At 43.2% G+C, this 210,387-nt stretch carries 187 protein-coding genes and 2 tRNA genes (1 of these 189 only partly in view); 77 read left to right on the top strand and 112 right to left on the bottom strand.

Annotation, left to right across the window (positions count from 1 at the left end):
• Positions 1-33: 33 nt before the first annotated feature.
• A tRNA-Met gene (locus tag G457_RS0118775) sits at positions 34-106 on the bottom strand.
• Between the two features lie 212 nt (positions 107-318).
• Between G457_RS0118775 and era the strand changes: the two genes are divergently transcribed.
• From era to G457_RS0118755, 4 genes are all read left to right on the top strand, one after another.
• Positions 319-1,212: a GTPase Era gene (gene era, locus G457_RS0118770; RefSeq protein WP_026947831.1), complete on the top strand. Its 894-nt coding sequence runs from the start codon at positions 319-321 to the stop codon at positions 1,210-1,212.
• A gap of 2 nt (positions 1,213-1,214) precedes the next feature.
• Positions 1,215-2,528 carry a ribosome biogenesis GTPase Der gene (gene der / locus G457_RS0118765; protein WP_026947830.1) on the top strand — a complete coding sequence of 438 codons (1,314 nt, stop codon included), beginning with the start codon at positions 1,215-1,217 and terminating at the stop codon, positions 2,526-2,528.
• Between the two features lie 76 nt (positions 2,529-2,604).
• Positions 2,605-2,826: a hypothetical protein gene (locus G457_RS0118760; protein ID WP_024283516.1), complete on the top strand. Its 222-nt coding sequence runs from the start codon at positions 2,605-2,607 to the stop codon at positions 2,824-2,826.
• Positions 2,827-2,944: 118 nt separating this feature from the next.
• Positions 2,945-3,568 carry a SprT-like domain-containing protein gene (locus G457_RS0118755; protein ID WP_026947828.1) on the top strand — a complete coding sequence of 208 codons (624 nt, stop codon included), beginning with the start codon at positions 2,945-2,947 and terminating at the stop codon, positions 3,566-3,568.
• Between the two features lie 44 nt (positions 3,569-3,612).
• Here G457_RS0118755 and scpB read toward each other — a convergent pair whose 3' ends face one another.
• Together scpB and G457_RS0118745 are read right to left on the bottom strand one after the other, a co-directional pair.
• Complete coding sequence (scpB, locus tag G457_RS0118750; RefSeq protein ID WP_026947827.1) at positions 3,613-4,173, bottom strand: SMC-Scp complex subunit ScpB; 561 nt, start codon at positions 4,171-4,173, stop codon at positions 3,613-3,615.
• 2 nt (positions 4,174-4,175) lie between these two features.
• Positions 4,176-4,559: a TraR/DksA family transcriptional regulator gene (locus G457_RS0118745; protein WP_026947826.1), complete on the bottom strand. Its 384-nt coding sequence runs from the start codon at positions 4,557-4,559 to the stop codon at positions 4,176-4,178.
• 177 nt (positions 4,560-4,736) lie between these two features.
• Between G457_RS0118745 and G457_RS0118740 the strand changes: the two genes are divergently transcribed.
• Complete coding sequence (locus G457_RS0118740; protein ID WP_026947825.1) at positions 4,737-5,804, top strand: isoaspartyl peptidase/L-asparaginase family protein; 1,068 nt, start codon at positions 4,737-4,739, stop codon at positions 5,802-5,804.
• 71 nt (positions 5,805-5,875) lie between these two features.
• Here G457_RS0118740 and G457_RS22865 read toward each other — a convergent pair whose 3' ends face one another.
• Together G457_RS22865 and G457_RS0118730 are read right to left on the bottom strand one after the other, a co-directional pair.
• Positions 5,876-6,046 (bottom strand): hypothetical protein, encoded by a 171-nt coding sequence (locus G457_RS22865; RefSeq protein ID WP_155847198.1) that lies wholly within the window; start codon positions 6,044-6,046, stop codon positions 5,876-5,878.
• Positions 6,047-6,115: 69 nt separating this feature from the next.
• A complete protein-coding gene (locus G457_RS0118730) occupies positions 6,116-8,623 on the bottom strand; it encodes a lamin tail domain-containing protein (RefSeq protein ID WP_026947824.1) in 2,508 nt (835 codons plus the stop codon).
• Between the two features lie 174 nt (positions 8,624-8,797).
• Here G457_RS0118730 and G457_RS0118725 point away from each other — a divergent pair, with 174 nt between their 5' ends.
• From G457_RS0118725 to G457_RS0118705, 5 genes are all read left to right on the top strand, one after another.
• A complete protein-coding gene (locus G457_RS0118725) occupies positions 8,798-9,049 on the top strand; it encodes a hypothetical protein (protein ID WP_026947823.1) in 252 nt (83 codons plus the stop codon).
• Between the two features lie 263 nt (positions 9,050-9,312).
• Positions 9,313-10,302 carry an aspartate-semialdehyde dehydrogenase gene (locus G457_RS0118720; RefSeq protein ID WP_026947822.1) on the top strand — a complete coding sequence of 330 codons (990 nt, stop codon included), beginning with the start codon at positions 9,313-9,315 and terminating at the stop codon, positions 10,300-10,302.
• A complete protein-coding gene (locus G457_RS0118715; protein WP_026947821.1) occupies positions 10,302-11,531 on the top strand; it encodes a class I SAM-dependent methyltransferase in 1,230 nt (409 codons plus the stop codon). Before G457_RS0118720 ends, G457_RS0118715 begins: the two co-directional genes overlap by 1 nt.
• Positions 11,532-11,581: 50 nt before the next feature.
• Entirely contained in the window at positions 11,582-12,148 is a 567-nt protein-coding gene (locus tag G457_RS0118710) for a zeta toxin family protein (RefSeq protein ID WP_035484283.1), read from the top strand.
• Positions 12,148-12,336 (top strand): hypothetical protein, encoded by a 189-nt coding sequence (locus tag G457_RS0118705; protein ID WP_026947819.1) that lies wholly within the window; start codon positions 12,148-12,150, stop codon positions 12,334-12,336. The genes G457_RS0118710 and G457_RS0118705 overlap by 1 nt, the downstream gene beginning before the upstream one ends.
• 66 nt (positions 12,337-12,402) lie before the next feature.
• On the opposite strand, the gene G457_RS0118700 is transcribed toward G457_RS0118705, so the two are convergent.
• Together G457_RS0118700 and carB are read right to left on the bottom strand one after the other, a co-directional pair.
• On the bottom strand, positions 12,403-12,669 hold the full coding sequence (locus G457_RS0118700; protein ID WP_026947818.1) for a DUF4834 family protein: 267 nt from the start codon (positions 12,667-12,669) through the stop codon (positions 12,403-12,405).
• Positions 12,670-12,691: 22 nt separating this feature from the next.
• Positions 12,692-15,511 (bottom strand): carbamoyl-phosphate synthase large subunit, encoded by a 2,820-nt coding sequence (gene carB, locus G457_RS0118695; RefSeq protein ID WP_026947817.1) that lies wholly within the window; start codon positions 15,509-15,511, stop codon positions 12,692-12,694.
• A gap of 203 nt (positions 15,512-15,714) precedes the next feature.
• On the opposite strand from carB, the gene G457_RS0118690 reads away from it, so the two are divergent.
• From G457_RS0118690 to G457_RS0118680, 3 genes are all read left to right on the top strand, one after another.
• Positions 15,715-16,398, top strand: coding sequence for a response regulator transcription factor (locus G457_RS0118690; RefSeq protein WP_026947816.1), 684 nt, complete (start codon positions 15,715-15,717; stop codon positions 16,396-16,398).
• Entirely contained in the window at positions 16,395-17,648 is a 1,254-nt protein-coding gene (locus G457_RS0118685; protein ID WP_026947815.1) for a sensor histidine kinase, read from the top strand. Before G457_RS0118690 ends, G457_RS0118685 begins: the two co-directional genes overlap by 4 nt.
• Before the next feature lie 64 nt (positions 17,649-17,712).
• A complete protein-coding gene (locus G457_RS0118680) occupies positions 17,713-20,058 on the top strand; it encodes an outer membrane beta-barrel family protein (RefSeq protein ID WP_035484280.1) in 2,346 nt (781 codons plus the stop codon).
• A gap of 54 nt (positions 20,059-20,112) precedes the next feature.
• Here the strand turns inward: G457_RS0118680 and G457_RS0118675 are convergent, their stop codons facing one another.
• The 6 genes from G457_RS0118675 to G457_RS0118650 all read right to left on the bottom strand — a co-directional run bounded on the left by G457_RS0118675 (position 20,113) and on the right by G457_RS0118650 (position 23,577).
• Positions 20,113-20,613 carry a GNAT family N-acetyltransferase gene (locus G457_RS0118675; RefSeq protein ID WP_026947813.1) on the bottom strand — a complete coding sequence of 167 codons (501 nt, stop codon included), beginning with the start codon at positions 20,611-20,613 and terminating at the stop codon, positions 20,113-20,115.
• A gap of 146 nt (positions 20,614-20,759) precedes the next feature.
• A complete protein-coding gene (locus G457_RS0118670) occupies positions 20,760-21,032 on the bottom strand; it encodes a hypothetical protein (protein ID WP_026947812.1) in 273 nt (90 codons plus the stop codon).
• A 73-nt stretch (positions 21,033-21,105) separates the two neighbouring features.
• Positions 21,106-21,936 carry a glycerophosphodiester phosphodiesterase family protein gene (locus tag G457_RS0118665; RefSeq protein ID WP_026947811.1) on the bottom strand — a complete coding sequence of 277 codons (831 nt, stop codon included), beginning with the start codon at positions 21,934-21,936 and terminating at the stop codon, positions 21,106-21,108.
• Positions 21,923-22,360: a UPF0158 family protein gene (locus G457_RS0118660; RefSeq protein ID WP_026947810.1), complete on the bottom strand. Its 438-nt coding sequence runs from the start codon at positions 22,358-22,360 to the stop codon at positions 21,923-21,925. The genes G457_RS0118665 and G457_RS0118660 overlap by 14 nt, the downstream gene beginning before the upstream one ends.
• A 90-nt stretch (positions 22,361-22,450) precedes the next feature.
• Positions 22,451-23,098, bottom strand: a complete 648-nt coding sequence (locus G457_RS0118655; RefSeq protein WP_035484278.1) for an alpha/beta hydrolase — start codon at positions 23,096-23,098, stop codon at positions 22,451-22,453.
• The gene (locus G457_RS0118650; RefSeq protein WP_026947808.1) at positions 23,098-23,577 is read right to left on the bottom strand and encodes a cytidine deaminase; all 480 of its coding nucleotides are present in this window, start codon (positions 23,575-23,577) and stop codon (positions 23,098-23,100) included. Before G457_RS0118650 ends, G457_RS0118655 begins: the two co-directional genes overlap by 1 nt.
• 119 nt (positions 23,578-23,696) lie before the next feature.
• Between G457_RS0118650 and G457_RS0118645 the strand changes: the two genes are divergently transcribed.
• Positions 23,697-25,028: a saccharopine dehydrogenase family protein gene (locus tag G457_RS0118645; protein WP_026947807.1), complete on the top strand. Its 1,332-nt coding sequence runs from the start codon at positions 23,697-23,699 to the stop codon at positions 25,026-25,028.
• A gap of 12 nt (positions 25,029-25,040) precedes the next feature.
• Here G457_RS0118645 and G457_RS0118640 read toward each other — a convergent pair whose 3' ends face one another.
• The 7 genes from G457_RS0118640 to G457_RS0118610 form a co-directional block, all read right to left on the bottom strand.
• The gene (locus G457_RS0118640; RefSeq protein ID WP_248602881.1) at positions 25,041-26,111 is read right to left on the bottom strand and encodes a DUF4249 domain-containing protein; all 1,071 of its coding nucleotides are present in this window, start codon (positions 26,109-26,111) and stop codon (positions 25,041-25,043) included.
• Positions 26,111-28,516, bottom strand: a complete 2,406-nt coding sequence (locus G457_RS0118635) for a TonB-dependent receptor (protein ID WP_026947805.1) — start codon at positions 28,514-28,516, stop codon at positions 26,111-26,113. Before G457_RS0118635 ends, G457_RS0118640 begins: the two co-directional genes overlap by 1 nt.
• Positions 28,517-28,526: 10 nt before the next feature.
• Positions 28,527-29,975, bottom strand: a complete 1,449-nt coding sequence (locus G457_RS0118630) for an IPT/TIG domain-containing protein (protein WP_162142722.1) — start codon at positions 29,973-29,975, stop codon at positions 28,527-28,529.
• Between the two features lie 121 nt (positions 29,976-30,096).
• Complete coding sequence (locus G457_RS0118625) at positions 30,097-30,804, bottom strand: tRNA1(Val) (adenine(37)-N6)-methyltransferase (RefSeq protein WP_026947803.1); 708 nt, start codon at positions 30,802-30,804, stop codon at positions 30,097-30,099.
• Entirely contained in the window at positions 30,804-31,406 is a 603-nt protein-coding gene (locus G457_RS0118620; RefSeq protein ID WP_026947802.1) for a DUF2179 domain-containing protein, read from the bottom strand. Before G457_RS0118620 ends, G457_RS0118625 begins: the two co-directional genes overlap by 1 nt.
• A 61-nt stretch (positions 31,407-31,467) precedes the next feature.
• Positions 31,468-32,631 carry a CynX/NimT family MFS transporter gene (locus tag G457_RS0118615; protein WP_026947801.1) on the bottom strand — a complete coding sequence of 388 codons (1,164 nt, stop codon included), beginning with the start codon at positions 32,629-32,631 and terminating at the stop codon, positions 31,468-31,470.
• Positions 32,632-32,692: 61 nt separating this feature from the next.
• Positions 32,693-33,424 (bottom strand): pyridoxine 5'-phosphate synthase, encoded by a 732-nt coding sequence (locus tag G457_RS0118610; protein ID WP_026947800.1) that lies wholly within the window; start codon positions 33,422-33,424, stop codon positions 32,693-32,695.
• Positions 33,425-33,485: 61 nt separating this feature from the next.
• Between G457_RS0118610 and G457_RS0118605 the strand changes: the two genes are divergently transcribed.
• Genes G457_RS0118605 through G457_RS0118595 form a run of 3 tightly spaced genes read left to right on the top strand, consistent with a single transcriptional unit; the run spans position 33,486 to position 35,073 of the window.
• On the top strand, positions 33,486-33,938 hold the full coding sequence (locus G457_RS0118605) for a GatB/YqeY domain-containing protein (protein WP_026947799.1): 453 nt from the start codon (positions 33,486-33,488) through the stop codon (positions 33,936-33,938).
• A 3-nt stretch (positions 33,939-33,941) separates the two neighbouring features.
• Positions 33,942-34,496 carry a CvpA family protein gene (locus G457_RS0118600; protein ID WP_026947798.1) on the top strand — a complete coding sequence of 185 codons (555 nt, stop codon included), beginning with the start codon at positions 33,942-33,944 and terminating at the stop codon, positions 34,494-34,496.
• Complete coding sequence (locus tag G457_RS0118595) at positions 34,480-35,073, top strand: anthranilate synthase component II (RefSeq protein ID WP_026947797.1); 594 nt, start codon at positions 34,480-34,482, stop codon at positions 35,071-35,073. Before G457_RS0118600 ends, G457_RS0118595 begins: the two co-directional genes overlap by 17 nt.
• Before the next feature lie 111 nt (positions 35,074-35,184).
• On the opposite strand, the gene G457_RS0118590 is transcribed toward G457_RS0118595, so the two are convergent.
• From G457_RS0118590 to ubiE, 9 genes are all read right to left on the bottom strand, one after another.
• A complete protein-coding gene (locus G457_RS0118590) occupies positions 35,185-35,838 on the bottom strand; it encodes a LolA family protein (protein WP_026947796.1) in 654 nt (217 codons plus the stop codon).
• 34 nt (positions 35,839-35,872) lie between these two features.
• Positions 35,873-38,359, bottom strand: coding sequence for an FtsK/SpoIIIE family DNA translocase (locus G457_RS0118585; RefSeq protein WP_026947795.1), 2,487 nt, complete (start codon positions 38,357-38,359; stop codon positions 35,873-35,875).
• 15 nt (positions 38,360-38,374) lie between these two features.
• The gene (locus G457_RS0118580; RefSeq protein ID WP_026947794.1) at positions 38,375-39,454 is read right to left on the bottom strand and encodes a quinone-dependent dihydroorotate dehydrogenase; all 1,080 of its coding nucleotides are present in this window, start codon (positions 39,452-39,454) and stop codon (positions 38,375-38,377) included.
• Between the two features lie 71 nt (positions 39,455-39,525).
• Positions 39,526-40,170 (bottom strand): hypothetical protein, encoded by a 645-nt coding sequence (locus tag G457_RS0118575; RefSeq protein WP_155847197.1) that lies wholly within the window; start codon positions 40,168-40,170, stop codon positions 39,526-39,528.
• A 3-nt stretch (positions 40,171-40,173) separates the two neighbouring features.
• On the bottom strand, positions 40,174-40,341 hold the full coding sequence (locus G457_RS22860; protein ID WP_155847196.1) for a hypothetical protein: 168 nt from the start codon (positions 40,339-40,341) through the stop codon (positions 40,174-40,176).
• A gap of 41 nt (positions 40,342-40,382) precedes the next feature.
• Positions 40,383-41,126: a M15 family metallopeptidase gene (locus G457_RS0118565; protein ID WP_026947792.1), complete on the bottom strand. Its 744-nt coding sequence runs from the start codon at positions 41,124-41,126 to the stop codon at positions 40,383-40,385.
• Positions 41,127-41,130: 4 nt separating this feature from the next.
• On the bottom strand, positions 41,131-41,889 hold the full coding sequence (locus G457_RS0118560; RefSeq protein WP_026947791.1) for an SDR family NAD(P)-dependent oxidoreductase: 759 nt from the start codon (positions 41,887-41,889) through the stop codon (positions 41,131-41,133).
• 40 nt (positions 41,890-41,929) lie between these two features.
• A complete protein-coding gene (gene porT / locus G457_RS0118555; RefSeq protein WP_026947790.1) occupies positions 41,930-42,730 on the bottom strand; it encodes a type IX secretion/gliding motility protein PorT/SprT in 801 nt (266 codons plus the stop codon).
• Complete coding sequence (ubiE, locus tag G457_RS0118550; RefSeq protein ID WP_026947789.1) at positions 42,679-43,401, bottom strand: bifunctional demethylmenaquinone methyltransferase/2-methoxy-6-polyprenyl-1,4-benzoquinol methylase UbiE; 723 nt, start codon at positions 43,399-43,401, stop codon at positions 42,679-42,681. The genes porT and ubiE overlap by 52 nt, the downstream gene beginning before the upstream one ends.
• A 312-nt stretch (positions 43,402-43,713) precedes the next feature.
• Between ubiE and yihA the strand changes: the two genes are divergently transcribed.
• The 3 genes from yihA (at position 43,714) to G457_RS0118530 (ending at position 45,233) form a co-directional block, all read left to right on the top strand.
• On the top strand, positions 43,714-44,325 hold the full coding sequence (gene yihA, locus G457_RS0118545; RefSeq protein ID WP_026947788.1) for a ribosome biogenesis GTP-binding protein YihA/YsxC: 612 nt from the start codon (positions 43,714-43,716) through the stop codon (positions 44,323-44,325).
• Between the two features lie 38 nt (positions 44,326-44,363).
• Positions 44,364-44,795 (top strand): DUF5606 family protein, encoded by a 432-nt coding sequence (locus G457_RS0118540; protein WP_026947787.1) that lies wholly within the window; start codon positions 44,364-44,366, stop codon positions 44,793-44,795.
• Between the two features lie 135 nt (positions 44,796-44,930).
• Entirely contained in the window at positions 44,931-45,233 is a 303-nt protein-coding gene (locus G457_RS0118530) for a hypothetical protein (RefSeq protein ID WP_026947786.1), read from the top strand.
• Between the two features lie 305 nt (positions 45,234-45,538).
• On the opposite strand, the gene G457_RS0118525 is transcribed toward G457_RS0118530, so the two are convergent.
• From G457_RS0118525 to G457_RS0118505, 5 genes are all read right to left on the bottom strand, one after another.
• Positions 45,539-45,841, bottom strand: coding sequence for a DUF3784 domain-containing protein (locus G457_RS0118525; protein ID WP_026947785.1), 303 nt, complete (start codon positions 45,839-45,841; stop codon positions 45,539-45,541).
• 121 nt (positions 45,842-45,962) lie between these two features.
• A complete protein-coding gene (locus G457_RS0118520) occupies positions 45,963-47,891 on the bottom strand; it encodes an OmpA family protein (protein ID WP_026947784.1) in 1,929 nt (642 codons plus the stop codon).
• Between the two features lie 38 nt (positions 47,892-47,929).
• Positions 47,930-48,415: a hypothetical protein gene (locus G457_RS0118515; RefSeq protein ID WP_026947783.1), complete on the bottom strand. Its 486-nt coding sequence runs from the start codon at positions 48,413-48,415 to the stop codon at positions 47,930-47,932.
• A gap of 77 nt (positions 48,416-48,492) precedes the next feature.
• Positions 48,493-49,284, bottom strand: a complete 792-nt coding sequence (locus tag G457_RS0118510) for a (Fe-S)-binding protein (protein WP_026947782.1) — start codon at positions 49,282-49,284, stop codon at positions 48,493-48,495.
• 112 nt (positions 49,285-49,396) lie between these two features.
• The gene (locus G457_RS0118505; protein ID WP_026947781.1) at positions 49,397-50,734 is read right to left on the bottom strand and encodes a 4Fe-4S dicluster domain-containing protein; all 1,338 of its coding nucleotides are present in this window, start codon (positions 50,732-50,734) and stop codon (positions 49,397-49,399) included.
• Positions 50,735-50,837: 103 nt separating this feature from the next.
• Between G457_RS0118505 and G457_RS0118500 the strand changes: the two genes are divergently transcribed.
• The 6 genes from G457_RS0118500 (at position 50,838) to G457_RS0118475 (ending at position 54,039) form a co-directional block, all read left to right on the top strand.
• Positions 50,838-50,910: transfer RNA gene (locus G457_RS0118500), tRNA-Phe, on the top strand.
• A gap of 723 nt (positions 50,911-51,633) precedes the next feature.
• A complete protein-coding gene (locus G457_RS0118495; protein ID WP_026947780.1) occupies positions 51,634-52,122 on the top strand; it encodes an RNA polymerase sigma factor in 489 nt (162 codons plus the stop codon).
• Positions 52,119-52,541, top strand: coding sequence for a hypothetical protein (locus tag G457_RS0118490; RefSeq protein ID WP_026947779.1), 423 nt, complete (start codon positions 52,119-52,121; stop codon positions 52,539-52,541). The genes G457_RS0118495 and G457_RS0118490 overlap by 4 nt, the downstream gene beginning before the upstream one ends.
• Positions 52,542-52,544: 3 nt before the next feature.
• A complete protein-coding gene (locus G457_RS0118485; protein ID WP_026947778.1) occupies positions 52,545-53,075 on the top strand; it encodes a DUF4252 domain-containing protein in 531 nt (176 codons plus the stop codon).
• A 184-nt stretch (positions 53,076-53,259) separates the two neighbouring features.
• Positions 53,260-53,739, top strand: coding sequence for a DUF4252 domain-containing protein (locus G457_RS0118480; protein WP_026947777.1), 480 nt, complete (start codon positions 53,260-53,262; stop codon positions 53,737-53,739).
• A gap of 51 nt (positions 53,740-53,790) precedes the next feature.
• Positions 53,791-54,039 carry a hypothetical protein gene (locus tag G457_RS0118475; protein WP_026947776.1) on the top strand — a complete coding sequence of 83 codons (249 nt, stop codon included), beginning with the start codon at positions 53,791-53,793 and terminating at the stop codon, positions 54,037-54,039.
• Between the two features lie 45 nt (positions 54,040-54,084).
• Here G457_RS0118475 and G457_RS0118470 read toward each other — a convergent pair whose 3' ends face one another.
• Positions 54,085-55,218 carry an ATP-binding protein gene (locus G457_RS0118470; protein WP_026947775.1) on the bottom strand — a complete coding sequence of 378 codons (1,134 nt, stop codon included), beginning with the start codon at positions 55,216-55,218 and terminating at the stop codon, positions 54,085-54,087.
• A gap of 416 nt (positions 55,219-55,634) precedes the next feature.
• Between G457_RS0118470 and G457_RS22855 the strand changes: the two genes are divergently transcribed.
• Both G457_RS22855 and G457_RS0118465 read left to right on the top strand, forming a co-directional pair.
• The gene (locus G457_RS22855) at positions 55,635-55,856 is read left to right on the top strand and encodes a hypothetical protein (protein ID WP_155847195.1); all 222 of its coding nucleotides are present in this window, start codon (positions 55,635-55,637) and stop codon (positions 55,854-55,856) included.
• Between the two features lie 154 nt (positions 55,857-56,010).
• Positions 56,011-57,147: a hypothetical protein gene (locus G457_RS0118465; protein WP_026947774.1), complete on the top strand. Its 1,137-nt coding sequence runs from the start codon at positions 56,011-56,013 to the stop codon at positions 57,145-57,147.
• 18 nt (positions 57,148-57,165) lie between these two features.
• On the opposite strand, the gene G457_RS0118460 is transcribed toward G457_RS0118465, so the two are convergent.
• A complete protein-coding gene (locus tag G457_RS0118460) occupies positions 57,166-57,447 on the bottom strand; it encodes a DUF427 domain-containing protein (protein WP_026947773.1) in 282 nt (93 codons plus the stop codon).
• A gap of 437 nt (positions 57,448-57,884) precedes the next feature.
• Between G457_RS0118460 and G457_RS0118455 the strand changes: the two genes are divergently transcribed.
• Entirely contained in the window at positions 57,885-58,448 is a 564-nt protein-coding gene (locus G457_RS0118455; RefSeq protein WP_134199695.1) for a hypothetical protein, read from the top strand.
• A 71-nt stretch (positions 58,449-58,519) separates the two neighbouring features.
• Here G457_RS0118455 and G457_RS0118450 read toward each other — a convergent pair whose 3' ends face one another.
• The 4 genes from G457_RS0118450 to G457_RS0118435 all read right to left on the bottom strand — a co-directional run bounded on the left by G457_RS0118450 (position 58,520) and on the right by G457_RS0118435 (position 64,106).
• Positions 58,520-59,131 (bottom strand): flavodoxin family protein, encoded by a 612-nt coding sequence (locus tag G457_RS0118450; RefSeq protein WP_155847194.1) that lies wholly within the window; start codon positions 59,129-59,131, stop codon positions 58,520-58,522.
• A 19-nt stretch (positions 59,132-59,150) separates the two neighbouring features.
• The gene (locus G457_RS0118445) at positions 59,151-60,581 is read right to left on the bottom strand and encodes an AAA family ATPase (protein WP_026947770.1); all 1,431 of its coding nucleotides are present in this window, start codon (positions 60,579-60,581) and stop codon (positions 59,151-59,153) included.
• A gap of 185 nt (positions 60,582-60,766) precedes the next feature.
• Positions 60,767-62,500, bottom strand: a complete 1,734-nt coding sequence (locus G457_RS0118440) for a M14 family metallopeptidase (RefSeq protein ID WP_026947769.1) — start codon at positions 62,498-62,500, stop codon at positions 60,767-60,769.
• Between the two features lie 13 nt (positions 62,501-62,513).
• Complete coding sequence (locus G457_RS0118435; protein ID WP_026947768.1) at positions 62,514-64,106, bottom strand: M14 family metallopeptidase; 1,593 nt, start codon at positions 64,104-64,106, stop codon at positions 62,514-62,516.
• Between the two features lie 197 nt (positions 64,107-64,303).
• Between G457_RS0118435 and G457_RS0118430 the strand changes: the two genes are divergently transcribed.
• The 7 genes from G457_RS0118430 to G457_RS0118400 all read left to right on the top strand — a co-directional run bounded on the left by G457_RS0118430 (position 64,304) and on the right by G457_RS0118400 (position 71,588).
• Positions 64,304-65,134, top strand: a complete 831-nt coding sequence (locus G457_RS0118430; protein WP_026947767.1) for a universal stress protein — start codon at positions 64,304-64,306, stop codon at positions 65,132-65,134.
• A 6-nt stretch (positions 65,135-65,140) separates the two neighbouring features.
• Positions 65,141-66,379, top strand: a complete 1,239-nt coding sequence (locus G457_RS0118425) for a cation:proton antiporter (protein WP_026947766.1) — start codon at positions 65,141-65,143, stop codon at positions 66,377-66,379.
• A 98-nt stretch (positions 66,380-66,477) separates the two neighbouring features.
• A complete protein-coding gene (gene hemH, locus G457_RS0118420) occupies positions 66,478-67,506 on the top strand; it encodes a ferrochelatase (RefSeq protein WP_026947765.1) in 1,029 nt (342 codons plus the stop codon).
• Between the two features lie 87 nt (positions 67,507-67,593).
• Positions 67,594-68,352, top strand: coding sequence for an alpha/beta fold hydrolase (locus G457_RS0118415; protein ID WP_026947764.1), 759 nt, complete (start codon positions 67,594-67,596; stop codon positions 68,350-68,352).
• Positions 68,353-68,360: 8 nt separating this feature from the next.
• Positions 68,361-69,071 (top strand): SAM-dependent methyltransferase, encoded by a 711-nt coding sequence (locus G457_RS0118410; protein ID WP_026947763.1) that lies wholly within the window; start codon positions 68,361-68,363, stop codon positions 69,069-69,071.
• A gap of 3 nt (positions 69,072-69,074) precedes the next feature.
• Positions 69,075-70,145, top strand: coding sequence for a dipeptidase (locus G457_RS0118405; RefSeq protein WP_026947762.1), 1,071 nt, complete (start codon positions 69,075-69,077; stop codon positions 70,143-70,145).
• Between the two features lie 96 nt (positions 70,146-70,241).
• Positions 70,242-71,588, top strand: coding sequence for a PEGA domain-containing protein (locus G457_RS0118400; RefSeq protein ID WP_035484270.1), 1,347 nt, complete (start codon positions 70,242-70,244; stop codon positions 71,586-71,588).
• 285 nt (positions 71,589-71,873) lie between these two features.
• Here the strand turns inward: G457_RS0118400 and G457_RS0118390 are convergent, their stop codons facing one another.
• Both G457_RS0118390 and metK read right to left on the bottom strand, forming a co-directional pair.
• Positions 71,874-74,045: a bifunctional alpha,alpha-trehalose-phosphate synthase (UDP-forming)/trehalose-phosphatase gene (locus G457_RS0118390; protein WP_026947760.1), complete on the bottom strand. Its 2,172-nt coding sequence runs from the start codon at positions 74,043-74,045 to the stop codon at positions 71,874-71,876.
• Positions 74,046-74,305: 260 nt separating this feature from the next.
• Positions 74,306-75,559: a methionine adenosyltransferase gene (gene metK, locus G457_RS0118380; RefSeq protein ID WP_026947759.1), complete on the bottom strand. Its 1,254-nt coding sequence runs from the start codon at positions 75,557-75,559 to the stop codon at positions 74,306-74,308.
• 196 nt (positions 75,560-75,755) lie between these two features.
• Between metK and G457_RS0118375 the strand changes: the two genes are divergently transcribed.
• Positions 75,756-77,408 carry a hypothetical protein gene (locus G457_RS0118375; RefSeq protein WP_026947758.1) on the top strand — a complete coding sequence of 551 codons (1,653 nt, stop codon included), beginning with the start codon at positions 75,756-75,758 and terminating at the stop codon, positions 77,406-77,408.
• A 113-nt stretch (positions 77,409-77,521) separates the two neighbouring features.
• Here the strand turns inward: G457_RS0118375 and G457_RS0118370 are convergent, their stop codons facing one another.
• The 9 genes from G457_RS0118370 to htpG form a co-directional block, all read right to left on the bottom strand.
• Positions 77,522-78,136: a precorrin-2 dehydrogenase/sirohydrochlorin ferrochelatase family protein gene (locus tag G457_RS0118370; RefSeq protein WP_026947757.1), complete on the bottom strand. Its 615-nt coding sequence runs from the start codon at positions 78,134-78,136 to the stop codon at positions 77,522-77,524.
• Positions 78,137-78,383: 247 nt separating this feature from the next.
• Positions 78,384-79,166 (bottom strand): uroporphyrinogen-III C-methyltransferase, encoded by a 783-nt coding sequence (gene cobA / locus G457_RS0118365; protein WP_026947756.1) that lies wholly within the window; start codon positions 79,164-79,166, stop codon positions 78,384-78,386.
• A complete protein-coding gene (locus tag G457_RS0118360; RefSeq protein ID WP_026947755.1) occupies positions 79,163-81,262 on the bottom strand; it encodes a HEPN domain-containing protein in 2,100 nt (699 codons plus the stop codon). Before G457_RS0118360 ends, cobA begins: the two co-directional genes overlap by 4 nt.
• 184 nt (positions 81,263-81,446) lie before the next feature.
• Positions 81,447-82,706 (bottom strand): sulfate adenylyltransferase subunit 1, encoded by a 1,260-nt coding sequence (locus tag G457_RS0118355; RefSeq protein WP_035484267.1) that lies wholly within the window; start codon positions 82,704-82,706, stop codon positions 81,447-81,449.
• A 219-nt stretch (positions 82,707-82,925) separates the two neighbouring features.
• Positions 82,926-83,825, bottom strand: coding sequence for a sulfate adenylyltransferase subunit CysD (cysD, locus tag G457_RS0118350; protein WP_026947753.1), 900 nt, complete (start codon positions 83,823-83,825; stop codon positions 82,926-82,928).
• Positions 83,826-84,023: 198 nt separating this feature from the next.
• Positions 84,024-84,725: a phosphoadenylyl-sulfate reductase gene (locus G457_RS0118345; protein ID WP_026947752.1), complete on the bottom strand. Its 702-nt coding sequence runs from the start codon at positions 84,723-84,725 to the stop codon at positions 84,024-84,026.
• Positions 84,697-84,975, bottom strand: coding sequence for a DUF2061 domain-containing protein (locus tag G457_RS0118340; RefSeq protein ID WP_026947751.1), 279 nt, complete (start codon positions 84,973-84,975; stop codon positions 84,697-84,699). Before G457_RS0118340 ends, G457_RS0118345 begins: the two co-directional genes overlap by 29 nt.
• A 76-nt stretch (positions 84,976-85,051) precedes the next feature.
• On the bottom strand, positions 85,052-85,465 hold the full coding sequence (locus tag G457_RS0118335; protein ID WP_026947750.1) for an RrF2 family transcriptional regulator: 414 nt from the start codon (positions 85,463-85,465) through the stop codon (positions 85,052-85,054).
• A gap of 142 nt (positions 85,466-85,607) precedes the next feature.
• Complete coding sequence (gene htpG, locus G457_RS0118330) at positions 85,608-87,497, bottom strand: molecular chaperone HtpG (RefSeq protein ID WP_026947749.1); 1,890 nt, start codon at positions 87,495-87,497, stop codon at positions 85,608-85,610.
• 697 nt (positions 87,498-88,194) lie between these two features.
• Between htpG and G457_RS0118325 the strand changes: the two genes are divergently transcribed.
• Positions 88,195-89,856 (top strand): LVIVD repeat-containing protein, encoded by a 1,662-nt coding sequence (locus tag G457_RS0118325; RefSeq protein ID WP_248602880.1) that lies wholly within the window; start codon positions 88,195-88,197, stop codon positions 89,854-89,856.
• A gap of 105 nt (positions 89,857-89,961) precedes the next feature.
• Here the strand turns inward: G457_RS0118325 and G457_RS0118320 are convergent, their stop codons facing one another.
• Together G457_RS0118320 and G457_RS0118310 are read right to left on the bottom strand one after the other, a co-directional pair.
• On the bottom strand, positions 89,962-94,305 hold the full coding sequence (locus tag G457_RS0118320) for an AsmA family protein (protein ID WP_026947747.1): 4,344 nt from the start codon (positions 94,303-94,305) through the stop codon (positions 89,962-89,964).
• A 1,034-nt stretch (positions 94,306-95,339) separates the two neighbouring features.
• Positions 95,340-96,377 (bottom strand): RluA family pseudouridine synthase, encoded by a 1,038-nt coding sequence (locus G457_RS0118310; RefSeq protein ID WP_026947746.1) that lies wholly within the window; start codon positions 96,375-96,377, stop codon positions 95,340-95,342.
• A gap of 46 nt (positions 96,378-96,423) precedes the next feature.
• On the opposite strand from G457_RS0118310, the gene G457_RS0118305 reads away from it, so the two are divergent.
• A complete protein-coding gene (locus G457_RS0118305) occupies positions 96,424-97,347 on the top strand; it encodes a 1-aminocyclopropane-1-carboxylate deaminase/D-cysteine desulfhydrase (protein ID WP_026947745.1) in 924 nt (307 codons plus the stop codon).
• Here G457_RS0118305 and G457_RS0118300 read toward each other — a convergent pair.
• The 3 genes from G457_RS0118300 to G457_RS0118290 are packed head-to-tail and all read right to left on the bottom strand — an operon-like array spanning position 97,331 to position 101,259.
• A complete protein-coding gene (locus G457_RS0118300; RefSeq protein ID WP_026947744.1) occupies positions 97,331-97,966 on the bottom strand; it encodes an AlbA family DNA-binding domain-containing protein in 636 nt (211 codons plus the stop codon). The two genes, G457_RS0118305 and G457_RS0118300, sit on opposite strands and share 17 nt — an antisense overlap.
• 9 nt (positions 97,967-97,975) lie before the next feature.
• Positions 97,976-100,018, bottom strand: coding sequence for an excinuclease ABC subunit UvrB (gene uvrB / locus G457_RS0118295; protein WP_026947743.1), 2,043 nt, complete (start codon positions 100,016-100,018; stop codon positions 97,976-97,978).
• A 50-nt stretch (positions 100,019-100,068) separates the two neighbouring features.
• Entirely contained in the window at positions 100,069-101,259 is a 1,191-nt protein-coding gene (locus G457_RS0118290) for a lipoprotein N-acyltransferase Lnb domain-containing protein (RefSeq protein ID WP_026947742.1), read from the bottom strand.
• A 101-nt stretch (positions 101,260-101,360) separates the two neighbouring features.
• Between G457_RS0118290 and G457_RS0118285 the strand changes: the two genes are divergently transcribed.
• From G457_RS0118285 to G457_RS0118270, 3 genes are all read left to right on the top strand, one after another.
• On the top strand, positions 101,361-103,595 hold the full coding sequence (locus G457_RS0118285) for a T9SS type A sorting domain-containing protein (RefSeq protein WP_026947741.1): 2,235 nt from the start codon (positions 101,361-101,363) through the stop codon (positions 103,593-103,595).
• A gap of 92 nt (positions 103,596-103,687) precedes the next feature.
• Positions 103,688-105,001 (top strand): gluconate:H+ symporter, encoded by a 1,314-nt coding sequence (locus G457_RS0118275; RefSeq protein ID WP_026947740.1) that lies wholly within the window; start codon positions 103,688-103,690, stop codon positions 104,999-105,001.
• A gap of 91 nt (positions 105,002-105,092) precedes the next feature.
• Complete coding sequence (locus G457_RS0118270) at positions 105,093-105,560, top strand: RidA family protein (protein WP_026947739.1); 468 nt, start codon at positions 105,093-105,095, stop codon at positions 105,558-105,560.
• Between the two features lies 1 nt (position 105,561).
• Here G457_RS0118270 and G457_RS0118265 read toward each other — a convergent pair whose 3' ends face one another.
• From G457_RS0118265 to G457_RS0118235, 7 genes are all read right to left on the bottom strand, one after another.
• The gene (locus G457_RS0118265; protein ID WP_026947738.1) at positions 105,562-106,956 is read right to left on the bottom strand and encodes an MltF family protein; all 1,395 of its coding nucleotides are present in this window, start codon (positions 106,954-106,956) and stop codon (positions 105,562-105,564) included.
• A 104-nt stretch (positions 106,957-107,060) separates the two neighbouring features.
• Positions 107,061-108,398 carry a TolC family protein gene (locus G457_RS0118260; RefSeq protein ID WP_026947737.1) on the bottom strand — a complete coding sequence of 446 codons (1,338 nt, stop codon included), beginning with the start codon at positions 108,396-108,398 and terminating at the stop codon, positions 107,061-107,063.
• Positions 108,398-111,460 (bottom strand): efflux RND transporter permease subunit, encoded by a 3,063-nt coding sequence (locus tag G457_RS0118255; protein WP_026947736.1) that lies wholly within the window; start codon positions 111,458-111,460, stop codon positions 108,398-108,400. The genes G457_RS0118260 and G457_RS0118255 overlap by 1 nt, the downstream gene beginning before the upstream one ends.
• 1 nt (position 111,461) lies before the next feature.
• Positions 111,462-112,544: an efflux RND transporter periplasmic adaptor subunit gene (locus tag G457_RS0118250; protein WP_026947735.1), complete on the bottom strand. Its 1,083-nt coding sequence runs from the start codon at positions 112,542-112,544 to the stop codon at positions 111,462-111,464.
• Between the two features lie 24 nt (positions 112,545-112,568).
• Positions 112,569-113,351, bottom strand: coding sequence for an alpha/beta fold hydrolase (locus G457_RS0118245; RefSeq protein ID WP_026947734.1), 783 nt, complete (start codon positions 113,349-113,351; stop codon positions 112,569-112,571).
• A gap of 179 nt (positions 113,352-113,530) precedes the next feature.
• The gene (locus G457_RS0118240; protein WP_026947733.1) at positions 113,531-114,598 is read right to left on the bottom strand and encodes a DUF481 domain-containing protein; all 1,068 of its coding nucleotides are present in this window, start codon (positions 114,596-114,598) and stop codon (positions 113,531-113,533) included.
• An 84-nt stretch (positions 114,599-114,682) separates the two neighbouring features.
• Complete coding sequence (locus G457_RS0118235; protein ID WP_026947732.1) at positions 114,683-117,952, bottom strand: TonB-dependent receptor; 3,270 nt, start codon at positions 117,950-117,952, stop codon at positions 114,683-114,685.
• A gap of 330 nt (positions 117,953-118,282) precedes the next feature.
• On the opposite strand from G457_RS0118235, the gene G457_RS0118230 reads away from it, so the two are divergent.
• The gene (locus G457_RS0118230; RefSeq protein ID WP_026947731.1) at positions 118,283-118,972 is read left to right on the top strand and encodes a lysoplasmalogenase; all 690 of its coding nucleotides are present in this window, start codon (positions 118,283-118,285) and stop codon (positions 118,970-118,972) included.
• A gap of 4 nt (positions 118,973-118,976) precedes the next feature.
• Here the strand turns inward: G457_RS0118230 and aspS are convergent, their stop codons facing one another.
• On the bottom strand, positions 118,977-120,731 hold the full coding sequence (gene aspS, locus G457_RS0118225) for an aspartate--tRNA ligase (RefSeq protein WP_026947730.1): 1,755 nt from the start codon (positions 120,729-120,731) through the stop codon (positions 118,977-118,979).
• 236 nt (positions 120,732-120,967) lie between these two features.
• Between aspS and G457_RS0118220 the strand changes: the two genes are divergently transcribed.
• Both G457_RS0118220 and G457_RS21930 read left to right on the top strand, forming a co-directional pair.
• Complete coding sequence (locus tag G457_RS0118220) at positions 120,968-122,284, top strand: peptidoglycan DD-metalloendopeptidase family protein (protein ID WP_026947729.1); 1,317 nt, start codon at positions 120,968-120,970, stop codon at positions 122,282-122,284.
• Positions 122,285-122,380: 96 nt separating this feature from the next.
• Positions 122,381-122,800 carry a DUF2059 domain-containing protein gene (locus G457_RS21930; protein ID WP_051260912.1) on the top strand — a complete coding sequence of 140 codons (420 nt, stop codon included), beginning with the start codon at positions 122,381-122,383 and terminating at the stop codon, positions 122,798-122,800.
• Positions 122,801-122,991: 191 nt separating this feature from the next.
• Here G457_RS21930 and G457_RS0118205 read toward each other — a convergent pair whose 3' ends face one another.
• From G457_RS0118205 to G457_RS0118195, 3 genes are all read right to left on the bottom strand, one after another.
• Positions 122,992-123,585: a gluconate 2-dehydrogenase subunit 3 family protein gene (locus tag G457_RS0118205; protein ID WP_026947728.1), complete on the bottom strand. Its 594-nt coding sequence runs from the start codon at positions 123,583-123,585 to the stop codon at positions 122,992-122,994.
• Positions 123,586-123,588: 3 nt separating this feature from the next.
• Positions 123,589-125,295, bottom strand: a complete 1,707-nt coding sequence (locus G457_RS0118200) for a GMC oxidoreductase (protein ID WP_026947727.1) — start codon at positions 125,293-125,295, stop codon at positions 123,589-123,591.
• Between the two features lie 85 nt (positions 125,296-125,380).
• Entirely contained in the window at positions 125,381-125,812 is a 432-nt protein-coding gene (locus G457_RS0118195; RefSeq protein WP_026947726.1) for a DUF2147 domain-containing protein, read from the bottom strand.
• A 450-nt stretch (positions 125,813-126,262) separates the two neighbouring features.
• Between G457_RS0118195 and tnpA the strand changes: the two genes are divergently transcribed.
• The 5 genes from tnpA (at position 126,263) to G457_RS21920 (ending at position 131,474) form a co-directional block, all read left to right on the top strand.
• Positions 126,263-126,619, top strand: a complete 357-nt coding sequence (gene tnpA / locus G457_RS21925) for an IS200/IS605 family transposase (RefSeq protein WP_051260911.1) — start codon at positions 126,263-126,265, stop codon at positions 126,617-126,619.
• A gap of 384 nt (positions 126,620-127,003) precedes the next feature.
• Complete coding sequence (locus G457_RS0118180) at positions 127,004-127,501, top strand: DUF1648 domain-containing protein (RefSeq protein WP_026947724.1); 498 nt, start codon at positions 127,004-127,006, stop codon at positions 127,499-127,501.
• Between the two features lie 4 nt (positions 127,502-127,505).
• Complete coding sequence (locus tag G457_RS0118175) at positions 127,506-128,795, top strand: M20/M25/M40 family metallo-hydrolase (protein WP_026947723.1); 1,290 nt, start codon at positions 127,506-127,508, stop codon at positions 128,793-128,795.
• A 3-nt stretch (positions 128,796-128,798) separates the two neighbouring features.
• Positions 128,799-130,658 (top strand): alpha-amylase family protein, encoded by a 1,860-nt coding sequence (locus G457_RS0118170; RefSeq protein ID WP_026947722.1) that lies wholly within the window; start codon positions 128,799-128,801, stop codon positions 130,656-130,658.
• A gap of 12 nt (positions 130,659-130,670) precedes the next feature.
• Positions 130,671-131,474 (top strand): GH25 family lysozyme, encoded by an 804-nt coding sequence (locus G457_RS21920; RefSeq protein WP_051260910.1) that lies wholly within the window; start codon positions 130,671-130,673, stop codon positions 131,472-131,474.
• Between the two features lie 107 nt (positions 131,475-131,581).
• Here the strand turns inward: G457_RS21920 and G457_RS0118160 are convergent, their stop codons facing one another.
• Positions 131,582-132,592, bottom strand: a complete 1,011-nt coding sequence (locus G457_RS0118160) for a S41 family peptidase (protein WP_026947721.1) — start codon at positions 132,590-132,592, stop codon at positions 131,582-131,584.
• The gene (locus tag G457_RS0118155; RefSeq protein ID WP_026947720.1) at positions 132,589-133,395 is read right to left on the bottom strand and encodes a hypothetical protein; all 807 of its coding nucleotides are present in this window, start codon (positions 133,393-133,395) and stop codon (positions 132,589-132,591) included. Before G457_RS0118155 ends, G457_RS0118160 begins: the two co-directional genes overlap by 4 nt.
• A 161-nt stretch (positions 133,396-133,556) precedes the next feature.
• Here G457_RS0118155 and G457_RS0118150 point away from each other — a divergent pair, with 161 nt between their 5' ends.
• A complete protein-coding gene (locus tag G457_RS0118150; protein WP_026947719.1) occupies positions 133,557-135,065 on the top strand; it encodes a sulfatase family protein in 1,509 nt (502 codons plus the stop codon).
• On the opposite strand, the gene G457_RS0118145 is transcribed toward G457_RS0118150, so the two are convergent.
• The gene (locus tag G457_RS0118145) at positions 135,049-135,348 is read right to left on the bottom strand and encodes a hypothetical protein (protein ID WP_026947718.1); all 300 of its coding nucleotides are present in this window, start codon (positions 135,346-135,348) and stop codon (positions 135,049-135,051) included. The genes G457_RS0118150 and G457_RS0118145 overlap by 17 nt on opposite strands.
• 126 nt (positions 135,349-135,474) lie before the next feature.
• Here G457_RS0118145 and G457_RS0118140 point away from each other — a divergent pair, with 126 nt between their 5' ends.
• Both G457_RS0118140 and G457_RS0118135 read left to right on the top strand, forming a co-directional pair.
• Positions 135,475-136,764, top strand: a complete 1,290-nt coding sequence (locus tag G457_RS0118140; protein WP_155847193.1) for a T9SS type A sorting domain-containing protein — start codon at positions 135,475-135,477, stop codon at positions 136,762-136,764.
• A gap of 6 nt (positions 136,765-136,770) precedes the next feature.
• A complete protein-coding gene (locus G457_RS0118135) occupies positions 136,771-137,553 on the top strand; it encodes a hypothetical protein (RefSeq protein ID WP_026947716.1) in 783 nt (260 codons plus the stop codon).
• 61 nt (positions 137,554-137,614) lie between these two features.
• Here G457_RS0118135 and G457_RS21915 read toward each other — a convergent pair whose 3' ends face one another.
• Positions 137,615-139,267, bottom strand: a complete 1,653-nt coding sequence (locus tag G457_RS21915; RefSeq protein ID WP_035484262.1) for a sulfatase family protein — start codon at positions 139,265-139,267, stop codon at positions 137,615-137,617.
• A 103-nt stretch (positions 139,268-139,370) separates the two neighbouring features.
• Here G457_RS21915 and G457_RS0118125 point away from each other — a divergent pair, with 103 nt between their 5' ends.
• Complete coding sequence (locus tag G457_RS0118125) at positions 139,371-140,297, top strand: nucleoside hydrolase (RefSeq protein ID WP_026947715.1); 927 nt, start codon at positions 139,371-139,373, stop codon at positions 140,295-140,297.
• 61 nt (positions 140,298-140,358) lie between these two features.
• Here G457_RS0118125 and G457_RS0118120 read toward each other — a convergent pair whose 3' ends face one another.
• Both G457_RS0118120 and G457_RS23110 read right to left on the bottom strand, forming a co-directional pair.
• The gene (locus tag G457_RS0118120) at positions 140,359-140,778 is read right to left on the bottom strand and encodes a hypothetical protein (protein ID WP_155847192.1); all 420 of its coding nucleotides are present in this window, start codon (positions 140,776-140,778) and stop codon (positions 140,359-140,361) included.
• Positions 140,779-141,109: 331 nt separating this feature from the next.
• Positions 141,110-141,241: a hypothetical protein gene (locus tag G457_RS23110; RefSeq protein WP_282705555.1), complete on the bottom strand. Its 132-nt coding sequence runs from the start codon at positions 141,239-141,241 to the stop codon at positions 141,110-141,112.
• 583 nt (positions 141,242-141,824) lie between these two features.
• Here G457_RS23110 and G457_RS0118105 point away from each other — a divergent pair.
• From G457_RS0118105 to G457_RS0118095, 3 genes are all read left to right on the top strand, one after another.
• A complete protein-coding gene (locus G457_RS0118105; protein WP_035484260.1) occupies positions 141,825-143,339 on the top strand; it encodes a Gfo/Idh/MocA family protein in 1,515 nt (504 codons plus the stop codon).
• A 363-nt stretch (positions 143,340-143,702) separates the two neighbouring features.
• Positions 143,703-144,650: a sugar phosphate isomerase/epimerase family protein gene (locus tag G457_RS0118100; protein ID WP_026947712.1), complete on the top strand. Its 948-nt coding sequence runs from the start codon at positions 143,703-143,705 to the stop codon at positions 144,648-144,650.
• A gap of 96 nt (positions 144,651-144,746) precedes the next feature.
• Complete coding sequence (locus G457_RS0118095; RefSeq protein ID WP_026947711.1) at positions 144,747-146,555, top strand: serine hydrolase; 1,809 nt, start codon at positions 144,747-144,749, stop codon at positions 146,553-146,555.
• Between the two features lie 132 nt (positions 146,556-146,687).
• Here G457_RS0118095 and G457_RS0118090 read toward each other — a convergent pair whose 3' ends face one another.
• Entirely contained in the window at positions 146,688-147,275 is a 588-nt protein-coding gene (locus tag G457_RS0118090) for a DUF7010 family protein (RefSeq protein ID WP_051260909.1), read from the bottom strand.
• Between the two features lie 417 nt (positions 147,276-147,692).
• Between G457_RS0118090 and G457_RS0118085 the strand changes: the two genes are divergently transcribed.
• Both G457_RS0118085 and G457_RS0118080 read left to right on the top strand, forming a co-directional pair.
• Positions 147,693-148,193, top strand: a complete 501-nt coding sequence (locus G457_RS0118085) for an RNA polymerase sigma factor (RefSeq protein WP_051260908.1) — start codon at positions 147,693-147,695, stop codon at positions 148,191-148,193.
• Entirely contained in the window at positions 148,180-148,764 is a 585-nt protein-coding gene (locus G457_RS0118080) for a hypothetical protein (protein WP_026947708.1), read from the top strand. Before G457_RS0118085 ends, G457_RS0118080 begins: the two co-directional genes overlap by 14 nt.
• Positions 148,765-149,009: 245 nt before the next feature.
• Here the strand turns inward: G457_RS0118080 and G457_RS0118075 are convergent, their stop codons facing one another.
• Positions 149,010-149,207: a DUF2283 domain-containing protein gene (locus tag G457_RS0118075; protein WP_026947707.1), complete on the bottom strand. Its 198-nt coding sequence runs from the start codon at positions 149,205-149,207 to the stop codon at positions 149,010-149,012.
• Positions 149,191-149,466, bottom strand: a complete 276-nt coding sequence (locus G457_RS23185; protein ID WP_026947706.1) for a DUF4258 domain-containing protein — start codon at positions 149,464-149,466, stop codon at positions 149,191-149,193. Before G457_RS23185 ends, G457_RS0118075 begins: the two co-directional genes overlap by 17 nt.
• A 59-nt stretch (positions 149,467-149,525) precedes the next feature.
• Here G457_RS23185 and G457_RS0118065 point away from each other — a divergent pair, with 59 nt between their 5' ends.
• From G457_RS0118065 to G457_RS22630, 3 genes are all read left to right on the top strand, one after another.
• Complete coding sequence (locus G457_RS0118065; RefSeq protein ID WP_026947705.1) at positions 149,526-149,921, top strand: VOC family protein; 396 nt, start codon at positions 149,526-149,528, stop codon at positions 149,919-149,921.
• A 53-nt stretch (positions 149,922-149,974) separates the two neighbouring features.
• Positions 149,975-151,372, top strand: coding sequence for a trypsin-like peptidase domain-containing protein (locus G457_RS0118060; RefSeq protein ID WP_026947704.1), 1,398 nt, complete (start codon positions 149,975-149,977; stop codon positions 151,370-151,372).
• 98 nt (positions 151,373-151,470) lie between these two features.
• A complete protein-coding gene (locus G457_RS22630) occupies positions 151,471-151,704 on the top strand; it encodes a VF530 family protein (protein WP_081701482.1) in 234 nt (77 codons plus the stop codon).
• A 272-nt stretch (positions 151,705-151,976) separates the two neighbouring features.
• Here the strand turns inward: G457_RS22630 and dnaN are convergent, their stop codons facing one another.
• The 8 genes from dnaN to G457_RS0118015 form a co-directional block, all read right to left on the bottom strand.
• A complete protein-coding gene (gene dnaN, locus G457_RS0118050; RefSeq protein ID WP_024283652.1) occupies positions 151,977-153,101 on the bottom strand; it encodes a DNA polymerase III subunit beta in 1,125 nt (374 codons plus the stop codon).
• Between the two features lie 126 nt (positions 153,102-153,227).
• Positions 153,228-154,907 (bottom strand): gliding motility-associated ABC transporter substrate-binding protein GldG, encoded by a 1,680-nt coding sequence (gldG, locus tag G457_RS0118045; protein ID WP_026947703.1) that lies wholly within the window; start codon positions 154,905-154,907, stop codon positions 153,228-153,230.
• Complete coding sequence (gene gldF / locus G457_RS0118040; RefSeq protein WP_026947702.1) at positions 154,904-155,623, bottom strand: gliding motility-associated ABC transporter permease subunit GldF; 720 nt, start codon at positions 155,621-155,623, stop codon at positions 154,904-154,906. Before gldF ends, gldG begins: the two co-directional genes overlap by 4 nt.
• The gene (gldA, locus tag G457_RS0118035; protein ID WP_026947701.1) at positions 155,620-156,525 is read right to left on the bottom strand and encodes a gliding motility-associated ABC transporter ATP-binding subunit GldA; all 906 of its coding nucleotides are present in this window, start codon (positions 156,523-156,525) and stop codon (positions 155,620-155,622) included. The genes gldF and gldA overlap by 4 nt, the downstream gene beginning before the upstream one ends.
• A gap of 238 nt (positions 156,526-156,763) precedes the next feature.
• Positions 156,764-158,041 carry a Glu/Leu/Phe/Val family dehydrogenase gene (locus G457_RS0118030; protein WP_026947700.1) on the bottom strand — a complete coding sequence of 426 codons (1,278 nt, stop codon included), beginning with the start codon at positions 158,039-158,041 and terminating at the stop codon, positions 156,764-156,766.
• A 70-nt stretch (positions 158,042-158,111) separates the two neighbouring features.
• The gene (locus tag G457_RS0118025; protein ID WP_026947699.1) at positions 158,112-158,951 is read right to left on the bottom strand and encodes a phosphatidate cytidylyltransferase; all 840 of its coding nucleotides are present in this window, start codon (positions 158,949-158,951) and stop codon (positions 158,112-158,114) included.
• On the bottom strand, positions 158,935-159,141 hold the full coding sequence (locus G457_RS0118020) for a putative signal transducing protein (RefSeq protein WP_026947698.1): 207 nt from the start codon (positions 159,139-159,141) through the stop codon (positions 158,935-158,937). The genes G457_RS0118025 and G457_RS0118020 overlap by 17 nt, the downstream gene beginning before the upstream one ends.
• Entirely contained in the window at positions 159,116-160,069 is a 954-nt protein-coding gene (locus G457_RS0118015; protein ID WP_026947697.1) for a CPBP family intramembrane glutamic endopeptidase, read from the bottom strand. Before G457_RS0118015 ends, G457_RS0118020 begins: the two co-directional genes overlap by 26 nt.
• Before the next feature lie 36 nt (positions 160,070-160,105).
• Between G457_RS0118015 and dusB the strand changes: the two genes are divergently transcribed.
• Together dusB and G457_RS0118005 are read left to right on the top strand one after the other, a co-directional pair.
• Positions 160,106-161,095 (top strand): tRNA dihydrouridine synthase DusB, encoded by a 990-nt coding sequence (gene dusB / locus G457_RS0118010; RefSeq protein WP_026947696.1) that lies wholly within the window; start codon positions 160,106-160,108, stop codon positions 161,093-161,095.
• Positions 161,096-161,193: 98 nt separating this feature from the next.
• The gene (locus G457_RS0118005) at positions 161,194-162,108 is read left to right on the top strand and encodes a DMT family transporter (RefSeq protein ID WP_026947695.1); all 915 of its coding nucleotides are present in this window, start codon (positions 161,194-161,196) and stop codon (positions 162,106-162,108) included.
• 25 nt (positions 162,109-162,133) lie between these two features.
• On the opposite strand, the gene G457_RS0118000 is transcribed toward G457_RS0118005, so the two are convergent.
• The 5 genes from G457_RS0118000 to G457_RS0117980 all read right to left on the bottom strand — a co-directional run bounded on the left by G457_RS0118000 (position 162,134) and on the right by G457_RS0117980 (position 168,188).
• The gene (locus G457_RS0118000) at positions 162,134-163,210 is read right to left on the bottom strand and encodes a DUF3810 domain-containing protein (RefSeq protein WP_026947694.1); all 1,077 of its coding nucleotides are present in this window, start codon (positions 163,208-163,210) and stop codon (positions 162,134-162,136) included.
• A 10-nt stretch (positions 163,211-163,220) separates the two neighbouring features.
• Positions 163,221-163,802, bottom strand: a complete 582-nt coding sequence (locus G457_RS0117995) for a NifU family protein (protein WP_026947693.1) — start codon at positions 163,800-163,802, stop codon at positions 163,221-163,223.
• A gap of 66 nt (positions 163,803-163,868) precedes the next feature.
• The gene (locus G457_RS0117990) at positions 163,869-164,603 is read right to left on the bottom strand and encodes a ThuA domain-containing protein (RefSeq protein WP_026947692.1); all 735 of its coding nucleotides are present in this window, start codon (positions 164,601-164,603) and stop codon (positions 163,869-163,871) included.
• A gap of 80 nt (positions 164,604-164,683) precedes the next feature.
• Positions 164,684-165,778 (bottom strand): DUF4249 domain-containing protein, encoded by a 1,095-nt coding sequence (locus G457_RS0117985; RefSeq protein WP_026947691.1) that lies wholly within the window; start codon positions 165,776-165,778, stop codon positions 164,684-164,686.
• Complete coding sequence (locus G457_RS0117980; RefSeq protein ID WP_026947690.1) at positions 165,771-168,188, bottom strand: TonB-dependent receptor; 2,418 nt, start codon at positions 168,186-168,188, stop codon at positions 165,771-165,773. Before G457_RS0117980 ends, G457_RS0117985 begins: the two co-directional genes overlap by 8 nt.
• An 89-nt stretch (positions 168,189-168,277) precedes the next feature.
• Here G457_RS0117980 and G457_RS0117975 point away from each other — a divergent pair, with 89 nt between their 5' ends.
• Positions 168,278-168,748 carry a hypothetical protein gene (locus G457_RS0117975; protein WP_026947689.1) on the top strand — a complete coding sequence of 157 codons (471 nt, stop codon included), beginning with the start codon at positions 168,278-168,280 and terminating at the stop codon, positions 168,746-168,748.
• Here the strand turns inward: G457_RS0117975 and G457_RS0117970 are convergent.
• Positions 168,745-169,563 (bottom strand): purine-nucleoside phosphorylase, encoded by an 819-nt coding sequence (locus tag G457_RS0117970; RefSeq protein WP_026947688.1) that lies wholly within the window; start codon positions 169,561-169,563, stop codon positions 168,745-168,747. The genes G457_RS0117975 and G457_RS0117970 overlap by 4 nt on opposite strands.
• A gap of 93 nt (positions 169,564-169,656) precedes the next feature.
• Here G457_RS0117970 and G457_RS0117965 point away from each other — a divergent pair, with 93 nt between their 5' ends.
• Positions 169,657-170,181 carry an NADPH-dependent FMN reductase gene (locus G457_RS0117965; protein WP_026947687.1) on the top strand — a complete coding sequence of 175 codons (525 nt, stop codon included), beginning with the start codon at positions 169,657-169,659 and terminating at the stop codon, positions 170,179-170,181.
• Between the two features lie 3 nt (positions 170,182-170,184).
• Here G457_RS0117965 and ftsZ read toward each other — a convergent pair whose 3' ends face one another.
• From ftsZ to G457_RS0117875, 16 genes are all read right to left on the bottom strand, one after another.
• Entirely contained in the window at positions 170,185-171,831 is a 1,647-nt protein-coding gene (gene ftsZ / locus G457_RS0117960; protein WP_248602879.1) for a cell division protein FtsZ, read from the bottom strand.
• A gap of 96 nt (positions 171,832-171,927) precedes the next feature.
• A complete protein-coding gene (gene ftsA, locus G457_RS0117955) occupies positions 171,928-173,238 on the bottom strand; it encodes a cell division protein FtsA (protein WP_024283672.1) in 1,311 nt (436 codons plus the stop codon).
• 10 nt (positions 173,239-173,248) lie between these two features.
• Positions 173,249-174,001 carry a cell division protein FtsQ/DivIB gene (locus G457_RS0117950; protein ID WP_026947685.1) on the bottom strand — a complete coding sequence of 251 codons (753 nt, stop codon included), beginning with the start codon at positions 173,999-174,001 and terminating at the stop codon, positions 173,249-173,251.
• Complete coding sequence (gene murC / locus G457_RS0117945; RefSeq protein WP_026947684.1) at positions 173,998-175,413, bottom strand: UDP-N-acetylmuramate--L-alanine ligase; 1,416 nt, start codon at positions 175,411-175,413, stop codon at positions 173,998-174,000. The genes G457_RS0117950 and murC overlap by 4 nt, the downstream gene beginning before the upstream one ends.
• A complete protein-coding gene (murG, locus tag G457_RS0117940; protein WP_026947683.1) occupies positions 175,410-176,492 on the bottom strand; it encodes an undecaprenyldiphospho-muramoylpentapeptide beta-N-acetylglucosaminyltransferase in 1,083 nt (360 codons plus the stop codon). Before murG ends, murC begins: the two co-directional genes overlap by 4 nt.
• A gap of 26 nt (positions 176,493-176,518) precedes the next feature.
• A complete protein-coding gene (locus G457_RS0117935; RefSeq protein WP_026947682.1) occupies positions 176,519-177,697 on the bottom strand; it encodes an FtsW/RodA/SpoVE family cell cycle protein in 1,179 nt (392 codons plus the stop codon).
• Entirely contained in the window at positions 177,694-179,046 is a 1,353-nt protein-coding gene (gene murD / locus G457_RS0117930; protein ID WP_026947681.1) for a UDP-N-acetylmuramoyl-L-alanine--D-glutamate ligase, read from the bottom strand. Before murD ends, G457_RS0117935 begins: the two co-directional genes overlap by 4 nt.
• A gap of 1 nt (position 179,047) precedes the next feature.
• The gene (mraY, locus tag G457_RS0117925) at positions 179,048-180,259 is read right to left on the bottom strand and encodes a phospho-N-acetylmuramoyl-pentapeptide-transferase (protein WP_026947680.1); all 1,212 of its coding nucleotides are present in this window, start codon (positions 180,257-180,259) and stop codon (positions 179,048-179,050) included.
• 1 nt (position 180,260) lies between these two features.
• Positions 180,261-181,724: a UDP-N-acetylmuramoyl-L-alanyl-D-glutamate--2,6-diaminopimelate ligase gene (locus G457_RS0117920; RefSeq protein ID WP_026947679.1), complete on the bottom strand. Its 1,464-nt coding sequence runs from the start codon at positions 181,722-181,724 to the stop codon at positions 180,261-180,263.
• A gap of 1 nt (position 181,725) precedes the next feature.
• A complete protein-coding gene (locus G457_RS0117915; protein WP_026947678.1) occupies positions 181,726-183,831 on the bottom strand; it encodes a penicillin-binding protein in 2,106 nt (701 codons plus the stop codon).
• Positions 183,828-184,214 carry an FtsL-like putative cell division protein gene (locus G457_RS0117910; protein WP_024283681.1) on the bottom strand — a complete coding sequence of 129 codons (387 nt, stop codon included), beginning with the start codon at positions 184,212-184,214 and terminating at the stop codon, positions 183,828-183,830. Before G457_RS0117910 ends, G457_RS0117915 begins: the two co-directional genes overlap by 4 nt.
• Positions 184,211-185,122 (bottom strand): 16S rRNA (cytosine(1402)-N(4))-methyltransferase RsmH, encoded by a 912-nt coding sequence (gene rsmH / locus G457_RS0117905; protein WP_026947677.1) that lies wholly within the window; start codon positions 185,120-185,122, stop codon positions 184,211-184,213. Before rsmH ends, G457_RS0117910 begins: the two co-directional genes overlap by 4 nt.
• A gap of 3 nt (positions 185,123-185,125) precedes the next feature.
• Positions 185,126-185,560, bottom strand: coding sequence for a division/cell wall cluster transcriptional repressor MraZ (gene mraZ, locus G457_RS0117900; protein WP_026947676.1), 435 nt, complete (start codon positions 185,558-185,560; stop codon positions 185,126-185,128).
• 353 nt (positions 185,561-185,913) lie between these two features.
• Positions 185,914-187,857 carry a M56 family metallopeptidase gene (locus G457_RS0117885; RefSeq protein WP_026947675.1) on the bottom strand — a complete coding sequence of 648 codons (1,944 nt, stop codon included), beginning with the start codon at positions 187,855-187,857 and terminating at the stop codon, positions 185,914-185,916.
• The gene (locus G457_RS0117880) at positions 187,854-188,228 is read right to left on the bottom strand and encodes a BlaI/MecI/CopY family transcriptional regulator (RefSeq protein ID WP_026947674.1); all 375 of its coding nucleotides are present in this window, start codon (positions 188,226-188,228) and stop codon (positions 187,854-187,856) included. The genes G457_RS0117885 and G457_RS0117880 overlap by 4 nt, the downstream gene beginning before the upstream one ends.
• A gap of 269 nt (positions 188,229-188,497) precedes the next feature.
• On the bottom strand, positions 188,498-189,286 hold the full coding sequence (locus G457_RS0117875; RefSeq protein WP_026947673.1) for an SDR family NAD(P)-dependent oxidoreductase: 789 nt from the start codon (positions 189,284-189,286) through the stop codon (positions 188,498-188,500).
• Between the two features lie 177 nt (positions 189,287-189,463).
• On the opposite strand from G457_RS0117875, the gene G457_RS0117870 reads away from it, so the two are divergent.
• The 4 genes from G457_RS0117870 to G457_RS0117855 all read left to right on the top strand — a co-directional run bounded on the left by G457_RS0117870 (position 189,464) and on the right by G457_RS0117855 (position 194,059).
• Positions 189,464-191,032 carry a S8 family peptidase gene (locus G457_RS0117870; protein WP_035484256.1) on the top strand — a complete coding sequence of 523 codons (1,569 nt, stop codon included), beginning with the start codon at positions 189,464-189,466 and terminating at the stop codon, positions 191,030-191,032.
• Positions 191,033-191,165: 133 nt separating this feature from the next.
• Entirely contained in the window at positions 191,166-192,275 is a 1,110-nt protein-coding gene (locus G457_RS0117865; protein WP_026947671.1) for an alkene reductase, read from the top strand.
• Between the two features lie 48 nt (positions 192,276-192,323).
• Complete coding sequence (locus tag G457_RS0117860; protein ID WP_035484254.1) at positions 192,324-193,079, top strand: NRDE family protein; 756 nt, start codon at positions 192,324-192,326, stop codon at positions 193,077-193,079.
• Between the two features lie 5 nt (positions 193,080-193,084).
• Positions 193,085-194,059: a YpdA family putative bacillithiol disulfide reductase gene (locus G457_RS0117855; RefSeq protein ID WP_026947669.1), complete on the top strand. Its 975-nt coding sequence runs from the start codon at positions 193,085-193,087 to the stop codon at positions 194,057-194,059.
• A gap of 1 nt (position 194,060) precedes the next feature.
• Here G457_RS0117855 and G457_RS0117850 read toward each other — a convergent pair whose 3' ends face one another.
• Complete coding sequence (locus G457_RS0117850; RefSeq protein WP_026947668.1) at positions 194,061-195,251, bottom strand: NHL repeat-containing protein; 1,191 nt, start codon at positions 195,249-195,251, stop codon at positions 194,061-194,063.
• 106 nt (positions 195,252-195,357) lie between these two features.
• Here G457_RS0117850 and G457_RS0117845 point away from each other — a divergent pair, with 106 nt between their 5' ends.
• Entirely contained in the window at positions 195,358-196,092 is a 735-nt protein-coding gene (locus G457_RS0117845) for an RluA family pseudouridine synthase (protein ID WP_026947667.1), read from the top strand.
• Positions 196,093-196,545: 453 nt separating this feature from the next.
• On the top strand, positions 196,546-197,046 hold the full coding sequence (locus tag G457_RS0117840) for a SixA phosphatase family protein (protein ID WP_026947666.1): 501 nt from the start codon (positions 196,546-196,548) through the stop codon (positions 197,044-197,046).
• Here the strand turns inward: G457_RS0117840 and G457_RS0117835 are convergent.
• Both G457_RS0117835 and G457_RS0117830 read right to left on the bottom strand, forming a co-directional pair.
• The gene (locus tag G457_RS0117835; RefSeq protein ID WP_026947665.1) at positions 197,043-197,804 is read right to left on the bottom strand and encodes a DeoR/GlpR family DNA-binding transcription regulator; all 762 of its coding nucleotides are present in this window, start codon (positions 197,802-197,804) and stop codon (positions 197,043-197,045) included. The two genes, G457_RS0117840 and G457_RS0117835, sit on opposite strands and share 4 nt — an antisense overlap.
• 51 nt (positions 197,805-197,855) lie before the next feature.
• Positions 197,856-198,908: a hypothetical protein gene (locus tag G457_RS0117830; protein WP_026947664.1), complete on the bottom strand. Its 1,053-nt coding sequence runs from the start codon at positions 198,906-198,908 to the stop codon at positions 197,856-197,858.
• A 192-nt stretch (positions 198,909-199,100) separates the two neighbouring features.
• Here G457_RS0117830 and G457_RS0117825 point away from each other — a divergent pair, with 192 nt between their 5' ends.
• Genes G457_RS0117825 through G457_RS0117815 form a run of 3 tightly spaced genes read left to right on the top strand, consistent with a single transcriptional unit; the run spans position 199,101 to position 202,955 of the window.
• The gene (locus tag G457_RS0117825; protein ID WP_026947663.1) at positions 199,101-200,666 is read left to right on the top strand and encodes a glycerol-3-phosphate dehydrogenase/oxidase; all 1,566 of its coding nucleotides are present in this window, start codon (positions 199,101-199,103) and stop codon (positions 200,664-200,666) included.
• 53 nt (positions 200,667-200,719) lie between these two features.
• On the top strand, positions 200,720-202,219 hold the full coding sequence (gene glpK, locus G457_RS0117820) for a glycerol kinase GlpK (RefSeq protein ID WP_026947662.1): 1,500 nt from the start codon (positions 200,720-200,722) through the stop codon (positions 202,217-202,219).
• Between the two features lies 1 nt (position 202,220).
• A complete protein-coding gene (locus tag G457_RS0117815) occupies positions 202,221-202,955 on the top strand; it encodes an MIP/aquaporin family protein (RefSeq protein ID WP_026947661.1) in 735 nt (244 codons plus the stop codon).
• 99 nt (positions 202,956-203,054) lie between these two features.
• Here the strand turns inward: G457_RS0117815 and G457_RS0117810 are convergent, their stop codons facing one another.
• From G457_RS0117810 to G457_RS21910, 3 genes are all read right to left on the bottom strand, one after another.
• Complete coding sequence (locus G457_RS0117810; protein ID WP_026947660.1) at positions 203,055-204,341, bottom strand: amidohydrolase; 1,287 nt, start codon at positions 204,339-204,341, stop codon at positions 203,055-203,057.
• A 62-nt stretch (positions 204,342-204,403) separates the two neighbouring features.
• A complete protein-coding gene (locus G457_RS0117805; RefSeq protein ID WP_035484251.1) occupies positions 204,404-206,089 on the bottom strand; it encodes a DUF885 family protein in 1,686 nt (561 codons plus the stop codon).
• Between the two features lie 196 nt (positions 206,090-206,285).
• Positions 206,286-207,521, bottom strand: a complete 1,236-nt coding sequence (locus G457_RS21910) for a VOC family protein (protein ID WP_162142721.1) — start codon at positions 207,519-207,521, stop codon at positions 206,286-206,288.
• A gap of 196 nt (positions 207,522-207,717) precedes the next feature.
• Between G457_RS21910 and G457_RS0117795 the strand changes: the two genes are divergently transcribed.
• Together G457_RS0117795 and G457_RS0117790 are read left to right on the top strand one after the other, a co-directional pair.
• Positions 207,718-208,605 carry an ABC transporter ATP-binding protein gene (locus tag G457_RS0117795; protein WP_026947658.1) on the top strand — a complete coding sequence of 296 codons (888 nt, stop codon included), beginning with the start codon at positions 207,718-207,720 and terminating at the stop codon, positions 208,603-208,605.
• A gap of 9 nt (positions 208,606-208,614) precedes the next feature.
• On the top strand, positions 208,615-210,387 hold the 5' end (the start) of the coding sequence (locus G457_RS0117790) for an ABC transporter permease/M1 family aminopeptidase (RefSeq protein WP_026947657.1). It continues 1,872 nt past the right edge of the window; only the first 1,773 of its 3,645 coding nucleotides appear in the window; its start codon is at positions 208,615-208,617; its stop codon lies beyond the right edge, outside the window.

The raw sequence follows: 210,387 nt of genomic DNA, 5'->3' as shown, positions 1-210,387 counted from the left end.
AAAAAAGCCGATCATTTCTGACCGGCTTCGTAGTAGCGGGAACAGGACTCGAACCTGTGACCTTCGGGTTATGAGCCCGACGAGCTACCAACTGCTCCATCCCGCGATATATTTTTATATAATCATTTCAATTTTCAAACGAGGCCCGACGAGCGAACCCTGTCCCGATATATTTCGGGAAACTGCTCCATCCCGCGATATATTGTTAAAACTTAATCGTCTTTTCTTTAGTTCCATTCGCCCTTCCGGCCAATTGTGGTACAAAGGTAAAGACATACTGTCAAAAATCAAGTACCTTTGTGAAAAATATTTTAAGAAATGAATCCACAGACGCATCAGGCAGGCTTTGTCAATATCATCGGAAAACCCAATGTGGGCAAATCTACCCTGATGAATATCTTGGTCGGTACACCCGTTTCGATCATTTCTCCCAAATCCCAAACCACCCGTCACCGCATCCTTGGACTCTCGAATACAGATGATTACCAGATCGTATTCTCCGATACTCCGGGTATGCTCAAACCTCAATATGAGCTCCACAAAAGCATGATGTCTTTTGTCAATCTTTCATTGGAGGATGCCGATATCATTTTATTTGTGACAGATCTTTTCGAAACTGATGCGGATATTGAACCGATCATCACCCGAATCAATAAATCTGGAATCCCTGTTCTGCTAGTTATTAATAAAATTGATTTGGCTAAAGAAGGTCAATTGGATAAGGTCACCGAATATTGGACATCAAGAATTGAGGCCGCTACGGTGATTCCTATTTCCGCTTTGGAAAAGTTCAATACCGAGCGAATTATGCAGGAAATTTTAGACCGCCTACCTGTTCATCCGCCTTTTTATGATAAAGAGGAACTAACAGACCGTCCGGAGCGGTTCTTTGCCTCCGAGATCATTCGGGAGAAAATATTCAAAAACTATAAAAAAGAAATCCCCTATAGCACCGAAGTGGTGATGGAGGATTTCAAAGAAGACACGGATATCATCCGCATGCGAGCCACCATCTTTGTGGAGCGCAATAGCCAAAAAGGAATTCTCATTGGTGAAAAAGGCAAAATGCTCAAGAAAGTAGGCATCGAAGCCCGGCAAGATTTGGAAGAATTCTTTGGCAAAAAAGTCCATCTGGAAACCTTCGTCAAGGTGGAACCGGACTGGCGAAAAAACAAACTCAAACTTAGAAAATTCGGATACGACCCCTCTTAAACATGGCAAATATCGTAGCAATTGTAGGAAGACCTAATGTAGGCAAATCCACACTCTTTAATAGACTGGTGGAAGAGAGAAAAGCCATCGAGGATAATGTCAGCGGGGTAACTCGGGACCGACACTATGGGCATGCCCAGTGGAATGGGAAATTCTTTTCGGTCATCGATACCGGTGGTTATGTCACTGGCTCGGATGATGTGTATGAGGCTGAAATCCGCAAGCAGGTCAAATTGGCCGTAGAAGAAGCCGATGTGATTTTATTCGTCACAGATTGCCATGATGGCTTGACGGATTTGGACAAGGAATTTGCTAATGAACTTCGAGACAGCAAAAAACCTATCTATATCGTAGCCAATAAGGCAGATAATCTAGAAAAGGCTTTTATGGCCAATGAGTTTTACGCTTTGGGTATTTCCGATTTTGAAATCTTTCCCATCGCTGCTACCAGTGGTAGCGGAACAGGCGAACTTCTGGATCGTGTGGTGGAGCATTTTGAAGACGAAGGAGTAGAAGATCCTGATGCTGGAATTCCAAAGATTTCTATCCTCGGCCGTCCTAATGTCGGTAAATCCTCTTTCTTAAATGCCCTTCTTGGCAAAGAACGATCCATCGTTACTGATGAAGCCGGAACAACCCGGGATGCGATCCATACCCGATACAAGCTTTTCGGTCAGGACTTTATCATCACCGATACGGCAGGAATCCGCAAAAAGGCGAAAGTCAAAGAAGACATTGAGTTTTACTCTGTCATGCGCTCCCTCAGGACTTTGGAGGATTCGGATGTAGTCATCGTCATGGTAGATGCATCCAGAGGACTGGAGTCTCAGGATGTCAATTTGATTTCCCTAGCCATCAAAAACAATAAGGGAATCATGATCATGGTAAACAAGTGGGATTTGATCGAAAAGGACCACAAGACCATGAACAAGATCAAGGATGAAATGATGGAGCGATTGGGAGAACACAAATGGATCCCGATCATTTTCACTTCGGTAGTTGAAAAGCAACGAATATTCCAGGCGATCGAATTGGCCGTGAAGGTTTATGAAAATAAAAATAGACGGATAGCAACTTCCAAATTGAATGATGTGATGCTGCCTGAAATCGAGCATTATCCACCGCCAGCTTGGAAAGGGAAGTACATAAAAATCAAATATGTAACCCAATTGCCGACAAAAAATCCGGTGTTTGCTTTCTTCTGCAACCTTCCGCAATACATCAAAAACCCCTACACAAGATATTTGGAAAATCGCCTTCGTGAGAATTTCGAATTCGATGGAGTACCGGTGAAAATCTTGTATAAAAACAAATAAAAATAATTTTAACGGCAATTTGCAAAATTGACAAAACTTCAGATACCTTTGCACCGCATTTAAAAAAACACAACAAATGAACAAGGTATTTGCAATTTTCGCAATCGTCGGTTTGATGGCCACTGCATCTTGCGGCAACAAAGAAGTAAAAGAAGAAGAAACAGTTGAAACTGTTCAAGAAGCGACTGAAGGAGCTGTAGAAGCTACTGAAGAAGTGATCGAAGATACAACTGACTCAATCGAGAATGCTGCTGAAGTAGCTGTTGAGCAAGTTGAAGAAGTGGTAGAAAACAACTAATCACCCATTCTTCTCAAAATTAAAGAGCTCCGTATTCGGGGCTCTTTTTTTTGTTTCTATTTTTAGATTGTCAGAATTATTGAACCTTAGAATCCACAGATATCAGTAATTTCCCAACATGGATCAATCCGAAAAACTTCGCGATATTCTATCTGCAAAAGTCCCCTCAGCAAGCCTGGAGTATTGCATAGATCTTTGGAAACAAGAGAAGTTTAATTTCACCGTAACCCGCGAGCGAAAAAGCAAATTGGGGGACTTCCGATGGAAGCGAGATCAACCGCTGCAAACTATCACCATCAACGGGAATTTGAACCCTTATCAATTCCTAATTACGTATATCCACGAGGTGGCTCATTTATTTGCTTTTATTCGGTTTGGTCTGAATATCCCTCCACATGGACAAGAATGGAAGCGAGTATTCAAGAACCTGATGTCTCCCCTGCTTCGTAAAGAAGTTTTTCCTCAGGATCTTTTGATTCCTCTTGTCAGACATATGCAAAATCCCAAAGCTACTTCAGCTGGGGATCTTTTTTTGACAAAGGAGTTGAGTAAATACAACAAAGCAACTTCGGGAATTGAAAAAAGCTTCCTTTCCGACTTGAAACCGGAAAGTATTTTTCAGCTCAATGGCCGAAAATTCAAAAAGAAAGAAACCCGAAGAACACGGGTTCTTTGCGAGGAAATTCCCTCAGGGAAACGCTACTTGATTTCTCAATTGGCCCAGGTAGAAGTGGAGAGCTAATAAGTGGGAAGTTGGAAGAAGAAAGTAGGGAGTTCACAAAAAACCTACTCCCGCTCCTCGCCGATCTGATTGTCAGGTTGGGAAAAATCCTTGGGCTGAGGAAGATCTTGGATGGAGTTTATCCCAAAATATTCCATAAACTTCGGTGAAGTACCATAGATCATCGGACGGCCGATTTGCTCAGACTTCCCTTTGATTTCGATCAGTTCTTTTTCCAAAAGTTTCTGAACCGAATAGTCGGAGTTGACACCTCGAATCTGCTCGATTTCCCCCTTCGTCACCGGTTGCTTGTAGGCAATGATAGAAAGTGTCTCTAGTTGAGCAGTTGAGAGACGCTTCTGACTCTGCTGCTTGAGTAATATCGAAATACTCGTTTGATAGGCCGGTTTGGTCAAAAATTGATACCCACCAGCGATTTTTTCGAGAGAAAAAGAAAACTCGTCCTGCTCATATTTTTTAATCAACTGCTCCAAAGCTTCGTCGATGTGCTCACCCGGCACTTCTGACTCAAACATCTCCGATAGGCATTTTTGAATCTCGGCTTTCGGAAGTGGCGCAGGACTGCAGAAAATCAAGGCCTCAATATGACGGGGAAGAAAATCCACTTTTATTTCTTAGCCAGCTTTGCTTCTATAGAATGCATGGTATGAGGTACTGCGCGCAATCGCTCCTTGGAGATCAATTTCCCCGTATCCACACAAATGCCATAAGTTCCATTCTTGATCCTCACGAGCGCATTCTCAAGATTGATCACAAACTTCTGTTGACGGGCTGCCAATTGACTCAGACTTTCACGCTCAAGCGTATCTGCTCCATCCTCGAGTAATTTCGAAGTAGACGCTGTATTGTCCGTACCACTATCATTCTTTTTGCTGAGAGATTCCTTGAGCATTCCCAACTCTTCTTTAGCACTGCTCAATTTCTTCAAGATGATCTCTTCAAATTCCTTTAATTCTTCTTGAGAATAGGATGTTTTTGCTTCCTGGCTCATGGCGATTCTATTAGGTAATAATTCTTTGACGTACTGGACTTTTTAAAGTTCCCTAAAATACGTGGGGGATCGCAAATACAAAAATTTTATTTTACTCTCGATGTAAAAAACCCTTCCAAATTGAAGAAATGGCCCTATTTTTAAATTATTCCACATCTAAAAAAACTTAATCAAGACATGAATAAAATCTTCCTTTCATTCCTTTCAATTTTAATTATTTCTTGGTCTTGCTCGCAGCCAGCTGACAATCAGTCGGTTTCAGAAGAAAGCACAACACAATCTGAGTTTGCACTTGCTATCCATGGAGGAGCAGGCACCATAAAAAGGGAAAACATGAGTGAAGAACAGGAGGCTGAATACCGTGCGAAGCTTAAAGAGGCGCTCGATGCCGGTTACACTGTCTTAGAATCCGGAGGTGAAGCGCTGGACGCTGTCATTGCTGCGGTGAAAGTCATGGAGGACAGCCCCTTGTTCAATGCCGGAAAAGGAGCTGTCTTTACCAATGAAGGGAAAAATGAAATGGATGCGGCTATTATGGACGGAAGAGACCGAAACGCAGGTGCTGTGGCAGGACTGACTACCGTCAAAAACCCAATTACCGCAGCACGAGCTGTAATGGAAAATTCACCTCACGTATTTATGACTGGTGCAGGTGCTGAGCAGTTTGCCGTTGAGCAAGATTTAGAGCTTGTTTCCCCTGATTACTTTTTTACTGATTTCCGTTTTCAGCAATTGGAGAAAATCCGTGAAACCGAAAAAACACAACTGGATCACAGCTCACTTTTGGAGTTGGAGCTTCAGGATCCCTTTTTCAAGGACCGAAAGTTTGGAACAGTAGGCGCAGTAGCTCTTGATAAAAATGGCAATATCGCCGCAGCTACTTCCACAGGTGGAATGACAAACAAGCGCTATGGCCGAGTAGGTGATGTACCAATCATAGGAGCCGGCACCTACGCAGATAATGCAACCTGCGCAGTTTCAGCTACAGGACATGGGGAGTTTTTCATTCGAACTGTCGTCGGCCATGAAATTGCCTCTCAAATGCGGTATGGAAATAAAAGTCTAAAAGATGCCGCAAATGATGTAGTCATGAAGCAATTGGTAGAAATGGGAGGTTCAGGCGGAATTATTTCCATCGATCGTATGGGGAATATCGCGATGCCTTTTAACTCTGAAGGGATGTATCGTGGCTACCGCAAAGCCGATCAGGAAGCTCAGGTATTTATTTACAAGGACCAAAACTAGTAGCCTTAAGCAATTCAAAAAAGCCGCATTCTACTGCTAGAATGCGGCTTTTTACTGAAGTCAAAAATGATCTAAGCTACTGCCTGCTCATTGTTGAGGATTTTTTCCAGCCGCTTTTTGAGGATCATTTCGTCGGCATCGATTTGGTAGCGCAGCTTGAGATATTGCACCACCTCCGAAATCGGTTTTGATTCCACGATGCAAAGTTGTTTGAGAGCTTTGTTGATTATTCCGGGTTCCATGGTTTGGGCGTGATTTGTTATTCTAAAATACTGATTTTTAGCAAATCATGTTTCGCAAACTGATAATTTTTAGATATTTTCTGCAATAATGATCGTTTTTTTGACATTGCGAAGTCTTCCTTGCAGATCAAATAACTCAACTAACAAAACATAATAACCCGTCGGCAATCTTCTACCTTGAGAGTCTGTCCCTGTCCAAGTGTACAGTCCTTGGGTAGCCAAAATCTCATTTTGTGCGAGTACGGCCACGACTCTTCCGGAGAGATCATAAATTCTGAAGCTTCCTACCCAACCAGACTGATCCAATTGATACCGGATCGTTGTGAAGGTATTGCCTTGACTCCCCTCAGGATCAAAAATCTCGGGATCAATTTGAATCAATTCAGCTTCAAATTCTCCCGGTATCCGCTGAGAATTCATCCTACCCGGTGTAGCATACTCTTCATTCCCCGAAGCTGAGTGCCAATTTCCTGTAAAATCAGCCGGTGACCCAATCGAAACCCTTTCCAAAGAAACACCCTTTGTCTCTCGTAGCAAAGGATGATGCAGCTCCTCATCGTACTCAAATTTTTCGGCGATATCCCCCTGAGCATCTATGAGCACTACCGTGCCTCCAGAGATAGGATAAGAAGGAAGGGCCCTTATTTCAAAAAAACCTCCATTTGCAGACTTAGGATAGTCCATTTTGAGTCGCTCGGAATCTGTACTGATGGCCAAAAAGGAACCCGAAGACATCACCAAGCTCTCTTCGGAGAGCGTCCGGACTTGGTCAACCTGTCCCAAATCATCCAAGTTGGCCAATTTCCATTTCCCAATTTCCAGATAGTCTTCAGTCGGATTATAAAGCTCCACGAACTTAGGGCCTCCACTACGCGGGTCAAAAAGCAGCTCATTAAGAAAGACTTCGCCAATTTTTGCAGTTCGTGGTCGGATGATTTCAACTCTAGTCTCTTCCAATCGATTTCCACTACAATCGACTACGCCCTTCAATGTTAATTGATAGGATTGATTGTCACGTATTGCCTCTGAATAAAATAAAAGAATCTGATTTCCTGCTACTCCTACTGAATCGAGCGGCAAATTGGGTTCAATTTGGAAGTCCGCAATAGTCAAAGCTGATTGGATAGGCTCTGAAAAAGCTAATACCAAGTTTAGGGAATCAGTGAAGGAGTAGCTTATAAACTCAGGAGCGAAGGTATCCGGAGTAAGGTCTAGGACTGAGTTTTCTGTTCCGGGAGTACCTCGGACTGGAGATTCAGAGGGTCTGAGAAATTCGCTTTGCTCACAAAGCAGATTAGGATTGACAACTTCCAAACTGTAACCTCCACCGCTAAGCTCTGAATCTCCCCAAGTTGCCGTGGAATAGCTGATTTGATCTATTAATTCTCCATTTTGAGTGAGAAGACTAATTTCATCCCCTGAATTAAGTAAGGTGAGCCAAGGTTCAACCGCAAGGACATTTCCATATTCACTCAGTAAGACAGCCTGACTAGCAGGAGCCAAGATCAAATAACCCCCTGATTCCATCCAAAAATCTTCTAAAATAGATTCGCTTCTGGAATTCCGAAAACTCATTCCTCCAAGCCTGATATCCTTGTCACCCAAATAAAGAAGCTCGACATATTCCACATTGGGCAAGTCATTTCCATCCCGAGGAGCCGGCATGATTTCATTTATTACCAAATCCTTAAATCCGATAGCTGTTGGATCTTCGAAGCGAAAAGTAAGGGTCGTATCCCTCAAAAAATTTCCCGCCAAATCAGGAATTTGACGAATTGTGAGAACATAGCTTTGACCCGATATTAATGGCTCTTCAAAATCCAGATAAACCAAGGAATCAAAAGCCAAACTTGCATTGATTGGCTCCTTGTCATCTAGCGAGTAATTGAGTTGGATCTGAGAGAAAATAGCATCCAAGGCTTCAGAAAAGCCTAATTCTACTGTCCTAGGCCCAAAACCTCTTACCGATTCCAAAGTCGGGGGCTGCAAATCCTCCACAAAATCTCCAAATTCAAAATCATCCAAAAGCCAACGAGCCGCACTTCCTGACCCTGGACCATATTCGATTTTCACCCGAAAAAAGATTTCCTCTAAGCCGCGGAGTGAGTCGGGTAACTCAATTTTAAACTGACGAAAAATCTGATCCTCATTCGCAAATTCCGAATTGTCTCCGATTTGTACCATTTCGGAAAAACCTGAGTCTAAACTTTCCACAAACTCATAAAAAACCAATGCGGGTCGGCTACCACTTCCATTGCGGATCGATCGTGCCCAGAATTGTATGGCAGGATTCTCAAAATCAGCAGGAGAAAGCCGAACAGTTAATTCTCCATCGAAGGTAGAAATAGGCTGAACCGCCAAACACCGACTTCCCTCCTTTCCGGAGGAATTGGATTGAAAAATTCGTGAAGAGTTTTCTCTCAACTCATTGCCGCGCCAACCTGGAATAAATTCATCGGGATCATTTACAATTCTAAAATCCTGTTCAAAATTCTCCTTTTGATTCGCTGCTTTCAGAGCACCTATCTGAGACAGAAACAGTATTAAAAGAAAAAGTCTGCCTAAAAATCTGATCATAAACCTATTAGACTAGCACCCGTAAACTAATTTACTAAATCTACAAGAATAATTTTAATCTCACCCGAATAAAAATCCTCCAAGGTCCAGGCTCGTTCCCCAATAGTTAATCGATCAGGTTGAGCTTGTTTCGTAACAAAACCAGAAAGGGTCAGTTTTTTATGAAAAGAGCTTATGAGAGAATATCAGATACATTACAAAAACGGTGAGACAAAATATGCCCAATGCGCCGGCAGAGAGGACTTACTAAATAGGTTTTTTGACGGCGATGAAGGAAAACTAAAGGCCGAAGTAAACTTGCTGAGATGGGAATCTTCAGCTATGTTTTTTACGGAAGATCCTCAAACAGGGAAGGTAGACTCCCAAATTACCACTGCGGATTCCAACCCTTATGGATGGAGAAGAGAAGGTGAATTTGATGACTAGTGAATCTCTTTCAAGGAAAGAGAATGAGGTATCAATGGAAAGCTTTAAGAGTCTCCTTACTTGAGAACTATCGGTGCGGCAGGGATCCGAATTTGATAAAAAGTATTTGAGTAAGTCAATAATTCTCAGGATAAACCTGAAAATGAATACATAGCTATTACTTTTGCAAACCGATACATTAACCTATTTAAACCATCATGAAATCGAGCCTACCTTTCGCAGGCAGGGATTCCATGTGACCGCTTAAAGACAAATTATAACAGATGAAATTAGCAGTGGTAGGAGCAACCGGTCTGGTAGGCTCTGAAATTCTAGAAGTGCTAGACGAGCACAATTTCCCATATGATGAATTACTACTAGTCGCTTCTGAGCGCTCTGTGGGAAAACAAATCGAATACAAGGGAAAAACCCATACAGTTATTGGCTTGGCCGATGCAGTAGCAGCCAAACCTGAGATCGCCATTTTTTCTGCGGGTGGAAGCACCTCTTTAGAGTGGGCTCCCAAATTCGCTGAGGCAGGTACTACTGTGGTAGACAATTCCTCCGCTTGGCGTATGGATCCAAGCAAAAAACTGGTTGTGCCGGAGATCAATGCCAAGGAGCTGAGCAAAGAAGATAAAATCATCGCCAACCCCAATTGCTCCACGATTCAGATGGTCTTGGCCTTGGAGCCATTGCGTCAGCGATACGGTATCAAGCGTGTAGTAGTATCGACCTATCAATCCGTCACAGGTACTGGGAAAGCTGCCGTAGATCAAATGATGGCCGAACGAGCAGGAGAAGAGCCTGAAATGGTTTATCCTTATAAAATTGACATGAACGTCCTTCCTCACATCGATGTGTTTCAGCCTAACGGCTACACCAAGGAAGAGATGAAAATGATCAATGAGACAAAGAAAATTTTCTCTGACGATAGTATTTCTGTTACAGCCACTACAGTACGTATCCCTACCATGGGTGGTCATTCTGAATCGGTAAATGTAGAGTTTAAGACAGATTTTGACTTGGCTGAGGTCCGTAACCTACTTACCAAAACTCCGGGAGTCGTCGTACAGGATGATCCGGAAAAATTGCTTTATCCCATGCCAATTCATGCCCACAAGAAGGATGAGGTATTTGTAGGAAGACTTCGCAGAGATGAGTCTCAAGCCAATACGCTGAATATGTGGATCGTAGCAGACAATCTACGAAAAGGAGCAGCTACCAACGCTGTACAAATCGCAGAGTACTTGCTGGCAAATAAACTGGTCTAATGGATATCAGCGAAGCAAATAGCGCTGAATTCAAAAAATTTGTGCAGGATCATCTCCAAGTCGATCCTGCACTTTTGCTTTTTAAGTATCAGGGCAAGGTTCCTTTTGACTTGAAAATGGCTGTGCAACAGATTTCAGCCCGACATAAGGCTTATAAAAAGCTCCCAAGCTGGTCAAACAACCCAAGTTTACTCTTTCCTGCCTCTTTGGCTTTGGAGCAGAGCTCTAGTGAAGAAACTGCCAAGTTCAAGGCAGAAGGACTCGAAGGAAAAACCATGATTGACCTCACCGGAGGTTTGGGAGTAGATTTTTTCTATCTAAGCCAAGGCTTTGAAAAAGGGGTCTACTGCGAAAGGCAGGCTGAACTTTTCAGGATATCGAAGTATAATCTTGAGCAATTGGAGCTATCCAAGGATTCAGGAGGCTTGAAGGATTTAGGAGGAAAGTTTGACTTTGTGGAAGGCGATGGCTTAGAGTTTTTAAAAAAAACAGCTATCCAATTTGACCTAATCTTTGCCGACCCTGCTAGAAGAGGCTCCGGTAATCAAAAGCTTTATAAACTGCAAGACTGCGAGCCTGATGTAGTAAGCAATTGGTCGCTCTTAACTTCCAAATCTGAACAGATTCTAATCAAAGCCTCTCCCATGCTGGATATTTCTCAGGCATGGAAAGAGCTCCCGGACATCCAAAAACTCACAATCATTTCTGTCAAGAACGAGGTAAAAGAGCTTTTGCTCCATTGGAAAAAAGGATCGATTTCCAATCGGCAATCTATAGAAGTGTTGGATTTGGGCAGAGAATTCCAACAATTTAGCTTTGACAGAGAAGAAGAAGAACAGGCTGATGCTAACTACTCAGAACCGGAAAGGTACTTGATTGAACCCCTTAGCGGAATCTTAAAATCAGGAGCCTTCAATCTTTTTGGAGAGCGATTCGGGTTAAAAAAGCTGGAAAAAAACAGCCATTTATATACAGGGAACAAAGTCCCTGAAGATATTCCTGGGAGAACCTTTGAAGTGATCCAAGAAGTAAATCTGAAGAAGCAGGAAATCAAAAAGCTCTTCCCTAGCGGAAAAGTGAATATCATCACCAGAAACTATGTGCTGGGTGCCGACTCCTTAAAAAAGAAAATGGGGCTTAAAGATGGAGGGTATGATTTTTTAATTGCGACAAAAACCATGAAAGGCTATAAGGTTTTTTGGTGTCGAAGGCCAAAAGAAATATCTTAGAGATTGAGAACATTAGGTAGCTTGCCAACTATTATTCCAACTTCAATATCATGCAAAAGAGACTATTCATTTTAGCAGGTTGTAATGGAGCTGGAAAAACTACTTCATCATTTCGAATACTTCCTCAGCTTCTAGACTGCAAAGAATTCGTCAATGCAGACGAAATTGCCAGAGGCCTTTCCCCCTTTCAGCCTGAAAAAGTTTCTTTAGAGGCAGGGAGGATTATGCTTGCTAGAATTCATGATTTGATAAAAAGAGGTGAGGATTTCGCATTTGAAACAACATTGGCAACAAAATCATATTCGAGCCTAATTAAAAATGCTCAAGACCAAGGATATTTCGTCTCAATAGTATTTTTTTGGCTTAAATCGCCGGAACTAGCAATAGAAAGAGTTAAAAAAAGAGTAACTGAGGGTGGGCATCATATTCCAGAAGAAATAATAAAAAGGAGGTACCACCGAGGATTAATAAACCTATTTAAGTTGTATATTAATTTAGCAGATTATTTATTGATTTTCGACAATTCAGGACCGGACCCCAAATTAATTGCCGAAAAGGAAACTAAAATAAAAGTCATAGATGTTCCTATATTTGAGGCCATTAAATCTTTTCTATAATGAGTTCAGAAGAAAAAGAAGTATTGAAAGAAAAACTAAAATCCGCCATTCTCAATTCAGGCGATGATTTTTTGAAAATGAAGAAGAAATTGAAACAAAATATTGTAGTTCAAATTGACGGAAAAATAGTAACAAGAACACCAGATTATTTCTTAAGAAAAAGGAAGAAAGAAGAAAAAGTGTACTAGAATTTTTCAAAAAACATCAGAGGCTATAAGATTTTTTGGTGCAAGAAAAAAAGTGAAGGAATTTAATCACTCCTTCACTTCTTCATAGTCTACATATTCTCCGCCTTCAATATCTTTCTGGCGTTTCTTTTGGTGATTTTTAGGGATATAATCCACATTCACCCCCTCATTTGATCTGGAAGCAGCCTGTTGTGCTCTACGCTGCTCTTTTTCCATCTCGCTTACCTGCTGAGCAAATTTTGCCAACTTGGTACGAAGAAAGTATCGGATAAGCTGCCCAAGCAACCATCCGACACCCAAAAGAATTATGATAAATTTTAATAAACCTCCCATTAAAGCTTTTTTTGATTCGAAATTATCTACTCAAATACAGGTTTCGCTCTGAGTAGATTTTCAAGAAGTAATCGTCCATCAAATCGTCAATAAAATAGATTGCCTCACCGGTGGACTTCATTTCAGGCCCAAGCTCCTTATTCACATTCGGGAATTTGTGGAAGGAGAAGACAGGCTCCTTGATAGCATAACCCTTTTTGACCGGTTTGAATTCAAAGTCACTGACTTTTTTCTCTCCAAGCATCACCTTTGTGGCATAATTGACATAAGGTTCCTGATAGGCTTTGCAGATAAAAGGAACGGTCCGCGAAGCTCTAGGGTTGGCCTCGATCACATAAACCTTGTCATTTTTGATGGCAAACTGAATATTGATCAAACCATGTGTCTTCAGTGCTAGCGCAATTCGCTCGGTGTAAGTTTCGATCTGCCGGATGACTAAATCTCCCAAGTTGTAGGGAGGTAATACGGCATAGGAATCTCCGGAGTGAATACCCGCAGGTTCAATATGCTGCATGATTCCTATGATATAGACATTCTCCCCGTCACAGATCGCGTCGGCTTCTGCTTCGATCGCACCCTCTAAGAAGTGGTCCAACAAAATCTCATTGTTTGGAATATCCTTCAGCACGTTTACCACATGCTCTTCCAGTTCTTTCTCATTGATCACAATTTTCATCCCCTGTCCTCCAAGCACATAGCTAGGTCTCACTAACAGCGGGAAGCCGATGGTCTTGCAAAGCTCAAGCGCCTCATCGGTATTGTGAATCGTACCAAACTCTGGATAAGGTACATTATTATCTTTCAGGAGCGTGGAAAATAAACCTCTGTCTTCTGCCAAGTCCAAGGCCTCGTAACTGGTACCAATGATCTTAATCCCGTATTTATCTAGCTTTTCTGCAAGCTTCAGGGCAGTTTGACCACCGAGCTGTACGATCACTCCTTCAGGCTTTTCATGAAGGATAATCTCATAAATATGCTCCCAGAATACAGGCTCAAAGTAAAGCTTATCCGCCACATCAAAATCCGTAGAAACCGTCTCTGGGTTACAATTGATCATGATAGTTTCGTATCCGCATTCTTTGGCAGCTAGGACACCATGCACACAGGAATAATCAAACTCAATCCCCTGTCCTACCCGATTCGGTCCCGAACCTAGAACAACCACTTTCTTTTTGTCAGTACGGATGGACTCATTCTCTTCCCCAAAGGAAGAGTAATAATATGGAGTCTGAGCTTCAAACTCAGCCGCACAGGTGTCCACAAGCTTGTACACTCGCTTGATTCCCATTTCTGTGTAGCGCTTGTTGAAAACCTCGCTTTCTAAACAGCCAAGTAGGTGAGCAATCTGACGATCTGCATATCCCTTTTTCTTAGCCATATCCATTACCTCGTGAGGAATTGTATCTATGGTATATTTGTCTATTTCAGCTTCAAGATGAATAAGTTCCTCGATTTGCTTCAGGAACCACTTATCGATTTTGGTAAGATCTTGAATCGTACGGAAGGAAATACCAAGCTTAAATGCGTCATACACGTGGAAAAGCCTGTTCCAGCTAGGGTTAGCTAGGGAATAGAGTATCTTTTCTTGATCCCGAAGCTCTTTTCCATCTGCACCCAATCCGTTTCGCTTGATCTCTAGAGACTGACAGGCTTTTTGCAAAGCTTCTTGGAAATTCCTTCCAATTCCCATCACCTCGCCCACAGCTTTCATGGACAGTCCTAGTCGACGATCAGAGCCTTTGAATTTATCGAAGTTCCAACGAGGAATCTTCACGATCACATAATCAATCGAAGGCTCGAAATAAGCTGAAGTGGTTCCAGTAATGGAGTTCGAAAGCTCATCCAGATTATAGCCGATTGCCAACTTGGCAGCTACTTTGGCAATTGGGTACCCGGTTGCCTTAGAAGCCAAGGCCGAAGATCTGGAAACCCGTGGATTGATCTCGATACCGATGATTTCCTGATTGTCAGGGCTGACGGCAAACTGCACATTACATCCTCCTGCAAAGTTCCCGATGGAATTCATCATCGTGATGGCATAGTTTCGCATTCGCTGGTAGACCGTATCCGGCAAGGTCATGGCCGGAGCAACTGTAATCGAGTCTCCGGTATGCACACCCATGGGGTCAAAATTCTCAATGGAACAGATCACGATCATGTTCCCGATATTATCGCGCATGACCTCCAACTCATACTCCTTCCAGCCCAAAATACTTTGTTCGATCAAGACTTCATGAACCGGTGATGCTTGTAGTCCCGCAGAAAGCGCTTTTTCAAATTCCTCTTTGGTCTCCACGAAAGCACCTCCAGCACCCCCAAGCGTATAGGAGGCACGAATGATCAGCGGAAAACCGATCTCTTGAGCGATTTCTTTTCCTTGAAGAAAGGATGTAGCCGTAGCACCTTTACAGACACCTACCCCGATTTTCTCCATCAGCGCCTTGAATTTCTCCCGATTTTCGGCAGTATCGATTGCGTCGATATCCACCCCGATCATTTTTACTCCGTGATGCTTCCAGATTCCAGCCTTATCACAGTCGATCGCTAGATTTAATGCAGTTTGACCACCCATGGTCGGCAGTACAGCATCGATATCCGGGTGGTCAGTCAGTATTTTTCGAATGGATTTTTTCTCCAGAGGTAGCAGGTATACATTATCTGCGGTAACTGGGTCTGTCATGATCGTAGCCGGATTGGAGTTGATCAAGGTGACAATGATACCCTCTTCCCGCAGTGATCTTGCAGCCTGCGAACCGGAATAATCAAATTCGCAAGCCTGACCAATGACGATAGGGCCAGAACCGATGATAAGAATGTGCTTGATGCTACTGTCTTTAGGCATTTGAAAGGTGGGTTGAGAAGAAAATTTTACTTAAGTCCAAATTGGGTCAAAATTAGAAAAATATCCGATAGGGACATGGAGAAAAGTAGAAGAATCCTGAATAGAAATAAAAAAAGGCTAATTTGATTACTTCAAAATTGCTTCAAAGCCTAGCTGTAAATTTCAAGACTTTCACCCAAAACCCGCCCCAAAAGTAAAGCTTTATGAAAGTACTTATTATCGAGGACAATGAAGATCTGACCCTGAATATGGTCAACTACCTTGAGCAGGAGAATATCCGCTGCGAAACAGCCAAGAACCTTTTCGAGGCGCAGGACAAGCTTTTGGCTTTCCAATATGATTGCATCCTGCTAGATCTCATGCTACCTGACGGAAATGGACTGGACATCCTAAGCTTCATCAAATCCAATCAAATCTCTGCAAATGTTTTGATCATTTCTGCCAAAAATGCCCTTGATGATCGGCTTAGAGGTTTGGATTTGGGTGCAGATGATTACTTGCCAAAGCCATTTCATCTTTCGGAATTACTTGCCCGGCTTCGGGCCATTTACCGCAGAAGCAAATTGGACGGCTCGGATCAAATCATTTTCAATGAAATCAATCTGGACACCAAACTTCTGGAGGCAAAAGTGAATCAAAGTGTCCTCGATCTGACCAAAAAAGAGTATGACCTACTCCTCTTTTTCCTGACCAACAAAAATCGAGTCATCGGTAAGGAAGCCATCGCCCAGCATCTTTGGGGAGACTACACCGATGACTTGGCCAACTTTGATTTTGTCTACCAACATGTAAAAAATCTTCGAAAGAAGATCGAGAAGGCTGGTGGAAAGGACTACATCAAAACTGTCTATGGCATAGGCTATAAATTTGACGCGAACGCAAAATGAGACTACTAAACCTTCTCACCGCTTGGTATATCTTGATCACAATGGTCGGTCTGCTGATCGGTGGATTTTTGATCTATAAAAAACTCGATTCCGAAATTGACTTTGAACTCGGACGCGAACTAGACCGTCAGATTGAGGCCTATGCCCAGAGAGTAAAGGCAGGAGTATCGCCAGATCGACTGAATTATGATAAGCTTGAAATAAAAGAAATCCCTTTCAACCTACCCATCGAAGAACTTTCCCTTAGAGATACCGTCGCTTATCATGACCCGATGAACCGCCATGAAAAACAACTCAAGGCTAGTAAATCTTTCAAAACTGAGGACAAACATTATCGAATATCTTATTACAATGTGGTGATAGAAAGCGAGGATATCACTGAGACAGTCGTCATCACTATGGCCTCGGTTTTTTTGATTCAGCTGGTAATACTTGGCTTTTTTGTAAGAATAGGATCGAAGAGAATTCTTAGACCCTTTCATCAAACACTATCCAAAATCCGTGGCTTTAATTTTCAACAAAATAAACCGCTGGAATTCGATCAGTATGCAATCTCTGAGTTTAATAAACTGAATAGCTTCTTGGCTCGAATGTCCCAAAAACTGCTAAATGATTATCAGCAAATCAAGGAGTTTTCAGAGAACCTCTCACATGAGATCCAGACCCCTTCGGCGATCATCCGCGGAAAACTCGAACACATGATGAATGAAGATATCAGCGAAAACCAAGCTGCCATGATTCAGTCCATTTACCAAAGCAATGAAAAGATCAACAAAATCGTACGATCTCTATCCATGCTTGCCAAGTTGGAGAATGAAGAGTTTGAAGCACCGGAGACAATCAATTTGAGTCCAATTCTCTTGCGAGTAATTGAAAGTATGGAGGAGTTGATCGAAATGAAAGATCTAAATCTCAAAACTCAAATCAAAGAGGAAGCTTTTGTGAAAATTCATCCCTTTGTAGCCGAAGTCCTGCTTCAGAATTTGGTAAACAATGCCATCAAGCACAATCAACCGGGCGGAAAAATTCAGGTAGAACTCAATGACTACTCCATACGAATAGAAAATACCGGAAAACTTCCTGAAATGGATCCCGAAATCTTTTTTGAGCGCTTTAAAAGAGCCGAAAATCGCTCTGATTCAATTGGTTTGGGTTTGGCCATAGTCAAGCAAATATGCAAAACCTACGGCTTTAGACCTACCTACCGAATTGAAAACAATTTGCACGTAATTTCTATTTTGTTTAAGTAATCGCTTCAAATTCTCTACAAAATCATATTGTACTCTTGTAGCGAATACTTAAACCAAACCAACAATGTACGCCACAATTAAATCTTTTTACCTCAGTATTTTTCTGGGGCTTTTTGTATCAATTCCAATTTTTGGGCAGGAAAACACCCTCTCAGGGACTCTAATCGATGATCAAAGCGGCGAGCCACTCGGATTTGTTCAGGTTGCTTTGTTTCAATCGATAGAAGATGCCAGCCCGACAGTATTCTCAGACACTGACGAAAATGGAGAATTTTCTCTCCGCGCTCCAAAAGGAAAGTACACCTTCAAAGCTTTTTTCTTAGGGTTTGAGGATTTGATCGTTTCTGATATCGATCTGAGCACTTCCAAAGACCTTGGAGAACTATCCATGAAAAGTGAGGGACAAGCCTTGGAGGAAGTCGTCGTCCAAACAACCAAAATGCCTGTTCGATCTACTATGGAAGGCATCACCGTTACTCCAGACAATAACTTGGCAAATACTGGTGGTACGCTTTTAGACATCCTAAGAAATACCCCATCTATCACTGTATCTGAGGATGGAAGCATATCGCTAAGAGGTAGTTCGGGCACCAATATCCTGATCAATGGTAGAAACTCCTCCCTCACACAAAACTTGGATCAACTTCCTGCCTCCGCCATTGAAGAAATTAAGATCATCAATAATCCAAACGCCCGTTTTGATGCGGAAGCTGAAGGTGGTGTGATCGACATTATTTTGAAAAAAGGACAAGACTTCGGTACTCACGGAAATGTAGAAGGTACTTACGGTACTCGGGGTAGAAGTAATATTGGAGGAAGTCTGAATCACAGAGGAAAGCGTTTCAATGTGTTTGGAGGGTATAATTATCGAGATTGGCGGGACGTAGGAGACCGATCCTCTACCCGTGAAATATTCGAAACAAACGAAACGCTCGAACAAAACACACGAAATTCCTCCAGAAGAACGGGACATAATCTAAACGCTGGAGCTGACTATTATTTTGGAAATAATGTGATCAGCTATGAAGGTGTGTATCAATATGGGATGGATTATCAGACCAACACCCTTTTTGCAGAGTTGGAAAGACTAGAAAACGGCGAATTGTTTGAGTTTGACTACGTCCGAAGAAACAATGAAAATGAATCGGATGAAGGAATTGATAACGCCTTGATATTTGAGCATTCATTCGCTGACAAAGGAAATACCCTCCGGGCATTGGCCAGTCATTCCTATAGAAATCAGTTCAAAACACAGAACATTGATATTTTTAGGAATACACTTAATCCAGACCCCTCTAATTTGAATGGTCAGGAAAGAGCGGTGACAGATGAAGTACGAAACATTTCTATTTTTCAGGTTGATTACATCAAGCCTTTGGATGAAAAAAGAAAAATAGAAGCAGGTCTAAAATCCAATATTCGGGAATTTGACAATGACTACCGGTATGAGCGTCTAGATGAGCAGAGCCAAGAATTTGTGGAAGACCCGGCCATCAGTAACCGCTTTATTTATAAGGATCAGATCCATGCGGCTTATTTCATCTATGCCAATGCAGGGAAAAAATTTGAATATTCTTTAGGACTAAGAGGTGAGGCAACCATAGTAGATACCTATTTGGCAAATACAGACGAAGAAAACCAGCAACGGTATTTTAACCTCTTTCCAAGTGTGCAAACTATGTACAACTTGAATGATAATCATTCATTAAAATTCACCTATAGTCGCCGAATTGACCGGCCCACTGCTTGGAGGTTGAACCCCTTCCCAGATATTACAGATTCACTGAATGTACGAAGAGGTAATCCCAACTTACAGCCGGAAATGATCGACTCTTTTGAATTGGGACACTTAGCTAATTTTGATAAATCTAGCTTTGCAACCAATATCTTTTACCGACATACAGAAGGCCAGTTTGATTTTGTAACTATTATTGAAGATGGGATTTCTTATTCCCAGCCGGACAACTTACTCTCATCCACCTCTTACGGAGTCGAATTTGTCGGAGTAGGAGAAATCAACGAATGGTACTCGCTGAATGGTGGTATAACCATCTTCCAGATTTCGGTGGATGGTTCGAATATCGGTGAAGAATTTACCAATTCGGGATTCTCTTGGAACACAAAGCTTACGCAAGACTTCAAGCTTCCTTATGGAATCAATTTCCAATTGGTAGCCAATTATGAATCTCCTGAGATCGAAGCCCAGGGTAGAGACCTCTCTCAATATTTTGTGGATGCCAGTGTCCAAAAAGGTTTTGCAGGCAACCGCGGTTCTGTCACATTGAGTGTTAGAGATATTTTCGACACCAGAAGATGGGCTGGATTTGCACGTACCAATACTTTCAACCAAGACTTCTACTCCAAAAGAGAAACCCGGATAGCACTCCTGAGTGCACGATACAGCTTTTAAAAAAACATAGATTGGGTAATAAGAAAAATGCACCTCTAAATTGGAGGTGTTTTTTTATGCCTTCTCCATCTTCAATTGATAGAGCATTTCTAAAAGTGGGACACCAAAATTCCTCGATTTGATTTGGCTGACCTTTTTGAAACCGAATCGCTCATAAAGACTGACTGCTGGGTCAAGTCCAGATGTGGTGTACAAAAACGCACCTTTGTAACCTTTTTCTTTATAAAACTCTATCCACTCCTGCATCAGTTTTTTGCCCAGACCCATTCCTCTGTATTTCTTTTCTAGGATAAAATACCGCAGTTGGGCCTGCTCGTCCTGCCTATGCATTAGCAATAAAAAACCAACCATCCCTCCATCAGCCTCTACCACCCACACCTTGTCCCTAGCTGGGTCATACTGCCGGTAAAACTCCAACAGGCTTTCCATGACGTATGCCTCGAAGCCCATCTCAAAACCATGCTCTTCGAAGTAAATTCGACCATGCAAAGCAGCAACTTGACCTAAATCACCAGCCTTGAGTTCATTTCGAATAGTAATTTGATGGTCTTCCATGATCATCTATTTAAGAAAAAATCAGTTTGAAGTATTATTAATATGGTTAAAACCAAGTCAACTGGCTTTCACCCTAAATGATCAAATAAAATCAAAAAGGCCCTCAGCTTAAATGGTCAATTAGATGAATTCTTTATTTGAAAAGCTCAGCTTAAACCTCGTTGCTTTAAGACTTCCTCCAACCCATTGTCATTTTTTGGACCTTTTAAAATCTTATAAATAAAAACTACTGGAATCAGCATAGGAATCAGAAAACCAATTCGTTTTTCTGGAGACATTAACCACCCCCCCATTCCAAAAATCAGGGTTCCCGCAAGAAATCCAATTGCAACTGCATGAAAAATCTTCGAGTTTTTCTGCTTCTTTTTCTCAAGCAATAATTCTTCATCAGTCATCTCGGCGAAAGTCTTATTTTCCATGTCCATGAAATTTTGTTTGGAATAAAAGCCGAATTAAAATAAATAGAATTGCTCGAAAATAAAAGCCCAAATTTTACCGAACACTTTCCTGAAGCAACAATGGATTGTCACTGACCAAGAGGTTTATTTTCCTTTCTTTTAAAAAATCACGGTAACTCTCGCCTTCATCCTCAATAGCTTTTCGATCTACTTCCCCCATCACATCAGTCAGAATAGGAACCCCCTCGCCAGCAACAGCTTGAAATAAGCTTATTTCAGCGTCTTTGGGAACATAAGCTAAAAATCTTCTTGATCTGAATAATTCCTGGTAGAAGTGAAGGTCCTCCATCCTGGTTACTAATACAGAAATGAGAAAATCACCCTGAATTCCCAAAGCCTCTTGAGCTCTTTTTCTATCAAAAGTCAAAACCAAACTTCGAGCATCTAATCCTGCCGCCTTGGTTTGGGATAGTACCTCATCAAGAATTGGCTCCTTCACATCCAACATAATCCATAGGGAGTCATTTCTAGCAAAATCCAAGAAGCTTTGAAATGTGGGAATAGGCTCGTCCGTGATTTTCAGCTGAACTCCTGCCAAATCACTATTGGACTTGTTATCCAATCGGCCGAGACCAGAAGTAGTTCTATCTAGCGTTTCATCATGCAGGAGGTATAATTCCTCATCAGCGTTTTTTCTCACATCGACTTCGAAAAAGTCAATACCAGAAAGCAGGACCTTTTCTATCCCTATCAGAGAATTCTCCACGGGCTGCTCTTCACTGATTCCACGATGGGAAACCGGATAAGCCTTGGAAGAGGAGATTAGCTCAAAAAGCGTCTGTGCTGAGAGATGGGTGAAAAATAATGGCAAGAAAAAAAGGCCTAGCATCGCTAAGCCTTTGAAATGGAAATCAGTCTTCTGCATAGTTGAAACTATCCACTTGCTCCCGGACCCAATCTTTATATTTCAGTTGGCGATGCTCATGCCACTGATTTTTGTATTTAGACTCATCGATCAAGAACTTATAGGCTGTGAGCGACTTCGGCTTAGTCAGTGCATTTACAAGATCCTCTGCGAGGTTTCGCTCCTTGACATACCGATCAATAAAATCCTGCATCATTTGATGCTCCTGAGGAATTTCCATTTTGGTAAATTCGGCGTAATTATCAGGATTGGCATCGATTTCATCTAAGATATCCTCCTCATCGGGAGTCAAGTCATAGTTGAAATAATCTTCATCGTCCGGCATGTGGTGGATTTTCCTTTTATCGATTTGGAAAAAGCACACCATTCCTTTTAGGAGTTGGGTAGTAATCCGGTCTACCTCTTGATCAGTAAGCGAAAGCATTGGTTTTTAATTATTTCTGGAAAAATAATGAAAGTCGGTTTTTGTACCAATTGTTTTTTTCACACAAAAGAAAGACCAAATTCCGAGCTATCAAGCCTTTTCTACAATTTTTCTTAAAAGCTCCGAATCCAGCTCATGCCCACCTTGAAATTCAAGTTGCTCAACGTCTCTGTCCAAACCTTGAATCAAGATCTTTTGACGAGCTAAACTCTCCTCAGTAATCAATTGATCCTGAGAACCTAACACTGAAAAAATCGTAGTTTCCTCAAATTTATCCCGTGCAATATCCAAAGCCATATCCTCTGCAAATCCTCCAGCCCAAAGCAGCAATGTATCCAAGCTCCCTTTCCATTGGGAAGCCCATCGAGTAGCAGTGGCGGCTCCCTGAGAAAATCCGAGTACATGGATTCTAGGCTTTTGCTCAAAAGACTCTAAAATCCCTTCGAGTAGACTGTCCAAGTAGCGATGATTATTGGCTATGGCAAGCTCACGTTCATGACGGGTCATCCAATTTGCACCGACCCTACCTTTAAAGTCTTTGAGATAGGAATAATTAGTGGCTTCCGGAGCAAGAAATAGCCTTTCTTCGGTGGCTAAGAACTGAAATTTGCGAAGGAAATATTCCGCCAACTGTCCGTAACCATGAAAAACGATCCATAAATCTTTGACCTTTTCGTCAGGTTCTTTGGACAAAAAATATGTGGACTCGTATGTAAAGCGATGCGTAGATCGTATCATCAGGAATTTAGATCATCAAACTTCAAAGGTAACAAGGCTGATATTCCTGGGATAGAATAAACCCTGCCATCCTCCCGTAAGATAATCATCTTGATTTTATGCTTAAAGCGGTTTTCTACCTCATTGATGACCTGTCGACAGATACCACAAGGGGACACATTGGCCCAAGACTGCTCTCCTTTTCGTCTTGCCACAATCGCGAGACATTCTGGAGCGGACTCGGGATAATTTGCCCCGGCATAGCTCAGTACCAAATGCTCCGCACAGACTCCAGCAGGAAAGCTGACGTTTTCCTGATTGCTGCTTTTGAGAATAGTACCATTTGAAAGCATCACCGCTGCCCCTACCTGAAAGTTGGAATAAGGGGCATAGGCTTTTTCGGAAATCTCTTGTGCAGTTTGCAAAAGCGACTGCTCCTCAGTGCTTAAATCTTGAATATCAAGGATTTCAAAAATTGAATCTGTATTATCCTTAGTCATAGTTTTCGAAGATGGAAAAAATAAGACGATTTACAGTCACAATTGTTTTTCATTTTCCTCCCATTTACTTTTTTCCTGAAGTATTTATTGACCAATTTTAGCTGAGAAACCCCAGAAATATGAAGCAAATTTTGATTTTGGGAGGTGGGAAATCCTCCACTTTTTTAATTGACTATTTAGTAGCCCAAGCTGTAGAAAAACACCGCGAGATCATCTTGGCTGATTTGGATAGTAGAGTAGCAGAAAAGAAGCTCCGAAACCGTCCGAATACCCGTGCAGAAGCCTTGGACATATCCAATGCAGAAAGGCGAAGAGACCTTATCGAAGAGTCAGACTTGGTCATTTCTATGCTTCCGGCTCGCCTGCATCCACTTATAGCAGAAGACTGTGTCGCGCTTGGTAAACACTTTTTCTCAGCATCCTATGAAAGCAAAGAGATCAGAGCCTTGAGATCACAAATTGAAGAAAAAGGGCTTTTCTTTCTGAACGAATGTGGATTGGACCCTGGCATCGATCACATGTCTGCCATGAAAATCATCGACGAGGCTAAGACAAAAGGGGAAGAGATCCTATCATTCAAATCCTACGCCGGAGGATTACTTTCCCCCGAATGCGAGGATAACCCCTGGAAATATAAATTCACCTGGAACCCAAGAAATGTGGTTTTAGCAGGACAGGGAATGTCCCGCTATATCGAACAGTCCCGACTCAAATACATTCCCTATCACCAACTCTTCAAACGAATCAAACCAATCCACTTCAAAGGATTAGGAGAGTACGAAGGCTACCCCAACAGAGACTCGCTTGGCTATCGCAAAACCTACGGATTGGAAAATATCCCAACCATGCTTCGGGGAACACTGAGGCGAACGGGATTTTGCAAGGCTTGGGATATCTTGGTTCAGCTCGGTCTGACCGATGACAGTATCGAGCTCAATCCTCCACAGGGAAGTAGCAAACGGGATTTCCTGAATAGCTTTTTGCCCTTTGATACCGACCGTTCTGTAGAAGAAAAACTCACCGATTTCTTTCCGGAAATGGATTTCAAGACTTTTGAAAAAATCCAGTGGATTGGTCTTTTTTCACATGATCCCTTGCCAATTTATCAAGGAAGTCCGGCCCAGATTTTACAGGCGATTTTAGAAAAAGAATGGGCTCTCGAAGAAACTGATCGAGACATGATCGTCATGCAACATCAGTTTGAAATCCGAAAAGGGGATAAAAATCAAAAATTGCTCTCCAGCCTAGTTGTAAAGGGAGAAAATGCCTCCCTTACTGCAATGGCAAAAACAGTAGGCCTGCCGCTTGCTATTGCAGTGGATTTATTTTTGGAAGGAAAAATCAAACTCAAGGGTCTGCATATGCCCATTAAGCCCGAAATTTACCTGCCCATCCTTGAGAAGTTAGAAGAATTTGGGATCCGCTTTGAGGAGGAACTGCTGGAAGACTAAACCTTTCTGTTTTTATGGATTCCAATCCGCAGGAGCATCTTCTTGAGCTCCTTCTACCAATCTACAATCATCCGGGATGATCGCTTTTGGCTGCTGAAAAGTCAGGTCATTTTTATCTATATAAATCCTGCGCACGGTCTCAGCACCTGCTATGAAGTACCCAAGAACTACTTCTTCTGGATCCTCCAAATTCACTAGGTTACCCCGGATATTTGCTGGTGGTGGATCGAACACTGATCCACTGATTTCTGTCTGCTGCTTGACCAAACGAAGGAATCGATAAGCCTCCTGGGAGATACTGATTTGACGGAGGTCAACCCGGTACGTGTTGACAAATCGTAAACCATCGTCCTCCACAAAACCAGCGACGATTTTGGTGCTCAGCCCATTGAAATTATCATCATTGGCAATGAAAATCCCACTATTGTCAATTTGCTCACTTCTGTAGCAGGTAAAACAACAATCCTTTGGCTGAGGCTCACGGCTGGGATTGGCATCCGAAGGCCTGGGTGTAAATAAATCTGGTCGGGTTTCCAACACATAAACAGCTGGGCCATTTTTCCAGAAATAGAAATTATTCTCAGCAGCTGGATCTTGGATATCTACCACCAACTGCACACCTGAGCGAGGATTGATTTCTCCTTCCACAGGCACGGTCGTGGTCTGAACAGAAAGATTACTGATCTCAGGGACAGCTTGAACTTTTTCTGGAAAGGACGAATATACTTTTCCTTCGACAGTCTGAATCTGAAGTGTATAGGACCTCCCAGGCACAGTTGCAAAATCAGTAGTAGTCACATAGGTTCCTCGGTTGTCTTGATCCTCCTCCAAAAAAACCACATTCCCCAAATCATCTCTTACTATCACTGTAGCACTTCTTACTGGCCTAATCAATCCTTCAAATACTGACCCATAGGTATCACTTCGAGTCAACCGAACTGTCTGCCTGCCTGGGTGAGAAGTGAATACTGCTTCTACGGTAAGCAATTGCTCGCCTGTCTCCAGTCCTACCTCAAAAGGATCAATACATGCCACTGGTAGGAGAAAAATCAGGTATATAAATCTTCTTAACATCTTTTCCATCAAAACTTGATTGAATAACTCAAACTAGGAAGTGGTACTCCCAAAATTGCCAATCGATTAGCCTGTGGTGGAGCGCCTTGCTCATCCACAAAAAACAGAGAGAATGGATTTTTGCGTCCATACAAGTTCAAAATAGAGAAAGTCCAGTCCCCGTCCTCGAAGAACCGTCCGCTTCCCTTGAGTTTGAAATTGACCGCAATATCCAATCGGTGAAAGTCAGGCAAGCGTTGCTCATTTCTGCGATTGAAATAGGCTAAATTATTTCCGGAATAATCAAACTTCGCCTCCGGAAAAGTAACCGGTCTCCCCGTACTGTAGCCGAAGGTAGCAGATACGGAAGTATTGGTGCTTAGCTTGTAATTTCCTATCAATGTCACGTCATGCGGCTTGTCAAAATTGGATGCAAACCACTCTCCGTCATTGATTATTTCCTCCTCGTATGCGGTAATCACGCGTCTCAGGCTTCGTGAATAGGTATAAGAAATCCATCCAGTCAGCCTTCCTAGATTTTTCTTTGCATAAAGCTCCACACCAAAAGCACGCCCCTGTGCCGGAACAAGTTCAGTCTCGAGGTGATTTTGCAAAATGAGATTGGCCCCATCCTTATACTCAACTACATTCTGAATATCCTTGTAATACACCTCGATCGAGGTCTCAAAAATATTCCCCATGAAATTGTTATAGAAACCAATTGAATATTGATCCACAATCTGGGGCTTCAAAAAGTCATCACTGAGTTTCCAGATATCAGTGGGCGCGATGGTTGCCGTATTGGAGATCAGATGAATGAACTGGTACATTTTATTATACCCAGCCTTGATCGAACTGTACTTCGAAAGGGAATAGCGAACCGAAGCTCGGGGTCCAAGTCCATCATAAGAAATGATTTTATCCCCTTCAGCATAGTCAATTTCTCCAATCGCACTGCCGTCAGACAATGGCTGATTTGGGGCATATTGACGAACTGTACGAGGACCAAAGTACTGGAACAGGTCATAGCGCAAACCATAGGAAACCCCAATTTTTTCTCCCAATTCAAACTCATGCTGGAAGTGTGCGCCCATTTCTCTGCCAAATTCATCTTGGACTTTCTGTGGCAGAATTCCTGACTCCTGCTGATTGGTAGGCACCAATTCTCCCGGCTGAATAGTCAGATCTTTAAATTCTCCGCCAACCGTCAGTAAATTGGTTTCGGAAAAATTATAGGTAGCAAAAAGCTTCACCCCATAATCTTCGATACCAGAGTTGAGATCAAAATCATTGATCCCTGATCGATTGAAAATATTGTAATCATATTGAGTCAGATAGCCCAAAGCCTGTACACCTAGCTTATCTCCGAATCTCCCCTTCCAATTGATCGAATGCGAGTTATTTTTCCAAGAAATCGTGGTATCCGAAGCGAAAGCAAAATCATCGTAGGAAGTATAGTAGCTGTAGGTGAATTCCTGCTTTTCAGAAATTGGAGCAGAAATAACGAGATTCCCATCATAGAAATTTGCCTGGGAATTATTCAAATCCGGATTACTCAATGCACCCAAAAACCAGTTGATATACGAGCCCCTGAAACCTCCTTTGATGGAAACTTTGTCCTTGACCAGTGGTCCATTGATTCCAATTTTCCCTGAGTAGTTGCTCACCATCAAATCTCCTCCCCAGAGGTCTATACTTCCTGCTTTTGGCTGAATATCCAAAATGGATGATCCACGACCACCAAATCGTGCAGGAATCACCGATTTGTAAAGGGTTACATCATTGACGATGTCGGGATTGAAGGAGGTAAACAAACCAAAAAGGTGGGTTGGGTTATAGATTGGAGCCCCTGCAAATTGAATTAGGTTTTGATCTGCTCCACCACCCCGGACGTTTAGGCCAGCTGCTGCTTCACCGACTTGGGATACACCGGGTAAGGTGGCCATGGATCGAATAATATCCACTTCACCCAGAAAAGGAGGCAATTCCCTTATGGTATTCATACTCATCGTCACAGCCCCCATATCGGTAGAGCGAATATTCTTTTCCGGATCTCTACCAAAAATGACCACATCGTCCAATTCGAAGTCTTCCTGAATCATCCGCATAGCGATTCTTCCGTCACCAACTGCTACGATTGGGTAGGTAATACTCTCGTATCCTACATACCTAAACTCCAGCGTGTACTCGGCTCTGTCCAGGTTAAATTCAAATTCACCGTTATTATCCGTGATTCTGGTTTGATTGATCTCAGTAATGGTGACGGTTGCTCCCACCAAAGCCTCCCCCGTGATTTCATCAATGATTCGACCATTGATCCTGATATTTTTCAATTGCCCAATATCTCGACCGATGACTGTCGGTTTGGCTTTTTCTTGTGCCATCCCGATAGTCACTAGACAAATGGTAAGGAACGTGAGTAGAATTTTCTTCATAAATAGTCTTTTAAATGCCCTCTGGGTCAAAACGATAAAAATCCATTGGGAAGTTTCCAGCCAGCGCAATATCGGGTACTCTCATGATATACAAGGATTCACCACTGACAAAATGCCCAACCAGGACACTCTGAGGGAGACCCGGCATGGGGTTTTTGGGCTTCCAGCTAAAGCTGTTCAAATCCAACTCAAATACTTGATCTGATCGCTCAAAGAGTCCAATGAAGGCCTTATCGCCGATTACCCTTGCCATTCCTCTTCCATTTCCCAGAGAGCCTGGATATGTCCCAATTGCATCCCAAGCACCTGAATTTGGATTGTATCGCCAGATTGTACCGTCCAATGAATCAATCAAATATGCATTTCCCTGATAGGTAAACACAGCGTCATTTCGAGTGAATTCTTGCTCTGGAGTGGGTAAAAGCTCCCAGCGCATCTCGGATTTGTCGAAGCGGAAGAAAAATTTCGTGGTGTCAGGGTTTTTACCAATAACATACAAATCCTCTCCCAGCTCAAATGCAATAGCATCCCTGCTCAAGAAAGGTAAATCCGGTAATTGGGTAAAGACTTCGTTTTCGTAGCCCCAAAAACTTCCCTCATAGACGAAGGGATTGGACCCCAATTGACCAAGTCCTCCTCCAATGTAATGATCGGTGAAAAAGGCAAAGGATCGACTGGCTCCTGGAAAAGCTACCTCTTGCCAAGTGGATGAGGATACGTCATATTGCTGGAAACCAGGCAAAAATGCCAATCTCCGCTCGGAACCTAGGCCAATGAAAAAACTACCCTGTCCATTCTGGAAGAAAACATTGTCATAGACCCGGATAGATTCAGGGAATGTACTAATCTTCTCATAAGTACCTATCTGATATTCAAAACTTTCGGAAAGTGATACTTCACGATCCTGTACAATTACCCGGATGGGAACAATTTGATTTCCTTCTGCAGCAGGAATTCGAACGCGCAACCTACTCTGAAGAGTGTTTTCAATCACCTGAGCCTCTTGCCCTCCAAAAAAGACACGGGTATCTGCACCGAAATTCCTTCCTTCTATCAAAATCTCCTCCCCGACGGCACCGAACTTTGGAGAAAAGTCGAGAATCGCAGGTTCTAAAGTTGAAAGCTCCAGAACATTCCCAAATTCAATCTCAGCTCCTCTATCCATGAATGCTTTTGCAAAGTAAGGTCTCCCAACTTTCAAGCCGGCCAATTGACCTATAAATCTGCCCGGACCATCTTTTACTCCTAATGAAACGATCGCAGGGCTTGAAAATGATGCATCTTCTGAGACATAAAAGCCATGATCTACAAGGGAGAGTTCTTGATTACTGATTACTCGGCCTAATAAGCGGATCTCATCTCCGCTTGCAAATAATACTTCTTCCGTGGTAACAAGAATTACTTCAGGATCCTCCTCGGTACAAGAAAGAATAAACATGAGCATAAAAACTAAGCTCAAGAACCGAAATTTTAACATTTGTGGTAGTCTTTTAAATCTCAAAAATAGAGAAATAGATACTTTATCCAACTACGAATTCAAAATCTAATTTGATACAGTGAGAATTTAGCAGGTTTATAATTTAGTAACCGAGTAAAAAACCAGAAATTAATTTTTTATAGGCTTCTGAGAAACTCCCTTTTTCATTTTTTAAAGCAATTTCTTCTACCTGCCTTTCCTTTTGATGCTTTGAAAAAGAAGAAACAACCCGATGAAATTTAAGCCTTGGATTATCCTGAATTAAAACTGACTTACTGCAATAAAAACCTTTATTGAAAAGCATTTCTTCCAAGACAGCAGATTCTTTGGGAGGAAGAATTACCCAAAATTCACCATCGGCTGACAAGTTTCTTTCTACAGCCTCTACCAAGTCATGAAAAGATAGGCTATCCGTGTGAAGTGCACGCTGCCGCTTGAGATTTGAGGTAGGTAGATGATTTGAAAAATAAGGGGGATTGCTGACTACCAAGTCAAATTTTCCGGTGGAATCATAGTCCTGAACTCTTCCGTGGACCAGTTCCAAACGGGCTGAAAAATCACTTTCCTCAAAATTCTCGCTCGCCTGACTGGCAGCATCAGAATCTAATTCTACTGCCGTAATATTTGCATTTGAAAATCGCTGCGCCATCATCAGCGCTATGACACCCGTTCCAGTTCCAATATCCAATATTCGTTTGGGGCTCTTTGCCTTCGCCAACGCACCCAAAAGCACCGCATCGGTGGAGACTTTCATTCCACAGCGGTCCTGATTGACTCGGAATTGCTGAAATTGAAACCAGGTATTAGGCATTAAATTCGAGCTTTTCTACCAAGCCAGATTTTGAAGCGAGGCTTATCCTCCATGACATTCAGATCGTCCTCTGAAATACGTTTAACGCTTTCAATGGTATAAAAGGCCTTCTCGTCAATCGACTTTACCTTATCTACAAAAGTCTGCAAGGAGTCTCTTTTCATGACTGTGAAAAGAAGGTTGACTTTGCCATACCTGCCCTCAGCACCCACACTGGTAAATCGATAGTCTCGCTCTTTCATATACTCGATCAGTTCGGGGAGTGGCTTGGGAGTGATGACCCGCACGAGTACCCGACCCAGTGCAAGCTTTTCATCAAAACGCATTCCTACATAGGTTCCCATTCCAAATCCACCGGCATAGGCTATATAGGAAACAGGATTATCGATATTTTGAAAAATCTGACCAATCGCCAAAAGCCAAATAAGCGCTTCAAAAAAACCTAAAATAGGAGCCACATTCTTTTTCCCATTCATCATAAACATAATGCGAAGGGTATTAATCGAAACATCCCCTACACGCGCAATGAAAATTAGCGCAGGCATGATGAAGTAATTAAAGAGGTTTTCAGAGATTCCTAAGTCGGTGAAAAATTCTTGCATATCGGTCTAATTTTGACTCAAAATTAAGGATATTAATCTTCTTAGCTGTCCGAAAACTGTCTCAGATTTTTTGATCCTTTCCGGCACTCCAACCAAAAAACAAAAATTGAATGGTCATGGCAAGCAAAAACCAAATCAGAAAATCCCAATTCCCCACCAAATCAAGAGAAATTCCAAAGAGCATGGGGCCCAATGCTGCAAGAACATAGCCTGCGGACTGTACCATCCCTGAAAGATTGGAAGTAGTCTGATCTTCGGCCGTTCGTAGCGATATCAAAGTATAAGCAATGCTCAAGCTTGCCCCACTACCTATACCAATGATGGTCATAGCTACAAAAAGCACCCACTCTTGCGATGAAAAAAGCAAAAGATAGCCAAGCAAGTAGCCAAGCGATACTCCAAGAATTACCATATGCTGCTGCCGAAGTTTCATAAGAAAAGATGGAGCGAAAAAGGTTCCAATCAAAGAGATGAGTTGCATGTAGGAAAGTGCAATTCCGGCCTTTACAGGGCTCATTCCCTTAGAAATCAACATATCAGGAAGCCAAGTCACCATGGTGAAATACATGACCGATTGAGCGCCCATAAAAAGCGTCACCTGCCAAGCCAACCGGGATTTCCATACATTTTTACCGACCTGCCCTTCTCCTTTATTTCTGATGGGTTTGGCTTTTGCCTGAGGAAACCACACCGCCAAAGCAAGTAGCATAAATACGACCCAGAAAGCGAGTGATCCTCTCCAGCCCCAACCCAGATCAACAGCCAAAGGCACGCTGATCCCGGAAGCTATTGCAGCAAAGAGGGACATTCCAGTAGAAAGAATTGCAGTTAGGAGACCGAGCTTCTCCGGTAAATGAGCCTTAAAAAACGGTATCATCAATACATTAGCGATGACTATTCCCACGCCAGTCAGGGCTGTCCCAACAAATAAAATCTCAACTCCACCCAAAACCCTGATAACTACTCCCATGGAAAGAAGCAAAATCCCTAGAAAAATTGCCCGACCATTGCCCAACCGCTTACCAATCTTCGGAGAAAAGATCGAAAATATGGCAAAAGTGATCAAGGTCAGTGTAGTCAAGGAGCCTGCAAGACCATTGGAAATATCTAAATCCTCTCGGATAAAGGGAATCAATGGACCCACCGAAGCAATACTTGTGCGGAGGTTGATAGAGATCAGAATGATCCCTAGGAAAAGTAAAAACTGATCAGAGGATTTTTTCAAGACTTCAGAGTGCTTTCGCAAAACTAAGCCCAAAATCTAATTTTGGGCCTAGCTTTTTTTATCAGAGGCAATCTCCCGGCATCTCCAGCCTTCTTCGATACATCTGAATGGTATTTTCCAGACCAAAATACAAGGCATCACATACCAGCGCATGTCCGATTGACACCTCATCCAAATAAGGGATCTTATACTTCAAAAAAGCGAGATTATGCAAATCCAGATCATGACCTGCATTTAGTCCCAGTCTCAATTTTTTGGCTAGTTCTGAAACTTTGACGTAAGGAGCAACTGCCTTTTCTCTGTCTTGATGATAGAACGCAGCATAGGGCTCTGTATAGAGTTCTACCCGATCTGTCCCAGTCATTTTTGCCGGCTCAAAATATTTTTCCTCTGGATTGATAAAGATCGATACACGGCAGCCGGACTCCTTCAATTCTGCCACGATATCCTTGAGCATGCTTTGATGAGTAATTGTATCCCATCCTGTATTGGAGGTGATCGCTTCCGGCGGATCCGGAACCAAGGTAGCCTGAGCAGGCTTCACCCTTCTGACCAATTCCAGATAGCGCTTGTCTGGGTATCCTTCGATATTGAACTCCGTGGTAACCACCTCGGACAGGTCCAATACATCTTGATAGCGGATATGACGCTCATCTGGGCGGGGGTGAACGGTAATCCCCTCAGCCCCAAAGCGCTCGGCATCTTTTGCTACTTGGACTACATTTGGGTTATTGGCTCCTCTTGCATTGCGCAGAGTTGCGATCTTATTGATATTTACACTTAATTTGGTCATATAAAGCCCGAAAAGGGTAATTTTGTCTCTAGAACAAAGTTATAACATAAACTGAGTACCGATGAGTTTGAAGCAAAAGATAGAAAGTGAAATTAAATCTGCCATGCTGGCTAAAAATAAAAGTCGGTTGACGGCTTTAAGAGCCCTTAAGTCCATGATTCTTTTGGAAGAAACCAAAGGCGGAGCCAAGGGAGAAATATCTGCAGAAGATGAGATGAAGTTGCTGACAAAGGCAGCAAAGCAGCGAAAAGATTCAGCTGACATTTATGAGCAACAGGGAAGAATGGACCTTCATGAGGTAGAAATGGCCGAGCTATCGGTGATTCAGGAGTTTTTGCCAAAGGCTCTTTCTCCGGAAGAAATCCAAGCCGCCATCCAAGCGATCATCAGCAAAACCGGTGCTTCAGGAATGAAGGACATGGGCAAAGTGATGGGAATGGCCAGTAAAGAATTAGCCGGGAAAGCAGATGGCAAGGCTATTGCTGATCAAGTAAAAGCACTATTGAATTCCTAAAACTTGGAGATTAAATCCCTTGTCGATATTGTCATCATCTTGCTCCTAGCCCTGGGAGCTTATGAGGGCTACAAAAAAGGCTTTCTGCTCGGTATTCTGGGTTTGGTCGGTTTTGTAGTAGCCCTCGTTTTAGGCTTTTATTTCATGGAGCCTGCTGCAGAATGGCTGGGTGAAAATGTAGACTCCATCAATCTTGCCTATCCGATATTGGGCTTTTTGATCATTTTCATTCTGAGCATTTTATTGATCAATGGCGTAGGTTGGATCCTGAAAAAAATCATGGATTTAACCATTTTGGGCTCTTTTGATAAAATGGGAGGAGTACTTTTCGGCATCCTGAAAGCAGGGTTTTTCTTGAGCCTCTTTTTATGGTTCACCAATGAATTTGACTTAGACCTACCCAAAAAGTGGGAAAGAGAATCAGAACTCATTGGCTATGTAGAGCCGCTTGCTCCTGCGGTAATCGATGCAGTGGAACCGATTTTTCCTTCGGTCAATTCCACCAAAAGCAAACTTGAAGAGCTCGTGGAGAAGGTCAAAGATGCTGCTATTAATTGATAATTTTGACTCATTCAGTCACATGTTGGCTGATCTGATTCTTCAGACTGGGCAGGAATTAAAAATTGTCAGAAATGATGTTTCGGTGGAGTCTTTGCAGGACTTACCCTTTGACGGTTTGATTCTATCTCCGGGACCTGGAAGACCTGCTACTTCAGGAAATTTGATGCAGATTCTGGAGACCTTTCATCGAACAAAGCCGATTCTTGGAGTCTGCTTGGGCCATCAGGCTATCGGTGAGTTTTTTGGAGCCAAACTTATCAAAAATGACCAGCCAACCCACGGAAAAGTCAGGAGGGTTTTTCGACACCAAAGTCATCCTTGTCTGGACAGACTTCCTGATGAATTTTCTGTCACCCGGTATCATTCCCTGCAATTGACTAATCTGCCGGAGACGATTTCTCCTCTTTTAAAAACAAAAAAGGGCGAAATAATGGCTATAGCGCATACCTACCTTCCAATCTTTGGAATTCAATACCACCCTGAAGCACTACTGACAGAATACGGATTGGAAATTATTCAAAACTGGCTTCAATGGGCCGATCTGGAAGTAAAGCAAGAGTCTCAATTCATTTAGAACTTGCTTCAAAAAATCAGATTTTGATTGTAGGAAGTAGAGAAGTTACCAGGAAAGAAATCGGCTGCTATGGCTGGTTTGAGTAAGCAACGGACACCCAACCTAAAAAACCTACCTCAAATCAATTACCTCGATACCAGGGTATTTCTTAGTGTCGAAGGCAAAGTAGGTCGGAGGAAGGTCGGCATTGGCCTTCAGGTTTTTGAAAGAATAAGAATACATTCCACCCTGTCCATCAAACATTTCCCAGCCTAGCAGATCCTTAGTCCCCTTATCGATCATCAATTTCACCTGAGCAAAAGGAGCGTCTGCACTTGTAGCGTTCAATTCGACTACCTGGACTTTTTTACCCTGATAGGTTTTTTCTGCTAAAAGCTTGTATTCAAATCCAGACTCATACATCCGATAAATATTGGACGGGGTCAATTCCCCTTCCATCTGACTGACGTCATTGATGGTCACTTCACGATACCCGTCCGCCTGAATAAAGGTCCACACGGTCTTTCCATCATTGAAAATTTCTTGCTCAGGAAGCTTCAGTCGGTATTGCTCACCTTTGACGGCCACTTCCCCGCTTTGTCTATCTGAGCTTCCGCTTCCATCCTGATACGTAAAGTCAAATTCTGCTGTAAAACCATTCATGGCCTGGAACTTCTGACTCATGGCATCTAGGACCGATTTGGCATTCGGATCCTTTTGCGCAAGCACCTGAAAACCAATAAACATCAGGCAAAAAAAACTAAGAAAGAGAATATTTTTTTTCATAATCTGTAGCCGAATGGGGATGAATGTACGGCGACTACAAACTATTCAATAACTGTTCCAAACTAGCTTCATCTTGGATAAGAACTTCCCGAGCCTTGGAGCCTTCAAATGGACCAACGATTCCTGCGGCCTCAAGCTGGTCAACAATACGGCCGGCCCGATTATACCCAAGCTTCATCTTTCGCTGGATCAGGGAAGTACTGCCCTGCTGATGAAGCACAATCAACCTAGCTGCATCGTCAAAAAGTGGATCTCGGTCTGCCAAATCGATTTCACCGATACCACTGTCGCTCTCTTCACCTTCAAACTCTGGCAACAAGTACGCATCTGGATAGCCATTTTGCTCCCCTATCCAATCGCAAATAGCGTCCACTTCAGGAGTATCCAAAAATGCACATTGCAGTCGAATCATCTCTGATCCCTGTGATAGCAACATATCTCCCATACCGATCAGCTGATCTGCTCCCCCGCCGTCCAGAATGGTTCTCGAGTCGATTTTGGAAGTAACCCGGAAAGAAAGCCTGGCTGGGAAATTAGCCTTGATGATACCCGTGATCACATTGACAGATGGTCTTTGCGTAGCGACTACCAAGTGAATACCAATAGCCCGCGCCAATTGTGCCAATCGGGCAATAGGGCCTTCGATCTCCTTCCCTGCCGTCATCATCAAATCCGCCAATTCATCAATTACCAAGACGATGTAGGGCATAAATTTGTGCCCCTTTTCTGGATTCAACTTACGGGCGATGAATTTGGCATTGTACTCTTTGAGGTTTCGTGCGCCGGCATCTTTGAGCAAATTGTATCGATTGTCCATCTCGATACAGAGAGAATTGAGCGTGTAGATTACTTTTTTGGTATCCGTGATGATGGCCTCTTCCGATCCAGGAAGCTTGGCTAGGAAGTGTCGCTCGATTTTATTGAATAGGGAAAGCTCCACCTTTTTCGGATCGACTAAGACAAACTTCAACTGTGCCGGATGCTTTTTATAAATCAATGAGGCCAAAATCATATTGAGTCCCACTGACTTACCCTGTCCCGTAGCACCCGCCATCAGCAAGTGAGGCATTTTTGCCAAATCAGCAACAAAGACCTCATTGGAAATGGTTTTACCAAGCGCAATAGGCAAATCCTTATCGGATCGCATGAATTTCTCCGTACCCAAAACCGCTCTTGCCGGCACTAATTCCCGATTTTTGTTAGGCACCTCAATACCGATTGTGCCTTTTCCTGGAATAGGCGCAATGATTCTGATTCCCAAAGCTGCCAAACTCAAAGCAATATCGTCTTCGAGATTTTTGATTTTGGATATTTTTACACCTGGTTCAGGTACGATTTCATAAAGCGTCACCGTCGGTCCGATGGTCGCTTTGATTTCCTGAATCCCTATTTTAAAGTTTTCAAGGGTCTCGACAATCTTGTTTTTATTGTCTTCCAGTTCCTGTCTGGTGACAGTCACTTTTTGCAGATCGTACTCATTCAGCAGGTCAAGGGAAGGGTACTTGTACTTTGGCAAGTCCAAGGTAGGATCATAGGGATCCAGGTTTTCAACTTCCTCGGCGGTCTTCTCTGTGCTTTCAGCTTTGGTCACTGAAAACTGCTTTTCCTCCACGGGTTTTTCAGGCTTCGGATCTGTATTTTCTGCTAAAAGATCTACCTGATTGATCTCGAATAGATCATCTTCTTCCGGCAGTTCATCCGTGTTTTCATCCTCTGCATTTTTTACAGTCCAAGAGGAACCGTCATCCATCAAATCTTCTTCCTCATCATCTTCCAGTCCGAAGGGATCTTCATTTTTGGATTGAGGCTTGATCGCCAAATCTTCCTCCACCAATTCATTCTCCTGAATATTAGACTCCTCCGGATCCGAGCTTTTCAGGCTGAACCAATCCAACTTGTCAATATCGAAGAAGAAAATCACAAAAATCAACAAAGAACCAGCAAGCAGAATAAAGGTACCCCAACTCAGAAAATCTGCCGAAAGCTTGGCCATTTCATAGCCAAAACCTCCCGAAAGGAAACTCCAATAGGAGTAGCCTTTGACCAAAATCACGATATACCCCGTCAGCAATCCCAGCCAAAAGGTGAAGAATAAGGCAAAAGTTAGGTAGCGATTCAAGGAAATCAGGCTAATCTTAAAAGCCCATCGAAATCCCAGAATAAAGAGAAAGGGAGGGAATAGAAATGCTGCAACTCCAAACCATCGATAAATCAGTAAGTGACTTGCCTGTGCGCCTAGCCAGCCAAGCCAGTTTTGTGATTCCCGGGCGATCGTTCTGGTGGATTCTTCCGAAGAATTCATAACCAAACTTTGATCAGCTTCGCCGCTCAACAAATAGCTGAGGAAAGCAAAAAAGAGAAAAATCCCCAAAGACATGAAAATAATTCCAAGCGCAAGAACCAGCTTTGAGTTTTTGATATTCCCGAAGGAAAAATTCAATTTAGAAGCGCTGGACTTAGCTTTTTTAGGCTTTTCGCCTTTTTTTCGAAAAGTATTAGTTTTTGTAGAACTGCTGGGCATAGACGCGTTTCAATACTAATTGGAAGATACGGTTTCAGGATTTGATTTGGAATTTTTACCTGAAAAATAACCGATCAAGCCTTTTTTAATGCGTTTGATAAGGCTAGGTCCTTCATAAATCATGCCTGAATACACCTGTACCAAACTTGCACCTGCCTCCAGCTTTTCGATAGCATCCTCTGCAGAGTAAATTCCTCCCACACCGATAATCGGAAAGGCGGATTTAGACTTGGAGGATAAATAGCGAATGACTTCTGTACTCCTATTCTTCAGAACCTTCCCGCTGAGACCTCCGGCTCCTATGGCTTCCACTTCACTTTTAGCTGTTTTTAATCCGCTTCGATCGATGGTCGTATTCGTCGCAATCACCCCATCTATTTTGGTTTCGGCTACGATCTCAATAATATCGTCCAACTGGCCCTCTGTCAAATCGGGAGCGATTTTAAGCAGGATTGGTTTAGGCTGTTCTTTTTCATCATTTGCATTCTTGACTGCCGTCAAAAGTGCTTTTAAAGGTTCCTTTTCCTGCAAATCCCGCAAATTGGGCGTATTGGGTGAGCTTACATTGACCACAAAATAATCCACATATGGATGAAGTGCCTCTAGGCAAAAGAGGTAATCATCTACCGCTTTTTCATTGGGGGTAACCTTATTTTTGCCGATGTTTCCTCCGATGATCACATCAGATTTTCGCTTCTTCAGCCTTTCCACTGCATCCAAAACTCCTCCATTATTGAATCCCATGCGATTGATTAAGGCTTCATCCTCCGGCAAGCGAAATAGCCTAGGTTGCGGGTTTCCTTCCTGTGGTTTTGGGGTAAGGGTACCGATTTCGATAAACCCAAAACCCAGCATGGCCATCTCATCAATCAACTTGGCATCCTTGTCAAAGCCAGCAGCCAGGCCCACGGGATTTTTGAATTTCAAACCAAAAACCTCCCGCTCGAGGCGCTTATCCTCCAAATGGAAAACACTTCCAATCAAAGATCCTAAAACTGGAAAATTGAATGTCTTTTGGGTGAGATTGACAGTAAAATGATGCGCTTCTTCAGCAGGCTTGGTGAAAAAGAAAGGCTTTAGGAGAGTTTTATACACGGGATTGCTTTTTTCCTTTTGGACAAAAGTAGCCATTCCCACTCAAAATTCCCTTTTAAAAAAGGGATGAATTAACAGCTACAATCTTGAACCAGATTCCGAATTCCCTTCTGCACAGAAAGGCGAACAGCTTGTTCAATGGAGCCGAAGTTTAAGGAAAGACTTTCTGAATCCCCAACTGGGATCGGAATACCATCGATGGTAGTCTCCACCGCATAGTCAGACACAATCTCTCCCATAGCTGTCTCAAAAAGCGCAATCCGAAGCATACTGCTCACCCGGGTATCAGACTCCCAGTAGCTTCCCATTTCAGGTTCCTCAGGAGAAATGGCTTTCCATTCGCCAGTCCAGCCTGCATCACCAAGGCTTAAGCCAAGAAGGTATGGAATTCCGAGTTGCAGGTTAATATTAGCGCGCTGTACTGGATCGTTGATGTCACGAACCCCTGCATTGAGCAATTCGTAATCCATCCGATCATAGAGCTCCACATTAGTAAAACCTTCCTCCCGCAACGTGCCTAGAATTCGATTTTCCAACTCATTGAGCTGTGCAGTACTGAATTTTCGAAAACTTGGTTCCCAATGCAAAGGCATTAAAAGAATCCCATCGGATTTGCTGACACAAGTCAGACATTTAATTCGGGGATAGATTTTGGTGCTGGTGCAGCTTGCAAAAAATAAACTGATAGCCAGTGTGAGAAATATTGATTTTTTCAAAAACTAAATTGGCCCTCCCTTGGCCCATTTACTGACTATTCCTAGCGTTCCAATCACATTTAAACCGATACCAATGAGCAAGAGTAGTTCACCATTTGGATTATCCATGATTTTGAAATAAGCACCAAAGACTACAGCTGAATTACTTAATAGCAACAGCTTGAACATCATTATTTGACGCTTTGTAAACGTCTTGAAAATTGATTTCAACATCACTCCACAATTTTAAATTTCTCCCCCGCCTCTTTTCGGCTAAAGGCATTGAAATGCCACCATTCCGAACCAATCCCTGTAAATCCGGATTCTGTCATGACTTTTCGGAGAATATCACGGTTTTTAACCTGCTCTCGACTAATGACACCTTCTTGAAGCATTTGCTCCTCCCGATCGGGATAAGCCGCATAACCGAAGAAATCATAGCCCGTACCCATATCCAATATAGAATCAGCTTCTGTGTCAAAGATTGTCAGGTCTACCGCCACCCCAAAATTATGTAAGCTCCCTACTTTTGGATCAGCGACATAAAGTGGTTTGACACTGTCCGGCTTGTCCAAATTATCCCAAAGAATCTGCTGCACAGAGCGGGGACGAACGCCATCATAGACATGAAAGACAAGATTGGGATGCTCGGACTGAAGCTTTTCCTGTGCTTGCCGAAGCATCTCAGCTACTTCAGGCTGCAGATAGGCAGTGGTCAAGTCACCATAAACATCCTGACCAAAAAAGTTATCCTCAGTGGAATATTTTAGCTCCACCCGAATTCCGGGGATCACCTCCTCCAAGTTGACCAGACCTTGTTCGATCAAGTTTTGCTCCAACTCTGAAACGGGCTCATCGATCTTCTCAACTAGCGGCTCCAAGTTTTCTCGTTGTTGCTCGGAAAAGACCTCTTGATCACTTTTCGGCGTGCTGCAGGCAAAAACCAGCCCTGTAAAAAGTAGTGACGCGTATTTCATTTAATCAGGATTTTTTATTGACCATGGTCGCTGAAGCCTGTGCGGTAGGCAAAACTACAATATCTGCCAAAACCACATGTGGCGGCCGATTCACACAGAATTCCACGATTTCGGCGATATCCTCAGCCAAAAGAGGCTCGTAACCCTGATAGACTTTTTCGGCCCTATCCCCATCTCCCTTAAATCGAACCAGCGAAAACTCCGTCTCCACCAATCCCGGATGAATACCTATCACTTTGATTCCAAATGGATTTAGATCAATCCGCATTCCTTTAGTGATGGCATCCACGGCATGCTTGGAGCCACAATAGACATTCCCATTTGGATAGACTTCCTTACCAGCGATGGAGCCGATGTTGATGATGGTCCCGGATTTCCGTTCGGTCATTCCTGGGATAATGGCCTTGGACACATACAGCAAGCCTTTGACATTGATATCCATCATGGCATCCCAATCATCGGTGCTACCCGTCTGAATTGGATCCATTCCATGGGCATTCCCGGCATTATTGATCAGGACATCGATTCCTTTCCATCGCTCAGGGAGATTTCCCAATAAATCAAATACCGCTTCTTTGTCCCGAACATCAAAAGTCAAAGGAAGTACTTCTATACCCTTGGCTACCTCCTGCTTGAAAGCTTCCAATCTATCAGTTCTTCTACCTGTCACGATCAGATCATAGCCGTTTTTTGCCAAAATCAAGGCGCAGGCCTTTCCTATTCCGGAGGTCGCCCCGGTAATTAATGCTATTTTTCTTTCCATTTGGACAAGTTAGGATAAATGAAAACTTTCGAAAAGCCGACTATTGAAAATTCAGGTAAATCGTCACTGACTTTCGCTTGATGCTGGAGATAGCATCGCGTATTTCGGGAATGGTATTTTCAGGTTGGTAGAGGTTGTTGAGTCCATGAGAAAAGCGGATCTCAGGGGCAAATTTGAAATAACGAAAGTAAACCTCAAATCCCATCCCCAACTCAATGGTGTAGTCCTGCCCCACGGTTACCAAATCTTCCAAGTTTGCCTCGTCCTGAGTCTTGGTGCGGAACATGTAGCTCGCTCCTCCGATAAAATACATCCGGGTATTATTGAATCGCTGTGAGCGATACTTCAGCAAAAGCGGCAACTCAATCATCGTGGATTCACTGATGAGGGTATTGACATTTACTGCAGGACTAACCGGCTCATCTGGATTGGGGATATCCGGCACCAAGTCATTCGAAAAATATTGAACCTCCGTTCTGAACTCATAAAACCCGATTTTGGGTGTGAATAAAAGTTGCATTTGGTCATGAAAGCGCAGCATTCCTATAAATCCCAAAGAAAAGCCGGGGGTATATTTTGGGAAAATAGCACGCACATTCTGACCGGCAGTATTGGGTGTTTGCACAAATCGATCCGCATATTTCAATCGATAGGTACTGGTATGACCTGCAAGGAAAAACCCATAAGATAAAAGCTTATCATCCGACCCAGACGTACTTGTCAAGCCAAATAAGCCTTGAGCATTGGTGGACGATAAAGTTAAAAAAGTCAGAAATAGGGTAATTAACCCTATTTTACTCCTACGTAAATCGAACTGATACCAAAAGTGAGCGGTTTGCATACGGTGCTGTGAAATCCTACTTTGTTTAAGACTGCCAGAAAATCCTGTCCATCCGGGAATGCCTGAACGGATTCGGGAAGATAAGTATAAGCAGAATTGTCCTTGGATACAATTTTACCAATTTGAGGCAAAACAGCATTGGAGTAGAAAGAGTAGGCCTGTTTCATTGGAAATGACCTAGGCTTGCTAAATTCCAATATCACGGTTTTCCCGCCGGGCTTCAGCACTCGATACATATCTGCCAGTCCTTTTTCCAGATTTTCGAAGTTTCTGACACCAAAGGAAACGATCACGGCATCAAACTTATTATCCTCAAAAAGTAATCCTTCCGAATCCCCTAGCTGTAAATCGATGATATGATCCAGCTTTCGGTTTTTCATTTTTTTCCTGCCCTCGGCAAGCATACCTTCCGAAATATCGACTCCGATGATTTTCTCAGGTTTCAGCGCCAAAGCTTCAATCGCGAAGTCTCCGGTACCGGTAGCGATATCCAAAATCAACTTCGGCTGATCAGCCTTGAGCATTTTGACGGCTTTCTTTCGCCAAATGATATCAATACCCAGGCTCAGAACATGATTGAGCAAATCATATTTGGGGCTGATATTGTTAAACATCTCAGCAACCTGAGCTTTTTTAGGGTCTTCTTTATCTTTGTAAGGGACTACGGACATCAGTAATTCTGTAATTGGTGCGCAATATTACTGAAGAAACCCGAGGAAGGGAAAATTGTTAGCTAATAAAGCATTTAGCCTCTTCGGATTTAACCCGGATTATTCACTAGGATCCGTAATAGCCTGTCCCGAGAATCGGGAAGAGTTCAAAACGCAAGGAAATCAAGTATTTCGCGAAATAGACATAGCATCGCTACGGTGATTGAGCTAAATGCAGCGAAGCGGTTGATTTGAAAGCGTTTTGGGCTCGTAACAGGAAGTCTAATGTATATTTCGGGTTTAAGTTCTAATTTTGCGCAGAAATAAAAAATTATGATCCGCAAAGCAGAGTTTGTCATTTCCAATTCCAATCCGGGCAACTGCCCCAAGCCTGATCGGGCTGAGATTGCCTTCATTGGCCGATCCAATGTGGGCAAAAGCTCCCTGATCAACATGCTGACCAATAAAAAAGGATTGGCAAAAACCTCCCAAACTCCCGGCAAGACCCAATTGATCAATCACTTTCTGATCAATGATCAATGGTATTTGGTGGATTTGCCTGGCTACGGATTTGCCAAGGTAAATGTCAAAGTCAAGGAGGGCTGGGAAAACATGATCAAAACCTACCTGACCAAACGAGAGAATCTTTGCGGAGTTTTTATTTTGATCGATAGTCGCTTGGAGCCCCAAAAAATTGATTTGGAATTTCTGCTTTGGTGCGGAGTCAATGGTGTGCCGGCTGTTTTGATTTTCACCAAAGCTGATAAACTCTCGAAAACCAAAACCGACCAAAATGTTCGAAAATTTTTGAAAAAGACAGAAGAGATTTTCGAAGAAGCACCAGACTATTTTGTGACTAGCGCAGAAAACCAGATGGGAAAAGATGAGGTAAATGCCTTCCTCGAAGAACTCGTCAGAGAATATGAAAACGGTGCGGCCGAATAAACACAAGTTCTATATTTGCATACTGATAAATTAAACCAATGGATTTTAAAGAAATTGCAACAGTTTCCGGCAAACCGGGACTATTTAAAGTATTAAAGCCTACTCGTACAGGGGTGATTTTGGAGAGCATGGATGAGAAAAAAGCCAAGCTAGTAGCAGGCATCTCCCATCGAGTTTCCATTTTAGGCGATATCTCGATCTACACCCTGACCGAAGAAGGCGCTGAGCCTCTACAGCAGGTCATGCAGAAAGTCGAGGCGGAATTTGAAGGAGATTTAGGACTTGACAGTAATCCGGATGATGCCGAATTGCGGGCTTTTATGAAGCATATCCTTCCGGAGGTAGATGAGACCAGAGTGTATGTCTCTGATATCAAAAAACTCATTAGCTGGTATAAAATCATCCGAAAATTCGCTCCTGAGGTGCTCAAGCCTAGCGAAGCGGGAGAAGAAAGCGCAGAAAAGGAATAAGACTATACCTTAATAATTAATATTTCGTCATTGCGAACAAAGTGAAGCAATCTTTTCTCGTTCAACCATAAAATCATTAAGATCGCTTCTCCCTCCCCTGTCGGGATCGCGATGACGAATTCATTTTTTTGTCTCATGAACCAAGAACCAATTTTACATACTGCCTATCAATTGGCCCAAAATCAGTTTGACTTACCTGAATTGGTAGAGGCATTTGATGAGGAAAAGGCAATTAGACTTTTGACCTTAGCAGTCAGGGATCTACTGGACAAGGATCTAGAAAAACTCCTGAACATTTGCTATCGAATTGATTTATCGGAAAACACCCTCAAGCAAATCCTTCATCAATCGGAACCTGATTCGGTAGCATCAGATTTGGCTAAGGCACTTTGGGAGAGACAAAAACAGAAGGCTGAAATTTGGAGGAGGTATTCTTGAAGTTACACGCCTCACTTCTTTCGGTGAAATATGCTACGCTTCGCTTCGTAAGATATGGCTTCGCCGAGATACCCTCCCTTCGGTCGTGAGATATGCCTTCGGCGAGATAGGCTTCGCGAAATACACTCTCTTCGGTTGTGAGATACACAAGGAATTTCTAGTACTTAATACAATTGGGAATCTATTTCAATTTATTTCAGCTCGCTTGCGAGTTTTATTTCTATTGTATTTCTACCGTGTATCAAAAAAATTCCATCTTCACACTCCCCATTAGATTACTCCGATGGCTTTGTTGGTGCTTTGAATTACCTACGGCTTGCTTTTAAATTTCCAACGACGACTAATATCACTACTCCAAGCAAAGTTACAAGTACCTGAACTATCGAAGTTAAATTGGGCATTTCCAACCAAATGGATACTGGATAGGAAATAATGCAAAAAACTCCCATCAGATTGAATAGAAGTGCAGCAAAGAGTGGTAATCCATTCTTCACAGTTCTTTCTTTATCTATTTGTGATAAATTATTAAAACCAGCGAGAATACCTGGATAAACTCGTACTACAAAACCAATAATTAAAAAAAGAACTCCTGCTATCAATGCACCCATAACTTTTACCTTAGCAAGTCAAAAATATTTAAAAACCTGATTATTACTACTCCAATACGAGAGGCACTCTATTTCAATTTTTTTCAGCTCGCTTGCGAGCTATATTTCTATCGTATTTCCCTTATTCCTTAATCTCAATTACCTTAAACTCCGTACGTCGGTTGACCTGATGATCCTCTTCTGTCTGGGCGTTTTCAATGATCAACTGCGTCTCACCATAACCTTTGGCCACCAACCGATCAGCCGCAATTCCTTGAGAAACCATGTAATTCACCGCTGACTCGGCACGTCTCTGCGAAAGCTCCAAGTTGTAGGCATCAGAAGATCTGTCATCTGTATGCGAACTCAGTTCGATTCGAATCTGAGGATTGTCTTTCAGGATCTGTACTAGTTTATCCAACTCCTTCGCCGCGTCCGGTCGGATATCGGCTTTGTCCAGATCGTAGTAAATATTTTCAAGCACTATAGATTTTTCCAAAATCAACTGATCCAAAACAATCGTCGTATCCAAGGTCACATTGGTTACGTCCTGCACCAAAGTAGCTGGATCCGGTGTTTTTCCGAAGGTATTGTATGGAACAGATTTGGAGAAATAACCGCCTTTTGAAGCGATGATGGTATAGTTAGACTGAGGCTCCAGGGTAAATCTAACCCGACCATTGCTATTCGAGAAGTCTCCTCCGATCTGCTTATTGTTTCCATCATAAAGCACCACACGAGTATTATCCAAAACCTGATCAGGCTCTCCCGCTACCCGCTGCTTGGTAAAGACATTAAGCAGGACGTTGACGATTTTTGGCTTCGGGGTTTTATCCTCGAAATAGTAGATATCATCATTTCCAATCCCACCTTCTCGATTGGAAGACAGGAAACCTTCTTTAGGGTAATTGGTAAAAAAGATCCCGAAATCATCCGCTTCACTATTGATATTCTCACCGAGATTTTTGATGACTTGTTTTCCACTTTCATCTTGCTCAGCTACGAAAAGATCCAATTTTCCAAATCCTGGATGCCCATCCGAAGCAAAGAAAAACTTGCCATCAGGAGCAGGTCTAGGGAAAAGCTCATTTCCTGGGGTATTCACATTTGGACCCAAATTCACGGCATTTCCAAAGTCTCCATTTGCCAATTTGGTAGCTTTGTAAATATCGATTCCTCCATAGCCTCCTGGTCGGTCTGAAGCAAAATAAAGTTCCTCCCCATCAGGACTAAACGCAGGAGTAGAGTTCCACCAGTTTTCCTCTTCATTCACGGGCAGCCAAATGGGCAAAGTGAAGCCTCCTCCTCTAAAATAAGATGCAAAAAGTGCAGTCTCAGGAAGGTCCCGTGGAGAGGTAGAATTTCCCCTGGCATAGATCAGGGTATTCCCATCCGGACTGATAGCCATAGCAGCCTGATTCAATCCTTCTTCATTCGGGAATTCCGGTAAGGCTTGAATCCCACTGACATCCACTCGAAGGTCTTCCGCTCTGGCTCGGAATAGTTTGGTGTAAGGTGTGCCTGTAGCTGGATAAATTCCAGAAGCCTGCCTTGCAGAAGTGAAATAGAGGAAATTTTCACTCACAATAGGAGCGTAATCATCTCCCGGAGTATTGAGTTCTCGGTAATTAACCAATTCATGGAAAGGCCAGTAATTCTCTATCCCTTTCGCTAGATTTATTCCTTCGATCTCCCGCTGAGTTCGGGCAAGCAAGGCCTCATCTTGGGTATAATTTTTTGCATTTTCGAAAGCTTCGATAGCCTCATCTCCTTTTTGTTGCGCTTTGAGACTTTGTCCCAAAAAGAAATAGCGCTCAAAACTGGGTTCGATATCCACCAATTTTTGATAATAATCCGCAGAATTTTCAATTCGGTTGGAAAGCCGATAGCTCTCAGCGATCACTTCATTGGCCCGCTCATTAGCGGTGTCTTGCTCCAGTATTTGTGAAAAAGTATTGATGGCATACTGGTATTCTCCTGAGAGGAACTGGTCTGTTCCCTTTTCCTGAAGGCTTTTACAGCCTGCTAGAGACAGCATAATGAGGAAAATTCCCAAAAAATAATTCTTCATTCGATAAGACATTGATGATCTGGACTGAATATTACTAATTAATTTGGAAAATATTTGTTCAACCAACTTTTTGAGGCAGGTATCCAAAGGCTTTCCAGGTCTGCCTTGGTCTGAATCAGAGGATTGATCACCAAGGTATCCGTATCAATTTCTCCCTCCACCACTTTGGATTTGATTCCCAAGGCAGGAGCTATCTGAATGGAATTGGCGGATTTGAAAGCTACTTTTCCCCGGTCAGTCAAGTTGATTTGCAGCAAATTTTCAAGCTTCTGCAAGGCACGAACCGAAGAATCAATCGAGCAACCGCTTGTCGCAGATCTCGACTCATCGGCAGCCAAAACAATCACCTGATCTTCCAAAATCTCGAAGGAAGTCAAAATCCCATTCCCATGAACATTCCATCCCTCACAGAAGGTTTTCAATTCACTTTTGGCAAGTTCCAATTCCTTTTCACTGAGTTTGCGGTCAGCTTGATACACCCAAACCCGGCTTGATTCTGATAAATTTTGGAAGGCTACGTACATGAATTGATTTTTTGACAAAGAAAAACCCTTTCTACCTAACGGCAAAAAGGGTCGAATTGATTCAATCTTTATCAGACTTATATTCCCATGTCTTTGGCGATCATTTCAGCCAGGTCATAAACCTGCACCTCATTTTCGCGCTCTTTATTTTTGACCCCATCGGTCATCATGGTGAGGCAAAACGGGCAACCCACAGCAATGGCATTCGCTCCGGTAGCTAAGGCCTCCTCTGTCCGCTCAATATTGATATCTTTCTTTCCTGGCTCCGGCTCTTTAAACATCTGCGCCCCTCCTGCCCCACAGCAAAGACCTTTAGTTCGGCATCGCTTCATCTCGACCAATTCCACATCCAGCGCCTTGATGACTTCCCGAGGAGCCTCATACACATCATTGGCTCGTCCGAGATAGCAGGAATCATGGAAAGTGATTTTCTTTCCCTTAAACTCCCCTCCTCCTTTCAGAGCAACCTTGCCCTCGTTGATCAGCTGCTGGAGAAACTGCGAATGATGAATCACTTCGTAGTTTCCACCCAAAGCTAAGTATTCATTTTTGATCGTATTAAAGCAGTGAGGACAGGCAGTGACCACTTTTTTCACCTCATAGCCATTTAGCACTTGGATATTGGCGACCGCCTGCATTTGGAACAAAAACTCATTCCCTGCTCTTCGCGCCGGATCCCCGGTACAGGCTTCCTCTGGACCCAAAACCGCAAAAGACACCCCGACTTTATTCAGGATTTTTACAAAAGCTTGGGTGACAGCCTTGTATCGGTCATCAAAGGAACCGGCACAACCGACCCAAAAAAGAACTTCCGGACTTTCGCCTTTCGCGGCCATTTCGGCCATGGTTGGAACTTGATATGTAGACATATTTTCGGATTTACGATTTTTGATATTGGATTTAGGAGAAAAACTTTGAAGCAATGCTTAATCTCGACAATTCAATCACTTAGGTTTACTAAATTTTCAATTTTTCAATTTTTCAATCTGAAACCTCCTCATTTTTTACAGAATCAGCCCAATTAAATCGATCCTGCGGGCTGAATTTCCAAGGAGAGAAACTGGTCTCCATATTTTGGAACATCGCATTCCACTGAGCAGGAGTTCCAGACTCTTCCATAGCCACATAGCGGCGCATTTGTAGAATAATGCTCAGCGGATCAATATTCACCGGACAAGCCTCCACACAGGCATTGCAGGAAGTACAGGCATTCAATTCCTCTTTGGTGATGTAGTCACCAAGCAGTGATTTGCCATCCTCCAGTCCAGGTCCACCGACGTCAATACTTTTACCGACTTCATCCGCCCGATCGCGTACATCCATCATGATCTTTCGGGGAGAAAGTTTCTTGCCAGTTAGATTAGCCGGACATTCTGCAGTACAGCGACCACATTCGGTACAGGAGTAGGCATTCATTACATTTACCCAAGAGAGGTCATTGACATCTTTGGCACCAAAGCGGCCGATTTCTGCAGGTGGCTCATTGCTTCCTTCGGTAGGAATCCCAAGCATCATATTGACCTCATTGGTAACTTCCGGCATATTGGCCATCTCTCCTTTTGGCTTCAAATTAGAATACCAGGTATTTGGGAAGGCTAAGAAAATATGCAAGTGCTTGGAATAGGTCACATAAACCGCGAAAGCTAAAATTCCCGCGATGTGGAACCACCAGGCAAATCGCTCCACGAAAACCAACGACCCGGTACTCATGCCCTCAAAAAGCGGCTGAATCAAACTACTGAAGAACAAGGTTCCCAAAGCGATGTAATGCTCATCTCCCCGATTGGCCAGGATTTGATCCGTCGCATTCATAGTGAGGATGGCCAACATGAGAACTATTTCGATGACCAAAATCAAATTTCCGTCCAAGGCAGGCCAACCTTTCATCTCGGGCTTGGTAAAGCGAGGCACCTTGCTGACATTCCTTCTCCAGAGGAAAGCCACACAAGAGATCAATACCGCCACCGCTAGAAATTCAAAGATATTGATGGCTACTGTGTAGGCCGATCCAAGGATGGGGGCAAAAAGCCGATGCGTCCCGAGAATTCCATCCAAAATAAACTCCAACACCTCCAGATTGATGACGATGAAACCTACATAGATCAACAGGTGGAGAAAAGCCGGAATCAGGCGTTTGAACATTTTCTGCTGGCCAAATGCGACCAAAAGCATGATTTTCCAGCGGGCTTCAGGCTGATCATTTCGGGTCTCTCCCTTTCCCAAAAAGATGTTGCGCTTCAGAAAGCGCACCCTTTTGGTGATAATAAAGGCAGCTACCGCCAAAATGATCAAAAAAGCAACTTGAGGTAAAAAGCTCATTTCGATACGATTAAGTAATGTTGAAGATTCTTTTCAATATTTTTTTGACAGAATGATTTGCATCAAATACACAAATACCTACCTTTGCATCACTTTAACAGAAGGTGATGTAGCTCAGCTGGTAGAGCATCGGACTGAAAATCCGTGAGTCGGTGGTTCGAGTCCACTCATCACCACGAGCCTCGAAGAAATTCGGGGCTTTTTTTATGCCCTTCCGCGGAGTATTCAGACCTATTTGACCCATCTCATTCATGAATGCAAAGTAAGAAATAGTCTGCATGCATACTATTTTTTATTTCTAATTTAAAACGAATCTAAAATTATTGATTGCTTAAACAATTGAAATATGCAGTTGGGGAGGCTTCGGGTTATATACTTCCATCAATTCATAAGGGTGAAAAAGGAAATAAATCGGTCATACCTAATTTTCGACAGGCTATTGCCTGCTAGAGCTAGTGATGCTATGCAAACCGGGACACCTCGCACCAAGAAAGCAGTCTGGAGACTGCATTTGTATCAGCACAAGTCAGGAGACTTGCGCTAGAGCTTGAGGAAACTTAGCCTCTAGAGCGGGGATATGGTAAGACACAGAGCACTGAAAGTGCGAAATGTATCAGCCCTACCAGAGGTAGGCAGGCCTGTATGAGCAAAGAGGAATGATGAGCGAAATGCTGGGCAAAAAGATATAAAGAGACCAGCCCTGGCCCTTAGTCTTTGATTGGTAATGGAATTTGGATGCCAGCAAGATGGAGACGAATTAATCATTGCAGTCTGAAGACTGCCTCAATATCAGCACAAGTCGGGAGACTTCCGCTAATGGTGAAATACCTTTTACCCAAACCAAAAAAAAATTTTCAAAAAATTGTAACCTTTAGATTCTTCAAGCATCACCTACACAAATGAATTCATTTTTTGAAGGACATATCTGGCCTTTGCGCGGAACGCTATTTCGGATGGCATTCCTCTGGGTGAAAGATCGGGCCCTGGCCGAAGACCTCCTTCAAAATGTCTTCGAAAAGTCCTTTCAGCGGGAAGATGAATTGGAAAAGCATCCTAACCTGAAGGCTTGGATGATCCGAAGTTTGAAAAATGAAGCTTTGATGCACTTTCGAAAAAACGGACGGATAATCTCGCTGGAAGGCGAAATTGAGCCATCGGAAGAGCCCAAAGAGTTGGAAAAAGGAAATGAGCAGCTTTCTGATCTGATGCGGCTCGTAGCCAAACTTCCAGAGAAGCAGAGCCAGATCTTTCAGTTGCGGGAAAGCGAGGGCCTGACCTATGAGGAAATCGCCGAATACCTGGAGATTTCGATTGAGCAAGTAAAAGTCAACCTGCACCGGGCCCGAAAAAAACTCCGGGAAGAGTACCTAAAAGTGAAAAAACCATGAAGGAACGAATAGAAAAACTTCTGAATAGCTACTGGGCTGGAGAAAGCACCCTCGAGGAGGAAGCTGAACTCCGAGAGCTCCTGAAAAAATCTGATGGATTTGAATCAGAGAAAGCTTGGTTTGCTGAATTGGAGGACTTTTCAAAAGAAGAACCGCACAACCTTCAAAAACCAAGAAGAACCCAATTGGCAAACCTCTCCTGGATGGGTTGGGCCGCCTCTATTCTGATCCTGATCGGAACATACTTTGGTTGGCAAGCCTATGAGAGACAGCAAGAAGAACAAGCCTATCATGAGGTCATGGCCGCTTTGTCTCTTTTCCAGGAGAAATATTCCGAAGGACAGCAGCAGCTTCAAAAAATGAATGATCTCAAATACCTCAATACTACCAATGAACTCTTCAAACCTCTAGAAAAATAAATCATGAACAGAATCATACTTCTATCCCTCCTTTTCTTCGGAAGTATCCTGACTTCTCTGGCTCAGGATGACGCGATCCAGCGCTTTTTTTCCAATTACATGGAAGACGACCGCTTTAGCCGGGTGTATATCTCTCCTAAGATGATGCAGATGGCGGGAGGCTTTCTGAAAAACAACGCCGAGGAAGCCGAATCACAAGACCTGGGAGAGCTAATCCAAAAAGTCCGCGGGATCCGGATCCTATCCTCCGATGAAGTGGACGGCATGACTATGTACAAGGAAGCCTACAGTTCCCTGACCAAAAACAAATACGAAGAACTGATGGATGTCCAAGACAAAGGCTCCAGCCTGAAATTCCTCGTACGTGAGGAAGGCGGACTGGTCCGCGAGCTGCTGATGATATCCGGTGAGAAAAGTGAGTTTACCCTGATGTCCCTTCTTGGAACTTTCACCTACGAGGAGCTCAATATGCTGGCTGACAAAACCAATATCCCCGGCATGGATCAATACGGAAAAGGAAACAAACAGAAATAAAACTTATCAATATACAGAAACATGTCAGCGGCCTTATTTTCTATGCTTTCTTGGCTGGAAGTCGGAAGAATGAAGATCGAAGCCCCTTTATTCCGATACTCTAGGCTCCTTGTAGGCCATTCTCTTTGATTACTAACAGAAAAGCTGACATCAATTAAAACTAAACCAATAATTACAAATTACTATGAAAAAGCTGATTTTAGCCATCGCATTATTTGGAATGGTATTTACCGTTCAGGCCCAAAGCAAATCTGTCCAAGCACTGTATGAAAAGTATAAAGGGGAAGAGGATTTCTTCCACATGGAATTGGGAGGGAACTTCATGAATTTCGCCGAAGGCTTCAAAATTGATTTGGATGAAGATGACATGGCTACGGTAGCCAAGTCTATCGAGAAGCTCAACTTCTTCAAGCTCCCGGAAAATGCCGATCGAAGCGGTGCAGAATACAAAGCCCTTAAAAAAGGACTGGAGAAAGAACGCTATGAACTACTGATGGAAATGGCCGATGAGGGTGAAATCAGGATTTATTCCAAAGGCAATAAAACGATCTCCGACCTAGTGGTGCTCGTCGGAGGCGATGCGGGAGATCTGATGGTCGTCGAACTCAAAGGTTCCTTTGCTCAGGAGCTCGTAGCCGAAGCGATGAAGCAAGGCAGGAAGTAGGAAAGTTTCAAAAAGAAAAAATTAAGCTACCAGCGAATTTGGTAGCTTTTTTTGTTTGATCTCAGTTGGAGTCCTGATTCTTATCAATCCGAACGGATTACAGAATCTGAGCCATTCTTCATTGGCCATATCAAATTGCTAAATAGCTTTGATTCCCTTCCTTCCCAAAAAATCCTGCCTTTAAGTTTTTTCACCGATCAAGATCTAATTCAGACCTTTGGTTTTTTGATTCCTGTGGCTCTTCCAATGGTATATGAGTTTGCGCGCGGGGGAAGGAAGCAGCCTATTGAAGCTCAGTGATACGGTTCACTTGAGAGAAGAGTATTTGATTATTTATCCTGACTCTTACTTCGTCCCCACAAAGTTCCTAAAGTTATCTTGGGAAATTACTTGAAAGTCAGCTGGGTAGGTTTCTAAAAATACAGATGGCTTTTTGACTTTGGCATTGGGGTTCCATTTAAATTCAAAGGCCGAAATCCGCCCACCTGCTTCCTCCAAGTAATCAATTTCTTGCTGTTGTTTTGTTCGCCAAAAGAATGAATTTGCATAGGCCGAATGGTAATGATTTCGCTTCATTCGCTCGGTGATCAAAAAATTTTCCCACAAGGCACCGATATCATTTCTGAACTCAATAGGATTGAAGTTCTGGATTAGGGCATTTCGGATTCCATTGTCGTAAAAATAGATTTTCCGGGTCGTCTTTATTTCATTTCGAAGATTTCTGCTGAAGGAATGAAGTGGGAAAATGATGCAGCTGAGCTCCAATAGTCTGATGTAGCTCGAAACCGTGTTTTTGTCCACTCCAGTTAGCTGAGCCAATTCATTATAGCTGACTTCAGAACCTATTTGGAAGGCAAGTGCTTGAAGGATTTTTTCCAAAACCTCAGGCTTTTTGATGGAAGCAAAAGAAAGAATATCCTTAAACAGATAGCTTTGCGTGATTTCATTTAGAATATCGCGCTCTTCCCCACGGTGATTAATGACATCCGGATAGTAGCCATAAATCAAGCGATTTTCCAGATCCCGCAGTGCATCCAAATACCCTACCGATTGCTCATATTCTTCATAGGAAATAGGGAAAAGAAAGTATTCGAACTTTCTGCCTGTGAGGGGCTCATGGGTATTGTTTCGAAGCTCAAAGGCAGAAGAACCACTCAGAATCAATTGTACATCTTTGAATTGATCGTGAATAATCTTGGCCGTAATACCAATATTTTCGATTCGTTGAGCTTCGTCAATAAAGACAATTTTGGCATTGCCAAGCAGGTTTTCGATTTGCTTGGTATTGGGATTAGTTAATTGCTGTCTAACCAAAGGATCATCCCCATCCAGAAACAAAAACTCCCGATCTTTCAATATCTCACGAATCAGTGTCGTTTTGCCGACTTGCCGCGCTCCAATCAGGACGATAGTCTTGCCTTTGAAAAGCTTATCAGAAATCTTTTTATGAAGTATTCTACGGATGGTGTTTTTATTCATTCACCAAAAGTAAGGTGTTTTGGTGAATTGATTCACTGAAAAGCATGACTTTCAGTGAATATAATGCTGCCTACCTTGGAAAACATCAAGGCAAGCTGATCCCGTAGTAGTTTGATTCAGTTTCTCGATGGGTGAAATTTGAAAAATCGGAGGGCTGTTGTCAAGCTGATCTCTCTGAAATAAAATCAGGGGATTTCTGAAAACACTGGGAAAGAAAATGGCTAATGAAAGGTCGGTAAGACGACTGAGATGGCATCATTCAAAGTAGCAAGTATCTTATTTTCCCCAGTAAATATTTACTGAAAATTAGAAATATCTTACTAGGTATTGGCTAAATAAGCAAATAATGTAGGGTCTAATGATTAGAGATACCATTCTGAAATCTTAAACAAAACTAATAAATAAAAAATTTAAGCTTGGATATACTCCGACTCAGCACCAATGAGATTTTGGAAAGAAGTCAGATGAAGAAGATATTAGGCGGGTCTATCCAGCAAACCTACAACCTAAGGTGTGGCAACTGGACTCAAGTGATGGAAGTTTCAGCTTGTAATAGGTCAACGATAGAGTTTTACTGCCAAGAAGGACAGCCAACGGAGGAGGCAGCTTGCATTTGTATCGGAGGAGGGTTTGGATAATTTTATTTGGGGCATTGGACTTTTAATTGCAAACAATCTACTTCCACACATTATAAGATTTGTTTGGATCAAGATTTGACCATAAGATCAACAATTTCATCCAGTGCCTCTTGTTTTATTTAATGCAATTTGGTAGAAAGATAAACTTAAAAATATGAGTAGAATACTAAATAAAGGGATAAAAATTCTATTTGTAGGGATATTTCTATTTTTTGAAAATGAGGTTAATACCCAAACTACCTTTTCGAAAATAGCCGAATTCAAAATTGATCTTTTAAATCCAGTTAAGATTCTAGACTACTACCCTGCCAAAAAACAATATTTGGGATATATCAATGAAGGGAGTAAAGGAAACAAAATTGCCTTGTTTTCAGAAAATGGTAAAGTCTTGGTATCAGAAAAATTGCAAGGAGAAGGGCCAAATCAGATCGTAGAATCTATCAATCAAATTGCCTTTGCAGAAGATGGAACTATATGGGTTCATTCCAGTCAAAATTTGTATAAGTATGATCAAAACCTGAAGAAAGTCAATAAAATTGCTTTTAGATCTAAGTATAATGTTACCCTTTACAGCCCTAAAAAACTGAATTACTTCTATGAAAATGGGGTGAAGGGAGATAACTCCTTTATCAGTCAACCTTCCGGATATTCCACTTTTTTTGGATTCACAGAATTTTTAAAAGAAAACCTGATAGAAGTTTTCAATCCTAAAAACGAAAAGACTTACAACTTTGCGCCAGTTTCAAATCGGTCAAATTTTTCTAAACTGGATCCCTCCATCGAGTCAATTTATGCTCCTATTTACTCACTAGACAAAAGCCGAGGAAAATTGTATCTGACCACTACTTTAGACGATGAAATTTCAATTATAGACCTGAGATCTAAAAAGAAAACCGAGGCTTTTAAAATCCGCCACGAAAACTTCCCAGTACTGAAATCCTCCAGAATTTCTTTGAATAATATAGCATCTAAGGGCCCAATTAATCTTGGAGCTAAAAATGATAATATTTACGTTTTATCAGATGGTACTGTAATGTTGGAATACATCAGAGCTATTTCACCTGAAGTTTATGAACAGAAAATAGCTGAAAACCGAAACTATCATCATTTTAGCGATCCATCCTACCGTCGATTGATTTTGATCAGAAATGGCAAACAAATAGGTGGAGATATATCATTCCCTTTTGGGGAAATTTCCTTGTTATTCCCCGATGATACTTTTTTAATAAAATTGATAAATCCCGACGAAGAAGAAGATTTTACACGATACGGCATTTTTGAATTGAAATAGTTTGGTTAATCACTCTCTTCACTCCACCACCTTCACCCCTTTCCAAAAGGCCACCCTACCTTTGATCTCAGAGGCTGCTGGCTTTGGGTCAGGATAGTACCAGGCCGCATCTTTGTTCAGCTCCCCGTCTACTTCTAGGCTGTAGTAGGACGCTTGTCCTTTCCAGGGACAGGAGGTCTTCATCTCTGAAGGCTTTAGAAAGTCAGGTTTTACCGAATCGATAGGGAAATAATGATTCCCCTCCACTACGACCGTATCAATGGATTCTGCGATTACTTGGTTGTTCCAGATGGCTTGCATATTGTGCTTTTCTAAGTAAAACACCTCCCGAAGTAAAAAAGATTGAAAAATTTTTTATTCGATACAATCGATTGCGAAACATGGATATAGGTAATTGATGTAATGACATGATTTTGAAATACTGATTATTACAAAATTTTATTTTCAATTTTGTAATAAAAACAGATCGGAACAGTTTTCGCAATCGATAGCGACAGAAAATTATTGTATTTTCAATAATTAAGTTTAAAAATTAACGAATATCAAAAAATAATATATTTTCATTGAAACATTTTCATTTTTAATACCGTTTGGTACCTTTGTAATGTCATTCGAAAGCAATTCGGACAGAATCCCATCAGACCCGGATGGATAAAGTAACCCAAAATATCCCCCTTGAATGGGAAAGCCATTCCTGGGTTACATTCAAACTAGAACCTATTAAACCAATTATTAAAATGAAAAAATTAATGACCATGCTTTTTGTTGCCGGGATGGCAACAGGAGCCTTTGCCGCAGGAGCGGAAAAATCAGTAGAGATTATTCACTCTGCAACAGCTAAAGTAACAGTAGCTATGACGGAAGCGCCCAGCAGCACCGTCATTGTCAAAATCAAGGATGCTGAAAACAGACTGGTTTTGAGAGATCGTATTACCAAATCAGAAGCTTTCGCAAAGCGCTACGACCTAAATGCCCTACCAAAGGGAACTTACTCTGTCGAAGTGACCGATGAGAGCGGAATATTGCGTACGACTACCTTCCAAAACTTCGTCACTGAGAAGCCTTCCGTGTACTCTAGAGTATCCAAAGTGGAAGACAACAAATACCGCTTGCTTGTCAGCAACTTGGCCGACAGTGCCTTTACGGTATCAATCTATGATGGAGACAACTTGATCCACAGCGAGAAAGTAAGTGATGCACAAGGTCTTCACAAGATTTATAACATCGAGCAGCCTAGCGCCGCTATCAGCTTCCGAGTGACTACAGAAGGTGGATTTGACAAGTATCTTTCTGCCCTTTAAGAAAAAGTGAACCAACTATATTGCAAAAACCCCGCTCTGGGTCTGAGGCGGGGTTATTTTTTTGTCTAAACTCAACGAAAACGCAGCACCGTCTCCGCTACTCTTTTTCCTAAAGCTTCGCCTTTTTTCAGAAAAATCGGATCCAATTCTCCCTTCAAATCGAAAGGCCCCTCTCCCGTGATGGCCGAAGCACCAAAGGCAGATTCTACTGTATCTCCACCAACCAAAATCATCCCATGAATCAGCATGCTATGCATCAAATTCAGCATCACAAGCTCCTCTCCGATAGACATGCCTCCTCCTGTACTGAACACCGCGCCAATTTTATCTTTCAGAGGTCTTCCCTCAAACGGCCAAGAATTGATAAACTCCTGCACTGAAGGGGCGATATTGGCATTGTAAACAGGTGATCCGAGGATGATGGCAGAAGCGGCAAGTAAGTCATCCTGTTGAACTTGATCTATCGGTAAAAGCTTAACATCTAACCCTTCTATAGATTGTGCGCCCTCTGCTATAGCTTCCGCCATTTGCTCGGTATTTCCAGACTGGGAGTAGTAGGTGATTAATAAGATTGGTTTAGATGATTGAGAAAAAACCTGAAAATAAAAAAGTACAAAAAAACAAGATAATACGATCGACTTTATTCCAATCCTCTTTATTCTTATTTTGGTCGAAGTAGTCATGAAACACTTTTTATACTATTCAAACAATAATATCAAACAGAGCATCCATTTTCACCTCATTGGTAATCAGCAGATTGCTGTAGGAGTTTTGTCTAACGCCATAAGTACTAATAAGTGCCAAGTGAACTGCTTTTTTTGTTTTTGAAACCTCCTTAAATACAGCAATTTTAGACCGTAAACTGTCTGCATAATCTTTGGAAATGGTAAAGTTATCCAAGCTAAATTTGCATTCACATATTGTAATGACGTGGTCTCTTCGATCAATAAGAATATCAATTTGTGCTGATCGATCTCCTGTCGAGCCCCTCCAAGCCGCGAGCTCGGCCTGGATTCCACTGATTCCAAGAGCCTTTTTGATCTGCTGTACATGATCTATAGATACCTGCTCAAACATAAAACCCTGCCAAACGCGGTGTCTAGGCTGATCGATTAGATGCAACCAGTTGCTAATTTTAGACTTCTGCAAAAATCTAAAATAGAAAGAAGTAAAGTAATCAGTGAGCCGATAAATGGTATTCTTTTGCTTACCATCAAGTGATGGATAAGATGAAATAAATCCACTCTCTTCTAGGTCAGCCAACACCTTGGAGAGAGTCCCGCCAGAATTCAAAGCAGAGTTCTTGATTATTTCATTTCTTGAAATTCCGTATGTCTTTAAGGATAGAACTTCCACTACCTTCTCATAGATTTCATGACGCTTGAAAAGTGCTCTATAGAGATTTTGAAATTCATTTCTGAGAAGTCCACTTTTTTCAAAAAAAAGTTCTTGAATTATTTGCGGAGCACTTTTCCCAGGCTCTATTGCATCCAAGTAGTAAGGAATTCCACCTAGACACATATACAGTTGGATGATCTGATACCGGTCCAAATGACAGCCTTTTCCAATAAGCATTTCCTCCGTTTCACCCAAACAGAAAGGCTCGATTTTCATTTGAGCAGTGACGCGGTTATGCAAGCCACCAGTACTATAGATGACCTCTGTAAGCATCCATGAAGCTGCCGAACCACAGACAATCAGCAAAATATCCATACGATGGGTAGCCCAAGTATTCCAAAAATGTTCCAAACCCATCAGAAAGTCCGAACCGTGTGTATCCATCCAGGGCAATTCATCGATGAAAACAACTAATTTCCCTTGTTTTTTCCTGGATTCAAGATGCTCTCGCAATCGCTGAAAAGCAACAAGCCAATTTTTAGATGGAGTATCATAGGTCAAATTCGATTGACGACTCAGTTCTGTATCAAAATTAAAAAGCTGTTGAGCCGTAGTTGCATTTGCCATTCCTGTGATAAAAAAATCGAATTCATAATGGAAGAACTCTTTTATCAAAAAGGTTTTTCCAACTCTTCTTCGACCATAAACAGCCAAAAATTCAGATTTTTTACTTCTGAGAAGTTTCGGAAATCGCACTTTAAACTCTTGCCTTCCAACCAAATTAGAGTTACTCATTATTTTTAAATTCCAGCCAAAACATACCCAAATATATCATTTCTGGCTGTAATTAATTTATTTTACAGCCAGTTTTATTATAAAAATACCAGTTTTGGCTGTAAAAATCTTTTTGCTTTGGAAAAATTCAAAAAAATCCCCGAATCAATCGACTCGGGGATTTCAAAATCAATTAATATCAATTCTTATTTACTCCAACTCGCCTTTCCACCTTTGGCAGAATCGACGGTGATGCTATAGTTGGAAGCAGAGGATACAATCCACCTTACCTTCACTGCACTCATTCCGGGGATATTATCCACTGCGATTCGTTCTGGTCTAAGCTTTTGCTCTTGGTAGCGCTTGAAGTCTTCATTTTCTACCACAAAGCCTGCGACAACTTTAGCCCCGGAAATGGAGACATAGTCCGGACGCTCGATATTGTACTTCAAATCCTGCGAGGAGTGTGTTGGCATCATTCGTTCATTAAAAATAGTAGCCGTAATCGCTTTCAATCCACCACCAAGGTCCTCTTCGCTTACATCCATCACCGATAGCTTCGGTGTGTGGTAGGCATGATAGATGGTAAAGGCTGAGTTTCGATGCGCATCCTGCTCTAGCAAGAATCCTGGATGGGCTCGTCCAAAGGTTTTCTTAAAACCTCCAATCTCAATCTCACCATATTGTGGGTGATTGTAGCTTGCCCAATCCACAAAGGCATCTCCGAAAGTCAGTAACTGATCGACTTTCAACTGCTCTTCCTGATTGCCTCTACCGGCATTTTGATGGAAGTAGAGATAGGAAATCATCAACTCATTGGAATAGGTGAAAATCCCGCGATTCCCATAAAACCAATCCAATTCCCCTCCAAACACTGAATATAGATCCTTGTAAACTGTGAGGTAACGATAGCCTGGCATCATTTCTTCGCCTTTTTTGGCAATGGCATCGTAGATTCGGATATCCTCTCGGTTGTAAGTATTCACATCCTCTTCGGCACCAGGTCCACGAAGAATCATTCCTCCATAGTTGTGATAACTCTGAGCTCCCGCAATATTGGGATGCTTCATCACAAATTCCATCACCGAGCGATTTTCTGGAAGTGTGAAGGGATAGCGCATGGCACCTCTTTGGATGTAGTCCGGCTGCCAGTTCCAGCCCCAATCCCGGTTGGGATCATAGTAGCCGACATCATCATCATTGATACGACCGTCACCGTCTAGATCAGTTCCTTCCTGACCGAGAATTTCATACTCTCCCACCTGATCGGGTCCGACAGGCATCAATCGTCGAGGATCCAGAGGGTCTTTGATGTAGCGACCAGTAGGAGATTTCCGGATCATCTGGGTAATATGGCCATCTCCATCCAAGTCGTCCATTTCATCCTCAGCTGCCTGCCCATCTCCATCATTATCCAAAGGAATAACTCCGGATCGAGGGGTGTTTTGGGTATTTGGCTTTAGGAAAAAGTCATTTCGCGCATCCGGATTGATGGTTGGTGTGATGTAGAACGTTTTATCCCGAAGCAACTCCTGGATAAATTCCGTATCTGCATGCATCTCAGTTAGGTACCAAGCGGTGTAAAGCGCAAATTCAGCTCCCTGAATCTCATTGGAGTGAATGTTTCCATCGATCCACATGGCAGGCTTATCGGTGTCCTTCCCTGCGGAAAAATCCGTAATGGTCAGGGTCATAATATCCCGACCTTCGTAAGATTTGCCGATGGATTCGATTTTCGCCAAACCAGGATGTGCCTTAGCGATCTTTTGCATTACTTCCACAAGGCCTTCATAAGTGTAGTAGCGGTTCCAAGCCGCTTCTACCTTTGGCATGTGCGGAGAACCTACCGCTTTGAAAAACTTTTGCTGCGCGCTTGATTCGATACTTGCCAGGCTCGCTGCGCCCAAAGCCAAGGCAAGGATTGTATTTTTTATATTCATCTTCTTCATGGCTTTAGAGTTTGAAAGTTGCATTGACAAAACCTGCATGAGGAGCACCTGCTTTGAAGTTGACGTCGCCTTTTCCACGTATGATCCAGCTAAGACTGGCTTTTCCGTAGGCATCTATAGAGTCAATCAATTGGATCTTTTCTCCTGAAATCAATCGATCAGAATCCGCTGCTAAATCAATTCGGATTTTTCGCAGCCATCGAGACCGCTCACCCATCTCCGAATGAGTAGGAAGGGGTGCATTATTAAACAAATCCAAAGAAATTCGGGTCAAACCATTTCCGATAGATTCGATTTTGAGGTTTTGTACTTCCAGATTCGGCTGCATTTCTGCCAGCTTGAGGATAAAATCCGTATGCTCTTCGGCTATTTCATCTACCTTTTCGTAGGGAGGATTTGCCATTACAAAAGGCTTGATTCCTCCTACTTCTACTTTTTTGCCTGGAAAATCTGGATGAGAAATCTCCGTCCAAGGTACAAATACATCATTCCAACCAAGCGAATCTGCCCAAGCTAAATAGTTGGCTTCAGCATTGGATTTGCCTTTGAATTCAGGTGTCCAATATCCTGGTGTACCAAAGCTCAAGCGAGCAAAATGGAAGTAGGCCCACTGAAAGAAATCTCCGTCTGTTCCCTGATTATTCTGCTGAAAAGCTTTTTGAGAAACCGTACTCTTGTACATTTCTGAGACCATGGCGTTGATGGCTTCGTCTTTCTGCAAAATGGAGGTCACCACTCGCTTTCTTGCATTTGGCGCATTGTACTTCAGCGGGGAGGAGAGATTATTTGCAGGAGAAAAAGTCACAAAAGCGAAAATATTCCATTGCTCAAACAAGTAATCCAGCATGGCTCTTGTCTCCGGCTGCGATACTGGAATATCTCCAGCTAAAGGTTCGAAAACCGGGAATTTGTAGGTCAGGGATTTATTGAAAGCTATTCCCTCTTTCAAATCCTCTGCAAACTTTCCGTCTTGATCATCATCCTTACTCTCTTTGTAAACCAGGTACTGTCCATCCTCACCTTTGCTGCGATCAGCTTTGACCAACACGCGCTCATCTTCATCAGAAACCTTGTAGTCTCCCATAGGATCCTCCACACGCATCCAGCTGATGAAACCGTCTCCATTGAGGTCGGTGTAGCCATTGTCTCCGGGCATACCATCCCGGTCATGATCGACGGCAGTAGCATTACCGCGACGCTCATACTTCAGATTTGCGTGATACTGCTCATAGGCATCAGGAGACATATTTGGGAAAATATAAAAGGTAGTCTCCTCCAATGCTTCAGCATGCTCACTAACCAATCGCTCGGCAAACTGCGTGGCTAATTCCACACTCAAGACATGAAAACCTTCCACTCCACCGACCACAGCGATGGCTGGTTTCTGGTCCATGTCACCGGTTCCGACTTTCAGAACCCAAACATCCTTACCACTTGAGGTTTGCCCGAGTTTTTGAAGGTTGGCATTGGCACTCGAGCCAATTTTTTGAAGTCGCTGCTCCATTTGTGAAAGTGTAGGATAATCGCCTTGGGCCCAAGCTGACCCGGCGACAGAAACACTTCCAGCAAGCAGGCAGCTGAAAAGAAATTTTCGCATAAACTAATGGGATTTAATTACAGGTGAATTCGATCATCACTGCCTAATTTTATCAAAATATATCCAGATAAGCACCAAGACTTACTTCTGAAAGCCCAAAAAAGCTTGAATGGAGATAGGAAATGATAAATGGGTAGAAAATTTTAATTGGACGCAAGCTGAAAATTTTATTATTTAGTCAAAACTCCCCACGTCTTATGTACACTAAAATAGCTTTGGCCATTGCCTTTTCTCCTCGAATTGAGGCCTTGATTGCCGAGGTCAAACGGCTAGTCTTGCTTTTTGACACTGAATTGTTGCTTATTCATGTGGGCACTAAAACGCCTCAATTGGAAGAAAAGCTCGATCAGCTTTTACAACGCCATGGCTGCGACAAGCTACGAATCAAAGTTTTATGGCTTGAGGGAAAACCTGTAAAAATGATTCTCAAGGCCTGTGAGGAAGAAAAAGTGGACTTGCTAGTGGCAGGAGCATTGAAGCAGGAAGGGCTTTTCAAGTACTACATGGGAACAGTCGGAAGAAAAATCATCCGAAAAGCTCCTTGTTCCGTTTTGACTTTGATCGAGCCAAAAGTAGAAACTTCTGAATTTTCACGAATTGTCATCAATGGGACCCAGCTGGAGTTTACCCCACAAGTTATCGAACAGGGACTGGAGTTTTCCAAAATAGTAAAGGCGGACTTAGTTTCTATTTTGAATGAAATAAAACTTTATGGCCTCCAAATGGGTACAGCAGGGGAAGATTCGGAAGATGAAATCTCCCAAACCCGCAGACGACTCGTCCAAAATGAGATCGAGTACGTAGAAAAAATCATTGACAAACTAGACAAGGGAAATTTGAAAATAAACATCAAGGTAACCGGAGGAAAGTGGGCCGTAGAGCTGGCGAGATTCTGCGAAAAGACAGATGCCAACTTGCTCGTGGTCGGTGATGATCGCCGACTAAACTTCTTTGACCGACTCTTCCCTCACGATCTCGAAGAACTACTTAGTACCTTACCTTGTAATCTTCTCATCGTCAAAAAATAAACCTCCATGGAAACTTTGAACCATAAGGAGGTTATCAATCTCCTGTTACAAATTGCTGCCATGCTCATCATGGCAAGAGTCTTCGCTGAGATCGCAAGGCAGCTCAAGCAGCCTGCCGTGGTGGGCGAAATACTAGCAGGTATTATTCTAGGACCTACCATTTTGGGAACCCTTTTCCCAGAATTCCACACCTACCTTTTTGCCGCTAATCCCGAGACAACAAATATTGCCCTCGATGGCTTTGTGCAGATTTCGGTAGTCCTTTTGCTCTTCATTGCAGGCTTGGAAGTGGAGTTGCAGATTGTGTGGAGTCAGGGAAAAAACGCCCTGCAAATCGCAGTTGCCTCAATGATCTTGCCTATCATCGCGGGCTTTGTGGTAGCATACGCTTTCCCGGAGTTTCTCGGGGTCAATATCAATGACCGAATCGTAGCTTCCACCTTTTTCGGCTTGGCTATCAGTATTACGGCTCTGGCTGTAGTGGCTCGTGTCCTGATGGATCTCAACCTTTTCAAAACCCAAACGGGCCTACTAATCATAGCAGGAGCGATGATTGTCGATGTATTGGGATGGATTGTATTTTCGGTTATCCTTTCGCTCTCCGAAAGTAGCAGTGGTGGCTTGGGCGTTTGGCCGACGATTGGCTTGACCCTCTTGTTTACTCTGGTCATGCTGACTGTCGGAAAAGGGCTGATCAACAAAACCCTGCCTTGGGTCAATAAAAAACTCGCATGGCCTGGTGGTCTACTTTCACTTTCCTTAGCCTTGTGTTTCCTTGCCGCATCCTTTACCGAGTTTATTGGAATCCATGCCATTTTTGGCGCATTTATCATTGGTGTGGCACTGGGAGACTCTGATCATTTGACAGAAAAAGCCAAGGAAATCTTACATCAGTTTATCAATAATATTTTCGCCCCGATCTTCTTTGTATCTATCGGTTTGAAGGTGAATTTCATTGAAAGCTTTGACCTCGGAGTCACGGGAGTTGTGGTGGTAGTAGGATTACTGACCAAGTATTACGGTGCCTACATTGGTGGGCGATTTGCCGGCGTAGGGAGAAAGCAGTCCATCATCACAGGTTTTGGATTGAGTACACGAGGAAGTATGGATATTATTTTGGGATTGATTGCCTTGGAGTACGGATTGGTGTCTGATTCGCTCTTTATCGGACTGGTAATCTTGGCTTTAGTATCAAGTATTGCCTCTGGTCCATTGATGAAATGGGCGGGAAATCTCAAGATCTAACAGCTTTATCAATCCTTCATCAATTTGTTCTATTGGTTTGAATTAACTTTCAGGCTTAATTTTGAGTTGTAAACACTCACCGATTTACCAAACCAATCATGCCAAAAGCACAGAAAATTGGCGTTTTGCTCGTCAATTTGGGAACTCCGGACAGTACTGCCACCGGAGACGTACGTAAATACCTTCGCGAATTCTTGATGGACGGGCGCGTCATTGACTTTCCTTTCATCCCCCGTTGGATGCTGGTCAATCTGATCATTGCTCCTTTCAGGGCACCCAAATCTGCCAAAGAATATAGAAAACTCTGGACTGACCGAGGCTCACCCTTGCTTTTCCATACAGAGGATCTGCGGGACAAATTGATCCCCAAACTCGATCCCGATAAGTATTTGGTAAAAATCGCCATGCGCTATCAGAGCCCTAGTATTGATCAAGGCCTCAATGAGTTGATGGCAGAAAAAGTGCGAAAAATCATCGTTCTGCCTCTTTTCCCTCAGTACGCTTCGGCTACCAATGGCTCCGTGATCGATCGCGTCATGGAGATTGCCCGTGGCTGGCAGATTATCCCTGAGATCTCATTTATCAGCAACTTTGTGGAGCATCCACTCTTTTTGCAAGCCTGGGAAGAATTGGGACGGGAAATGATGGAAAAAGGAGACTACGAGCATTTTGTCTTCTCTTACCACGGTTTGCCAGAGCGACAGATTCGCAAGGGCTCGGTAGACAACTACTGTAAGCTGGGCTCCTGCTGCAATAAATATGGGGCAAAAAACCAATTCTGCTATCGGGCACAGTGCTTCCAAACCACCCGACTGGTAGCTGCCAAGCTAGGTCTACCTGAGGAAAAAGTGACGACCTGCTTCCAATCCCGACTGGGAAATGATCCATGGGTCAAGCCTTACACAGAGGATGTCATTAAAGAATTGGCTGGAAAAGGAATCAAAAAAGTATTAGTCTTCTCTCCGGCATTCGTGGCCGACTGTCTGGAAACAACCGTCGAAGTGGGTGAAGAATACAAGGAGGAATTCGAGGAATTGGGTGGAGAACATTGGGATCTAGTTCCAAGTCTCAACTCCAACGACACTTGGATAGAATGTGTCAAAGACCTGATCGAAAGCCGAAGTTAATCGGCTTTTGATTTTTTATTTGAAGCCTTCAATTGATTTTAAGAACTTGGAATCTCAAATCCAGCCAGCAATAAAACACTCCTAACGATGAAACTTAATTTCCGAAAAACCGGATCCGGTCAGCCTCTCGTGATTCTTCATGGACTCTTTGGGTCTGCTGACAACTGGTTTTCCATTGCCCGGGAACTGGAAAAAGACTTCACTCTTTTCCTAGTAGATCAACGAAACCACGGTGACTCTCCACAGGATGAGGAGTGGAATTACAGTGTCATGGTGGAGGATTTGAAAGAGCTTCTGGATGAGGAAGGTTTGAGTGAGGTGTTTTTAATGGGTCACTCCATGGGCGGTAAAACGGCTATGAATTTTGCCATCGAATATCCTGACCGGGTAAAAAAGCTGATTGTAGCTGATATTTCACCCCGCTACTACCCAGTACATCATCAGAAGATTTTAGAAGGCTTAAACTCCATCAAGCTATCTGAAATCCACTCCCGAAAGGATGCGGATGATCAACTCGCTCAATATATTTCCATTCCCGGAATCCGACAGTTTTTGCTCAAAAGTCTCGGTAGAGACCGGACTGGTTTTTATTGGAAAATCAACCTTCCCGTGATTACCGAAAATATCGAGGAGGTAGGAAAAGCATTGGATGAAGATGGTAAATATGAAGGTCCAACTCTTTTTCTAGCAGGAGGAAATTCAGATTATATTCAGCAAAGCGACTTGCAGGACATTCTCTTTCATTTCCCTAATTATGAGGTGGAATTTATCGATGGAGCAGGTCATTGGCTGCATGCAGAGAAGCCTGCTGAGGTGATCGAAGAGGTAAGGAAATTTTTGATATAATTGAACGCATGCCCCAAGGAAAGCTTTTCTTAATCCCCAATGTGCTGGCTGAGAACACAGCCGAGGAGGTGATTACACCCCAAGTCAAGGAGGTGATCGCCGATACCAAAGTTTTCCTAGTCGAAAATCTTAGAACTGCCCGACGCTATATTTCCAGCCTGAAACTTGGAGTAAATCTCGAAGAGGTCCACATGGAAATTCTTGATAAAAACACTGCTCCGGAGAGCATAAACCGATTACTTCAGCCGCTTTTTAAGGGCGCCGATGTGGGAATCATCTCTGAGGCAGGTTGCCCTGGAATAGCTGATCCGGGGGCTTTGGCCGTCGCCCATGCGCACACTCGAGGAATCCAAGTTGTACCCCTATCCGGTCCGAGTTCCATGTTTTTAGCCTTAATGGGTTCTGGTTTTTCGGGGCAATCTTTTGCTTTCCATGGCTATCTTCCCATTGACAAAAAGGAGCGAGCTGCTGCTTTGAAAAAGCTAGAAGCAGAGTCCCTTCGGGAAAAACGAGCGCAGATTTTTATGGAAACACCCTTTCGGAACAATCAGCTTTTGGAGGATTTGACGCGAACCCTTTCTCCACAAACCAAGCTTTGCATCGCCAAAAATCTAACAGCCAAAGATGAACTGATCCAAACCAAAAGCATTCAGGATTGGAAGAAAAGTCCGATCGATCTGCATAAAATCCCCACCGTTTTTATCATTCAAAGCTTCTAAGCCATGCTGACCATCGACGCCCATTTAGACCTGAGTATGAATGCCATGGAGTGGAATCGGGACCTGACCCGACCTGTCTCAGAGATTAATTCACGGGAGAAAGGTTTAACGGACAAACCCGATCGGGGAAATGCGGTGGTCTCACTCCCAGAACTTCGAAAAGGTAATATTGGCTTGGTCGTTGCCACCCAGATTGCTCGCTTCGTGGCACCTGACAATTCCCTTCCGGGCTGGCACTCACCCGAGCAGGCTTGGGCCCAGACCCAAGGACAGTTGGCTTGGTATCAAGCCATGGTGGAGCGAGGAGAAATGAGGCAAATCAAGAATTGGAAGGAACTTGAGACCCATCTTGGGATTTGGAATTCAGCTGCAGATAAAAGCAAGGAGCCCATAGGTTTTATTCTTTCCTTGGAGGGAGCTGACTCGATCGTCAATTTGGATTATTTGGAAAAAGCATACGATTACGGGTTAAGGGCATTGGGTCCAGCGCATTACGGACCGGGCCGCTATGCTCATGGTACCGACTCCTCTGCTCCTTTGAATGCGGCTGGAAAAGACTTGCTCCGAAAAATGGATGAACTGGGAATTATCCTGGATGCCACGCATTTATGCGATTTGGCATTTTGGGATACCTTGGAGATTTTTCAGGGACCGGTTTGGGCCAGTCATAACAACTGCCGGGCTTTGGTCGATCACAATCGTCAATTTTCGGATGAAATGATCAAAGCCTTGATCGACCGGGGATCGGTAATCGGAGGAGCCTTTGATGCCTGGATGCTGAGTCCGGGATGGGAAAGAGGAAAAAGCACCCCAAAGGAACGAGATGTGCGGATTTCTACCGTTTTGGATCATTTAGACCATATCTGCCAGATCGCAGGGAATGCCAACCATATCGGAATTGGTTCAGATTTGGACGGGGCTTTTGGATCAGAGCAGTCTCCTTGGGATTTGGAAACGATTGCTGATTTGCAGAAAATCCCGGATTTACTTTTGAAAAGAGGATATTCAAAAAATGATATCGAAAAGGTCATGCATGGCAATTGGTTGGATTTTTTAAAGAAAAATTGGTCCTAAAAACCATAGAATTGCACAAAACTATTAAGCTATGAGTTGCATAAATTATTCTTATTGAATTTATTGCAGTCTCAATCCCCAACCTTCAAAAACAACATGAGAAAAATTTACTTCCTACCCTTGTTAGCACTTGGATTGTTTCTTATTTCTAATACTTTCGCCCAAAAATTAACCATTACCGCCAACCATTCAGATGCCAAATTCATTCTTTTGAATGATTACGATGATTCCGAAAAACAAGAACTCGGAACTGGTACCATTGAATACAAGTTGGAGAAAAACCTAAAAAACCGAATCAAAATCACCAAACCAGGCTATCAACCTGTTATCAAAGAATATGACAAGGACCTGAAATGGGATAAAGATCAGAATGTGGTTTTGGATGTGAGACGAGTCGATGTGACCGCTGAACCCTTTGATGCTGAAATTTTTGTAGATGGAAGAAGAATTGGCACCAAAGCCATTTTTGTAACCATCCCCAAAGACAGATCAGCGACGATCGAAGTGAGAAAACCGGGTTTTGCTCCTCTGACACGAACTTACTACAACTCTCCTGATCGGGAGACTCCACCGATTCGGGACTATTTCGAATTGAAGGACCGACAGGTACGGGTAGAAGTTCAGCCAGCTGATGGATCAGTGACTGTCAATGGAAATTTGATCGGAAAGGGAAATCAGGACGTGAATGTCCCAAATGGTGACTGTGTAACGGTTACTGTGAGTAAGGATGGATTTGTGGAGTATGAGCGAGTTTATTGCAATAAGCCGGGAATTGATCCAGAGCCGCCTACCCGAGAGACCGTAGCCTTGGAAGAAAGACTGGTTCGAATCAATACCGTACCTAGCGATGCTGCCATCGAAATTCAAGGACAGCGAATGGGACTAGGAGCGTACGATGTCAAAATACCCAAAGGTCAATGTGTGCGGGTGACAGTCAGCAAAGATGGATTTGTCAAGTATTACAAGGACTATTGCAATCAGGCAAACCGAAACGAGCCTCCTATTCAGGAAACGATAGAAATGGCAAGAGATCAGGCCTATGATAACTCAGTTTCTTCTGACCTTGCCAATGTCCGTATTACGGTTCCAGTCGATTCTGCTTACTCTGCAGAGGAAGCTTGGAGGATACTTTCCTCCATCGTCACCAGATACTTTGACATCCTAGAAACTGTGGATTTCAATACGGGCTATCTGACTACTTCTTGGCAGGTTGAGAATTTCAATTCAGCGGTGATTCGTACCCGCGTCATTGTGAGTTCGGGAGGCAATTCAGATCAATTGGCCTATGCTGTGAAGCTGGTGAGTCAAGCGGCTGAACTGAATGACCCGAATCGCACCAAGGAAGTCATCACAGTAAAGGATGATGAATATTTCCGCGATTGGTCGAGAATCATGATCAAATACCAAGGTTTAATCGAAGAAATTCAAGCCAGAATTCAATAAAATTCATTTATTGGTAATTCTTGTCTTGTTGAGCGAAGTCGAAACGTTGCTGAATAAAAGCAAACAATTGGCTTCGACTTCGCTCAGCCTGACAAAATAAACCAAATACAGCCTATCGTAATTTTTTGGATATTTTTCATCTGTTTTCTACTTGGCAAAGGTAGCTGAGAATAAGCACCGGAGTTCAGAATTTAGGAGCTTCGATCTTCAATCTTTCTGCTTCCAGCCAGCCATCCAAAGAAAAGAGATCAACTGGCATCATTTTCCGATAATCACAATTTAGCATCAAATCAACTTACCCAAGAGATTTCTCACCTGTCGGAATGATTTGATATTGTAATTAGCCTGCGTGTAGGCATATCCCACACGTATGGTATAGGCGCTTTTTGGCATGACTTTGAAAGTATCCTCATCGGTCCAGTCATCCCCTATTGCTAGGATAAAATCATATTCCTGACCTTTCATCAGGGCTGTGGCAGCCCTACCTTTATTAATATCAGGCCGTTTGATTTCCAGGACCATATTTCCTTCCAGCACCTGCAGATTATGTCCACGAGCCATGTATTTCAAATGGCTGAAAAGTTCGCGCATTCGTAGATCACCCAATCCGCTTTCTACCTTGCGATAGTGCCAAACAAGGGAATGATGCTTTTCTTCGATAAATGCCCCGGGAGTCCGCAGGACATAATATTCCATCACTGATCGAATATCCTCCTTCCAACTGTCGTCCACATCTGCATAGAGCTCCCAGTCCCCTTTATTTTCTTTTCGTTTGACCCATACTCCATGTTCGGCAATCATATCGATATTTTGACCTTTGAACCAAGTTCCCAAGGTGTCCTTATCTCTTCCAGAAATGATTACTACCTGTGCTTTTTCACTTAATCCCTTGACAATGGCTTTCAATTCGGTATCCGGCTTGGCATCCTGGGGATTTGCCACAAAACCAGTCAAAGTCCCATCATAATCCAGGAATAGTACTGGATTTTTAGCGGACTTGAAGGATTTTTCAATTTCATTAATCACCTTGCTGTCTACATCTTTCGAGGTAAGTTCGGCCTGCTTTTCTTTCACATGCTCGATTCGGTCCATAAAGACCTTCACCCATTGAAAGATGTCATACTTTTTCAAACTGGACTGAAGGGAAGCAATTCGTTCTTTTTGTTCCTTCGGATCCATAGTCAGCGCATCATAAATCGCATCCACTACTCCCTGTTGATTATTGGGATTGACTAGGACTGCATCCTGAAGTTCCTTGGATGCTCCAGCCATTTCAGAAAGTATCAAAACGCCCGTTTGATCTGTCCTGCTCGCCACATATTCCTTGCAGACTAGATTCATCCCGTCCCGAAGTGGTGTGACCAAAGCGATATCCGACATATTGTAGAAGGCACTGAGCTCTTCGAATGGAAAACTTCGATAGAAGTAATGAACGGGCACCCAATTCAAGGTGGAATACTCGGAATTGATCCGGCCTACCAGTAAATCGATCTCCTCGCGCAACTCTTTATAAGACTGAACCTTGTCTCTACTAGGTACTACGACCATAATCATGGAGACTTTTCCGTGGAGTTCCTTGTGGTCTTGCAAAAGCTTGGTGAAAGCATGGAGACGCTGGGGAATTCCTTTGGAATAATCCAATCGATCGATCGTGATGATCAGCTTTTGGTCTCCAACCTGCTTTCTAAAATCCTGAACAATGCGCTGAGTTTTTCGACTTTTGGCCTGCTTGGCAAACTTATCGTAGTCGATTCCCATCGGGAATGAATCCACATTGATGATGCGATTCTCCGCCTGTATGTATCCACTTTCACTGGAAAGGCCGGTGATTCTGCCCACGGCACTTAGGAAGTGACGCATATCATCATAGGTATGGAAGCCAATCAAATCTGCACCGCAAACCCCTTCCAAAAGTTGTTTTCTCCAAGGAATCATCCGAATGATCTCATAGGATGGGAAAGGAATGTGTTGAAAAAATGCAATCGTCGCATTGGGAAGAACCTCCCGGAGCATTTGCGGCAGTAGAAGCAACTGATAATCGTGCACCCAAATAGTATCATCCGCATCTGCCTTCTTTAAGATGGCATCACAAAACTTCTGATTGACGCGGACATAAGCTTCCCAGTGATCGGGATTGTAGCTCATGTATTGGGTGAAGTAATGAAATGCAGGCCAGAGTGTCTCATTACTGAAACCTTCATAAAACTGCTCTACATCTTCCCGGGTAAGGAATACCGGGGCCATTTTTAAATCGTGTAATTCAAGAATAATTTCTGCCCGTTGCTCGGGATCTTCGACCGTATTTCCCGGCCAGCCAATCCAGATATTTTCACCGGATTTGTAGATGGAGCCAAGGCCGGTAGCTAAACCACCTGCTGAAGGTTTGAACTCAAAACGGCCATTGCGGTGACGAAGTGAAATAGGAAGTCTGTTGGATACAATTATGGTTTTTGCCATAGTAGGTTTTAGGTTAAAAACATGAAAAGGGTTTTTCCCTCTTTAGAAAAAGGTGATATGCTTAAAGATAGGAAAAATGAGCGGGAAAGGGAATTGAAACTCGTATTTCACAAAACCTTAATCTCAAAAAGAAGGTCCTCTTTCATGAAATTTTAAAAACTATAAAAAACTTCAGACATTAAAGGCAATCTTAGGTATAATAGCTTTAAAAAGAAAAAACCCCAAGTTTCCTCGGGGTTTTAAGCTTCTAAAAGCTAAAATCAAATTCCAAAAGCGGTCTTAATCCGATCCACAAAATCCAGCTTTTCCCAAGTGAAGAGCTCTACATCAAGCGTAATTTCGTCCCGGTACGGGGAAAAGAAGGTCTTGCTGACTACCTCACTCTGTCTGCCCATATGTCCATAAGCAGCAGTTTCTTCATAGATAGGATTGCGGAGTTTTAGTCTCTGTTCGATGGCATAAGGACGCATATCGAAGAGTTGCTCGATTTTCTTAGCGATTTCCCCATCGGTCATTCCTACTTTCGAAGTACCATAAGTATTCACGTAGATCCCCATCGGTGCAGCCACTCCAATTGCATAGGACACTTGTACCAACATCTCGTCAGCCACTCCCGCAGCAACCATGTTTTTGGCAATGTGACGGGTAGCATAGGCCGCCGAACGGTCTACTTTGGAAGGATCTTTTCCAGAGAATGCTCCTCCACCGTGAGCGCCTTTTCCACCATAGGTGTCCACGATGATTTTTCTTCCCGTCAATCCAGTATCGCCATGAGGTCCACCGATGACGAATTTACCGGTTGGATTGATATGGTATTTGATATCCGAAGTGAAAAGCTTTTGAATATCTTCAGTAAGTTGAGCTTTTACTCTAGGAATCAGCTTGGAAATCAGATCGGATTTGATTTTGGCCAACATGGCTTCCTCTGTGTCGAAATCATCATGCTGAGTTGAAATCACAATCGCCTCGATTCGCTGCGGCACATTATCATCGCTGTATTCGATGGTCACTTGAGCCTTAGAGTCCGGACGGAGATAAGTGATCTCGCTATTTTCACGACGCATGGCAGCCAATTCGCGAAGAATCCGGTGAGAAAGGTCTAAAGCCAGCGGCATGTAGTTTTCAGTCTCATTCGTCGCATAGCCAAACATCATTCCTTGATCGCCTGCACCCTGCTCTTCAGGATTTTGACGTTCTACTCCTTGATTGATATCAGCAGACTGCTCATGAATGGCAGAAAGCACGCCACAGGAATTCCCTTCAAACATGTAATCACTCTTCGTGTAACCAATTCGGTTGATTACATCTCGGGCGATCTTTTGTACATCCAAATAAATATCGGATTTGACTTCCCCTGCCAAAACGACCTGCCCTGTGGTCACGAGGGTTTCGCAAGCTACTTTGGAACTCGGATCAAAGGCCAAAAAGTTATCAATCAATGCGTCGGAAATTTGATCAGCAATTTTGTCCGGATGCCCCTCAGATACTGACTCTGAGGTAAATAAATATGCCATAAATCTAGATTATTGATGCGTTTTTCAATGGTGCCCAAAATTAGTGGAACTAGGGGAAATAAAAAACCTCAAACGAAACCTTATCCCATTTTCTGATCAGCGGAAAAGGAAGACAATGATCCATAATCCGAACTCCTCAAATCTTGCATTCTGGAGAAGGAGCACTTATCTTTCCTAAATCTATCCTCAAAAACTCATGCGAAGACTTCTATCATTATTTCCTCTGCTTGTTTTAGCTCTATTCTTCAGCTGCCAAAACAGTCCAAATTCATCCGCTGAACTCGGCAAAAAACCCGCTTCTTACTCGGATTTGGAAACACTCTTTACAGAATGGAGGGAATTCGAAAATCCACCGCTGCATGAAGGGGCTCCAGACTATCGAAAAGTCACCTTTGAGCAACGAATGCCTCAATTTCAAGACCTTCAGACCAGACTTCTTCAAATGGATACCTCCGGCTGGAGCATTCCTGAGCAGGTAGATTGGAGGATTGTTTGGGCAGAAATGAATGGATTTGATTTCAATTACCGAATTCTAAAGCCTTGGGAAAGAGATCCGGCTTTTTACAAATCAATCTGGATGGAGCGAAGTGATGTACCCGACCACGAAGGCCCTACGCATCACAAAGTACTAGAGCTATGGCAATATTCATTTCCATTGGATGAAAGTGGCAAAGCAAAGTTTCTAGCTGAATTACGCTCGATCCCAGCTTTAAACACGCAAGCCAAAATCAACCTTACGGGAAATGCCAAAGAGCTTTGGGCAGCAGGAATACCGACAATCGAGAAGCAGGCCGAAGACCTGCAAAATATGTTGGTTTTAGCGGATCTAACCAAAGATCCCGACTTGAAGAAAGCCATAGAAGAAGCTCAAGCCTCTACCGAAGACTTCGTGGCTTGGCTGGAGGCAGAGGCTCCCAAAAAAGACGGGCCGTCGGGAATCGGGAAGGAGAATTATACCTGGTATCTCCAAAATGTCCATTTGGTGCCTTTAACTTGGGAAGATGAGGTGATGATCTTGAAGCGGGAATTGGCAAGAGCCTGGAGTTCGCTGAAACTGGAAGAACACCAAAACCGAGGCCTCCCTCCACTGGAGGCCGCAAATACTCCAGAGGAATTTGAGCAGCTGACCGAAAAGTCCATTCAAAAGATGATGAATTTTCTGGAGAAAGAGGAGATTTTGACCGTAAAAGACTACTTTGAGCCAGCATTGCGCAAGCACAGGGGTAGGTTTGTCCCGGAAGAAAGGCGGAACTTCTTTACGATAGGGATGCACATCGATCCACTGCCACTTTATTCCCATTTTTATCATTGGTTTGAGTTGGCGATCATGGATAATGAACCTCATGAAAGCCTGATTCGAAGAGGCCCTCTCTTATATAATATTTTCGATAGTAGAAATGAAGGAACCGCCACTGCGGTGGAAGAGATGTTTATGGATGCGGGTTTGTATGAGGATTCGCCCCGATCGCGGGAAATTGTGTACATCATGATAGCTCAGCGGGCAGCAAGGGGACTGGGTTCATTGTATGCTCAAGCCAATGAGATGACCATGGTAGAAGCAGGAGGAATTCACTCGAATTACACACCGAGAGGTTGGATGAAAACAGAAAAGGAACTCTTGCTATTTGAGCAACATCTCTACATGCGGCAGCCGGGCTACGGTTCGAGCTACATTACCGGAAAATATCTTTTGGAAAATGCTTTGGCTGACTTTGCTAGAATCAAAGAAGAAAAAGGAGAGGTATTTCGGCTTCGGAACTTTTTTGATCAGCTGAACGGGATTGGAAGTATTCCAATCGCCTTGGGACATTGGGAAATGACTGGTGTCGACCCTTTGGAAGGGAAGTAGACGGTTCGAAGGACCAAGAGCTTAAAATCACACTTTATCTTCCGAAAACGTGAAAAAATCACAAAATCGGAACTTCAGATGTGATTTTATCAAAACTTCAGACTACTTACTAGCTATTGCTTTTCAAGTCTAGCTTCTTGTCTCTCGAGTCTTGCCTCCCTTCGGACCAACTCCTCCGTCACCTCATTCATGGCCTTGACCTTGTACTCAAAATCCCCTTTGAGCATAGCCCGATAGGCATTCAGGTTTTCCAATAAATCATCAATTTCCTCAGGGAGTACTTCTTCCAGCAATTGACGAAGCCGCTTGGCTGTGGTGGGGGATTTTCCATTGGTAGAAATAGCAATTTTTAGGTTTCCCTTGGTCACGATGCCACCTAAGTAAAAATCACATAGCTCGGGGGTATCGGCTACATTCACCAAAAGAAAGCGCTCTTTTGCCTCATTCCGGATTTGTAGATTAACTGCTTTGTCATCCGTGGCTGCGATGACAAGATGCTTTCCGCCCAAGTATTTTTCATGATAGGCATCTTCGATGAGCGTAACGCTTTCTTTTCCTTCCGCCAATTCCAAAAACTCGGGGCGGAAAAACTTGGAAACCACGGTCACCTGAGCTTCAGGGCTTGATTTAAGCAGAAATTCCAGCTTTTCAGTTGCCACAAAACCTCCACCGATCAAAAGGACATTGAGCTCATGGACTTTAAGAAATATGGGGTAGAGATGATTCATTTTAGATTTTAGAGGTTAGACACAAGAAGCAAGGCTTCGTTAATAAGGGTTTAAAAGATAGCTTCGCAGATAAGTCAGGATATGGCTGGATCGAGATAGAAGTTATCTTGAAGGGTCTTCCAATAACTGCCAAGGATATCTTAAAAAAGATAGCTGCGCAGATAAACTGAGATCCCTCTAGCGCTGAGATAGACAACATATCTTTTAGTATCTTATCCATATCTCGCGTAGCATATCTTTAAATTGATCACTCAGAACACATACTGATCGTTGAAACAGCCATACGATAAACCTCCGCCAGTCTCATACTTTCCCTTACCACCTCACCCACAATGATCACTGCCGGAGCTTCGACTTTGTTTTCCTGGGCTTTTTGTTCGATGTCGTAGATAAATCCTGCGGTTATTTTTTCTTCTCGAGTTGTTCCACTTTGAATAATGGCTACCGGCAAATGGGCTTTTCCAGCCTTTTGATAGGTTTTTACAATTTCAGCCAATTTTTTGGTTCCCATCAAGATTACTACCGTGGCTGTGGACTGGGCAGCTAATGCTAAGTCTCTGGAAAGCTCACCCGCTGTAGTCGTGCCTGTCACCACCCAGAAACTCTCAGAAACACCGCGTTTGGTTACGGGAATTCCGGCTGCTGCTGGAACAGCCACAGCGGAAGTGATTCCAGGAATGACAGATGTTGAAATACCAAAGGCTTCGATGTATTCGATTTCCTCTCCTCCCCGACCAAAGACGAAGGGATCACCACCTTTAAGTCGGACTACATGGCCATGCTTTTTTGCCATGTTCACACAGAGTTGGTTGGTATCTTCCTGAGGCTTTGAATGCTTGCCTACACGCTTACCAACAAAGATTTTGATGGCTGACTTCGGTGCATGCCTCAATAAAACAGGATCAATCAGTGCATCATACAAAACCACATCAGCAGTATTCAGCGCCAAAATTCCTTTCAAAGTCATCAATTCCGGATCCCCAGGGCCTGCACCAACAAGCGTTACTTTGGGATTGATCGTTGCTCTCATGCCTCTACCTCCTCTTCCCGATAGCTTTTCAGCAATCCATAGATTTCCAAAGCCTGCTTAGCATAAGCGCTGGCAAATTCTTCACTGGGCTCCTGTTGATTGATCTGATAGACCTTCTCTGCGAAAGTGCCATCCAGCTGGATTTTACCCGTATCGACCAATTTTTCATCAAATAGCTTGATGATATTTGCATAGCTATTTGTGCTGATATCTTCGCTGAGCAAAAGTGCCTTGGCAGCATTGATCAGCCCGGCATAGTGGTGGTAAATGCTGTCTGACCATCGCCCCTGTTCTAGGGCTTCCTGACCTGAGTCGAGCTTTTCTTTGGCCTCCAACAGCAGGGTAGCCACCAAGTCAATCACTACTCCTGCACATTCCCCCACCCCGACGGCTACCTCATAATTTTCCTTTCTCCCCCAATCAATCCGATCCGAATCTTCCAAACCGGCCGGATCTGCTAATTCTTTCAGCAAATCATAAAAATACATTTGTCCCTGCTGATCATAATATTCCAGAAAATCCAGATCATTCCCATTTTGCTCAAAATCATCCAACAAAATCCGAAGTGCCTGAGGTCCTCTTTTGCTGGGAATCTTGGTTACTTTATCAGCAAAGCGCCCATTTCCATCTCCGAGATTCCCCCCACCTAAAAGAACCTGGAGTGCCGGAAAAACCGTCTTCCCTACACGCATGGACATCCCCTGAAAACCAATATGAGCCATATTGTGCTGCCCGCAGGCATTCATGCAACCGGAGATTTTGATGACTAAGTCCTGATTTTTGAGGTATTGCGGATATTCCTCTTGAATTACTTTCTCAAGCTCTACAGCAATTCCCGTTGAGCTGGCAATCCCCAAATTGCAGGTATCGGTACCGGGGCAGGCGGTGATATCACCCAGAGAATTATAGCCACGCTGAGCCAGATTGATTTTTTTCAGTTCCTGAAAAAAGAATGGAATCAAATCCTCCCGAACATCCCGAATCAAAATATTCTGTCGAAGGGTAAATCGAATTTCCCCTGCGGCATATTCCTCCACCAAATCTGCCAGAGGCCTTGCTTGATCTAGATAAAAATCTCCCAAAGGCACTCGGACCCCAATGGAAACGTAACCGTCTTGCTTTTGCGGGAGCACATTGGTCAGCTTCCAAAGTTCAAAATCCAAACCCAATTCAGAAGAACTGACTTTGACTTTTGGGGGGTTGGGTAGCGGTTTTTCTTCTTGATTTTCAAGGGAAAGCGGATGGGATTGAAAAGGCAGGGCTTTTTTCTCTTTTTCTACCAAATCCAAAAAGGTCTCAATTCCCAAATCCTTGATCAAAAACTTCATCCGGGCCTTATTTCTTCGGGCCCTTTCCCCATGCCGATCAAAAATCCGCAATACCGCTTCGATAAAGGGAATCAACTGCTCCGTCTCCAAAAAGTCCGTGATCAGATCTCCATGTCGAGGCTGAGAACCCAAACCTCCTCCTAGTAGTACTTTAAACCCTCGAACCTGTTTCCCATCGACTTCCTTCACTTTTGGGATAAAGCCCAAATCGTGCATGTAAGCCAAGCCGGTGTCTTCATCTGAGGAAGAAAATGCCATTTTGAATTTCCTCCCCATTTCCTGGCAAATCGGATTTCTCAGGAAATAACGGAAAGTGGCATCAGCGTATGGAGTCACATCAAAAGGTTCCTTGGGATCGATACCGGCAGTTTCGGAGGCGGTGACATTGCGAACCGTATTGCCGCAGGCCTCGCGAAGCGTGACATCATCTCGCTCCAATTCTGCCCAAAGCTCTGGCGTTCGATCCAAACTCACATAGTGAATTTGAATATCTTGTCGGGTCGTGATATGTAGCCTTCCGGTGGAGTACTCTTCCGAAACCTTGCAAATCCGTCTCAACTGAGCAGAAGTGGCTCTTCCATAAGGCAACTTAATCCGAACCATCTGCACACCTTGCTGTCGCTGCCCATAGACACCTCGGGCAAGGCGAAGACTACGGAATTTCTCCTCGTCGATTTTCCCCTCCTGGAAAAGCGCGATTTTTCGCTCCAACTCAACAATATCCTTTTCTACAAGGGGGTTTTCCAGTTCGGTTCGAAAGCTTTGCATAGCGTAATAGTTTTATTTCCCTATCGAGTAAGTAGGGTAAATGTTTTTAGAAAAAGCCAAGACAGAGTCAAGGCTGGTTATTTTGGTTTAAGGTTCAGTGTTCCCGGTTCGAAGTTTTGAAATATCGAATATCGAACACCGAATGATGAATTTCGAAGTCTTGTGTCTTGATACTGAAGTCTTGTTACTGAATAAATCCCACCGAAACCGTATCAAAACTTCCTTCATCAATCAAGATAAAGGCTCCGTTTGGCTTTGCCTCATGGTAAGCATCAAAATGAATCGCTTTACTCAGTTTGAAATGCACCTTCCCGATATCATTGAGCTTCAATTGATCGCTATCTTCAGTTCCTGAAAAGTCTGCGTGAACCTTCGCCTCGATGCGCTCCACTTTAGCCAAAACCCGATTGACACCATGTTGCAGTGTGTATTTTTGACCGACTTGGAGAGGTTTTGAATTGACTTGACAGACAGTAGCCGAAACAAGCTTTTCACTTTTCGGAGCCTCTCCGCTTTTTACGATCATATCCCCCCGGCTACAATCCACCTCATCTGTAAGTGTGAGTACAATGGAGGAACCCGGAGAAGCCGATTCCAATTCCTGATCAAAGAAATGTATGCTTTTGATCGTGGATTCAGTCCCTGAAGGAAGCAGGGTAACCCGGTCCCCAACACTCAGGGAATTACCATATAACTTTCCCGAAAACCCTCGGAAATCATGATAGGCTTCAGTTTTTGGTCGGATGACCAATTGTACTGGAAATCTCGCTGCCGTACTTTCCTGAAGATCTTCCGGTTCCAATACTTCGAGATGATCCAAAAGTGTATTTCCTACATACCAAGGCATGTGTTCAGACTTTCGGGTTACATTTTCTCCTTTCAAAGCAGAAAGAGGGATAAAGGTGATTTGCTCCTCCTCAAAGTCACTTTTTACTACCAAAGCATCAAAATCCGACTTGATTTTCAAAAAGACATCTTCGTTGTAATCCACCAAATCCATTTTATTGATAGCTACCACCACATGGCTCATTCGGAGCAGGTTGGCAATAAAAAAGTGTCGATAAGTCTGCTCGATTACCCCTTTCCGGGCATCGATCAGGATGATGGCGACTTGAGAAGTCGAGGCTCCTGTGACCATGTTTCGGGTGTACTCCACATGACCCGGGGTATCGGCTACGATGAAGTTGGTCTTATCGGTATTGAAGTAAATATGTGCTACGTCGATGGTAATTCCCTGCTCGCGTTCTGCAACCAAGCCATCGGTCGCTAGCGAAAAGTCCAAGTAATCGTAACCCCGCTGCTTACTACTTCTTTCAATAGCCTCGATTTTGTCCGTCGTCAAGGAATGCGTGTCATAAAGCAAACGACCAATCAGCGTGCTTTTGCCATCATCTACCGACCCGGCAGTGGCGATTTTGATGAGTTTTCGGTTTTGTATGTCCATTTTATCTTCTTTTTGAAATACGGTGGAAATAGTTTGAAATAAGCCTCACTGCGTTCGGCGAAATATTAGCCATTGGTTCAAGCCAAGTATTTCGTCCCGCTTGCGGGACCTATTTCTATCGTATTTCAATGGTGTTTCTATTTTATTTAAAGATTGCTTCGTCGTCCCCGACATTCGTACGGGGCAGGCTGTTCCTCCTTTTCGCAATGACGCTCCAAATCAAAAATATCCTACCTTCTTCCTCGTTTCCATCGCCGCTTCTGATCGCTTATCGTCGATTCTTGCTCCCCGCTCGGATATGCTGGATTCCCGAATTTCAGCAACCACATCATCCAGGGAAGTCGCTTCTGAGAGCACCGCCGCGGTACAAGTCATATCTCCGACGGTCCTGAATCGAACCCATTTTTCAATGACTTTTTCATGAGGCTCTCGGTAGACATGCTCATTGGCGGTCCAGATCAAGCCATCGCGGAAAAACACTTCCCGCTTATGGGCAAAGTAGATGCTAGGGATTGAAATATTCTCCGTTCGGATATATTCCCAAACGTCCAACTCAGTCCAATTGGAAATCGGAAATACACGGACATTTTGCCCCACCTGAATCTTCCCATTGAGCATATCGAAAAGCTCCGGACGCTGATTTTTTTCATCCCATTGGCCAAAATCATCCCTCACGGAAAATACCCGCTCTTTAGCCCGGGCTTTTTCCTCATCTCTTCTTGCCCCACCGATACAAGCGTCAAATTTAAATTCCTCGATCGCATCAAGCAGCGTAGTAGTCTGAAGGGTATTTCGGCTGGCATAGCGTCCTTTTTCTTCGCGAACTTTCCCCTGATCGATAGAGTCCTGCACTTTTCTAACGATCAACTCCAAGCCCAGTTCCTTGACAAGTTGATCCCGGAACTCAATGGTCTCAGGAAAATTATGCCCGGTATCCACATGCAAGAGTGGAAAAGGGATTTTAGCGGGGAAAAAGGCTTTTTGTGCCAATCTCACCAAGGTGATGGAATCTTTTCCCCCGGAAAAAAGCAGAACCGGACGCTCAAACTGCGCCGCCACTTCTCTCAGGATATGGATCGATTCTGCTTCTTTGGGATTAGGTATGAATAGGTTTGACATAGAATTTACGAGTTATGAAGTGCGATTTACGTGTTTGAGCGTCATTGCGAGGGCCCAAACGATCATTTCTTTATTACAATTTATTTTGCTGGCCCGAAGCAATCTATATCACAATTCCCCGCTTTGGAGACTGCTTCGCCCTGCGGGACTCGCAGTGACGTCAATATCAGACTTCTGCCTTCTGCAAAATGACCACAGCTATCTGGAATGCAACCCACACTCCTTTTTTGAATCTTCCCACCACCATCTTCCGGCGCGGGGATCTTCTCCGGGAAGAATGGCTCGCGTACAGGGAGCACAACCGATGCTGATGTACCCTTTGTCATGCAGCGGATTGTACGGAATCTTATACTCCTCGATGTAGGTGATCATCTGATCAAAAGACCAATCCAACAGCGGATTGTATTTCAAGATCTGATTGGCTTCATCCCATTCGATACGTTTCATGGAGGTTCGATTGGCGCTTTGCTCAGAACGAAGCCCGGTGACCCAGACCTCATTCCCGGCTAGCGCTCTTTTCAAAGGCTCCACTTTGCGTACATAGCAGCAGGATTTGCGGTTTTCGACTGACTCATAAAAGCCATTGATTCCGATATCCGTCACCAAACTTTCGACAGACTCCCGATCAGGATAGTAAACCTTGATGCGAGTCTTGTATTTGCTTTCAGTTCGTGCCAAGAGCTCCAAGGTCTCCGGAAACAATCTGCCCGTATCCAGCGAAAAGATCTGAATCGGGAGATTTTGAGAAGCGATCAACTGGGTGATCACCTGATCTTCTTGACCCAGTGAAGTCGAAAAAACTACTTTCCCAGGAAAGAGGTCCGCGATCAGCGCTAAGCCTTCAACAGCGCTTAATTGATCTAAACGGCTCTCAAGGTCTTGCATATTCTTTTTCTGCATCTGCTGTTTTGGTTTTGGTGGCGGACTCCCAGACCCGCTCATGGAGATAGTAGAGTAAAATCTTCGAGATCACCTCCACCGAACCGATAGACAAGGCCATCGTCAACTGACCGGTGATAATGAATGAAATGATGATGGTATCTAAGGTTCCGACGATTCGCCAGGAAATGGACTTCAGCAAGCTTTTCAGATTGCTGTCTTTCCCGGGCTTGGTTTCGAATACCTTCTTAAGAGGTTGGTCTAGAATCATGCGTTTTTCACGAATTGTGAAAGCAAAAGTATATAAACCCTATCTTTTTTATAGACTTTATAGGGAAAAAATTTTGTTAAGTTTTTAAAATATCTTCTAAAGTCTTGTTTTCCAGTATTTTAAGCGTCTCATCACGAACTTGAATCATGACCTTATTGATGCCGCAAGTGGCCTCGTCCTTGCATTCGGAGCAAGGTTCGTAGTAGTTGAGGCTGACACAGGGAAGCAAGGCAATGGGTCCATCAAGGAGTCGAATGACTTTGGATAGCGGAATTTCCTTGGGATCTTTGATCAGGTAGTAGCCACCTCCCTTTCCTTTTTTACTGCCGAGGATACCGGCCTTTTTGAGTTCGAGCAGAATATTCTCCAGAAACTTATGGGAGATCCCATGCTCTTCGGCAATATCATGGATCAGAACGGTTTTTTCATCCCGATGCTTGCCGAGGTAAGTCAGGGCGTGTAGGGCGTACTTGGTCTTTTTGGAAAGCATAAACAAAAATAAGCCAATTCTTGGAATAGCCTAGTACGGGAGTGGGGAATAAAAAATCCCCGTCGATTTGACGGGGATTTAGGAAAAATTTCCTTCTCAATTAAATTGGTTTTACTTCGAGGTCTCTGAGACCTCAAAGGTTTTAAATCAACTCTACACTTCGCTTCACAAAGGCAGTCAGATCTTTTCCAGTCAGCAAGCCTTGAGAAAGCTTAGCTAGATCAAAAGCTTGCTTGGCGAGTTGCAATTGGGCTTCTTCGCCTTCTGCTTTCAGAATCTTGTCCACTACGGGATGGTTTCCATTAATCGCCACTTTGTAGCTATCCGGCATCTGTCCATAGAAGCTCATCGGACCTCCACCGCCCGTCTGGGCCATGTCCTTCATTCTTCTCATCCACTCTTCCATGGTGATGGTGACCGGCATTTCCTCCGGGCTAAGTCCTTCGATCTCTACCGAGTAGGACTTGTTATCGATCGCTTTTTCGAAGAGTTCCTTCACCTGCTTGCTTTGATCTTCGGTGAGCAAGTTGGCATAAGAATCTTCTTTCTGAATCAGCTTTTCCACCACATCGGCATCCACACGCTTCAATTGGGTTTTGTCGAGCTTGGTTTCGATATGCTGAATAAAGTGGCTATCGATCGGCGAATCCAAAACTAACACATCGTAATCTTTCTTATTGGCCGAGGCGATAAAGCTATCCTGCTTATCTACATCTGTGGCGTATAAGAAAATCGTCTGATCGTCTTTATTGGTCTGAATGGCTTTGACTTTCTCGGTGTATTCGTCAAGGGTAAAGTATTCGTCCTTGGTGTTTTTTAGCAGAGTAAATTCCTTACCTTTCTCGTAGAACTTATCCTCCGAGATCATACCGTATTTCACGAAAAGGCCAATGTCATTCCACTTAGCCTCATAGGCTTTCCGGTCTTTTTTATACAGTTCGGAAAGTTTGTCAGCTACCTTTTTGGTGATGTAGTTATTGATCTTCTTCACATTACCATCCGCCTGCAAAAAGCTTCGCGATACGTTCAATGGAATATCCGGAGAATCAATTACCCCGTGAAGCAACATCAAAAACTCAGGCACAATGTCCTTCACCTCGTCGGTTATAAATACCTGACGGCTGAAAAGCTTGATTTTATTGCGCTGCAATTCGAACTCGTTCTTCACTTTTGGGAAGTACAATACTCCGGTCAAGTTGAATGGATAGTCCACATTCAGGTGAATCCAGAAAAGCGGATCCTCGCTCATCGGATAGAGTTCCTTGTAAAAATTCAAGTAGTCCTCATCCTTCAAATCACTGGGCGACTTGGTCCAAATCGGGGAAGTGGTATTGATGATATTGTCCACTTCGACGGATTTCCACTTCTTCTCACCTTTGTCATCGACACCGTCCTCTACGGATTCGCTCTTGGTGCCAAACTTGATCGGAACAGGCAGGAATTTGCAGTATTTGTCCAGAATTCCCTGCAGCTTCCACTTGTCGAGAAACTCTTCTGAGTCCTCGTTGATGTGAAGAATGATATCTGTACCGCGAGTCTTGCGTTTGCCTTTTTTGATCTCAAATTCGGTCGAACCATCACAGGTCCAAATGGCAGGTTCGGCCCCGTCTTGATAGGAAAGCGTATGGATTTCTACATTTTTGGCCACCATAAAGGCAGAATAGAATCCCAAACCAAACTTACCGATGATTTCATTGGCATCTTTGGCGTCTTTGAACTTCTCCACAAACTCAGTCGCACCGGAGAAGGCGATCTGATTGATGTACTTTTTGATCTCCTCTGCTGTCATCCCAAGACCTTTGTCCGAGATGGTGATGGTTTTCTTTTTCTCATCGAAGGAAACCTCCACGGTGATATCACCCAATTCGCCTTTGTACTGACCCAATGTCGCCAAACGCTTGATTTTCTGAGTAGCATCGACGGCATTGGAAACCAATTCGCGAAGAAAAATCTCATGATCTGAGTAGAGGAATTTTTTGATAATGGGGAAAATGTTCTCGGTATGAATCGAGATGGTACCTTTTTCCTGCATGGTATAAATCGTTTTAGTGAATACAATTATTGACTATTGGGAATTATCAATGCCTGTTCCAATTGAGAAAAAGTGACAAGATGGCAGACAATGAAATACATAGTTATTGGAAATACGATTGAAACACGCATCGCGAAATATACCTCACTTCGTTCGGTGAAATAACGGAGGTTTCGCCTCGGTCTGTGTCTCCAAACACCTAAAAGCTGTAGTAGAGTCTTCTCTATAAAGACACAGAAGACGGCAACTGAAAAAAGAGCAAAGTATCAAATCGATCATCAGGAAATTTTCTGTTTTGGTAAATAAAATGATGGTATTCGTTATCTCCGAAATCAGCGGGAATAAAAGGGCTAGTATCCTGGAGTTCTCTCTTTTGGCTTAGGACCGCCACAGACTGGGACCCTATGGTAGGATCGTCTGTGGTATCAATGAAGGCTAATTTTTTTATTCAGGATTTTGAAAAAAATGCCTAATTACTCAAAAATCAATTTACTAACATTGATTTATCAACAAACAACAAAATAATAGTTATGAAATATACGCATGCTAAAATATTTAAAATTTTATATAAAATAATTTTTGGATTATATAATTAACTTAATTTATATTCGAGCGATTTTAAATAATTTATAATCAATAATAAAAAAGCTGAATTTTATATTTCATTTATATAATTACAAAAAACATTTTACAAGACATGAAATCAAAACATAACAGTAAAATAAATGCTTTGCTACTCGCAGCGTTTATGACAGCTACGATTTTTGCATGTAATGATCCGATTGAAAACCCGTCGGACCCAACTGTACTTATCAATACCAACTCCGATGAGTTGAGTCAACGTCTAAGCCTTGAGGGCGGAGGCGTGATAGGAATCACCGCTCCATCTAATCCTTCGGGGAGAGTTTTGGATGATGATGATGCTGAGAAAATATCTCTTGTACTTGTATCCCAAGCTTCCTCTCCAGTATATGAAGGCAATACACTACAGGCCACCCATGTAGATATTGATGATGAGTACGCTTATGTGGCGTACAATACTGCCGGACCGACATTTCTTGGCGCTGTAGAAATCATAGATATTTCTGATGCCTACAAACCAAAGATAGTCTCACAAGTGATTTTCAAGCATGCTGATGTCAGCGCAGTAGAATATCGAGACGGGTTATTGTTCCTAGCCATGGGAATGGATATCGATCAGATGGATGTCGATGGCCCTGCCAATCTTGGAGTGGTAAGTGTCTCTGATGGACAGTTTACTTCTGATTTCCGATATTTTTCAGTCCCTGGATTTGTGGCCACTGATGTCACTGCCAGCAGTCAGTTTACCGCTATTGTCAGTGGTAGCGATGGTGCCTTGACACTTTTTGACCGGAGCTTTGTCAAACTTGAAGAGCGTGAAAGCGGTGACTTGAGAAGTGTTGCCCACGAAGACAATCGCATTGCAATTTTGGATGGAACGTCGGGAGCTTTAGTTCTTAATGCCAACTCATTGAGCGAGGTTAGTAGCATCAATACCGAGTCAGATGAAGCCCAAGCCAAGCGAACTATCGATATTGAAGACGGGTATCTTTATATCGCAAAGGGAAGAAATGGAGCCGGTATCTATCGAATGTCAAATGGTCAGGAAGAAAGCCTAGTTGCTATTCCCATCAACCCAGAGAATGTAGAGCCGGGTGATGTGGTTACAAATGCTGTTTCTGTGGACGATGAGCTACTATTCATGGCAAACGGGGCTGCGGGAATCTCTATCGCCGATGTAGACGATGAGGATGATATAGAACTGTATGGAGTTTTGGATCTTGACGGTTCGTCAAATTTCGTCCGTTTTGAGGACGAGTTTATCTTCGTGGCTACAGGAAATGGAGGTATTCAAATTCTAAAAATCAAAAAGTATGATGATGACGACGACGATGAGGATGATGAAGGCTCAGGAGTTAGTTGCGAAGGCTTGGATCCTTATCGTGGAAATTCCAATCTCAACATCAACGGAAATGAAAAAGCAGCCTATAGCGGTTCTGCTCAATTGAAAAATGTAAATATCGGCGGGGAGTTTCTATTCTGTGGATCCTTGGCCATTGAGAATAACCTCAATATCAATAGCAATGGATTGATGCATGTAGTAGGATCCTTTGCCTTTGGCCAGTATCGCAAAAACACCAGCATCAATGTTAATAGTAATTCAACACTTCGATTGACAGGAAGCACGGTAATCTACGGCGATTTGAGACTAAATAGCGGAGCTACCTTAGAGTTTGTCGGTGAAGATAATGTCATCACCATCTACGGTGATGTTCAAATCAATAGCGGTGCAAGAGTAATTGGAGATTTTAAAGACACCGAAGGAAAGCTGGACTAAAGCATTTCATTAAATCTGCAAAATCCCGTTTTGGGCAGGAATTCAATTCTGTTCAAAACGGGATTTTTTTATCAAAGAAATGGTTTAGATCCTCCAAAAGGACGATTACTCCTCGTCTTCTTTCCGAACCGGTATAGCCGGCTGTCCCAGTCCAACCGAACCCTTGAGGCCACTTAGAGTAGCTTTCCACCAAGTGCTGAACACAAACTTTGTCGTGTCTCTTTTGAAGTAAATATCAGATAGAACCGTATTCCCGAAAAGTTTCCGCGGGTTGTTATTTTTGATCAAGGTATTCCCCAGAAAACTCATTAAGGCCAGCTTGCCTTTTCCTTTTTCCAAAGTCAGTGAGTCCAGAAAATCAATTTTCAAATCCTCATAATGAAAGCGCATTTTTCCGATAGCTTCATCATCATCTAGCCGAAAACTCCAATCTCCCATCACTACACGGGCATCTTCTCGAGTATTTAGAAATGCCCCTTTTGCCAATATCCCATTCAACTTTTCCAAAGGCATAGCACCGAGCTGCAGCGTTACATCCATGGGATAGGGATCTTCGAAAAATAGACGGCTTTGAAGATTGATTTCCCCCTCTCCCATCAGCTTAGCAGTTGCAATCAAATCCAATTCCTTCAATGGGTATGATGATCCTTCAGTACTGGTAGCTGCCGGCGCGATTCCTGCGGCCACTTCCTCAAAGACTATCTGTCCGGGAAGCTGAGAACCTTCCGTAAATTCCTGGTAGCGGATTCGACCATTCTCTAAAACCACTGTATCCAAAAGTACCGATACAGGTGCTTGACTTAGCAAAACCTGAGGCATGGGTTTATAGACATTTTCTGGCAATGGAAGTCGCTTATCGCGGAAAATATCCAGTCGAAAATCATCGCCTCTGAATTTCCTAGCTTTAATCAGCCCATCCACAAAGTAGGCAGAATAGTCAATCCCTTCTATTCTAAGCCGGTCGATATTTAAATCTACCGCATCCGTTTGGAAGCCTTTTTCTCTCAAATAGGCATAGCGCCCCATAGTCGGCGCATAGCGAACCTGATCCATTTCAAAATTCTCTCCATCAAAAACTACTTTTCCCACACGAATAGACTCCATACTGTCTTTGGTGAAAATCTCATAATCCCCGAATGAAAGAAAAGATTTACTTTCTAAAAGTGATTCAAGGATCTTTACATCCCCCATTTGGGTCAGATTCCAATTCAATGCATTGATTTCTGCATTGACCTCATTGAAGCCTAGTCCATTGATCGCTCCCGTGTTTAGGTCTTCAATTTTTATTTGTCCTTCTTGTATTTCTATGGACTGAAGGAGAATGGACTGGATCAAACCTACCGAATCAGCTTCATTTGATTTGAATTCTTTCTTGATCTTTGGAGCATCTTTGTCCCGAATGACACTTAGCTTAGGTTGAGAGATACGAAGCTTTTCAATATCAAATACACCGGTTTCCTGAATGAGACTCAAATCATTATTGGAAATACCGATTTCAGCTATGCTACCTTCCAGAAAAAAGGGCGTTTTATTCAAGCGATCGATCGGAGCTATCGTGATGCCAGAAAGAACAGTCTCATCTTTTTCACTATCAAAAGAAAGATTGGAAAATACCAGTTGATGAATACTATCTGGGAGATTGAATTGAAACTCATTGAGAGAAATGGCCAACTGTCCGAAGAGCTGAGAAGCATCACGCCTCAGGTCCATCTCTTCACCTAAATTCAAATCCTGAATAGACAGATCAAAATCAGTATTGATGGATTGCTCCCCCCTTTGCCCGTACCGATAGAGCAGGTTAAAATTAGAATTAGTGGCAATTACTTCCTCTATGCTTACCTCCTTTAGCACCCTTCTTTCGCTTCTCGCTTGGTTTCTTCTTGCCTGTTCGCCCGCATTGCGAATATAATCCGGATTAACTTCCAAATTAATCGAGCTTCCATTCACCCGAAGACGATTGAGCTCAAGACGATCATTGAATAAAAAATCTTCTAGATCTACCCCATCGAACTCCACCATCGGAAGCTGCAAGGACAAGGCGATTTTACTGGAAAGATTTTCACCTGGAATGAGTGTCAGTGTATCGATTGAAAGACGCTTTTTCTTGGTATCAAATTGAAGGTGATTAGTCGTCACATCATAATCACCCTGGGCTAGAACAAAGGAGTAATCCGCCAAATCAAGAATGATTTCATCAGAAAAGAAGGTTTTAGAAGTATCGTTTTCCATTCCTTCTTCGAAGTAAAAATTCTTCAGGTAAAGGGATAGATCCTCTTCGGAAAAACTGATTTCCCTTCTTCCAGAAAAATCAAAAAAGTCAAGCTTCCCTTCTTCAAATCGGACCGAATCAATAGAAACTGACCTGAAATAAGAAGAAAGAAGTCCCTGAAAATCATCCACAGAACTTGGCCCGTCCCCTCGGGAAGATTCAGATGTTTTTCGATATTTTCTATAGTCAAACTCGGGGCCAAGGACAAAAATCTCTCTTATATCCAATCTCTCTTCCAGCAGGGCTGCCCTGATATCAACTCCTCTAACCTGAAAGCTGGGAACCTTGAAATTTAATGCAACACTTTTACCATAGGCATCCAAAACATCCGAAATATTCTCAGGATTTTCCGGTCTCAAGGTAAAGTCTTTTAACTCAATCAAGTCACGCTTCGAATCGACAATCACCTCCCCTGCTTCGAAAACGTGAAGATTATCCCGAAGCTTGAGTCGATACTTATCCAAACTCAAGACCACTTCTTCAGCCAGAAAGGCATCTTGGATTTCAAGCACGGAATCCAGTGACACTTTGACATCCTCAAGGCTCAAACTGATACGCTCAAAGGCTACATCATCCGATCTTAATCCTGTTGCATTCTTGAATTGGACCCGACCATCAATCAAGTCAAAATTCCCAATATTTGCCTCTGACAAATACCCTTCCCAGATATTCCTCCTCACTTTTTTGACTTCATCTGAGCTAGCCTTTCGTAGATCCGTGATTTCCACTTCAGGTGCGACTAAGGCAATTCGATCTACATCCAATATCCCCTCGTTGTAGAGCTTTTTCAATTCAGCAGCCTCCATCTCCACGGTCTCAAGCTTGATATCAAACCGCTGATTGGGAACTATGTCAGAGTTTATTTCCTGCCTCTCGACTAGCTCAAATCCTGACACCTCGATTCGGTCCAAAAAGGAACTAGCCATTACTTTCTCACCCCGAATTAGGTGATAATCATCCGATAGGTAAAGGACAAATCCCCCCAATTCCATGGCAGCATCTTTCCCATAAAAAAATTGATTCTGTCTTCTCTCCTGATTCTCACCTAGATAGAATTCAACCATCTTGAACTCTACTTGGCCTGCCTCTATCCGGTTATGAAGACTATCCAAAAGTCCCCCAGTCAAAAAATCACCCTCGCGAACAGACAGTTCTTTTATATAAATAGACTTAAGCAACCCATCAATCAATTCATTGAGGTCACCACTCTTTTGGACACTTTTCCCGAGATTTTCATTTCTGGTAACTTGAACGGAGGGCATGTTTAGAATAACCTCATCAATTTCCAGCTCAGATTGTCTGAAAGCACGGTTTAAATCCACATTCCCTATCCGTAATTCATCAAGGAAAAGCTCATAATAGACAGGCGCGTCTATAGTTTTATCAGGTTTTAGGGAAAACTTCTCAACTGAAATACGGCTATCCAATGAGGTAACAAAGGCTTTTTCGGCAAAAATGGTATGAACCTTATCCGGCAGTGAAAACTCCACTTGTTCCAGTTCAAACTCAAAACCTTTGGCATTGAACGGGGTAAGCCAGTCTCCAGATTCGCTCCAATCCACATCAAATACATGGAGACTGGTATTCTTGGCATTGATGGATTTTTTACTGAGAAAGTTAAAAAAGAACAAGTCTGCGTCGGCGATCAAGATTTCATCGATAATCACCCCACCAAAGATCAACTTATCAATACTCTTTTTGATTTCATTTTCAAGTCGGCGTACTGCTGACACTTCTTCTTGGTCCAGAGAATCGCTTTCTTCCAATTCAGGAGGAAGTTGAAGTGAAAGATTCGGATTCTCAAGACGAATATTTCCTACTTCCAGGATTTTTTGATCCCAATCAAACCAGAGATTACTAATTCCCAATTCATCCAATTGAAAATCAAACAAGACTTGATTTTCATTGGCAGCAGTATTGGGATCCGGACGAAGGACGATCCCATTTAGGAATACTCCACGTCGAAACAGTGAAAAATTCAAACGATTAAACTCTACCTGATAGACTCCCCCTGTTGCTTCATTAACTTTTGTCCGCGCCCAATTAAGAAAAAGGAGATTGGAACCGAAATAAAAAAAGAACTCCAAAAAGAGAAGACTGAGCAGGAGATAGATCAAAAACCGCAAAACCCGCTTACGCCGAGGATGATGGCTGAGTTTATCTCGTATTCCTTTGATCATGCTGATGTATTTTGTGAAAAATAACTAAATCCGCTCTAAAAATTAAAAAAGCAGCAATTTCTTGCTGCTTTTTGCTGTAGGAGAAGGATTCGAACCTCCACGGAGCAGTTAGGCGATAGTCCGGTTTGAGCCATGCTTTTTCCCTTATCTCCACCCCCGAGACAGGAGGGCTTGTCTGCCAATTTCAACATCCTACAGGATTATATCTTGGTGACCTTTGGTCATTTAATTCAGAAAAGAAGCGGCGAATAACTTACAGTCGAAAAAGTCGTCTGTCTCCATTGCTTACGCGCCGCTTTTCAAGTATAGATCGCATCGTTTTGCGATATTTCAATTGCTAACTCTTGATGATTCAAAATTAATAAAATGATCCTTTTATTACCCTTTTTGCAAAAATTTTTCTAATTTTTTACATTATTTTTATTTAATAGCTGTTTTTGATATAGTTTCAAAAATAGAATATCTAAAAATCAAAGCTTCATTAACAAATCTTCAATTCAACTAAGAAATCTGAGACCTAGGGGCAAAAAAAAAACCATGAAAAACAATTTCATGGTTTTAATCAATTAACAATAAACCCAAAATAACCTGCTGTAGGAGAAGGATTCGAACCTCCACGGAGAAGTTAGGCATTCACGAGCTCGATAAATGCTTTGTCCTTTCATCTCCACCCCCGAGACAGGAGGGCTTGTCTGCCAATTTCAACATCCTACAGTATGATACTAGAACTTTTAGCCGTTTGACTGTTTCAAATATACAGCAAAAGGATTCTTTTTTGAAAATAATCTAAAAATTTTATAAAAAATTTACATTTTATTTAATGAAATCGTTTTAAATATATCAATTCGTTAAAATTGAAACTGATTCCAGTCTTATTTTTGACTTATTTTCAATGAATATTTTTTATAGAAATGGGGTATTCATTCAGATCGATATCAGATTCTGGGCACCAACTCGCTAATTATCATCTAGATACGGGAGGTTTTAATAAGAGGGATTACTAAGAAAAATCAGATTTTTAAAAAATCAACAGCCTATTCATATTGTACATAATGCTCCCACTTAGCTAATACAGCCGAAAAATCTTCCGGTAGTGGCGCTTCGAAATACATGTTCTCTCCAGTACGGGGATGCTTGAAGCCTAAGGACTTTGCATGAAGAGCTTGTCTTGGCATGATTTGAAAACAATTCTCTACGAAAGACTTATACTTTGAAAACTGAGTCCCTTTCCGGATTTTATCCCCACCATACATTGCATCGCTGAATAAGGGATGCCCCAGATATTTCATGTGAGCACGGATTTGATGTGTTCTTCCGGTTTCGAGCTGACAGGAAATCAAACTGACATAACGTAGATTATTGATTACTTCCCAATGGGTTACGGCATGTTTTCCCTGACTTCCATCAGGAAAGACGTCCATTATTTTCCGGTCTTTGGCACTTCTTCCTACATGGCCGGTGATGGTCCCTGACTTCTCCTCCATCTCGCCCCAGACTAAGGCTATGTATTTTCGCTCAATGGTATGATGATAAAACTGCGCCGCAAGATGCGTCATGGCCTCTTCTTTCTTCGCGATCACCAGAAGGCCAGAGGTATCCTTATCGATTCGATGAACCAATCCGGGTCGGCCCACATTCCCCTTCATCTCGGGAAGTTGCTGAAAATGATAAACCAGCCCATTCACCAATGTACCCGACCAGTTGCCATGTGCTGGATGAACTACCATTCCGGCAGGTTTATTGACTACCAGCAAATCCGTATCTTCGTAGACGATATCCAAGGGAATATTTTCAGGAATTACCTCGGTATCCCGTGGTTCTTGTGGAAACATGACTCGGATCTCATCCAGTGGCTTGATCTTGTAATTTGCTTTGGTAGATTGGCCATTGACAAGCACGAAGCTATTGTCTATGGCCTGCTGCACTTTATTACGCGTTGCGAAAGCCACTTTCTCGGTGAGGAATTTGTCAATACGGATCGGAGATTGTCCTTTGTCTACCTTGATATGGTAATGTTCGTAAAGGGCTGCTACTTCCTCGTCCTCAAATTCCTCTTCGGGTTGCTGATTCATCCTGTAAAAATACACGGAAGTAACTTAACTTTCTCAAAATTCAAGTATGCTAAGGCCCAATCCCATTGTTAATCAGCCTTTAGATCATCCTCTTTTAGAAGAAAAAGGGATCGAACTATCCATTAAACGCTTGGACTTGATCCATGACTTGGTACCAGGAAATAAATTTTTCAAGCTCAAATACAACTTAGCAAAAGCTCAAGCTGAAGATCATCATACACTCCTAACCTTTGGCGGTGCTTATTCCAATCATATTCATGCAGTATCCCAAGCGGCATTTGCTCTTGGGATAAAATCTATTGGTATCATTCGTGGTGAAGAAACTTTACCGTTAAATCCTACCCTGAAAGCTGCTACAGAAAAAGGGATGCAGCTTCACTACGTGAATCGAGAAGATTTTAGAAGAAAAAAGGAGGAGGGTTTCATCAAGGGTTTGAAGAAAAAGTTTGGGGAATTTTATCTTATTCCGGAGGGTGGAACCAATGCAGAAGCCATACGAGGCACCAGTGACATACTTTCGGATGAGGATGAAAGCTTTACTCATATCGGAACTTCTATTGGTACTGCAGGTACCTTCTTGGGTTTGATTCAATCAGCTAGCCTTGGACAAAAAATTTTGGGTTTCTCCGCTTTGAAGGGTGAATTCATTCACAAAGAAGTGGCTGATCTGAGTAAGATGTTTGAGGTTGATCTTAGCAATCAAAATCAAATATTCACGGACTACCATTTTGGTGGCTATGCCAAATACAGACAATCCCTAATCGATTTTATTTGGTGGTTTTATGAGACATTCGGGATAATCATTGATCCAATTTACACCGGAAAGATGCTTACAGGGATTTGGGACTTGATTGGAAAGGGTTATTTCCCGAGAGGGTCAAAAATTTTAGCCATTCACTCGGGTGGCTTACAGGGAAATGAAGGGTTTACTTTTCAAACAGGAATCAAGCTCCCTACTCTTTCAAGGTAAAATAGTCCTCAGACTCTTCCGGGTGAATTTCCAAGACATTTGCCAAAACCAATCTCACCAAGGTTTTACTGGCTAGAAATTTTGGAAGCTTCGCCTCTCTGATGTATTCGCGAAGGGTTACTTTTCCATTTTCTCCCAAAACCCGCATCAGCTTTTCCTCTTTTGGGCCGTAAGTAAAAACAATATCTCGCTGATGATGTCGACGTTTGAGAATTTCCCAGACTTCCCGACTGGCCTGCACACTTCTGTCTTCGACCCGGATGTAGGCTTTTTTCCGATTTCCATCCATTAAGTGGTAAGCATTACCATTACTTTTTGGGATATCAAAAATAGCCACTCCCTTCTTCTCGTTGATTTTGATCATCTCCACTTCATACTCAAAGCTGGGGAGAATATAATCTTGAATAGCCCGCTTTAAGACAAACACTTCCTCTTCGATAAAGCGCTGCCCACTGACTGTCCCATCATCATCAACACCCAAAAGCAATTTACCGCCTTCGGTATTGGCAAGGGCAATAAGCTCCCGGACAATTTTTTCCGGAAAGGCGACCTTCTTTTTAAATTCCAGTCGAAGCCCCTCGCCCTGAGCAGCAAGTCTTTTGACCTCTTGAAGTGTCATAATGTTTTTTTATTTCTTGGGTCCTTGCTCCAGCTGAGCAAGTCTATTTTTGAGTGCCATCCACTCATCGCGGAGACGGGCAGCTTCCATAAAGTTCAATTCCTTGGCTGCCTTTTCCATCTGCTTTTGTGTCTGAGCAATCAGTTTTTCCAGTTTCTCTTTTCCGAGATATTGTACTACCGGATCAGCTGCGATAGCAGTCTCACCTGGCATAGGTTCGGCGTAAACTTTGGCATTTTTCTTCGAATCAGCCACCTTAGTTTGCCCCATGATTTTATCTCTGGACTTGATGACAGTTTTTGGCGTAATGCCATGCTCTTCATTGTAGGCCATCTGCAGGGATCTTCTTCTTTTGGTCTCATCGATAGCCATTTGCATGGAATCCGTGATATGATCTGCATACATGATTACCCGGCCTTCTGAGTTACGTGCAGCCCGGCCTATCGTCTGTACCAAACTTCGCTCATTTCGAAGGAAACCCTCCTTGTCTGCATCCAAAATGGCAACAAGCGCCACTTCAGGCAAGTCAAGCCCTTCCCGAAGCAAGTTCACCCCGACGAGAACATCAAAGATTCCCAAACGCAATTCCCGAAGTATCTCCACCCGATCAAGGGTTTTCACCTCGGAGTGTATGTAGCGGGATTTCACCCCGGCACGTTCTAGGTACTTTTGCAGCTCCTCAGCCATCCGCTTGGTTAAAGTAGTGACCAATACTCGCGCGTCTTGCTTGATCGTTTGATCAATTTCCTCGAGCAGATCATCGATTTGATTTTGGCTTGGGCGAACTTCAATGGTAGGATCTAACAGACCTGTTGGACGGATAATTTGCTCAACGACCACCCCTTCCGTTTTCGCAAGTTCATAATCTGCCGGCGTGGCTGAGACATAAATGACCTGATTGGTCAGGTTTTCGAATTCATCGAATTTCAGGGGACGGTTGTCCAAAGCTGAGGGCAAACGAAATCCAAAATCCACTAAATTAACTTTTCGGGATCGGTCTCCTCCCCACATGGCCCGAACCTGCGGCACCGTGACATGCGATTCATCAATCACAAGCAGGTAATCATCTGGAAAATAGTCCAAAAGACAGAAAGGACGCATTCCCGGTTGACGGCGATCAAAGTAGCGGGAATAGTTCTCCACACCTGAGCAATAGCCTAACTCCCGGATCATTTCCAGATCAAATTCAGTCCGCTCTTGCAAGCGCTTAGCTTCAATGAATTTCCCCTCCTTTTCGAAGAAATTAACCTGAGCGACCATATCATCCTGGATTTCATGAATGGCTTTATCAATGGTGTCACGTCCTGTTACGAAAAGATTTGCCGGGAAAATAGAGATGATTTTTTCATCGTTCAGCTTCTTACCGCTAGCCGGATCGATCCGCTGAATTGCCTCAATCTCATCCCCCCAAAAGAAAATCCTATAGCCCCAATCCGCATAGGCCACAAAAATATCCACTGTATCACCTTTGACTCGGAAAGTACCGTGCGTCAATTCATGCTGAGTTCGAGAATACAAAATATCCACCAACTTGAATAAAAGCTGATTTCTGGGAATTCGATCCCCCTCTTGGAGCCGGATTACACTTTTCCCAAATTCCTCCGGATTTCCGATACCATAGATACAGGAAACTGAAGCCACCACAATCACATCTCTACGCCCGGTAAGCAAAGAAGATGTTGCACTAAGTCGCAATTTTTCGATCTCTTCATTGATCGAAAGGTCCTTTTCTATATAAGTACCTGAACTGGGAATAAAGGCCTCAGGCTGATAGTAGTCATAATATGAAATAAAATATTCGACTGCATTTTCTGGAAAAAATTGCTTGAATTCCCCATAAAGTTGAGCGGCAAGGGTCTTGTTATGACTCAAAATCAAGGTGGGTTTTTGAACCTCCTGAATTACATTGGCTATCGTGAAAGTCTTTCCCGAACCTGTCACTCCCAAGAGTACTTGTGCTTCATCACCCTCATTGACCCCATTAGTCAATTCTTTGATTGCCTTTGGCTGATCTCCAGTAGGTTGATAGTCTGATGTGATTTTAAATTCCATACTTTTCTACAAACACCTTTTGGGGCTATAATAGTTTGGGCAAATCTGAATTAGGCAGAAATAGCTTTATACTTATCGACATTGTAGTACAGATAATTCGTGCGAAGAATCACTACAAGTAAAATTGGAATAAGGCTTGGGTGAAAGGACTGGAATCCCAAAATCCAGAAAACCACAGCCGCATCAGCCAAAATCAAAGCTGCAAGCAGGTAATGACGCACCCAAGGTTTTAGATTTTTGCGAAGCAAGGCAAAAGCTAATATCAAATGCCCAGGAAAAGCCCAAAGAATATTCCAGTTCCACTGAGTGGCTGAATGCTCTGTAGCAAACCAAAGCAAAAAGATGACTATGCCCAAAATACCCAAGATCGAAAATAGGGCTACATCAAAGCCGATAAACAAGCGCTTTCGCTTGAAGCCGATATAGGTAATCACTGTAAATACAACTGCCACCAGCCAAAACAGCCAGTAGGGATTCAGACTTGGCATTGCGGCATTTTGTCTAGGGAAATCCAAAATGACATGATTCTCCTTCACAAGTGGTCTAGTCGGACCATCCCCTACGATACTTGCTCTCGCAAAGGCTTTTTCCATGTAATCAGGCAAAAACTGCTCCTCCTGTGCCGTAGCATCCCGGTCGATCACTGCCCCTAGAGCCAAATCTATCCCCAAGTCTGCCCAAGGCATATTCAAAACATATTCATCGATCAAGTTTCGGAAGGTCTTTTCGGATTTATCGGCTCCCTCATCATTCCAGACCAATTTGTCACCTAATACCAAATCCATCGCATCCCGAATTCGCGTGGCACAATTATCAAAAAAGAAATCGTAGCGATAGTACCGCCGCTCAGGAAGGTAATTGACCTGAAGAAACTCCACCATATACTTTTCCTGCTCCAGACTTAAATTCAACACTTGTTCTCGAATGGACCGCTTCTCTCGAGTATAGGTCGCCACAAAATCTGCATAAGTACTCACGCTAAGCATGTAATCCAGTCTGCCTCCTGCAAATTTCCCGTAGAAATTGGGCGTATTGAAATTGAAGGTACCGTAGTTGAATACATAGTCCGTACCCTTGATATTATCCAGCACACGAATGGCGCTATGTCCAAAAGCCATGTAGAGCTCATCTCCCGGATCACAGGTCAGCAAACTGATTCGATATAACTGAGCTTGAGAGACATAGACCTGACTAACTAAGAGAAAAATAATCAGACCGATAACTTTCTTTTTTGATTTCATTGTATTAACTTAATTGTCCTTTTTCAACACTTTTTACTTTGGATATGAGGGACAAAACGATGTGCCTACGGATATTTTTCCGATGCCGAATATACAGGATTATGTCGGCTTTTGGAGTCATGTGCTTGACTTGCGCGGTTCTCTATGCCCAAGAAACCGGAGCATTTCGGACTGTTTCGACCGGCAATTTTAATAATCTCACCATTTGGGAAATCTTTGATGGCAGCACTTGGGCGGCAGCCAGCTTTCTACCCAATCAAAATCACGATATCTACATCGAACAAACCCACACTCTTACACTCACTCAAAACGAAGCAGTCAAAAGTTTATTTATCAATGCCGAAGCTGGAGCAGGTCAAAAGTTAAACCTGAATGGATTTAATTTAGATGTTTATGGGTCTTTACAAGGTTTTGACGGAGCAGCCCCCGGAACTCCAAATAGAGCTTGGAATAGTATCAATTGGATAGGAGATTCACCCACCTCCACCATCACTTTTCGTGGAAATAGCAGAGTAATCATTCCACTTAATACATGGAGCGCTCAATCAGACAGAAGCCGATATTCGGTAATATTTGATCCAGGTTCCGGACAGACATTAATTATTGAAGAGGCTTTCAAAGCCTTAAGTTTTATCATTCGAAGCGGAACAGTTTTACAAAGGCTGGACACAAGTGTTACACCTGGAAACTGTCCCACCTTTTCATTTAATACGGAAACCACTGTTTTTGGTCCTGGCCCATTTGGCGAGCTGATTATTGAGCCCGGCGCCCAATTAATTTCTGAATGCAATGATGAGATTCTTTTCCGATCGGGCTCCGTCAGTGCTTTGCAATTCGTCCTTCAAAATGGGGCAGAACTAATCCTCGAAGGCGAAACCCCAGAAATCGAAGCAGCAAACTTTCAACTGAATGGCACCATAATCCATCGTGGCGGAAGCAGCACCAAGACATTTCTAGCTTCTACCTATCCTGATGCAGCTATCCCAAATGCCATTCGAAACCTAGAACTCCAAGGATCTGAAGATTTAATTTTGCCTTCCGATCTTTTCATTCTTGGAGATCTTCGACAAAGTGGGACGGGGGAAATCTCAGCCACGAGCTCACACTTATACTTTGTAGGAAATGGAGATCAGCAAATCGAAAACTTTTTACTGACCTCTCAAAACATGTCACTCAATAAACCTGCCGGGGACTTGACTATCGAAGCTGACTTGAATGTGACCGAGACACTCTATTTACAAAGTGGAAGTCTAGATCTAAATGGGAATACCCTAACGGTAAACTCTTCCGGAATCGGAGGTATCAACTATTCCGGCGGAACTTGGAAAAATGCCAATTCATTTATTTACTCCAATCTACCCACTACACTTACTGCTACAAATGGCACCTTCCCATTTGAAGATGTGGCTAACAGAGGAGAAAGGCTAGTGCAGCTTTTGGGTACAACGGCTGGAGGTGATTTAGAAATTACCTTCACCGAATTTGAAGGAGCTGACTTCAATGCAGGATTTCAGGATACAGATGGAACTGACATTCTCTACCGCTTATTTTCCTATTTCCAATTTTCGGGATTTAATCCTAGTCCAAACTTATTGGAGCTTCGAATTTCAGCAGATCAATTGATCGTAGATGATGTAGATGACCTTCGGATTGTTGGAACCGGCTATGCGGCACCTGGAAATAACATTTCGGGCCTCGACCCTGTCAGACTTTGGGCAAGAAGAGATGTGCCTATAAATGACTTTTCAGGAATCAATTTCACAATTGGCAGTTTCCGAACCTTGAGTATTCTTCCAATTGAGTTTTTTGATTTCGAAGTAAGTTGGAAAGAATCCGCTCCGGAAATTAGATGGAAGGTCAGGGATGAAAAAGCTGGGCAATTTGAAGTTTATAGAAGTGAAAATCCAAAAGAAACATGGAATCTCTTAGGTGCGGTTGAATCGGATCCTGAGAAGCAAGGCAGATACAATTGGCAGGATGTCACGGCAAAAAAGTTTAAGACCTATTTTTACCGAATCAAGCATGTGGAAGAGACGACAGATTTGATCTCTTGGTCTAACACAGTCAGGTTAAACCCAATAAATCCAATTCCAGAGAATGGTATTATTTATCCTAACCCTTATACAACAGGTCCATTACACCTGAAACTTCCTACCGAAATTGACCCTCAGAATGCAGAGATCAAGGTCTTCCATAAAAATGAAACATCCTTAATTCAAGAATCCTTAGACTCTCCGCAGCTAATCTCAGATTTGAAACGGCTAAGGCCAGGGCTCTATTTCATCCAAATCAACTCAAGCGAAATTCAACTGAATTTTAGATGGATTAGAAAATAATGTTTGATGGAAGTTCAAGTCATCTATTTTTTGATCGGTATTTTCAAAAAATAGATATTTCCTATCTTGAAATTCCAACCTAGCAAAAACCTATGACAATCCTTCTCGTCCTGATCAGTATTGCCTTATTGGTGATTTTGATCGTTTGGGCCAAGCTCAATCCATTTTTAGCCTTTCTGATCTCATCCATAGTAGCAGGCTTTTTATTGGGCCTCCCTGCCGATCAGATTGCAGGTTCGGTACAAAAAGGAATGGGAGGTCTGCTTGGGGATTTGGTCGTGGTCATCGTGATGGGAGCTATGTTAGGGAAATTAGTGGCCGAAAGCGGCGCTGCACAGCGAATAGCGGGCTTTTTGATGAAATTATTTGGCAAAAACCGCATCACTTGGGCCATGTCACTCACAGGCCTCATTGTTGGAATTCCACTTTTCTACAATGTAGGCTTTGTCCTTTTAGTGCCTCTGGCCTTCACAGTTGCTTATCAATATCGCTTATCCGCCGTGTATGTGGGTATTCCGCTTTTAGCAGCCTTATCGGTGACCCATGGATTTCTACCTCCTCATCCATCTCCTGCAGCCCTGGTAGCTCAGTTTGATGCCAATATGGGTTTAACCTTGCTCTACGGCTTGTTGATCACCATTCCTACAGTAGCATTGGCAGGGCCTGTTTTTGCTAAGAGCCTGAAAAATATCCAAGCCAAGCCCTTGGAAACTTTCCAAGCGGAGGTCCGGGAGGAAAGCGAATTACCTGGAATAGCCAATAGCTTGATTACCGCTCTCCTGCCTGTTTTTCTACTGATTGGCACCACGGTCATTAGCTTAGGACTTACAGAAAGCAGTCCTTTAAGACCTCTATTCGGCTTTTTGGGAGACCCTGGAGTGGTGATGCTTGTATCGGTGCTCTATGCTACTTACTCGCTAGGCATTCGAAGAAAAACCTCTATGAAAAAACTCATGGACAGCTACACTCAGGCCACCAAAGATATTGCCATGATTTTGCTGATTGTAGCTGGAGCAGGAGCATTGAAGCAGATATTTACCGACTCAGGAGTGAGTCAGGAAATAGCGGATGGCCTCAAAGACTGGCCCATCCACCCACTGATTCTTGCCTGGACTATCACTGCAATTATTCGCGTTTGCGTGGGTTCTGCTACCGTAGCCGGTCTGACCACCGCAGGAATTATCGCTCCCATTATCCATACCATGAACGTAGACCCAAACTTATTGGTCCTTTCCATTGGAGCAGGAAGCTTGATGTTTTCTCATTTCAATGATGCGGGATTCTGGATGTATAAGGAATTTTTCAATCTAAGTATCAAAGACACGATCAAAACCTGGTCCTTGATGGAAACATTGGTTGCCATCATTGGACTGATTGGCGTATTGATTTTAGACTTTTTTATCTAGGGCTGAAAGAGATCATTGGTCAATGCTCGATTAGTTAGATTATATCAAGTATCTACACTAAATTAAACTTGGATTTAAACACCTATAAAAAATGAACTCTCCAGAATCAAACTTTAAAAAACTAGGCCTTGAACTTCCTCCTGCACCCAAACCTCTTGGAGTGTATAAGCCATTCCTAATCGATGGGAAATACCTTCATCTTTCCGGACATGGGACAGTCAAATCCGATGGAACTTTAATTATCGGCAGAGTGGGTGAAGACTTGGATACCGAGCAGGGAAAACTAGCAGCAAGACAAGTTGGTCTAGCTATGCTTGCCACAATCAAAGCTAATTTGGGAAGCTTGGACCGGGTAAAGCGCGTGATCAAAGTCTTGGGCATGGTCAATTGCGTCCCTCACTTTGAAAAGCACCCCTACATCATCAATGGCTGCAGTGAGCTTTTTGCAGAAATATGGGGAGAAGACAATGGAATTGGGGTTCGTTCTGCAGTGGGAATGGGCTCGCTGCCGGATAATATCCCGGTTGAAATTGAGGCCCTGTTTGAGCTAAAAGAGTAAGTTAAGGCTCGACCAAAGCCTTATAGGATTCAAATACGCTTAGGATATCCCGTACATAGTTTACAGCTAGATGCCCCTTGGCAAATCCACTTCGGACTAAGGGATCCAAGTAATATTCCGGATCGCTCTTGAGGGCTAAATATTCTGCTACCTCTTCCCAAGTCTGGGTATTGGCTCCGTATTTCAACGCTAGTCTCCAAGCATCTTCGACATGTCCGTGACCAATATTATAACTGGCTAGAATAAACTTGATTCGCTCATTTACCTCGGGAACTCGCTCCAACCAAAACTTATCCAAGTACCTCAGGTATCGAACTCCTCCTCTAAGAGATTCGATCGGATCATTTGGATTTTCTACCCCAAATCGCTCCAAGGTCACAGGCATCAGCTGAAGTAAGCCTTGGGCTCCAGCGTAAGAAGTGGCTGCCGTATCAAAGCGAGACTCTCTGTATACCAATGAAGCCAATAGTCTCCAATCCCAACCCAATTCCCTGGCGCCTTCTTTGATCAGATCATCAAAAACCGAAATACGATTGCCTGCCAAAGATGAAAAGGGACTCGTAGAACGGTAATAACTATTCTTAGAATTCAGGAAATACTTGGAATAGAGAATAGGAATCAACTTTTTTTCATTTTCCTCAATCCAAGTATTCACAGCTTGAAGGAGCTGAGGAGAGTTTTTCCGAACAAGCCAGCCCACTTCTTTGGCCTCAGATATCTTCCAGGAGATATTCAGTCCATCGAAATAGGTTGCATTTGCTCTCGCAATATTTTGATCGGCTACCGTCCACCGAATTTCCTCCGAAACCACTTTCTCGATCAGCGTCTCCTCATGAAGCCTTGATTCTTCAATGGTAAAATTCACATTCAAGGAATCTTTGATCCTACAAAGCTGTGACTTGTAGATTGTTCCTTTTCTCACATAAATGGTGTCCCCCTCCAAATCTTCCCAACTCTGAATACGAGGCGAATTGGTTGACCCAACCAAGACGGTGTTGATGGTGCCAAGAGGTTTCGAAAAATTTCCTTTCTGAAATCTCAAAGAATCAAACTCAAGATTCATGGCAATCAAATCCACTCCTCCGGAATTCAACTGATCAAATGCTTCATCGATTTCCGTGAGCACCTTGATTTCAAGACCCAGCTCCAGTTCTTCGCTGAGATCACGAAGCATCTCATACTCGTACCCCATCATTCTACCTCGGTAGATGTAGTATCCCGTCGAATTATTATCAACAGCAACCCGTAAAGTTCCTCGATTTTTGATCCCCTTGAGATCTAGAAAATAAGATGGCTCATCTTCAGGGGAGGGAAAATACTTTTCTAAAAAGGTGCACTGAACCCCAAATAAGCTAAGAATTAGAAAGGTACTAATGATTCGAAAGGCTTTGTACATACACGAGAGATCAACTCTCAGTTGGTTCGAAAAGCCTGATAGTCAAATGGTATGCCAAAATACAATTTGCCCATCTTCACGCGGATACCGATGAAGTTTAAAAATCAGTTCAGAGGCAATTGATCAGAGCTGTTTTCAAAATAAATTTTCCCTGATAGACGCATGAGTTCTATTTCCTGCTCTTTGATATTGTAAATGGAAGTGATCAGTCTGTTTTCTGCTGTCAACAAATTGACCTGCGCATCCCGAAACTCCAAATACGAAGCTATACCCAATCGAAACCGCTCCAATGCTATCTCACTACTTTCTTTTGCCACGGCATAGTTACGCTGCTCGATTTCCAGAAGCTCACGATTGTTCATATAGGTATTAAATGCTCGGTAAAGATCTGATTTCAACTGTATTTCAAACTGATCCACCGTGTAATTCTGAATTCTTTGCTGCACCTTGGCATTTTGAATCTGACGATTAAGTGCGAAACCAGAAAAGAGATTGAAGGAAATATTACCCCCGTAATTAAAACCGGATCGTTGGTTTTGAATCAAAAAACCAGCAACGGAATTAAAAGTATTGTCTGCATAGCTTGCATTCAAGTTGATCGCAGGCAGTCTTGCGACCTGAAGCTCTCGAAGCTGTAGGAAGGCTACGTTTTCCTGCCGCTGGGTGATAAGCCACTGCTTATTTTGAAGCAAGGCATTTTCTTCCAAATCCAGCAATCTCAATTCATCACCCACCGTGATCGTGTCATTGACGAAAAATTTAACACCGGGCTCAAGAGCCATCAGTTCATTGAGATTAATCCGAGCAGCTTCGATTACCTGGGATTGACTTTTCAATAGGCTCAAATCAGTGTTGTAATCGACCTCTGCTGTCAAAAAATCTCTTTTTCCTGCACCACCCAATTCATATTGGGCTTGCGCAATATCCAATCTTGCCTGACTGAGTTCGAGCGTGCGCTCCAAAACTTCATAACGCTGAAGCTCCAAAACCAATCGATAATAGGCTGTAGAAATCGCTGCTACGGTATTTTCAACCGCAACTTTTGCATCCAATTCAGAAATCTCAGCGAGTTGGCCAAGCCGCTTGATCGCAACAACTGCCTCGGGACGAAACCCATAAATTGCAGCCATTGTAAAATTTTCTGATTGAGTTCTTGCCCCTAGAATTTCTATGGGCGTTTCAGGATCATTCCGAAAGGTTTGAACCACATCTTCATTAGCATAGCTTCGAGTATAAATCGCATCCACCACCGGAAAGAAAGCAGACCAACCCAGACCAATTTCACCCTGTCGAAGACTGATCGTCTCCACGGCAATTTTGACCTGAAAATTATTCTCCAATCCTTGCTGAATGGCTTTTTCCAAATCCAGCGGTTCTTGGTCTTGTGCTAGTAAAGGCTGTGTCATCAGGCCTAAAATCAGGCCTATCAAAATTTTCTTCATCAGGTTCTTGCGAGTCTTGCTTCTTTAGAAGTCAGATATGTATAAATAGCTGGAATGACGAACAATGTCAAAATAGTGGCGAAAGTAAGTCCTCCGATTACGGCTGCGCCCATCGGTACCCTACTTTCTGCACCGGCTCCCAGTCCAAGAGCAATAGGGAGAATACCCAAAATAGTCGAAAGTGAGGTCATCAAGATCGGCCGGAAACGAGCGACTGCTGCTCCATAAATTGCCTCATTCACAGACATGCCCTGTGCTTTTCGCTGATTGGCAAATTCCACAATCAGAATTCCGTTTTTGGTCACCAAACCAATAAGCATGATAATTCCGATCTGAGAGAAAATATTCAGTGTAAAGCCAAAAGACCATAAAGTCAAGAGCGCTCCAAATAATGCCAAAGGCACTGTAAACATGATAATCAGCGGATCTTTGAAGCTTTCAAACTGAGCAGAAAGCACCAAATAGATCAAGACCAATGCAAACAGGAACGCAAAGATCAAACTATTAGAACTCTCCCGGAATTCCTTTGAAGGTCCAGAAACATCGGTCGAAAAGCTATCATCCAGCACTTCATCTGCTACACGGTCCATTTCTTCAAGTCCCTGACCGATGGTGTAGCCATCGGCTAAGTTTGCAGAGACGGTGGCTGATACAAATCGATTGAAACGGTAAAGCTGAGGTGGAGTACTTGTTTCAACAACCCTCACCAAATTATCCAACTGAACCAACTCCCCATTTTCAGCCCGGACATAGAGCATCCTTAGGTTTAAAGGCTCATTTCTATCCTCCAGCTGCATCTCACCGACCACCTGATACTGCTTACCATTCATGATGAAATAAGCAAATCGCTGTCCTGAGTAGGATAATTGAAGGGTCCTAGCAATCTCCTGAACAGAAACCCCAATATTTCGAGCTTTTTCACGATCGATTTCTATCTCAAGCTCCGGCTTAGTAAACTTCAAATTGATATCAGAGAAGATAAAGGCTGGACTTTGACCAACTTTTTCCATGAAAGGAGGGATGACCTCTTTCAACTTTTCAAGAGTTGGTGCCTGAAGCACATACTGAATAGGCAAGCCTCCTCGACGGTTACCAATTGCTTGAGGCTGGGAAGCAAATGCTCTGACAGCTGTATATCCAGCAAGCTTTTGATTGACTGCCGTGAAAATTTCCTGCTGCGATCGGGTCCTGTTTTCAGCATCAGTCAAGATCAATCGCCCAAAACCCGAATTGGTACTAGCCGTACCAAAGCCCGGTGAAGTTACAGAGATGATTCCAGCCAGTTCTTCCTCTGGGATGGTCGCTTTGAAATCAGCCACCATCTCATCGATCACGCGATCCATGTAGCCGAAGGTCGCACCTTCTGGACCCGACATATTAATTCGGATTTCACCTCTATCTTCTGTTGGCGTAAGTTCTGAAGGGATTTCATTGAACATCCAATAAATCCCAAATCCCATTACTCCAATCAAAAGAAATGCAATCCACCTCACCTTGAAAAATTGACTCAATAAGGCATCGTATCCATCGTTGAGCCATACGAAAATTGGTTCTGTCTTATTGTAAAACCAATTATGCTTTTCTCGACGCTTCAGCAATTTTGAGCTCAACATCGGGGTCATAGTCAAGGCCACAAAAGATGAAATGATTACGGCTCCTGCTACTACAATACCAAATTCTCTAAATAGCCTTCCGGTCGTTCCGGTTAGGAAAATCACTGGCAAGAATACCGCTGCGAGTGCAACTGTGGTCGCAATTACCGCAAAGAAGATTTCTTCAGCGCCCTTGGCTGCTGCATCTTGTGGTTTTTCGCCCTTCTCTATTCGGGCGTAGATATTCTCCAGCACTACAATCGCATCATCCACTACCAATCCAATTGACAGTACAATCCCCAACAAAGTCAAAACATTGATGGAAAAATCTAGCAAGTACATGATAAAGAACACCCCAATCAATGAGATAGGAATAGTCAGTACCGGGATAAAAGTAGTTCTCCAGTCTCTTAAGAACAGGAAGATGATTGCAACCACCAGGATAAATGCTGTGATAATGGTTTCCTGTACCTCAGAAATCGAATCTCTGATGTACTGCGTAGAATCAAAACCAATCTGCAAACCTACATCTGCCGGCAAGTCTTTTTTGATAAATTCTAGTCGTCTATAAAACTCATCGACGATTTCAATATTGTTAGATCCTGGCAAAGGAACCAAAACTACGCCGACCATCGGAACTCCGTCCCGCTTGAGGACAGTTCGCTCATTGAGAGCTGCCAATTCCGCCTTTCCTACATCCTGAAAACGAACAATATTATTCTGATCCTCTTTGATGATCAGTTGATTGAATTCCTGTGGCGTGGAAAGTCTACTTTTTGTTCGGACAGACAGTTCAATGGTTTCTCCTTCTATTCGTCCTGATGGTAATTCTACGTTTTCAGACTGTACTTTCTGCAAAACATCAAGTGGAGTGATTCCATAAGACGCCATTTTCAAAGGGTCCATACGTAGCCTAATGGCATACTCTTTTTCACCCCAAATTTGAACTCTACTGACTCCAGGAATGGTCTGAAGTCTTTCTTTGAAAATATTATCAGCAATATCCGAAAGCTCCAAAAGGGTCCGCTCGTCACTTTTGACATTCAAAAATACAATGGGTTGAGAGTCGGCATCAGCCTTGGATACTACAGGAGGTTCGGCATCAGGAGGAAGGTTTCGCTGAGCACCCGCGACTTTATCTCGCACGTCATTGGCAGCAGCTTCCAAATCCGCTCCCACATCAAACTCAACTGTGATGCTACTGGAGCCATCATTACTGGTCGAAGTCAGGGATTTGATCCCCTGAATACCATTAATGGCCTCTTCTAGCGGTTCAGTGATTTGTGCTTCAATAACGTCGGCATTGGCACCCACATAATTTGTACGCACACTAATTACAGGCGGATCCACACTGGGAAACTCCCGGATACCTAGAAGTGAAATCCCAATAGAACCAAAAAGTAGGATGATCAGGGACATCACTATGGCCAAAACCGGCCTATTAATACTGAGATTGGATAAGCTAGCCATCTTAGTTGATTTGTGTGTATTCTACAGGCATTCCTTGTCGCGCTTGAAGGACTCCCGTGGCAAGGACGAGATCTCCCTCTTCCAGACCACTGACTATTTGTACTTGAGTATCTGTCCGGGTGCCGATTTCGACTACTCGCTCTTGAGCTTTATTTTCAGCATCCACCACATATACCTTATAACCTTGCAACTCCGGAATCACGGATTCTGCAGGTACCATCAATGCATCTTCTGTCTCTCCTAGAATAAAGCGAATTCGCACATACATTCCTGGGAGAAATAAATTATCCTTATTAGGGCTTTGAGCCCTTAGTTTCATCGTACGCGTTGCCGCATCAATCTGAGGCTCGAATGCGTAAACAGTTCCTTCAAATTCTTTTTCGGAAGACTCATTAGTGAAGTAAATCGGAGCCCCTACTTCAACCTGATTGCTGTATCGCTCAGGGATGGAGAAATCAATCTTTATCGGATCAATATTCACAATATTAGTGATGATATCAGCTGTTCCGATCACGCTTCCTTCAGATACTTCCCTAAGGCCAAGAATTCCATCAAATGGCGCTCGAATGATTCGCTTTGCGAGTTGGGCTTCGACCAGTTTGATATCAGAAATTGTTGTATTGAACTGGTTAAGAGCGATATCATATTCTTCCTGGCTGATCGCTTCTCTTTCTAAAAGTTGCTTTTGACGATTCTCTTGAGTTTCATAAAGCTTTTGAGTGTATTGAAGGCGTTGATATTGAGCCTGCAACTCATCATCATCCAAGTAAAGAAGTGGCGTACCCTTTTTTACATATTGTCCTTCTTTGAAGGCTATTCTAGTGACCAAGCCGGACACTTCAGGACGAATGCTTACCGATTCATTGGCTAGAATACTACCTGTCACCTGAAGCTGACTGGTGAGGGTCTCTCTTTGAAGCTTAACCACCTTCACAGGCAGGGCAGAAGGCTGTCCAGGACCTGCTCCCGCAGATGCTACAGAAGTGTCGTTTGACTTTCTGAGGTCAAGTCTTGGGTACAAAATTGCTGCGGCCACTACGAGAAGAATGACTACAAAAAGGATGATTTTTGTCTGCTTGTTCATACAGAAAAGTACTGGATTTGATTATTAGTTTATACTCTTAAGGAAAGCCATTGAATGCTGATTAAATTCTGCAGGGCGCTCCACATTTACGACATGCCCGCAAGTTTGAAGAATCTTAAGACTGGCATTTTTATGTTCTTTGACGATTTTTTTCACAGGTTCCAAAAACATGATATCCTGATCTCCCATCACATATAAGGTTGGGATTTTTATTTCTACCTCTTTGAAATATCGAAGTAGCGGATTGATATCTGCGGTCAATTTGAACCATCGGATAAATTCCTTCTGACAAAGCTTTTTCGCCTCCCGGATAAATAAATTCCGGGATTCAGTGTGCTGCTTCCTAGGAAGAATCACGTACGCAAACAAACTGTAAAGCCACATGTATGGAATTACCTTTTTGAATGTATTTCCTAAGAATACCAAAACTCTTGATTTCGCATTGAGCCTAGTCACGGCACCTGCCAAAACCAAGGATTTGACTCTTTCGGGCTCCATTTCTGCCAACTGTCTTGCCAGAATAGTACCTAGTGATACCCCCATGAAATGTGCAGGAGGCATTTTCAAATGATCCAAAACTTCAATAACATCCTGCGTAACATCTTCAAAGGTGTACTCCTTCTGATATATGGCCTGCGGCAAATTGGTAGACTTCCCATGTCCTCTCAGGTCAATGAGCAATAGATTAAACTCTTCCCGAAAATCCTTGATCTGCTTATACCAGACCACCGAAGAGCCTCCGGCCCCATGGATAAAGACCACCCATTCATCAGATTTGGGATTCGGATATCTTTTGTAGTGCAACATGAAGGCTAAACTCGGATAGACCTAGCTTGGTTCAATTACACAAAAGTATCCACAATCAACTAGAATAAATTGCGAAAAACATACTGAAGGCAGATGGCTTCGACCAAAGGAAAAAATCAAGGATGTTTATTGATTCGAATTGAAACAATAACTCAGAAAAGGTCAATTGATTCAGGAAATCACAAACTCCAACCTACAGTAGTCTGGATAATGTAATCGAGGCTAGTTGCTGATTCTACAGGCTGATTATCAAAGTTGAGAGTTGTTCCTAGGTTGATATAAAAATCCGACAAGAATTCATATTTGATATCCAGCTTAAAATCCGCCCTGAATCGACCTTTTTCAGTTAAGCTAGGGTAAGTGGTCAGATTACTTAGCAATTTCAGGTCCCCAATATCATAAAGACTTACTTCCGCCCCTAAAAAGGACTCGCCGGACCTCTTTCCAGGACTATCGTCCAAAAATTGTTCATTGTTTAAGTTGGCCCCAACCTGAAAACCAAAATAAGACTTATTCGTCCTGACCACATATTTACCAATTCCGATTTTATTACCGACTCGGGAAGCTATCAACTGCTCTGTATTCGATAGATAGGTCAAATCATAAATTAAAAAGTAGTCTTTTTGGAGAAAGTACACATAGGAGATATTCCCATCGGACCTTCTTACAGGCTCAATTTCATCTTGAGTGGACCGGAGACCATTGAAAGATGATCCAAATTTCCATCGATCCGCCAAATATCCCAAACTACTCCGAAGATTGACAGTCCGTAGGTTATTAGCTCTGGTCAGACTCCACCCAAAATCTATACTTGCAGAAAGTCTGCTCCAAAAACCTTCATCCAGGGCGTTTAAATAAACGATGTCATAAATGGGGACAATGATTGATTCTGAGCCTTCAGTATCTTTTGAAATCTGTTTCTTCTTTAGCCTAATAAGCGATTCCGGATCATAAAAGGTGATCTTAACTTCATTATCTGATACACTTCTTATTTTCCCATTAAATCTCCTTCCATCCACTAAGCTTATCAAAAAGTTAGTCCTAGATTGGATATTTACAATTTGCTCCCATTCAGCCTTAAAATCACTGTCAGAGTAATCCGTCTCTATGATGATTACTCCTCGGTCCATACTTTTTATTTCTCCAATGATGAGATTTTTATTCTTAAAAACCAGCGAATCCGTTTGAGCATTTGCCAAATTAATTGATGCCAAAATGAAAAAAATCAACAAAAGTAAGTGCCTCATTTTTCGAAAGTTTTGATCCTTCTATGCTGCAAATTAAAAAAAGGCACCTCGAAAAGGTGCCTTTTTTCATAAAATCTGTAAGAATTAATTGAATATGTATCGAATACCAACTTGCATTCTCCAAGTATCACCCAATGAAGTGGTAGTACGGAAAGTCTCAGTTGGGAAGTCGGAAGTACCAGGAATAGTGTTCAATCTATAAACCGGCTCACCAGCATCATTTGTACCTCTATAGTTCAATAGGTTGTTTTGGAAAGCAAACTTCTGGATGCCCCACTCAGAGTTGAACATGTTACCGATGTTCAAGATATCGATAGATAATTGCAATCTGTTTTTCTTGTCATTGGTGAAAACCAAGTCCTGAGTAAATCGAAGATCGAATCTGTTAACAAATGGTCTCAATGCACCATTTCTTTCAGCAACAGAACCTCTGTTAGCACTTAGGTACTCATCCTGGTTGATGTATGCATCAAGCAAAGTAGCCTGCTCAGCTGCAGTCACTGTTCTACCTCCTAGCGTGAATTCTTGGAAGTTCAACTCGTTTGCAGAGTTAGGAATATACATCAATCGGTTAGATGCGTCCCCAAAGTTTCCAGAGTAAGTATAAGAGAATCGGCCTGCATCAGCACCTTCATAGAACAAGGTGATCGTAGAAGTTTCTGTCTGATAAGATAGTGTACCGATCACACGGTTTGGAACATCGAATCCTGCAAAGCTCAACTCAGGGTTGTTTCTGTCAGACTGAACAGTCGCTGGCCACAAAGAGATCGCTTGAGAACCTCCCGCTGCATCCAGATCTTGAGATCTTGATCTGGTGTAGGCAACCATAGCAGAGAAACCATTTTCAAACTCCTTCTGCAACTGAGCAGTGATAGAGTAGTAGTTAGCATTTCTTCTTGCATTGGTCAAGTAGAACACGTTTCGGAAGTCAGAATCATTGGAATAGTTAGTGCCATTCCAGAAAGGACGCTGATCTGGTCCGTTAAGTGTACCATCAGGAGTACGAACTACTGGGTTGTAAGCAATCGGAGTAGTTACGTCTCTGGAGTAGATGAATTCAGCAGTACCGATGATTCCGAAAGGAAGCACTTGATCGATTGCCAAGTTGGTTCTCCAAACTTGAGGAAGCTTGAAGTCACGGTCTGTCAAGTTCAATTCGTTAGAAAGAGACTGTCCAGGATTCTCAGGATTTCCGAAAGTTACATCCGGATTGAATACGTAGTTAGGTCCGAAAGCCTCAGCTACTTCATCACCTTCATATCCAAGTCCACCTCGAACCACACCAGAACCGTTTACTTGGTTAGAAAGCCATACGAATGGAATACGACCTGAGAAGATACCTGTACCACCACGTACTTGAGTAGTTCTGTCACCTTTAGCATCCCAGTTGAAACCAACACGTGGAGACCAAAGAGGATTTACTTTAGGGAATGTACTTACATCAGGAGTGATTGTCCCATCAGGAGTTTCAAACGTCTTGTTCAAGTTATCCAACAATTGGTTTCTTGGAATATCGATTGGATAGAATGGGAAGTCTACACGAAGACCACCAGTTACTTTCAATTTAGATGTTACTTGATATTCATCCTGTACATAGATACCAAACTGTCCAAATCGAGTCTGATCGGTTGGAGGAGTAGTAGATCCGTCTAGGGCAAAGCTCTTTGCGAAAGCATCTGGATATGCTCCTGGAGTTCTGTTGATAACTGATTCAACGAATGAATCATAGCTGTTGAATCGGTAGAAACCGTTGAATACAGGGTTGAACGCGTTGTCAAAGGTCATGTATTCAAAGTTAGCTCCAAATGTATAGGTATGCTTTCCTTTGTATAGGGAGAAGTTGTTGGTTACGTTGAAGATGTTGTTTTCCAACAAGTTACCTACAGTAAACAATTCATTCCCTACAGAGGTGTAATAAAGCAAGTTACCTGAAGCATCTGGCTCCAAAATCTCGATGAATGGGAAAGCCTGTCCACCTGGGATACCACGCTTAGGATCTGTGATTGATGTGAAACCAATGTTGAATTGGTTTGACATGTTAGCTCCGATTCTGGAGTTCAATTCAGCTACCCAAGACTGTACATTTCTGTCGTTGGTGTAGTTGGTGTTACGGAAATTCATCGCTTCAATACCTGTTCTAGAAGTATTTCTATATCGAGTAGAGATGAAACGGATAGAGTTTCCGTTGGTACGCACGTCTGTGAAAGCCGTGTAGTTGTTGTATCTCACTGACAATTTGTGATTGTCATTGATGTTGAAGTCCAATCTTGCATTGAAACGCTCCTGCTCAGAGGCAAAAGGATAGTTTTCGTAAGGACCAGTTTCGTAGTCATAAAGCGAACGCAACTGATTGCTGATGAAATCAAGATCAGAAGCAGGAACTCTGGAAACTGTCAAACCATCAGGCTCTAAACCTGGACGGGCAGCTACTTTCGTGTAACTTGGTACAGCTTCAGTCTCTGTCTCGTAAGAAACGAAGAAGAACAATTTGTTCTTAATGATTGGACCTCCTAAACGGAAACCTACGATTTCGTTTTTAGAGTCATCTACTGGCAATCTTGTCTCACCTACTTTGTCACCGATCATTTGATCGTTTCTCAAGTAGTAATAAGCAGATCCAGAAAATTCATTTGTACCTGACTTAGTAATAGCATTTACAGATGCTCCGGTAAATCCTGCCAAACGCACATCGTAAGGAGCCAAGTTAACTTGTACTTCTTCGATCGCATCTAGGGAGATCGGGTTAGATCCGGCAAACTGCCCTGATCCAAGACCGAAGTTGTTGTTGTAAATATTTCCGTCAACTGTATAGTTGTTGAATCGGCTAGAAGTACCGGCAAATGACGTACCATTAGACTGTGGAGTCAATCGGGTAAAGTCATTGATATTACGGTTGATGGTAGGTAGAGAGTTGATTTTATCTCCTGTCAAGTTCAAACCTGCACCGGTTTTATCCGCATTCATAATTGCATCTTGGCTAGCGATAACTTCGATAGCTTCTAGCTCCAATCCATCAGAAAGAGATGCATTCAGGGTATAAGTCTGACCTAGACCCAAAACGATACCTTCGAATAGACGATCTTCGAATCCCACAAAGGTGATTCGTACTGTGTAAGGTCCACCTACACGCATGTTTGGAAGTACAAATCGACCTTCCAAGTTACTCACTGCCCCGTAACGGGTACCGGATGGCTCGTGTGTCGCGACAATGTTGGCACCTGGAAGTGGTTCGCCTGACACTTCAGTCACCACCCCTTGGATGTTACCTGTCGTCACACCTTGTGACATTGCCCATGTGCTGCTGAATACCAGCAAAAGAACAGTCACTAAGTTTTTGAGTAAATTTTGCCTCATGTTTTTTTGGTTTAGTAAAAGTTGGTTTTATCAATTACAGCGCAAAGGTAATTTTGACATACTTCTTTGCGGGGTACTCTGTGTTAATTTTTACTGCGTAAATTTAGCATTTATTAACATTTCCTTAACATTAAATCAGAATAAATGTTCGCAAAAGAGCTGAACATGATGAAATTCAAAATTTTTATTCTGAATTATACGTTAAAAAAAAATATTATACTAATGTCTTAGAAATTAGTCAAATAATATTTCTTTAAATTCGCCTTAACTGAAGTAAGACTTATTTCCTATTTTCACATCCTCAAACCCCACTACAAAACCACCCTTCGATTGAAAAACAAAAATATACTCTGGCTTTACCTCTTTTTGTTCGCATCGATGGCAGACTTTGCGCTGATTATCAAAGGCCTTGATGAGGCACGAATTTATTCCAAACCATTGATAGTCACAAGTTTGATTATCTATTTTTACTTAATCACAAGGCCAATTTCTTGGACATTGCTTTCTAAAGCCATGATGGGAGCACTGATATTTTCACTTATTGGAGATGTCCTGCTACTATGGGAAAATTTGTTCATTTACGGATTAGGGGCCTTCCTTTTGGCTCAAATTTGTTACATCATCGCATTTAAGATTTCACAGCGAAACCCAAACCGGATTTTTAATGTCAATTTCATCCGAACATTCTTTTTCAACCTACCCATTTACATTGCTGCAGCTTTTGTCTATTTCCTGATTCACAATAATCTTGGTCCGCTAAAAATCCCCGTTGTCATCTACATTATCATCATCGTGAGTATGGTGACTACCGCTCGAGAACGATTTAAAAGAGTAAACCCCGACTCATTTTGGCAGGTATTCGTCGGGGCTTGTTTTTTCTTTGTCTCAGATGGCATGATCGCTATCAACAAATTCTATTTTGAATTTCCCGAAGCTGGAATCATGATCATGGGCACTTATGTGATCGCTCAATTACTCATAGTCATGGGAATCCGATCCTACATCCTCAGACCTGAATAAAGACCTATTTCTTCAAGGCAAGCTGAATTGAAAGTTCTTGCAACTGCTCATCGGCAATGGTACTTGGCGAGTCAATCATCACATCTCTTCCTGAATTATTTTTCGGGAAGGCAATGTAATCCCGGATGGAATCAGAGCCTCCGAAGATGGCGCAAAGACGATCAAAACCGAAGGCGATGCCACCATGAGGAGGTGCTCCATACTCGAAAGCCTCCATCAAAAATCCAAACTGCTTTTGGGCTTCCTCATCGCTAAAGCCTAAATGCTTGAACATCAATTGCTGAGTGGCTCGGTCATGAATTCGAATAGAGCCTCCACCGATTTCCACCCCATTGATTACCAAATCGTATGCATTGGCCCGCACTTCTCCTGGATTGGAATCCAAAAGCGGGATATCCTCTTGCTTGGGAGAGGTGAATGGATGGTGCATGGCATGATATCGCTCCGTCTCCTCATCCCATTCCAATAGAGGAAAATCTACAACCCAAAGAGGCTTGAAGACCGTTCTGTCACGGAGACCTAGGTCCTCGCCCATTTTCAGTCTTAGTTCGGAAAGCTGCTTTCTCACCACTTTCGTATCTCCACTTAGAATGAGCATCAAGTCGCCGGGCTCCGCACCAAAAGCGTCTGCCCATGCCGTCAAGTCCTCTTGTCCGTAAAATTTATCCACAGTCGACTTCAACGATCCATCTGTGTTATACTTGACATATACCATGCCTTTAGCTCCAATCTGCGGTCTTTTCACCCATTCAGTCAAGGCATCCAATTGCTTGCGGGTGTATTCTGCAGCTCCCTTGGCACAGATACCTACAACCAACTCAGCCTGATCGAAGATTCCAAAGCCTTTGCCTTTTGCAAGGTCATTCAATTCCACAAATCGCATATCGAAGCGAAGGTCCGGCTTATCATTTCCATAAAATCGCATCGCATCGGCAAAGGTCATTCTTCCGACTTCCTCCAATTCTACTCCCTTTACCTCTTTGAATAAGTGCCTGGTAAGCCCTTCGAACATGGAAAGCACGTCCTCTTGTGTCACGAAAGACATTTCACAGTCGATCTGAGTAAACTCAGGCTGTCGATCTGCCCGAAGATCCTCGTCGCGGAAACACTTGACGATTTGGAAATACCGGTCAAAACCCGAAACCATCAAAAGCTGTTTGAAAGTCTGGGGAGATTGCGGCAAAGCATAAAATTCCCCCGGATTCACTCGGCTCGGTACGACAAAGTCTCTTGCACCCTCTGGAGTTGATTTGATTAGGACAGGAGTTTCCACTTCAATAAACTGCGCTGCATCCATGTATTTCCGAGTCTCCTGCATCATGCGATGACGCAATTGGAGCTTTTGCCGGACTACATTTCTACGTAAATCCAGGTATCGGTATTTCATCCGAAGATCATCCCCCCCGTCCGTTTCGTCTTCAATCAAAAATGGTGGAAGTTTAGCTGGATTCAAGACCTCGAGTTCCGCTACCTTCACCTCAATGCTACCTGTTGGGATTTTATCATTTTTAGATGTCCGCTCGATCACGGTACCTTTTGCCTGAATGACAAATTCACGGCCCAGGGATCCGGCTTTATCAAGCAGTTCTTTGGCAGTAGAACCTTCCTCAAAAATCAACTGCGTCAATCCGTAGCGGTCCCGAAGGTCCACCCAAATCAAGCCTCCCTTATTTCTTACTCGCTGAACCCAGCCTGCAAGAGTGACTTGAGTATTGACATGGTCTAGGCGAAGTTCGCCGCAGTTGTGACTTCTATACATAGCAAAATTTGGTTTTGGACGCCAAAGATAAAAAATTGTGCTTTCGCCTATCATCTATTTGATGAGAATAAGGACCAATACTGAAAGATTTCGAGAGATTTGCCTTAAATAACTGAAGGATTTGAAAAATTTAGCAAAACTATCCTTAGAAGGAATAGTTTTTGTTAAAAAACTTGTAGAAAATACATCATTTGTTTTCCTTCGGATAGCATTCTATTCACCCCAAATTTCCCCTCATGAACAATAAATGGCTCGGACTTCTCGGACTTGCAATAATTTTAGCAGCATTCTATTACTTTTCAGACCGATCCAATACAGATATCGATACAAGCCTCGATGATCAAATTGCAGAAATAGACAGCTTAGCCGTCGATCCAAATTCTAAATTTCTCTACGGAATAGATGTCACTGGACTCAATATAATAGAGGGAACAGTAGCCAGAAATCAAACACTTGGTAGTATTCTTTCGCCATTTGAAGTCCCTTATCAAATCATCGATGAGCTAGCCAAAAAATCCAAAGAAATTTTTGATGTAAGAAACATCGCTTTCAATAAGAGATTTAAGCTTATCACTGCTGAAGATTCCACTTCAGTAAAGCCACGTTATTTTATCTACGAACCCAATGCTGCCGAATATGTAGTCTTTGATCTGGACAGTTTGGAAATCTACAAAAAGGAAAAGCCGGCTGAAATCCGTACCCGTGAGATTGGCGGGGTGATCCAAACTTCGCTTTATGTAGACATGATCGAAAAAGGTGTCGGCCCAGATCTGATCGACTTATTCGCAGATTTGTACGGATGGTCTGTTGATTTTCAGCGTTTGCAGAAAGGAGATAAATTCAAGGTCGTTTTTGATGAAAAATTTGTAGAAGATCAGTCCGTCGGGGTAATAGGCATTCAAACAGCTTATTTCGAGCACATGGGAGAACCTTATCATGCAATTCCTTTTGAGCAAAATGGGGAAATGAACTTCTTTGATCAGGAGGGCAACAGCTTGAAAAAGGCCTTTCTTCGCGATCCCTTGAAGTATTCCCGAATAAGCTCTCGATACAATCTTAGACGATTCCATCCGGTACAAAAACGCTACAAACCACACCTAGGCACAGACTATGCAGCGCCTCGAGGCACAGAAATCCGAACTGTAGGCGATGGTACAGTTGTCGAAGCGGGCTATAGCAGAGGAAATGGCAATTATGTCAAAATCAAACATAATGGCACTTATTCTACTCAGTACCTCCACATGTCCAAAATTGGTAAAGGCATCAAAAAAGGGAGTAGAGTTCGCCAAGGCCAGGTGATCGGATATGTAGGAAGCACAGGTTTGGCAACAGGCCCGCATCTTTGTTTCCGTTTTTGGAAGCATGGAAAGCAAGTAGATTGGCTTCGCGAAAAAATCCCACCATCCGAACCGATTTTGGCAGAAAATAAGGATGCATTTGAACTGGTGAAAAGAGATGCTATTCAAGTTTTGGCAGCGATATCCGTGGAAGGTGAATCAGAAAAGACTTTAGCATCAAACCAAAAGATTCAGCCGGGAGTAGCTGGGGAATAGGGATTTAAAAAAAACTCAAACTTCTTTTTTAGAAATTAAAAGTTTTTCGGTAAATAGCCGAACAAAACACTACTATATCTTTTAAATTCTTGATTTATGAAAAAAATTATCTTTTCAATCGCCCTCTTTTGTTTGATCCTTCCAAACATCTCAAAGGCTCAATCCGATGAAACTGTCAGCCGATTGATGGAAGCCATGCAAATCGGAGAATCCATGAGTGGAATGGTGGACATGATGAAGCAAAACCCGGCATTTTCCGCTTCAGTGCCTGCGGAGTTTTGGGATGAATTCAAAGCAGAAATCACTTCTGATGCGCTGATTGCTGAAGTTGGGGAAGTTTACAAAAAATACTACACTGAGGAAGAAATGCTTCAGCTGATTGAGTTTTACTCCTCTCCTATCGGAAAGAAAACTTTGGAAATCAACCCTCAACTCTCAGGAGAAACCATGCAGATCGGTCAGCGCTACGCGATGCAGATTGTTCAAAGACTGATGGAAAAATCAGGTATTGAATAATTAGAAAATCTGATTATCAGCAATCATGCCTTTCCCTTATTTTCTTTGCTTAACTGGTTGGAAGACCGAAGTCCGAAGCTTCCGGATTCTGATCCATTCAGCAGACAATAAGCCGACTTTTTGTCAATACTGGTAAGAAAGCGAATATCCATAATAGAAAAACTAAGCCGGGCAAAACCCGGCTTTGATTTTTATAAACTCCAAGTGTTTCCTATTTCAGAAAGTGGCATACAGCCCCGGTATTCTCCAGGAATTGGATCATAGCTCAGGACATTTTTTCCGATTTCTTCCGAACTGAAATAGGCCCAAAGTACGGTGGATTTCAGACCTCTGTAGAACCCGACTGGCTCCCGAGGGCCTACATCTCCTCCCCATACTTTTTTGGCAAATTTTGGAGAATTAGCCTCCTGCTCCTTGAAGCAGGCTGCTTTTTCCTCTTCAGAAAGCTCAGCAAATACTTTTCCGTACTTTTCTTTACAGTCCGCATTGAACTTTTCTATTTCGGCGACTACCTGCTTTTGCCCTTCCTCGTCGTAGGTTTTAGCATACATCAGGTCGATGAAAACATCTGCCTTCACATCCAAACCACCGGGAGTTTCGGTTTTGGGCAAAAGGAAGTCCACGAAAGAGGACAGAAATATAGCATGGTCTTCTGACAGAAACTGAGGAGTCCAGGTCAATCGGTCCTGCTGGGCACAGGACTGTAACAAGCTCAGTAAAGTAGGAGCTCCAGCAGCTGCTCCCAGTGCCAGAGCGGATTTTTTAAGTGCGTCGCGTCTGTTCATGGCTTAGAGGTTGAGTTTTTTGAGTTCAGATACGGCATGATTGGCAGCTCTTGCGGTGAGTGCCATGTAGGTCAAGGAAGGATTGACACAGGAGGAAGAGGTCATACAAGCTCCATCGGTAACAAAGACATTTTCACATCCATGCACTTGATTGTTCCCATTCAAAACGGAGGTTTTTGGATCTCTACCCATTCGGGCAGTTCCCATTTCATGGATTCCAAAGCCCATCTCATGTTTATTGTCAAATTCCATGACATCTTTCAGCCCGGCTCGCTCCAGCATTTCCTTGGCATCCTGCCTCGCCTGATCATTGAGTGCAAGTTCATTGGCTTTCCATTCCGCATCTATGGAAAGAGTGGGTTGACCCCATTTATCCAACACATCTTTATTTAAGTAAACCTGATTTTCATGGTAAGGAAGGCATTCCGAAAAACCAGTGATGAAAAACTCCCAAGGTCCCGGCTTCATAAGACCGTCTTTGAAATCTCCTCCAAAAGCTTCCTGATTGCTGCCTGCTCCCCAGCCAGCTCTGCCGCCTCCACCTTGGAAACCAAAGCCACGGACAAATTTATCCGACTGAGGTCCATCTTTGAGGTTGACATAGCGCGGAATATAGATTCCGTTTGGTCTGCGACCTTTGTAATATTGATCTTCAAAACCTTCAACAGTTCCCATCGCACCGACTCGATAAGTATGATCCATCAAGTTGTGTCCAAGTTCTCCGCTGTCATTTCCCAAACCATCTGGGAATCGGTTTGAAGTTGAGTTCATCAAAATCTGGGTAGTGCTCAGCGTGGAAGCATTGACAAAAATAATTTTGGCTTTGTAAACAATCTCTTCGCTGGTTTCGGCGTCGATAATACGCACCCCAGAGGCCTTCCCTTTTTGCTCGTCATAGACCACAGACTGCACGATGGAAAACGGTCGGATGGTCAAGTTGCCTGTGGCATTGGCTGCAGGCAAGGTCACTGCATTGGAACTGAAATACGCTCCATAAGGACAACCTCGATCGCAGCGGTTACGGAACTGGCATTTTCCTCGACCATTCAAGGGTTCGGTCAAGTGAGCCACCCTCCCGATAATTAGATTTCTGCCGTTAAAGTCTTTCTCAATTCGCTCCTTGACGTGTTTTTCCACACAATTCAGTTCCATCGGAGGCAAAAAATGAGAATCCGGTAACTGGGGTAAACCTATAGCTTCCCCACTGATTCCGGCGAATTTCTCCACGTAGGTGTACCAAGGTTCAATATCTTTATATCGAATAGGCCAATCCACCCCATGCCCATCTTTGGCATTCGCTTCAAAATCCAAATCCGACCATCTATAGGTTTGCTTTCCCCAAAGTAAGGATCGACCACCCATTTGATGAGCCCTCACCCACATAAACGGCTTGACTTCCGTGTAGGGATTTTCCAGATCATTGGCATGAAAATGCTCATTGAAAGCTCCGATAAAGCCCGATCTTCCACCTTTTGGGTGTTTGGCTTTTTGCTCGGGAGTGAGTCCGCCCCGAAGTTCGTGCTCCCAAGGATCTAGCGTCATGGTAGGATAATCCACCACATGCTCCACAATACGTCCTCGTTCAAGGACAAGGGTTTTTAGTCCGGCTTCGCAAAGTTCTTTTGCTGCCCAGCCTCCACTAATTCCTGATCCGATGACAATGGCGTCGTAGGTTAGGCTTTTGTCGGCATCGATATTAAAATTGGCCATATTAATAGGTCTGTTGAAGGCCTAATATTAGCCAAATTTTTAATGTAATACTCAGTCAATTTCTGACCAAAGGGGAGAATAGCTACTACTTTTCCCTAGTCCATTCCACCGTACGCCCAAATAAAGAAACACCAATGTACCCTCGAACCTCCAAAATATCCTTGTCCTTCAATGTCATCACGCAGGAATAGGTTTTCCCATTTTTAGGGTCATAGATGGTCCCATCTTCCCAAGTACCATCCTCAAAAGTAAATCCTTCTAAGATCTCTAGGCCCAAAATGGGTTTATCCTGCAGAGATTCATCCGGATTATTTTCATCGGTTTTAGGCTTGCCGTTATCAGTCGGCTCTTTTAGCCAAATGATTTTCCCGAAATATTTATTGCCTTCCTTGTAAATTTCAATCCGTCCGTCTTTCTCGGTATTGTTCCAAACTCCCAAAATAGCATCAGCATCTTGAGCCTGAATTGTCAGGGCGGAAAATAGAAAAATAGCGAAGCTCGCGAATAGGGTTTTCATATTGATTGAATTTGGTGATTATGTTGAATAACGAAGTCCTATTAACTTGGTTTGCGTCGAAAATAGCTAAAATTCAAACTTGAAATTAGAAGGGAATTGACTTTTGATTCATGTCAAAATTCTGATGGGTTTGATCAAATAATCTAGAACATGACAGATCGCCCTCCTGATATCGCTATTGCTCATCGGGACTGGCACTTCAGGGCTCCAATCCCTGGAATTCCTATTGTTACCCCAAATTGAATTTGGGGCTATTACAGGACGCACTTTTGGTGCTCCTTTAAAATCTTCCGATGTTAGAAAAGTGCAAACGGCACGCCCTTTGAATGCCCAGAATTCAATTCTGGGTTTCTAATCAATTTTGTATTTTTAAGAGTGCCAAAGGCCTGCCTGACCGTCAGGCAGGCACGATCTGTAACCCATTTTTCACAACATAAAATTTTTGAAACCATGCCTCAGTCCCTAGTAAAAATCTACCTCCACATCGTTTTTTCTACCAAGAATCGAATACCGATGATTTCAGGTCGAATCAGACCAAATGCCCAAGCCTATTTTGTGAAAGTTGGAGCCAATTTGGGCAGTTTCACTGAAGAAATTTTCATGATGCCGGATCATATTCACTGGCTTTGCACACTTCCACGAACAATCACTATTGCCGATTTGGTGAAAAATGTCAAAATCTCCAGTTCCATAAAATACAAGGAACTAATCCATCACAATTTCGAATGGCAAAAGGGTTATGGCGTATTTTCTGTCAGCCAATCCAAATTGGATACGGTCAAAAGATATATCCAAAATCAAAAGTAGCATCACGAAAAAACAGATTTCCAAACCGAGTACAGGAGGTTTCTAGAGGAATATCGGATTGAATATGATGAGAAATATGTATGGGATTGATTCAATACAGGTCGCCCCTTCAGGGCTCTGGGGTTTAAACCCCTAATTTGATACCCCAAATTGAATTTGGGCCTATTACAGGACGCACCTTTGGTGCTACTTAAAAATCTTCCGATGTTAGAAAAGTGCCAACGGCACGCCCTGTTCTAACCCAGAATTCAATTCTGGGTAATATCCATAGATTTCGATATCCAAGAGCCCCAAAGGGGCGATCCGTATCAAATTTTTAATCCAATATCCTCTGATTAAAATTCCAACTTTGTCACCACCCAAATTTTCGCCTATTTTTCGCCTATGAAAAAAAGCAGGATTCATCCTTTTGATCTGACCCTTGATATTCTAGGTATAATTGCAATCCTAGCCCTCTTTGCTATTCCCACTATTTTTTATGAAAGACTTCCAGACAGTCTACCAAGACATTTTGGATCGGATGGTCTTCCTGATGCCTATGCGGGAAAGGGGGTAATTTGGGTTTTTCCAATCCTTGGTTTTTTTATGTACCTGATAATTCGATTTATCAGTACCCTTCCCGAATTAATTAATCTGCCGTTCAAAGTTAATCCAAGTGAAAGCGAATCTCAGAAAAAGAAATATGGAAGAATGATTCGTATACTGAATGTAGCTGTCATTTTCACCTTCCTTTTTTTAACCTTCAATACGATTGAAATCGGTTTGGGAAATCAAACTAAACTCCCTACAGGCTTCAAGTCAATCACTTTATTTTTACTTTTCGGGATACCCTCTATATTCATCATTCCTGATTGGTTGAAATCACGAAAATTCAAATCCTAAAAAGATGAAAAAAATCACCCTGATCCTCATTTTGGCCTTTGGACCACTATTCTCCTTTGCGCAGCAAAAACTCAATAAAGACGAGCAGAAACTGATAGAACTGATCGACAAAAACTACCAAGAGACCGTCGCACTTCTCGAGGAAGTCATCAATATCAATTCCGGTTCGCTGAACAAGGAAGGCGTGCGGGAAGTAGGTCGTGTTTTCGCCCGGGAATTTGAAAAAATCGGCTTTCAAACCGAGTGGGTCGAAGTGCCTGCGGAAGTGAACCGAGCAGGGCATTTTGTGGCAACTCGGAAAGGAACGAAAGGCAAAAAACTCTTTCTGATAGGGCATATTGATACGGTTTTTGAAAAAGACATGCCCTTCACTCCCTTCACCTGGCTGAATGACAGCACTGCCACCGGACAAGGCGCCAATGACATGAAAGGCGGAGATGTGCTGGTTTTTGCCAGCCTGAAAGCGCTACACGAACTCGGACTCTTGGAGGACCGAACCGTGACTGTGTATTTTATGGGAGATGAGGAAAGTTCAGGGGACAATGAGCTTTCTAGGAGAGATTTTATAGAGCGTTCCAAGTCTCATGATATCGCTTTAGGTTATGAGACTGCTCAGGGATTCAATACGGTTACAGTTGCCAGAAGAGGTTCCAGCGGCTGGACTTTGAAAACTACTGGCCGTCAAAGTCATTCCAGTGGGGTTTTCCGCGAAAGTGTGGGCTATGGCGCCATCTATGAAGCTGCCCGAATTTTGACAGAGTTTCGGGAAGAACTGGCCGGTGAGCAGTACCTCACCTTCAACCCGGGACAAATTATCGGCGGTTCGGATATTTCCTACGATTCGAAAACAGGAAAAGGAGAAGCTTTGGGAAAAACCAATATTGTGGCAAGAGAAGCCTACGTGACTGGAGATTTGCGCTTTTTGGGAGAAGAACAAAAAGAGCGAACCCGTACAAAAATGCAGGAAATAGTCAATCGAAATCTCAATCAAACCGATGCTGAAATCACATTCCAAGATGGGATACCATCTATGAGCCCTCGGGAAGAAAACTACGAATTGGCAGCTGTCCTGAATCAGGTCAGTTTGGATATGGGATTGGGAGAAGTGAAGCCGGGCGATCCGGGAAGCAGAGGCGCAGCGGATATCGCCTATGTGGCCGAGATTCTTCCCGGCTTGGATGGTTTGGGTGCTTCGGGTCGCGGTGCGCACGCTCCAGGCGAAACCATCAACATGAAGCAATTCCCCGATCTGATCAAAAGAAATACGATTTTACTGTACCGATTGACTCGATAACTGATGAAGAAATTTTTAATCCCGGCGGTTTTGGTAGCAGCAGCCCTTTCCTGCCAAGCTCCCCAACCCCAAGAACCCGAGCCTATGAAACCCCAGAAAATAGTCGTTTATCAGGTCTTTACCCGCCTTTTTGGCAATACGAATACCACCAACAAACCTTGGGGAACCAAGGAAGAAAACGGTGTTGGGAAGTTTAACGACTTCACAGATACTGCCTTGGAAGAGATCAAAAAGCTTGGGGTGTCCCATATCTGGTACACGGGAGTCCCGCATCATGGAGTGATTGGAGATTTTCCGGAGATCGGTGTGAGTTCAGATGATCCGGATGTGATCAAAGGAAGGGCTGGTTCCCCTTACGCCGTACGGGATTACTATCAGGTCAATCCCGATATGGCCGTGGATGTGACCAAGCGGATGGAGGAATTTGAAGCTTTGATCGCCCGAACTCATAAGCATGGGATGAAAGTGATCATCGACATCGTACCCAATCATGTTTCCCGGCATTACGAGGGGAAAAACAATCCCGAAGGAGTGAAAGATTTCGGAGCGGATGATGATACATCTGTAGAATATACCAAGGATAACAACTTTTACTATATCCCGGGAGAAGCCTTTCAGGTACCCGAACCCAAAAACGGTTACCAGCCGCTAGGCGGAGAAAAGCATCCCTTAGCGGATGGAAAATTTGAGGAAAATCCAGCCAAATGGACCGGAAATGGTTCCCGATTAGCTCAGCCTGATTTCTATGATTGGTACGAGACCGTCAAAATCAATTATGGAGTAAGTCCCGATGGAAAAAAGGATTTTGACGAACTGCCTACCGGCGCGGATTCCTTGGATTGGAAAGCACATTATGACTTTTGGCAGGGCAAAGAAGTGCCGGATTCATGGAAAAAGTTCAAGGACATCACCCAGTTTTGGTTGGGAAAAGGAGTGGACGGATTCCGCTTTGATATGGCCGAGATGGTTCCGGTAGAGTTCTGGTCCTATTTGAATTCCCATATCAAAAAGACCAATCCGGAAGCATTTCTTCTGGCCGAAGTGTACAACCCAAGTCTCTACAGAGACTATATCCACAAGGGAAAAATGGATTACCTCTACGACAAGGTGGAGCTGTACGACACCCTGAAGCATATCATGCAGGGTCATGGTTCGACGGATAATTTGGTGCCTATTCTGGAAGGATTGAAAGACATTGAGCACCACATGCTGCACTTTCTGGAAAACCATGACGAGCAGCGCATTGCCAGTCCGGAGTTTGCCGGAAATCCCTGGAAAGCCATGCCTGCTTTGGTGGTTTCGGCAACTGTTTCCACATCTCCGACCATGATCTATTTTGGGCAGGAGGTTGGAGAACCGGGAGCTGAGGATCCAGGTTTTGGCGACCCTAGCCGAACCTCCATTTTCGATTACATCGGAGTACCGCAACATCAGAAATGGATGAATGGAGGGAAGTTTGATGGAGGACAGCTGTCGGAAAATGAAAAAGCGCTGCGAAACTACTACTCTGAAGTGCTCAACTTCACCAGAAACAGTTCGGCGCTGATGGGAGAGTATATGGAATTGCATTCTTTCAACCGAAAGCAAAATATAGCCTACACAGACAAAGCCTTTGCTTTTGCCCGCTGGGACGAAAACCAGAAGCTAATAGTGGTAACCAACTTTGATGAATTCCAATCGGTGAAAACAACACTCAAACTTTCTCCGGAATTGCTCAAGGCATGGGACTTGAAAGCGGGAGAGCGGGAGATCAAGGAAGTGATGTTTGGGAAAAAGAAGGCCATTCTTCGGGTGACGGATGAAGGGGCTGAAATTGATTTGGACTTTGGCCCTTGGGAGTCGGCGGTGTTTGATGTGAAATAATTTTTTGATTCTATGCCTCGGAAAAAGGCTTCTAAATCCTCGATTTGGGCAACTTCTCTGATCTTCTTTGTATTAATTGCTGGAACAATCTTTCTTATCAAATACGGTAAGGGGATTAAACGGGAATTTTCAGACCATACGCGAAAGACTCCAGTTTGGACAGAAACTGAAAAATTCGAGCGGGTCTTCACGGAATTTCCAGATGGAATTTTAGGTGTCGATATCTCCCAGTATCAAGGGAAAATTGATTTCAACAAGCTTACACTTCAGCTTCAAGATCGCCCCGTTCAATTCCTGGTCTTTCGTGCCACCATGGGACATAATGGGGTGGATAGAAGATTTTTTGAAAACTGGGAAGCTTCCAAAAATCTGCCAGTAGCCCAGGGTGCATACCACTACTATAGACCCAATGAAAACAGTACCCATCAGGCAGAAAACTATATCAAAACTGTTGAACTAAAATCGGGAAATTTGATCCCAATTTTAGATATCGAAAAGCACAGCACCATCCAATCCAAAGACAGATTGCGAGAGGGAATCAAAAATTGGTTGAATTTGGTTGAATCACATTTTGGAGTAAAACCGATGATCTATACGGGCGATCGTTTTTTCTGGGAGATTCTACATAATCAAGGCTTCGACCATTATCCTATTTGGGTGGCCAATTACAATCATATTCTAGAGCCGGAAACCAAGAACTGGGTAATCTGGCAGTTTTCTGAGAAGGGCAGTATTGAGGGAATTGGTGAAAGAATCGATTTGAATATCCTGCGTGGTGGACGGTTCCAGTTTCATAAATTGAAAATGCCTGAATAATAATACCAGCTCTTCTTTTCGAAGATTTGTAATCTTTTTTTCACGGATTGAAAATCCTATGATCAAGGTTCAGGATTACAAATCCTGAACAGCTGGACAGTAATACACTACCGCCCCGTCTTCATATACTCGATAGCCCGCTCCAAAATAGGATCTCGGCCTCCCGCAATGTCCTCAGGAGTCATTTCTACACGGATGTCAACTGGGACTCCTCCTTCGAAGTTAAGCCCGTCTACCGTGTAACCAATCGTACTGCTGTAGTTGAAATACCAGCCATTCGGTAAATCGTAGCCTGCAGGCACGCCGCAGCCACCCCCGGTATCATCTCCCATCAGCACCACCTCAGGCAAGGCTTTGGTGTAGGCAGCAAAATAACTTCCCGCGCTGTAAACCGTCCGATTGGTCAGCACCACGATTCGTCCAGAAAATTTGGGATTTTCTGTGTCAGGATCTAAAAAAACTTCCTTTTCCTCCGAAAAATCACCCGGTCCGGGACCGGTTTTCAACTGATAGGAATACAACTTGGTTCGCTCTGAAATGATCCGGGAGATGATTTTTAGCCCGTTTGCCGGATCTCCGCCTTCGTTGTTTCGGATGTCGATAACTACCCCCGGCAGGCCTTTAAAGCGATCCACGACAATATCCAATTCCGAATCCAAAATAGGGGTTGCAAAACTGCGGTAATGGATGTAGCCTACTCCATCGATTTCCTGATTTAGCAGATAGCCGGTGATTCGGTAGTCTTCCAAATAGTTTTGCTCCAGCACATCAAAACTATAATTGGCCGGTTCGCCTAGATAGGGAAGGTACCGACTGATGTCAAAGGGCGTTCGCAGATTGACATGTCCGTCTCGAAGCGTGTTGAGCATGGCTGCAAAGACATCGTAGAGTTCTGTGTCATTTTGGGCCTGTAGTGCCAACGGACGATACACATTTCTTACACTATCCCAGTCGATTTTTTTATAGTCAAAAAGCGAATAGCGCTCATTCATCACTTCCCAGAGAATATCAAAGTTCTCCGCATTCGTATTGTCCGGTTGGGGATCCAACAACAGCTGCTCACAAGATCCGCAGAGAAGGAGAATGGCTAGAGTCAAAATTCCAGTTAGCTTTTTCATTTGGTGCGCATTAGAAAGTTGATACCAAAAGTATGGGCGGCGGTCTGTACCGGATTGGGATCCTGAAAGGAATAGTATTCCCAATTGTAAATCACCTGGATTTTATTTCCCCCGGCGATGGGAAACTCGATAAAGTTATCAAACTGAATTCTGGGAAAATCCCCTAGCCAACTCACGCTGGTATTTTCAAACAATTGACTTTCGAAACTCCGCTCCTGATCCAAAAAGTCCGGAACACCAGCATAAATGGGCCGGGATATGTACCCGATTACCGGAAGCTTCAGCCCAATGTTTCCTTTCATCGCTTTACCAAAAAGCTCAAAATCTCTTCGATAACGCAGCTCTGCCTGTAGATTTCCGCTGAAATCATAATTGATTGCGCTATTGTCCCAGCGGGGAGAGTAGCGCACATGGATCAAATGGGAAAGGGATGGCCCGAGCCACCAGTCACTTTTTTCATCAGCTATTAGCCGGAAAAGGGAGGAATAGGTGATTTCATTCCAATAGGAAGTGATCTGTGGCTGCTGATATCTACCCAGATTCTGCCTGATTTCAAACTCCCTGGTTTTCAATGGACCTATGCTTCCTTCAAATTGGAAATTGCTAAGTTTTTTAAGCTTTTGCCGCTCATGGTTTAGCATGAAATAGATGGGTGCCCCAGAATAGCGACTTCGGGTGATGAGTTGGTCTTGGACGATTTGGGATCGTAAACCAATTGCCAAGCCCCAATAGCCTTCTTTTTCTTGGGCTTTGAGGGATTGGAAACCCAAAAACAAAACCAAGACGATTATGATTTTTTTCAAAACAGTGCGGTTTGGTCAAAAGTAAAAGTTAATTCTTAAGTAGTAGATGCACGATTTAGCCCAATGGTTGCATCGAGTTTAATTTTTTTCTCCACTTGTAATCAAGAGATACCTTTGGAATCAACCCGATAGCAAACTAAATTCAGGAAAATGCCTAGCCTATGAAAAGCCTCCTACTAGCCACTTTTCTTTTTTTCTGCTTCTTATTGGTGACAAAAGCCCAAAGCAAACAACCCAACATCCTCTTCCTGATTGCCGATGACTGGTCTTATCCGCATGCGGGAGTCTATGGAGACAAGGTAGTCAGAACCCCAACTTTTGACCGATTGGCAGCTGAAGGAGCACTTTTTACAAATGCCTACACCGCCTCGCCTTCCTGTTCCCCTTCCCGGGCTTCTATCCTTTTGGGTCGCTATCCTCATCAAAATGGTGATGGGGGAAATCTCTGGTCTGAGTTTCCCAATGCGCATCCTACCTATGTGCAGATTTTGGAGAAAGCCGGCTACTTCACCGGCGCTACCCGCAAAGGCTGGGGACCGGGAGAGTTTAAAGTGACAGGTTTTGAGCATAATCCAGCTGGGAAAAGCTTTGCAGATTTTGACGCTTTTTTGAAAGAAAGAAAGGCTGGAGAACCCTTCACTTTTTGGTTTGGGAGCTCCGATCCACACCGGAACTATGTGGCAAATACGGGAATTCAGACTGGGATGAAATTGGAGAATGTGGTGGTTCCCGGCTTTTTCCCTGATAATGATTGTGTGCGAAATGATATCTTGGATTACTACTTTGAGATCGAGCGATTTGACCGGGAGTGCGGGCAGTTGATTGCGATGCTGGAAGAAATCGGCGAACTCGACAACACCATCATCGTAATGACCAGTGACAACGGTATGCCTTTTCCGCGAGCCAAGGCCAATCTTTACGATTATGGAACCCGAATGCCATTAGCCATTCGTTGGCCGGAAAAAGTCAAGTCAGGAACAGTAATTCACGACTTTGTGAATTTCGTGGACTTTGCGCCGAGCTTTGTGGAGGCGGCAGGCCTATTGCAAAATTCCATGTCCGGGCAATCCCTGTGGGCGCTTTTGGCAGGAGAAAAGCAGGATCGAAACCAAGTTTTTCTCGAACGAGAGCGCCATGCCAATGTACGGAAAGGCAATTTGAGCTATCCCATGCGGGCAGTCAGGAATCAGGATTATCTCTACATCTGGAATCCCATGCCTGAGCGAAATCCTGCCGGAGATCCGACCGTGCATCAGTCGGTTGGCCAATATGGAGATGTGGACCACTCCATTACCAAGTTCTTGATTATGGCGATGGAGGGAAAAGCCGAGGCTGGACAACCGGATTTGTTTCAACTCAGCTTTGGCCTGCGGCCTGAAGAAGAACTCTACGATGTGAAAAATGATCCTTATCAGCTGCATAATTTGGCGGATGACCCGGCTTTTGCAGAAATGAAAACTGTCCTTCGTCAGCAACTTTTAGTCTGGATGGAAGAGACGAATGATCCCCGATTTGAGGAGCCAAGATCCACCTTTTGGGATCAGGTACGCTACACACCGGACTATCAGATGAAGGATATCGACTGGCAAAAACAGATAGAGGAATACCGGATTCGCCCGCCTTTTGGATCGGTGAGGGAGATTCCCTGCTTGCCTAGTTCACAACAATAGCTTTTTTAGCCGAATCATACCCGATCCGATGGGTATTCACATAGATGGAATCTCCCAACACTGCCTCAAAAGGTCCGGTGTAGATTTTCCAGGAATCGCTGCCAGACTTTCTCCACCCGATCAGAGCTGAAGAAGTTGGGCAACTTAAAGTGACTTTGCCTTCGGAGAAACTCACCGCAGCCTCCGCAGTAACCGGTGGATTCTCGGCTCCATTCCACCAACTTCGGACCATTTCCATTTCGTTGAGGTCTCCTTTGTCACCACATTGATATTTTTTTTCCATGAGGCATTACCACTTTAAACTATTTCATTCTAAAAGAATAAATTATCTAAATTTTTAAACCTTAAAATTTGGTTACCTATTGTTTTTGTCGATTTCTTAAAATAAATTTATTTGAATACTTTTAAAATGAAAAAACTTGTATTAATCCTATCACTATTCCTTAATTGGAGTCTTGCTTTTTCTCAAGCAGTATGCTTTTCTGATCAAAGTAACAGTTTCTGGAAAATAAACGAATCCTTGTACGGGTCTAAAAGACTCTCTGATTGCCACGTAGGTGCTAATTATAACTGCCACGGGTTTGTAATGAGTTATTTCGAAAATGGCTGTACTTCTCCTGGATGGAATAAAACTTTCCTTCCTGCTCCATATTCATGCCCCACATCTCAAGGTGTCAAGTCAGCTTCAGATTTTAAAAATAGTGGCAAGTATTTACAGGTCTGTAATGAAGCGGATGCTAATATTGCCTTTTATAACCTAATTGGTTCAGAACATTCGGCGGTCAGAGAGGTAGTCGGAGGATCTTTCGTAAAATACATTTCCAAATATGGAACAGAAGGCCCTTTGGTAGCTCATAATCTAAACCAATCCTTCTATCACCTTTATCAAGGTGGCCAAGTAATAGGTTCACCTGAATTTTGGACCTACGTTGGACCAATTACCGGCAGCCCTCAAACAATAATCGGGACAAATGCTGTATCTTACAATGTAATTAACCGACCGGGTGTTACTTATAATTGGTCAATCGTTGAAGGGTACTCAAAAGCCATCATTTCCTCTTCAACAAATCAGTCCACTGTCACTGTTACTCCAATCCATAGTGGTACAGCCAAACTTCGATTAACAATTAGCTCGAGTTGCGGCCAGTCCAAAATCCAAGAAATTACTCTTACAATCCAAACTAATGTTTGCCTCGAAGGAGACTATTCTATAGGTAGCAATACAGGAGTTAATTTAAATTCAACTAATCAGATTGGTATAGGAAACGTAACTTCAACCGTAACTTGCCCCAATGCCAATTCATTTACTTGGGAAAGAACGTCGGGAAGTATTACAACCATCAATACCGCCGGAAATTACGTTACTTTTAATATGGTTTCAGGTGGAAGCATTAGTTTTAAGATAACTGCGAGAAATGGATCGACAATTTTATCCACTAGAAATGTCAGCTTTTTTAATTTTGGATCTTTCAAGGTTTATCCAAATCCATCCTCTGAGGAATTAACCATTGATCTAAGTAAAGACATGACCTTTGATTTACTAATTCAAGGAATTGATGCTAACTCAAAGTCGGAAATCTCAGGCTATAGAGGTGGTGAAAAAATTGATATTTCGGACTTGCCAAAAGGTGATTATATCCTTAAAATAAGTTTTGAAGGGAAAATGATTCATCAAGAACGATTAATCCTATCAAAATAGCTCCCTATGAAAAATCTTTTTCTTCTGCTTTTATTCTTTGGCTTTATGCTTCAATCTTCCTTTTCCCAGGAAAATCCACCTCAAAGAATCTCCTTGTCTGTTAGTGCAGGCCCTGCCTTTCCATTGGGTGTATTCGGAGGAAATAATATGGAAGAGGCTGCGATTTATTTTCCAGATTCCAGCATACCCAATCTTGCGAGTATTTCAAAGGCTAGTAATGGATTTGCAAAAGTAGGCTATTCTATTCACGGAACTCTTAATTATCATTTCGCCAGTCACTTTTATGTATTTCTTAGATCAGGTGTTACAAACAATCCGATCTCTGTTACCGAAATGGAGGATTTCGTCAATGATCTTTACGGATTGGATTTTCGCTTTTCTCATGAAAATAACAACATGCTATCAATCACTCCCGGACTGGGATATTTTTTAAAAAAAGGAAGTTGGGAATATCGATCGGGAATATTTCTAGGCTATGGACAGATCAACTACCCTTATTACGAGATGGTAAGGTCAGTTGGTAACGAAACTCTTACATGGGCTCATGTCGGCTCTAGACCCAATTCATCCTCTATTACAGCGGGAGGAAATCTGCAAGTATCCAGGGCTATAGGGAAATTTCAATTAGGCTTGGAAGCCAGTTATCAACGGGCTGATTTTGACTACTCTATATTTCCCCGTACAAGTCCCGGAGGTAGTCAATCTGTAACCTACGAGGATACAATTAAGGTCCGAACCTTGAATTTTGGACTTTTCTTATTGTATCCTCTGCTTGGACATGAAAAATAGACCATTTGAATATGTTTCACAGAAAAACGAACTAATTATTTCCCATTAGTTCACGATTTGCCTAATTTTTTAAATCCGTATTACCCAATTTTATGGAAACCTCCACAGCCTCATACCCAATACGATGGGTATTCACATAGATGGAATCTCCCAACACTGCCTCAAAAGGTCCGGTGTAGATTTTCCAGGAATCGCTGCCAGACTTTCTCCACCCGATCAGAGCTGAAGAAGTTGGGCAACTTAAAGTGACTTTGCCTTCGGAGAAACTCACCGCAGCCTCCGCAGTAACCGGTGGATTCTCGGCTCCATTCCACATAGCCTTCACCATTTCCATTTCGTTGAGTGCTCCTTGATCTCCGTATTTTGTGATCCAGTCCTGGTAGGCATTGCGCAGCTCATCTAATTTTTTTGCATAGTCTGGATTCCCAACCAGATTAGTAAACTCCCAAGGATCGCTTTGGGTATCGTACAGCTCTTCCTCAGGCTTGCTTTGGGCAAACCAGCGGGCTTGATTTTCATTGAGTGCCCCATTTTCATTCAGTTCGAGCAAATGAACCATCAGGGGATTTTGAAGACGATATTGGATATTTTGGTAATTCGGCTTCTCAGGCATGTAGTTTCTGATGTATTTAAAACGTCCATCTGAAACTGCCCTTACCCGATCGTATTCGGAGTCCATACGATCCCGGGCGGCATAAATGTATTTTCGAGGCTCCGACTTTTGCTCACCCAAAAAGGCCTGTCCCTGCATACTTTCAGGAATGGGAATTCCTGCCAAAGAAAGTAGTGTTGGCCCAAAATCCACAAAACTGACCAATTCATCTGTTTTTGTTCCTCCTTCCAGCCAAGGTGCTTTCACCAAAAGTGGCACTTTTAGCCCTCGATCATACAATTCCCGCTTGAAATACGGCATCCCATCCCCATGATCGGAATAGAAGAAAATGATCGTATTCTCGTACAATCCATCTTCTTTCAGCTGGGCAATCACCTCTCCGACTTGGGCATCCATCCGCATCACATTGGTGATAAATCGGGCTATCGTCCTTCGGGTAAGGGAATCATCCGGATAGACCGGTGGCACGGTCACGTCCTTTGGATCCACCAGCAAGCTGTCCTGACCTTCTCTAGCCCAAACCTGGGACTCATGGGTGGTGGTAAAGTTGAAAATGGAGAAAAAAGGCTGATTTTTATCAGGCCGGTTACGGTAATGGGCATTTCGGCTGCTTTCATCCCACATCATCCCCGGACTTCGGAATTGATAATCCTCCTTCACATTATTGCTTACGTAATAGCCTGCCATCCTCAAGTATACTGGATAGGGCCACATTCCTTCAGGCAAAACGGCAGAATACCCCTTAAATCCTGGAGGATAAGCATCGCCTGCCGCTGCAGATGGAGCCAAAGTCCGCATATGATGGGCCCCAATGGAAGTTTGATAGGTCCCAGTGATCAAAGCTGCCCGACTGGGAGCGCAAACACCCGCAGTAGAAAAGGCATTCTGGTATTGCAGAGATTCTGCTGCCAAAGCGTTTAGATTGGGCGTCTTCCCTCCTGTGCCCCCATAGCTTTCCAGATGTTCGGGAGACATATCCTCCACGACGATCCAAACGATGTTGGGTCTATCGGGATAGGTAATTTGTTCCGATTGGGGAGTTTTTTCCTTGCAGGAGAACAGAAAAAAGCCAAGGAGAAGGAATAGAACAAGCTTTTGCATGGCGGATTGATTTATTCGCTTAAGATAAGCTTTTCTGGAAATTAGCTTGCCTACCCTTTTTGAGACAATCTTTTTATCTTGGGAGGTAAACCTTTAGAAACCTATGAAAATCCCCTTTTTCCTTGTTCTCTCTTATCTTTTCTTAATCCAAAGCCTCGCATTCTCCCAGCAAAAAGTCTGGCTAGACTCCGATACAGGCAATGAAATGGACGATCTCTATGCAATTGCCTATTTGGTCAAAGTGCCGGGAATTGATCTGATCGGGCTGAGTTCGGCCCACTTCAACAATGCCGATCTGAATGTCTTCGAAAAGTGGAATGCCTATGAAACCGCCACACTCAAGCCCGTCGAAGAAAGTCAGCGACTCAATGAGGAAATCCTCACAGCCATGGGACGAATGGATATTCCCCATCCTTTGGGTGCAGACCGGCAGATTGGCCGTGCGTGGGGACAGCAGGACCCGAGAGATTCTCCCGCAGCTCAGGCCATCATCGCCGAAGCAAGAAAAATGAGTGGGGATGAAAGGCTTCATGTATTGACCCTCGGGGCCATGACCAACATTGCTACAGCCCTTATGCTGGCACCGGATATCAAAGACAAGATTCGGCTATATTCTCTCGGTTCTTGGTACACGCCTGATAATCGGGCTTGGAACAAAAGTGAATTCAACATACGCTGCGATCTAAATGCCTTCGATTATCTTTTGAATCTGGAAGGATTGGACTTCACCATCATGACCACGACGACTTCCTTTGCCTTGAAGTTTGACCGGGATGAGACCTATGCTAGACTGGATGAAAACGTGGCAATCGAAAAGATTTTGGCTGATCGCTGGCGCATTCACAATCCACAAGACAAAACCCGGGTGATGTGGGATTTGGCATTGGTGATGGCTTACATTCATCCCGAATGGGCGACGGTTTCATCGGTCATGACTCCTCCGGAAAATACTCCTCGAGTGGTCCAAGTCTATACCGAGATCGATGCGGATAAGATGCACCAGGAGTTTTGGAGTTTATTGAAAAAGTAAAAAAACCCGAACTGGAAATAATCCCAAGTTCAGGCTTTAAAAAATTACTTCATTGGATACTCTAGAATTTATCCATCCATGGATCTCCTTTTTTCCAATTTGCCAAAACCCCCATCTCAAATTGAATAAAGAAATAAGGAAAATTATCAAGTGGACTGCTTGGTTCGATATTCGCAAAAAAGGACTCCCAGCCATAGCCTTTTCCAAAAGGAACCCGGTAAGCAAACTTTAACCTAAAGATGCCTGTACTTTCCACCCAATGCTCCGCTAATGCAACCCCAAATCCCGTTAACAATCCACCTGAAAAATGCTGAAGGTTTACCGAAGTTCCCGGATTCTCTAGAAGACTGTTCACATCAGTGACCGATGACTGCTTGGAAGCAATCAAATTCGTATCTGTCATGGATAAGCCCAGAATGGGATAAAAGGTAAATGAGCCTTTCCTAAACAGATGATAATTCAGAAAAAGGTTTACTGTCATAGGTCTTCTCAAAATTTCAGACCTCTGATCATAATTTGTAGAAACCTGGCTCCCTACTGAAAAGTCTGTACCAATTTCAAATTTTTTTATTCGATAAGCCAGACCTAAACCATAATTTAAACTACCCCTGGGGATGGGAGGATAGCCATTTTGTACTAGCAAATGGCTCATATTACTATGCGGCGAGGTCATAAAAGAAGGGATTACCAACGTCAAGGACATCCCCCTATCAAGTTTTCTCCAATCTTCCGGTGGATCAGAAAATAAATTTTGTCCTAAAACACTACTGCAGACTAAATACAGAAGTAAACTAATGGCTGTCGCTTTCATATTACCAAACCGCTTTAACTGCATACTTCCCTTCTTTTTGAATACCTTCCCATGGCTTATCCCATTTTTGCACGGCTTCTATGGCTCCTTTACCCAGTCCATAAGTAAGTGCGGGATACAATTTTCCTGACAAGATCCCAAAAACCACATCGCTAAAATCAAACTAAACAGATTCCTTAAGCTGATAAGAGAAAATGATGTTTTCTGATGTTTTCTGATGTTTTCTGATGTTTTCATAATTTCTAGAATTTAATTTTGAAACAATTATTTTTGCAGAATTTATTCTAATAAAAAGTTAAACTGAAAGATCATACTAAAGGTTTAATATTTTTATTTATCTAAAGGATAAAAAAAATTTATAACGTAGTGTTCTCTTCTACTATTCTTTTTCACTTTTTATCCTGCATTTCCGAAAGCAGGAAACTCTTTGTACAGACGATAATAATTTACTTCGATAAAAACCCAAGGGGGCAGCTGGAAAGAAAAAGATTCTCTTTTTTGGCTTATTTCCATAAATTCCATTTCCAACTTGGATTATGTATTAGAATTCGTAGCGAAGACTCAAAATGCGAGAAAATCAAGCACTTTGGAAATTGAGTCGTAGCACAGCTACGGTGAAATCGAAAAGTGAAGTACAACGTCTGATTTTAAAGCATTTTGAGGTTGTAGTAGATTTTCTAAAACATTTTTCAGGTTTAACCCAAAAAACCTAAATCATGTCTAAATCCAACCACTTGAACCGCCGGGATTTTCTGGCTTCTGCCGCTACTTTCGCCGCCTCATTCACCATTGTCCCTTCAAATGTAATCGCGGGATTAGGCAAAATCCCTCCATCCGATCAGTTGACGGTAGCCAATATCGGTTGCGGAACCCAGGGATTAAGGGAGATGGGAAGCCTTTTGCAAAATCCCAAAGTGCGGGTGGTAGCCGTCTGCGATGTGAATAAATTCTCAACCGATTACTTTGACTGGTCACCTTATGGAATCCGAAATGATATTCGAAGAACCATCGGAGACGATTCCTGGTGGGAAGGCAAACCAGGGATCCCTGGTGGGCGGGATATTGGACAGGAATATGTGGAAAAATATTACTCCCAAAACCAAGCTTCCGGCCAATACAAAGGCTGCGCGAGCTACGAAGACTATCGAGAACTATTCGCCAAAGAAAGTGGAATCGACGTAGTCAAAATCATGACTCCCGACCATACTCATGCGCCAATCGCTTTAGCAGCTATGGACCAGAAAATGCATGTGGTTACCCACAAGCCCATCGCCAACAGACTGCTAGAAGGAAGAAAGGTCATCCAAAAGGCGAAAGATACTGGGTTAGTGACTCACTTGCTGGCTTGGTCCGATCGACCCGAATACAGACAAATCAAAGCTTGGATGGATGCAGGACTAATCGGGGAATTGCAAGAAATCCACAATTGGTCCTATAGGCCCGTTTGGCAGCAGTGGACCAAGCGGCCTGCTGAAAGTCAACCTGTCCCGGAAGGATTGAATTGGGATCTTTGGCTGGGACCGGTGCCTGATATGCCTTATCACAAAAACTACACGCATAATGTCTTCCGCGGTTGGTATGAATTCGGCGGTGGATCGGTTGCGGATATGGGACATTACAGCTTATTTCCGCTTTTTGAAACTTTAGGCATCGATCGAAGCCCTGTTTCCGCAAGGGCTTTTGGAACCACTACGCGTGAGGAAGTCAATCAGGTCTACCAATGGGTCAAAAATGACGTCGCCTTCCCAGATAGCTGCACGATCAAGTGGCAATTTCCAGCCCAAGCTTCCCTTCCTGCTTTCGATCTTTTTTGGTATGATGGGGGAATGAAGCCTTTTGCACCGGAAGAACTGGAAATGGATGGAAAGGACACGCCAGATGAAGGTTTGATGATCGTGGGTACCAAAGGAAAAATACTGGGAGGTTTCCGTGGAGAAAACCCCGTTCTTTTACCGGAAAGCAAAATGATGACCGTCCGAGATTCCGAGCGGATCAATTCCCGTGAAGTGGACCGCAAAACTGATCAATGGGTAGATGCCATGCTGGAAAAGCGACAAACTCCAGGTAGTTTTACCCGTGCTCAATGCATTACCGACACGATCAACCTGGGAGCTATTGCGCTGAGAGCAGGAAAAAAGGTGGATTTCGACTCTAACTTGGTCAAAATCACCAATGATGAAGAAGCAAATCAGTTGCTTACAAGGGAGTATCGAAGCGGATGGGAGATCTAAATCGGTAGCTACGTCATTGCGAGGGCCACGACCAAAAGCCAAAAGCTATTCTTTTTCCTAGATGGCCCGAAGCAATCTCATAAATTGTACTTCCCTTTTTTGGGACTGCCTGCCCTCCGGGAGGCGGGCTTCGCTTCGCTCGCAGTGACGGTCCACTCCCTGCCTTGTCGGCAGACAGGCTCGCAGTGACGGGCAACCTCGAAGTAACGATCTAGACGTCATTGCGAGGGCCAGAAAAAAGCCAAAAGCTATTATTTACCTAGATGGCCCGAAGCAATCTCTTTAGCCAAAGACAATCTCCCTCAAATTCATTAACTTAGAACATCACAATTAATAACTCAAAACCCATTAACCCAACCCCCTATGACCAACCGAAGAACCTTCCTCAAAAATACCAGTCTGGCAGCAGCTGCCTTAGGGCTGGGAGTCCCTGAATTTGCGCTAGCCAAATCTAAAGCTGACCCGATTTTTAAAATCTCTTTGGCACAATGGTCCGTAAATCCGCTTTTGTTTGGTGGGAAAATGGACAACCTGGACTTTGCGGTCGAAGCTAAAAAGCATGGCTTTGATGCAGTGGAGTATGTCAACCAGTTTTTTATGGATAAGGCTCAGGATAAAGCCTATCTCCAAGAAATGAAAACCCGCTCCGATGGAGAAGGCGTCACCAACGTATTGATTATGGTGGACCGGGAAGGTCAGCTGGGTGCCGCAACCTCAGAAGAGCGAAAGCAAACCGTTGAAAACCATAAAAAATGGGTGGAAGCTGCCAAATTTCTAGGTTGCCACTCTATCAGAGTGAATGCCTATACCGCCGTCCCCTTCAGTCAGGACCCTAAGCAAGAGCAGGAAGCAATCAACGTTTGCAGCTCCACGCTTCGAAGAATATGTGAATTCGCCAATGATTTTGACATCAATGTCATCATAGAGAATCACGGAGGCTTTTCCTCCAATGGAACTTGGCTCGCCGAACTCATCAGACAAACGGAACACCCTAGGGCGGGCACTTTGCCTGACTTTGGAAACTTTGTCATGAAGCGGGATGGAGATCAAATTCTAAGCTACGATTCCTATCGAGGAGTAGATCAATTGATGCCTCGTGCCAAAGGAGTCAGTCTCAAACCTAGGGTTTGGGATGACAATGGACGCGAATTTGGATTGGATTATACCCGAATGATGAAAATCGTCCTTGCCCATGATTATCATGGCTATGTAGGAATTGAGCATGGAGAGCGAGGCCGTGAATGGGAAACCATCGAGGAGGTTCGGGTCAATCTGGATCAGGTAAGAAGGACCTTAGAAAATGCCGGCTAAGGCATAAAACCATCACGAATTCTTCAAATTGCCCCAAATAAGTCTATCTCTTTTTGGGGCAATTTTTTATTATTGTTTATCCTAAACCATTTTATCATGCGTCGACTTCTCCTCGCCCTCCTCCTTTTCAGCTTTTTTACAAGCCCTTCCCTTTCTCAGAAAAAGACGGATTTATTCAAAACTTTGGATACCGAGCTCGAAAAAGCCCGTGTAGCGCTGAAAACACCGGGGTTTGCAGTTGCTATCGTACAAAAAGATCAAATCGTCTATGCCAAGGGATTTGGCTACAAGGATGTGGAAAATCAGGTTCCGGTGACAGAAAATACGCTTTTTGCCATTGGATCTTCCTCCAAGGCCTTTACCTCAGCCGTCTTAGGAGTGCTGCGCAAAGAGGAGAAAATCGACTTCGATGTCCGTCCGGGAAATTATATCCCCGAACTCCGGTTCGCAGAGCCTTGGATGAATGAGCAGATCATTGTCAAGGACTTGATGGCGCACCGGACGGGATTGCCGAGACATGACTTTTCTTGGTTTATGTTTCCCTCTGAGTCTAAGTCCGAACTGATCAAACGCATCGAATTTCAGGAGCCATTCACCGGATTGCGTCAACAGTGGTACTACAACAACTGGATGTTTTTCCTCCAAGGAGAAATCGGTGCCCGACTCACGGGTAAGACTTGGGAGCAAAACGTAAAAGAACTCTTTTTTGACAAATTAGGCATGACCCGAAGCAATTTCCGCATTCCGGAGATGGAAAAGGATGCTGATAAATCTTTTGGCTATTCTGTGGAGCTGGATGGAAAAACCAGCAAAATGGACTACTACAACATCGCCGCCATGGGTCCGGCAGGAGCGATCAATTCCAGCGTTTCCGAGATGTCCAACTGGCTGATCACCTGGATCAATGGCGGAAAATTCAAAGGCGAACAAATCATTCCAGAGGATTATGTAAAGGAAGCGATGAGTGCGCAGATGGTGGTATCTGCTGGCAACCCTTCTAAAGAGCATCCGGATGTGCAATTTTCCAACTATGGCTATGGCTGGTTTTTGGCTTCCTACCGGGGACATTATCGGGTGGAGCATGGGGGAAATATCGACGGATTTTCAGCTTCCGCATCCTTCTTCCCCACAGACAGCCTAGGGATCATGATTCTGACCAATCAAAATGGCTCTCCCCTTCCCAATGTCGTCCGAAATATGATTGCCGATCGCATGCTGAATCTGGAACCTGCGGATTGGTTGGGCGAGACAGTCAAACGACTCGAGGAAGCCAAAGAAGCCCAAGCCAAGGCGAAAGCTGCCGCAGACTCTACGGCGAAAGTCAGCCTGACCAAGCCTTCTCACATTTTAATGGACTACACCGGTACTTACGAACATCCCGGCTATGGCAAAATGGAGATTGACCTGAAAAATGATACGCTCTTTGTGCAGACAGGTCTCTTGGGGGGATTCTTGGAACACAAAGATTACGACACCTTCAACATGTACTTAATCTATCAGGGTGAGCCCAATAAGGACAACGCCTTTCCGTTTCAGTTTGTCAGCAATATGACTGGAGATATTTCCGGATTGAAAGCACCTTTTGAGCTTGCTCTCGACCCAATCGAATTCAAGCGAACCCCGAAGGAAAACGAGCTTTCGGTAGATGACTTGAAAAAGTACGAAGGAGCCTATCTCCTAATGGGCGTGCAGGAAGTGAAGATTTACATCAAGGAGGAAAAACTTTATGCCTTTGTGCCCGGTCAGCCCGAATACGAATTGGTCAATATCGGCGAACACGAGTTTAACCTGAAGGTGCTGGAAGGCTTCAAAGTCAAGTTTGAGGAAAAAGACGGGGAGATCACGGCAGTAAGCTTTATCCAGCCGAATGGAACGTTTAGAGGAGAAAGGAAGAAAGTTGAGTAAGTCAAAAAGCTGGAAATGATGGAAAACCTTTGAGGTGTCATTTCGAAAGAGGAACGATTGAGAAATCTCCTCGAAGGTTTTTGTTGCCAATTCAAATCCTTCGAGGTTTTAGAAACCTCAAAGGATACTCAGTTACTGTACTTTTGCTACTTTCAATTTATAATCTCTCATTAAACCCAGCCCCAAAATCCCCAAACAGCCCGATACAAAAGCCGGGATCAAACCGATCATTTCGGGGAAATAAATGGAAAGCATCCATGATCCAAATGGGATCAGCCCGGCAAAAAAACCAAACCAATTGGTCTTATAATACCAGGCATAGGGAAAGAAATGGGCTCCGGTGATGATGGCATAACCCAAGGCAAAGTATTCAGGCTTATTTCCCAAAAGGATAAAGAGAAAAGGGAAATAAAAGAGTTGAGCTAGGTTGAAAATCATCCCAACCTTATTCAGGGGATTTCCTTCCACATTCCAAGCCGTTTTCATGATTTTCCCGAAGACCCATGCCAGGGGGAGCATTAGCCCAGAAATAGAAAAAGTGAGAATACTTTGATTATACAAGCTCAACTCAAGATTCCAGATCACTGTAATTCCTGCCCAGATTAATGCCGCTCCAAAAATAAAATTAATCCCATTTTTACATCTTATACTCAATTCAATTCTCCACTGATCGAGTTGAGAGGCTTGGGCTTTTTCGAGAGAAATTGTGTTTGTTTTCATCGGACTTTTTGTTGGTTAGAGTTCATCCAATAGAATTTGTTACACATTTCTTTCATCTGTTTATTTTTGCTATTCAATGGTCAGATGGAATCTTTGACGATTAAAATAGTCATTTTCCTGTGTGTTTAATGATGATTTTAATCGTGTCGATTTCATGTGATTATAATTTGTCTTAAAGCGGTCACATAGCTTGTCCCGAACTTGATTCGGGAGAATCTTACATTTATAATGATCCCTCTGTGTGTCGCTTGCGTCATGCCCGTCTGCCTCAGACAGGCTCGATTTCATCAATTTTTTAGATGACTTTTACCTGACACCCGAATCGATTTTAAAAAGCACTTCGAAAAGCTTGATTTTTTTTATCCATTTTGTAACAAATAGAAGCTTTCGTACTCTAAGAACTGAGAAGAAGAAAAATTGAATTCAATAGAAGAAGAAAAACTATTCAAAACTCGCTTTGAGGAACACAAGGATCAAATCTTTAAGCTTTGCCTAGGCTACTTTCAGCAGGATAAGGGTTTGGCTGAGGATGCCCTGCAGGAGACCTTTATAAAGGCTTGGGTTCATCGAAAGCAGTTTCGGGCAGATGCTAATTGGCAGACTTGGATCTATCGTATAGCCGTGAATACCTGTCTTTTTCAGCTGAAAAAGCAAAATAAAGAACAGCAAAAGCAAGATGCTTTCTCTGCTTTGACCTCAGAGGAATATGATTCTGAGAAGGAACATAAAATTCAAAAAATGTATGCCTGCATTGATCAGCTCAGCCCTCAAAATCGAATGCTTATTTTGATGGTGTTGGAGGGTATCCCTTACGCCACGATTGAGGAGACGCTCGGATTGAGCCCTGAGAATCTCCGGGTAAAAATACATCGAATCAAAAAACAACTTTATCCCTGTATCACTGATGGAAAGCTTTGACCCTATACAATCGATCTACAATTCTCAACGGACCTCGACTAGCGAACTGAGCGCAGACAGGGTCCTGAATTCTGCGAAAAACTCCCTTCGCAAGCTCAAAAGAGATCAGCTTTGGACGATTAGTATTTTGACTTTGACCCTTTCGATCTTAGCCCTATACTTTTTCAAATATGGTCAATTTGGCACTCCCCTGTTGATTTCAAGCCTAACTCTAATGACCAGTTCATTGATGATCCGGGTGATTTTGGAATTAACAAGCCGGATCGGTTTGAATCGCTTGGAGATTTACCTTCCCACCACCGAGTTCATCAAAAGCATCCAATCTTACCTTTTCCGGAGGAAGCGAATTCACCAAATTTTCACTCCGATGATTTACCTGATTTATGGACTTGGGATCGTTATGTTTTTGATTGCTCTCAAACCCTATATTTCCCTTGCCTTCTTCATCTATTGCGTGATTACAGGAGTAGGTTTTTGGATTGGATTTATCTGGGTGATTCGTAAAAGCTATCGCAAGGAGTGGGAGCTCTTGAAAGAGCTTGAGCAAAGGAGTGAATATTTAAAAATATAAAATATGATTATCCTCAATCATGCCAGTTGTCTTATTTACTTTGCTTGACTGGTTGGAAGAACGAAGACCGAAGACCCAGCCACGGCTGGCAGGCGAAGCTTCCGGATTCTGATCCTTTCAGTAGACAATAAGCCGACTTTTTGTGAATTCTGGTAAGAAAGCGGATATCCATAATATAAAATTTCCAGTCTTTCGAATGCAAGGGTTTAAGCAAATAATTTGGACTTACCACTGACTTGTTTAATTCATGCAATCAACTCATAATCGATGAAATGAGGCGAATCTGAGTGTTTGGAAGCATTCAAAATTTCAATTCGAAGAATATTCCCCTCTTGATCGTAATCGATGATTACTCCAGGTTTTGATTCTTCACTTTCAGCGACTTTACCTTCAGCTATTTGAATCATCAAAACATCAACCTCTTTTTTATAGACCACTTTCATCTTTCCAATATTTTTGGACCTTACTCGTCCTGTATGCAGTTATTACCAAATTTGGAGATTTAATTTGATTAACAAAAACTCGAATTAAATAGGCTTCATCGGTATCCTTCCGAAATACGGATTGGTATATTACAATTTCATTTCCATCTGACTCTGAGTAAACTTGATCTGGATTTTCCAAAACCTTTATTACTTGCTTTCTAGGAATCTCCCTAACTTTCAATTGTTCTAAGGCATGAATCGAAAAAGTAAATTTCATTTGTTACTGAGATTTATTTTCTTCACTTACACTCCCAGAAATAACTTAAAACTTCATTTATGCCCCAGCAACTCGGACAACTCTCCCTGCTCGTCAGAGACTATGACGAAGCCATCCAATACTACACGCAAGTTCTTGATTTTGAGCTTTTGGAAGACACAAGAATGAGTGAAAGCAAAAGATGGGTAAGAGTTTCTCCTCCCGGATCGACTTGTCATTTGTTATTAGCAAAGGCAGCCAATGAAACTCAGGAAAAGCAAATCGGATTCCAGACGGGAGGAAGGGTTTTTCTATTTCTTTATACCGATGATTTTTATGGAGACTATGAAAAATATACTTCTCGAGGAGTGGAATTTATCCGCGAGCCTGCTGAAGAAAGCTTTGGTATAGTCTCTGTTTTCAAGGACTTGTATGGAAATCTCTGGGATTTGATTCAGCCAAATACGCCGATTTAATCCTATTTTCTGTAACTTCTACCCATATCCTTGTTCGAAACAGAATCTAAACTATGTCCAAGTCAAAGGCCAAACTCAATGATATCGCCCGCCGAATGATGAGCGGCGTTGTTCAGATTCTTGTCGAGGGCTACATCGAGGAGGATATTCAATCCGTCCTAAATCCATCTGTAAAAATTCCAGGAATTTGGTCAGGCTCGGGATTTTTTGTGAAATACCAAGATCTTGAGGGCTATATCGTCACCAATGCGCACGTAGTTCGGAATGCGGTTAAGATAGAAATCAGTTCCATGCTCACCAGTGAGGAACGATTCGAGGCGGAACTAGTCGGCTTGGTCAAACAACTGGAACCTGATGTTGCACTGATCAAGCTTAGCGAAAAAGAACTGCAGCGATTCAAAAAACTGGCGATTCAACCGATCGAATATCTTGAATTACGGGAAGGCACTAACCCATCCCGGGGAGAAATGATCAAAGCGATTGGCTATCCCTTGGGGATGGTAGAACCCAATATTACCGGTGGAGAAATCACAAATTTTATATCAGGTTCTGAGTTCAGTTCGGAGCGGTTTGTCACCAATGCTGCCATCAATCCAGGTAACTCAGGGGGCCCAAGTATCACGGAAGATGGGAAAGTAATCGGACTCAATACCGCGGTGATAGTCAATGCCGAAAATATTGGCTTTATCACGCCTGCCAGCTTTATAAAAATAATTATCGACAACCTTATTTTATTGAGTGAACCTCAGTTTGCAGGCATAGGAGGGAAATTGCAAAAAAATGCAGAAAACTTTAACCCCTATTTAAATCAAACACAAGCCAAAGGTGTCATCGTCTCCAAGGTTCTTGATAATGGCTTTTTGGAGGCAGCGAAAATTCAAGCCAAAGATGTCATTCTCTCGATCAATAAGGCCGAATTTGACCGTCATGGAATCGTTATTGGAAAGGAAGGTTTGTACCGACACAAAAATATTTTTGATGTGATGAAACTGGTACCGATAGGCGAGGAAGTAACGATCAACTATCTGAGAAATGGAAAAGTCCATCAGTCTAAGGCTAGGGCCATGCCAAATCCAGAGAAAGGAATCATTTCCAGCCCCATCTTAAATGAACGAGAATATTTGGAGATTTTTGGGATGGTGATCCAACCCTTGAGTTTTGAAATAATACAAGCCATACAAGAAGTCGATCCCTACGCACAGATTGAGATGCTGAAAATTTTAGATCAGGAGAAACCCGTATTGGTAGTCACCCATATCCATCAAGGTACTCAGGCCGATCAAATGGAATGGCCGCTAGGCGAACTGATACTAAAGGTAAATGAGCAAGAAGTTCACACCCTTTCAGAGTTGAAAAAAGCGCTAAAATCGTCTAAAGAAAAATCCATTTTAATGGAATGCCAAAGTGGGACATTTGGATATTTTCAGCTTGAGGAAGAAAGTGAAAATTAAATATTTTATAATTTTTACCCCTTTGCTAAGTAATCGGATATCTAGAAAAACAGGGTTTACAATAATTCTTAACTTTAAATTCTCAATTCACTAATCCCTTGGAACATCAACCAAACAATCCCCTCCACGGACTTCGACTCGACACCATTTTGGAGCAATTGGTCGCTCATTATGGATGGAAGGAACTGGGTGAGCGCATCACCATTCGCTGCTTTACCCATGACCCGTCGATCAAGTCCAGCTTAAAATTTCTCCGAAAAACCCCATGGGCCAGAGAACGGGTGGAAGGCTTGTATCTGAAGATGCTACGAGATGCGAAAAAGAATCTTTGAAGTCTTGAATTCCGAAGGCCAATTGGGACTCGAAGGATTTTTATCAACCATCTGTAGAAGCAGGTCAGCGAAGTTCCTAACAAAGCCCGCAAGAGATTAATATTGCAAAGAATATTCCCTTGATATTTCCCTTCGTGAACTTTCCCGAAATCTTTCGGGACAAGTCGTGTTCTAAGTGGCAAAAAAAAGACCTTCGAGATTTTTGGAAACCTCAAAGGATAAAAAAAGCCCGAGTCAAAGAATCGGGCTGTAACGTATGAAAGCGGTTAAAATTATACGTAATTATTGAGCATCACTGGCATCACGAGCATCAAGATATCCTCATTTTCTTCCTGCTCAGCCGGCAAGATCAATCCTGCTCTATTCGGCGCAGAAAACTTCAAGCTGACTTCTTTACAAGAAAGGTTGTTCAACATTTCAACCAAGAACTTGGCATTGAATCCGATCTCGATATCCTCTCCGTCATGATCACAAGAAAGCCTTTCATTAGCCTCATTGGAGAAGTCTAGGTCTTCTGCAGAGATCATCAATTCAGATCCAGTCAATTTCAATCTTACCTGATGCGTGGTCTTATTCGCATAGATAGCGATACGACGGAGTGAGCTCAACAAATCCTGACGATCGATGGTCATGATGTTTGGGTTATCCGCAGGAATTACATTTTCATAATCCGGGAATCGCTCGTCGATCAGACGGCAAATCATTTTGATCTGACCAAACTTGAAGTAAGCATTGGATTGATTAAACTCCACACTCACGGAGATATTCTCAGATGGAAGCGTAGACTTAAGCAGGTTCAATGCCTTTCTTGGGATGATCAAACTCGCAGGGCTACCAGAAGCAATATCCACTCTTCTATAGCGAACCAGACGATGTCCATCTGTAGCCACAAAGGTGGTATTGGTGTCGCTCAGGTTGATGAAAACCCCGGTCATCGCAGGGCGAAGCTCATCCGAGGAGGTAGCAAAAATGGTGTTGGAAATAGCACTAGCCAAGACTTCAGTGGACATATCCACAGTGGTCGGATTGCTGACGGTAGGGATTTTTGGGAAATCTGTCGCATTCTCACCAGCCAAGCGGTAGCGTCCATTGTCAGAGCTGATTTCCACCGCGTAGGTATCATGGTCGATGCTGAAAGTTACCGGTTGCTCCGGCAAGTTCTTGAGCGTATCGATCAGAATACGTGCAGGAACAGCAATATTGCCATCTTCCTTAGCCTCTACATGAATTTCGGTGATCATGGAAGTCTGAAGATCCGAAGCTGTGATTGTCAGCATCGAGTCTTTGATTTCGAAAAGAAAATTCTCCAGAATAGGTACTACCGGGTTGGTCGTAACCACGCCGTTGATCGCCGAAAGCTGCTTTAAGAGTGCAGAAGAAGAAACAATAAATTTCATATGTAGGGCTTATTTAAAGATTACAATTTTGAATGGGGGTAAATTTATAAATAAAATCGATTTGACAGGGAATGAATCTGGCCACAGTTGAAATTATTTCAACTTTCATCTAGCTAAACCCTAAGCTTACCTCGAATACTTTTTCCTGCGGATGGCTGCCACTGCTCCTCCAAAGAGAAGTAGGAAAACCACCGGCAATCCGACATTGATCAGCTGCCACTTGGTTCTTTCCTGGGAAATTTTGAATCGATTCAAGGGTCGAATCTGAAAACTACGCGTACGGGAAGCGATGATTCCTTCCGGATTATCCAAGTATTGAGCAAGATTGCGGAGCAAAAGTCGGTTGGCATAGATATTTTGATTAAAAGGATCCTCTCCCAAATTCAGCGGCCTTCCTGACTGAAAATCACTCTGACTCTGGAATAGCTCGCCATCACCGATCACCACCACTTTTCCCTCACCGCTTTCCTTAAATTCTGATTGCTCAAACCCCTCCGGAAGAAAACGATTTTTATATAAAGAAGTAAATTCCCCTTCCAGCAGGTAGGCTAGAGGAAGGTTTTGCATGGGAAATTGCTCAATATCCGGTTCACGCTGCATGTCGCTGAAAGCTACCCGAACCGGAGCTGTTAGAACTCGAGACAAATCAGATGTGAAAAACAGAGGCGTTTTTTTCACTCCCGGTGCCAAAACCGTATCCAAGCTACTGGCAAAGCGAAGATAAATCAAATCCAAACCCTTGGTAATCGGATGGGGATACATTCGGGTCGATTGAATATAGAATGGCCAAGGCAGAGGAACCAACTGCTCTTGATCCCCAAAATTGCCTCCCATAACGGGAAAATAACCAAAATTCAAATCCTGAATCAGGTCCTTATTGATTCGAACCCCATATTTGAAAAGGAGGTTTTCCAATCCATTTTCATAAGGCATAGCCAAAGTCCCCTCACCGCCTGCTTCACGCACATCGACTTGAACCCCATCTGACAGAATGACCAGATTTCCACCTTGCATCACATACTGATCCAAAAGGTAAATTTCCCTTTCGCTGTAAGCCTGCTGTGGCCCCTGAATGAAAATAATCTTAAAATTGACCAAGTCTTGCACTGTTCGGGCTTGCTCAAGAGGCACTTTGAATATTTCAAAGTCTCCATCCAAAGCTTCCACCAGACCATAGCCATCATCCTCTTTCATCTCCTCGTGCCCGATAATCATGGCTAATGCTCCCATATCAGAGCGGGTTAGTTTTCGAATGGCATTGCTTAGCTCAAACTCTAAATTTTCGATAGATTGATTGAGAATTTGCTCCTCTCCCATTCCTTTCTCACCCTTCAAAACAAGGGCTCCCGTCTCGAATTCTTCACTATAGATCAGAATCCCGGGGAAAATCAATTTGGTCTGTTGTCCAGCAGCTTGATTGACAAAAAGAGTCGTGGGGTTGATTCCGTAATCAGCTAGTTGAAGAATAAATTCCTCCTGCTCTTCCTCTGCCAAACTCAAGGGATCGAAGTAGGAAAAGCTGATTTTCCGATCGCTGTAGGCATCAAATGTTCGCACTTGCTCCTCGATCGATCGCTGAAGGCGACGCATTCCAGCAGGAAGGTCTTCTCCACTGAGGAGAATCTCTACATGGATGTCCTCCCTCAAACTATCCAGCACCGCCTCTGTGGCTTCATGCAAAGAGTAGCGCTGATCTTCGGTCAAATCGATTCTGAAGCGAATCAACTGCCCCAAGCCCAGCAAAATCACCAAGCCCAGCAACAAGCCCAGCCAAGTGATAGCGGTATGTTGTCTTGAAGCTTTCATTTGTTCCGTAAAGTCAAAACCGATGCTCCCAAGAAAAGCCAAATCATTCCAAAGAAAAAGAAAAGGTCATTCGAGTCTATGACGCCTCTACTCAGATTGATATAGTGAAAACTCAGGCTTAACTCTTCCACCCAATAAGCCCAGGCACCAAACTGAAGGTCTGCTGCTGCAGATAATCCAAAATACAAAAGGAAGCAGAAGAACACTCCCAAAACAAAAGCCACCACCTGCTGTGATGTCAAAGAAGAGGAAAACAAACCTACTGCGCCAAATACCGCTCCGATCAACAACAATCCAATCCAACTTCCAAAAAAGCTGGCCTGATCTAAATTACCGGGAGGATCACCGAGCTGAAGAATACTGAAAAAGTATAGTAAGGTTGGTATAAGCGCAATTGCCACCAATACTAAAATGGCCAGATACTTCGCCAAAACGATCTGAAAGACCGACAAAGGAGAAGTCCGAAGGAGTTCCCAAGTATGGTTTCTCCGTTCCTCTGCGATAGCCCGCATAGATAGCGCAGGTATCAAAAAAGTGAATACATAAGGCGTGTAGGTGAAAAGTGGCTCCAAATCAGCATACCCATAGTCCAGCACACTACTTTGGGGAAATACCCAAACAATCAGACCAATCGCCACCAGAAACAAAGCCAAAATCAGGTAGCCCAACAGACTTCCCAAAAACGAATTGATTTCTTTGATAATCAAGCTCTTCATTGGGTAAACTGTCTAAATAGGTCTTCCAAACTCTTTTTACCCTGATTCAGGGAGAGGAGATTGAGTTCTCGTTGTTGGATGATATTGAGTACAGTCTTTCTTGCTTTCGCTGCATCAGCGGTACTGATGACCACCTGTTTGTTTCCTTTGGGACCGAAGATGACATCCTCAAAGCCTTCAAACCAACCCAAGTCCAAGCTTTCTTCCGTCTCCACGATCAGTTGTTGACCGCTGCCCGCTAGCTGAAAATTTTGAAGGGAATCAGCCGCCTTGATTTTTCCTTTGGCAATAATGACCACATCATCGCAAATAGCCTCTACTTCCTGCATAATATGTGTGGAAATTATCAGGGTTTTTGCCTTCCCTATCTCTCGAATAAGCTGACGAATTTCAGCGAGTTGGTTTGGGTCAAGACCGGTGGTAGGCTCGTCTAGGATTAAGACTTTAGGATCATGGATCAATGCCTTTGCCAATCCGACACGCTGTTGATAGCCTTTGGAAAGCTGCCCGATTTTCTTGTGCTGCTCCGGTAAAAGCCCAGTTTTCTCCAGCATTTCATTTCTCCTCGACTGTAAGTCTTTTCCAGATAGCCCATACAAGCCTCCGGCGAAAGTTAAAAACTCCTTGACATACATATCCGAATACAAGGGATTCTTTTCCGGCAAATAGCCAATCAAGGAACTAACTTTTTTCGGGAATACCAATGCATCTGTTCCCATCACCTCTACTGAGCCTTCTTCAGCTGAAAGATAGCCCGTGATGATTTTCATGGTAGTGGATTTACCCGCGCCATTTGGACCCAAAAAACCCAAAATCCGTCCCGCTTTTGCCTCAAAAGAAACCTCATCGAGGACTTGTTGACTGCCAAAACTTTTACTTAATCGAGAAACGGATAAGGACATAGGCGATTAAAAGCCAGAATTGAACTTTGCTGTTTAAGAAACAGAAAATGCTCAATCAATGGACTTGAACAAAATTAGGAATTGCCCTCGAAATGGCAAGATAGAGGGTGAGGAATCCTGCCTCATTTGCTTCATCTTTTCAAGCTAAACGAAAACTCTGAAATAGTATTTTGTAAAATAAAAAATGGGGTAAGTGATGCCCTACCCCATTTCCTATCTAGCAAAAATAAATAGATGCTTAGAATCCACCTCGATAGGTGTAAGTCTGTGCCACCTTATCTATCGCTACGATGTAAGCAGCGATCCGCATAGGCACATCATATTTTTTAGAAGCTTGGTAGACATGCTCGAAAGCATCTTTCATAATCCGATCGGAACGTCTATTGACACGGTCTGCTGTCCACTTATAGCCCAGACGGTTTTGAACCCACTCAAAGTAAGAAACGGTCACGCCACCCGCATTTGCCAAAATATCCGGCACAGCCATGATACCTTTCTCATTGATAATAGCATCAGCCTTGGCGGAAGTAGGTCCATTTGCTCCTTCCACGATCAACTTAGCTTTGATCTTATCGACATTTTTAGCGGTAATGACATCCTCTACGGCTGCAGGTACTAGGACATCGACTTCCAGTTCTAAAAGATCCATTGGATCATCCATCTTATCGGCATCCTTAAAGCCTTCCAGATGACCTCCATTATTATCCCGATATTCAATTGCCTTCACAATGTCAATCCCATTCTCATCATAGAAAGCACCGGTATGATCGGAAATTGCTACGATTTTCAGTCCTCGCTCTTCGAGCAAACGTGCTGCCCAAGAACCCACATTTCCAAATCCTTGTACGGCACAAGTCGCTTGGAAAGGATTGATTTTTAGCTTTTGCATGGCAGCCAAAGCCGAAACCATCACACCACGACCAGTCGCTTCGGTTCTTCCGAGAGAACCACCAAGAACAAGTGGCTTTCCTGTTACTACAGCATTGACAGTAGTGCCGTGGGCTTTGGAATATTCGTCCATCAGCCAGGCCATTTCGCGTGGACCTGTACCCATGTCAGGAGCTGGAATATCTTTGTCAGGTCCGAAGACATCAAGCATAGCCAGGGTATAGCCTCGCATCAATCGCTCGATCTCTCCCTTGGACATTTCGCGTGGATTGCAGCGTACGCCACCTTTACCTCCACCATAAGGAATATCTACCACTGCACACTTCCAAGTCATCCATGCTGCTAGTGCCCGAACTTCGTCCAAGTGCACATCTGGGGCAAATCGAATACCTCCTTTTGCAGGGCCTAGGATATTTGAGTGGATCACACGGATACCTTCAAAAACCTGAATTTTTCCATTGTCCATCGTGATGGGAATCGAGACGATGACCTGCTTGGCAGGGTTCTTTAAAACATTGTAAACTTCATCAGAAAGTCCGAGTTTTTCGGCAGCGATGTTAAATCTCTCCATCATTGACTCCAGAGGATTCTCTTTATCCTTGATCGGAGCCGGTTCTATGTAAGCCATATTGGGTTTTTTGTTATGGTGAAATGCGATACAATATTAAGTAGTTTTTCAGATTAGGTCTTTGAATACTTTAGAAGATTTTCAAAAAAGCTGTAATAAAAGGGGCCGAAAGTAACAATCCGTCAAATCGGTCCATAAATCCACCATGTCCAGGTAGCACACGGCCAGAATCCTTGATCTCGATTGATCGCTTGAAGAGCGATTCGATCAAATCTCCATAGGTCCCGGCAATGATAATTATCCCCGCAATCACCAGCCATTTCCAATCTTGAATCGTCTGAAAATATCGAGCCAATAAGAAGGCAATAGCAATGGCAGAAAAAGCCCCTCCCAGGAAACCTTCCCAGGATTTTTTGGGTGAAACCCGCTCAAAAAGCTTCGTTTTGCCAAATTTGGTACCAGCAAAATACGCTCCTGTATCACTTGCCCAGAGAATCAGAAGACAACCTAAAATGATTTCAAAATTATAAACTTTCTCAATCGAAAATACAGCCAAATTTAGAAGGGAAAAGGGGACTGCTACATAGAAAATTCCTAGGTAGGTAAAGGCCACCCCGGTAAATGGCTTCTTATCAGTCTTTTTATAGAGTTTGATAAAAAAGGTCAATGAAATGATTGGGAAAATCAGGTATAGGTATTCATTGGGCAGCTGTTCCTTTTCGATCATGAAAGTCAGCGTGTAAATCAACAGTCCTAAAAAAGTACCGAAGCTTTTCAAAGGTAACATTCCATCCAATCCACAAAGCTTGTAAAACTCCATCTGGGCAAAGCCAAGAATACATGCAAAAACCAGAAAATAAGTCCAGTCAGAAAAAATAATACCTGAAATCACAATTATTGCTCCCAGTAGCGCGGTAATGGCACGCTGACCGAGATTACTGTAATTATTTATATTAAAACGAGATCTCATTATTCACGAGATTAGTGGCTTTCAGCGCATCTTGAGTTTTGACCAAAACTTCATAGTAGCCCAGAACCTGATACGCTGTTTCTTTTTTACTAAGCACTACAGCAGGGATTTCATTCTCCTCCAAAATGCCTTTGACTATTTCGGCCCGGATTTGCTGTGGACTTTCAAAGATTTTGATCCAATCCTTCATGTGGTAGCAGCTTAGTTTTATTAAAGTAATAGATTCCTGCCGAAACTACCAATAATCCCAGCAAAGCTAAAGGATAAGACACGGTTTCGGTGGATTCGATGTCAAAATCGACCATTCCTTGCTTTGCAAAGTAAATCAGTAAAACTGTGATGGAGTTATTCAAAATGTGAGCAACAATCGGATAAATCAAACTCCCAGAATAGACATATAGGTAGCCAAAGAGCGCTCCTAAAAACATCCTTGGCAAAAACCCATAAAACTGCATGTGGATAGCTGAAAAAATAAAGGCTGTAATCCAAATACCCCAATGGTAGGACCCTGTATAGAGGTGCATCTTTGGCTGAACGACCCCTCTAAAGAACACTTCCTCTCCCAAGCCTGCCAAAACACCAATCACCAGAAGGCCAACCAACAGCTCCGACACAGACTGAAAATCAGTCAGAAACATGGTCATTTCCATTAGCTGATCTTCCATCTCTTTCATCCAAGCTTCTAGCTCAGAAAGAAAACCCGGGAGTTCCAGTTGGGCATTCAGGTAAACAAGCAAGGCATTGAAAAACATCCCCCCCAAGGTGATAAGCAAAGTGAGGAAGAGCTTGGAAGAACTTAATCGCTGTAGCTGTCGCTTCCAGCCCAAGTCAGCTCGATCTATGCCTTTTGCCACGATAAAAGCCGCTACCAGAAAACCGATTCCTGATCCTACTCCCTGAATAAAATATAAAGCCATTCGGCCATTTGGGATATTTGTGTCACCCGACATCAACTTTACCACTGAATCCAGATCGATCCCAAATAGAAACAAGGCAACAAAAAGTGCGATGCCCTGCAAAACAATAAGTACCCCGAAAGTGATTAAAACTATGACTACCAGAGACAAAAGCCAGTTTTTTCGTTGCGCTATTTCTCGTGTGGTTTCGTAAATCTCCATATTGGACGTAAATTTACGCCAAATTTAGAATAAGCAGTGGTAAAGATAGGAAACTTAGAACTCGGAGAATTCCCACTTTTATTGGCACCCATGGAGGATGTGAGTGATCCGCCATTTCGGGCTGTTTGCAAAAAAAACGGCGCAGACCTCATGTATACGGAGTTTATTAGCTCGGAAGGACTGATCCGTGATGCAGCAAAAAGTGTCCAAAAGCTGGATATTTTCGAATATGAGCGACCTATTGGCATTCAGATATTCGGAAATGAAATCGAATCTATGCGTGAAGCTGCTGCCATTGCTGAGGCTGCCGGTCCGGATATTTTGGATATCAACTATGGATGCCCAGTGCATAAAGTAGCTTGTAAAGGTGCCGGTGCAGGAATTTTACTGGATATTGATAAAATGGTCTCTATGACTGAGGAGATTGTCAAAGCGGTAAATATTCCCGTCACAGTGAAAACACGCCTAGGCTGGAGCCATGACACAATCCGAATCGTCGAAGTAGCGGAAAGACTCCAAGATGTAGGCATTCAGGCTATCAGTATTCATGCCCGTACAAGGCAACAAATGTATAAAGGTGAAGCCGACTGGTCTTACCTGAATAAGGTGAAAGAAAATCCGAGATTACATATTCCTGTCTTTGGCAATGGAGATATCGATTCCCCGGAAAAAGCTGCTGAATATAAATCAAAGTATAATGTCAATGGAATGATGATCGGGAGAGCTTCGATAGGCTACCCGTGGATTTTCAATGAGATCAAACATTTCTTAGCCACCGGTGAAAAGCTTCCCGCACCAGACTTGGCTGAGCGACTTAGGATAGCCAAGGAGCATCTGGATTTTTCCATCAAATGGAAAGGTGAAAAGCTTGGAATCCTGGAAATGAGAAGACACTATACCAACTACTTCCGCGGTATGCCAAACTTCAAACCTTATCGAACGGATATGGTCACCGCAGATACCTACGAAGAAGTAACTGCTATCCTTGACCAAGTGGAAGAAGTCTATGCAGATTACGTTTTCTAAAGTTGTTTGCTAGTCTTTAATTCCCACTTGAAAATTTTCCCAAACAATTTCAGTTCAGAATTGCTTCATTTGCGGCACCAACCCGTAATCAAATAACTATGTCCAATCAGCCATCTGAGAGCTCGGTAAGAAACTGGATTTATCTGATCATTCTGGCATTAGTCTGGGGAAGTTCCTTTATTTTGATCAAGCGGGGATTGGAAATTTTCTCACCGGGAGAACTCGGAGCCTTTCGAATTGTGGCTGCGGCCACTTTCCTACTTCCGCTTTCCCTTCCTCGGGTTCGCTTTCTAAATAGCGTACAAGTACAAAACTTAATCATAGTCGGCTTGGTCGGCAGTTTTATCCCTGCCTTTCTTTTTGCAAAAGCTCAAACCCAACTCAGCAGCTCACTTACCGGGGTGCTGAATGCACTTACACCCCTCTTTGTGGTATTGGTAGGAGCATTATTTTTCAGTTCAAAAATTACCCGAAGAAATGCTCTTGGCCTTTTAATCGCCTTTTTGGGTGTGTTGATTTTGGTGACGGTAAGAGAGGGCGGTGGTTTTGGAGCACTTTCGGACATTAATGCCTACGCTTTCTTCGTCATTCTGGCCTGCACCTGCTATGGTTTCAACCTGAATATTATCAAATTTCGGTTTGTCGAACTTAAACCCATCGAAATCACAGCAATTTCACTACTGATGGTTCTGCCTGTGGCATTGATTTATCTAATGGCAGGCACCCAATTTTCTTACAAGCTCGTCTCCGTACCAGGAGCTTGGCAGGCCCTAGGCTATGTGGCACTTTTAGGGATCATGGGAACTGCCTTGGCCCTGATTCTTTTCAATATGCTAGTTAAAACAGCCAGCCCAGTCTTTGCCAGTTCAGTCACTTATCTGATTCCCATTGTCGCCATTCTTTGGGGAGTTTGGGACGGAGAAGTTTTACTTTGGGGGCATTATGTAGGAATAGCTGCGGTGATTTTGGGGGTATGGATTGGGAATCGAAAAAAAAGGATTAAAAGGGCATAATTTTGCCACTTCTTTTCTAAAATACTTAATTCAAAAACTGCTTTTTCTCCTTCCAAGCCTTCACCAGCATCGGTAATTCCTGATAGCTAAGTACTCCACTTTTCACTCCCTGTGATTTCAAAAATAGATCATTGGTTTTACGGCTAATCTCCAATGAAAAAGGTGGATACTGAGCGGCTCGTTCCTGAATGGATCGGATATCGTTCAGTACTCCCCTATCCAAGTTTTGTGTCCATGACAAATATTCATCAGGAGCCATTCGATAATAATCCCGCACCTGGTAGAGAAATAATCGCAAAGATGCCGAGTATCCCAGCAGAGGATTTTTGGATTGGCTACCTACCACCCAAGCAACAAAATTGGCCTCCCCCTCATCCGTAACTCCAAAGCTATGTGCCATCTCATGAGCGATAGTAAAAGGCTTCTCAAGCGGATGGAGTGTCGGGTCGATGTAGCTTTCTCCCACATAAGGAAAATAGATACCCAAAATCCCGAGTCTTCGCATCAGCCCCGGAGGTGGAAAAAGTTTGGTACGTGGCTTTCCCAAAAACGATATTCCCAAGGAGGGTAATTGATCCTCCAGAATGTCACGGACTTCGGATTCCAAATCTTGATAAGCTAGTTCTGGCACAATCGGCAAGGTATCAGATTTCAACTGCTGCCGAAGTAGGAGCAGCTCACGATAATTCTCCTCAATTTCTGCTTTCATTTCATGCAGTTCCAAGGGCTTAGCCGAAAGGCCTAGCTGCTGGGATACAGGAGTCCGCTGATAATTGAAGCCCCATAAGAGCATGAAGAAAAAAAGCAATCCTCCGGCAAAATTAAGAATAGACCGGAAGGAAAATGAAAGTCTTTGTTTTAAACCCTTCTTTCGGTAAAACCCTCGAAAAAAAAGGAGGATCAGAAAAAGAATAAGAGCTATAAATAAAAAAACGCTGGGAAAAGGAAGTTTTCCCAGCGTATAATCAAATGCAATTCGGATAAATGGAAATAGACCTCTTGAATAAACTTGGTCGGTTTGAACTGGAAAATTATTAGCTAGACCTCTGATCAGCAGAGCCGAGACTCCCAAGAAAAACCAAATCCACTGGCGAAGTTTCATCCATTATCGATCAGATGCCTTCTGCTTCTACTTCCTTGACTTCGGGTAGCATTCGAGTCAAAAGGTTTTGGATCCCTGCCTTAAGCGTCACGGTACTTGATGGGCAGCCAGAGCAGGAGCCCTGAAGCAAAACTTTCACCACACCATCTTGGAATGAATGAAAGACGATTGCTCCCCCATCTTGCTCTACAGCAGGACGGATATATTCATCCAGGATTCCTTTGATCTTTTTGACGATCTCGGAGTCATTTTCATCGAATAAGGGGTCCTTGTCGAATTTGGCATTTACTACCTTTTTGCCAGCTTCTAAATAAGATTTAATATGGTCTCGAATAATGGTCTGGATTTCGGCCCATTCTACTGATTCGGATTTAGTGACTGTCACAAAATTTGATGCAACAAAAACCCGCTCGACTGAAGCAAAATTGAACAATTCCTGCGCTAAGGGGCTGTTTTCCGCACTTTCTTGTGTGGGATAGTCAAAACTCACCCCATCTTCTACCAACATAAAGTTAGCCACAAACTTTAAAGAATTGGGATTGGGATTAGCCTCCATGTAGAGGTGAACAGGCTTAGCTTGAGCTTTTAGCATGGTATTTCTGGTTTTATTTGGGTTAAACCGATTTGCTGCTGATAAGTTCCAAAAGCAACAATTTCCTTATTTGAAAGGCTGCCCGGTAGCCGCATACCAAATTCCGCCATAAAGGTGCTTGAGAAAATCAGCATCCTCAAAGGCCGCATCCACATGACCTAAAGCGGTATAAAACACCCTTCCTCCATCAAACTCATGATACCAAGCCATCGGGTGATTTTCGCCCATGGCTTTGGCTGGTTCGTATGTAGACTCATCTGCATTGAGCAATACCTTGATATTCGGATTGATATCGCGGAATTCATAGAGTTCATCGGTCCAAAGCCAGTTTTTAGGAAGGTGCCAGGTCGCCGGATGATCCGAATCCACCACTTCAAGCCGTAGGGTTTGCTGCTTGGGATGAGCTAAGAAATAAGCGCCAATTAATTGATTGTACCAAGGCCATTCGTATTCGGTATCCGTGGCGGCATGAATTCCAACCACACCTTTTCCACTCTGTACAAATCGCTGAAAAGCTGCTTTTTGCTCCTCATTGAAAATTGTACCAGTGGTGCTGAGCAATATAATTACATCAAATCGCTCCAGGTTTTTATCGGTAAAGTAATTAGCGTCCTCCGTAGTATGAATTGAAAAAACTTGATCGTTTGCCATTTTCTTTAAAGCAACCACTCCGTTGGGAATGGATTGATGACGAAATCCTGCTGTCTTGCTAAAAACAAGCGCACGAAATTGCTGGGCTTGAACTGTGAAAGCTCCGAAAAGGAAGAAAAATAGCAACAAGCCTGAAAGTTTCTTTTGCATAGGTCTATGAGTTTGATTTTTCTTGAAAATACAAATTACTCCGATCAAAGTCTCAATAATTACTCGATCGGCAGGATAACTCACTGATCAAACCACCAATGCGGCGTGTCATTCGTACTATTGGGAAATTCACTGCAGCGAAGGCAGGTCACAGGATAGTCGGTGATGGGCCTTTCTGGAGAATAAGTACAAACCTCCGAAATGAAAAAAGGAACATCTGCCCGAGTAGTGTAGATTCGCTCCTGAGATATCCTTGCCACCTCAAAATAGCCCAAAACCACCTCGTCTGGATTGGCACTATTCCGAACGTTGCCCCGCACGGGAGCAGGCGGAATATCAAATACTGAACCGGTATTGTTGACCAGATCTTTTACCCGACTCCAATACCGAAATGCATCCTTCGAAATGCTAACCTGCCTGACATTGAAGTAATGTCTACTGAGGAAAGATTCATCGACGATTCGCTGGGCGAGCAATTGCGAAGAGGAATTTACTCCCGCTCTTACGCTTTCACCACTAAAGAGCGGAAGTCGCTCAGGATCCGGAAACCCAAAAACATAACAGTCTGGTGGGGCTTTATTGAAGGGATTGGGAAAGAAAGTCAGGTTCCAATAGTAAGCTTCATCGACATCCCAGCGCAGAAAGTAAGGACTATCCGATTCTGGCAAAGTCACGTCAGAAATAATCGAAATAAAAGCCCGATCCGGGTCATTATCAAAAACACCCCGGCTGAACTCATAGCTGACCTCATCAGTACCAACTGCCGCGGGCATCTGCTCAGGTTCGGATCTATACGTTTTTCCTTCTATCTGAATCTCCACAAAATAACCGACGTCTTCCCGAATCTGAACTGATCTTGGAAGCATGTATTTCCCAGGCTCCACCTGATTGAGCGAAAAGCGTTGATTTTGGGTATTTACCACAAAAACATTAGCATTGGTCACAGGCCTTGGCAAATCATTAAGGACTAAATATTGACCTGAAAAGAGGGGTTCGCGATCTGCAGAAGTGGTCTCCGAAAGCATTACAAATTTATCCTCATCCAAGTTGTTCAACTGCCCAAAGACTATCAGCTTCTCTACTCCCCGATTAAGCGGAAAGTCAATCTGATCCACGCAGGAATTAAACAGAATCAGCGTAGCAAAAACTCCAAAATATAATTTAAACCTACTCATTGTCACCTCCTCCAAATTGAATACTATACGTAATCGAAGGGAAAATAGACCCTAATACCGCCAAACGGTAAGGCCTCAACTGCCTACTATCCCCATCCTTTTGCCAAAAAACCGAATAGGCATTTCTCCTTCCAAAAAGATTGTAAATACTGAAATTCAAACTGTCTCCCTTTTTAGAAAATACCTTCTCCACGGTGTAGGATATATCCACTCGGAAATAGTCCGGGATTCGATATTGATTCCGCTCACTATATTCTGGAATGATCAGGGAATTGACGACGTAACTTGCATTCACTGCACTGACTGGCCTTCCGGTGGCATAATTGATACTCAAGTTAAAAAGACCTCTTGGGTACATTTTTCGACTGAGGATGAAATTGACCTCATGGGGCTTATCATAATTGCTCGGAAACCAATCCCCACCGTTGATTTGAGTTTCCTCAAACTGTCCCTGACTTCTGAAGAAAGATCGAGAATAAGTATAGGCCAGCCAGCCAGTGACTACTCCCAGATTCTTTTTAATCAAAAATTCCGCTCCATAGGCTCGTCCTTCCCCCAGGACAACCTCAGTCTCCATATGGGGATTAAGAAAAACCTGCGCAAAATCCCTGTATTCGATTTGATTTTGAGTGATTCTATAAAATCCGTCGAGAGAAAACTCCCATTTATTATCCTTGCTATTTCTAAAAAATCCCAAGGAAAAATTATCTGATCGCTGTGGTGGGATGTATCGGGTACTGAGTTGCCAAAGATCGATCGGAGTAGGACCGAAGGTATTACTGATAGATTGGATATACTGATAAAGCCGTGCATAGCTGCCTTTCAAAGAGGCATTTTGATCTAGGTTATGACGAATGGAGATTCTTGGCTCCAGACCGGAATAAGTTTGGATAGAACCACCCCCAAAAACTTCCTGTCCAACAATTTGCTCCGTAGCGATAGGCCCTATTTCGCTGTACTGATAGACTGTATCCGGCCCCAGTTGATTATACTGCACAAAGCGAAGCCCACCTACCAAACCCGTCTTCTCTGACATATCCCATTCCAAACTCGAGAAAAGACCTACTTCCAAGCCCCGCTCCTTCCCAATTTTTTCTTCGAGCACATTGGATTCAGCTGTAAAAGGACTCCTTCGCTCGTCCTTCCCTTGATAGTAAACTGCCTCCACTCCTGAATTTATCGCAAGCTTTTCATTGGCCCAAGTCAGTGTAGCTTTTGCCTGCTGATAACGCATGCCATTTTCTACCGATGCCGCATCGAGACCCTCCGGATCGAAAAAAGAATTGGAAAAATCACCATCTGCAAGCAATGCCTTGATCGACCAATTTTCTCCTAAAACCCCACGATAATTCAAACTGCTTACACGGTTGGACCAATCATAGCCAAACTCATCTGAGAACTTGAAATAATCTCCAGTCAGCAAGGTTTTTGCCTCCAGTGTATGACCTTGTTTGATTTTCCAATTGAGTCCCAGATAGCCATCATAAAAGTCGAGTTGGGAATTTTGAATATCAAAGTCTCTTGCTCTTCGAAGCAGCCAATTGGCATTGGAAATCCTACCTCCAAAAATCAAACCTATTTTATCTTTTTGAATAGGACCCTCCACCAGCACTTTCCCATTGGACGTTCCTACTCCGATTTGACCTTGCCAACTTTCTGTAGAACCGGGCTTCATTTCAATATTCAAGGCCGAACCTGCCCGACCTCCAAAGGTTGCCGGAAGATTTCCCTTGTAAAGGGTAAAAGTCTCTGTGACATCGGCATTGAAAGCAGATAAAAAGCCTAGGGCATGATTGGAACTTAAAACGATCGCCTCGTCCATCAGCAGAAGATTTTGATCCGTTTTGGCACCGCGTACATTGATTCCTGAGGTGCCTTCTCCTACCGAACTGACCCCCGGAAGGAGCTGGAGACCTTTAAAAATATCTGCCTCGCCCAAGAAAGCCGGAATCGCCCGTAATTCTCGAGTGGTCAGCTTTGTTACTCCCGTGATGGGATTTCTGACATTTCGATCAGGCTCATCAGATTGAACGACTACACCTTCCAACTCATAACTTTTCTCGGTAATCGTGGTATTGATCACTGCATTGGTGTAGATAGTCAGCTCAGTGAAAATGGGAATTTTGGACAAGTGCCTGAATGTCAATCGATGATAACCGGGAGTCAAGGAGATATAGTAAGTACCGAATCGATCAGAATTGATGCCCGTGTAAAATCCATCCAAATGCAGTCCAACACCTTCCACAGGCTCTCCGGTGTCTTTGTCTGTTATCTTCCCAGTTAAAATATAGGATTGCTGTAGCGCACCTTCTGCTTTTCCAAAATTATATCTCAATGAGTCGGGAATATTCTGAGAATGAAGCCCTGAAATGACAAAAAGAAATAAAAAGCAGAAAATGATTACGCGCATAAACTAAAATTCAAAAATGAATTTATTATCCAATTCAGGAATTAAACAAACTTAAAATTTCTTACGTAAAATCCCCAAAAAATGATCAAATGAGACAGGTTTATATTTCTTCACTAATTATTCTTTTCCTATTCCTAGGTTGCAGTCAAGAAGATGAAGCTCCTCAAAAAGATGCCTTCATTTTTGGTTGGTGGTCTGCCTTTTGCACCGGCAATTGTATCAAAATCTACAAACTAGAAAATGGAAGGCTATATGCCGACAATATGAACAGCTTCCGAGAAGCAGCCATAATTACTTATAAATCGCAACCACTTGATCCACAGTGGTTATCGATCGCTCAAGGTCTGGAAGAGAAATTTCCTCAGTTTCTGAGAAATAATCCCTTCGCTGTGATAGGATGCCCTGACTGTGATGATCAGGGAGCGATTTATTTTGCTTTCGAAAATAGAACAGGAATCATGTATTGGCAAGTTGATACCGATCCAGGCACCTGGCCTGAAGAGATCAAACCCTACATGGAATCAGTTCTACAGGCAATAGACCAACTCCCACAGGATTAAACCCTTTTGATCAATTCAAGTAAAATTTTACTCAAAATAGGCTCTGCTTTGGCTGCTGCTGCCACTACATCATCTAGGGTGATTTTGTGAATCTTCCCAGGTACTCCAAGGTCGGTAATGGCCGAAATCCCGAAGACTTCCATGTTGGATTGGCGAGCGACTATTACTTCTGGTACCGTGCTCATTCCGACCGCATCCGCCCCGATGATTCGGATAAAGCGATACTCTGCAGGAGTCTCCAAATTAGGGCCTGACACGGCCGCATACACTCCTGTATGAACTTTAAACTTATTTTCCCTGGCAATTTCCAAGGCCATCTCGACCATTCGACTTGAGTAAGCATCACTCATATCTGGAAATCTCGGGCCAAATTCCGGAGGGTTTTCACCTCGGAGGGGATTATCAGGGAGTAGGTTAATATGGTCTGTCAAAATCATGACCTCACCTACAGCTTGATCCGGATTGAGGCCACCTGAAGCATTGGAAACAAACAGTCTTTTCACTCCTAGGTGCTTCATCACCCGTACTGGAAAAGTGAGCTGCTGCATCGAATATCCCTCATAGTAATGAAAACGGCCTCGCATAGCAATCACTGGCTTTCCAGCCAAAGTACCAATCAGTAGCTTTCCGGAGTGAGTCTCGACTGTCGAAATGGGAAAATGGGGAATATCACTGTAATCAATCTCCAGACTGATATCAATCTGATCTCCCAGCTTTCCCAATCCAGTACCCAAAATGATCAAATTTTCTACAGGATCAGGGCAAAGATTTTTAAGAAATCGAGCAGCTTCATGAATTTGAGTAAGGTAGTTCATCGGTTTTAAAATTTCTCCTAAAGATAGGAATCTAAGGCATCCCTCGAACTTTTGATGCCCAAAGCTTGTATTCTTTGTTATTCAAAAGAAGCTATGATTAAAATTATACTCGGTACCAATAGAAAAAACTCAGTATCCAAACTGATTGCACTTCAATATCAGCAAATCTTAAGTGAGAAAGGACAAGCCTCTGAAATTTTAGAGCTAGAAGAACTTCCGAATGATTTTATAGAAACAGCACTCTATGAAAACAACGGAAAAAATGAATCCTACAATCGCTTTCACCAAAAGGTAGCCGAAGGCCAAAAATTCATCTTCATCGTCCCTGAATACAATGGTTCTTTCCCGGGAATTCTGAAGACTTTCATTGATGGGATGACTTATCCCAATTCGTTTAGATACAAAAAGGCCGCACTAGTCGGCCTTTCTTCAGGAATAGGAGGAGGTGGCATCGCACTGAGCCACCTCACTGATATTTTCCATTACTTGGGGATGCATGTCCTCGCTCTCAAGCCAAAACTGGCTAAAATCGAGCAGAATATGTCAGATAACTTGCTCACCAACAAGCTTTATATAGAACTACTGCAAACCCAAGCAGAGATGTTAATGGAGTTTTAATCCTTAATCCACATTATCGTGGAGAAAGCGATTATTCCCCAAAATCTCATTTTCATCACTTACATTGAACTTGCTGATATTGTTCTCAGAACTATGCTCAGGCTCGCTTAATGTAACGTTCTTTCGAAGGTAAGCCGGTACTTCAAGTTTTTCCTTGAGTTCTTCAGGGCTAGGATTGAATGACCGGCTTCCTTTTAGCTTTTCAAAACGCTCATGAGCACGCTGAATAGCTTTTTGTTTCATTTGCTCATAGAAGTCATTCGCATAAACAGGCTTAGCCGGATCAGCATTTTCTTCCTCTGCCTTCACTTCATTCTTCGGCTCATCTTCTTCTTCATAAAGATCATGAACAATTCGTTCTGAAGCTGGAGTGGATTCTTCTTTTGGTTGCTCCGGAGTAGCTTTTGGGAGATCAAATCGGAAAGTCTCATGACGAGGCTCTTCTTTTTCCTCCTCTTTTGGCTCTTCTACTGGCTTATTGGGTTTAGAGAAAACGAAAGTGCTTCCTGCAATCGGCTCTTCTTTCACTTTTTCACTTTTGCCGCTTTCTAGATTTATTACGGTTTTGATCTCTTCCTCTTCTTCAGCTGGCTTTGTGTCCTTTACCACTGGTGCAGGAGTTGGTTCGATCTGAGCTTTTGGCTTCGCAGCTGGAGTTCCATCTAGTTTGTCCATTTCAAAACCCGTGGCAATTACCGTAACCCGGATAGCTTTGCCAAGCTCTGGATCGATGCCCTGACCGAAGATTACTTCAGCATTATCACCGGCCTTTTCTTGGATGTACTCAGTAATCTCACTCAACTCATCCATGGAAAGTTCTTCATCCTCACCGGACATAATAGAAAGGAGGATTTTCTCTGCTCCTTTGATATCGACATTGTTTAGAAGCGGAGAGGAAATTGCAGCTCCGGCGGCACGGATAGCGCGGCCTTCGCCTTCTTCTGTAGAAGATCCCATGACAGCTGCACCCGCATCTTTCATGACAGTCTTCACATCTTCAAAGTCCACATTGACATCCTGATGGATCGTGATGATCTCAGCAATGGATTTTGCGGCTGTAGTCAAAATATCATCGGCTTTTCCAAATGCAGTTCGGATAGCCAAATTGCCATAAATCTCTCTTAGCTTATCATTTAGGATGACGAGAACTGTATCGCAGTTTTCTCTCAAAGCCTCGATACCTGCCTGAGCGACAGCCATCTTCTTGCGACCCTCAAACATAAATGGTGCGGTCACAATACCTACAGTCAGGATATTCAACTCCTTGGCAATCTTAGCCAATACTGGTGCAGCTCCTGTGCCGGTTCCACCACCCATTCCGGCAGTGATAAATACCATTTTGGTGTTGTCTGCAAGTAGCTCTCGGATTTCCTCCTGAGACTCAAGTGCGGCATTTTTTCCTTGCTCAGGATTGGCACCTGCACCAAGTCCCTCTGTTAGGTTGGCACCCAACTGAAGCCTCAAAGGAACTGGACTAGACTTCAAAGCCTGTGCGTCGGTATTGACCACGACAAACTCCACGTCCTTGATTCCTTGATTGTACATGTGGTTGACTGCATTAGAGCCACCACCTCCGACGCCAATTACCTTGATAATTGACTTTTGATTTTTTGGAAGATCAAATCTGTAATCTTTCATGTTATCTGACATATTTATTTATTTGGTGAACTAGTTTCTATTTTTTCTTTAAGGTTTGAAATGGAGGGAAACAAAAGACAGCGTCCATTATCTCCCCAATCATAAGCCCTAGTAATTACTATCGTCTCCGATTTCATCATGGATAATGCTCTTGAGCCTATCGCTGATGTTTCGGAAAATATCTTTTGCATTGAACTCCCGCTTGGGAGCAATTTTCTGTACCCCGCCGTTAGCAATGCGCTTATTGTAGCTTTCTTCCCGGTCATCCAGGGATTTGAATCCTGCCAAAACCAATCCTACCGAAGTAGCATACATCGGGCTTTTGACATCCTCGAGAGCTGTCTTTCCTAAATGCTCATTTGGGTAGCCGATTCGGGTATCTAGGCCAGTTTGGAATTCGAAAAGCTGGGAAATACACTGAAGCTGGGAACCCCCGCCTGTGATGACAATTCCTCCGGTAAGCTTCTTGTAATAGCCGCTTTGCCAAATCTCATTTTGGACGATATCAATGATTTCTTCCATTCGGGCTTGGATAATGCTGGCAAGGTTTCGAATGGAAATCTCCTTCGGCGGCCTGTTTCTGAGACCAGGTATGGATACGATCTCATTAGGGTTGGCCTCGTTGGCAATTGCTTTACCAAAACGCGTTTTGAGGAGTTCGGCCTGCTTCTGCATGACCATGCATCCTTCTTTGATATCCTTAGTAATAATGTTTCCTCCGAGTGGAATCACCGCTGTATGACGGATGATATTTTCATAAAAAATCGCTACGTCCGTCGTACCACCTCCAATATCCACCAAGCAAACACCTGCTTCCTTCTCTTCATCGCTAAGAACTGCCAAGGAACTGGCAAGAGGCTCCAGTATCAATTGCTTGGACGTGAGGTCTGCTCTTCTCACGCATCGATTGATGTTGTTGATCGCGGTGGTCTGTGCTGTGATGATATGGAAATCAGCCTCCAAGCGCGTACCGGACATACCCACGGGATCTTTGATTCCTCCTTCGTAATCCACGGTGTAGTCTTGTGGCATCACGTGAATGATTCTGTTTCCGGGAGGTACCAAAATATTTTCCATCTCAGAAGAAAGACGGCGTACATCTTCTACCGTGATTTCATCTTCAGATGGCTGACGCATAATGCTTCCACTTTGCATTTTGCTCTGAATGTGCTGCCCGGCAATACCGACAATCACCTCGCCTATTTCCACATCAGCCATATCAGAAGCTTCTTCTACGGCTTTTTGGATAGCGTGCACGGTCTTGTCGATGTTGGTAACGACACCTCGGTCCACTCCATCTGAGACGGCCTTGCCCATTCCCAGAACTTCGAGTTTTCCGTATTCATTCTTGCGACCGACAATGGCACAGATTTTTGTGGTGCCTATGTCTAATCCGACGATTAATTTTTCATTTTCCATACCCAAGCTTTTATTCACAGACTATTTGTTCCTTAAATTTTACACTGACCCGATCATAGGCATCCCAGCCTTTACGGGGAAGAATTTCACTGTAGAAAATCTGAATTCGATCAAACTTATCCTCTAGGTCTGCAGCATCTCCCAATTCAATCACTTGCTCTCCCACCTGCTGATAGAGTCGAATGTCATCACGCTCCCTGATCTCCACCTCCGTGATTTGTGCATTCCAAAATTCATCTTCTGAGATAAAGCGAATCAAATCCATCAATTCTGGCATTTGATTCATCACTCCACCCTCATTCAGTAGCTTTTCTGCCATATCACCGCTAAGAATCAGCACACGACTCGTATAGCTCGGTGAAATGGGAATGATTTTACCCTCCGTGGTGATGTACCCATCAGCAGCAAGCGGGCGCACAATCCTCGCAATAGGTTGATGCTGCTCGAGGTAGAGCTGAAGGATTCCTTTCTGCCCTATACTCGCGTCAGCCATTTTGATAAATGGATGTCCCTCTAGGCGATCCTCAATCGCATTCAATGGTACCTCTTCGAGAAGGAGACCTACTTTCAAATTCGGGAAGGCTTCTGCGAGCAGGGTTTCTATCTCCTGCTTATCCACGAAATACAATCCACTTACTCCCTCGATTTCGATTTCTGTTCCTTGGTATGTTTTGTAGATACTTTGCTTTTCTACAAAAGCAATAAAGCCACCCAAGATCAAGGTCAAAATCACAAAAACTCCATATTTCTTCAGTCTTTTCATACTCCTTGTTCAGTTGAATTAGACATTTCCGAAAACCATATTTTCACTTTTGGCACGAGTCGATCAATATCGCCTGCCCCCATAGTCACCAGTACTTCTGGCTGTAGGATTTCCAAAACCTCGAATAGCTTCTCTTTGGCCACAGTCATCTTCGTATCTGCCTGAATACTCTCCAAAAGCATTTCCGAATTCACTCCTGGAATCGGAAGCTCTCTCGCCGGATAGATATCCAAAAGCAGTACCTGGTCTGCGAGGGAAAGACTCTCAGAAAAACCTGTAGCAAAATCCCTAGTCCTGGTAAAAAGATGTGGCTGAAAAATCACCGTCAGCTTTAGTCCCGGATACATGGCCCGAATCGAACTCAAACATGCACGGATCTCCTCCGGATGATGTGCATAGTCGTCCACATATACCTTGCGAGGTTCGTTGAGATGGATTTCAAATCGACGCTTGACCCCTCGGAAACTAGCCAGACCCTTTTTGATTTGCTCTTCAGTCAATTCAAAATGCAGGGCAACTGCTATCGCTGCAAGAGCATTCTCCACATTGTGAAATCCAGGAATAAAGAGTTCCAAACCCTTGATTTGCATCTTTACATCCAGATAGTCAAAGACAAATGATCCTGGCTTGGCTTTTACATTATCCGCATGAATACCGGTAGAAGCTCTCAGTCCATAGGTGGAAATACCTTTCTTATCAGCCACCGGTTCACCCAATCGCTGTAGAGCTTTGTCTTGAATAAATAGCTTTCCTTTTTTCTTGAGAAGTCCTACAAACTCCCGGAAGCCTTCGACGATGCTACTTTCATCACCGTAAATATCCAGATGGTCAGGATCCACACTGGTAATGATCTCCATTTCAGGATTTAAGCGAAGGAAAGACCGATCAAACTCATCGGCTTCTACCACCATGATAGTTTTATCCTTCGAACTATTGATCAGGAGATTGCTTTGATAATTTTGGGTAATACCACCAAGGAAAGCTGTTACCGGCTTATTCGCTGACTTCAAGAGATGAGCGATCATCGATGAAGTGGTGGTCTTCCCATGGGTTCCAGCCACAGCTATAGTGTAGTTTTCGGATGAAAGAAGCCCAAGAACCTCTGAGCGCTTTTTGATTTGGATTTCTTCCCGTTCAAAGAATTGATACAATTTCGAATCTCTAGGTACAGCAGGGGTCCATACCACCAACAAGGCCTCTTTATTATCAAAAAGACTGCTTGGAAGCTTGTATGAATCATCCTCAAACATCACCGGAACACCCTCATTCTGGAGTTCGTCAGTAAGCGGTGAGGCTGTACGATCGTATCCGGAAACGGCATAGCCTTTATGCTTAAACCAGCGGGCTAAAGCACTCATTCCTATCCCTCCGATTCCGAGAAAAAAGACGCTATGTATTTCCTTTAGATTCAAGCGATTAACTTTTCTATTTCATTTACTATCTCTTCAGCAGCATTTGGCTTTGCCAAAGCGCGAATATTTTGACTCAATTTTTTTACTAGATCAGGCTCATTCATGATGCTATCCACCTCTTCCTTCATTTGGCCTACTGCCTCGGCATCCTTTAAAATGAGTGCTGCTTCTTGCAGTACATAGGCCATGGCATTTTTGGTCTGATGATCTTCTGCCACATTGGGAGACGGAATAAAAACCACCGGCTTGCCTACAAGCGAAAGCTCCGAAACAGAAAGCGCCCCTGCACGCGACACGATTACATCTGCAGCTGAATAGGCTAGATCCATTTCGCGAATGAATTCCCGAAGATGGATGTGCTCTAATCCAGAATCCTCCACTGCCTTTGACATGTCTTTGAAATAGTATTTGCCAGACTGCCAAAGCACCTGATAACCATCCTTTTCAAATGCCTGCATATCCTTTAGCGTAGCTTGATTAAGCGTCCTTGCCCCCAAGGATCCCCCCAAAACCAAAAGCGTCTTTCTAGTTGGATCCATATCAAAGTGAGCCATTGCTTTTTCCCGCTTGCCATCGAGATTGAGGATATCTTTTCTTACCGGATTGCCAGTCAAGACCAATCGATCAGCAGGGAAAAAAGACTGCATGTTTGGATAGGCGACACAGATGGTTTTTGCCCGCTTAGATAGGATTTTATTGGTTATTCCCGCATAGGAATTTTGCTCCTGAATCAGAGTTGGGATTTTTTTGCCTTGAGCAGCATAGAGCACCGGTGCACTTGCATAGCCACCAACTCCGATCACTACCTGAGGCTTGAAATCTTTGACAATCTCCCCTGCTTTTGCCAAGCTTTTGATCAGCTTAAAGGGGAAGGATAGATTTTTCCAAGTCAAGGATCGCTGTAATCCCGCCACTGGTAATCCAATGATTTTGTAGCCAGCCTCAGGGACCTTCTGCATCTCCATTTTACCCAAGGCACCCACAAAAAGCACCTCGCTATCGGGATGCTTTTCTACCCAGGCATTGGCGATGGCAATAGCAGGATAGATATGTCCTCCGGTACCTCCACCACTGATCAAAAGGCGATATGTTGCTGACTTTTCGATTAGATTGCTGCTTTTAGTTTGGGTCTGTTCATCGCAGTCCCGGTTTGTAATTCATCCTGATGATCTCCTCGGCTGACAGAAAGGATAATCCCCAAGGAAATTCCTGTAAATACCAAGGACGTCCCTCCCATACTTAGTAGAGGAAGTGGAAGCCCGGTGATAGGTCCAAGACCTACGGCTACCGCCATATTTACCAATGCTTGAATGACGAGTGCGAAGCTGAGACCTGCAGATAACAAGCCTCCAAATGCTTTATTGGAATTGGCGACAATTCGCATTCCTCGATATAGCAAAGCCAGATATAGGAAAAGGACAGCCACTCCGCCGATCATTCCATACTCTTCAATGATGATGGCATAGATAAAGTCAGAATAAGGGTGTGGCAATGAGTTTCTTTGCTCAGAATTTCCAGGACCCTTGCCCGTAATTCCTCCCGTTGCGATAGCGATGTAGGACTGCTCTGCTTGGAAGGGGATTTTGCTATCGTCTGAGGAGGACTCCACAAAGTCTGTAATCCTAGACTGGAACGTTTCCCCTCTTTGTCCCAAAAATATCGCAGCAGTCAAGCCCAAAACTCCCACCATCACGACTACCAGCAGATATTTCACAGGTACTCTTCCGATAAACATGATCAATAGACAGGTGCATAGCAGCAAGATGGCCGTAGACATATTTGCCAGTCCTATCAAAGCGCAAATCACACCAATTGCGATGATGATGGGTAAGAATGTACTCTTGAAGTCCTTAATGTTATTTTGTCTTCTGGCTAGCATAGCAGCCAATGCTGCGATGAGAGCCAATTTTGCCAGATCGGAAGGTTGAAACGCCTGATTGATTACCGGGATTGTCAACCATCGATTAGCCTCGTTGATATTGGAGCCAAATAAGTAGGTAATCAAAAGCAGAGGCATGGAAAGGTACATAGCCAATCTGGCGTAGAGGGCATAGTTTCGATAAGGCACCTTATGGGCCAGCCACATGACTCCTAGAGAAACGAATACCAGTGCTGAATGCCTTACCAGGTACAATTCGGTATTTCCACCGGCATATTTATAAGCCAAAGACCCTGTCGCAGAATACACCACCAGGATACTAAATAGAGACAGCAGTATCACGATACCCCAGATAATGGGGTCTCCCTTGAAATGCTCATCTATCCATGCTTTAAACTGGCTCATGCGCTGATTTTCATTTTTAAATCCAAAACTCCGGCTCGGAACTGATCGCCCCGGTCCTCATAATTCTTGAAAAGATCAAAGCTTGCACACGCAGGCGAAAGCAAGACCACATCACCTTTCTGTGCCATTTGACGACTCCAGGTGATTGCCTCTTTTATATTTTGAGTTTCTCTTATCTCATCGATTACTCCAGCAAAGGCTTTTTGAAGCTTTACATTGTCTTTTCCAAGGCAGATCAGAGCTTTGACACGAGCACTAACCAATGGTACAAGAGGCGTATAATCATTACCCTTATCTACCCCTCCAGCTATCCAAATGACTCCTTGGCTGTAGCTTTCCAAAGCATAAGTAGTTGCCTCCACATTGGTGCCTTTACTGTCATTGATATAGCTGACACCTTCTATTTCAGCTACCTTTTCCAAGCGATGAGGAGCATTCTTGAAGCTTTGAAGCCCCGCTTCTATTTGAGCCTGACTGAGACCTGCAATCCTTGCTGCGGTTATAGCAAAAAGAGCATTGATTACATTGTGCTTGCCGGCAATAGGAAGCACCTTTTTAGGAATCCTGATTTCTTCTTGGTTTACCTTTGCGACGAGTTCATCACCCTGCAGAAAAGCAGAAGGGTTATTCTCGGCATTCAAAGAGATGAAATGCTTTTTTGCCCTGATTTTTGCTTCCTCTATTCCGCTTTTTGAAATCATATCTTCTTTGTAGAAGAGTGCAAAATCATTTGCTTTTTGGTTGATAAAAAGCCGGAATTTTGACTTCATATATTTTTCTACCTGACCTTCATAGCGATCCAGATGATCAGGAGTGACATTAGTCAAAATGGCGATGTGAGGATGAAAAGTTTGCATGCCGTCAATCTGAAAGCTGCTCGTCTCGATCACCCACCAGTCTTTATCACCTTGCAACAATTGTCCTGACCAGCTATGACCGACATTACCCGCCAAGCCCACATTGAGCCCAGCACTCTTTAGCAGATGGTAGATCAAAAGCGTAGTAGTAGTCTTGCCATTTGTGCCTGTGATAGCAATGATTTTTCCATTGGAAACATGATGCGCCAATTCCAACTCATCAATAACTGCAAGACCTTTATCGACAGCCTTTCGAATCAAGGGAGTTGAATAAGGAATCCCGGGGCTTTTCACAATCAAGTCTGCATCTAGTACTCTCTCTTCCGAATGTCTTCCTTCTTCAAATTCGATTTCTGCTTTGATCAACTCAGCCTTTCTTTCCTCCTTGATTTGACCCAAATCCGTTACGAAAACCCCATAGCCCATCTGCTTGGCGAACAATGCTGCTCCCAATCCACTTTCTCCGGCTCCTATGATGGCTACGTTTTTCAAATTATCTCAATTTCAAAGTGGCAAGTGTGACAACTGCGAGTAAAATTCCCACGATCCAAAATCGTGTGACAATTTTAGCTTCAGGAATATTTCGCTTTTGATAATGATGGTGAAGTGGGGACATGAGGAAAATCCTTCTACCCTCTCCATATTTCTTCTTGGTGTATTTGAAATAGCCTACTTGCAGGACTACGCTCAGATTCTCGATGACGAAAATTCCACACATCACCGGAATAAGCAGCTCCTTTCGAAGTGCCAAGGCCATGACTGCAATAGCTCCTCCCAACATCAGGGAACCGGTGTCCCCCATGAAAACCTGGGCTGGATAGGCATTGTACCAAAGGAATCCGATACAAGCACCGATAAATGCCGAAGCAAAAATCACCAACTCACCTGAGTTGGGGATGTACATGATATTCAGGTATTGTGAGAAAATGGCATTACCGCTGAGGTATGCAAAAATTGCAATAGTCAAGCCAATGATGGCTGATGTACCCGCCGCTAAGCCGTCAATCCCATCTGTAATGTTAGCGCCATTTGAAACGGCCGTGATGATAAATATCACCACCAAAATGTATAAAAATGGAGTGACCGCTTCGCCCATAAAACCTAAGAGCCGCTCATAGTTTAGCTCATTATTCTTAACAAAAGGAATGGTCGTCTTAAGGGCTTTTACATCTTGAAAGGCAGGAGTTTCCACTACGCCACTTTCGACCGATACTGGGGTAGAGAACTCACGAATAACCACATCATCGTGAAAATAAAGTGTCGCACCTACAATAATTCCAATCCCGATCTGACCGACGATTTTGAATCGACCTTTGAGTCCTTCCTTATTCTTTTTAAATACCTTGATGTAATCATCCAAAAATCCGATTCCCCCCAGCCAAAGCGTAGTGATGAGCAATAGAATGATGTAGATATTGTCTAGGTCTCCGAAAAGCAAAGTAGGGATAACAATAGCAGAAATGATCATCAATCCACCCATGGTAGGCGTACCCTTCTTCTGAGATTGCCCTTCTAATCCGAGGTCCCGGACAGTTTCTCCAATTTGGCGATTGCGAATCCAATTGATGATGCGATGCCCAAAAGTAATGGTAATGATCAAGGACAGAATGGCTGCCATACCAGCTCGGAAAGAGATGTAGCGAAACACCCCGGCTCCAGGCAGGTCCCATACTTGATCCAAATATTCAAAAATCGGGTATAACATTTCAGTTTTGGCTGAGTTGATTCAAAATTTCTCCCACTACCTCGGCATCGTCAAAGTGGTGTTTTACACCTTGTATTTCTTGATAGTCTTCGTGACCTTTTCCAGCGATCAGGATGATATCTCCTTTTTTGCAAAGCATACAGGCAGTCCTAATCGCTTCGCGACGATCAACAATACTCAGGACTTTACGCATTTCAGTTGGTCCAACACCCGCTTGCATGTCTTTAATGATTTGCTCTGGCTCCTCGAATCGAGGATTATCAGATGTCAAAATCACTTTATCACTTTCCCTCACGGCTATTTTGGCCATGATGGGACGCTTGGTCGTGTCCCGATTTCCACCGCAACCGACTACGGTAATCACTTGCTCACCTCCGGTCCGCACTCCATTGATGGTTTTCAATACATTCTCAAGTGCATCAGGGGTATGGGCATAGTCAACGATTGCCGTGATACCAGCTCCTGTGATTCGGTCAAATCGTCCTTTCGCTCCTGGGATGGCAGAGAGGTGTTGCAAAACCTCTTCCTCGTCTTCTCCTAGAAGCACGGCAGTTCCAAAAGCACCTAACAGGTTGTAAGCATTAAATGCCCCGATTAGCCTAAACCACACCTGTCTGCCATTGATGTCCAGTTCCAAGCCTTCGATGGTATTGGATATGATTTTCGCTTTGAAGTCTGCTGCAGATTTGAGCGCAAAAGTTTGATGGGTACCCCGGCAATTCTGCACCATCACCATCCCTCGCTTATCGTCTCCATTGACGAGCGCAAATGCATCTTTGGGAAGGTCATCAAAGAGTTTTTTCTTTGCCTTGATGTATTCATCGAAGGTCTTGTGGTAGTCCAAGTGATCATGAGAGATATTGGTAAAGATCGCTCCGATCAATTTCAAACCTGCGATTCGCTCTTGTACGATCGCATGAGAACTCGCCTCCATAAAGCAATGCGTACAGCCTGCCTCGACCATTTGGCGAAGCAAAGCTTGAATGCTGACCGCATCCGGTGTGGTATGGGTAGCAGGAACAATCTCCTCGTTGATTTTATTTTCTACTGTAGAAAGTAAACCCGTACTATAGCCCATCGCCATGAAAAGCTGATGAAGTAAAGTGACCGAAGTAGTTTTGCCATTAGTCCCGGTAACAGCCACCACCTTGATTTCACTGGATGGATTGCCAAAATAATTGGAAGCTAAGACCCCCAAAGACTGAGCGGAGTTTTTGACCTGTACCCAGGTGATGGAGGTTACAGGTGACTCAGGAAGTGTTTCACAGACCACAGCCTTAGCACCTAATTCGACGGCTTTATCAATAAACTCATGTCCGTCAACCTGCGTACCCGCGATGGCTACGAAAACTGAACCCTTGGACACCTTTCGGCTATCAAAGACAATATCCTTCACCCGCACTTCCATATCGCCAATGGTGCTGAGCAAGGATACTTTATATAATATGTCTTTTAATACTTTCAACTTATCCCAATTCAAGTTTGATAATTGTATTTCTCTCAAGTGGAGTACCAGGGTTTAGGGATTGACTTTTGACAATTCCCCTTCCACTGTAATTGACCCGAATCCCCTTATTCTCCAAAATGAATAGTGCATCTCTCAGCGACAGTCCAGATACATCTGGAACGGTTGCGGCATCCGTATCATTGGTTTTCCAGTTGATTTGATTTTGGTTGGCAACCACTTTCACCCATTCTTCAGGCTGAACGGGAGCACTTGGTACACCTAGCTTTTCCAAAATTTGATGGATTTCTTCTGCCTTTCCTGCTTTGACAAAAGGAGTGTTGCTAGACTTTTCCTCAGAGGCAATAAGGTCTTGCGAAGAAGGGTTGAGCTCAAGGTCCACTGCGTAAATTTTATCGGCAATCTCCTTGAATACCGGGGCTGAAACATCCCCTCCGTATGCTGCAAAACCCGTCGGGCTATCGATCACCACAATCATGGAATACTTCGGTCGGTCTGCAGGAAAGTATCCTGCAAAGCTTGTGTAGTATCGCTTGGTATAGCGTCCATTCTCCAGCTTTTGGGCTGTGCCTGTCTTACCAGCAATCGCATATTCAGCATTGGCAATGTTCTTAGCCGTACCTCTCACTACGACTCCTTCAAGCAATTCCTGAAGTTGCTTTATAGTCTTTTCAGAGGCGATTTTCCTTCGAATCACTTCCGTATCCCACTGCCTTTCAATTTTATTACCTCTTACAATTGCTTGGATCAAGTATGGCTTGACCATTTTGCCTTCGTTGGCAACGGCATTATACAAGGCCAAAGTATGAATGGGATTCAGCTTGCTTTCATAGCCAATAGAAATCCAAGGCAAAGAAGTCCCGTACCAGTCTTTTTCTCCCGGTTTTTTGAAAAATGGCTTCCCCTCTCCTGCTAGCTGAAATTCAAATGGCTCACGAAGTCCCACCTGATCCAAATAGCCCAAAAACTTCGAGGGGCTAGAACCAAAATGCATGTCAACCAATTTGGAAATAGCCACATTGGAAGACTTCTCAAAAGCTTCCCGAATGGTAATCGTACCATAGCCACCGTTTTTGGCATCGCGCATGACTTGATTGTAGAATCGGTGCGCTCCGTTTCCTGTTTCGATTTTCTCCTCCAAAGAGACTTTATTCTCCTCCAAAAGCGCCAGCATGGAGAATAGCTTAAAAGTGGATCCAGGCTCTGTATTTCCTTGATCGCCAATGGCAAAATTGTAGTTTTCGCCATAGCCTCGACCATTCTTATTTTTCTGAAGATTGGCAATGGCTTTGATTTTTCCAGTCTTCACCTCCATGACAATGACCGAACCAAAAGCTGCATCCCGATCTTCTAACTGTCGAAGCAGCGCAGTCTCTGCGACATCTTGAATATTGACATCCAGGGTGGTAATTACATCAAAACCATCTTCCGGCTTGATATCCTCTGCATCAAAAACAGGCTTCCAACTTCCTCCGGCAATCCGCTGAAAAAGAGCTTTGCCATCACGCCCTTTTAAGTATTCATTAAAGCTATATTCGATTCCAGCGCCGTATTCATCCTCATTGACGAATCCGACTGTGCGACTGGCCAGGGAATTAAATGGACGATAGCGCTTTTCTACTTTTTCAAAGAGCACTCCGCCTCCCAGTCTTCCCTCTCTAAAAATTGGCCATTCTGCCATCTTTTGCATATCCTGATAGCCTACCTGACGTCGATTGAGTACGATGTATCGCTTCTTTTCCAATCGGGCATCCATAATCATACGCTTGTAAGCCTTGGCAGACTTATCTCGATAGTATGCAGAAAGATTATTTGCCAAAGAATCTATGCCAGAATCAAAAAGTGCTTTTTTGGCCATAGTAGGATCAAGCGCAACCCGATAAAAAGGCAAACTAGTCGCAAGAAGACTCCCGTCTCCAGCATAAATATTTCCTCTTGTCGCAGGAACCTCACGGTACTGAAAATTGATCGTTTGTGCTTTTTCATGCCACTTATCGCCTTCCTCTACTTGGATTTTGACAATACGAAGCGGTATCGCTGCTGTCGCAAGCGCAATCAGGATGAAAACCACCCTAACTCGGAGCACTATGGATCGCTTAATGTTCACTCTTCTACTTCTATTTTTACCGGTGGCTTATCTAATTCAACGATACCTCTGGCCGCTACTTTTTTAGCGAGCTCGGACTGCATACTACTAAGCATATACTCTGCCTCGAGCGTAGTGACATCCGCACGGATATCCTCCACCTCTTGCTGCACCTTTTCAATTTTTCGGACCATATTTTCAGCCCGGTGATTTCCCCATATATATATAAGCGCCAATAGCGCCACAAAACCTATAGGAGGCACCAATTGGACAGGAACCCCTTCCCCCAAAACCCTGGTCACATCGAGCTTTTCCTCAATCCAGGAAAAAATCGATCTCCCAGTCCCAGTCGTACGGGACTTGTTGGTTGATTTCAGCTTTTTCCGAAAAGTATTCTGGCTCATTTCCCTAATTTTTTTGCCACTCTCAACTTTGCACTTCTGGCTCGCGGGTTTTCTGCTATTTCCTCAGCCGAAGCGGTAATTGCACCTCTACTGACAGGCTCTAAAGGACGAATGGGATTTCCGAAAAAATCCTTTTCTAGCTCCCCTTGGAATTTTCCTTTTTGGATTAGATTTTTCACCAAGCGATCTTCCAAGCTGTGATAGCTCATTACTACCAATCTTCCTTCCGGTTTCAAAAGCTCAATCGCACCCAATAGCATTTCTTCCAAGGCCGCCATTTCATCATTTACCTCGATCCGAAGTGCCTGAAATACCTGAGCGAAATATTTAAACTCTTTGCCCCTCGGAGCATATTTTTTCAAGAATGCAGTCAATCCCTCTGTAGTTTCAAAGGGATTTTCAGATCGATGTGATACGATAGCTTGCGCTAAAGTTTTTGCATTTTTCACCTCACCATACATCCCCAGAATCTTATGAAGATCCTGCTCCGAATAGGAGTTGAGTACATCCTTGGCACTTTTTCCCTGAGAGGGATTCATGCGCATATCCAGCTCTCCTTCAAACCGTGTGGAAAATCCACGGGCCGGTTCATCAATCTGATGGGAAGAAATCCCCAAGTCAGCTAGGATCCCATCTACTTGTCGGACTCCGTATAGCCTCAAGTACTTCTTGATATCTCTGAAATTTGCCGCTACAAAAGTGAAGCGAGAATCTTCCGGAATATTTGCTTCCGCATCTGGATCCTGATCAAAACCATAAAGATGTCCCGTATCCAAATACTTCAGGATTTCGCGGGAATGTCCTCCTCCACCAAAAGTCACATCGACATAAACACCATTGGGGTCAATAGCCAAGCCTTCAGTGCATTGGGCGAGCATCACTGGAATATGGTATACAGAAGCCGTCATGATTTAGGAGAGATATTTTTCCATTAATGCTGACAGATCCGCTGGATCAGGAATGACGTGCTTGGCATGGTTCTCAGGATTCCAGATTTCGATCCGGGTTCCATTTCCCGCTACGACTACTTCCTTTTCCAAACTGGCATAAGCCTGAAACTGCTTTGGGATCAAGATTCGGCCCGCACTATCCAACTCCACATCCACAACCGAATTGAAAAAAGCCCTTTGCAGCGCTCGCTGCTCTGGGTTATTGATGTTCAAAGACTTAATCTGATTCTCAAGCTTGCGATACTCTACAAGCGGATAAAGCGCAAGACAACGATCTTCTGCCATGCGAAGCATCAAAGTAGACCCATTCGCCTCCGGTATTGCTCCCTTTATCTTGGAAGGCAAAGCCAGGCGACCCTTCGGGTCAAGCTTACAATCATAGTGGCTGTTGAACATTATTCCGTTGCGCTTTTTTTGCGAGAACTCGTAAAAACAAAAGTAATAAAATGATTTTCACATTCTACCACTTTACTCCACTTTTTCCCACTTTGTACTAAAAGTAGCCAAAAGATTGATTCCTCCCAATAAATTTTCAAAAAAATCATGGAAATTTTATTGGGTATCAAGGAATTAGATAGGAAAAGAAAAAGGCCAAAAATGTCCAAAAAAGAGCCTTTTTTGATAGATTTTTCTAGAAAAAAAATTCTGTTTGATCGAAACTCCTGAGATCAGATTGAAAAGTGGGAGAATTTCCCAAAAAAAAGCAGCGACCATAGGCCACTGCTTTTTTAAAAGTATCAACACACAAATTAATTTTTATCCTTTTGCTTTTGGCGAAGCTTCTCCATTTCTAATTCAAGCTCTCTCTGAAATTCCTGCATTTTTTGTTCGTTTTCACGCTGCCAAGCTTCAAACTTTCGTTGGAATTCTTCGATTTTTGGCTCTTGCGTTTTTTCCCATTCCTTCATTTTCATGCGGAACTCCTGCATTTTAGGCTCCTGAGCTTCCTGCCAAGCTTTCATCTTTTTCTCAAATTCCTTGAGCTTTGGCTCTATTTCCTTTTCCCAGGCCTTCATTCTCGCCTCGCGCTCTTCGGCATTTTCTTCCCATCGCTCCTGAAACCGCTGAGCTCTTTCTTCCATCCGCTCAGCCCAAACTTGCATTCTTTCTTCTTTTTCCTTTATCCAATTTTCTCTTTCCTTAGGGCTCATTTCGGTGGTGTCACCGAAGAAAAACAACCCGGGGCCTTCACCATCAAATTCGAAAATCATAGGCTCGCCCGGCTCTAGCATAAAAACTTCTGCATCTCCAAAGAACTCAAAAGGAACATCCGCTGGAAACGGCGGAACTGGAGGAGTAGGCATCCCCATCATCAATGAATCAAACTCTGGCATGGCATCAAAATCAAAGTCAGGATGCGGCACTCCATCAATAAACACCATAGATTTTTTGCCTTTGACGATTGTGTCTCCATCTACAATCAATGTATCACCTTTTAATTCGTACCTAAAAGTATTGCCATTCCCTCTTTGCCTGATTACCACATGATTTCCTTGATCATCTGTCCACTCTTGAGCGGAATCGCCATCTCTGATGATGACTTTACGCTCCTTTTTGACAGTTGTATCTACCCTTACTATTGAAGGATTTTTGGAAGCAAGTGTGACAAAATCCAATTCTGGATTTTCCAGTGAAACTAGAGGGGTTTGATTTTCAAATTCATTCGAATTTGAAGACTCGGCGTGGGCAAATATCCCAACAGCCAGGACAAGTGATAGTAACATGGGTATAGAAATTATAGGGTTTTGTGGATAGTTCTGTGCTGGCAAACCCAGCATTCTTTTAATTCGATGAAGGGTTGGATTTCTTTTTTTGGAAGCTGCCAAGGCCAATTCGGGTGAGTTTTCTTGTGCGAAATTCAAGACCTCAGCGAGTGCCTGAGCCAACACTTTCGGCTCCACACCTGCTTTGATCGCTAGGTCATCAGTGGCATTTTCTCTTAATTCTTTGACGGTTTGATTGGTCCACCAAAAGCAAGGATGATAGAAAAACAAAATCTCTAAGGTCGATTGCATCAGATTGAACAGGTAGTCATGCCGCTTAATATGGGCCAATTCATGCGCTAAAATTGCTTCAAGTTGTTCAGGAGACATCTGAAAGAGCAATCCCGCTGGAAATAGAACCATTGGCTTCAATACCCCCACAGCCATAGGGGAAAGTCCATCAGTGGTGATTTTCAGTTCAACCTTATTATTGATTCCCAATCGAGCAGCCACCCGATTCAATTTATTGGTTAACTCCAAGTTTGCGTTTGGCATGCTGCCTTGCCGCAAATTTCTCACAGCTGATAGATTCGCAAAAAGACGGAACAAGAATAGAACTGCTCCAAAAAACCAGATATTTACCAGGAAAGGCAATTGGGATTCAACCCAAATCAAGGTGCTTTGGAGAAAAGTTATGGACTGAGTGGGTTCTGACAGAAGTACCCAGCCGACTGATTGGGCTTCAGAAGGGGACAGACTCGGAGAATGAATGGAACCCTGATAGAAAAGCGTGATCAGGGCAAGAACTAGGCCGCTTGACAAAGTCCCTAAAGCCAATAAATATTTGAATTGAGGTGTCTTATTATGAAAAATTCGCAATCCTAACCACAATACAATGGAGACAACCATCCATTGCCACAGGCTATGCACCAAAGTCCAACCAAGAATTTGGAGCAAGTGTTCGGGTATCCAATCGTTGAGAAAATTCATGACTTCTTGTTTTCTAGTTGATCTAAAAATGCTCTGATTTCATCTAATTCTTCCTTGGAAGGATTATCCTGGCCCAATGCCTGCATGACAAGTGCTTTCGAAGAACCGCCAAATGCAGAGGACATCAAGTTTTTCAAAAGGGACTTTTGAGTGTCGCCCTGCTTGACAGTGGCGCGATAAAGGTGCGTGCGGCTTTTTTCATCTCTGCTGACCATTCCTTTTGCATGCATGATCTGCATGATCTTCAGCGTGGTGGTGTAACCTGTCTCTTTGGTCTGAGCCAGTCGCTCATGGACCTGGCGAACACTTGCTTCCTTCAATTCCCAAAGGATGGCAAGAACTTCTAACTCTGCTTCTGTCGGTTTTTGCATAGCGATTATACGATAGCTTTCGTACAAAGTTATACGAAGTGAATCGTAATTACCAAAAAAGTACGATAATTATCGTATTAAAAAGTGTTAAATGATTGAAAAATTTATGTTTAAGGCTATGATTATCTGCAATAATTGCTTTGACCTAATTTTCTTTGTTAATCAAGACGGGTGTCAAGTGTCCGATGACGGATGGTTGTATAAATCGATCAATTTCGCAGAATTTTAGCCATTCCTTTTCGCTGCTGATAAGACTGCGCAATTCATGTTTAACGAAGCCTTTGGATTGTCTTTTTACCTTTCTTCTCAAGGCTAGCGCGAAAGATTTCTGCTAAATTCGGCCAGGTTCCAGCGATTTTGGCAAGTAAGCCTCGGGATTCAGGTATACAAACTAGTCGCTTGGGCTTCCGCATCAATTTCAAAATCGCCTGGACAATATCATCAGGGCTAAGTATCTTCTCAGGACCACTAAAAGTAAGTACTGCCTCCTCAGGATAATCCAATTGGAGGTCCAGCATGGGGGTTTTTACCAAATCGGGACAGACCACCGAAACATCTACACCTGATTTCTTGAGTTCGGGAGCAATAGCCAAAGAAAACCCTCGGATAGCAAATTTTGAGGCAGAATAGAGACTTAACCCGGACACAGGAGCCAATCCTGCCAAAGAGGAAATATTAATGATATGTCCAAAGCCCTGATTTGCCATCATTCTACCCAAGATGGTCGTCCCAAGGATACTTCCTTTGGCATTGATGTCTAGATGGTAGTCGATATCGTCTATGTTATAGTCAAGCAAGAAGCCAGGCCGAATCACTCCCGCTGAATTAATCAAAAAGGAAGCTTGTATAGATCTTAGCTCTAAATACTCCATTACACTTTTCCAAAACCCCTTTTTTGAAACATCTCCGGAGAGCAAACTAACCACATCTGATTCTTCAAAAATAGACCGGAGCTTCACACCATCTAAATCTATCAGCAGTAATTGATTTCCGTTATTTATAAGCCTCTCAGCCAAAGCTTTACCTATTCCGCTAGCGGCTCCTGTGATTAGAATCATTTCTCAGTTTTTGAGTTTTATACAAAGTGCAAATTTTTGAATTCAAAATACATAATTCAAGCTTTAAAAATTTTAATGGAATTTTTATGAAATAAAGTAAAAATTTATTCTGCCATTAAAGAAATATTTCAAATAATATTTGTTTTATTCAAATATTAACCATCAATCAATCAAGTTATGTTTTCAAAAATTAAATCCTTTTTCAGGCCTGCCTCAGGGCTGATTTTAGGCTTAGCTGTTTTTGCAGCAGCCTGCTCTGAGACAGAGCAGCAAGTCAATCTCTCCGAGCTTGATGATGTAGCAACAATGGGAGAGGCCGAGTATATACCCGGCAAGTATATCGTGGTACTGAATGACAATTCAGTGAGATTTAGAATGAAGGACGACTATGAGTCCGTGCAGGCCGGTATGCGTGTAGTAGCAAATAGTCTGGCGGCAGGCTATGAAATTGGTGAAGAGTCTATCGATAAGGTTTACGGTAATTTGATTCCAGGATTTTCTGCGGAATTGACCCCTAAACAATTATCCGATTTAGAAAATGATCCAGCTGTCAAATACATTGAACCAGATGGCTATGTATATAAGTCTACAACCCAAGCCAACGCAACTTGGGGAATAGATCGTATCGACCAGACCAATCTCCCGCTAGATGGTTCCTACACTTATAATACCTCAGGACAGGGGGTCACTGCCTACATTATTGATACAGGGATTCGCACAGACCATGTGGAATTTGGAGGAAGAGCACAGCGAGGATTTGATGCCTTTGGAGGAAACTCAGAAGATTGTGATGGTCACGGAACTCACGTTGCAGGTACCGTTGGTGGCACTGTCTTTGGAGTTGCCAAAAATGTAAGCTTGGTAGCGGTAAGAGTTTTGGATTGCAATGGTTCAGGTACCTTCAGTGGAGTAATCGCCGGTATGGATTGGGTAGCAGCTAATGCTTCCGGACCTTCAGTTGCAAATATGTCATTGGGTGGAGGCGCAAGCTCCGCTGTAAATGATGCTGTCGACAGAATGTACAGTGCGGGAGTTCCCACCGTGGTAGCAGCAGGTAATAGCAATGCGAATGCATGCAACGCCTCCCCTGCAAGTGCTACCAATGCATACACTGTGGGATCTACCACGAGTTCTGATAGCAGATCCTCTTTCTCTAATTATGGAAATTGCGTTGACATCTTTGCCCCAGGATCTTCCATTACCGCCGCTTGGTTCACAAGTAGTACTGCTGCTGCAGTTCTTAGCGGTACTTCTATGGCATCTCCTCATGTTGCAGGGGTTGCTGCACTTTATTTGGAATCAAATCCAAGTGCCAGCGCACAAGCTGTCTATGATTTTATTACAGAAACCTCCACAAAAAGTGTGGTAACCAATTCCAGAACTACAAATAATCACTTGCTATACTCATTGGGTAGTTCAGGTGACGGGGGCGGCACTGACCCAGGTGATGGAGGTGGTACTGATCCCGGAGATGGTGGAGGAACTGACCCTGGAGACCCTCAAGACCCAACAGGGATTGAACTTACAGCAAATGGGTTCAAAAATAGAGGACGATGGGCCACTAACTTATCATGGTCTGGAAATACTGGAAGTGTAGATATCTATCGAGACGGGGCCTATGTAAGAAGAGTTTCAGGAAGCAGTTTTACCGACCAAACCAGAAATAGAGGTGGAGGTAGCCTGACTTATCAAGTATGTGAAGCAGGAACTTCTACCTGCTCCAATGAAGTAACTGTCAACTTCTAAAAGTACCCTTTGAAATACAAATAGCCATCGGGTTTTACTCGATGGCTTTTTTTATGTTGATTCCCATGAACTATCAAGGACGGCGATTAGTTGTATATACATAGAATTTTGAAAACTAAACCAATTTTATTTTATGGATCGCAAACAAGCGCTTTTACAACCTATTCAGGTTGGAGATTTAACTTTGAAAAATAGGGTTTGGATGGCCCCAATGACCCGGAGTCGGGCCAACAATGAGGCAAAGGCTCCATTTGACATTCATATAAAATATTACAAACAAAGAGCCTCTTCAGGTCTTATTATCACAGAAGGATCTCAAATTTCCGAAAAAGCAGTTGGCTATATCAATACTCCGGGTATTCACACTGAAGCTCAAGTGGAAGGCTGGAAAAAAGTAACTGAGGCTGTTCACAAAGAAGGCGGACATATTTTTATCCAATTGTGGCATGTGGGCAGAATTTCCCATCCGGACTTCCATAATGGAGACTTACCGCATGCACCTTCAGCTATCAACCCCCATGCAAAATCCTTCACTCCAAAAGGTTTTAAAGACACAGTCACTCCCAAGGAAATGACTATCGAAGATATCAAACAGACTATTCTTGACTTTAAAAATGCGGCAAAAAACGCGATGGATGCGGGTTTTGATGGAGTAGAGATTCACTCCTCTAATGGTTATCTGCTGCATCAGTTTTTCAGTCGAACCAGCAATGTCAGAATGGACGAATATGGTGGTTCGATCGAAAATAGAGCTAGAATCCTATTTGATGTGATAGATGCGCTAAAGGAGGTCATGCCAGAAAATCGAATCGGATTACGCTTAAATCCTTCCTTGCACGGGATTTTCGGAATGGAAGCAGATGAGGAGACCATTCCTACTTTTGACTACATCATCGAAAAACTCAATCAGTACAATTTGGCTTATCTGCATCTTTCGGAGCCTTTCAATGAGGTAAGTGAGATTCCATATCTGGAACCGCATATCGCAAAAAGATATCGCCCGATGTACAAGGGAGCTTTGGTCATCAATGCTGCTTTCGATCAAGAAAAAGGGAATCAAGTCATAGCTGAAGGCCTAGCTGATGCAGTAGCTTTTGGTAAGCCATTTATTTCAAATCCGGATCTTCCTGAGCGTTTTGCACAAGATGCATCTTTGGCAGAATGGGACACCGATACCTTCTATACTCCCGGCGAAAAAGGTTACACTGATTACCCAAGCCTCGAGGAGATAAAAGTTGATTAATTCACTCCAAAGGCCGGTTTTTCCGGCCTTTGTTTTATCTTTAAGCCTATGTGTTTGGTAGCCTTTTCCTGGAAAACCCAGTCAGAATTTCCGCTTATCATCTCTGCCAATCGGGATGAGTTTTTTGAGCGGCCTACGGCCAAAATGCATCAATGGGAATCCGGATTTTTCGGAGGAAAAGACCTCAAAAGCGGGGGGACTTGGATGGGTTTTCATCCCAATGGACGCTGGTCTTTTTTGACCAATTATCGGGATTTCAGGAAAACGGGTCATGGGGAAATTTCTCGGGGAAAATTAGTTCAGGATTTCTTGGAGGACTCCATTTCTCCGAAGGATTATTTGAAAGAAATCGAGAAGGAAAAAGATCGCTACGAGGGATTCAATCTACTTGTCTCTGATGGAGATCAACTTTGCTATTTCAGTAATTTTGGAAAGGGAATCCAGGAAATCAAACCCGGAATCCACGGTCTGAGTAACGGTTTATTGAATGACCCTTGGCCGAAAACCAATTTGGCAAAAAAGCAATTGGAAGAAACCTTGGATCAAGAGATTTCCAGACAAAAGCTTCTTGAAATTTTAAAATCAAAGAATACCTATCCCTTAGAAAGTTTGCCTGACACTGGTGCGCCCAAAGACTTGGAAATTGCACTTTCGGCCCAATTGATCCGAGCCAATGGAAATTATGGAACCCGATCAGCAAGTGCTGTGATTTGGAACAAAAAGGGGGAAATAAGTATTCAAGAGAGGACCTTTGATTGGAATGAAAAAAGTTTCAGCGATCAAGTAGCCAAATTTAAATTATAAGATCAATGAGTAATCAGATTTTTGACGTCATCATCGTGGGAGGCGGTCCAATTGGACTAGCCTGTGGAGTAGAAGCTCAAAAACAAGGCTTGAATTACCTGATCCTGGAAAAGGGTGCCTTGACCAATTCCATCTACAACTACCCGATAAATATGCGCTTTTTCTCTACCTCGGATCGCTTGGAGATGGCTGGCATTCCCTTCATGTCGGTAGAAAACAAGCCTACCCGCACCGAAGCCTTAGAATATTATCGACGCATTTATTTTCATTTTAAACTCAAGGTCAATCTCTACGAAGGAGTCAAAACTCTAGAGAAAAAAGGTGAAAACTTTTTGATCACAACTTCAAAAGGAAGCTATCAAACGCAGAAAATCGTGCTTGCCACCGGCTTCTACGATCTACCAAACTTGATGAATGTCCCCGGAGAAGAACTGCCGAAAGTGATGCATTATTACAAAGAGCCTTGGCCTTATATCGGACAAAAACTTCTGGTAGTCGGTGGAGCAAATTCAGCGGTAGATGCAGCTTTGGAATGCTGGAGGAAAGGGGCTGAGGTCAGCATGGTTTTACTGGGAGACGAGGTGGATGAGAATGTTAAATACTGGGTACGTCCTGACATCATGAACCGGATCAAGGAAGGTTCTATCAAAGCTTTCACCCGATCAAAAGTCAAGGAAATTAGGGATCAGGAGGTGTTGATTACGACTCCTACTGGTGATGTAACCATAGATAATGACTTCGTCTTAGCGATGACAGGCTACAAGCCCAATTTTGCGCTTTTGGATCAACTGGGTGTAGAGTTGTCTCTTGATGAAAAAAGGCAACCCTGCTACGATCAAGCCAATCAGGAATCCAATGTGCCGGGCGTTTATCTGGCCGGAGTTGTTTGCGGCGGACTGAATACCCGAGAGTTTTTTATCGAAAACTCAATCGTGCACGCCGAATCGATTATGGCAGACATCGTGAAAAAACTGAATTGATTTATTCAATTTTTAGCTTGCCCCAATAAAGAGTAAATTCTTCTGCTTCTTCCCCCGGGGTGGGGGTTTTCATCCAATGGATTTTCCCATCAATGATCTGAAAACTTTGATAGTGCATTTCTGGAAAATCAACAGGAAGCACTTTTCCATCCAAATCAAGAAAAACCGTCTTCCGACGAGTTTCCTCGTAGATTTGATTTAGGCCTTCCCTCGTTCGGTCCTTGCTTTTGTAGCGGTTGTAGTTATCCAAATCCGTTGGTTTTGTGCTGTAACTCAACAAAAATCCACCCTCAACAGCTTCAAAACCCTGAATTCGAGCTGGAAATGGTTCGTTTTCCTTATCAGTAATTTGTGCCATATGAATGGATCCAGGCTCCCAACCCTCATTTTCCTCAAACCCTGGCAAATCGACCCTAACACTGGAAAGCAATTCAGGTGCTGCATCATTCCAAGAATAAGTATACAGAATAGGTTCATTTTGAAAAATCACAAATAACCTATTAGCGGATTCTTCCACAACAAATAAGGGTCTAAAATCCTCGAAAGGATAAACCATGCCATTCAAAAATTTTGAGCCTTCGGGAAAAGGCAAAATCAATCGATGCTCGCCTGTTTCCAAGTTTGTCAGCACTAGGTTTTTCCGATTCTGAAGAAATTGAGGTCCATACTCTACTAAGTCAGGTTCCAAGATATCCAAAGAATAAAGAACATACTCCTCTCCTTCAATGGATAGCAAACTTGTATTTCTGAAGAGGTTGAAAGCCCCACCTAAACTCCATTGACTAGCGACTGGACTAGCACGACTGATCAATTCCCCGTCCTTTGCAAAAACCCGCAACCCCTCACTAATATCGATGAGTACAATCTCTCCGGTATTTGAAAGTTTCAAATTTTTTGTAGCCAAAGAAAAGGCCCCTGGCACATCCCCTGTTTTGGTCCATTTGTCAACCAATTCTCCCCTCTCTCGATCAAAAACATAGATAGTCGATGCAGAAGCATCCCGGAAAATCAAATGGTTTTGATCCCCATCCTGAAAAATAAAGGTAGATGCAATAATATCTCTGACAACCGTTGAGTCTTCGGCTATTAGCGAAATCCTTTTGGTATCATCGCCTTTGTTAACCTCGGCTTTTTCCGAAGGAGAACAGGAAAGGATTAAAAAAAGTATGCCAGCAAATTGGAGTAGTTTCATAATTCTATCTATTAAAATACTAGTATACACTGTTTAAACTAAAAAACAAGACGAAGAAGGCAGAATATCCCGAACTAATCACAAATTGCCTACCTTTGTGCCATCTATGAAAAAGCAGCCCTTCAACGTCGTTTACGAAGACAATCATTTACTTGTGGTCAATAAAGAAGCAGGTGTTCTCGTCCAAGGAGACAAAACCGGTGACAAAACCCTGACCGATTACTGCAAGGATTACATTGCCAAAAAATACAACAAGCCCGGAGCTGTTTTTTTACATCCCGTACATCGTTTAGACAGGCCAGTCAGCGGCTTGGTGGTTTTTGCCCGAACAAGCAAAGGTTTGGAGCGAATGATGGAGCTTTTCCGCAAGCGGGATATTCACAAGGTCTATTGGGCTATTGTCAAAAAAAGACCGAGAGAAGAAATGGGCAAACTCACCCATTGGCTGACCAAGGACGAGCAAAAAAATGTGGTCACCGCACATGAGAAAGAGGTGCCGGGTTCACAAAAAGCCGAGCTTAATTATAAGACCCTCGGCAAATTGAATGACCACTGGCTGATAGAAGTCCGCCCAGTCTCTGGTAGACCACATCAGATCCGAGTTCAACTGGCTTCAATGGGTTGCCCAATTCGCGGGGACTTGAAGTACGGTTTCCCAAAGCCCAATCCTGATGCCAGCATCAACTTACATGCTTTCAAATTGGTATTTGTTCATCCTATCAAAAAGGAAAAACTCTATCTCCGAGCAGCTCTTCCTGAAAGTGAATTTTGGGAACAATACTTAGAATTTGAGGAAATCAAAGCTAAGGATCAGCACATTGACAATACTTTCTCAGGTTAAGAATCTTCCGCCAAGTAAGAAAAGGGAAATACGGTAGAAATACGATGGAAATAAGCCCTCCTTCCTCAGGCGAAATATTTCGATCTACGAAGTGAGTTTTATTTTTAAAGAGGCTCTATTTCCCGCAGATTTACGCAGAAAAAAACGCTGATTTCGCAGATATCTCAGGCTTAGTATCCAGAATAAAAAAGTAGCTACGCCCTGAGAGAAGCTTTGGGTGAAATAATTCGACAAGGTTGGATTTCAAGCATTTGAGTGCCTACAGGAGGGGTATTCTCCCGATTCTCGGGATCGTCGTCGCAGTGACGGTCAGCGACCTAACACTTACTTGACAAGCTAGAGCATATCCTAGCCGAGGAAGGAGTCTATATCTTGCCGAAGGCTTATCTAACCGAACGAAGTGAGGTATTTCTTTGCCGAAGGCTTATCTTGTAAAGCATATCTATTAAAACCATGAAAAATCTACTCACCCTTTTCATTCTTGTCTTAATTTTCTTTTCCTGCACCTCCCAAAACAAACCCAAAACCATCTACATCGTCAGGCATGCCGAAAAACAACTCGTGGACAATCCGGATCCCGAATTGGCTCAAGTAGGTTATTTAAGAGCAAAAAAACTTGCACAGATTCTTCAAAACCAAGAAATCAAGCATGTATTCAGCACGGATTATAAAAGAACACGACTGACAGCGCAACCAACAGCCGATCAGGTAGGAATCTCGATTCAGTCTTATGACCCCAGTAATCACGATGAATTGGTGGAGAAATTGAAAAGCTTAGATGGAAATATCCTAGTGGTCGGACACAGCAACACCGTCAGCCGACTTGCCAATTACTTTGTGGGAGAAGGAGAAAAATATGAGGACCTGCAGGATCTCGAATATGACTTTATTTACGAGGTCAGCTTAGAAAAAAATGGGAGTTCGGTGTTTAGAAAATTATATAAAGAGTATTAAACCAACACCAGCTCTATCCCCTTCTCCTCCAATCTCTCACGATAGATTTCTGGAATACCCGAATCAGTAATAATCACATCAATATCTTCGAGATCACAGATTTTCCCAAAGCCTTTTCGACCAAACTTACGGCTATCGACCAGCACGATGGTTTTCTGAACTGATCGTATCATTTGGGCATTCAGGTGGGCTTCCATCATATTGGAAGTGGTGAGCCCGTGGTCCAAACTGATTCCATCCACGCTGAGAAAAAGCTTACTGCAAGCAAAACTTTTGAGCATCTCCTCGGCAAAATGTCCCACTGCGGAGCTGCTGCTTTTCCTTACCACTCCTCCAAGCTGTACCAGTTCAATCTCCGTGGTGTCGATCAGGGCCAAGGCGACATTCATGGCTGAAGTCAGTACTGTCAAAGGATAATTTCGAGGAATCGCTTGGGCAAAAGCACCCACGGTGGTACCCGAACCGATGATTATCGCATCTTTTGGTTCTAAAAATTCCAACGCTTTTTGGGCGATTTTGCTTTTCTCCTCAACCTGTTCGAGTTTTTTGACCTGAACCGAACGGTCAGAAACATAGGGGGAAACGGAGGTGGCACTTCCGTGAGAGCGATAGAGCAAGCCTTTGTCTTCGAGGATTTTTAGGTCCTTTCGGATGGTCACTACAGTTACTTGAAGTGATTTTGCAAGATCTGATACATTTACAAATCCACTTTTTCCCAATTCATCTAAAATATGCTTATGCCTTTCTGCGATAGTCATTTATCCAGTATTTTTTTACTCGTTCAAATCCATGTTCAAATCCGGATTCAATCATTCTTCTTTGATTGATTTAGCCTTTTCGTAGGCCTCCAAATCAAACAGGAATATTCCCCTTCCATCGCCTGCTCCTTTTTGGTAGCCAAACTGGTGTGCAATGATTTTGCCTGTTTTATTTACCACGGGATTATCGGATTTGATTCTGTTGAAATACCTCGTGGAAAAATCAGCCAGTCGCTCCACCTCTCCACTTCCATCCAATTTGAGTTTGTAAATATCAAGTTTGTATTTGTTTCGTTCATTCATTGGTTGATGGCGGTCACTTTCAATTACCATAAATTCACCACTTGGAAAAATGCCTTCCGCTTCGTTGTAGCTTTTGGGTAGGTCTGTGTATTTTTTTGTCTCTTTGGTAGTCAAGTTATAACCAAAAACCTGAGAATTGAAGTATTGGTCCTTTTCGTCTCCCCAATAATGGGTGTAAATCAATTCCTCATTTAGTGGTGGGCGAAAGTCTTGAGTTTCCAATCTCACATAGGCAGAGGAATCCTGATAGGAAATCACGGTTTGGACATCCTTCAATTTTGGAATACCATTTTCATAATAAATCTCCCCAGCCTTTATTTCGCGCTGACCTTTTAAGGTCCAGGCTATTTTCAGACTGTTTTTCGATACTGCGGGACCCTCGTCACAATACGCCTCTAAAGGATAGGGAGTGTTTGGATTTTCCTTTGTAAGAACATAAAGTCCCAATCCTGCATGTCGGTCCTTCTCTGGATTAGTTGCATCAAAAATCGATGAACCCATAGCAAGCAAAAGGTCACCATTAGCCAAGCAAAGCACCCGGTGAATTCCTCCGTGATAGAACCCTGAGGTTACCTGTGAGACTTCTTTAGATGCGATATTGATTTTAAACACATCACCCACGAGCTTATTGAGGAAATAAATATTTTCTGATTTTTCATCCCACTCGGGCCTTACGCCCCAGGTGGTAAGGATGGAAAAGAGAGAGGGTAATTCTTCGGCTAGGCTCTCGATGGTTTGGGCTATGGCTGACACACCAAGTTGTGAAATGAAAAAAAGAAAGAGGCAGATAGATTTTTTCATGATGATTAGCAAATTAGGTCAACTTGTCTTATGAATGAATACATCAGAATGCAAGTTTAAGGTTTGAATTAGGGTTTAGACCTAGGCAATTTAAATAAAGAAACAAAAAGGAAGTAAAAAATGTATTTTTTTATTTCCTTTTGTTTCTTATAATTTCTTTTTATAGTACTTTTAGGCATTGAGTGCAATAAAATGAACCGGGAGGAAAACATAAACCAACTTAGCGACAAGGATAAAATCTGGGATATCGCAGTGATCGGTGGGGGATCCTCCGGCTTAGGCGTTGCCTTAGATGCCGTATCCCGCGGGCTTTCCGTAGCACTTTTTGAAAAGGCGGATTTTGCCAAAGGCACTTCCAGCCGAAGTACCAAGCTAGTCCATGGAGGTGTTCGATATTTGGCTCAAGGGGATGTGGGACTGGTCCTGGAAGCGCTCAAGGAGCGGGGAAAACTTCTACAAAATGCCCCACACCTAACCCAAAATCAACCTTTCATCATTCCGATTTACTCTTGGTTTGACCGTGCTCAATATAGCGTAGGTTTGAAAATCTACGATTGGATGGCTGGAAAACTGCGTTTGGGAAAAAGCCGATTTATCTCCAAATCCGAAACTATCAGACGACTACCTGCTGTGAAGCAAGACGGGCTAAAGGGTGGAGTTGTCTATCATGACGGACAGTTTGATGATGCTCGTCTGGCTCTTGCCATAGCACAGACCGCAGATGATGCGGGTGCATGTCTATTGAATTATGTCTCTGTCCGAGGATTACTGAAAGATGAAGATGGGAAAATCACAGGGCTAAAAGTACGAGATGAGCTCAATCAGGAGAAATACACTTTAAAAGCAAAAATGGTCGTCAATGCTACGGGTGTTTTCGCAGATAAAATCCTCCAAATGGACAATCCCGATGCTGCTAAAATGATTCAGCCCAGCCAAGGGATTCATTTGGTCATGGATTTAGAGTTTTTAGGAGGAAAAGACGCACTCATGATTCCAAAAACGAATGATGGACGAGTGCTTTTTGCAGTACCTTGGCATGGGAAACTGGTCGTAGGCACTACCGACACCCTTCGGGAAAAAGCAAAATTGGAGCCCGAGGCCCTGCAAAAGGAAATTGATTTTGTGTTAGAAACAGCGTCAGGGTATCTGACGAAAGTACCGACAAGAGCAGATGTAAAAGCGGTTTTTGCAGGATTACGTCCCTTGGCTCGACCAAAAGAAGAAGGAGCAAAAACCAAGGAAATTTCTCGCTCCCATAAAGTCATCGTATCCGAAAGTAATTTGGTAACCTTGACAGGGGGAAAATGGACCACCTTCCGAAAAATGGGAGAAGATACGGTAGATCACTATCAGGAAATCACCAAGGAACTTTTGGCTCCAAGTGAATCCTTCGAGATGAAGCTCCACGGACATACTACCCAAGTCCCCGAAGGACATTGGTCAGTCTATGGCTCCGATGCCGAAGCAATTCAGAAATTAGCCGAAGAAGATGCATCGCTTCGCGAAAAAATCCATCCCGACTTCCCAAATATTCTTGCTGAGGTAGTTTGGGCTGCTCGGGAAGAAATGGCCGTCAAAGTAGAAGATGTGCTCTCCAGAAGAATCCGAATGCTCATTCTCGATGCGCAGGCAGCTCTGGACTCCTCATTGAAAGTAGCTGAAATCATGGCTCAAGAACTTGGAAAAGATTCAAAATGGATCGAGCAGGAATTATCAGATTTTAGAAAAGTGGCTGAAAAGTATTTAATTAAAGCCTGAGTATTGCTAGGTGGAAAAGTGGAGAAAGGCGTAATCATCAATTAACCCAAAAAATGACCCAAACAAAACCATACATCATGGCCTTGGACCAAGGTACGACGAGTTCGAGAGCCATTATTTTTGACAAGCTAGGGCAAATCGTCTCAGTCGCCCAAAAAGAGTTTAAACAACATTTTCCCAAACAAGGCTGGGTCGAGCATGACCCTGTGGAAATCTGGACTTCGCAGTCTTCGGTAATGATTGAGTCCTTAGTCAATAAAGGAATCTCAGTCGATCAAATAGCGGCTATCGGCATCACCAATCAGCGTGAAACTACCATCGTTTGGGATCGGAAATCAGGAAAGCCCGTTTTCAATGCCATTGTCTGGCAGGATAGGCGCACAGCTGCTTTTTGTGATAGTTTAAAGGAAAGAGGTCATTCCGAAATGATCGCCTCCAAAACCGGTTTGATTATCGACGCCTATTTTTCCGCGACCAAGATCAGATGGATTCTGGAAAATGTGGAAGGAGCCAGAGAAAAAGCCGAAGCAGGGGAATTGGCATTTGGAACAGTAGATTCTTGGCTCATCTGGAATCTCACCAAAGGTGAAAAACACCTGACAGACATCACGAATGCCAGTCGGACCATGCTATTCAATATTCACACACAGGAATGGGATCAGGAGCTTCTGGATCTATTTGGTATTCCGCAGTCCATGCTGCCAGAAGTGAAAACTTGCTCTGAAGTGTACTGCGAGACGGCTGGAGATGTATTGCGGAGTAAAATCCCCATCGCAGGTATCGCCGGAGATCAGCAGGCTGCACTTTTTGGTCAACTATGCACAGAACCTGGAATGGCTAAAACCACCTATGGCACTGGTTGCTTTTTGGTCATGAATACAGGTAAAGAAGCTGTCCGATCGAAAAATCAACTTTTGACTACCGTCGCCTGGAAAATCGGAGATGAAATCAACTATGCTTTGGAAGGTTCGGTCTTCATAGGTGGAGCCGCTATTCAGTGGCTTCGGGATGGGATCGAATTATTTGGTCATGCTAAAGAATCCGAAAAGCTGGCGATGAGTTTGCCGGATAATGAAGGCGTTTACTTCGTTCCTGCTTTAGCAGGTTTAGGGGCTCCACATTGGGATCAGGACGCCCGGGGAGCATTTTTTGGGATTACCAGAGGAACAACCATTGCGCATTTTACACGGGCCGCTCTGGAAGCCATTGCCTATCAAGTCTACGATGTGCTAAAAGCAATGGAAAAAGACGCTGGAGAAAAGACCAAAGAACTCCGGGTAGATGGCGGTGCCACAGCCAATAATTTTTTGATGCAGTTTCAGTCCGATTTGCTAGATTGTGAAATCAAACGCCCCCAAATCATCGAAACTACGGCGATTGGGGCAGCTTTTCTGGCTGGCTTGGCAGTTGGTTTTTGGAAGGATCAATCAGAGATCCAGTCCCTCTGGGAATCAGACAAGAGTTTTCAGCCGGAAATGGATGCCGAAAAGCGTGAAAACCTGATTCACTTTTGGCACAAAGCAGTCGAACGATCTAAAAACTGGGTAGAATAATATGAATCCATACATCGCTGAAATCATCGGAACCGGGCTGCTATTGCTTTTAGGTTCTGGTGTAGTTGCTAATGTCGTCTTGCCCCAAACCAAAGGGAACAATGCTGGCTGGTTGGTCATCACCACCGCTTGGGCTCTTTCTGTTTTCACCGGAGTGGTGGTTGCGGGTCCTTACAGTGGCGCTCACTTAAACCCAGCTGTGACTGTGGGCCTTGCATTGGCAGGAAAATTTGACTGGGCTATGGCTCCCGGCTATATCGGAGCGCAGGTATTGGGAGCAGGCATAGGAGCATTTCTTTCATGGTTGATCCACATCGATCACTTCAAGGCCACCCAAGACCCCGGAGAAATTGCTGCCCCTTTTGGAACAAGCCCAGCTATTCGGAATCTCCCAAATAATTTCATCTCCGAGGTCATCGGGACATTCGTACTGGTTTTTGTAATCCTTTATATTACTGGTGCAAAAATTGAGGATGCGTCCGAAACACCCATTGGCCTGGGTTCAGTTGGGGCGCTTCCTGTCGCATTTTTGGTTTGGGTAATTGGTATGTCCCTGGGCGGCACCACGGGCTATGCCATCAATCCTGCCCGTGATTTAGGACCTCGAATAATTCATCAACTTTTGCCTATCAAAGGGAAGGGGACTTCGGATTGGAGTTATGCCTGGGTACCGATTTTAGGTCCCATCGCGGGAGCAGCTTTAGCAGCTGGTTTGTATTTTTTGGTAGGAAGTTGAAATTTCGTTTGTGTGGAAAATAAAAAAGGGAGCAGGTGAATTTAGCTGCTCCTTTTTATAAAACCCCACTAAAGGGATTTCAGAAATCTGGAAACCTACCTATTTAATTTTCTCCATGTAATCAACAGCAAAGTAGCTCAAGGCCCTAACCCCCAGCTTGAATCCACTTTCCTCGATGAAGAAATCCGGTGTATGATGTGAAGGGGTCGTCAATGGATCTCCTCCTTTTTTCATTCCGCCCAAGAAAATAAAGAAACCAGGCTTTTCCCGTTGAAAGAAACTGAAATCTTCAGCTCCGGTTACAGGTGGCATGGCGATGACGTTTCCCGTACCAGCCACCGCATCCATGGTAGGTAGCATTTGGGCGGTTAGCTCAGGTGGATTTACGGTTGATGGATAGAGTTTCCCGATGTTGACATCTGCTTTTGCTCCTGCGCTTTCCGCAATATTGGTGATGATCTCGGTGATGCGCTTATGAACCAAAGTCTGTTGCTCATCGCCAAAAGTTCGGATGGTTCCGATCATTTCCACTTTTTCGGGAATGATATTATGCCGAATACCTCCGTGAATCGCCCCTACTGTAACAACAGCCGGATTTTCAGTAATATTGACATTTCGGGAAAGGATGGTTTGCAAACCCATGATGGCCTGTGCTGAGGTAACAATCGGATCAACACTGGACCAAGGAGCGGCTCCATGCGCCTGAGTACCTGTAATAGTCACTTCCAGATTATCTACAGCGGCCATAAAAGGCCCGGATCGATAGCCGATTTTACCTGCTTCGATATGTGCCCAGATATGCAATCCAAATATGGCATCCACATCTTCCATGACCCCTTCTTTCACCATCAATTCCGCACCCGCAATGTCCACATCATATACACCCTCTTCGGCAGGTTGGAAAATAAACTTCACCGAGCCCTTCAACTGATCTTTCATGCTGGCCATGATCTCTGCTACGCCCATTAGAATGGCAACGTGCGAGTCGTGGCCACAAGCATGCATTACACCGGTTTCCTGTCCATTATAGACTGCCGTATTTACAGATTTAAAGGGCAGATCATTTCGCTCAGTCACCGGAAGTGCATCCATATCTGCTCGAAGCGCAACCATAGGGCCCGGTTTTCCACCTCTCAAGACACCAACCACTCCTGTCACCGCGACTTCTTCAGTCACTTCCATTCCCAAAGACCGAAGATGCTCGGCTACAATTTTAGCGGTTCGGAATTCTTGATTTCCAAGCTCTGGATATTTATGAAAATCGCGCCGCCATTCAATGACCTTTGATTCGATTTCTGTTGCTTTTTGATCGATTTGGCTTCGCAGCGGAGATTGCCCGTATGCTATACTTCCCACAAAGCATAGAAATATTAGTATCTTTTTCATGTGTTTATAATTTGATTTTCAGAGGCCAGATGGAGTCTTTCTAATTTTTTTCAATATCAGGATTAATCCAAGAAGCGCCAGCTTGCACGGTGATTTTTATCCAAACTTTGACCATTAACTTTTGCCCTCAAGATCTCCACCGGCATGGTGTTTTGCTGCATAATCAGATCATGAAAGGCCTTCTCCTCCATTTTACCAGAATCAACCATTTCCTCCCGCAAGGAATAAAACTCCAAAGCTCCAATCATATACGCTATCTGGTAAAGCGGACCATATCGTCCCTCAAAAGACCTTCGTACTTCTGCTTCAGCATTGGCATACTCATGACCAACCCTATCCACCAGGAGATCAATACACTCTTGCGGCGTCATTTTCCCTAAGTGATAATTTAGAGAAAAAATAATCCGGGCACAGCGGTGCATTCTCCAGAAAAGCATTCCGACTTTATCCTTAGCATCTCTCGGAAAGTCCCTATCCCAAAGCACAAACTCCCAATATAAAGCCCAGCCCTCGGTCCAAAATGGCGTACGGAACAAGCGTCTGTGAGTCATGTAGCGCTGATTCATAAATTGCTGCAAGTGATGACCAGGAATCAATTCATGCTGTACAGTGGCTCGAGAAAAATGAGGGTTATTCCCTCGCATGGACATCATCTTGTCTTCATGGCTCATTTCTGAAGTAGGATAGGCGATCTGAATCACCTCTCCACCCAAAAAGAAAGGACTTACACGCTGTCGCTCTGCCGAAATCATGCTTGTTCGCCAAGTTTCCTTCGCCAGTTCGGGCACCGTGATCCAGTCATTTTCTTCCATGATGGAAGTAGCCTCCTCTGCCAATCTCACAACTTCCTCCGGCCATGCTCCTGCAGGCAAATATGTTTCTTTGACCATCTCCAAGGCTGCCTTCCAATCATCCCCAAAACCTAGTTCATTGGAGGCTTTGAGCATCTCCTCTTCACACCAGGCAAATTGCTTCTCTGCTTCGGCGATCAGCTCTTCCGGGCTATAGGCAATCATTTCATAGGCTAATTGATTGAGTAAGGCCTCTCTTCCGATAGGTTTGCCGATGATGCCACTTCCGTCATCTTTGACAGAGTTGGTATAATGCTCTCGCAAAGCAGATGCATAAGTTTTCAGGCTCTTGTCTAATTTTCCCCAAGGCTCCGGCATCCACCAGGTGAATTCGGGATCAAAGTCAAAATAAAAATCATAAGCCTCTTTTACTGTCCTTTGAAGGCTTTCTACAGCAGAAGCCGCCAAATCGGCTTTTTGCCAGGAATTGTATTTGGGGATACTAGCCAGAAGTTTCAATTGGGCTTCTACCTCATTGGCAACCTGATTCCATTCCGCCGCCAAATCTTGCGATAGAGGTTGCTTAGCTCTACGTCGATTGGCTACAAATTGGTAAAGAGGAGCTCCAAAAGTCACCACAGATTTAACTTCATCAAAGGCTCTTCGGTCAAGGTTCAGCTCAGCCAATTCCTTCTCCAAGTAATTTCGAAAAAGAACGTAATCGATCTTTCCATCTTCGGAAAAGGAATCATAATTGAAACTTTCAAGAGTTTGCAAATACTCTTTGTTGAATGCTTCCATTCGATTGAAGTATTCCTCAGAAAGTGGATTGGTATACAAGCGACTTAAGGCCCCACGATCCGCTTGATAGGTTTGGATCATTTGGGCAAGCTCGGTAGCCTGTGCATTAAAGCTAGCAAATAGGAAGAGAATGAGGATAAGTAGATTTTTCAACATAAGGGCTTTTTTAAACAAGAGGGAAATTACTAAGTATTCTAGACTATGGTCTACCTCTAGTCAATTTGATTGTAATCAAATTGACTAGAATCAGATCGTTTCTTTAAAGCCTTACCCTTAAAATCTAACCTGAAGAAAGGCTAAATGACCTTCCTTGCCAAAGTTTACTTACACCTCTTACTTTCTTTGCGGGAAATCAAAACCGAAATAAATATCTTCCCAAATCGCGAAATGTCTGCTCCGCTCTAACTGAGTCGCTTAAAGTGTTTTTCAAGTAATCTTCCCATCCCTGCGGGTTCTGTAAATTGAATTTTACTTCCACCAGTTTTTCCTCGGAAAAGGAATTCATCCCTCGCTTTTCATCCACCAATCCTAAATAGCTATTTTCCGAAACCCTGTAAATCTTTGCCCAGCCTTGATCTGCAGATAATTTGAAACCCAGCTTTTCCATCATAAAATTCTCCATAGGAAGCATGTCCTCATAATACAACCAAGTGACGCTTGCATAAAAATTCAATTCTTCCCCCATGCTAGTAGCATTCGGTTCCAAGCGCTGTAATTCCGGCATCAATACTTCATTCTCGGGATGCTGCCGAAACATTTCAAACTCCAACAAATAGCCTTCCGGGTCTATCGCGACAAATCCATCATGCGCACCTTCCGGATTTTGCTTAAGTGTATATTTGATGGGTATTTTTTCTTCCTGAACATGTTCATACCAAGCTTCAAGGTTATCTGTCAAAAGCGCTAAAGCCACAGATTTATTTTCCAGACCTGTAAAGCCAGACCCAGTCACGCTTTTCAACACCAGCCTCGAATTTCCTGCTATCTGAAAAGTGGCTGAATTTTCATTTTCATCAAGCAAATTCAACCCCAATTTAGTTTGATAAAATGACTTTGCTCGGTCTAGATCACGATAGTAAAAACTTAACTCCTGCCCTTGAATTCCGAAATGCTCCAAATCCCGAAAAGAGGAATTAGCTTCCAAGAGTTCATTGATCTTCCAGACAGGGTATCCAAGCAATCTTCCAAAACGTCTGCTCAAATCTTCTTTATCCTCCACAGTGCTTGATTCCAAATCACTTTTCAGATTTTGGTAGGATTGCAAGAAAATTGGATTCTGATAGATGATCAACACCTCTTTCCCTTCGCTTGCTGCTACCGGGAAAAGGTCCGTTTGAATCAGTGAAGACTCCCGGTAAAACTGCACCTCATACTTCGTAGCGAGACGCTCCATCTCCGGAATAAAAAGGTCCATCTCGGCCGAATTCATAGGCGGACTTAATGCTATGGGCTTTACACCTGCGGCGACCATTTCAGCAAAAGATTCGACTTGACCGGACTCTTTTTCAAAGGACTTGCTTTGACAGGAAAATAGGATTAGACCTTGAATCAGAAAGTAGAAAAGTGGCCTGAATTTATAATGAATCATGATTTTTTTCTTTTCAGACCTTCTAGTTAAAAAATAATTTGAAAAGGAATGCATCCATCCTGATGAAATCCGCATCTAACCCCTAAAGCCTGCAAAATTGTATTTTTTTAAATACTTAAAATTCAAATCTTTATATTGAAATAGCATTTAAACAAATCTTCATTCCATCAAAACTTTTAACTCAACAGAATAATCCATGGAACTATCGATCAAGAACCTCTCAAAAACCTACCCCAATGGGGTTCAGGCTCTGAACAATGTTTCCCTCACCATACCCCAAGGAATGTTTGGGCTTCTCGGTCCAAATGGTGCAGGAAAATCCACCTTGATGCGTACACTTGCTACATTACAGGAAGCCGATTCCGGTACAGTTACAATTGATGGAATTGATGTCCTTAAGGACAAACAATCCGTAAGAGAGCGTCTTGGCTACCTGCCACAAGATTTTGGTTTGTACCCAAGAATCAACGCAGAGACAATGCTTGATCATATCGCTCAAATGAAAGGGGTGGGGAATAAGGCAGAACGAAAGGAACTCGTTGCTTCCCTATTGAACCGAGTCAACTTATACAAGCACCGAAAGAAAGGTCTCGGCACCTATTCCGGTGGTATGCGGCAGCGATTTGGGATTGCCCAAGCACTAGTAGGAAATCCAAGTCTCATTATTGTCGATGAACCAACGGCAGGTCTTGATCCTTCCGAGCGAAATCGATTCTACAATTTACTTTCAGAATTAGGTGAGAATACTATTGTGATTCTTTCTACTCACATCGTAGAAGACGTCAATACGCTTTGTTCCAATATGGCGATCATCTGTACCGGAGAGGTACTCATGCAAGGCACGCCTAAAGAAGGACTTGCCCAAGTGAATGGGAAAATCTACCAAAAATCGATTGATAAGTCGGAATTGGAACACTATCGAGAAGAATACCAAGTTATCTCCACCAAGCTAATTGCAGGTAAATTGAGCTTGCGAGTGGAAAGTGACACAGACCCGGGCAATGGCTTTGAAAGTACCCCTGCAGATCTTGAGGACGTTTATTTTAGCTTTATTTCCAAGAAAGTAGATCCGATCACTATTTAATCTATCGCCATGTTTAAGGATATCTTTCTTTTCGAACTCAAATATCGTTTTGGAAGACCGGCAACTTGGATTTACTTCTTCCTCTTGCTAGTCGTCGCTGCTTTGCTTATAGGTTCGGGCAATACTCCTGCTTCCGAAAAAGTCTTTCACAATGCCCCCATTGTCATCGCCAATCTGCTTCTTCTGATTTCAATTTTCGGAATCCTGATTGCCTCTGCGGTTATGGGCGTTCCACTATACAGAGATTTAGAACACAAAACGGGAACCTTCCTATTTAGCTACCCGATCAGCAAGTTTGGTTATTTTATGGGTAGGTTTTGGGGTTCTTTCGTGACCCTTTTGTTCATTTCCACGGGTGCACTTATCGGAATTTACCTGGGCAGTGTTTTGGGTCCTCTTTTTGGCACTGAGGCAGAGCGATACGGCCCCAATCTTTTGGTCAACTATTTCCAGCCTTGGCTTACCTTACTCCTGCCAAATTTATGGTTAGCAGGATCTTTATTTTTCGCGCTGATCGTATTTACCCGAAATATCCGCTCGATCTATTCAGGCGGAATCGTAGTGTTTATTATTTACCTACTGGCTAACTTTCTCTCTCAGGATATCGAAAACAAGGATCTTGTACAGCTCATTGATCCTTTTGGAGTAAATACCTTTGATCTTCAAACTCGCTACCTTACCCCATACGAGCAAAACAGCTTTTTCCTTCCATTAGAAGGCAATCTTTTACTTAATCGACTTATTTGGATAGGCATAGGTCTGGTCTTATTCATTGCAGCTTATACACGATTTAGCTTTAATTACTTCTTTCAGACTTCACAAAAGAAAAGCAAAGAAAAGCAAGAGGAGGAATCCAGCTACTTCCTTAAAAAGCTGGATGTCATCACTGACTTTTCGAAAAAGTATCAGTGGAACAGCCTAAAAACCTTAACAAGAATTGAAGTCCAAAACATCACCAAAGATGTTTACTTCCGATCTATTTTGTTGGGCGGGTTGATTTTTCTGATTCTTGATTTTTGGATCGGGATCACTTTGTACAGCGTTCCTAACCACCCCTCCACTTCCTTTTTGATGGAATACAAAACCTTTGATTACAATCTTTTTGTATTCATCATCATTGTATTTTTTACCGGTGAAGCTTTGCATCGAGACAGGTCTACGGGTTACTCCATCATCAATGATACCTTTCCAGTAAGGGACAACGTCATCATTACTTCTAAATTTATGGGAATGGCCTTTATCTGCCTTATTCTGACTACTGTTCCAATCTTTGTTGGGATTCTAATTCAGACACTTAAGGGCTATTTCAATTATGACTTAAAGGTGTATCTGATAGATAGCTACCTGATCTCACTACCCGACTACCTTCAAATGGTCCTCTTGGTTTTTGCAGTCCATGTCGTAGTGAATAATAAGTTTGCCGGTCATGCGGCCGCTATTGGTATTTGGCTGGTGATGCTGATCCTTCGAAACTTTGCAGATTATAACTTCAATCTGTTTTTCTACAGCTACAAGCCAGGATACACTTGGAGTGATATGAATGGGCTGGGCCATTTCGGTACATCCTTGTTTTGGTTTAACCTGTATTGGACAGCGTGGGGAATCTTCCTAGTGTTATTCTTTAGCATTTTCTTCAGCAGAGGCACAGAAAATACTTGGAAAAGCCGCTGGCAAATCGCCAAATCAAGACTTTCCAAGCCGGCTCCAAGGCTTTCATTCTTATTCTTACTCATCGCTTTAGTCTCCGGCGGGTACATTTTCAATAATGTCGTCTACAAAAAC

The sequence above is a fragment of the Algoriphagus marincola DSM 16067 genome, from assembly GCF_000429405.1.
GTDB lineage: Bacteria > Bacteroidota > Bacteroidia > Cytophagales > Cyclobacteriaceae > Algoriphagus > Algoriphagus marincola.
Note: the sequence above shows the minus strand (reverse complement) of the source record. Positions and strands in the feature narration are given on the sequence as shown.

Bases quoted from the DNA above. Each gene is read 5' to 3' on its own strand.
- G457_RS0118455 (WP_134199695.1), top strand. From the start codon at position 57,885: ATGAAAAAATTAATGACCATGCTTTTTGTTGCCGGGATGGCAACAGGA.
- porT (WP_026947790.1), bottom strand. From the start codon at position 42,730: ATGCAAACCGCTCACTTTTGGTATCAGTTCGATTTACGTAGGAGTAAA.
- G457_RS0118605 (WP_026947799.1), top strand. From the start codon at position 33,486: ATGAGTTTGAAGCAAAAGATAGAAAGTGAAATTAAATCTGCCATGCTG.
- G457_RS0118530 (WP_026947786.1), top strand. From the start codon at position 44,931: ATGAACCAAGAACCAATTTTACATACTGCCTATCAATTGGCCCAAAAT.
- G457_RS0117795 (WP_026947658.1), top strand. From the start codon at position 207,718: ATGGAACTATCGATCAAGAACCTCTCAAAAACCTACCCCAATGGGGTT.
- G457_RS0118370 (WP_026947757.1), bottom strand. From the start codon at position 78,136: ATGAATCATCTCTACCCCATATTTCTTAAAGTCCATGAGCTCAATGTC.
- G457_RS0118025 (WP_026947699.1), bottom strand. From the start codon at position 158,951: ATGAGATCTCGTTTTAATATAAATAATTACAGTAATCTCGGTCAGCGT.
- G457_RS0118290 (WP_026947742.1), bottom strand. From the start codon at position 101,259: ATGAAATCAAAAAAGAAAGTTATCGGTCTGATTATTTTTCTCTTAGTT.
- G457_RS0118305 (WP_026947745.1), top strand. From the start codon at position 96,424: ATGCTAAGGCCCAATCCCATTGTTAATCAGCCTTTAGATCATCCTCTT.
- G457_RS0118710 (WP_035484283.1), top strand. From the start codon at position 11,582: ATGCAAAAGAGACTATTCATTTTAGCAGGTTGTAATGGAGCTGGAAAA.
- G457_RS0117860 (WP_035484254.1), top strand. From the start codon at position 192,324: ATGTGTTTGGTAGCCTTTTCCTGGAAAACCCAGTCAGAATTTCCGCTT.
- G457_RS0118715 (WP_026947821.1), top strand. From the start codon at position 10,302: ATGGATATCAGCGAAGCAAATAGCGCTGAATTCAAAAAATTTGTGCAG.
- G457_RS0118355 (WP_035484267.1), bottom strand. From the start codon at position 82,706: ATGGACATACAAAACCGAAAACTCATCAAAATCGCCACTGCCGGGTCG.
- G457_RS0118495 (WP_026947780.1), top strand. From the start codon at position 51,634: ATGAATTCATTTTTTGAAGGACATATCTGGCCTTTGCGCGGAACGCTA.
- G457_RS0118300 (WP_026947744.1), bottom strand. From the start codon at position 97,966: ATGACACTTCAAGAGGTCAAAAGACTTGCTGCTCAGGGCGAGGGGCTT.
- G457_RS0118390 (WP_026947760.1), bottom strand. From the start codon at position 74,045: ATGGCAAAAACCATAATTGTATCCAACAGACTTCCTATTTCACTTCGT.
- G457_RS0117850 (WP_026947668.1), bottom strand. From the start codon at position 195,251: ATGAAACTACTCCAATTTGCTGGCATACTTTTTTTAATCCTTTCCTGT.
- G457_RS0118375 (WP_026947758.1), top strand. From the start codon at position 75,756: ATGCGAAGACTTCTATCATTATTTCCTCTGCTTGTTTTAGCTCTATTC.
- G457_RS0117870 (WP_035484256.1), top strand. From the start codon at position 189,464: ATGTTTTCAAAAATTAAATCCTTTTTCAGGCCTGCCTCAGGGCTGATT.
- G457_RS0118665 (WP_026947811.1), bottom strand. From the start codon at position 21,936: ATGCAGAAGACTGATTTCCATTTCAAAGGCTTAGCGATGCTAGGCCTT.
- G457_RS0117910 (WP_024283681.1), bottom strand. From the start codon at position 184,214: ATGAGCCAGAATACTTTTCGGAAAAAGCTGAAATCAACCAACAAGTCC.
- G457_RS0118410 (WP_026947763.1), top strand. From the start codon at position 68,361: ATGCCCCAAGGAAAGCTTTTCTTAATCCCCAATGTGCTGGCTGAGAAC.
- G457_RS0117985 (WP_026947691.1), bottom strand. From the start codon at position 165,778: ATGAGTAGGTTTAAATTATATTTTGGAGTTTTTGCTACGCTGATTCTG.
- G457_RS0117980 (WP_026947690.1), bottom strand. From the start codon at position 168,188: ATGCGCGTAATCATTTTCTGCTTTTTATTTCTTTTTGTCATTTCAGGG.
- G457_RS22860 (WP_155847196.1), bottom strand. From the start codon at position 40,341: ATGATGTTCAAGCTGTTGCTATTAAGTAATTCAGCTGTAGTCTTTGGT.
- G457_RS0117845 (WP_026947667.1), top strand. From the start codon at position 195,358: ATGAAAAAGCAGCCCTTCAACGTCGTTTACGAAGACAATCATTTACTT.
- hemH (WP_026947765.1), top strand. From the start codon at position 66,478: ATGCCAAAAGCACAGAAAATTGGCGTTTTGCTCGTCAATTTGGGAACT.
- era (WP_026947831.1), top strand. From the start codon at position 319: ATGAATCCACAGACGCATCAGGCAGGCTTTGTCAATATCATCGGAAAA.
- G457_RS21930 (WP_051260912.1), top strand. From the start codon at position 122,381: ATGAAAAAAATTATCTTTTCAATCGCCCTCTTTTGTTTGATCCTTCCA.
- G457_RS0118000 (WP_026947694.1), bottom strand. From the start codon at position 163,210: ATGAAACTTCGCCAGTGGATTTGGTTTTTCTTGGGAGTCTCGGCTCTG.
- G457_RS0118030 (WP_026947700.1), bottom strand. From the start codon at position 158,041: ATGGCTTACATAGAACCGGCTCCGATCAAGGATAAAGAGAATCCTCTG.
- G457_RS0118120 (WP_155847192.1), bottom strand. From the start codon at position 140,778: ATGACAGTAAACCTTTTTCTGAATTATCATCTGTTTAGGAAAGGCTCA.
- G457_RS0118005 (WP_026947695.1), top strand. From the start codon at position 161,194: ATGTCCAATCAGCCATCTGAGAGCTCGGTAAGAAACTGGATTTATCTG.
- G457_RS0118250 (WP_026947735.1), bottom strand. From the start codon at position 112,544: ATGAACAAGCAGACAAAAATCATCCTTTTTGTAGTCATTCTTCTCGTA.
- G457_RS0117815 (WP_026947661.1), top strand. From the start codon at position 202,221: ATGAATCCATACATCGCTGAAATCATCGGAACCGGGCTGCTATTGCTT.
- G457_RS0118460 (WP_026947773.1), bottom strand. From the start codon at position 57,447: ATGCAAGCCATCTGGAACAACCAAGTAATCGCAGAATCCATTGATACG.
- G457_RS0118680 (WP_035484280.1), top strand. From the start codon at position 17,713: ATGTACGCCACAATTAAATCTTTTTACCTCAGTATTTTTCTGGGGCTT.
- G457_RS0118200 (WP_026947727.1), bottom strand. From the start codon at position 125,295: ATGGCCAATTTTAATATCGATGCCGACAAAAGCCTAACCTACGACGCC.
- htpG (WP_026947749.1), bottom strand. From the start codon at position 87,497: ATGCAGGAAAAAGGTACCATCTCGATTCATACCGAGAACATTTTCCCC.
- G457_RS0118625 (WP_026947803.1), bottom strand. From the start codon at position 30,804: ATGCCTAATACCTGGTTTCAATTTCAGCAATTCCGAGTCAATCAGGAC.
- G457_RS0118360 (WP_026947755.1), bottom strand. From the start codon at position 81,262: ATGCAAAGCTTTCGAACCGAACTGGAAAACCCCCTTGTAGAAAAGGAT.
- cobA (WP_026947756.1), bottom strand. From the start codon at position 79,166: ATGAGAGCAACGATCAATCCCAAAGTAACGCTTGTTGGTGCAGGCCCT.
- G457_RS0118595 (WP_026947797.1), top strand. From the start codon at position 34,480: ATGCTGCTATTAATTGATAATTTTGACTCATTCAGTCACATGTTGGCT.
- G457_RS0118270 (WP_026947739.1), top strand. From the start codon at position 105,093: ATGAACTCTCCAGAATCAAACTTTAAAAAACTAGGCCTTGAACTTCCT.
- G457_RS0118175 (WP_026947723.1), top strand. From the start codon at position 127,506: ATGAAAAAAATCACCCTGATCCTCATTTTGGCCTTTGGACCACTATTC.
- G457_RS0117880 (WP_026947674.1), bottom strand. From the start codon at position 188,228: ATGCAAAAACCGACAGAAGCAGAGTTAGAAGTTCTTGCCATCCTTTGG.
- G457_RS0118095 (WP_026947711.1), top strand. From the start codon at position 144,747: ATGCGTCGACTTCTCCTCGCCCTCCTCCTTTTCAGCTTTTTTACAAGC.
- G457_RS0118465 (WP_026947774.1), top strand. From the start codon at position 56,011: ATGAGTAGAATACTAAATAAAGGGATAAAAATTCTATTTGTAGGGATA.
- G457_RS0118565 (WP_026947792.1), bottom strand. From the start codon at position 41,126: ATGAAATACGCGTCACTACTTTTTACAGGGCTGGTTTTTGCCTGCAGC.
- der (WP_026947830.1), top strand. From the start codon at position 1,215: ATGGCAAATATCGTAGCAATTGTAGGAAGACCTAATGTAGGCAAATCC.
- G457_RS0118470 (WP_026947775.1), bottom strand. From the start codon at position 55,218: ATGAATAAAAACACCATCCGTAGAATACTTCATAAAAAGATTTCTGAT.
- G457_RS0118245 (WP_026947734.1), bottom strand. From the start codon at position 113,351: ATGTTGCACTACAAAAGATATCCGAATCCCAAATCTGATGAATGGGTG.
- G457_RS0118520 (WP_026947784.1), bottom strand. From the start codon at position 47,891: ATGAAGAATTATTTTTTGGGAATTTTCCTCATTATGCTGTCTCTAGCA.
- G457_RS0118755 (WP_026947828.1), top strand. From the start codon at position 2,945: ATGGATCAATCCGAAAAACTTCGCGATATTCTATCTGCAAAAGTCCCC.
- G457_RS0118265 (WP_026947738.1), bottom strand. From the start codon at position 106,956: ATGTACAAAGCCTTTCGAATCATTAGTACCTTTCTAATTCTTAGCTTA.
- G457_RS0118700 (WP_026947818.1), bottom strand. From the start codon at position 12,669: ATGGGAGGTTTATTAAAATTTATCATAATTCTTTTGGGTGTCGGATGG.
- G457_RS0118660 (WP_026947810.1), bottom strand. From the start codon at position 22,360: ATGCTTTCGCTTACTGATCAAGAGGTAGACCGGATTACTACCCAACTC.
- G457_RS0118100 (WP_026947712.1), top strand. From the start codon at position 143,703: ATGACCAACCGAAGAACCTTCCTCAAAAATACCAGTCTGGCAGCAGCT.
- G457_RS0118590 (WP_026947796.1), bottom strand. From the start codon at position 35,838: ATGAAAAAAAATATTCTCTTTCTTAGTTTTTTTTGCCTGATGTTTATT.
- gldF (WP_026947702.1), bottom strand. From the start codon at position 155,623: ATGAAGAGCTTGATTATCAAAGAAATCAATTCGTTTTTGGGAAGTCTG.
- G457_RS0118015 (WP_026947697.1), bottom strand. From the start codon at position 160,069: ATGGAGATTTACGAAACCACACGAGAAATAGCGCAACGAAAAAACTGG.
- G457_RS0118585 (WP_026947795.1), bottom strand. From the start codon at position 38,359: ATGCCCAGCAGTTCTACAAAAACTAATACTTTTCGAAAAAAAGGCGAA.
- G457_RS0118345 (WP_026947752.1), bottom strand. From the start codon at position 84,725: ATGCAGAAAAAGAATATGCAAGACCTTGAGAGCCGTTTAGATCAATTA.
- G457_RS0118640 (WP_248602881.1), bottom strand. From the start codon at position 26,111: ATGGAAAAGATGTTAAGAAGATTTATATACCTGATTTTTCTCCTACCA.
- G457_RS0118170 (WP_026947722.1), top strand. From the start codon at position 128,799: ATGAAGAAATTTTTAATCCCGGCGGTTTTGGTAGCAGCAGCCCTTTCC.
- G457_RS0118450 (WP_155847194.1), bottom strand. From the start codon at position 59,131: ATGACTACTTCGACCAAAATAAGAATAAAGAGGATTGGAATAAAGTCG.
- G457_RS0118285 (WP_026947741.1), top strand. From the start codon at position 101,361: ATGTCGGCTTTTGGAGTCATGTGCTTGACTTGCGCGGTTCTCTATGCC.
- G457_RS0118525 (WP_026947785.1), bottom strand. From the start codon at position 45,841: ATGGGTGCATTGATAGCAGGAGTTCTTTTTTTAATTATTGGTTTTGTA.
- G457_RS0118150 (WP_026947719.1), top strand. From the start codon at position 133,557: ATGAAAAGCCTCCTACTAGCCACTTTTCTTTTTTTCTGCTTCTTATTG.
- G457_RS0118760 (WP_024283516.1), top strand. From the start codon at position 2,605: ATGAACAAGGTATTTGCAATTTTCGCAATCGTCGGTTTGATGGCCACT.
- G457_RS0118160 (WP_026947721.1), bottom strand. From the start codon at position 132,592: ATGAAAAAGCTAACTGGAATTTTGACTCTAGCCATTCTCCTTCTCTGC.
- G457_RS0117995 (WP_026947693.1), bottom strand. From the start codon at position 163,802: ATGCTAAAAGCTCAAGCTAAGCCTGTTCACCTCTACATGGAGGCTAAT.
- G457_RS0117865 (WP_026947671.1), top strand. From the start codon at position 191,166: ATGGATCGCAAACAAGCGCTTTTACAACCTATTCAGGTTGGAGATTTA.
- G457_RS0118145 (WP_026947718.1), bottom strand. From the start codon at position 135,348: ATGGAAAAAAAATATCAATGTGGTGACAAAGGAGACCTCAACGAAATG.
- G457_RS0118515 (WP_026947783.1), bottom strand. From the start codon at position 48,415: ATGTACGTAGCCTTCCAAAATTTATCAGAATCAAGCCGGGTTTGGGTG.
- G457_RS0118675 (WP_026947813.1), bottom strand. From the start codon at position 20,613: ATGGAAGACCATCAAATTACTATTCGAAATGAACTCAAGGCTGGTGAT.
- G457_RS0118180 (WP_026947724.1), top strand. From the start codon at position 127,004: ATGAAAAAAAGCAGGATTCATCCTTTTGATCTGACCCTTGATATTCTA.
- G457_RS0118415 (WP_026947764.1), top strand. From the start codon at position 67,594: ATGAAACTTAATTTCCGAAAAACCGGATCCGGTCAGCCTCTCGTGATT.
- G457_RS0117965 (WP_026947687.1), top strand. From the start codon at position 169,657: ATGATTAAAATTATACTCGGTACCAATAGAAAAAACTCAGTATCCAAA.
- aspS (WP_026947730.1), bottom strand. From the start codon at position 120,731: ATGTATAGAAGTCACAACTGCGGCGAACTTCGCCTAGACCATGTCAAT.
- G457_RS0118610 (WP_026947800.1), bottom strand. From the start codon at position 33,424: ATGACCAAATTAAGTGTAAATATCAATAAGATCGCAACTCTGCGCAAT.
- G457_RS0118685 (WP_026947815.1), top strand. From the start codon at position 16,395: ATGAGACTACTAAACCTTCTCACCGCTTGGTATATCTTGATCACAATG.
- ftsA (WP_024283672.1), bottom strand. From the start codon at position 173,238: ATGGAAAATGAAAAATTAATCGTCGGATTAGACATAGGCACCACAAAA.
- G457_RS0117835 (WP_026947665.1), bottom strand. From the start codon at position 197,804: ATGACTATCGCAGAAAGGCATAAGCATATTTTAGATGAATTGGGAAAA.
- G457_RS0117805 (WP_035484251.1), bottom strand. From the start codon at position 206,089: ATGTTGAAAAATCTACTTATCCTCATTCTCTTCCTATTTGCTAGCTTT.
- G457_RS0117970 (WP_026947688.1), bottom strand. From the start codon at position 169,563: ATGAACTACCTTACTCAAATTCATGAAGCTGCTCGATTTCTTAAAAAT.
- G457_RS0118220 (WP_026947729.1), top strand. From the start codon at position 120,968: ATGAACAATAAATGGCTCGGACTTCTCGGACTTGCAATAATTTTAGCA.
- G457_RS0117840 (WP_026947666.1), top strand. From the start codon at position 196,546: ATGAAAAATCTACTCACCCTTTTCATTCTTGTCTTAATTTTCTTTTCC.
- uvrB (WP_026947743.1), bottom strand. From the start codon at position 100,018: ATGGAATTTAAAATCACATCAGACTATCAACCTACTGGAGATCAGCCA.
- G457_RS21910 (WP_162142721.1), bottom strand. From the start codon at position 207,521: ATGATTCATTATAAATTCAGGCCACTTTTCTACTTTCTGATTCAAGGT.
- G457_RS21920 (WP_051260910.1), top strand. From the start codon at position 130,671: ATGCCTCGGAAAAAGGCTTCTAAATCCTCGATTTGGGCAACTTCTCTG.
- G457_RS0118445 (WP_026947770.1), bottom strand. From the start codon at position 60,581: ATGAGTAACTCTAATTTGGTTGGAAGGCAAGAGTTTAAAGTGCGATTT.
- G457_RS0117935 (WP_026947682.1), bottom strand. From the start codon at position 177,697: ATGAGCCAGTTTAAAGCATGGATAGATGAGCATTTCAAGGGAGACCCC.
- mraY (WP_026947680.1), bottom strand. From the start codon at position 180,259: ATGTTATACCCGATTTTTGAATATTTGGATCAAGTATGGGACCTGCCT.
- G457_RS0118065 (WP_026947705.1), top strand. From the start codon at position 149,526: ATGCCCCAGCAACTCGGACAACTCTCCCTGCTCGTCAGAGACTATGAC.
- G457_RS0118725 (WP_026947823.1), top strand. From the start codon at position 8,798: ATGAGAGAATATCAGATACATTACAAAAACGGTGAGACAAAATATGCC.
- G457_RS0118720 (WP_026947822.1), top strand. From the start codon at position 9,313: ATGAAATTAGCAGTGGTAGGAGCAACCGGTCTGGTAGGCTCTGAAATT.
- G457_RS0117950 (WP_026947685.1), bottom strand. From the start codon at position 174,001: ATGAAAAGACTGAAGAAATATGGAGTTTTTGTGATTTTGACCTTGATC.
- G457_RS0118020 (WP_026947698.1), bottom strand. From the start codon at position 159,141: ATGAAGGATTGGATCAAAATCTTTGAAAGTCCACAGCAAATCCGGGCC.
- gldG (WP_026947703.1), bottom strand. From the start codon at position 154,907: ATGAAAGCTTCAAGACAACATACCGCTATCACTTGGCTGGGCTTGTTG.
- G457_RS22865 (WP_155847198.1), bottom strand. From the start codon at position 6,046: ATGGAACCCGGAATAATCAACAAAGCTCTCAAACAACTTTGCATCGTG.
- G457_RS0118260 (WP_026947737.1), bottom strand. From the start codon at position 108,398: ATGAAGAAAATTTTGATAGGCCTGATTTTAGGCCTGATGACACAGCCT.
- yihA (WP_026947788.1), top strand. From the start codon at position 43,714: ATGATCCGCAAAGCAGAGTTTGTCATTTCCAATTCCAATCCGGGCAAC.
- G457_RS0118405 (WP_026947762.1), top strand. From the start codon at position 69,075: ATGCTGACCATCGACGCCCATTTAGACCTGAGTATGAATGCCATGGAG.
- G457_RS0118490 (WP_026947779.1), top strand. From the start codon at position 52,119: ATGAAGGAACGAATAGAAAAACTTCTGAATAGCTACTGGGCTGGAGAA.
- G457_RS0118275 (WP_026947740.1), top strand. From the start codon at position 103,688: ATGACAATCCTTCTCGTCCTGATCAGTATTGCCTTATTGGTGATTTTG.
- G457_RS0118540 (WP_026947787.1), top strand. From the start codon at position 44,364: ATGGATTTTAAAGAAATTGCAACAGTTTCCGGCAAACCGGGACTATTT.
- G457_RS0117875 (WP_026947673.1), bottom strand. From the start codon at position 189,286: ATGATTCTAATCACAGGAGCCGCTAGCGGAATAGGTAAAGCTTTGGCT.
- G457_RS0118205 (WP_026947728.1), bottom strand. From the start codon at position 123,585: ATGAACAGACGCGACGCACTTAAAAAATCCGCTCTGGCACTGGGAGCA.
- G457_RS0117810 (WP_026947660.1), bottom strand. From the start codon at position 204,341: ATGAAAAAGATACTAATATTTCTATGCTTTGTGGGAAGTATAGCATAC.
- mraZ (WP_026947676.1), bottom strand. From the start codon at position 185,560: ATGTTCAACAGCCACTATGATTGTAAGCTTGACCCGAAGGGTCGCCTG.
- G457_RS0118635 (WP_026947805.1), bottom strand. From the start codon at position 28,516: ATGAAGAAAATTCTACTCACGTTCCTTACCATTTGTCTAGTGACTATC.
- G457_RS0118560 (WP_026947791.1), bottom strand. From the start codon at position 41,889: ATGGAAAGAAAAATAGCATTAATTACCGGGGCGACCTCCGGAATAGGA.
- G457_RS0118505 (WP_026947781.1), bottom strand. From the start codon at position 50,734: ATGAGCTTTTTACCTCAAGTTGCTTTTTTGATCATTTTGGCGGTAGCT.
- G457_RS0118080 (WP_026947708.1), top strand. From the start codon at position 148,180: ATGGAAAGCTTTGACCCTATACAATCGATCTACAATTCTCAACGGACC.
- gldA (WP_026947701.1), bottom strand. From the start codon at position 156,525: ATGTCCTTATCCGTTTCTCGATTAAGTAAAAGTTTTGGCAGTCAACAA.
- G457_RS0118705 (WP_026947819.1), top strand. From the start codon at position 12,148: ATGAGTTCAGAAGAAAAAGAAGTATTGAAAGAAAAACTAAAATCCGCC.
- G457_RS0118135 (WP_026947716.1), top strand. From the start codon at position 136,771: ATGAAAAATCTTTTTCTTCTGCTTTTATTCTTTGGCTTTATGCTTCAA.
- G457_RS0118510 (WP_026947782.1), bottom strand. From the start codon at position 49,284: ATGTCTACATATCAAGTTCCAACCATGGCCGAAATGGCCGCGAAAGGC.
- G457_RS0118320 (WP_026947747.1), bottom strand. From the start codon at position 94,305: ATGATCAAAGGAATACGAGATAAACTCAGCCATCATCCTCGGCGTAAG.
- metK (WP_026947759.1), bottom strand. From the start codon at position 75,559: ATGGCATATTTATTTACCTCAGAGTCAGTATCTGAGGGGCATCCGGAC.
- G457_RS0118335 (WP_026947750.1), bottom strand. From the start codon at position 85,465: ATGCTTTCCAAAAAGACCAAGTACGCCCTACACGCCCTGACTTACCTC.
- G457_RS0118435 (WP_026947768.1), bottom strand. From the start codon at position 64,106: ATGCGAAAATTTCTTTTCAGCTGCCTGCTTGCTGGAAGTGTTTCTGTC.
- G457_RS0118670 (WP_026947812.1), bottom strand. From the start codon at position 21,032: ATGGAAAATAAGACTTTCGCCGAGATGACTGATGAAGAATTATTGCTT.
- rsmH (WP_026947677.1), bottom strand. From the start codon at position 185,122: ATGACGGCTTCTGTATACCATATTCCAGTGATGCTCGCCCAATGCACT.
- G457_RS0118325 (WP_248602880.1), top strand. From the start codon at position 88,195: ATGAAATCAAAACATAACAGTAAAATAAATGCTTTGCTACTCGCAGCG.
- G457_RS0118440 (WP_026947769.1), bottom strand. From the start codon at position 62,500: ATGAATATAAAAAATACAATCCTTGCCTTGGCTTTGGGCGCAGCGAGC.
- G457_RS0118240 (WP_026947733.1), bottom strand. From the start codon at position 114,598: ATGAGGCACTTACTTTTGTTGATTTTTTTCATTTTGGCATCAATTAAT.
- G457_RS0117990 (WP_026947692.1), bottom strand. From the start codon at position 164,603: ATGCAAAAGAAACTTTCAGGCTTGTTGCTATTTTTCTTCCTTTTCGGA.
- G457_RS0118485 (WP_026947778.1), top strand. From the start codon at position 52,545: ATGAACAGAATCATACTTCTATCCCTCCTTTTCTTCGGAAGTATCCTG.
- G457_RS0118310 (WP_026947746.1), bottom strand. From the start codon at position 96,377: ATGAATCAGCAACCCGAAGAGGAATTTGAGGACGAGGAAGTAGCAGCC.
- G457_RS0118195 (WP_026947726.1), bottom strand. From the start codon at position 125,812: ATGAAAACCCTATTCGCGAGCTTCGCTATTTTTCTATTTTCCGCCCTG.
- G457_RS0118400 (WP_035484270.1), top strand. From the start codon at position 70,242: ATGAGAAAAATTTACTTCCTACCCTTGTTAGCACTTGGATTGTTTCTT.
- G457_RS0117855 (WP_026947669.1), top strand. From the start codon at position 193,085: ATGAGTAATCAGATTTTTGACGTCATCATCGTGGGAGGCGGTCCAATT.
- G457_RS0118340 (WP_026947751.1), bottom strand. From the start codon at position 84,975: ATGATTCTAGACCAACCTCTTAAGAAGGTATTCGAAACCAAGCCCGGG.
- G457_RS0118125 (WP_026947715.1), top strand. From the start codon at position 139,371: ATGAAAATCCCCTTTTTCCTTGTTCTCTCTTATCTTTTCTTAATCCAA.
- G457_RS0118655 (WP_035484278.1), bottom strand. From the start codon at position 23,098: ATGATACGATCTACGCATCGCTTTACATACGAGTCCACATATTTTTTG.
- G457_RS0118425 (WP_026947766.1), top strand. From the start codon at position 65,141: ATGGAAACTTTGAACCATAAGGAGGTTATCAATCTCCTGTTACAAATT.
- G457_RS0118105 (WP_035484260.1), top strand. From the start codon at position 141,825: ATGTCTAAATCCAACCACTTGAACCGCCGGGATTTTCTGGCTTCTGCC.
- tnpA (WP_051260911.1), top strand. From the start codon at position 126,263: ATGCCTCAGTCCCTAGTAAAAATCTACCTCCACATCGTTTTTTCTACC.
- G457_RS23185 (WP_026947706.1), bottom strand. From the start codon at position 149,466: ATGAAATTTACTTTTTCGATTCATGCCTTAGAACAATTGAAAGTTAGG.
- G457_RS0118620 (WP_026947802.1), bottom strand. From the start codon at position 31,406: ATGCAAGAATTTTTCACCGACTTAGGAATCTCTGAAAACCTCTTTAAT.
- G457_RS0118745 (WP_026947826.1), bottom strand. From the start codon at position 4,559: ATGAGCCAGGAAGCAAAAACATCCTATTCTCAAGAAGAATTAAAGGAA.
- G457_RS0117825 (WP_026947663.1), top strand. From the start codon at position 199,101: ATGAACCGGGAGGAAAACATAAACCAACTTAGCGACAAGGATAAAATC.
- G457_RS0118645 (WP_026947807.1), top strand. From the start codon at position 23,697: ATGAAGCAAATTTTGATTTTGGGAGGTGGGAAATCCTCCACTTTTTTA.
- G457_RS0118060 (WP_026947704.1), top strand. From the start codon at position 149,975: ATGTCCAAGTCAAAGGCCAAACTCAATGATATCGCCCGCCGAATGATG.
- G457_RS0117885 (WP_026947675.1), bottom strand. From the start codon at position 187,857: ATGAATTTTCTCAACGATTGGATACCCGAACACTTGCTCCAAATTCTT.
- dnaN (WP_024283652.1), bottom strand. From the start codon at position 153,101: ATGAAATTTATTGTTTCTTCTTCTGCACTCTTAAAGCAGCTTTCGGCG.
- G457_RS21915 (WP_035484262.1), bottom strand. From the start codon at position 139,267: ATGCAAAAGCTTGTTCTATTCCTTCTCCTTGGCTTTTTTCTGTTCTCC.
- carB (WP_026947817.1), bottom strand. From the start codon at position 15,511: ATGCCTAAAGACAGTAGCATCAAGCACATTCTTATCATCGGTTCTGGC.
- G457_RS0118255 (WP_026947736.1), bottom strand. From the start codon at position 111,460: ATGGCTAGCTTATCCAATCTCAGTATTAATAGGCCGGTTTTGGCCATA.
- G457_RS0118730 (WP_026947824.1), bottom strand. From the start codon at position 8,623: ATGATCAGATTTTTAGGCAGACTTTTTCTTTTAATACTGTTTCTGTCT.
- G457_RS0118140 (WP_155847193.1), top strand. From the start codon at position 135,475: ATGAAAAAACTTGTATTAATCCTATCACTATTCCTTAATTGGAGTCTT.
- G457_RS0118235 (WP_026947732.1), bottom strand. From the start codon at position 117,952: ATGAGGCAAAATTTACTCAAAAACTTAGTGACTGTTCTTTTGCTGGTA.
- cysD (WP_026947753.1), bottom strand. From the start codon at position 83,825: ATGTCAAACCTATTCATACCTAATCCCAAAGAAGCAGAATCGATCCAT.
- G457_RS0118090 (WP_051260909.1), bottom strand. From the start codon at position 147,275: ATGAAAACAAACACAATTTCTCTCGAAAAAGCCCAAGCCTCTCAACTC.
- G457_RS0118075 (WP_026947707.1), bottom strand. From the start codon at position 149,207: ATGAAAGTGGTCTATAAAAAAGAGGTTGATGTTTTGATGATTCAAATA.
- ftsZ (WP_248602879.1), bottom strand. From the start codon at position 171,831: ATGTCAGATAACATGAAAGATTACAGATTTGATCTTCCAAAAAATCAA.
- G457_RS0118430 (WP_026947767.1), top strand. From the start codon at position 64,304: ATGTACACTAAAATAGCTTTGGCCATTGCCTTTTCTCCTCGAATTGAG.
- G457_RS0117975 (WP_026947689.1), top strand. From the start codon at position 168,278: ATGAGACAGGTTTATATTTCTTCACTAATTATTCTTTTCCTATTCCTA.
- G457_RS0118740 (WP_026947825.1), top strand. From the start codon at position 4,737: ATGAATAAAATCTTCCTTTCATTCCTTTCAATTTTAATTATTTCTTGG.
- G457_RS0117830 (WP_026947664.1), bottom strand. From the start codon at position 198,908: ATGAAAAAATCTATCTGCCTCTTTCTTTTTTTCATTTCACAACTTGGT.
- ubiE (WP_026947789.1), bottom strand. From the start codon at position 43,401: ATGTCCGTAGTCCCTTACAAAGATAAAGAAGACCCTAAAAAAGCTCAG.
- G457_RS0118650 (WP_026947808.1), bottom strand. From the start codon at position 23,577: ATGACTAAGGATAATACAGATTCAATTTTTGAAATCCTTGATATTCAA.
- G457_RS0118480 (WP_026947777.1), top strand. From the start codon at position 53,260: ATGAAAAAGCTGATTTTAGCCATCGCATTATTTGGAATGGTATTTACC.
- G457_RS0118690 (WP_026947816.1), top strand. From the start codon at position 15,715: ATGAAAGTACTTATTATCGAGGACAATGAAGATCTGACCCTGAATATG.
- glpK (WP_026947662.1), top strand. From the start codon at position 200,720: ATGACCCAAACAAAACCATACATCATGGCCTTGGACCAAGGTACGACG.